A 177,248-nucleotide genomic window follows, 5' to 3' on the forward strand; every position below is an offset into this window, starting at 1 on the left:
GCCACCGCCTGGGCCGCCAACGGCAACAGCAGCAACTCGATGGGCATCAAGGCCACCACCGAGTCCGACCCGTACTCGTGGAAGCGTTTCCACTCGGGCAACGCGGCTTCCAACACGCCGTACGTGTCGGTCACGTACAACACGATCCCGGTGGCCGGGAACCCGATGAAGGCCACCCCGGGCCGTAGCCACGGGGGCAAGAACTGGGTCACCACCACGACCCCGGCGCTTTCCTACACCGCCAGTGACGCCGAGACGCACTTCCTGCGGTCGAAGTGGGAGCTGTGGGAGGGCGCGACGAATCTGGAGGTGTACGACTCCGGCACCGGCGACCCGGTCCTGAACAAGACCGTCTCGCACACCGTGCCCGCGGGCAAGCTCGTCAACGGCCGCACCTACTGGTACAAGGGCCGTATCAACGACGGCAACGCCTGGTCGAACTGGACGCCGTCGGTGTACTTCACCGTCGATACCACCAAGCCCGCCACCAGCACGGTCTCCTCCGCTGACTACCCGGCCAACACCTGGTCCGGCACGCCGGATGCCAGCAACAACTTCTCCGGCTCGTTCACTTTCACCCCGCCCACCAGCGACGTGGCATCGGTGGAGTACAAGCTGGACGCGGCGACCACCTGGCAGTCCGCCACCACCACCGGCGCGGCCGTCACGAAGACGCTCACCTTCCCCGCCGGCAAGCACACCGTCACCACCCGCACCGTGGACCCGGCCGGCAACGTCTCCGCCGAGAGTGCCCACGTCTTCTACGCGGGCTCCGGAGCGGCGCTGTTGACGCCTGGAGCCGGCGAGCGCCCGGCTCGCCGCGTGGGTCTGTCCGCCGAGGGCCTGACCTCGTACACCGGCGTGACCTACCAGTACCGCCGTGGAGAGACCGATACGTGGAAGGCCGTCCCGGCCGCCGACGTGCGCCAGGGCTCGGAAGCCGTGCCGGCCTGGCCTGTCGCGGTGACGAACGGCAAGTCGGCCGGACTGACATGGAACATCACCGACAGCCTGGCCGAGGACGGCCCGATCGAGGTCCGCGCCGCATTCGCGCAGACCGGTACCTCCACCCCCGTGTACTCACCGGCGAACGAGATCACGCTCGACCGCAATGCCGGGACCGCTCCCTCGGAGGAGGCTGGGCCCGGTTCGGTGAACCTGCTGACCGGTGACTACACCCTGTCTGCGAGTGACACGTCGCTGTTCGGCCTGTCGGTGTCGCGTACGGCGTCCTCGCGCCGTCCCGACGCGGGAGCCAAGCAAGAGGGCCAGGCGGCGATCTTCGGTCCCCAGTGGACTTCGGGAACCGCGGCCGAGCTGACCGAGTCGGACTGGGCCTACCTGAAGAAGACCTCCGTGACCTCGGTCGCGCTGGTCGATGCCGACGGCGAGGAACTCGGCTTCACCGCCACCACCAGCGGCGGCTGGAAGCCCGAGCCGGGCGCCGAGGACCTGACGCTCACAGGAGCCCTGACCGGGTCGTTCACGCTCAAGGACACCGAAGGCACACTGACCGTCTTCACCAAGCCGGACGCGGCCGCCACGACGTGGCAGGTCGCCTCCAGCAGCCTGGAAGGGCTCGCTCAGTCCACGACCACGGTGATCTCCGAGAGCGTCACCGTGGACGGCAAGAAGCTCGCCCGTCCGAAGCTGATCATCGCGCCGACCTCCGCGGTCTCGGCCACGACGTGTACGGCGACGCCGTCCGCGAAGGGTTGTCGCGCGCTGGAGTACGTCTACGCCACGGCCACCACCGCGACCGGCACCGCCTTCGGTGACGTCGCGGGCCAGGTGAGGGAAGTCCGGGCCTGGTCGACCGAGCCCGGCGCCGCCGTGGCCACGGCGAAGGGTGTTCAGAAGTACCGGTACGACGCCTCCGGCCGACTGCGCGAGACCTACAACCCGCAGATCAGCCCCGCGCTCGTCACCGCCTACGCCTACGATGCGGCGGGCCGCGTCACCACTCTGACCTCGCCCGGCCAGCTTCCGTGGGCCTTCACCTACGGCAAGGCGGGCAATGCAGCCACCGCCGGCGACGGCATGCTGCTCAAGGCGAGCCGTTCCGGCCTGCAGCCGGGAACCAAGGACGTCGAATCGGGCACCGCCTCGACGAGCATCGTCTACGACGTTCCGCTCACCGGGGACGGTGCCCCCTACAAGATGAGCGCCGCAGACGTGCAGATCTGGGGCCAGACCGACGCCCCCGCCGACGCGACTGCGGTCTTCCCGGCCGACGCCGTCCCCGGCGCACACTCCGGCGACCAGCTTGCTGCCGGCGACTACCGCCGCGCGTCGATCACCTACACCAACGCCTCCGGGCGCCAAGTGAACGGTGTAACGCCTGGTGGGAACGTCACGACCACCGAGTATGACCGTTTTGGCAGCGTCATCCGTGAGTTGACGGCCGGCAACCGGGCCCTGGCGCTCGGCGGCACGGCAGCCGACCAGGCCACCCTGACCGACCTCGGCATCGTCGGCCTGACGGCCTCGGACCGCGCCGACCTCCTCACCACGAAGTCCGTCTACGATTCCAAGGGGCTGCGTGAACTGGAGGAATTCGGGCCGCTGCGTCGCATCACGGTGACCGGCACGGGTGAGTCGACCACGGGTCGTTCCTGGAAGGTGAACGAGTACGACGCCGGCCGTCCGACCGACGGAACGGCGAAGGTCGAGAACCAGGTCACCAAGGTCACCACCGGCGCTCAGGTCCTCGGCACCACCGCGATGGCTGATCCGCGTGTGACCCAGACGGTCTACGACTGGGTCAAGGGCCTGCCGGTCAAGACGGTCAAGGACCCGGCTGGGCTCGCCATCACCGATACCACCGAGTACGACGACCAGGGCCGTGTCACCAAGCAGCTCCTGCCCCAGACGACCGGCACGGACGCGGGCTCCCGTGTGACCACCTACTGGACGGCGACCGGCACCGGCACCTGCGCCGGTCGGCCCGAGTGGGCGGACCAGGTCTGCTCCACGGGACCTGCCGGAGCCGTCATCGGCGGCGGCACGAACCCGTCACAGCTGCCGGTGACCACCACTGAGTACGACTGGTGGGGCAACCCCGCCAAGGTCATCGAGACCGCCAACGGGGTGACCCGAACCACGACGACCAGCTACGACAACGCCAGCCGGCCGACCAAGACGGTCATGACCGGCGGTATCGGGCAGGCCGTCCCGGAGGCGACCACCGAGTACGACCCGGCCACCGGCCAGGCCGTGAAGACCGTCTCCCCGACCGGCGGCACCATCAGCAAGGAGTTCGACAAGCTCGGCCGCCAGATCTCCTACGCCGACGCCGACGGCGGCGTGACCCGAACCGAGTACGACCTGCTCGACCGTCCGGTCAGAAGCACCGACTCGGCCCCGTCCGTGGTGACCTACGCCTACGACACCAGTACGGAACCCCGTGGACTGGCCACCTCCACCACCGACTCGATCGCCGGCACCTTCGCTGTCACCTACGACGCTGAAGGCTCAGTCGCCACCGAGAAGCTCCCCGGCGGATACACCCTGACCGTCGAGGAGGACACCACCGGGGCCACGCTGTCCCGGCTCTACACCCGTGACAGCGACGGCCAGGTCGTCTATTCCGACACCGTCGAGAAGTCTGTTCACGACCAGGTCACCAGGCACACAGGCTGGTCCACACAGGACTACTCCTACGACGCCACTGGTCGCCTCACCTCCATCAACGACACAGTCGGCGACGTGTGCACCCAGCGGAGCTACGGCTTCGACAAGCGGACCAACCGCACCTCCCTGACCACCGCGACCGGCACGGCCGGCGCCGCATGCCCCACGACCGGGGGAACCAGCACCACCTACACCTACGACAGCGCCGACCGCCTCATCGGATCCGACTACGTGTACGACGCGTTCGGCCGCACCACCACCCTGCCCGGCAGCCAGATCGGCTACTACGCCAACGACCTGGTCCACCAGCAGACCAGCGGCAGCCAGCGCCAGACCTGGCAGCTCGACGTCAACCAGCGACGCCGTTCCTGGACCGTTGAAGAAAGCGGCGACGGAACCTGGACACAGACCGCGTCCAAGATCAACCACTATGACGGCGACAGCGACAACCCACGCTGGACGATCGAGAACCTCACCGACGGTGCCATAACCCGCAATGTCGACTCGGCCTCCGGCGACCTCGCCGCCACCACCAGCGCGAGCGGCGACACCGCTCTGCAGCTGACCAGCATCCACGGGGACGTCGCCCTCCAGCTGCCGTTGGACACCGCCGACGCTCCGCTCGTGCTGGACAACGACGAGTACGGCAACCCCCGCGTCGGCCAGCCCGCCGTCCGCTACAACTGGCTCGGAGCCAAGCAGCGCTCCAGTGAGACGCTCACCGGTCTCATGCTCATGGGTGCCCGCCTCTACGCCCCGGCCACAGGTCGGTTCCTCTCCATGGACCCGGTATACGGGGGCAGCGCGAACGCCTACGAATACGGGCACGGAGATCCCGTGAACAACTTCGACCTCGACGGCAAGCGCTGCTGGAACCCATTCAGTGAGACCTGCCGGAGCAAGAACAACACCGTCAGCTTCCTGTACTCGGTGGGATCCATCTGCTTCTCCTGGTGCCCTTACGTAGGAGTAGTGGGCAGGACCTACAAGGCCTATCGCGCCGGAAAGCGGGCCTGGCACTACGGCCGGGCCACCTATCGGGCGTACAAGAGAGGCGGAGTGCGCGGCGCCTACAATTCGACCAAGAGTTGGGTGAGCCGCCAGGGATGCGTCCGCAACAACGGTGGCAGGGCCGCGTGTGCCTGGGCTGCTGCTGGTGCCTTCACCGGGGCGACCGAAGGCTGGGGACACGCCAAGAACGTATGGAAACTGGGAAGAGGGAAGTGGAGAGCCATCAGGAAGGGACGCTGGTGGCGATAGGGCCGGAGCCGGCTGAGTAGGCGCCTCGACAAAGGCGATGCAACGTGGGGCGGATCGAGACGGATCCGCCCCACCGGGCGATAGGACCCTCGACCGTGATGGCGAACCGATGAACGTTCCGAAAAAATGGAAGGGCCCTTCTTGGGGGTTGGCGGCAGGATGTTCCGCAGCGGCCCTCTGGAAACTGGTGGACGAACTCTTCGGAGACGACGGCCCTTCAGTCGTGCCGACAATTCTCTACTCCGCGCTCCTCGCAGCTTTCGTGTTCTGGACCGCGGACAATCTTCATGACCGACGGAAGCGCAAGCGCGAGGGCTCACACGATCCGACGCGATGACCCCGAGGCAGGCCGTCCGGGAAGATCCCGTGGTCTTCACCCGGTCTGCCGCATCAGGGATGGGTGTTCCGGCAGTTGAATGATGAAGGGGGTAGTCGGACGGGCACCCGTCCGACTACCCCCTTCGTTGCCCTTGCTGTCCGAGAAGAGCGCCGACGGCGTGTACCAGGGTGGCTCCCCCGGATACGGCAGAGGCCACGTACCAAAATTGGTACGTGGCCTCTGACCAGCGTCGGGGTGGCGGGATTTGAACCCACGACCTCTTCGTCCCGAACGCGATTTCCCGCGCGTGTGAGGTCGGCCATCCTCTGCGCGACCTGGACGTTCAGCTAGCTGAGCGTCCAGGACTGTCCAGGACTGTCCAAGAGGGTCTGTAGGCGTTGGCCCCCCGTTTGGCCCCCCGTCAGGGCCCGAGGAAGCAACTAACGAGGGCTAGGAACAGCCCCCTCCTGGGACCGCTCTCTTGCGGGTCGACCTACGGTCAGAGGCATCTCCGGCAGACTTAGGACATGGACGGGGCGCTGGGCGAGCCACCCCGACCGACGGTGGGAAGGCGCCTCTGTCCGGACATGGTTGAACCCAAGCCGCTCGTAGTACGAGTGAAGCCCTACGTTCGTGCGCCACGTGTCGATGCGCACCCAGTCGCGTCCTTCTGTCGCTGCCAGCCTGGACGTCCAGTCAACAATGCGCTCCCCAAGGCGCCGGCCTGCCGCGCTGCGGCCGACGATCAGCTTGTAGAGGTAAAGCGCTGTCTCTGGTTGATCGCTGTCTGCCCAGAAGTCACGGTCTACGGGGCCGCGACTCACGGTCGCCAGGATCGCGCCGGAGCCGCCTTCAACGACCCAAGCGCGCCCCTCATCGATCGACGCGCGCCACTTGGTGATCGCCTTGGCCCCGGTCTCGGGGTCGCTCCACTGGTCGGTCCCCTTGGACCCCAGCCAAGACTCGGCCTCAGTCCGGAGCGCCATCAGGGCCGGTACGTCCTCCGCCCTCGCGGGGCGGAGGAACTCAGTCGGTGTCGACTTCATAGAGGATCTTGTGCCTGTCTCCGGGAAGGATGGTGACCATGCATCGCAGCGGCTTGCCGTCTGCGTCGTAGCCGGTACGGGTGTGCTCGGCTACCGGTGTCGCGGCGGGGAGCGCCAACAGCTCTGCCTCGTGTTTCGTCGGCATGCGGACTGCGATTTCGTCCCTGTACTTGGTCTGAATGATGCCTACGGAGGCCAGCACGCCGCCGGGGGCTGAGACGTCGCGCGGCTCCATCAGGAGAGTGCCAGTGACCAAATCCTGAGGGAAGTACGAGTCGGCTAGCGCATACGGGCGGTTGTCCACGTAGCGGATGCGCTTGCGTGCCACCGCCAAGCCGCCGTCCGGCAGCGCGAGCGCGTCGCGTACATGCGCCGGCGGCTCGACGATGGACACGGTGATGTCCTGCCTTGGAGCCTTCCCCTCCTCGGCCACGGCACTGGCCCACTGGTCGCCGGCAGTCTTTCCTTCGACCGCGTTCGCGTGTCGGCTGCGGCTTTCCAGCGTCGACCAGTTCCACACCACAGGCGGGTAGTCCTCGCGGACGTACTTGCCCTGCCCCTGCCCTGTGACGACTAGCCCCTCATCGACCAGCACCCGCACGCCGGCGCGAATCGTCTCGCGGCTGTAGCCGTACCCCGCCATCATCTTCGATTCGCTTGGCAGGGGGTCGCCAGGGGTCAAGGCCCCCCTCACGATCTGATCGCGCAGGTCAGCAGCGATTTCCTGAGCCTTCGTCATACCTCTTCGCACGGCACCCTTTCCGGCATCGAGCCAACTCCTCCGTACAAGTTAGACCAGGGGGCTTGACTCGCCAAGCCTCCATCTACAAACTGATGGCACGTCACTCCTCCAGACAAGTCGGACGGGGTGTCAGGTACGTAGCTATGCCTGCTAGTTCGGGATGGCTCATCTCCCTCAAGGGAGTGGGCCCCGAATGCTCGTTCCTTGAGAACTGAACAGAGTGATCGAAGAGAAAGGCCGTCTCCTGGTGAGGCGGCGGCGCGGTAAGACCCGCGCGCTCAACCCTTTCGCGGCCTGTCGGGCTGCGGCCGGTTGCCTCCTCCGCCCGTCCGGACCCCGTTCGCGGGGTGCCGTACGGGCGGGGTCGAGGGGAGCCGGATTCCTGGTTCTAACGGCGAGACCCCCCGGAGCGGGAACTCCGGGGGGTCGGTTCGGGCCGTTCCTGGCTGAGAGGAACACACCCAATGAAGACCATCGCTGCACTTCAGGCCGTTGTTACGGCCACCCCGTTCGGACGCGAGCCGTCCGACTCGGAGCTGGATGCGATCGAGACCGAGATGCCGCTGATCCTGGCGGAGGTCGACCTGCTCGACGCGCAGATCATGACCCTCGACCGGCCGGCCACCGAATTGGACGTCCGGCGGATCCGCCGGGCCCGCCACCGGGTCCTGGCGGAGCGCCGGGACCTGACCAACCGCGCCGGCCTGGCGCAGTCGGGCGGTGCGGCGTGATGACGACGGCCCCCGACCCGAGCGCGCTGCTCGACCACAACGGCCAGCCCAAGCCGTGGCTGGAGATGCCGCTCGACTACGAAGCGGCCCGGCTCGGCATGGCGTTCCACGAGGCCGGACACGCGGTGCTCGCCATGTCCTACGGCATCCACGTGACGACCAGCGAGGTCATCGCCTGGAACGTCACCGACGACGGATACGCCCTGACCGGCAAAACCGGCTTCAACGCGGCCAACGTCTGGCCGTGGCACTTCGCCGCGCACTGCGCCGCCGGACAGGTCGCCCAGGTGCAGTACCTCATGGCCTACGGCCTGTGGACGCCGGAGCGGGCCGCCGCCTGCGCCGCCGAACACGACCGCGAGCACGCCATCGACGCCCTCGCCGCCCACGGCTATCTGCTCGGCCGCCACCACGTCCCGGCCGGCGGAAAGTCCTGGGGCATGGTCCAGGGCATGGCCCGGCAGAAGATCGCCCTGCTGTGGCGGGAGATCCGCACCGCCGCCCACGCCATGAACGAGCACACCCAGCTCACCGGCGACCAGATCGCCGCCATGACCGGCCTGACCAACCCGCCCATGCCCGGAGCCGTGTCGTGAGCGCCACGGGCAAGCCGCTGGGTCGGGCGCAGAAGGTTGTGCTGGGTGCGGCGTTCGTGCCGATGCTCGGCACCGGCATCGCTGGCGGGTACGGCACCTACACGAACATCTCGACGATGTTCGGGTCGGGGACGGCGGTGGGTGCGGTCGCGGCCGGTGAGGGTGCGACCGCCGTGCTGGCGATCGTGCTGCTCGGGCTGACGATGCTCGGGCAGTCCTCCCCGCGCGTGATCCGGGCGGGGTTGTGGGCTCTTCCCGCCGCCGCGTCCGCCATGTCCGCCACCGCCGCCAAGTCCCCCGGCGAGATGGTCATCTACGCCCTGACCCCGATGGGCATGACCGCCTCCGCCGAGGGCGCCGCGTTCCTGGCCCGCCGGATCGTCGTCTACCGCGACGGCCGCGACGCCGAGGCCGAGGCACACGCGGCGGCGATCGTGCAGGCCCTCGCCTATCACCGGGGCCGCGCCGCGAACCATCCCGACGAGAAGATCCGGCGGAAGTCGGACCTTCAGTCGTGGAAGCTCGCGCGGAAAGTCGGCGCCGGTGACCTCGCCCTCGGGGACAAGCTGCTCGATGTCCAGCGGCAGCGGGTCACCGCCGGAGCCGACGCCGCCCTCGCCGACATGTTCGGCGCCCCGACCACCCCCGCCCCGGCCGCTGGACCGGCCGAGATGGTCGTGGAGCTGGCGGTAGACCGGTCTACCCGACCGATCGACCCCGTAAATGCGGAGGAATCGACCCAGAGCATCACGGAACGGTCTACCTCTGACCTGCCCGTACCCGCCCTCGAACCGGTCTCTGTCGACCCTGACCCGATCGGGCAGGAAGAGCCCACCCCGGGCGCTCCTGAGCCCGCGCCGGTCAAGTCGGCCGGTCGGGTAGCGGTCCGGGCGGTGGCCGCCGAGCAGTCACCCCGCCGGCGGGCGACCGGTCGGGTCCCGCAGGTCGCCCGATCGGTCCAGCCGCGCCGCACCAAGGACGAACTCCTTGCCGAAGCGCGTCAGTTGACCGAGTCGTGGCCGGTGGAGCAGTTGACCGCCGACGGGATCCGCAAGGCGCTGCGGACCTCGCCGGAGAAGGGCCGGTGGCTGCGCGACACACTCAAGATCGAGCGCGGTGAGGCGGCATGAGCGCCCTTCCGGTCTACCGCTGGCGCCTCGCCCCCGAGGGCTTGGCGACGTTCCGGCAGCTCCGCGCGATCGGGCTGCGGCCCGGCGGTCAGCCGGTGGTGGCCCAGCTCGAACGCCCCCGCCGCCAACGTGGCCCGCTGGTCGCGTTCCTCTACCGCGTCGACCTGGCCCGCCCGGTCCGGCCGATGACGCCGGCTCGGTGGGCGGCGCTGGAGCGGGCCAACGCGGCCCGGCGGGTCTGCCCGGAGTGCGGGCGGGACGCCGGATACCGCATCCCGCCCTCGCTCGGCATGTGCACCCCCTGCGCCTACCCCGACACCGCCGCCGTCTGAGCGGCGACGAGAGGACGTGACACCCGTGGACAACCTCCCCGAGCCGGTCCGGGTCGTACGACTCCCGGACGGCACCTACGCCTACGCCGACCACCTCCCCGCCATACAGCCGACCGCCGCGGCCCCTCAGGTGGTCCACCAGCACATCCACCAGGCGCCGCCGGACCGCACCGTCCAGCGGATCGCGCTCGGCTCCGGCATCGGCGCCGGCACCGTCGCCGCCGGGGTCTACTTCGGCCCCCTGCTCGTCGGCGCGCTCACCGCCATCGCCGCCAACCTGGCCCTGCTCGCCTTCCTCGCCGCCGTCCTCGCCTGGGGCGTCGTGAGCGTCGTGAAGTCGGTCGGCGGCCCGGACGGCAAGGCCGCGGCCAAGACCCTCAGCAAGGCCCGCCGGGGCCGGAAGGGGAAGTGACATGTTCCGTGCCGGAGACACGGTGCTGATCGTCGCGTGCGAGGACGACCCGCGGGCGGTCGGCAAGACCGGCCGGGTCCTGGACGAGGTCCCGCCCGGCCCGCTCACGAACGGCCGGTGGACCGTCGACCGGATCAGCATCTGGATCGCCCCGGTCCTGGTCCACGCCCACGAGATCCGCAAGGTCGGCTCCTGAGCCTGGATGCCACGCAGGACTGACGCCTGCCTGCCCGCCCTCTGCCCTTTCGGGTCGGGGGCGGGTGGGGAGTCGGGACAGCCCCGGCACCGGAAAGGGACACCGTCGTGGCCAGCAAGAAGAGCACCGAGCAGGACCCGAACTACCCCAAGCTCACCGCCGGAGAGCACGCCCGGATCGCGTGGAACGTGGCCCGCATGTGCAAGCGGTCCATCGCCAGCGACACCGTCCACCAGAGGGACCTGGAAAAGAAGGTCGACCGCATCATCGACCGCGCCCGCGAGCGCGCCGAGAAGAACGCCAAGAAGTAGCTGTGCCCCGGGGACGGCCGTCCCGGCCAAGGAAACCGCGCCGTCCCCGGGTCCCTCCCTCCGCCCCTTCGAGCAGCAGGAGAACTCCAGCATGACCGACAACGTGGTCCGCCTGTTCAAGGACCCGCCCACCGAAGAGCCCACCGCCCCGGCCGTCCCGCTCACGGTCGTACCGGAACCCTTCCAGCGGCCCCGCCCGGTCAGGGTGTTCGTCCGCACGCGCCGTGCCGTGGTCGGCGCGGTGAAGCACGAGCGGACCCGTCAGGCGGCCCGCTTGACCGTCCGCCACACCTCCTACGTCATCGGCGGCACCCGCGTTGTCACCCGCCGCGCATGGGACGGCCGGACCGGCGCCCGCTACGAGCGGTTGCTGCGGGCGGCGGAAGCCGCGGGGAACTATGAGGCGGCCGGTGAGTGGGAGGAGCGGCTGCACCGCTTCCGCACGGAGCGGCACAAGCGGCGCATGGACCTGCTCACCGCCCCGCAGGACATGGCCAAGAGCGCCGCGATCGGCGCGGCCGGCGGCATAGGCGGACTGATCGCGATCGGCGTCGCCCTGGCCATCGCCACCAAGGACCCGTCCGACGTCTTTACCCCGCTGATGGCGCTGATCGAGCTGATCCGGCTACTCGTCGTCATCGTGCAGATGGTGTGGGGCCCGCTGATGGCCGTCGGGCCGTTTCTCGCGCTCGCCGGACTGTGGGCGGTCGGACGCCAGCGCGCCACCGCCCCGCAGTGGGCCCTTCCCGCGGGCAAGCGGGCCGACGACGCCGGAGCGCCGATCACCCCGTCCATCGTGGTCACCGCGCTGCGGGATCTCGGCATCGCCCCGCTTCGGAACGCGATCAAGGAGATGGGTGATGCGGGTGCGGCGATGCTCGGCCCGATCCGGATCGCCGGATGCGGTGTCGAGGTCGACGTCACTCTGCCGTCCGGTGTCAGCACCGAGGAGGTGCAGAACCGGCGCAAGAAGCTCGCGGAGAACCTGGCCCGTCACGAGCACGAAGTGTTCATCACGATCCCCGAAGCGGCCCGCACGGTCCGCCTGTGGATCGCGGACTCCGGCGCCTTGGACGAGCCGATCGGCCCCTCCCCGCTGGTCACGGACACGACCATGACCGCCGACTACGCCAAGGGGCGCGCCCCCTGGGGCCAGGACCTGCGCGGTGACGCGGCCACGATGAGCGTCTTCCAGCGGCACCTGCTCATCACGGGCCTGTCCAACCAGGGGAAGACCGCCTCACTGCGCGCGCTCGCTCTCTGGCTCGCCCTGGACCGACGGGTGGAGTTCCGGATCGCGGACCTCAAGGGCGTGGGCGACTGGGGCATGTTCGACGGCATCGCGACCGTCCTGATCCAGGGCCCGACCGACGACCACGTCATCGACGCCACCGAGATGGTCGAGGGCCTGGTCGCGGAGATGGAGCGCCGTCTGCAGGCCCCGCCCGGCACGAAGTTCGACCCGCTGATCGGCATCGTGGACGAGGCGCAGGTCGCGTTCATGTGCCCGGCCGTCGGCGACGACAAGCGCCCCTACGGCGGGTCCAAGGCAACGTCCCGGTACTTCATGGCCGTCCGCAAGGTGCACAACCAGGGCCGTGCGGTGGACGTGCTGCTGTGGGAGGGCACGCAGGACCCGACGGATCAGAACCTGCCCAAGCTGGTCCGCGAGGGTGCCCACACCCGCATCTCCCTCGTCCTGGGTACCGAGTCGCAGGCCCGCATGGCGCTGGGTGACAAGGCCGTCGACGGTGGCGCCGCCCCGCACCTGCTCCGTCAGGGGCTCGACAAGGGCACCGTCGTCGTCGCGTCCGACGGAATCAAGATCCCGGCCGGTCAGCCGTCCATCACGGTCCGCACCCACTACATCGACGACAACGCCGCCGCCGAGATCGCCCAGCGCGCCAAGGACCTGCGCGACGGAGTCACCACCCAGACCGCCGTCGAGCCGTCCACGGACGCGGTGGACGCGCTCGCCGACATCGCCGCGGCCCTCGGCGACGAGTCGAAGATGCTCACCCAGGAAGTCCTGCGCCGCCTCGCCGCCGCCAACCCGGGCGAGTACCGGGAGTGGACGTTCTCCGACCTGCGTCAGGTCCTCGAAGCGGCCGGCGCCCCGCCCCGCAAGTCCGACGGGCGCATGGTCGTCGACGCCGGACGGGTCACCCGCGCCCTCGCCGAGCGCGGCGACGAGACCCCGGAAACCGCCGCCCGATAGCAGGGAGGCGGCAGGGAGACAGGGAGAACTCCCTGACCGCCTCCCTGACCCGCCTCCCTGGACCTGACCAGCACAAACACCCCGCCAGGGAGCCAGGGAGGCACCCCAGCTCAGCGCCCTGAAACCCCCTCCGGAGGCCCCTCCCGGGCCGTCCCTGCCTCCCTCCCTGACTCACCTCACCCCGCCGAACGGAGACCCCTGATCGTGGCCATCACCGTCTCGCTTGTCGCCCTCTTCGGACTCGTCCTGTTCTTCCTGCTGCGCTCCCGCACCCTGGGCCCCGGAGCCGCATTCATCGCCGCCGGGTTCGGCTTCTTCCTCGCCTCCACCGGCGCGGCCAAGCCCATCAACACCCTGGCCGCCTCGCTCATCGAGACCGTCCAGAACCTCTGACCCGGACATGGACCCCCTCCTCGACTGGGGCGACGCCCGGCACTTCGACCGCACCCGCAACCGACCCTGTGGCCTGTGCGGCAAGCCGACCCCGCTTCGGTCCCACGCCGATGAGCCCGTTCACAAGGTGTGCGCGGAGGAGTGGAACGCCACCCACTCCGATGAGCCCCGCCGCTACACCCGGCCGGGACCGGACCGGCCGCAGCACGATGTCGGCACCTGGCGGTTCCACAACGACGGCCCCATCACCGACCAGCGGCTGACCGTCCCGGCCCCGGTCGCCACCGACTCCCCGCCCGCCGTCGTCGACATCGACGTCGAGCCGGGACAACGCGGCCTGTTCGCCGCGTGACAGCACAGAGGGCGGCCCCCGTCTCACCAAAGTCCGGGGCCGCCCTCATCTCCCGATCCTCAACAGACCTGCGGAGGTCTCCAGCATGACCCATCCGATCCCGATCCGGCGAGACGGCCGCCGGCCGCTGCTGCTGGACGCGTTCTGCTGCCAGGGCGGCGCCGCCGCCGGATACGTGGCCGCCGGGTTCGACGTCGTCGGCGTCGACATCGCCCCGCAGCCCCGCTACCCCTACCGGTTCATCGAGGCGGACGCGGTCGCGTTCATCCGCGAGCACGGCGCCGCCTTCGACTTCATCCACGCCTCCCCGCCCTGCCAGCACGACTCCGCCTGCCAGCGCATCCAGGGCAACACCCACCCCGACCTGATCGCGCCCACCCGCACGGCCCTGGAATCCACCGGGCGGCCGTGGGTCATCGAGAATGTCGCCGGAGCCGTCCCGAAGCTGCGTGAGCCGGTCATGCTGTGCGGGGCGATGTTCAGCCTGGAGACCTACCGCCACCGCTACTTCGAAACCGGCGGATGGACCCTCACCCCGCCCGGACACCCCGCCCACCTGGTCCCGCAGGGGAAGATGGGCCGCCCCATCCCGCCCGGCCACTACGGCCAGTTCGTCGGCAACTTCTCCGGCGTCGGCCACGCCCGCCGCGTCATGGGCGTCCCGTGGATGAACCGCGACGGCATCCGCGAATGCATCCCCCCGGCCTACGCCTCCTGGGTCGGCGCTCAGGCCCGCCGGACCGCCCTCGGTCTGGCTGTGGGGGTGGCGGCATGACGGCCGTACCCGCCGCCCTGAACACCGCGCTCCGGCTGGCCGTCGGCGGACTGCCGGTCCTGCCGCTGCGCGCCGGGAAGGGCCCGTTCGGCAACTGCCCGACGTGCGAGAAGAACGCGTGCGGCGGGCGGCCGAACATGAAGACCCCCGGCCCCTGCCGGTGCCCGTGGCCGTGCCACGCCTGGGCCGCCGCCACCACCGACCCGCACGTCCTCTCCTCCCCGGCCTGGACGGCCGCGTGGCACCGCGCCGGGGCCGTCGCCTACCACCCGGGCGGCGCCGGGGTGACCGTGGTCGACCTCGACGACGCCGAAGCCGTCGCCTGGGCCCGCGCCACCCTGCCCCCCACCCTCACCGTGACCACGACGCGCGGCGAGCACTGGATCTACCGGGGCAGGATGCGCTCCGCCAACCATGTCCGGCCCGGTGTCGACATCAAGTCCCTCATGGCCTACGCCCGTTGGCTTGGCCCCGGTACCGGCATCATGGCGGTGCTGCCGCCGCTCGTCCTCGCGCTGGTGGAGAGGGAAGAGACCACCCGGCCCCGCGCGGGGGTGGACTCTTCCTCCCTGTCCCCGGCCCGGTGGGACCGGAGCGTGGCCACCGGCTGTCGCCACACCGAGACCTATGTCCGCAGCGGCCTGGAACGCGGGATCGACCGCATCCGGGCCCACCCCGACAAGGGGGCCGGGAGCGCCGCGTACGGGGTCGCCCGGTTCCTCGCCGGACAGCACACGCACTGCCCCGGCCCGTGCGGGATGGACACGCTCGGCCAGCAGGTCATCGACGCGGCCGTCGCCGTCGGTGTCCCCGAGCCCTACGCCCGCCGCGCCGTCACCAACGGCATGGGCGCCGTCCTGGGAGCCACCGCGTGAGCCCCGCCGAACGGCCGCAGCCGCTGCGGAGGGTGGGCGCCGGAAAGGTCGTCGCCGAAGGCGTCCGCACTGGTTCTGACCCGCACCCCGCCTCCCGTCTCCGCCAGCTCCTGACCGAAGGGGAAGCCGCATGACCAAGCAGCCGATCGACGGCGCCGCCCTGCTCAACGAGGTAGAGGCCTTCCACCGCCGCTTCAACGTCTTCCCCCGGGAGGCCGCCTACGTCGCCGTCGCCCTGTGGGACGCCCACGCCCACCTCGTCGAGTGCTTCGAGACCACGCCGCGGATCGCGTTCCTCTCCCCGGAGCCCGGCTCCGGCAAGTCCCGCGCACTGGAGATCATCGAGCTGCTCACCCCCCGGGCCGTCAGCACCGTCTCGGCGTCCGCGAACGCCCTCTACCGGCTCGTCGGCTCCTCCGAGGGACTGCCCACCGTCCTGTTCGACGAGGTGGACACCATCTTCGGACCGAAGGCAAACGCCGATGAGTCGCTCCGAGGGTTCCTGAACGCCGGATACCGCAGGATCGGCGGCGCGCTGCGGTGCGTCGGGGACGGCTCGAACCAGAACGCGCAGGTCTTCGACTCCTACTGCGCCGTCGCCATGGCCGGACTCGGTTCCCTGCCCGACACGGTGCTGACCCGGTCCGTCATCGTCCGGATGCGCCGCCGCGCTCGCAACGAGAAGGTCGAGTCCTACCGGCAGCGGATCCATCGCAAGGAAGGCCACGCCCTGCGCGACAAGCTCGCTGCCTGGGCCGATCAGGTCCGCGACCGCGTCCGGGAGGCGTGGCCGGAGATGCCCGAGGGGGTCACCGACCGCCCGGCCGACGTGTGGGAGCCGCTCCTCGCCATCGCGGACGAGGCAGGTGGGGACTGGCCCGAGCGAGCGCGCACCGCGTGCGTGGAACTGGTCAACGCCTCGCAGGTCGACGACAAGGGCAGCATCGGCATCCGCCTGCTCACCGACCTTCGGGACCACGTCCTAATCGGCATCGACCGCCTGCCCACCGTCGCCATCATCGACCGGCTCAACGCGCTCGACGACGCCCCGTGGGCCGACATGAACGGCCGGCCGCTCGACTCCCGGGGCCTGTCGAAAATGCTCCGCGAGTACATGACCGTGGACAACACGCCCGTCGTCGCCCGCAACATCCGCACCGCGGGCGGGGTCCTCAAGGGCTACTACGCGGCCGACCTCGCCGACGCGTGGGCCCGCTACTGCCCGGCCCCCCTCCCCGGATAAGCGCTACATCCGCTACATCCGCTACACCCCTGGTCACAGGGGGCGCGGGTGTAGCGGCAAGGCCCTGATGTAGCGGCTACGCGATCAGTCCCGACTCGGCGCGTAGCCGCTACATGGCCCCTCATCCGCTACACAAAAACACCCGCTGACCTGCGATGTAGCGGATGTAGCGGTTGTAGCGGACCTCCCAGAAGGGGGCCGACGGGCCCCGATACGTCGTCCCGGACGGAGAGGCAGTCCATGGCTACGGTTCCCGCCGAGTTGCCCACGGAGCATCGGCTTCACCGCATCGAGGCCGCCGCCGAGGTGCTCAGCATCAAGCGCTCCACGGCGTACGAGCAGATCCGCATGGGGCGGTTGCGAACCGTCCGTGTGGGGCGCCGGCGTCTCGTACCCACCGAGTACATCGAGGAGTACGTAGACCTCCTCAAGCGTGAGGCCGAAACCGCGGCCTGACAGCAAACTCCCAAGAACAGCGGGCCGCTCCCTCAGGGGGCGGCCCGCCGCATGGAAGGGCACAGCATGACCGAGACCCCCAAGCCCACCCGCAGGGCGGGGCATGGTGAGGACAGCATCTACTGGGATGCGGCGAAGAACCGCTACGTGGGGGCCGTCTCCCTGGGGTTCGCTCCCAACGGCAAGCGCCGCCGGCCGAAGGTGTACGGCAAGACCAAGACCGAGGTTCGAGCGAAGCTCCGCGAACTGAAGAAGGAGGTCGAGAGCGGGGTCAAGTCGCCCGCCAACTACACCGTGGCGGAGGCGGTCAAGGACTGGCTGGAGCGGGGATTGAAGGGACGTGACGAGGAGACCGTCACCAAGAACCGTCGCTTGGCTGAGAAGCACGTCATCCCGCTCATCGGTAAGGCGAAGTTGAAGGACCTGAGCGCCGATGACGTGGATGACTGGCTCGACGACCGGGCCGGGGTCCTGGCGACGCGGAGCGTGCGGGACATCCTTGCCGTGCTCCGCCGATCCATCGCCCATGCTCAGCGCAGGGACAAGGCTGTCCGCAACGTTGCGTTGCTGGTGACGGCGCCCGAGGGGAAGCCGGGGCGTCCCAGTAAGGCGCTCAAAGTCGAGGAGGCGAAGGCGGTGCTGGCGTCCGCGCGTGGCTCGCGGCTCTACGCCTATCTCGTTCTCTCGCTCCTCAGCGGGGTGCGTACCGAGGAGGCACGGCCGCTCACTTGGGATCACGTCTTCCTGACTACGGACGAAGGCGTACCTGCCCACGTTGCGGTCTGGCGGTCGGTGCGAAGGCACGGCGACACGAAGACGAGGAAGAGCCGCCGGACCATCGCTCTCCCGAAGCAGGTCGTCGACGTGCTCGAAGACCACCTGCGGTGGCAAAAGCAGGAGCGGGCCTCGAAGGGTATGGAGTGGAGCCGGACGGGTCTGGTGTTCACGACCCGGAGCGGTGAGCCTCTGGACGCGGCGAACGTGCGGCGAGACTTCCGGGCCATCGTAAAGAAGGCGGGTCTGGCTCCGGAGTGGACGCCGAGGGAGCTGCGCCACAGCTTCGTCTCGCTGCTCTCCGACCACGGCATTCCGCTGGAGCGCATCGCACTCCTGGTCGGGCACAGCAGTCAGGCCACGACGGAAGCGGTGTACCGCAAGCAGCTCCGACCGGTGATCACGCAGGGGGCGGAAGCAATGGATGAGATCTTCGCCAACGATCCGGGGGTGGATACGCCCGAGGAGTGATCATTTCCGGGTGGCCCCCTGTTTGGCTCCCTGGATACGACAGAAGCCACATACCAAGATTGGTATGTGGCCTCTGACCAGTGTCGGGGTGGCGGGATTTGAACCCACGACCTCTTCGTCCCGAACGAAGCGCGCTGCCAAGCTGCGCTACACCCCGATGTCGCTGCTCTGCTCTACGCGTCGCGGCGACATCGCTTACTTTAGCCCACGCGCGCGCTGAGGCGAAATCCGGTTTTCGGGGGGTCGCGGTGCAGGTCGGATGCGGTCCAGGCCGACGATGGCCAGGCCCAGGGCGTAGAAGGCGGCGCCGAGGACGGCGGTGGTCGTCAGGACGGCGGCGTAGCCGTGGGCGGTGACGTCGAGGAAGGGGTACGTGTAGCGGGTCGGGGTGCCGGGGGAGAGAAGGGCGCCGCGGGTGAGGGCGAAGGTCAGGTAGAGGCCGGGGGCCGCGAGCCATTGGGCCGCGTGGCGCCACCTCAGTGCTCCCGGGCGGGTGAGGAGGAGGAAGTCGAGGGCCACGCCGATCGGGGTGACGGTGTGGAGGAGCTGGTTGGCCACGGCCTTCGCGCCGGTGAGGGCGCCGATCTCGGCGGCCTGGTTGAAGCGGCTCGCCTCGTTGTCGAGGACCAGGTGGAAGACGAGGCCGACCACCGTGATGCAGAGCAGGACGCCGCCGGTCCACCGGGCGGGGAGCGGCGGACGGCGGGTCCAGGCGCGGACGGCGCTCCAGCCGGCGACGAGGGCGACCAGGATGTTCGACCAGATGGTGAAGAAGCTCAGGACGACGAGCACGTTCCCGTGGACGCACTCGATGACCAGGCCCGTCGTCGCGGCGAGGGCGATCAGGGCGCGGAAGGCCGCCGCGTACGGCCGGCGGACGGTGGGGACCACGGCGGCGGCCGGGACGGCCGGTGCCGCCTGGGTGTTCGGCGTGCGGGGCATTTCCCCACCGTAGGCGGTCAGCCGCGGGACGTCAGGGTGAGCAGGGTGACCTCGGGCGGGCAGGCGAAGCGGACCGGGGTGTACCGGTTGGTGCCGCAGCCCGCCGAGACGTGCAGGTAGGAGGTGCGGCCGGCCGCGGTGTGGATGGAGAGGCCCTTGACCCGGTCGGTGTCCAGGTCGCAGTTGGTGACGAGCGCCCCGTAGAAGGGGACGCACAGCTGTCCGCCGTGGGTGTGCCCGGCGAGGATCAGCTCGTACCCGTCGGCCGTGAAGGCGTCGAGCGAGCGCAGGTACGGGGCGTGCACCACGCCCAGGGTGAAGTCGGCCGCGGTGTCGGGGCCGCCGGCCACCCGCTCGTACCGGTCCCGCTTGATGTGCGGGTCGTCGAGGCCGGTGAACGCGAGGTCCGCCTGCGGCAGCTTGAGCCGGCCGCGGGTGTTGGTGAGGTTCACCCAGCCCGCCGCGTCGAACGCGTCCCGCAACCCCTCCCAGGGGTTGTGGACGGCGCCGACGGCCGGCTTGTTGCCGTTGAGGCCGTGCTTGCCCTGCGCCTTCTCGAGCAGATAGCGGGCGGGGTTGCGGAGCTTGGGCCCGTAGTAGTCGTTGGACCCGAAGACGTACACCCCCGGGAACTCCATCAGCGGGCCGAGCGCGTCGAGCACCTCCGGCACCGCCTCCGGGTCGGAGAGGTTGTCGCCGGTGTTGACGACGAGGTCCGGGCGGAGCCCCGCGAGGGAGTGGAGCCAGGCCCGCTTCTTGCCCTGGCCGCTCACCATGTGGATGTCGGATACCTGGAGCACCCGCAGGTCGTTCATGCCCGGTGGCAGCACCGGGACCGTCACGCGGCGGAGCCGGAACGAGCGGGCCTCGAAGCCTGCCGCGTAGACGAGTCCGGCCGCTGCCGTCGCCGTGAGGCCTGCCGTGATCTTCAGGGGGATCCCGTAGCGTGCGCGCATCCCCCCATCGTCGCAGACCCGTGGAGCCTAAATGCGCGGGCGGGTGGGGCGGCCCACCTGCCACACTTGACCTCATGACCACGCTCAAGGAGAAGCTCAAGGCCGACCTCAACGCCGCGATCAGGGGGCGCGACGAACTGCGTTCCTCGACCCTGCGGCTGACCATCACCGCGATCACCAAGGAGGAGGTCGCGGGCAAGACCAAGCGCGAACTCTCCGACGACGAGGTGCAGAAGGTGATCGCCAAGGAGGCGAAGAAGCGCCGCGAGGCCGCGGACGCCTTCGCCCAGGGCGGTCGTCTCGAGTCCGCCGAGCGGGAGAAGGCGGAGGGCGTCATCCTCGACGCGTACCTGCCGAAGCAGCTCAGCGACGAGGAGCTCGACGGGATCGTCGCGGAGGCCGTCGAGGAGGCGAAGGCGGCCGGCGCCGAGGGGCCGCGCGCCATGGGCGCCGTCATGAAGATCGTGAACCCGAAGGTGGTCGGCCAGGCCGACGGCGGACGGGTCGCCGCCTCCGTGAAGAAGCTGCTCGCGGGCTGATCCGCGGTAGCGGTAGGGGTACGTTCCGCGGTAACGCCAGTACGAGAGAGGGCGCCCCATCTTGTGGGGCGCCCTCTCCCGTATCGGTACCGGTGTCAGTACGTCAGCGGTTTCCGCCGCGGCCGTTGCCGTTTCCGTTGCCGTTTCCGCCGTCGCCGATCCCGCCGATCAACCCGGGGAACGGGTTGGCCGGGGGCTTCGTGCCGCCCGGCTTGGCGTCGCCCGGCTTGGCCGGCTTGTTCGGGCCGGCGCCGCCCTCCTTGTCCTTGGGCTTCTCGGCCCGCGGTACGGCGATGGGGGCGAAGCGCGGCGTCTCGGAGGCGTCCAGGGCGCCCGTCATCGCGATCTTCCAGATCGGCCCGGGGAGGCAGCCACCGCAGACCTTGTCGTAGACCTGGCCGCCGATGGTGATGTGGTACATCGACTGCTTCTCGCCGACGTCGTCACCGACCCAGACGGCGGTGGACAGGTTCGGGGTGTAGCCCACGAACCAGGCGTCCTTGCGGTCGTTCGTGGTACCGGTCTTGCCCGCGTTGTCGCGGTCGCTGAGACCGGCCTTCGTACCCGTGCCGTCCTCGACGACGCCCTTCAGCATCTGGTTGATCAGGTCGGCGGTGCGCTCGCTCATCGCCCGCGTGCACTTGGTCTGCGGCACGTTCAGCTTGTCGCCGTTGGCGGCCTTGACGGAGTCGATGGCGACCGGGGTGCAGTAGATGCCGCGGGTGGCGAAGGTCGAGTAGACGGCCGCCATGTCGAGCGGGGTGCTCTCCTGGGCGCCGAGGGTGACGGACGGCAGCTGCTGGAGCCGCTTGCCGAGCTCGCGCTCGTATCCGAGGTTCTTCGCCATCGTCAGCGTCTCGCAGAGGCCGGCCATCTGCTCCAGCTTGGCGAAGTACGTGTTGATGGACTTGCCGAGGGCGCTGGTCATGTCATAGGCGCCCTTCTCCGACTCGACCTCGTTGCCGATCTCCCAGGTGGCGTACCCCGCCGGCTTGCCGTCGCAGCGGGTGTAGTCCTTCTCCGGAATGTTGATCTTCCACGGGGTGTCGAAGCTCGTCGCCGGGCTGATGCCCTTCTCCAGGGCCGCCGCCGCCGTGATCGGCTTGAAGGTCGAGCCGACCTGGAAGCCGTACGTCGTGCCGCCCATCTTGCTGCCGACGGCGAGGTTCAGCGTCGTCTGGTTCTGCTTCTGGTCCAGGCCGTACGGGCGGGACTGGCCCATCGAGAGGATCTTGCCGGTGCGGGGCTGGACCTGCACCACCGAGGCGGCGACCGGGTCGTCCTTGTTGATCTTCGCGACGGCGGCCTCGTTGGCGGCGGCCTGGGCGCGCGGGTCGAGCGTGGTCTTGACGGTGAGGCCGCCCAGGTTCCACAGCTTCTGGCGCTCCTCGGCCGTCTTCCCGAAGACCGGGTCGGTGAGGATCGTCTTGCGGACGTAGTCGCAGAAGAAGCCGGCGCCGTCGACGGCGGTGATGCAGCCGTTCTTCGGGGACTTGACCTTCAGCTTGAGCGGAGCGGCCATCGCCCTGTCCGCCTCGGCCTGGCTGATGTCCTTCACGTCGGCCATCCGCTGGAGGACCACGTTCCGCCGCTTGGTGGCTTCCTGGATGTCGTTGATCGGGTCGTAGCGGCTCGGCGACTGGACGAGACCGGCCATCATCGCCGCCTCGCCCAGGTTCAGGTCGGCGGCGCGCTTGGAGAAGTACCGCTGGGAGGCGGCCTCGATGCCGTACGCCTGCTGCCCGAAGAAGGTGATGTTGAGGTAGTTCTCCAGGATCTTCTTCTTGCCCAGCTCCTCCTCGACCTGGATCGCGAACTTCAGCTCGCGGATCTTGCGGCCGATGGTCTGCTGGGTGGCCTGCGCGACCTTCTCGGGGTCGTCACCGGCCTCCTCGACGAAGACGTTCTTCACGTACTGCTGGGTGAGCGTGGACGCGCCCTGCGCGACCCCGCCCTCCTGCGCGTTGCGGTTGATCGCGCGCAGCACGCCCTTGAGGTCGATCGCCCCGTGCTCGTAGAAGCGGCCGTCCTCGATCGCGACGATCGCCTTCTGCATGTACGGGGAGATCTTCTCCAGCGGTACGACCTTGCGGTCCCGCGAGTACACCGTGGCGAGGAGACCGCCCTCGGAGTCGAGGATCGTGGTGCGCTGACTCAGCGGTGGGGTCTTCAGGTTGGAGGGGATCTCGTCGAACCCCTCGACCGTCCCCTTCGCGGCCAGCCCGAGTGCGCCGGCCGCGGGCAGGGCGATGCCCGCCAGCACGGCTCCGGAGAGCACACTGACACCAAGGAACTTGGCGGCCTGCTGGGTCCCGGTCAGACCACCGCCCGAGCGCTTCTTTGCCATGGGGGCAGCCTAATCCGTAGAGATGAGCGAACCGCAGGAGCATGGGCTGTTCGGAGCGTTCGAGTACCAGACCGTGACATCCGGAGGCGGCCGGCCCTTCGAGGCCTCCTGCCAGCGGGGAGTGAGGAGCGGCCGACGGGCCTGACGGCACAGCAACGCGAGGTGCCTACGTTCTCATTCGCCGGACACACGTATATGCCTTGGCCTAAGCTGCTCCCAACTGTCACAGCAGTGTGGTCTGGCATCAAGACCCGGGTGTGACATCGGCATGAATCCCCATGACCCCGAAACATGGGGAGCTCGTGTCCGATTCCGGCTCATGCGTCACACGGTGTCCGAAGTGACCCCGTCGAGGAAGCGCGTATCCGCTCGGATATGTCCGCTATCACACGCATGTCCTTCGATCACTCCCCTGGGTGATCTGACGCGCACGCATAGTCCGTTCGGGCCATCCAAGATTGGGCCCGAAGGGGGTGTTGCGCTGTGCCCACCTTCCGTAACGTCCCAACTGGCAGCGGTGAATATGCCGCTGCCGCCGTGGGGGAGCCTCGATTCGGGAGAGGACGGCGCCGGTATGGGCTGGGTAGCTGACTGGAGTGCGCAGGCGGCCTGCCGCACTACCGATCCGGATGAACTTTTCGTGCAGGGAGCGGCACAGAACAGGGCAAAGGCGGTGTGCACCGGATGCCCGGTGCGGACCGAGTGCCTCGCCGACGCGCTCGACAACCGCGTGGAGTTCGGCGTGTGGGGCGGCATGACGGAGCGCGAGCGCCGCGCCCTGCTGCGCCGCAGGCCGACCGTCACCTCGTGGCGGCGGCTCCTGGAGACCGCGCGCACGGAGTACGAGCGGGGAGCGGGCCTGCTGCCCGTGGCGATGGAGGACGACGCGACGTACGAGGCGTACGCCGCGGTGGGCTAGCCCCCGTCAGGCCGACGGTCTTCGTCCGGTCGTGAGCCGGTCGCCGATGGCCCGCAGTCCGGCGAGGTCGTGCACATCGCCGGGCAGGGCCGCCACCTCGGCCACCGCCACTTCGGGGTGGAGCGCGGTGAAGCGGTCCCGCGTGCGCTGCTCACGCGTGAGCACCCGCATGCGTTCGGCATGCAGGCGCAGAAGTCCCGCGGTGAGATGTCGTACGTCCCTATCGGCCGTGCTGTCGTGCGGTGTGCCCCGGTCGGCTGTGGGGGCAGCCCCGGGTACGGGAGGTGCGGCGGCGGTGGCGAGGTCGGACGGCTCGGGCTCCGTGGTCGGGGAGCCACTCAGCTCAGTCTTCCCGCCCCCCTGATCCACAATCCGCCCCTCGTCAAGATTTTCCGCGGCGGCCCGCGCCCGCTCGGCCGACAGCCGGGCGGCCCCACTGCCGTGCACCCGGTTGAGGACGAGACCGGCCAGCGGCATCTCCTCGGCGGCCAGCCGCTCCACGAAGTACGCGGCCTCGCGCAGCGCGTCCCGCTCCGGCGTGGCCACCACGAGGAAGGCCGTGCCCGGGGCCTGGAGCAGCTTGTACGTGGCGTCGGCGCGGGTCCGGAAACCGCCGAACATCGTGTCCATCGCCGCGACGAACGTCTGCACGTCCTTCAGGAACTGACCCCCGAGCAGCTTCCCCAGGGTCCCCGTCATCATCGACATGCCGACGTTGAGGAACTTCATCCCGGCCCGGCCGCCCACCTTCGCCGGCGCCATCAGGAGCTTGATGAACTTCCCGTCGAGGAACGACCCGAGCCGCTTCGGCGCGTCCAGGAAGTCCAGGGCGGACCGGGACGGCGGGGTGTCCACGACGATCAGGTCCCACTCGTCGCGCGCCCGGAGCTGGCCCAGCTTCTCCATCGCCATGTACTCCTGCGTACCGGCGAACCCGGCCGACAGGGACTGGTAGAAGGGGTTCTCCAGGATCGCCCGGGCCCGCTCGGGGTCCGCGTGCGCCTCGACGATCTCGTCGAAGGTCCGCTTCATGTCCAGCATCATGGCGTGCAGTTGACCGCCGTCGGAGCCCTTGATGCCGGCGACCTCGCGCGGGGTGTTGTCGAGGGAGTCGATCCCCATCGACTGGGCGAGGCGGCGGGCCGGGTCGATGGTGAGGACGACGACCCGCCGGCCCCGCTCCGCCGCCCGTACGCCGAGGGCCGCGGCGGTGGTCGTCTTGCCGACCCCGCCGGCTCCGCAGCAGACGATGATGCGGGTGCCCCGGTCGTCGAGGATCGGATCGAGGTCAAGAACCGGAACCGGGTCGAGGGCCGGGCCCTGAACCGGGTCGAGGGCCGAGCCCGGAACGTCGATCTCCAGGCCTGGAACGTCGAGCTCCGGGCCAGGAACGTCGAGCTCCGGGTCCGGAACCGTGTCGGGCCCGACCCCGGCGGAGCCCGCAGCCTTCTCCGTCACGCGCCCACCCCTTGCTTCCGCAGTTCCTTCGCCAGTCGGTAGAGCCCCGCGATGTCCGCCCCGTCCCCCAGGTAGGGGAGCTCGTACGAAGGGACGCCGATGCCGTCCAGGACCGCGCGCTGCGTCCGCTCCAGCTCCACCCGACGGGCGTGCTCGGCCGCCTGGTCGAGCAGCGGCTCGACGAGCGTCGTGCCGCCCGTGACGCCGGCGGAGACCAGGGTCCTGGCGATCGCGTCCCGGTGGTCGCCGGAGGCGGCCCGTACCGCCGCCTCGTCGAGGACGTGCGGCCGGACCATGTTCACCACGACCCGCCCCACCGGCAGTTCGGCATCACGGAGCTCCGCGATGCCGTCCGCGGTCTCCTGGACCGGCATCTCCTCCAGGAGGGTCACCAGATGGACCGCCGTCTCCGGGGACTTGAGGACCCGCATGACGGCCTGCGCCTGGTTGTGTATCGGACCGATCCTCGCCAGGCCCGCCACCTCGTCGTTGACGTTGAGGAAGCGGGTGATGCGGCCCGTGGGCGGCGCGTCCATGACCACGTGGTCGTACGTGTGGCCGCCGTGCTTCTCGCGCCGCCGGACGGCCTCGCAGGCCTTGCCGGTCAGCAGGACGTCCCGTACGCCCGGCGCTATCGTCGTCGCGAAGTCGATCGCGCCGAGCTTCTTCAGGGCCCGCCCCGCACTGCCCAGTTTGTAGAACATCTGGAGGTAGTCGAGGAGCGCGCGCTCGGCGTCGATCGCCAGCGCGTACACCTCCCCGCCGCCCGGGGCGACGGCGATCTTGCGCTCCTCGTACGGAAGGGCTTCCGTCTCGAAGAGCTGTGCGATGCCCTGCCTGCCTTCGACCTCGACGAGGAGGGTGCGCTTGCCCTCCGTCGCGAGGGCGAGGGCGAGGGCGGCGGCGACCGTCGTCTTACCGGTACCACCCTTGCCGCTGACGACCTGGAGCCTGCTCACGTTGTCGAGCCTAACCACTGGCGGCGGCGCCCAATCAGGTGGCCGCCCCGGAGAAGCTCCCTAGGGGGAGCTTCGGGGTGAGCCCCGACGGCGAGCGTCGGTGGGGGCGCGAGGTGCGCCTCGGAGGGGAGCTTCCGGGGCTGCCCCGAAGAGCTGCCCGGCGGCCAGCGGATACAGTCGGGCCCATGACCAAGTGGGAGTACGTCACGGTGCCGCTTCTGGTGCACGCGACCAAGCAGATTCTGGACACCTGGGGCGAGGACGGCTGGGAGCTCGTCCAGGTCGTGCCCGGGCCGAACAACCCCGAGCAGCTCGTGGCCTACCTGAAGCGGGCCAAGTCGTGAGCGGGGCCGTCGAGGCGAAGCTCGCCGAGCTGGGCCTGACCCTGCCGGCGGTCGTGCCGCCCCTGGCCGCCTACCAGCCGGCCGTGCAGTCCGGCGTGTACGTCTACACCTCGGGCCAGCTCCCGATGGTGGACGGCAAGCTCCAGCTGACCGGCAAGGTCGGCGGCGAGGTCACCGCAGAGGAGGCCAAGCAGCTCGCGGCCACCTGCGCGCTGAACGCGCTCGCGGCCGTGAAGTCGGTCGCCGGTGACCTGGACCGGATCAAGCGGGTCGTGAAGGTCGTCGGGTTCGTCGCCTCCGCCCCCGACTTCACCGGGCAGCCCGGCGTCATCAACGGCGCCAGCGAGCTGCTCGGCGCGGTCCTCGGCGACAAGGGCGTGCACGCGCGCAGTGCCGTCGGCGTGACCGTGCTGCCGCTCGACGCCCCGGTCGAGGTCGAGGTCCAGGTGGAGCTCGTCGAGGCCTGACCGCCCGTCGTACGTCAATACGTGACACAGAGCCGGTTCACCCGTCAGGGAGGATCGGCTCTCGTGCATTCCTGTGCTTGCGCATAGCATCCGGCCCATGTCGAATGGTCAGCCGAAGCAGTCGAGCGAGCCGAGCGATCGGCCGGAACAGGCGAGTCAGCCGCCGCAGGCGAGCGCGCCGAGTCCGTCGGAGCCGTCCGGCGAACCCGGTCCGGCGGAGCCGTCGGTCCGGCCCCGGCGGGCGAACGGCCAGTGGTACCCGCCCGAGTGGCCCGACCGCATCCGCGCCCTCGCCGCCGGTGAGCTCACCCCGGTGACCCCCCGGCGCGCCGCGACCGTCCTGCTCCTGCGGGACGGGGCGGCCGGGCCCGACGTCCACATGCTGCGCCGCCGTACCTCCATGGCCTTCGCGGGCGGCGCGTACGCCTACCCCGGCGGCGGTGTCGACCCGCGCGACGAGCACCCGGTGCGCTGGGCGGGACCCTCCCGGGAGACCTGGGCGGCCCGGCTCGGCCTCGACGACCCCGCGCAGGCCCAGGCCGTGGTCTGCGCCGCCGTACGCGAGACGTACGAGGAGGCGGGCGTCCTGCTCGCCGGGGAGACCGAGGAGGGGGTCGTCGGCGACACGACCGGCGAGGAGTGGGAGCGGGACCGGGAGGCGCTCGTCGCCCGGGAGCTGTCCTTCGCCGACTTCCTGGACCGGCGCGGGCTCGTGCTCCGCTCCGACCTGCTCGGCGCGTGGGCCCGCTGGATCACGCCGGAGTTCGAACAGCGCCGGTACGACACCTGGTTCTTCGTGGCCGTGCTGCCGGCCGGGCAGCGCACCCGGAACGCCTCCACGGAGGCCGACCGCACCGTCTGGATCCGTCCGGCGGAGGCCGCCGCCGGCTACGACCGGGGTGAGCTGACGATGATGCCGCCGACGATCTCGACCCTGCGCGCCCTGGAGGGGTACGGCACGGCGGCCGATGCCCTCGCGGCGGCGGAGGGGCGGGATCTGACCCCCGTGCTCGCCCACGCGCGCGTGGAGGGCGAGGAACTGGTCCTGAGCTGGCCGGGCCACGAGGAGTTCACGAAGATCATCCCCGTGGGAGGCGAGCGATGAGCGACGCCGCCGCCCTGCCGGGGCAGCCACGCGGGCGCGTGGTCTCCGGGCCCGCGACCGACCGCGCCGTGAACGTCCTCGCGCCGAACCCGTCCGCGATGACCCTCGACGGCACCAACACCTGGCTCCTGTCCGAGCCCGGCTCCGACCTCGCCGTCGTGGTCGACCCGGGCCCGCTCGACGAGACCCATCTGCGGCACGTGATCGAGACGGCCGAGAAGCTCGGCAAGCGGATCGCGCTCACCCTGCTGACCCACGGCCACTGGGACCACGCGGAGGGCGCCGGCCGCTTCGCGGAGCTGACGGGGACGGCCGTACGGGCCCTGGATCCGGCGCTGCGGCTCGGCGACGAGGGGCTCGGCGCGGGGGACGTGGTGACGGTCGGCGGCCTGGAGCTGCGCGTCGTCCCGACGCCCGGCCACACCTCGGACTCGCTCTCCTTCCACCTGCCCGCCGACCGTGCGGTGCTCACGGGCGACACGATCCTGGGGCGCGGGACGGCGATGGTGGCGCATCCGGACGGGCGGCTCGGCGACTACCTGGACTCGCTGCGGCGGCTGCGCTCGCTCACCGTCGACGACGGGGTGAGGACGGTCCTGCCGGGGCACGGGCCGGTCCTGGAGGACGCGCAGGGGGCCGTGGAGTTCTATCTGACGCACCGGGCGAGCCGGCTCGCGCAGGTCGAGACGGCGGTCGCGAGCGGTCACCGGACGGCGGCGGAGGTCGTCGCCCATGTGTACGCGGACGTGGACCGCTCGCTGTGGCCGGCGGCCGAGCTGTCCGTACGGGCGCAGCTGGAGTTCCTGCGGGAGCGGGGCCCCGTGTAGCGGGACGTCACGATCCTGTCCCGGGGCGGACCCCGGCCCTGCGGCGTTCTTGACCCGTGTTTTACGCTCCGCTTACTTCTGGCCGTAGCTTTCGGGGGGAACGCCCGTGTTCGTCATCGCCATCCTGCTGCTCATCGCCGCAGTGGTGCTCTACTTCGTCGCCCGCTCGAACGAATCGAAGGGGCTGAAGCTCGGCGCCGTCGGCGCCGTGGTCGCCGGCCTCTTCTCGCTGGTCTTCAGCATGACGTACGTGATCAGCGCGTACGAGGTCGGTGTGCCGGTCGCCTTCGGCAAGGTCGGCTCGCCCATGACCTCGGGCATGCACGTGAAGTCGCCCTTCACCGACGTGACGACCTTCTCCACCCGTCCCGTCGACCTCAACCTCTCCGACAAGGACGTCGTCGAGGTCCGCTCCTCGCAGGGCGGTGTCATGTACGTCGAGGTCACGGTCAAGTGGGCCGTCGTCCCGTCCAAGTCCGTCGAGCTGTACAAGCTCGCGGGCAGCGAGGACGCCATCCAGCAGCGGCTCGTCTACCCCGACAGCCGGGAGATCGTCCGCAACGTCTTCGCCCGCTACACGAGCGAGCAGGGGTACGCGACCGACCGCGAGAAGATCAACGCGGAGATCGGCGTCCTGATCAAGGAGCGCCTGGCCCCGCGCGGCATCGACGTGACCACGGTCAACCTGCGCAACGTGAAGCCCTCGGACGCCCTCCAGGGCCAGATCGACCGCAAGATCCAGCAGCAGCAGGCCACCGAGCGGGCCACCGAGGCCGCCCGTACCGCCAAGGCCGAGTCCGACCGGCGCCGGATCGAGGCGGAGGGCATCGCCCGCGCCAACAAGATCCTCAACGACTCGCTGACGGACAGGGTCCTCATGAACCAGTGCATCGACGCGTTCAAGGAGGCTGCGGCGAAGAACCCGATCTACACCGTGCCCTGCGCGAACGGCGCCTCCGCCCCGGTGATCGTGGACGGTTCGAAGCGCTGACGCGCGCGTACGTACGCAAAAGGCCGCCCCGGTCGTCGGACCGGGGCGGCCTTTTGCGTACGTACGCGCGTGCTTACCGCGAGCGCTTCGCGAGGCGCTCCACGTCGAGGAGGATCACGGCGCGGGCCTCCAGGCGCAGCCAGCCGCGCTGGGCGAAGTCGGCGAGCGCCTTGTTGACCGTCTCGCGGGAGGCACCGACCAGCTGGGCCAGCTCCTCCTGGGTGAGGTCGTGGACGACGTGGATGCCCTCCTCCGACTGCACGCCGAAGCGGCGCGACAGGTCGAGGAGCGCGCGGGCCACCCGGCCCGGGACGTCGGAGAAGACCAGGTCGGACATCTGGTCGTTGGTCTTGCGCAGGCGGCGGGCGACGGCGCGCAGCAGCGCGGTGGCCACCTCGGGGCGGGCGTTCAGCCAGGGCTGGAGGTCGCCGTGGCCGAGGCCGAGCAGCTTGACCTCGGTCAGCGCGGTCGCGGTCGCGGTGCGCGGGCCCGGGTCGAACAGCGACAGTTCGCCGATGAGCTCGCCGGGGCCGAGGACGGCCAGCATGTTCTCGCGGCCGTCGGGGGAGGTGCGGTGCAGCTTCACCTTGCCCTCGGTGACCACGTACAGGCGGTCGCCGGGGTCGCCCTCGTGGAAGAGCGCGTCGCCACGGGCGAGCGTCGCCTCACTCATCGAGGCGCGCAGCTCGGCTGCCTGCTCGTCATCGAGCGCCGCGAAGAGCGGGGCGCGCCGCAGAACGTCGTCCACGAGTTCTCTCCATACTGTCGACCTGCTCAGGGAACCTGTCCCATGATGCCGGACGTACACAACAGTGCGATCAATCACAACAAGTCTGACGCACCGAGTCGCCCGTCCGTACGTCAGGGGCCCGATTGGGGGCTGATCGGCCACGCCCGGGGCGGATGTCGGTGGTGGCCCCTAGGCTGGTCGGGTGTCCAACTCGCCGGTGACAGCGCAGGCCAAGGGGGCTGGAAGAGTGTCGGCCGAAGGTAATTCCGCCGTGGGCGAACACGGCGTGTCGAAACGCGCAAAAGCGATGAATCGGAAGCCCGTGGAGTCCGCGAAGCCTGCCAAGCCGGTCAGACCCGCCAAGCCCGAGTCGCGGCTCGCGATGGTCCGCAGGGCGCGCAAGATCAACCGGGAGCTGGCCGAGGTCTACCCGTACGCCCATCCGGAGCTCGACTTCCGCAACCCCTTCGAGCTGCTCGTCGCGACGGTGCTCTCGGCGCAGACCACCGACCTGCGGGTCAACCAGACCACGCCCGCCCTCTTCGCCACGTACCCCACGCCCGAGGACCTCGCGGCCGCCGTTCCCGAGGAGGTCGAGGAGCTCATCCGCCCCACCGGCTTCTTCCGCGCCAAGACCAAGTCGATCATGGGTCTCGCCACCGCCCTGAGGGACGACTTCGGGGGCGAGGTCCCGGGCCGCCTCGACGACCTCGTCAAGCTCCCCGGCGTCGGCCGCAAGACCGCCTTCGTCGTCCTCGGCAACGCCTTCGGGGTCCCCGGCATCACCGTGGACACCCACTTCATGCGGCTGGCCCGGCGCTGGAAGTGGACCGAGCAGGAGGACCCGGTGAAGATCGAGGCGGAGATCGCCGAGATCTTCCCGAAGAGCGAGTGGACCATGCTCTCGCACCGGGTGATCTTCCACGGCCGCCGGATCTGCCACGCACGCAAGCCGGCCTGCGGCGCCTGCCCCATCACCCACCTCTGTCCCTCGTACGGAGAGGGCGAGACCGACCCCGAGAAGGCGAGGAAGCTGCTCAAGTACGAGAAGGGCGGCTTCCCGGGCCAGCGGCTCAACCCGCCGCCCGGCTACCCGGGCCTCCCGGCGCCGCCACTGGGAGCGGGCGACTGAGCCCGGCCCGCCGCCCGGCCAGCCCGACCCGCCCGGCCCCGGAGGGCCCGGGGAACGAACCCGTCCATCGATGGCGTTGTGAAACACGGGGGTGCCTATGACGCGCACTGACGAAGAGATCCACGACGAGGACGTCCGTGAAGGACGGGTCCTGCCCGGCACCGGCGGGCTGGTCAGCCGGGACGGGCTGCCCGACTGGCTCGGGACCGTCGACCGGGCCGCCCGCACGGTCGCGCCCGAGCAGCTCAGCCGCTTCCTGCCGCCCGCGAGCGGCGCGGGGCGCCAGTCCGCCGTCCTCGTCCTCTTCGGCGAGGGGGAGCGCGGACCCGAGCTGCTCCTCATGGAGCGGGCCGGCAGCCTGCGCTCGCACGCAGGCCAGCCCTCCTTCCCCGGCGGCGCCCTCGACCCCGAGGACGGCGACCCGGCGGACGGCGGGCTCCTGCGCGCGGCCCTGCGCGAGGCCCAGGAGGAGACAGGCCTCGACCCGGCGGGCGTCCAGATCTTCGGGGTCCTGCCCCAGCTCTACATCCCGGTCAGCGGCTTCGTCGTCACCCCGGTCCTGGGCTGGTGGCGCTCCCCGAGCCCGGTCGGGGTCGTGGACCCCGGGGAGACCGCCCGGGTCTTCACCGTCCCCGTGGCGGATCTCACGGATCCCGCGAACCGCGCGACGGCGGTCCACCCGAGCGGCCACCAGGGCCCCGCGTTCCTGGTCGCGTCCGCTCTGGTCTGGGGTTTCACGGCCGGTGTGATCGACCGGCTGCTGCACTTCTCCGGCTGGGAGCGCCCCTGGGACCGGGCCAAGCAGGTCCCGCTCGACTGGCGGTCATGACAGGCTGAACCCCGGCGACCAGAAACGAATCTGCGAGGCAATAGACGGTGAACGTGCTGGACATCTTGTTGCTGCTCGCCGCCGTGTGGTTCGCGATCATCGGTTACCGCCAGGGATTCGTGGTCGGCATCCTGTCGGTGATCGGCTTCCTCGGCGGCGGTCTCGCCGCCGTTCTGCTGCTGCCGGTCATCTGGAACCAGCTGACCGACCACAGCGAGGTCTCGACCACGGCGACAGTCGTCTTCGTCATGATCGTCATCGTCTGCGCCTCGGTGGGCCAGGCCTTCACGACCCACCTCGGCAACAAGCTGCGCCGTCACATCACCTGGTCTCCCGCGCGCGCCCTCGACGCCACGGGCGGCGCCCTCGTCAACGTCGTCGCGATGCTGCTCGTGGCCTGGCTCCTCGGCTCGCTCCTCGCCGAGACCTCCATGCCCACCGTGGGCAAGGAGGTGCGGAGCTCCAAGGTCCTGCGCGGTGTGGACGTGGTGATACCGGATCAGGCGGACCGCTGGTTCGACGACGTCAGCTCCACCCTGGCCCGCAGCGGCTTCCCGCCGGTCTTCAACTCCTTCGCCAACGAGCCGATCACCCCCGTCCTGCCGCCCGACCCGGCGCTCGCCGACAGCCCCGTCGCCGCCCGCGCCCAGCGCTCCATCGTGAAGGTCGTCGGCACCGCGCAGAGCTGCGGCAAGGTCCTCGAAGGCACCGGTTTCGTCTTCGCCGACCGCCGCATCATGACCAACGCCCATGTCGTCGGCGGCGTCGACGAGCCGACCGTCCAGATCGGCGGCGAGGGCAAGCTGTACGACGCCAAGGTCGTCCTCTACGACTGGCAGCGCGACATCGCCGTCCTGGACGTCCCGGACCTCAAGGCCCCGCCGCTCACCTTCACCGACGAGGACGCCAGGAGCGGCGACGGCGCGATCGTCGCCGGATTCCCGGAGAACGGCTCGTACGACGTGCGCTCGGCCCGCGTCCGGGGCCGTATCGACGCGGACGGGCCCGACATCTACCGCCGCGGTGATGTGCGCAGGGACGTGTACTCGCTGTACACGACGGTCCGTCAGGGCAACTCCGGCGGTCCGCTGCTCACCGAGGACGGCGAGGTGTCCGGCGTGATCTTCGCCCGCTCGCTCGACGACGCGAACACCGGCTACGCCCTGACCGTCGACGAGATCCGTGAGGACATCGAGCTCGGCCGGACCGCCGACCAGCAGGTCGACACCCAGGCCTGCGCTCTCTAGAACCTCAGGCTCCAGAACCTAGGGGGTGTCGCGGGGGTGCCTGAGCCGGGCCGAGACCCAGCGGGCCCGGCGGCGCAGGATGCGCGAGATGCCCACGTCCTGCCCGCCCGGGGCTTCCCCCTGCCGCATGCCGGACATCCCTGCCTCCCGCACGGTGTGCGAGGCCTCCTGCACGGCGTGCGAGCCGCCGGAGTCCGGCGGGCCACCCCCGTCGCGGGGGCCCGGCCCGGAGGCCGAGCGGCGGTTGCGTGCGGTCGTGTCAGCGTAGTCGTGCGTCCAGCCCATACCTCGACGTCTGCCCGTGGCCCAAGGTCGGTAACCGCCTGAGGGCCCGCCAATCGGAGTATGCGCGAGGCACATGGCCGTTCGGGGAATGCCTGTACGCCCCCCGGAGCGGAGGGACCGTCAGCGGTCGGGCTCGGGGTCCTTCAGCCAGTTGACGAGTTCCGTGGAGAAGGCCACCGGGTCCTCCTCGTGCGGGAAGTGACCGAGACCGTCGAACAGCCGCCAGCGGTACGGCGCCTCGACGTACTCGCCCGACCCCGCCGCGCTCCGGGTCCTCATCACCGGGTCAAGGGACCCGTGCAGATGGAGCGTCGGCACCCGTACCGGCCGCTTCATGCGCCGGTTGAACTGGATGCCGTCCGGGCGCGCCAGGGAGCGCACCATCCAGCGGTACGGCTCGATCGCGCAGTGCGCCGTCGAAGGGACCAGCATCGCCCGCCGGTACACCTCGATCGCCTCGTCGTCGGAGGCGCGCCGGGGCTGCGGCCCCGACCAGTCCCGGATCAGTTCGCCGACGAGCTCGGCGTCGTCCGCGACGAGCTGACGCTCCGGCAGCCACGGCCGCTGGAAGCCCCAGACGTGCGAGCCGGCCCGCGACTGCGCGAAGTCCGAGAGCATCGCCGAGCGCCAGCGGCGCGGGTGCGGCATCGAGGAGACGGCGAGCCGGCGCACCAGCTTGGGCCGCATCACGGCCGCCGTCCAGGCGAGGTACCCGCCGAGGTCGTGCCCGACGAGCGCCGCGTCCGGCTCGCCCAGGGACCGGATGACGCCGGTGATGTCGAGGGCGAGGTTGGCGGGGTCGTAACCCCGGGGTGTGCGGTCGCTGCCCCCGACGCCCCGCAGGTCCATCGCGACGGCCCGGAATCCGGCCTCCGCAAGGACCGGAAGCTGATGGCGCCAGGTCCACCAGAACTGCGGGAAGCCGTGCAGGAGCAGCACCAGCGGGCCGTCGCCCATCTCGGCGATGTGGAAGCGGGCGCCGTTGGCGGCCACGTCACGATGGGTCCACGGCCCGTCGAGCCGTACGGGCCCGCCGTTGCCGCTCTCGGGGAGGGTCATACGGACGAGCGTGCCACAGCGGCGGGCCTGCCCAGCGCCTTGTCGAGGGCCTTGTCGTACTCGGGGCGCGGGTGGGGCTTGACGTTCTGCATGATCGCGGCCGTCTGCTTGGCGGACGTGATGGTCTTCTCCGGCGGCTTGACCTTCTTGAACTTGGCGACGGCGATCGCCCCGAGGAGGCTCGCGACCAGCACGTTGAAGGCGAAGGACAGCAGGAAGCACCAGACGAGGTTCCAGCCCCCGTTGCCGTTGTGCCCGCCGGTCCAGGTGTTGATGGCGTACGCGAGCGCGAAGCTCAGCATCGGCAGCGAGAACAGCAGCACCACGAGGGCGCCGATCCCCATGATGCTGCCGAGCGCGCCGCGCTTGACGTCCTGGCGCAGTTCGGCCTTGGCCAGGGCGATCTCATCGTGCACCAGCGCGGACATCTCGGCTGTCGCCGAGGCGACCAGCTGGCCGAGGCTGCGCTCGGTTCCGTCGTACGGGTCGCTCATCGGTGCTCCCTCTTCTCTTCTGCGGTCCGACTCAGATCATGCCGGACGGTCGGCGTCGTCGCGCGGTGCCCCCGCCGCTCGGGCGCGCTCCCTGTGTTCGGCGGCCTTCCGCTCGTGGATCGCGGCCATGCGCAGGTGGTACTCCGGGTTGTCCTCCTCGTAGATGTCGGGGATGCCGTCCTCGTCGTCGTCGCGGTTCTCCGCCTCGTAGATCGCCTGGTACTTGCGGACCCGCAGCTTCAGCAGGACGGAGGCGAGGACGGCCGCGATCAGGGAGCCGATGAGGACGGAGGCCTTGACCTCGTCGGTGAGGGCGGCGTCCCCGGCGAAGGCGAGTTCGCCGATGAGGAGCGAGACGGTGAAGCCGATGCCGGCGAGGGAGGCGACGGCGAACACGTCCGGCCAGGCCAGGTCCGGGTTGAGTTCGGCCTTGGTGAAGCGGGCGGCGAGCCAGGTGCCGCCGAAGATGCCGACGGCCTTCCCGATGACCAGGCCGAGGACCACGCCGAGGGTGACCGGCTGGGTGAAGACATCGCCGATCGCCTTGCCGGAGACGCTGACGCCGGCCGAGAAGAGCGCGAACAGGGGCACGGCGAGGCCGGCCGAGAGCGGGCGGACGAGGTGCTCGATGTGCTCGCCGGGGGAGTGGCTCTCGCCCTCGCGGGTGGTGCAGCGCAGCATCAGGCCCATGGCCACGCCGGCGATGGTGGCGTGGACGCCGCTGTTGTACATCAGGGCCCAGATGACCAGGGCGAGCGGCACGTACACGTACCAGCCGCGGACGCCCTTGCGGAGCAGCAGCCAGAAGAGGACGAGTCCGGCGAAGGCGCCGCCGAGCGCGGCGAAGTCCAGGTCGCTGGTGAAGAAGACCGCGATGATCAGGATCGCGAAGAGGTCGTCGACGACGGCGAGGGTGAGCAGGAAGGCGCGCAGCGCGGACGGCAGCGACGTGCCGATGACGGCGAGGACGGCGAGCGCGAAGGCGATGTCGGTGGCGGTGGGGACGGCCCAGCCGTCCATCGAGCCGTTGCCGGCGGCGTTGACCAGGACGTAGACGAGGGCGGGTGCGGCCATGCCGCAGAGCGCGGCGACGACGGGGAGCGCGGCGGCCCGGGGGTCGCGGAGCTCGCCCGCGACGAGCTCGCGCTTGAGTTCGATGCCGGCGACGAAGAAGAAGATCGCGAGGAGGCCGTCGGCGGCCCAGTGCTGGATCGACAGGTCGAGTCCGAGGGCGGCGGGGCCGAGGTGGTAGTCGCTGACGGACTCGTAGCTGCCGCTGAGCGGGGTGTTGGCCCAGGCGAGGGCGGTGACGGCGGCGACGAGGAGCAGGACGCCGCCCACGGTCTCGGTGCGCAGGGCGTCGGCGAGGTAGCGCCGCTCGGGCAGGGGGAGGCGGCCGAGGAACTTGCGGTCGGTCGGTGAGGGCGCGGCCACGGGGGAGAACCTCCGGTCGGGTGGGCAGCACAGAGCACGTTGCCGACCAGACTTCCCGGCGCACCTAGGTCTTCTTGTCACGTCACTGACGCGATTCTTACTTTACCTAAAGAGCGTGGGTGGTGTCCGGCGAGATTCACTTTAGAAAGCTTTGCCCGGTTCGTCCCCTGGAAACGAGTGCGGGGAACGGATGCGGGGAACGGCGACGCCCGCCCCGAGCGGCTCGGGGCGGGCGTTCAGGTCGTACGGCCGGGGCTCAGTCCTCGCTGGAGGCGGCCGGCAGCTGGGTCTGGATGAGCGACATGACCGAGGAGTCGGTCAGCGTGGTGACATCGCCCAGCTCCCGGTTCTCGGCGACATCGCGCAGCAGCCGGCGCATGATCTTGCCCGAGCGGGTCTTCGGCAGCTCCGCCACCGGCAGGACCCGCTTCGGCTTGGCGATCGGGCCCAGGGTCGCGCCGACGTGGTTGCGCAGCTCGGCGACCAGGCCCTCGTCCTCGCTCGCCGTACCGCGCAGGATGACGAAGGCGACGATCGCCTGGCCGGTGGTCTCGTCGGCGGCGCCGACGACGGCCGCCTCGGCCACCGACGGGTGCGAGACGAGGGCGGACTCGACCTCGGTGGTCGAGATGTTGTGACCGGAGACGAGCATGACGTCGTCGACCCGGCCGAGCAGCCAGATGTCGCCGTCCTCGTCCTTCTTGGCGCCGTCACCCGCGAAGTACTTGCCCTCGAAGCGGGACCAGTACGTGTCGATGTAGCGCTGGTCGTCGCCCCAGATGGTGCGGAGCATCGAAGGCCACGGCTCGGTGAGGACCAGGTAGCCGCCGCCCCCGTTCGGCACCTCGTTGGCCTCGTCGTCGACGACGGTCGCCGCGATGCCGGGCAGCGTGCGCTGGGCGGAGCCCGGCTTGGTCTCGGTGACGCCCGGCAGCGGCGAGATCATCATCGCGCCGGTCTCGGTCTGCCACCAGGTGTCCACGATCGGGGTCTTGCCGGCGCCGATGTGCTCGCGGTACCAGACCCAGGCCTCGGGGTTGATCGGCTCGCCGACCGAGCCGAGGACGCGGAGGCTGGACAGGTCGAACTTGGCGGGGATGTCGTCTCCCCACTTCATGAACGTGCGGATCGCGGTCGGCGCCGTGTAGAGGATCGTGACGCCGTACTTCTGCACGATCTCCCAGAACCGGCCCTGGTGCGGGGTGTCCGGGGTGCCCTCGTACATGACCTGCGTCGCGCCGTTGGCCAGCGGGCCGTAGACGATGTACGAATGCCCGGTGACCCAGCCGATGTCGGCGGTGCACCAGTAGACGTCGGTCTCCGGCTTCAGGTCGAAGACGGCGTGGTGGGTGTACGCGGCCTGGGTGAGGTAGCCGCCGGAGGTGTGCAGGATGCCCTTCGGCTTCCCGGTGGTGCCCGAGGTGTAGAGGATGAAGAGCGGGTGCTCCGCCTCGAAGGCCTCCGGGGTGTGCTCGGCGGACTGGCGGGCGACGATGTCGTCCCACCACACGTCGCGGCCCTCGGTGAACGCGGTGTCCTGGCCCGTACGGCGGACCACGAGGACGTGCTCGACCTGCGGGCACTTGGCGACGGCCTCGTCGATGGCCGGCTTGAGGGCGCTCGGCTTGCCGCGGCGGTAGCCGCCGTCGGCGGTGACGACCAGCTTGGCGTCGGCGTCCTGGATACGGGAGGCCACGGCGTCGGCCGAGAAGCCGCCGAAGACCACCGAGTGGGCGGCGCCGACGCGGGCGCAGGCCAGCATCGTGATGGCCGCCTCGGGGATCATCGGCAGGTAGACGGCGACCCGGTCGCCCTTGCGGACGCCCAGCTCGGTCAGGGCGTTGGCCGCCTTGGAGACCTCGTCCTTGAGCTCGGCGTAGGTGATCGCGCGGCTGTCGCCCGGCTCGCCCTCGAAGTGGATGGCGACCCGGTCGCCGTGGCCGGCCTCGACGTGCCGGTCGACGCAGTTGTACGCCACGTTCAGCTCGCCGTCCGCGAACCACTTGGCGAACGGCGGGTTCGACCAGTCGAGGGTCTCGGTCGGCTCGGTGGCCCAGGTCAGGCGCTTGGCCTGCTCGGCCCAGAAGCCCAGCCTGTCCGCCTTGGCCTGCTCGTACGCCTCCGCCGTCACGTTGGCGTGCGCGGCCAGCTCGGCGGGCGGCGAAAATCGACGCTCTTCCCGAAGCAGATTGGCCAGGCTTTCGTTGCTCACGACATCTCCCTTTCCCAGGGCGTCCTCTGTGCGTATGTGTCCCGCGTCATACCTCATCAGTCAGATGCCCGGGTGACAAGAGCCTCCGGGCAATTGGTTTAGACCTGTTGGGTGCATGGGGGGCGGGGGCCCCTTCTTCCCGAGCGGTGGGAGAAGGGGCCACACAGTCTCACGGACGGCTGAGCCGGAAGGTTCAGGACGCGCGGGCCGGCTCCAGTGGGCCCGGTTCCAGCGGACCGGGCTTCAGCGGACCGTGCTCCAGCGGGCCCGGCTCCAGCGGGCCCGTCGGCATGACCTGGGTGAACACGTCGTCGTAGCTGTGCACCTCGTCCGCCCCGGCCAGCAGGTACGCCTGCGCCTCGCCCACGTGGAAGTACATGCCGTGCAGCGTGAGCGTGCCCTCGGCGAGCCGCCGCGCCACCGACTCGTACGCCCGCAGGTGCTCCAGCTGCTGGACCACGTTGGTCAGGCAGAGCTGCTCGACCGCGTCGGCCGGAAGGCGTCCGGAGATCCGGGCCCAGGCGTGTCTCCGGCTCGCCATCCGCTCCAGACTGGGCCGGCCGTGGCGCAGCCAGCGGCGGAGCGGGGTCGGCGGGTCGTCGGGCCCGCCGTTGAGAAGGGCCTGCATCGCGCCGCAGCCGGAGTGGCCGCAGACGGTGATCGACTCGACCCGCAGCACCTCCACCGCGTACTCGATCGCCGCCGCCACCGAGTCGTCGCCGCTCTCCTCGCCGGGCAGCGGGACGAGGTTGCCGACGTTGCGCACGGTGAACAGGTCACCGGGCCCGCTCGATGTGATCATGCTGGTGACGAGACGGGAATCGGCGCAGGTCAGGAAGAGCTGCGAGGGGCGCTGGCCCTCCCGCGCGAGCCGCGCGAGCTCCTCCCGTACGAGCGGGGCCGTGTTCCGCTGGAACTTGCCGATGCCGCTCGCCAGGTGCAGGCCGGGTGAACGCCGGGGCTCGGCGGGCTCCGTGGCCTCGTCGGGCCGCTCGGCCGGCTGCTCCCCGCACTGGTGGTTGTGCCACGGCGTCCAGGGACGGCAGCAGGTGTGCCCGGCGGTGGCGGTGGCGCCGGCGGAGGCGGTGGCGGGGGTCGGCTCGGCGATCCGGGTTCCGGACGGGCCGGTCGTCTCGACCGTACCGCCGTGGGCGAGGTGCCCCGCCATCCAGTCGCTCAGCGTCTCGTACGCCGCGTGGTCCATGAAGGACCCGTCCAGCTCGACCACCACGTCGGACCCGTGGGGCAGTTGGTGCAGGGCACGGCTCAGCCGGGGGACGGCGAGGAACGTCAACTGGCCGCGTACGTGCAGCAGGTGGCGCCCGTCCCGCTCCTCGCGGGTGATCCGGGTGCGGGCGAGCCGGTGCAGGGAGACCGCGATCGCCACGGCGATGCCGAGGGCGACGCCCTCCAGGATGCCGACGAGGACGACTCCGGACAGCGTCACCACGTAGACGACGACCTCGCGGTGCCGGGTGACGGTACGGATGTGGGTGATGCTGACCATCTGCACGCCGACCACCATGACCAGGGCGGCGAGCGCGGGCAGCGGGATCAGGTCGAGCACGGGGACGAGCACCAGGGCCGCGAGCACGATCCACAGGCCGTGGAGCATCGTGGAGGCGCGGCTCACCGCGCCCGCGGACACGTTGGCGACGCTGCGGACGGCGACACCGGCGACCGGCAGCCCGCCGAGCGCCCCCGAGACCATGTTGGCCGCGCCCTGACCGGCGAGTTCGCGGTCGAGGGCCGCGCGCGGCACACCCCGGCCGCCGTCCGGGCGCGCGGCGACCAGCTTGTCGACGGCGACGGCGGAGAGCAGCGACTGCACGCTCGTGACCAGCGTGATCGTCAGCACCCCGGCCGCGATGCCGAGCACCGGCCCCTCGGGCAGGCCGGGCAGTGCGTGGCTGCTCCAGGACGGCAGGTCGACCCGGGGTACGGCGAGTCCGGCGAGCGCCGCCACCGCCGTCGCCCCCGCCACCGCGACGAGCGCGGCCGGGACCTTCCGTACGAGCCGGCCGGCCCGGCCCGGCAGCCGGGGCCAGCACAGCAGCACGGCCACCGTGAGGGCGCTGATGGCGAGCCCCGCCGCGTGGATGTCGGCCAACTGGGCGGGAAGGCCGAGGACGTTGTCGACGGCGGAGCTCTGCGGGGTGCCGCCGAGCACGATGTGGAGCTGGGCGAGAGCGATGGTCGCGCCGATGCCGGCCACCATGCCGTGCACGATCGCGGGCGACACGGCGAGCGCCGAGCGGGCCACCCGGAGGGCGGAGAGGCCGAGCTGGGCGAGGCCGGCGAGCACGGTGATGGCGCAGGTGGTGCGCCAGCCGTACAGCTGGATGAGCTCGGCGGTCACGACGGTGAGGCCGGCGGCGGGGCCGCTCACCTGGAGCGGGGAGCCGCCGAAGCGGCCGGCCACCAGGCCGCCGACGGCGGCGGCGACGAGGCCGGACTGGAGCGGGGCCCCGGTGGCGAGCGCGATGCCGAGCGAGAGGGGCAGCGCGATCAGGAAGACGGCGACGGAGGCGGAGAGGTCGGCGCCGGCGATACGGAAGCGGCGCGGCCCCTCCGGCGGGCTGTGGGGCCGCTGGACTCGGGGTCGGGTGGTGGTGCGGGCGGGGGTGCAGAGGGTCATTTCCCGTCTCCTCCGGGGCAGCGCGGTCGCGGTTCGTGCGGGACGAACGTGGGGGCTCGCGGCCGTGGGTCACGGCGTGCAGCGGCGGGATCCGAGCGGGGGCCCCGCCTGGACGAGGATCAACGCTCGGTAAATGGATCGTAATGGAGAGTAAAGACTCCGGCATTATTTTCGGGGCAAACAGGGCAATGATTCACCGGTTCCGGTGATAGGTGCACGGATTGCCGCTTGTCGTTTCATCTCTCCGGTCGTCGTGGTGCGACGTTGACGCCGCCGGTACGGAAATCGCACGGAAGCTCGCGCGACAGCTCGTACGGAAGTTCGTACGGAAGCTCGCACGGAAGCTCGCACGGAACCGAGGAGAGGTGGGCGGATGACAGCCGCCGGGAGAAGGACCACTGCCCAGAGGAAGGCGCTCGCCGCCGGTGCCCTCGCCGTCGCCCTGATCACCGGCCTCGCCGGCTGCTCGGGCTCCGACGGCTCCGCCACGAAGGGCATGCCGGGCGGCGCGGGCGCCAAGAAGGGGCCGAACGCGGCCCCGCCGAACGCGGTCCGCCTGATCGGCGACGGCTCCACGGCCTCCACCGGCGCCCAGCCCCACCAGCCGGTCTGGCAGCGCCTCAAGCCGGGCGAGACCCCGCCGCAGTTCGTCGTCTTCTCGTGGGACGGCGCCGGCGAGGACAGCCAGAAGCTGTTCTCGCACTTCCGCTCCGTGGGCAGGAAGTACGACGCCACCATGACGTACTTCCTCAGCGGCGTGTACCTGCTGCCCGAGGAGAAGCGGAAGCTGTACGACCCGCCGCAGCACAGCCCCGGTCGCTCCGACATCGGTTTCAACGACACCGAGGGCATCCGCGCCACCGTCCGCGAGCTGCGTGCGGCGTGGCAGGAGGGCAACGAGATCGGCACCCACTTCAACGGGCACTTCTGCGGGAAGGAGGCGGGCGTCGGCAACTGGTCGGTCGAGGAGTGGAAGAGCGAGATCAACCAGGCCAAGTCCTTCGTCAAGAACTGGAAGACCAACGCCGGCCTGCGCGCGGAGCAGCCGCTGCCCTTCGACTACGACAAGGAACTCGTCGGCGCCCGCACCCCCTGCCTCGAAGGCCGGAAGAACTTCGTCCGGGCGGCGGCGCAGATGGGCTTCCGCTACGACACGAGCGGCGTGAACGACCAGATCTGGCCCAAGAAGGACCTGGGTCTCTGGGACCTGTCGATGCAGCTCGTACCTGTCCCCGGCCGCGCCTTCCAGACGCTGGCCATGGACTACAACTTCCTGGTCAACCAGTCACCCGGCACCACCCAGGGCGACCCGTCCCAGCACCGGTACTGGGGCGACCAGATGCGGGACGGCCTGGTGGAGGCCTTCGAGCGCTCCTACCGGGGCAACCGCGCGCCGCTCATCATCGGCAACCACTTCGAGTCCTGGAACGGCGGCACGTACATGCGGGCCATCGAGGAGACCATCGCCACGGTGTGCGTGCAGAAGGACGTCAAGTGCGTGTCCTTCCGCCAGCTCGCCGACTGGCTCGACGCCCAGGACCCGGACGTCATCGCCAAGATGCGCACCCTGAAGGTCGGCGAGGCCCCGCCGGCCGGCTGGAAGGCCTTCCTCGCCCCCCAGCCGGCGGCCCCGGCCGCGCCGCCGGCTCCGGCCGCCGCCCCGGCCGTCACTCCGGCTAAGCAGGCTGCACAGCGCTGAGCCCTTCGGACAGCGTGAACCCGGGGTCGACCTGCGCCGCCAGGTCGGCCCCGGGCCCCTCTTTTTCTGCCCCTCTCGCGCCGTTCGGCGCCTGGGGCGCCTTCCGGGCTTCGCGGTGCTGCGTCGGACTCCGTCCGCCGTGGGGCTGCGGGTGTCGTCAGCCGAGCTGCGACACGGCCATCGGCTCGCCCAGCGTGAACCCGGGGTCGACCTGCGCCGCCAGGTCGGCCCCAGTTTTGGCGTTGCCCCAGCTCTCCGCGTTGCGGAGGTGGAAGTGGACCATCTGGCGCGTGTAGCGCTCCCAGTCGCGGTCGGCGTACGAGTCGTCCGCCGCGTCCTGGAGGGCCTGGAGCGACATCCGGTTCTCCACCTCCAGGAGCTCGAAGCGCGGGGGGCGGCCCTTCTCCATCGCGCGGACCCAGTCCGAGTGGCCCACCGTCACGAGCAGGTCGTCGCCGACCTCCGCGCGCAGGAAGTCGAGGTCGTCCGCGCCCTGCACCTTGTTGCCGACGACCTTGAGCGCGACGCCGAAGTCCCGGGCGTACTCCTTGTACTGGCGGTAGACCGAGACGCCCTTGCGGGTCGGCTCCGCGACGAGGAAGGTCATGTCGAAGCGGGTGAAGAGACCGGAGGCGAAGGAGTCCGAGCCCGCGGTCATGTCGACGACCACGTACTCGTCGGCGCCGTCGACCAGGTGGTTGAGGCACAGCTCCACCGCGCCGACCTTGGAGTGGTAGCAGGCCACCCCGAGGTCCGACTCCGTGAAGGGACCGGTCGCCATCAGGCGGATCTCGCCGTCGTCGAGCCGGACCGGCCGTGCGCAGGCCTCGTACACCGGGTTCTCCTCGCGGACCCGCAGCAGCCGTGAACCCTCCCCGGGCGGCGTCGTCTTGATCATCGTGTCGGCGGAGACGATCCGCGGGTTGGAGCCCCGCAGGTACTCCTTGATGAGCGGCAGATGCGCGCCCATCGCGGGCAGCGCGGCGGCCTCCGCGTCGGGCAGCCCGAGCGCGGCGCCCAGGTGCTGGTTGATGTCGGCGTCGACGGCTACGACCGGGGCTTCGTTGGCGGCGAGGTGGCGGATGAAGAGCGAGGACAGCGTGGTCTTACCGCTGCCGCCCTTCCCCACGAAAGCGATCTTCATGTTCACCTAGCGTAGTGGCACGGACGCGCGCCGTGGTCAAGGTGCGTGAAGAAGACCACTCCATCGTGGGGCGAAGCCCCGGGGCGCGTAGCCTCCCTACTTATGAGTACGCACGCCTCTGACCCCTTGGCCGCCCTCGGCTCCCTGCCGGGCGTCGCCGACGCGGTGGACTCCGTACGCAAGGCCGTCGACCGGGTCTACGGCCACCGTGTGATGCGCCGCCGCAGCAACGAGATCTCGTCCGAGGCGGCCCTGCGCGGCGCCCGCGGCTCGGCCGCGCTGTCCGGCGCCGACTGGGCCCTGGAAGAGGTCCGACGCCGCACCGACTTCGGCTCCGAACCCGAGGCCCGCACGGTCGGAGCCGCCCTGCGGCTCGGCGCCGAGGCCGGGCAGCTGCTCACCATCTGGCGCCAGTCGCCGCTGCGGGTGCTCGCCCGGCTCCACCTGGTCGCCGCGGGCGAGCCGGGCGAATCGGTGGGGCGGCCCCGGCTGGACGGCGAGGCGGTCGACGAACCGCTGATCGAGACCCCGGCGCCGTCCCCCACCGAGGTCGCGGGCCGCCTCGACGGCCTCGCGGAGCTGATCGTCGCGGGCGGCGACGCTCCCGCGCTCGTGACGGCGGCCGTGGTGCACGGCGAGCTGCTCGCGCTGCGCCCCTTCACCTCGTACAACGGCCTGGTCGCGCGGGCGGCCGAGCGGATCGTCCTGGTCGGCAGCGGTCTCGACCCGAAGGCGATCTGCCCGGCGGAGGTCGGTCACGCGGAGCAGGGCCGGGCCGCCTACCTCGCCGCGTTCGAGGGGTACCTGGCGGGGACGCCGGAGGGCGTGGGGGGCTGGATCGCCCACTGCGGGCGCTCGGTGGAGCTGGGTGTGCGGGAGTCGACGGCCGTCTGCGAGGCGCTTCAGCGCGGCGCGGCCTGACGCGAGGGCCGGCCTGGCGCGAGGATCGGCCGGACAAAGGGTTGCGGCGGTACCAACCTTCGGTACCGCCGCTGGCACGTCCACCCAGTTACCAAGCGTCCTCGATATGTGCCCATCAGGCCGGGAACTTTGCCCGTGGCCTGGTGCGGCTGGCCCGTAATCGACGGGTCGACGTCGCGTGGGTGCCCGGTTTCGGTGCTAGGTCCGTGGGGCCTTCATGCTCAACAGGTGATCCTCTCGGATGTCCTCGGTCTCGCGGGCCTGATTCCTTTCTACTCCTCTCGGAGTAGAAGCGAAAGTGCTGGCTCCACTTCTCTGCTCATTGCTCAAATACGGGCAAAGTCATCCGCGAGCCGATGGGCGAGGGCGGCCTGCCTCCGCCGTGAGGCGTACCAGACGAGTCCGGCGCCCACGGCGGCCGCACCGACGGCCGCCGCTGCGACGAGGGTGGGCCGTGGCGGCATCCGGAACTCGGGCAGCCGCTGCTTGAGCCGTACCGGCTTCTCGAAGGCGAGAACCGGCCATTCCCGGGCCGCGGCCTCGCGGCGCAGCGCCCGGTCGGGGTTGACCGCGTACGGGTGGCCGACGGCCTCCAGCATGGGGATGTCGGTCGCCGAATCGCTGTAGGCGTAGCAGCGCGAGAGGTCGTACCCCTCCGACACCGCCAGCTCCCGTACCGCCTCGGCCTTCGTCGGCCCGTACGCGTAGTACTCCACCTCACCGGTGAAGCAGCCGTCCTCGCCGACCACCATGCGGGTGGCGACGACCCGGTCGGCCCCGAGCATCTCGCCGATCGGCTCGACGACCTCGGCGCCGGAGGTCGAGACGATGACGACGTCCCGGCCGGCGGCGTGGTGGTCCTCGATGAGGGAGGCCGCCTCGTCGTAGATGATCGGGTCGATCAGGTCATGCAGGGTCTCGGCGACGAGCTCCTTCACCTGGGCGACGTTCCAGCCTTTGCAGAGCGCGGAGAGATATTCGCGCATCCGCTCCATCTGGTCGTGGTCGGCCCCGCCCGCCAGGAAGACGAACTGGATGTAGGCCGTCCGCAGGGCGGCGCGGCGGCTGATCAGTCCGCCCCGGTAGAAGGACTTGCTGAAGGTGAGCGTCGAGGACTTCGCAATGACCGTCTTGTCCAGGTCAAAGAAGGCGGCTGTGCGCGGCAAGGAGTGGTTTTCCACAAGCCTGAGCATAGGTGGCCGCCATTCGGCGTACGCTGGGGCGCGTGGGTTTGCCTGAGAAGGCTCTCGGGTACACCATGGAAGTCACGGATCGTTCGCGACCGTGCTAACCCGGCCCGGCTCCTCCCCCCCCGAGTCGGCCGGAAAGACGACCCCCGCTCTCCCCCCCGGCGGGGGTCGTCGCATGTCCGGAGCCGTTTTGGCGCTGTGGGACATCGTTCGCTCCCTTCTTTCCGGCCGTCGGCCGCGATTCGGCCGAGGCCCGACCGGACCCTCGATTCATCACTCACAGTAACCGGCAGGCTGCGTTCCGGGCAGTCCCCAAGGCGGGTGACGAAGTTATTCACAGGGCTTCGGATATCCCCAGTTTTTCGGCAAGATCCCCAGGATTCTCGGCACGGCCCCACGGTGATTCCTGTCGCGAAGTTCGCGAACGACAGGAATCACGAGAGGGGTGTGTGGCATGGAGGCAACCAGGACTCCGGGGGCCGGCGGGAGGGCCCGGACTTCCCCGCCGAGCGGACCTGACGCGCCCGGCGCCGACGAGCCGCGCCGGACGGGGCCGCTGATCGTCACGGAGGACCTCGGGCTGCTCGACGACCTCCTGCGCCTGTGCGCGGCGGCCGGGGTCGAGCCCGAGGTCCACCATCGGGTGCCGGAGCGGCGGGCGAGCTGGACCGATCCCCCGCTCGTCCTGGTCGGCGACGACGCCGCGGCCCGCTGTCGGGGAGTGGCGCGCCGCCCGGGGACCGTCCTCGTCAGCCGTGACCGGGACGACCCGGGAGTGTGGCGGCTGGCCGTCGAGATCGGCGCGGAGTGCGTGCTGCGGCTGCCGGACGCCGAAGGTCTGCTCGTCGACCGCATCGCCGACGCGGCCGAGGGCGTGGGCCGGCAGGCGCTGACCGTCGGCGTCGTCGGCGGGCGAGGAGGCGCGGGCGCCTCCACCCTGGCCTGCGGGCTCGCGCTCGCCGCCGCGCGGACCGGGCGGCGGACCCTGCTCGTCGACGGCGACCCGCTCGGCGGGGGACTCGACGTGTTGCTCGGCGGCGAGCGCGAGGAGGGCAGACGATGGCCCGACTTCGCCGCCTCCAAGGGCCGTCTCGCCGGCGGCGCCCTGGAGGAGTCCCTGCCGTCCGTGCGGGGGGTCCGGGTGCTCAGCTGGGGCAGGGAGCCCGCGGCGCCTGTGCCGTCCGAAGCCGTCAGGTCCGTGCTCGCCGCGGCCCGTCGCCGTGGCGGAGTCGTGGTGGTCGACCTGCCGCGCGGAGCCGACGCGGCGGCCACCGAGGCCCTCGCCCAGCTCGACCTCGGACTGCTCGTCGTTCCCGGCGAGTTGCGGGCCGTCGCGGCCGCCCACCGGGTGGCCTCGACGCTCTCCATGCACGTGCGTGACCTGCGGGCCGTGGTCCGGGGGCCGTACGCGGCGGGGCTCGACGACCGATGGGTCGCCGACGCGCTGCGGCTGCCGCTCGCCGGTGAACTCCCCTACGACCCGGGGATCGTGGCCGACCAGGACGCGGGCGTGCCGCCGGGCGCGGAGCCCCGTGGACCGCTCGGCCGGTTCTGCGACGCCTTCTGGGCGTGCGCCCTCGGCCCCGGCGGTGCGGCGTGACCGGGGCGGGAGGCGCCGGTGGAGGCGCGGGGCTGCTCGACGCCGTACGGCAGCGTCTCGCGGCCAGCGGGTCCGAGCCCACCCCGGCGCGGGTCGCGGCGGCCCTACGCGCCCAGGGGCGGCTGCTCGGTGACGCGGAAGTGCTCGGGGCCGCAGAGGCGTTGCGGTGCGAACTGATCGGCACCGGCCCGCTCGAACCGCTGCTCGCCGACCCGGCCGTCACCGACGTCCTGGTCTCGGCGCCCGACCGGGTGTGGGTGGACCGGGGAACCGGACTCGAACGGGCCCCCGTGTCCTTTCCCGACACCGCGGCGGTACGGAGGCTCGCCCAGCGGCTCGCGGCGGTGGCCGGACGCAGGCTCGACGACGCCCGGCCCTGGGTGGACGCACGCCTGCCCGACGGCACCCGGATGCACGCCGTGCTGCCGCCGGTGGCGGTCGGCTCGACCTGCCTGTCGCTGCGGGTGGTACGGCCCCGCGCCTTCACCCTGGAGGAGCTGGCGGCGGCGGGCACGGTGCCGCCGGGCGGCGCCCCGATCCTGCGCGCCCTGATCGACGCCCGGGTGTCGTACCTGGTCAGTGGCGGCACGGGGACGGGGAAGACGACGCTGCTCGCCTCCTTGCTCGGCCTGGTGGGAGAGCGGGAGCGGATCGTGCTCGCCGAGGACTCGGCGGAGCTGAGGCCGGACCACCCGCACGTGGTGCGCCTTGAGGCGCGGCCCGCGAACCAGGAGGGCGCAGGCCTCGTGACCCTCCGGGACCTGGTCCGCCAGGCGCTGCGGATGCGGCCCGACCGGCTCGTGGTCGGCGAGGTCAGGGGCGGCGAGGCCGTGGACCTCCTCGCCGCCCTCAACACGGGCCATGAAGGCGGCTCGGGAACTCTTCATGCCAACACCGCCGCCGACGTGCCGGCGCGGCTCGAAGCCCTGGGCACGGCCGCGGGGCTCGACCGGGCCGCCCTGCACAGCCAGTTGGGAGCCGGCCTTTCGGTCGTGCTGCACCTGGCCCGGGACCGGGACGGACGGCGGCGGATCGCGGAGGTGCACGTCCTGGAGCGGGACCAGGACGGCCTCGTACGGACGGTTCCCGCGCTGCGGTGGGGCGCGGCCGGGTTCGAGCGGGACCGGGGCTGGGAGCGGCTGCGGTCGCTGATCGGAGGGGGAGCGTGGTGACGGCGGAACCGGTGCCGGTACGGGCCCTGGCCCACGGGCTGGCGGCACTCTGCGCGGCTCTCGCGCTGTGGGGCGCGGCCGACCGGCGGCGCGCGATGGGCAGGGCGAGGGCCGTGCTGGTACGGGGCGGACCTGGTGAGCGTGGCGTTCCCGGCGGCCCGGGGGTGGCGTGGCGGGCCGTGGCCGCGCGCTGGTGGGCGGTGGCCCGCGGCCGGCGTGCGTGGTTGTGCCTGCCTGCGGCGGGGGTCCTCGCGCTGCTCGGTGAGTCGCCGCTGCCGCTCGTGGCGGGGGCGGTCGCGGTGCCGGTGGTGGGGCGGCGGCTGCGGGCGGCCGAGCGCCGGAAGGGGCGTGAGGCGCGGGCCGAGCGGGTGGCGGCCCTGTGCGGGGCGGTCGTCGGGGAGCTGAGGGCCGGGTGGCAGCCCGCGCAGGCGCTGGCCTTCGCGGCCCGGGAGACGGGCGCGCTGGGCGGTGAGGAGGCGGCGGTGCTCGCGGCGGCCCGCTTCGGCGGGGACGTGCCGGACGCGCTGCGGAAGGCCGCGGTACAGGACGGCGCCGAGGGACTCGCGGGCATGGCGGCCTGCTGGCAGGTGGCCGTGGACGGGGGCGCGGGCCTCGCCGCCGGGCTCGACCGGCTCGAAGCGGCCCTGCGGGACCACCGCGAGCAGCGGGAACGGCTGCGGGCCGAACTGGCCGGTGCCTGGGCGACGGTGGCGGTGCTCGCGCTGCTCCCGGTGGCCGGGATCGCCCTCGGCACCGCGCTGGGTGCCGACCCGCTGCGGGTGCTGCTGCACACGCCGGCGGGCCTGGGCTGCCTCGCCGTGGGCGGGGCTCTTGAGGCGGTCGGGCTGTGGTGGGCCGCCCGGATCGTACGAGGAGGGGAGCGGGCGTGATCGGGGCGTTTCAGGTGGCGGGACTCGTGGTCCTGGCGCTGGTCTGCGGTGCGCAGGCCGCCCGGGAGGTGGTCGGCGGGCGCCGGGCGAGAGGAATGCGGCGGCGGTTGGGAGGCCTTCTCCCGGCGCCGGTCGCACGGGCCCGTAAGGGCCGGTCCGGGGTGCCGTCGTGGCTGGGGCACGGGGTGGCGTCACTCGGGGCGGTCGGCCTCGGATGGGTGATGTTCGGATGGCTCGGCGGCCTGTTCGCCGGTGGCCTGGTGATGGCCGGGCTGCGGCGGGGAGCGGTGAGGAGAGCCTCACGGCCGGTCGACGGCGAGGAGGTGGCACGCCATCTTCCGCTCGCTGCCGATCTGTTGGCGGCCTGCGCCTCGGCCGGTGCCGGGCCGGGGGAGGCGGCGGAGGCCGTCGGCCGGTCCCTGGGCGGCCCGTTGGGCGAGCGCCTGAACCGTACGGCGGCCGAGCTTCGGCTCGGTGGTGAACCGGCCGAGGTGTGGCGGAGGTTCGGCGCGCTGCCGGGCGCCGCGGCGCTGGCCCGCTGCATGGAACGGGCCGGTTCCTCGGGGGCACCCGCCGCCGAGGCCGTCGCCCGGCACGCGGCGGCGCTGCGGTCGGCGCGTGCCCGGGCGGCGGAGGCCAGAGCGCGCCGGGCGCAGGTGCTGATCAGCGCCCCCGTGGGGCTCTGCTTCCTGCCCGCCTTCCTGGCGGTGGGGGTGGCCCCGGTGGTGATCGGCCTCGCGACGGGACTCCTGGACGGATGAACGGCGAGGCAGGACGAGACGCGGAAGACACACGACGATTCGAGGAGGTCGGCATGGCAGGCAGGGCGAAGGTGTGCGGTTGGTGGCGGGAGCGGCGGGCGGCCGCGCGCCGCGACGCGGGGATGACCACGTCCGAGTACGCGGTGGGAACCATCGCGGCGGCGGGGTTCGCCGCGGTGCTGTACAAGATCGTGACCAGTGGGGCGGTCTCGGCCGCACTGGAGTCGGTGATCGGGAAGGCTCTCGATGCGCCGTTCTGACCGGGGTTTCGTGACCGTGGAGGCGGCGATGGTGTTGCCCGTCCTCGCGCTGTTCACGGTGACGCTGCTCTGGGCGCTCGCGGCGGCCGCCGCGCAGATCCGGTGCGTGGACGCGGCACGGGCCGGGGCGCGGGCCGCGGCCCGCGCCGAGCCGGCGCCCGCCGCCGAGGCGGCGGCCCGGACCGCGGCGCCCGAGGGCGCCCGGGTGTCGGTGACGCGGTCGGGGGAGCTGTGGCGGGTGACGGTGGAGGCCGCCGCCCCGGGCCCCGGGGGCATGGGGCTCACCCTGAGAGCGGACGCGGCGGCCCTCGCCGAGGACACGGCGATCGGTGGTGGGGCGGCCGGGGGCCCGGAGCCAGGGGGGCCGTCGTGACGGCCGGCGGTCGTACTGGCGGTCGTAGCCGTTGGCGGTCCGACCAGGGTGCGGCGACCATGTGGGTGGCGTTCGGGGCCTGTGCGCTCTGCGTGGTGTTCGGGGTGGTGCTCGCGCTCGGGCAGGCCGTGGCGGCCCGGCACCGGGCCGGCGGGGCCGCCGACCTGGCCGCCCTCGCCGCCGCCGACCGTGCCCTGTGGGGCGAGGCCGAGGCGTGCGCCGCCGCATCCCGGGTGGCCGGCGCGCAGCGCGCCGAGGTGGTGGGGTGCGCGGTGCGGGGCGAGATCGCGGAGGTGACGGCCAGGGTCGCCGCCGGCCCCTACCGGCCCGAGGTCAGGTCGCGGGCGGGGCCTCAGGAGCCACAGGGGCTTCCGGGGGCCCGGCAGCCTCCGGGCCGCCTCCCGGGGCCTCCCGGAGGATCTCCGTGAGGAGGCGCACCGCGCCCCGCTTGTGGAGCGGATCGTTGCCGTTGCCGCACTTCGGGGACTGGATGCAGGAGGGGCAGCCCGCCTCGCACTCGCAGGAGGCGATGGCCTCCCGGGTGGCCGCCAGCCAGGCGCGGGCGGTGTGGAAGGCGCGTTCGGCGAAGCCCGCACCGCCGGGGTGGCCGTCGTACACGAAGACGGTGGGCAGCAGGGTGTCGGGATGGAGCGGTACGGAGACGCCGCCGATGTCCCAGCGGTCGCAGGTGGCGAACAGCGGCAGCATGCCGATGGAGGCGTGCTCGGCGGCGTGCAGGGCGCCGCCGAGGATCTCCGGGGTGATCCGGGCGGCGTCGAGCTGGTCCTCCGTGACCGTCCACCAGACCGCCCGGGTGCGCAGTGTGCGGGGCGGCAGGTCGAGCTTGGTCTCGCCGAGCACCTCGCCCGTGATCAGGCGGCGGCGCAGGAAGGAGACGACCTGGTTGGTGACCTCGACGGAACCGAAGCAGAGACGTCCGGACCCCCAGGGGATCTCGGTCTCGGTGTCCAGGACGGTGATGGAGGTGGTGTCGCGGGCGGTGGTGGAGTACGGCGGGACGGCCTCCTCCACGAGGGCCACGGAGTCCTTGAGGTCGAGCTCCCGCACCAGATAGGTGCGGCCCTGGTGGAGGTGGACGGCGCCTTCGTGGACGGCGGTGTGGGAGGCGGCCTCGTCGACGGTGCCGAGCAGCCGGCCGGTGCCGGCCTCGACGATCCGGACGGGGCTGCCGCCGCCGCCCCGGATGTCGGTGAGGTCGGCGGCCCGCTCGCGGCGGGTCCAGTACCAGCCGGTGGAGCGGCGGCGCAGTAGGCCGGCGCTCTCCAGCTGGGGCAGCAGGTCGGGGACTGCCGGGCCGAAGAGGGCCAGGTCCGGCTCGGTCAGCGGGAGCTCCGCGGCGGCGGCGCACAGATGGGGGGCGAGGACGTAGGGGTTGTCGGGGTCCAGGACGGTCGACTCGACCGGCTGGTCGAAGATCGCCTCCGGGTGGTGGACCAGGAAGGTGTCCAGCGGGTCGTCGCGGGCGATGAGGATCGCGAGGGCGCCCTCGCCCGAACGGCCGGCGCGACCCGCCTGCTGCCACAGGGACGCCCTGGTGCCCGGATAACCGGCGATCAGGACCGCGTCCAGGCCCGAGACGTCCACGCCCAGCTCGAGGGCGGTCGTGGCGGCCAGGCCGAGGAGCTCGCCGGAGTGCAGGGCCCGCTCCAGGGCCCGGCGCTCCTCGGGCAGGTAGCCGCCCCGGTAGGCGGCGACACGCCGGGCGAGGGCGCGGTCGGTCTCGGCGAGCCGTTCCTGGGCGATCACCGAGATCAGTTCGGCGCCGCGCCGGGAGCGGACGAAGGCGACCGAGCGGACGCCCTGCCGGGTCAGGTCGGTCAGCAGGTCCGCGGTCTCGGCGGTGGCGGTGCGGCGCACGGGCGCGCCGCGCTCGCCGTGCAGCTCGGTCAGCGGCGGCTCCCACAGGGCGAAGACCAGCTCGCCGCGCGGGGAGGCGTCGTCGGAGACCTCGGTGATCGGGAGCCCCGTGAGGCGGCCGGCGGCCAGGGCGGGTTCGGCGGAGGTGGCGGAGGCGAGGAGGAAGACCGGCTCGGAGCCGTACCGGGCGCAGATCCGGCGCAGTCGCCGCAGCACCTGGGCGACGTGGGAGCCGAAGACGCCCCGGTAGGTGTGGCACTCGTCGATCACGACGTAGCGCAGGGAGCGCAGGAAGGAGGACCACCTGGGGTGGGACGGGAGTATGCCCCGGTGCAGCATGTCGGGGTTGGTCAGCACGTAGTTCGCGTACTGCCGGACCCATTCGCGCTCCTCGACCGGGGTGTCGCCGTCGTAGACGGCGGGGCGGATCCGGTTGCCGAGCGGGGCGGCCAGCTCCCGCACGGCGCGCCGCTGGTCGGCGGCGAGGGCCTTGGTGGGCGAGAGGTACAGGGCGGTGGCGCCACGCCCGTTCGGGGCCTCGGCGCCGTCCAGGAGGGTGCTGAGGACCGGGGCGAGGTAGGCGAGCGACTTGCCCGACGCGGTACCGGTGGCGATCACCACGGACTCGCCGTCCAGGGCGTGCTCCGCCGCCTCCGCCTGATGCGCCCAGGGGTGCTCGATCCCGGCCGCCTCGATCGCCGCGATCACCTCCGGACGGATGCGGTGCGGCCAGACTGCATGACGGCCCGCCCGGGCGGGCATGTGCTCCGTATGAGTGATGCGCGCGGCCCGGCTCTCGCCCGACGAGAGCCGGTCGAGGACCATGCCGGGGGAGGGTCGGTTGCCCGTGTTCCCGGCTGGACGACTGGGGCGGTGATTCTTGGCCATCGGCACCGAGTGTGTCACTGCCATGACGGACAATGCTTCCAAGGCGTCGTGCATGGCTGCTGGTAAGTGATTGAATGCCATCGCGGCTGACGATCAGTTCCCTGACTCCGTCCGGGAGACCCCGGGGGACGATCGTTCGATAGCAAGGTGCTGGAGGATCCGTGGACCTGTCCCTGTCGACTCGCAATGTGTCCGGCGCTGGTGGCGACCGTACGGTCGTCGAGGTCGGTGGCGAGATTGATGTGTATACCGCGCCCAAGCTGCGCGAGCAGTTGGTCGAGTTGGTGAACGACGGCAGCTACCACCTGGTCGTCGACATGGAGGGCGTGGACTTCCTCGACTCCACCGGGCTCGGCGTGCTCGTCGGTGGGCTGAAGCGCGTCCGCGCGCACGAGGGCTCGCTGCGTCTGGTCTGCAACCAGGAGCGCATTCTGAAGATTTTCCGGATCACGGGTCTCACCAAGGTGTTCCCGATCCACACCTCGGTCGACGAGGCCGTCAACGCCGTCGACTGAGCCCAGGGGGTTCGCATGGCCACCGTTGAACTCCGCTTCAGCGCTCAGCCCGAGCACGTCCGCACGGCCCGCCTGGTGGCGGCCGCGGTGGCGCGCCGGGCCGGTGTCGACGAGGCGGTCCTCGACGAGGTGCGTCTCGCCGTGGGTGAGGCCTGTTCCCGTGCGGTCGGGCTGCACCGCAGCAACGACGTCACGACCCCCATCCGGGTCGTGCTGACCGAGGAGGAGAAGACGTTCTCCATCGAGGTCGGTGACGAGGTGCCCGGTGCGGGGGTCGCGGCGGCCGATGCCGCCGGTGTCCCCGGCGCGCGGTCCGCGGCTCCGGTCGAGGACTTCGACGACGCCGACGGCGAGGACGAGATGGGGCTCGCAGTGATCCGCGGGCTCGTCGACGACGTCGAGGTGAGCGCCGGCGAGGACGGCGGCACGATCCGGATGACCTGGCCGGTGAGTTCGGCGGACATCCTGTCCTGACCCGAACAGAGGTACGAAGCAGCACGAGAAGAGGCCCCGCTCCCGCGGGGCCTCTTCTCGTGCTGCCGCAAGCCCCCCCGCCGCCCCGCCGCCCCGGGATTGGTGCATCCGCGCGGGGGGTCCACCGGGTCCCCGTCTGTACCGGTTCGTCTCCCTATGATCCGTCCCCATGTACGCCACTTCTCTCGCCGCGGCGGTGCTCACGAGCGGGAACCGGACGATCGTGTACGTCGTCGGCGCCGTCGCCCTCGCCGCGCTGGTCGTCGCCCGGCTCCTCGTCCACCAGGTGCTCAGGGCCGGTGAGGGCACCGAGAGGATGAGGGAGATCGCCGCGGCCGTGCAGGAGGGGGCCAACGCCTACCTCGCACGGCAGCTGCGGACCGTCGCCGTCTTCGCGGCCGCCGTGTTCTTCCTGCTGATGCTGCTGCCCGCCGACAACTGGTCGCAGCGCGCAGGACGCTCCCTGTTCTTCCTGGTCGGAGCCCTGTTCTCGGCGGTCACCGGGTACATCGGCATGCGGCTCGCCGTACGGGCCAACGTCCGGGTCGCCGCAGCGGCCAGGGAGGCCACTCCCGCGCCGGGCGAACCGGAGAAGGGCCTGTCCGAGGTCGCGCACCGGGCCATGCGGATCGCGTTCCGTACCGGCGGCGTCGTCGGCATGTGCACGGTCGGCCTCGGCCTGCTCGGCGTCGCCTGTGTCGTCCTCGTCTACGCCGCCGACGCGCCCAAGGTCCTCGAGGGATTCGGCCTCGGCGCCGCGCTCATCGCCATGTTCATGCGGGTGGGCGGCGGCATCTTCACCAAGGCCGCCGACGTCGGCGCCGACCTCGTCGGCAAGGTCGAGCAGGGCATCCCGGAGGACGACCCGCGCAACGCCGCCACGATCGCCGACAACGTGGGCGACAACGTCGGCGACTGCGCGGGCATGGCCGCCGACCTCTTCGAGTCGTACGCCGTGACCTTGGTCGCCGCGCTCATCCTCGGCAAGGCGGCCTTCGGCGACCACGGCCTCGCGTTCCCCCTGATCGTGCCGGCGATCGGCGTGGTCACCGCCGTCATCGGCATCTTCGCGGTCTCCCCGCGGCGCGCCGACCGCGGCGGAATGAGCGCGATCAACCGCGGCTTCCTCGTCTCGGCGGTGATCTCGCTCGTCGGGGTCGCCGTCGCCGCCTTCGTGTACCTGCCGTCCTCGTACGCCGAACTCCAGGGCGTCACCGAGCCGGGCATCGGCGACCACGCGGGCGACCCCCGGGTCCTCGCCCTGGTCGCGGTCGCCCTCGGCATCGTCCTCGCCGCCCTCATCCAGCAGCTCACCGGCTACTTCACGGAGACGAGCCGGCGGCCGGTCAGGGACATCGGCAAGTCCTCGCTCACCGGCCCCGCGACCGTCGTCCTCGCGGGCGTGGCCCTCGGCATGGAGTCCGCCGTCTACACGGCCCTCCTGATCGGGCTCACCGTGTACGGGGCGTTCCTCCTCGGCGGCGGCTCGATCATGCTGGCGCTGTTCGCGGTCGCCCTCGCCGGTACGGGCCTGCTCACGACCGTCGGGGTGATCGTCGCCATGGACACCTTCGGACCGGTCGCCGACAACGCCCAGGGCATCGCGGAGATGTCCGGGGACGTCCAGGGCGCGGGGGCCCGGGTCCTCACCGAACTGGACGCCGTCGGCAACACGACGAAGGCCATCACCAAGGGCATCGCCATCGCCACCGCCGTCCTCGCGGCCTCGGCCCTGTTCGGCTCGTACCGGGACGCCATCGCGACCTCGGTCGCCGAGGTCGGCGCGAAGGCGGGCGAGTTGACGCTCTCGATGGACATCTCACAGCCCAACAACCTCTTCGGCCTGATCCTCGGCTCCGCGGTCGTCTTCCTCTTCTCGGGGCTCGCGATCAACGCCGTGTCCCGGTCGGCGGGATCGGTGGTGTACGAGGTGCGGCGGCAGTTCCGCGAGCATCCCGGGATCATGGACCACACCGAGAAGCCGGAGTACGGACGGGTCGTCGACATCTGCACCAGGGACGCGCTGCGTGAACTCGCCACGCCCGGGCTGCTCGCCGTGATGGCGCCGATCGCCGTCGGCTTCGCGCTCGGCGTCGGCGCCCTCGGCGCGTACCTCGCCGGAGCGATCGGCACGGGCGCGCTGATGGCGGTCTTCCTCGCCAACTCCGGTGGCGCCTGGGACAACGCGAAGAAGCTGGTCGAGGACGGGAACCACGGCGGCAAGGGCAGCGAGGCGCACGAGGCGACCGTCATCGGCGACACGGTCGGAGACCCGTTCAAGGACACCGCGGGCCCGGCGATCAACCCGCTCCTGAAGGTGATGAACCTGGTGGCGCTGCTCATCGCCCCGGCGGTCGTACGGTTCGGCTACGGGGACGACGCCAGTGCCGGGCTGCGGGCGGCGGTCGCCGCGGTCGCGCTGCTCGTCATCGTCGCCGCGGTCCGAGCCTCCAAGAGGCGGTCGGTGACCGTGTCCTGACGCCGGGTCTCCTGACGTGGCGTCTGTCTCATTCCCGGAGGTTTCCGAGGTGGGTGTGAGGTGTCTCCCTTGGTTCAAAAGGCTGCAATCCGGGGTGAATCAGTCGTACGAAAGGTGGAAGTAGCCCGTTCGGCGTGTATGTTCCGGGGCCGAGAGCCTTGGAAGGGACCGATCCGGTGAACAAGAAGCTTGCGGCCGCACTGTCCGGCGGCGCGGTACTGGTGCTCGTGCTGTCGGGTTGCAGCGACGACGAGGGCGACAAGGTGGGTGACTGGGCGAAGACGTTCTGCGATCAGGCGAAGCCTCAGATCCAGAAGCGGGCCGACGCCCATCAGATCATCATCTCGACGGCTGCGGACAGCAAGCCCGCCGAGATCCAGGCCGCCGACTCGAAGGCGTTCCAGGACATCGCCAACGCCGACCGGGCGCTGGCCAAGGCCGTGGAGAGCGCCGGGGTCCCGCCCGTCGAGAACGGCCAGAAGATCCAGCAGGACGCGATCAAGGAGCTCAACGCCACCGCGGTGGCGTACGAGGGGCTCAAGAAGCAGGTCGACGCGCTGGACCCGTCGAACCAGCAGAAGTTCGCGGACGGCCTCCAGGGTGTCGCCGACGGTCTGACGAAGATCGAGAAGATGGACCAGAACGCCCTGGCCAAACTGGAGGACGGCGAGCTGGGTCAGGCGATGGCCAAGCAGCCCGGCTGCCAGAAGCCCACGGCCTCGACCCCGCCGAAGACCACCGGCTCCGCCTCCCCGCAGCCCGGCACCACCGCCGCGGACTCGGACAAGGGGTCGGACGCCGAGCCCGCAGGGAACTCCTCCACGAAGCCGGCGGCCAAGAAGACCACGGCGACCAAGAGCGAGTAGCAGGCACACGGCGGCGGTCGGGTCCCGAGTCGGAGGTGGCCGGGACCGCGGTCGGCGGCAGGGCCGCCGCTCCCGACTCCTCGCCGGCCGCCTACCCGTCGGCCGCCTACCCGTCGGCCGCCGACCCGCCGGCCGCCGACCCGCCAGCCGTCGATCCGGCGGCCGTCGTCGGGTCGGCCGCCCCGATGTCGGTGGCGGCGGTCACAATGGAGCGGTGAGTACGACCAGCCTGCCTCCCCGCCTCCCGGTGCCCGCGCACGCCGCCCGTCTGCGCGAGGCCCTGCTCGCCGCCGACTTCACCGCCGACGGGCTGCTCGACCTGCTCGGCGCCCCCGCCTACGCGGCGCTCGCCCGGAGCGAGACCGTGCCCGCTCTGCGCGCCACCCGCGGCGACTCCCCGCTGGAGACCCTCGTCCGGCTCTTCCTGCTCCAGGAGGCCGTCGCGCACGACCGGGCCGCCGCCGCGCTCCCGCTCGACGTGGCCCTCGCCGACGGCTGGGTGGTCCGCGAGGACGACACCGTGTCCGCGACGGTCGACATCCGGCCGTACGGCGGGCCTGACGGCGAGGACTGGTTCATCGTCTCCGACCTGGGCTGCGCCGTCGGCGGAGCCGGGGGCATCGGCAAGAAGGACGAAGGCGTCGTCCTCGGCGTCGGCGGGGCGTCCACCACCCTCGCCGGCATCACGGTCCGTACGCCGGTCTCCTCCGCGCTCGACCTCGGCACCGGCTCCGGCATCCAGGCGCTGCACGCCGCCCAGCACGCCACCCTGGTCACCGCGACCGACCTCAACCCGCGCGCCCTGGACTTCACCCGGCTGACGCTCGCCCTCTCCGGGGCCCGGGAGGCCGAGTTGCTCACGGGCTCGCTGTTCGAGCCGGTCGACAGCGACACGTACGACCTGATCGTCTCCAACCCGCCGTTCGTGATCTCCCCCGGCGCCCGGCTCACCTACCGGGACGGCGGGATGGGCGGCGACGACCTGTGCCGCACGCTCGTGCAGGAGGCGGGCGAGCGGCTCAACGACGGCGGGTACGCCCAGTTCCTCGCCAACTGGCAGCACGTCGAGGGCGAGGAGTGGCAGGAGCGGCTGCGGTCCTGGGTGCCACGCGGCTGCGACGCCTGGATCGTGCAGCGGGAGGTCCAGGACGTCACCCAGTACGCGGAGCTGTGGCTGCGGGACAGCGGCGACCACCGCGGGGACCCGCACGCGTACCGGCTGGCGTACGAGGCCTGGCTCGACGAGTTCGAGGCCCGCAAGACGCGCGCGGTGGGCTTCGGCTGGATCACGATCCGGCGGAACGAGGCCGTGGCCTCCGGCGCCGTCGAGCCCTCGATCGTCATCGAGGAGTGGCCGCACCCCGTCGAGCAGCCCCTCGGACCCACCGTCCGCGCCCACTTCGAGCGCCAGGACTATCTGCGCGGTCACGACGACGCGGCCCTCCTCGCCGGCCGGTTCACGCTCGCGCCCGAGGTCGTGCAGGAGCAGGTCGGGCTTCCGGGCGCCGAGGACCCCGAGCACGTCGTGCTCCGGCAGAACCGGGGCATGCGCCGCGCCACCAAGGTGGACCACGTCGGTGCCGGGTTCGCCGGTGTGTGCGACGGCACGCTCAGCGCGGGCCGCATCCTCGACGCGATCGGTCAGTTGATGGGCGAGGACCCGGTGATACTGCGGGACCGCACCCCGCAGGCGATCCGGCTGCTCGTGGAGGAGGGCTTCCTGCTGCCCGTCGACTGAGCCCCTCACCGGAGACGCCGGGGAGGCGCGCACGTTCCGCTTCCCCGGCGCCACGCGGCTTGCCGTCGCCGCCGGGGCGGCCCGCCGACCGGCCCCGTCCGACCGGGCCGCCCCGCTCATGGGCGGGGGAACGTGCTGGTCGGGCGGCTTGTCCGGGTTCCTCGCCCCCGCCGGCTCGCCCAGGGAGACGGCGGGCAGCGACCGCCGCTCCCGCCGCGTCGGGAGCGCCGCCACGCAGCTTCCGCCTCCGGTCTGGAGGCAAGGGGCGGATCACTACCGGCCATCTTCGTGAAACCGCGCGGGACGCTCCGCGTCGTTCACCCGGAATTCGCACCCTCGACGCCCGGAGGTGTCAGCCTCGGCTACGGGAGACGAACACCGCACGCGGACGGAACGGGGTACGGACATGGAGAGCGGGCCGGCGATTTTCGCGGGGACGGCGTTCACGCTGTTCGGAGGCGCGCTGCTGCTGTGGACCACCGTGCGGACGTTGCATCGCGAGCCCGTCGCGTACGGGGTCGCCCCCCGTACCGCCGTCGCGCTGACGAGCCTCTTCGGCGCCGGCTTCCTCCTCCTCGGCGTCTGGTGCTTCGCCCGGCTCTGATCCCGCCCAGGATCCCGCCCAGGCACTTGTCCAGGATTTCTTCCCGGACCCCGCGCCGGACCCCTCCCCGGACCCCTCCCCGGACCCCTCTCCAGATCTCTTCCCAGTCTCTTCCCAGGTCGCTTCCGGACCTTCGTGATCTTTCGCCGGAGCCCCCGGCGACGACGTCCCGCCCCGCCCGACCGGGAGTCCGGGCGGCAGGAATGCCAAAACTCGGGTTACCGTTCGAGTGGCCGTTGCGGGCTTTCGCCGTTTGACACGGGGGCGGGTTGTACCGTCACACTCCGCAGCGATGGGAGCGTCACCGTCCGTGTCGCTGCCGTGCGTGCCAGCGCTACGTGCCAGAGAGTGTCGATCCGGAGAGAAGAGCGAAGTTGTCCCCGACCAGCGAGACCGCACACGTCGGCCGCCGACTCGTCATCGTCGAGTCGCCTGCCAAGGCGAAGACGATCAAGGGCTACCTCGGCCCGGGTTACGTGGTCGAGGCGAGCGTCGGGCACATCCGTGACCTTCCCAGCGGCGCCGCCGAGGTGCCCGAGAAGTACACCGGCGAGGTGCGCCGCCTCGGGGTCGACGTCGAGCACGACTTCCAGCCCATCTACGTCGTCAACGCCGACAAGAAGGCGCAGGTCAGGAAGCTCAAGGAGCTGCTCGCCGAGTCCGACGAGCTCTACCTCGCCACCGATGAGGACCGCGAGGGCGAGGCCATCGCGTGGCACCTCCAGGAAGTCCTGAAGCCCAAGGTCCCGGTCCACCGGATGGTCTTCCACGAGATCACCAAGGACGCGATCCGCGAGGCCGTCGCCAACCCGCGCGAGCTGAACCAGCGCATGGTCGACGCCCAGGAGACCCGCCGCATCCTCGACCGCCTGTACGGCTACGAGGTCTCGCCGGTCCTGTGGAAGAAGGTCATGCCGCGGCTGTCCGCCGGCCGCGTGCAGTCCGTCGCCACCCGGCTCGTCGTCGAGCGGGAGCGCGAGCGCATCGCCTTCCGTTCCGCCGAGTACTGGGACCTCACCGGCACCTTCGGCACCGGCCGCTCCGGTGACGCCTCCGACCCGTCCCAGTTGGTCGCCCGCCTCGCCGCGGTCGACGGCAAGCGGATCGCGCAGGGCCGTGACTTCGGCGCCGACGGGCGTCTGAAGAGCGAGGCCGTGCTCCACCTGGACGAGGCGAACGCGCGGACGCTCGCCGCCGCGCTCACCGACACCGCGTTCTCGGTGCGCTCGGTCGAGTCGAAGCCGTACCGCCGCTCCCCGTACGCCCCCTTCCGCACCACCACCCTCCAGCAGGAGGCGAGCCGCAAGCTGGGCTTCGGTGCGAAGGCGACCATGCAGGTGGCGCAGAAGCTGTACGAGAACGGCTTCATCACCTACATGCGTACGGACTCCACGATCCTGTCCGACACCGCCGTCACGGCGGCGCGGGCGCAGGTCACGCAGCTGTACGGCGCCGACTACCTGCCGGAGAAGCCCCGCGTCTACGCGGGCAAGGTCAAGAACGCGCAGGAGGCGCACGAGGCGATTCGTCCTTCGGGTGATCGTTTCCGCACTCCGGCGGAGACCGGTCTGACCGGTGACCAGTTCCGGCTCTACGAGCTGATCTGGAAGCGGACCGTCGCCTCCCAGATGAAGGACGCGACTGGTAACTCGGTCACCGTGAAGATCGGCGGCCGGGCGTCCGACGGCCGTGACGCCGAGTTCAGCGCGTCCGGCAAGACGATCACCTTCCACGGCTTCATGAAGGCGTACGTGGAAGGCGCCGACGACCCGAACGCGGAGCTCGACGACCGCGAGCGGCGCCTGCCGCAGGTCGCCGAGGGCGACGCGCTGACCGCCGACGGCATGACCGTCGACGGCCACGCGACCAAGCCGCCGGCCCGCTACACCGAGGCCTCGCTGGTCAAGGAGCTGGAAGAGCGCGAGATCGGCCGCCCTTCGACGTACGCGTCGATCATCGGCACGATCCTCGACCGCGGCTATGTCTTCAAGAAGGGCACGGCGCTCGTGCCGTCCTTCCTGAGCTTCGCCGTCGTCAACCTCCTGGAGAAGCACTTCGGGCGGCTCGTCGACTACGACTTCACGGCCAGGATGGAGGACGACCTCGACCGCATCGCACGCGGTGAGGCCCAGTCCGTGCCGTGGCTGAAGCGCTTCTACTTCGGTGAGGGCGGAGAGGGCGGGGCCGGCGCGGTCGCCCCCGGCGGTGCGGCGGACGCCGGGAACGGCGACGGCGACCACCTCGGCGGCCTCAAGGAGCTCGTCACCGACCTCGGCGCGATCGACGCCCGCGAGATCTCGTCCTTCCCCGTCGGCAACGACATCGTGCTGCGCGTCGGCCGCTACGGCCCGTACGTCGAGCGCGGCGAGAAGGAGGCCGAGGGCCACCAGCGCGCCGACGTCCCCGAGGAGCTCGCGCCCGACGAGCTGACCGTCGAGCTCGCGGAGGAGCTGCTCGCCAAGCCGAGCGGTGACTTCGAGCTGGGCGCCGACCCGGTCAGCGGCAACCAGATCGTCGCGAAGGACGGCCGCTACGGCCCGTACGTCACGGAGATCCTGCCCGAGGGCACCCCGAAGACCGGCAAGAACGCGGTGAAGCCGCGCACGGCCTCCCTCTTCAAGTCGATGTCCCTCGACACCGTCACCCTGGAGGACGCGCTCCGGCTGATGTCCCTGCCCAGGGTCGTCGGCGCCGACGCCGAGGGCGTCGAGATCACCGCGCAGAACGGCCGCTACGGCCCGTACCTCAAGAAGGGCACGGACTCGCGGTCGCTCACCGACGAGGAGCAGCTCTTCACGATCACCCTCGAAGAGGCGCTCGCGATCTACGCCCAGCCGAAGCAGCGGGGCCGGGCCGCGGCCAAGCCGCCGCTGAAGGAGCTGGGCACGGACCCGGTCAGCGAGAAGCCCGTGGTCGTCAAGGACGGGCGCTTCGGCCCGTACGTGACGGACGGCGAGACCAACGCCACCCTGCGGACCGACGACAGCGTGGAGACGATCACGCCAGAGCGCGGTTACGAGCTGCTCGCGGAGAAGCGGGCCAAGGGACCGGCGAAGAAGACCGCCAAGAAGGCCCCGGCGAAGAAGGCCCCGGCCAAGAAGGCCACGACCGCGAAGAAGACGGCCACCGCGGCCACCAAGACGGCGGCCAAGAAGACGGCCGCGAAGAAGACGACGATGGCGAAGAAGACCACCGCCGCCGCGAAGAAGACGGCGGCGGCGAAGCCGGAATAGGCGCAGCCGACGAGAGGGCGGGGGCGGGGGTGAAGACCCCCGCCCCCGCCTTCGTCACAGGCTCGTCCGGATGTTCGGGCGCAGGCCGCGGGGAGCAAGGCCGTCCGGATAGGGTGGACGGATGACGCGAGCAGAGCAGCCAGACCGCCTCGGCGATTCCGACGCCGCACTCGTCGCGGATTCCAGGGAGCGTGCCGTACGCGCCCTGTTGCGCCATCAGCCATTGCGCAGGTTGTGGAGCGCCCACCTCGCCGGCAGTACCGGTGACGCCCTCGCCCTCCTGGTCCTCGTCCTCCTCGGCCTCCAGGCCGCCGTGGCTGAGGGCGCGTTCGGAGGGGGCGCGCGGGGCGCCGCGTTCGCCGTGGCCGCTGTCGTCGGCGCGCGCCTGCTTGCCTCCGTCCTCTTCGGGGCCGTCCTCCTCGGGCCGCTGACCGCCCTCACCGGGCCCGGCGGCGCGCTCGACCGGCGCTGGACCATGATCGGCGCCGACGGCGTCCGGATCGCGCTGCTCGTCGTCGCGCCCCTGTGGATCGACTGGACCCCCGGCAGCGCCCTCTGGTACCTGCTCGGCACCGTCTTCGTCACCGGCGCCGCCGAGCGGCTCTGGACGATCAGCCGCGAGGGCGCCGCGCCCGCGCTGCTGCCCGCCCCGCCGATCGAGGGCGGGGCCGTACGGCCGCTGCCCGACCACCTCGGCGCGCTGCGGCGGCTCTCCCAGCGCACCGGCTTCCTCGCCGTCCCGGCCGCCGCCGCCGTGCTGCTCGTCGCCACGCTCGTCAACAACCTGCTCGGCGCCGGACTCGACTGGTTCTCGCTCCACCAGGCCGCCCTCGGCTCGTACGTCGCCGCCGGGCTGTTCGCCGCCTCCGTCACCGTCCTGTACGCGATGGCGCTGCCCGGCGGGGAGACGCCCCGGCCCCGTTCGCCCCTGGAGGGCCTGCGCCGGCCGGCCGCCGAGAAGGGCCGCACGGGAGCCGTCAAGCCGCTGGTCCTGACCTGCGCCGTCGTCGCGGGGGCCATCGCCGCGGCCGCTTCCGTCGCCGTCCTCCACGCGTACGACCTGGGCGGCGGCCCCGTCACGTACGCCCTCCTGATCCTGGCGCTCAGCGGCGCCACCGCCGTCGGCATCCGCACCGCCGGCTCCGTGCTGCCCGTGCTCTCCCGGCGCCGGCTGCTCGCCCTCGTGACCGCGGTCACCGGGATCGCGCTGATCGCGATGGGCCTGGTGCCGGACACGGCGACCGTCCTGATCCTCGCCGTCCTCGCCGGTTACGCGGCCGGGGTCGCCGCGAACACCGGCCACGTCCTCGTCGACCAGGAGACCGAGGAGCCCCGCAGGGCCCGGACCACCGAGCACCTCCAGGCCTCCGCACGGGTCGGCATGGGCATCGGCGCGCTCGCCGCCCCGCTGCTCGCCGCCGCGATCGGCCCGCACCGCCTCGCCTCCGGCGACCTCGTCCTCGCGCACGGCGGAGCGGCCTTCACGCTCGCCCTCGTCGGCGCCCTGCTGCTGCCCGTCGCCGCGCTCGTCCTCGCGAAGACCGACGACCGGGCGGGCGTCCCGCTCCGCCGCGACCTGCGCGACGCGCTGCGCGGCTCCGACCCGGCTCAGGCGCCCGCCGCCACCGGCTTCTTCATCGCCCTGGAGGGCGGCGACGGAGCCGGCAAGTCCACCCAGGTCGAGGCGCTCGCCGAGTGGATCCGGGCCAAGGGCCACGAGGTCGTCGTCACCCGCGAACCCGGCGCCACCCCGATCGGCAAGCGGCTCCGCTCGATCCTCCTCGACGTGTCGTCGGCGGGGCTCTCGAACCGCGCCGAGGCCCTGCTGTACGCGGCCGACCGCGCCGAGCACGTCGACTCCCTGGTCCGGCCCGCCCTGGAGCGGGGCGCGATCGTCCTCTCCGACCGGTACATCGACTCGTCCGTGGCCTACCAGGGTGCGGGCCGCGACCTGTCCCCGACCGAGATCTCCCGTATCTCGCGCTGGGCGACGGACGGTCTCGTACCGCACCTGACCGTGGTCCTCGACGTCTCGCCTGAGACCGCGCGGGAACGGTTCACCGAGGCGCCCGACCGCCTGGAGTCCGAGCCGCCGGAGTTCCACGCGCGCGTACGGGCCGGATTCCTCGCCCTCGCCGCCGCCGACCCCAGCCGCTACCTCGTCGTCGACGCGGGCCAGGAGCCCGAGGTCGTCACCACCGTCGTACGCCACCGGCTCGACCGGATGCTGCCGCTCTCCGAGGCCGAGGTGAAGGCCGTCGAGGAGGCCCGCCGGAAGGCCGAGGAGGAGGCGCGGCGCCGCGCGGAGGAAGAGGCCGCGCGCAAGGCCGAGGAGGAGCGCCTGGAGCGCGAGCGCCAGGAGCAGCTCGCCAAGCTCCGCGCCGAGGAGGAGGAGCGCAAGCGGCGCGAGGAGGAAGAGGCGCGCCGCCTGGAGGCCGAACGGCAGGCGGAGGAGGCCCGTCGGAAGGCCGAGGAGGCCCGTCTCGCCGCCGAGGCCGCCGCCGAGGAGGAGCGGAGGCGCCTCGCGGCCGAGGAGAAGGCCCGCAAGGAGGAGCAGGAACGGCTCCGCAAGGAGGCCGAGGAAGAGGCCCGGCTGCGGGCCGAGGCGGAGGAACGCCGCCTGGAGAAGCAGCGCAAGGCGGAGGAGGCCCTGCTCCGGGCCGAGGAGGCCCGCCGGATGGCCGAGGCCGCCGCAGCCGCGAAGGCGGCGGAGGAGGCAGCGGCGAAGGCCGCAGCGGAGAAGATCGCGGCCGAGGCCGCAGCCAAGGCCGCGGCGGAACGCGCGGCGGCCGAGCGGGACGCGGCGGAGAAGGCCGCGGCTCAGCGGGCCGAGGCGGCGAAGGCGGCCCGGGAACGGGCGGCGGCCGAGAAGAAGGCGGCCGAGAAGGAGGCCGCGGCGAAGGCCGCGGCGGCGGAGAAGGCGGCGGCCCAGCGGGACGCGGCGGAGAAGGCCGCGGAGACGGTGGCGGCCGAGAAGGCCGCTGAGCAGGCCGCAGAGCAGGCGGCCCGCGCCGCGCGCGCCGCCGGCGTGTCCGCCGACGAGGTCACCGTGGCGACCCCGATCGTGAAGCCGGACGCGAGGGCGGACCGCCCCGCGGACCCGCGCGTGGGCCGTGCGGCGGATCCGCGGGCGGATCGCGTGACGGACGCGCGCGTGGACCGGGCGCCGGACGCGCCGACCGTCTCCCCCGACGAGGTCACCGTGGCCACGCCGATCGTGAAGACCACGAAGCCGGATGCCGAGACGGCCGCCCTGCCCCGGATCCGGGAGACGCGCGGCGCCGACGAGACCACGGTCCTGCGCCGCGTACGGGACACCGATGTGCCTGCCGTACGGGACAACGACGTACCTCCGGTACGGGACAACGGCGTGCCTCCGGTACGGGACACCGAGGAGACCGCTGTCATCCCGCCCGTGCGCGACACGGAGGAGACCGCCGTGCTCCCGCCCGTACGGGACACCCGGGCGTCCGACCCCGTCGACCGGGTGCCGCCGGGCATCTTCCGGGACGCGCGGGAGGAGCCGCACGGCGCGAACGACCGGACCCGTGAGCTGCCCCAGCTCGACGAGAACGGCAGGCCGCGCCGCTCCGACTGGGCCGAGGACACCCCCCTCGACGACCTGCCGACGCTGGCGGACGAGCTGTTCGGCCCGCACGACGACGAGGACGAGGGGCCTCGGCGCCGCCGCTGACGGGCAGGGCCCCGACTCCGGCGGGGCCTGTCAGTGGGCTGCCCCACAATGGAGGACGTACCTGAGGAGGGGCAGACATGGCCGTATGGGACGACCTGGTCGGACAGACACGGGTCGAGGAGCAGCTCGCCGCCGCCGCGCGGGACGCCGACGCGCTCGTGACCGCCCATGCCGCAGGTGAGCCCGATCCCGACGCGTCGAAGATGACCCATGCCTGGCTCTTCACCGGTCCGCCGGGGTCGGGGAGGGCGACGGCGGCGCGGGCGTTCGCCGCCGCGCTGCAGTGCGTGAGCCCCGACCGGGCCCTCGGCGGGGCACCGGGCTGCGGGTTCTGCGACGGCTGCCACACCACCCTCGTCGGCACCCACGCGGACGTGGAGATCGTCCGTACGGACCTGCTGTCCATCGGCGTCAAGGACACCCGCGCCCTCGTCCGCCGCGCCCAGCTCTCCCCGGCCGGCGGGCGCTGGCAGGTCATCGTCCTGGAGGATGCCGACCGGCTGACCGAGGGCGCGGGCAACGTGCTCCTGAAGGCCGTCGAGGAGCCCGCCCCCCGCACGGTCTGGCTGCTCTGCGCGCCCTCCCTCGAGGACGTGCTGCCCACGATCCGCTCCCGCTGCCGGCACCTGTCCCTGCGCACCCCACCCGTGGAGGCGGTCGCGGACGTCCTGGTGCGGCGCGACGGCATCGAGCCGGAGGCGGCGCTGGCCGCTGCCCGCGCCACCCAGGGGCACATCGACCGGGCCCGGCGGCTCGCGACGGACGAGCGGGCCCGCGCGCGCAGAGCCGTCGTCCTCAAGCTGCCGCTGCGCGTCGACGACATCGGCGGCTGCCTCAGGGCCGCCCAGGAGCTGGTGGACGCGGCCGCCGAGGACGCGAAGCAGGTCGCGGAGGAGGTCGACGTCAAGGAGACGGACGAGCTGAAGGCGGCGCTCGGCGCGTCCCAGGGCGGCCGGATGCCGCGCGGTACGGCCGGTGCGATGAAGGAGCTGGAGGAGCGGCAGAAACGGCGCAGGACGCGTACGCAGCGCGACAGCCTGGACCTCGCGCTCACCGACCTCACCGGCTTCTACCGCGATGTCCTCGCCCTTCAGCTCCGCTCGCGTTCGGCCCTCGCCAACACGGACGTGCGGGACGCGATCGAGCGGATCGCCCGCGACACCCCCCCGGAGCGCACCCTCCGCCGTATCGAGGCGGTCCTGGCCTGCCGTGAGGCCCTCGACCGGAACGTGGCGCCGCTGCTCGCGGTGGAGGCGATGACGATGGCGCTGCGGGGCTGAACCGGACGGCGTAGGGGGACGGCGTAGGGGAGGTCGTAGGGGAGGGCATGGGGTCGGCACAGGGGACGGCATGGGGAGGGATGACGCGATTGGACACGGTACGTACCCGTCCGGATACGCTCCGGGAATGGACTCCAGGCGTTTGCTCCGTACGTCCGCGTCGGCCCTCGCGGCCGCCGGGCTGATCCTCTCCGGCTGCACGGGCGGAAGCGACGCGGCGGCGTCCCGCACCACGGCGGCCCGGCCGGCCGCCCCTTCCTCCTCGCCGGAGGCCCTGAAGACGTTCTACTCCCAGAAGCTGATGTGGCGTGACTGCGGAGTCGAGGGTTTCCAGTGCGCGACCCTGCGCGCCCCGCTCGACTACGCGAAGCCGGACGGGGGCGAGGTGAAGCTGGCCGTCTCGCGGGTCCGGGCGACCGGCCCCGGTGAGCGGCTCGGTTCGCTCCTGGTCAACCCGGGCGGCCCCGGGGGCTCCGCCGTCGGCTATCTCCAGGGGTACGCGGGCATCGGCTATCCCTCACCCGTCCGGGCCCGCTACGACATGGTGGCCGTCGACCCGCGCGGAGTCGCCCGCAGCGAGCCCGTCGACTGTCTGACGGGCCCGCAGATGGACACGTACACGCAGGTCGACCAGACCCCCGACGACGCCGCCGAGACCACCGCGCTCAGTGCCGCCTTCAAGGAGTTCGCGGCCGGCTGCGAGAAGCGCTCGGGGAAGATCCTGCCGCACGTCTCCACCGTCGAGACGGCCCGTGACATGGACATCCTGCGGGCGGTGCTCGGCGACGCGAAGCTCAGCTACGTGGGGGCGTCGTACGGCACGTTCCTCGGCGCCACCTACGCCGAACTCTTCCCGGACCGGGTCGGCCGCCTCGTCCTCGACGGGGCCATGGACCCGTCCCTGCCCGCGGTCGACCTCAACCGCGACCAGACCGCCGGCTTCGAGACCTCGTTCCGGGCCTTCGCCGCCGACTGCGTCCGCCAGCCGGACTGCCCCCTGGGCACCGGTTCGGTGGAGGCGGCCGGCGAGGCGCTGAAGAAGTTCTTCCGCGACGTGGACGCGGAGCCCGTGCCCACCGGCGAGAGCCGCCCGCTCGGCGAGTCCCTCGCCACCACGGGCGTGATCGCGGCGATGTACGACGAGGGGGCCTGGCCCCAGCTGCGGGAGGCCCTCACCCGGGCGATCGGCGGCGAGGGCTCCGGCCTCCTCGCGCTGGCCGACAGCTACTACGAGCGTGAGCCGGACGGCACGTACGCCAACCTCATGTTCGCCAACGCCGCCGTGAACTGCCTGGACCTGCCGCCCGCCTACGGAGGTCCCGCCGACGTCGAGAAGGCCGTCCCGTCCTTCGAGAAGGCCTCCCCGATCTTCGGCAAGGGCCTCGCCTGGGCGGCCCTCAACTGCACGTCCTGGCCGGCCCCGCCCACCGGCCGCCCCCACCGCATCACCGCGGAGGGCGCCGCCCCGATCCTGGTCGTCGGCACCACCCGCGACCCGGCCACCCCGTACAAGTGGGCCCAATCCCTCGCCGCCCAGCTCTCCTCCGGCACCCTCCTGACCTACGAGGGCGACGGCCACACGGCGTACGGCCGGGGCAGCGACTGCGTCGACACGGCGATCAACACGTACCTCCTGGAAGGCACCCCTCCGCAAGCCGGAAAGCGCTGCTCGCAGGCATGATCCGGGGGTGGTCGGAGCACCCCGCGAAACTGTGTAGACTTGGCGGCGCTGCTGCACCCAACATGGGTCTGCACGGCACGCCGCCTTAGCTCAGCTGGCCAGAGCAACGCACTCGTAATGCGTAGGTCTCGGGTTCGAATCCCGAAGGCGGCTCGGAATTACCCCAGGACTCACTCGCCGTGACCTGGGGTTTTTTCATGCCCTGGGGCTCTGAGGCCCCGGGGCTTTTCGGTCGGGGAACAGGGAGCCAGGGGGGTAAATGTGAGCGACACCGTCACGAGCACCGTCACGTCCGGCAGTGGCGAGGAGGAGCTCGTCGTCACCGAGCGGACCCGGTTGCGGCGGATGCGGGAGAAGGGGAGTCATCGGCGGGCCGATCTGGAGGCCGTGCTCGGGGCCGGGTTCCTCTGCCATCTCGGGGTCACCGTCGACGGCACGCCGATGGTGGTGCCGACCGCGTACGGGGTGGACGGCGGGCAGCTGTACCTGCACGGTTCGGTCGCCAGCCGCAGTCTCGTCCAGGCGCCCGACGCCACCGTGTGCGTCACGGTCACCCATGTCGACGGGCTCGTGCTCGCCCGCTCCGTGTTCGAGCACGGGGTCAACTACCGCTGCGCGATGATCTACGGCGTACCCCGCCTGGTCACCGACCCGGACGAGAAGCTGCGCGGCCTCCGGGCGCTCACCGAGCAGAGCTCGCCGGGGCAGTGGGAGTACGTGCGGCAGCCCAGCCGCAAGGAGCTGGCCGCGACCGCGGTCATCGCGCTCGATCTCACCGAGGCCTCGGTCAAGACCCGGAGCGGCCCGCCGGACGACGGGGACTCCGAGGACGCGGCGCTCGGCCTGTGGGCGGGGGTGCTGCCGGTGGTCACCACGTTCGGCGACCCGGTCACCGACCCCGTCCTGCCCCCGGACTCCGTGCCGCCCGCCCATGTCGCCTCGCGCGCGGGGCGTGTTCTGGGGGAGTGAGGCGGGGAGTGTGACCCCGGTCGGCTAGACGGCTTCCGGCATTTCCTCCGCGTCCCGCAGTCGGTGTCTGGCCCGGCCCGCGAGGCGGCGGGCGGCGACCGGGGCGTGCTCCAGGATCGGGGCGATCTCCTCGTACGGGACCTGGAACTCGTCGTGGAGGACGAACGCCAGCCGTTCCGGGGGCGTCAGCCCGTCCAGAGCCGCCGGCTCTCCGGGGGTCCGGCCCGGGGGGTCGTCGTGGTGCGTCTCTCGGGCGCGGAGCCGGGTCAGGCAGGCCGCGGCCACGGCGATGGTCGGATCGTCCGGCCACCGCCGGCTGCTTCTCGCCTCCTCCACCGCCTCGTCGGCCTCGGCGTACGTGCCGAGCAGGCGGTACGCCACCGCCCGGAGGCGCGCCTCCGGAGCGGTGGTGGTGGGGACGGCTCTGTCATCCACGGGATACGGCCTCCGTCGTCAGGGAAGGCAACGACTACGGCTTCGAGAGGGTTGGTCGCGTCAGTCGCCGTGGCCGGTGCCCCCGCTGCCGAAGCCTCCGCTGGAGATCCCGCCCCACTTGCGCTTCTCCTCGCTCGGCGGTTCCGGCGAGGTTTCCGTGCTGCCGGCGTTCTTGAGCTGGTACGGCATGAGCCGGTGTTCGCCGTCGGTCTGCGGCATCTCGGCCGGTCGGCGGTATTCGGACATCTCACCGGGCAGCCGGTCGGTCTCCGGCCGCTGCGGCTGCTCGTCCGGCTTGGGCGTGCGGGATTCGCGGTCGCGGACCCGGAATCCGAGGTAGACCGCCCCGATCAGTACGAAGACCACGACGAGCCCGGCGAGGAACTGGCCGAGGCCTGACTGCCAGACTCCCGCGGCCAGGGTCTGGGCTGCGCTGAGAGTGTTCATACAAGGGGATTACCCGATTCCGGTTCTTTGGATGCGTCGAGTGGGGCGCGGCGAAAAAATCCGCGATCGGCGCTGAAACATTTGCCCGCCCCCGTCGCGTCAATGAGGTGTACGGCGACCACACCACGTGACCACGAGGGAAAGGAGGGGCATGAGAAAGTCCCGCGTGGACGAGTTCCTGGAGTTCGCCTCCGCACGCTCGGGCCATCTGTTTCGCTCGGCGTGCCTGCTGACCAGCGGGGACACACACCTCGCCGAGGACCTCACGCAGGAGACGCTCGGCCGGATGTACGCCCTGTGGGGCCGCATCGCACGGATAGGCAACCCCGCCGCGTACGCCCAGACCGTGCTCGTCCGCACGTTCCTCAGCCACCAGCGGCGCCGCTCGGCCACCGAACGCCCGCTCGGCGAACTTCCCGACCGCGCCCCCGACACCGGTGAGGACCCGGCGCTCCGGATCGCGCTGCTCGACGCGCTCGCCGGACTCGCGCCCAAGGACCGTGCGGTCGTCGTGCTGCGGTACTGGGAGGACCGCAGCATCGAGGAGACCGCCGACGCGCTGCACGTCAGCTCCGCCGCGGTACGCACCCGCTCCGTACGGGCGCTCGGAAAGCTGCGGGAGCGGCTCGGCGGCAGCATCGCCGAGTTCGCCGCCCGCTGACCACGGACGTTCGGGCGGGTAGCGCCTGCACTGCCTGCCCTGCCTGCCCTGCCTGAACCTCCTGCACCGCCTGCCCTGCCTGAACCTCCCGCACCGCCTGTATCTCTCGCACCACCCCCCGCCCTTCCCACCAACCGGAGACGGTGAATTCGACATGCCTCAGAACGACCACCCTCAGCACGAGGGATTCGAGGAGGAGCTCGGCGCGGTCCTGCGCCGCACCGGTGACGGCTTCGCCGCCGACGACCGGCGCGAGCTGGTCACCGGCGGCCTCCAGCGCGGCCGGCGCCGCCTCGTCCGCCGCCGCCTCGCCGTGACCGGCGGCGCCCTCGCGCTCGCCGCCATCGGCATCGGCGGGGTGTACGGCGGCTCTCTGCTCTCGCCCGCCGGAGCGCCGGAGCGCGTCTCCGTGGCGGCCCCCAGCGGCCCCAAGCCGACCAAGGGCACCGGGCAGGCCGAGACCGTGCCGAACAAGCCGTACCAGGCCCAGATCCCCGTCAAGGACCTCGCGGCCGTCCTCCAGGCCAACACCCCGGCCGGCACCTGGGCGATCGACAACCTGGACGGCCAGGGCCAGCACGTCGGCGGCGTCTACGACGACGGGAAGGGCAAGGCCGGCGTCACCGTCGGCCTCTACCGCGCCTCCGGCGACGGCGAGGCGGGGGACGACCGGGTGACGTGCCCCTCCAGGGTCCACGTCTCCTTCGACGACTGCACCAGCGAACGCCTGCCGAACGGCGCCCGGCTGATGGTCTACCAGGGGTACGAGTACCCCGACAGGCGCGAGGAGACCAAGAACTGGCGGGCGGTCCTGCTCACCAAGGACGGCTTCCTCATCGACGCGAGCGAGTACAACGCCGCCGCCGAGAAGGGCGCCGCGATCAGCCGCGAGAACCCGCCCTTCAGCCCCGCCCAGCTGAAGGCCCTGGTCACCGCCGACGCCTGGCTGCCGCTCCTGAAGCAGCTCCCGACCGAACCGGAGATGAAGCGGCCGAGCGCCACCGACCGGGTGCCCGCCGAGCCGAGCGGCCCGGTCGTGCAGGCCACCCTGCGCTCCCTCCTGCCCAAGGGCCTCACGGTCACCGACAAGGGCGCGGAGGGTGGCTACGGCTTCGTCGTCGTCGACGACGGCAAGGGCAAGAGCCTCGTCCAGATCAACGTCCAGCCGAACATGGCGGACGTGGCCGACAGCATCTTCGGCAGCGGGGACGTCACCACGCTCCCCGACGGCCGTAGGGTCAAGCTCACCCAGCAGCCCGGTGAGAAGAGCGGCGCGGGCGTCGTGTGGTGGACCGCGGACACCATCACGCCGGCGGGCTTCCGGGTCGTCGTGTCGGCCTTCAACACCGGGGCCCAGCACGAGGACGCCACGCGCGCCAAGCCCGCGCTGACCATGGAGCAGCTGAAGGCGATCGCGCTGAGCCCGAAGTGGCAGAAGCTGCCCCTGAAGTGACGGGGGAGGCGTGGCGGTACGGGAAACCCGTACCGCCGCGCCGCACCGCGCCTCGTCAGGGACCGGGCCCTCGCGCCTCCTCGGCGTGCGCGTACTGCCGAAGCGGCCCGCCCTACTTGGCGTCCGCGTACCGCTCGACCGTGGCCGTCGTGAACGGGAACCGTACCGGCGTCTCCCCGAACGCGATCCGGCCCGCCTCGTCCCCTGCCGCCCGGATCGCCTCCGTGACGGCCTCCGCCTCCTCCGCCGGACAGTGCACGATCACCTCGTCGTGCTGGAAGAACACCAGCTCCGCCCGCATCCCCGCGAGCGACCGCCGCAGCGCCGCCAGCATCAGCAGCGCCCAGTCGGCCGCGCTGCCCTGCACCACGAAGTTACGGGTGAACCGGCCCCGCGCCCGCGCGTTCCCCGAGGCGTAACCGGGAACGAACTCACCCTCCTCCGCAACCGGTTCACCGCCCTCCTGCGGTAGGCCCGCCTCCCCGTCGTCGCCCGCGCCCACCGCCCGCGGGCTGGTTCTGCCCAGCCAGGTCCGCACGAGCCGGCCCTCCTCGCCCGCCTTCGCCGCATCGTCGACATACGCCACCGCGCGCGGGAAGCGGCGCCGCAGCGCCGCCAGGTTCTTCAGGCCGTCGCCGCTGGTCTGCCCGTAGATCGCGCCCAGGAGCGCGATCTTGGCGTGGTCGCGGTCGCCGGAGAAGGCCCGGTCCGAAAGCCGCGTGTAGAGGTCGTCGGGGTGCCCCGCGACCTCCATCAGGCCCGGGTCCCGGGAGATCGCGGCGAGCACGCGCGGCTCCATCTGGTCGGCGTCGGCCACCACCAGGCGCCAGCCGGGGTCCGCGACCACCGCCCGCCGGATCACCTTCGGGATCTGCAGGGCCCCGCCGCCGTTCGTCGTCCAGCGACCGCTGACCGTGCCCCCCGGCAGGTACTCCGGGCGGAAACGGCCGTCCCTCACCCAGTCCTGGAGCCATGACCAGCCGTGGGCCGTCCAGATCCGGTAGAGCTTCTTGTACGCGATCAGCGGCTCCACCGCCGGATGGTCGACCTCCTCCAGCTCCCAGCGGCGGGTCGACTTCAGCCGGACGCCCGCCTGCGCGAAGGCCTTCACCACGTCGGCGGGCAGGTCCGGCCGGACCCGGCGGCCGAAGGCTGCGGACACCTCCTCCGCGAGCTCGGCGAGGCGGCGCGGCTCGCCCCCGCCCGCGTACCGCTCGCCCAGCAGTTCGTGCAGCAGGTCCCGGTGCACGTCCGCCCGCCACGGCAGCCCCGCCCGGTGCATCTCGGCGGCCACCAGCATGCCCGCCGACTCGGCGGCCGTGAGCAGCCGCATCCTGCCCGGGTGCTCCGCCCTGTCGTGGCGGCGCAGCTGCTCCGCGTAGACCGCGAGGAGGGCGTCGAACGGTACGGAGACCACCGGCCGCGGCTCGAACAGCGAGTCCTGCGAACCGGGCTCGGCGCCGCGCTGCGGCGGGTCGGGGGGCACCGGCCCGTTCCGCAGGCGCGCCCAGGCCGCCGCCGCCGAACGGGGCTCGCCGAGGCGGCCCTCGTGGCCCAGGAGCAGCTGCTCGGCGTCCTCCATGTCGTAGCACCGCTCGACCCGGACGCCGGCGGCGAGCAGCCGGGGGTACACCTCGGCCGTCGACCGCCACACCCATCGGGCCACCTCGGGGCGGGTCCGTACGGCCGCCACCAGGTCCGGCTCGCGCCGCACCTCGCCGGCGGGCAGGCCGTCCGGGCCGAGGGGGACGAGCAGCGCCCCGTCCCCCTCGGCCTCGGCCGCCAGCGCCCACCTCTCGGTCATGGGTGCGAGTCTGGCACCCGGCACTGACAACGCCCGGAAGGCGAGCCGGGGGAGGGCACCGCCGTCCGGTCCTACGCGGGCGCGTGAGTCCTACGCCGCCGCGTGGGTCCTACGCGGCCGCGTGGAAGAGGGCCGCCGCCTCGCCCCGGGAGTTGACCGAGAGCTTGTTCAGGATCTTCGCGACGTGGAACTTCACCGTCGATTCGCTGATGTGCAGCTCCTCGGCGATGCGGCGGTTGCGGTGGCCCAGGGCCAGGTGGCGCAGGACCTCCACCTCCCGTTCGCCGAGGCCGGACAGCGGGTGCGCCGCCTCGACCGGGGCGGCCGGCGCCGCCAGGGGGAGCACCGCCGTGATCGTCGTGCCCCAGCCCGGGACGGCATCGATGTCGAGCCGCCCGCCGAGCACGTCGAGCCGGTCCCGGATCGTGCCCGCCCCCAGGTCGCAGGGGGCGAGCGCGCCCGCGCCGTCGTCCCGTACGGACGCCCGCAGCTCGTGTTCGGTCAGCTGCCAGCCGACGTGGATCCGGCGCACCGAGTCCTGTTCGAGCACGATCAGGAGCAGGGACCGGACGATCGACCGCGCACTGTGCGCGACGTCCGCCGCGACCGACCGGTCCGAGTCGGGCGCCCCCAGGTCGAGCCGGACCTGGCTGTGCCGCAGCATCGGCCGCAGCTCGCCGGCGAGCCGGTCGAAGGCGTCCCGGGCCGGCTCCTCCGCGAGGGCCCGGTCCCGCCGCTGCTCGGCCCGCATCTCGACCAGCGCCGAAGCGGCCAGGTCGGTCGCGGTCGTCCGGGCCGTGGTGTCGTCCAGGGCCCGGCTCCGCAACACCCCGAGGACGCCGGAGAGCGCCGCCGTGTGCGAGGCCGTCAGTTCCGCGATCACACGCGCGCGCGTGTCGGCGGCCGCCCGTGAACGGGCGAGGGCTCCCGGCAGCGCCTCCGTCGCGAACCGGTCGAAGTGCCCCGACACCAGGTCCCACAGGGCTTGCGCCACGGTGAGCGCGGCCGGGCCCACCGGGGCGGCGCCGTCCTCCCGTACGAGCACGAGAACCGCCCCGCGCACGGTCGCGTGGGTCGTGACGGCGACGACCTGCCGCTCCCGGCCGCCGATCGTCGCCGTCCCTTGCCAAGGGCTCCCGGGCACGCCCGCCGCGAGCAGCGGCGCCAGTTCGGCGGCGGTCAGCAGCTCCGTACCGCCGAGTGCCTTGAACGGGGAGTGGGCGCAGTGGGTGGAGAGTTCGGCCGCGTCCACGTGCGGGACGAGGGGCGCGAGGGCCGCCGAGACCTTAGGAAGGATCTCCCCGAGCGGCTGCCGGATGATCTCGTACGCGGTGGTCAGCGTGAGCGCGTCCATGCGGTCGAGCCTACGCGGGGAGGGCCAGGTCACGGCTGGCCTTTCGGCCAGGTGGTACTGGCCGTCGGGAGGGCGGGGGGTGGGTGGTCTGAGGCGCAGGCTGGGGCGTGTCGAGGGGCGAGAGCCGCGAACGAACCACTGTGGAGGCTGAGATGGAAGCGATCGTGTACGAGGAGTTCGGTGGCCCCGAGGTGCTGCGTCACGCGACCGGCGTCGCCGTACCGGAGCCCGGCCCCGGCGAGGTCCGCGTCAAGGTCGCGGCCGTCGGGGTCAACCCGGTGGACTGGAAGCGGCGTTACGGCTGGGTCGAGGCGTTCTACCCGACGACCTTCCCGGCCGTCCCGGGCCTGGAGTTCGCCGGCACCGTCGACAAGCTCGGTGAGGGCGTCACCGACCTGGCCGTCGGCGACGAGGTCCTCGGCTGGACGAAGACCGGCGCCTACGCCCAGTACGCCATCGCCGACCTCGTCGTGCCCAAGCCCGCAGGGCTCTCCTGGGCGGCCGCCGCGAGCCTCCCGGTGGCGGCGGAGACGGCACAGCGAGTCCTGGACCTGATCGGTGTGCGGGCGGGCGAGACCCTGTTCCTGCACGGAGCCGCGGGGGTCGTCGGCTCGGTGGGCGTGCAGCTCGCCGTCGCGGCCGGGGTCACGGTGATCGGCAGCGCGTCCGAGCCCAACCACGTCTACCTGCGCGAACTCGGCGCGATCCCCGTGGCGTACGGGGACGGTCTGGCCGACCGGGTCCGGGCGGCCGCCCCCGACGGCGTCGACGCGGTCTTCGACGCGGCCGGCCATGGGGTGCTGCCGGTCGCGATCGAGCTCCTTGGCGGGGAGGAGGGCGCTGCGAAGGAGCGGATCGCGACGATCGCGGACATCGACGCCGAGAAGCACGGCATCACCTTCACCGGGGTCATGGGCGACCCGGACGCCGTACGAGCCGGGCTCACGGCCCACGCGCGCGCGTGGGAGGCGGGCACCCTCACGATCCGGCTCGCCGAAACGCTCCCCCTGAAGGAGGCGGCACGCGCGCAGGAACTGAGCGAGTCGGGGCATGTGCGGGGCAAGTTGGTCCTGATCCCGTAGGCCCCTCGGGGGCGAGGGAGGGGAGAGGGCCGGGCGAGGGCCCGGCGTGGGCGGAGCGAGGGCCGAGCTCGGGGTGGCTCGGGGCGAACTCAGGGTGAGATCCGGGTGAGCTGGGGGTGAGTGCCGGGCGAGGGGTGGGAAGATCCTCAGCCGTGAGTGCTGGATCCGACCGTGGAAGGCGACGATGATGTACGCGACACCCCTGGGCGACGACGGAGCGGAACTGCGCCCGCTCGAACCGTGGCAGGCAGACGAGTTCCTGGCGCACATGGATCGGGGACGGGAGTTCATCGGCGCCCGCAACGGACTCCCCGACGTCGTCACGGACCTGGAGTCGAGCCGCGCCTTCCTCCGGTTGTACGCGGAGAAGACGGCCACCGACACCGGCCGCATCCACGGCATCTGGTCGGACGGCACCCTCGTCGGCGCCGTCATCCTGCGGCAGCTGGACACCGGCCAGGGCACGGCCGAGGCGGGCTGCTGGCTGGAGCCGGCGGCCGCCGGGAAGGGCCTGGTGACCCGGGCGGCGAGGGCGCTCATCGACTGGGCGATCGAGATACGGGGGATCCACCGGGTGGAGTGGGTGGTGTCCTCCGACAACGAGCCGAGCATCGCGGTGGCCCGACGGCTCGGCATGAGCAGAGAGGCGGTCCTGAGGGAGAGTTACCCCTACCGGGGACGGCTCCACGACCAGGAGGTCTGGGCGGTCCTGGCACCGGAGTGGAGGGCGGCGAAGTCCGCTGTGGGGTGAGGGGCGGGGACGTGGCGTGACTCGACGCGTGACGTCTCCCGGGGGAACCGGGTGGGGCGGTGACCCGGCTCCGACCCCGGTCACCGCCCCGTCCGTCCACCTTCGCCGCTCAGCGCGTCAGGCGCCACGCGGGGAGGGCCGACGCGGCGACCGCGACCGCCGCGCACACGCCCGCCGTCCCGCCGACCGTGGCCCAGGGGAGGGCCAGGGCCACCGGTGCCGAGAGGGCGGCCAGGCCCGCGCCCAGGGTGCCGAGGACGAGGGCGGTCACCGCGAGACCGAGGACGGTGCCGATCGCGACGGCGAGCGTCGCCTCGCCCGTCACCACCCGCAGGACCTGGGCCCGGGTGGCGCCGGCGAGCCGCAGCGAGGACAGTTCCCCACCGCGTACCGAGGTCGCCATGAGCAGGGTGTTGGCCAGGCCGATCACCGTGTAGACGAGGGCGATGCCGAGGACGAGGACCATGCCGAGCCGCTTCTGCGGGTTGTCGCTCGACCGGTGGCCGACGTCCGCCCACGCGTCGGCGGTCCTGACGGTGCCGCCGCTCGCCGCCAGGGCGTGCGGAGTGGCCGTACCACCGCCGCGTGCCTCGATCCGGTCGTGGGCGGAGCCGGGGGCGTTCGCCCGGGTGACGTACGGCCCGTTGTCGCCGGTCCCCAGGGCGAGGACGGCCGCCACCCGGAGCCGTACCGGACCGGTCCCGTCCGCCCGCCAGACCTCGACGGTCTCGCCCACGCGGCGCCGCTCGAACTCCTCGTTGACGACGATCGACCGGTCGTCGAGGTCCCGCAGGTCACCGGCGACCACGGGCAGCCGTGCCAGGTCGGCGAAGGCCGCCGGGTCGGAGACCGCCCGCGCCCCGTACTTGACGACGGCCTCGGCCCCGTCCCGTACGAAGATCGAGGTCGCCCCGGTGGGGGACACGACCGCACCCGGCGGCGCCGTCACGGGCTTCAGGTCCGCGCCGGCGACGACGTACTGGGCGGTCGTCTGCTCCCGCGCCTCGACCCCCTTCGTACGCGTGATGCTCGTCGCCGAGCCGAAGAGCGTCCCGGCGAGCGCCACGGTTACGAGGACAGGAGCGGCGACGGCGGCGGTACGGCGTACGGAGGCCGCGCTGTTCTCCCGTACCAGCGTGCCCACCGCCCCGCGCGTCCGCAGCAGCCGGGCCACCGGCCGTACGAGCAGCGGGGAGAGCAGGGCGACGCCGGTGATCAGGAGCATCGGAAGGGTCGTGTGCGTCTTCCGCTTGAGCAGCGCGGAGGGGTCCGTGGCGCATGTCCAGACGAGGAGCCCGAGGCCCGACAGGAGCAGGGCAGCGCCGAGCAGGGCCCGGCCGAAGGGCAGGGCGTCGGCGTCGACGTCCGACTCGCGGAGCACCGCCGTCGGCGCGACCTTCCCCGCGCGCCGGGAGGCGGCGACGGCCCCGGCGACGGCGACGGTCACGCCCGTCCAGAAGGCGGCGTGAAAAGGCCAGACGGGCCCTCCGTCGACCGTGAACCACTCGGGGGCCAGGCCGCCGTCGACGAGGGTCCCGGCGAGCAGGGGCGCGCCCTGGGCGCCGAGTGCGCAGCCGGCGCCGGAGGCGAGCACGCCGAGCGCCGTGGCCTCGGCGAGGAGGAGCCGCCTGATCTGCCCGGGGGTGGCTCCTGCGGTCCTGAGCAGCCCGAACTCGCGGCGGCGCAGCGCCACGGCGAACGCGAAGGTGGAGGCGACGACGAAGACGGAGACGAAGGCGGTGACGCCGCCGGAGGTGCCGAGGAGGGCGTTGAGGCCGACGAGCGCGTTGGCGTCCCGCTCGGGTTCGGGGTCGGCGTGCCGGCGCTCGCCGCCGGTGAGAACCCGGGCGCGGTCGCCCACGAGGGCCCTGACCTCGGCGGCGGGGGCGTCGACGCCGACGGCGTCGGGGCCGCCGGAGGTGGTGACCGTCCAGCGGGCGCGGAGTTCACGGAGGAGTTCGCTGTCCACAGGCTGTGGACGGTCGAGCCGGTGTGCGACGGACGCCGTCTCGGGCCCGCGCCGCACATCGAGCGTCAGCCGGTCCTGACCCTGCACGACGACGGGCGAGGAGGCGAACCGCTGGGGAGAACGCTCGGGCGCGTCAAAGGTGGCGGAGAGGCCGAGTCCCATGGTCACGAGCAGCCCGACGCCGAGTGCGAGGGCGACGAACCCCCCGAGGAAGGAGGCCCAGCGGTCCCGGAGCCCGGCCAGGACGACGGTCAGCACGAGAGCCTCCTGGGGGCGGAGGGGGCGGAAGGGGTTGCGGTCGGCGCCGGCGCGGGGCTCTCCGGCGCTGCCGGCGCCGCCGCCCCCGTCTCCAGCCTCGTCATCCGCGTCGCGACCGTCTCCACCGTCGGGGCCGGCAGTTCGCCCGCCACCCGCCCGTCCACCAGGAAGACCACCCGGTCCGCGCGGGCCGCCGCCACCGGGTCGTGGGTGACCATGACGATCGTCTGCCCGTCCCGGTCCACCAGCTCCCGCAGCATGTCGAGCACCTCGCGGCTCGTCGTCGAGTCGAGCGCGCCGGTCGGCTCGTCGCCGAAGAGGACGGCCGGGCGGGTGATCAACGCGCGCGCGATGGCCACCCGTTGCTGCTGCCCGCCGGAGAGTTCCCCGGGTCGGCGCCGCTCCCGTCCCGCGAGCCCCACGCGGGCCAGCGCCTCCCGTACCTCCGTGCGGGACGGGCGGCGGCCGGCGAGCCGGAGGGGGAGGGCCACGTTCTGTGCCGCCGTCAGGGAGGGCAGCAGGTTGAAGGACTGGAAGACGAAACCGATCCGGTCCCGCCGCAGCAGCGTCAGGCGCCGCTCGCTCAGCCCCTCCAGAGCGGTGCCGCCGACCTCCACCCGCCCGACGGTGGGCCGGTCGAGACCCGCCGCGCACTGGAGCAGCGTGGACTTGCCGGAGCCGGAAGGGCCCATGACGGCGGTGAAGGTCCCGGCGTGGAAGTCGAGGTCGACGCCGTCGAGGGCGCGGACGCCGCCCCGGTGGTGCCGGGCGAGCCCTCGGAGCCGTACAGCGGTGGTGATGGTGGCCGTGGCGGTGCCGGTTGTGGTGACGGCGGCGGTGGTCGTGGTCATGGCTCAAGCGAACCGTTTCCGCCGCCGCCGATCACGACCACTGCCGGGCGTCCTGGAGGTATGCCTGGCCCTACCTACCCGTTGCGTACGGCCTTCACGAACACGTCGAGCGCGTCGAGGGGTTCACGGCCGCCGAGCAGCGCCCGCAGGTCACTCTCGACCCCCGAACCGTCCATGAAGCCGTGGGCGATCGCCGAGTACGTGCTCGCCAGCATCGGGACCTGGAAGGGCGTGGCCCCGGAGGCGGCGATCGAGGCGCGGGCGGCGGCGAGCGTGCCGGGGGCGTACGTGGCGCCCAGGGCCGCAGCGAGGTCGGCGCCGCCGAGGGGGCGCTCGCCGACGAGCTCGTACACCCGGTTCCGGTGGGCGGCCGGGTCCGTCGCCACGGAGGCGGCGACATCGGCGAGGTCCGCGCGGGCGACGGCGGCGAGGCGGCCGTTGCCGAGGGGGCCGGTGATGCGGTTGTCGGCGTCGGGAGCGGCGATCCAGGTGAGGAACTCGGCGTAGAGGCCGTTGCGGAGGATCGTCCAGTCGAGGGTGGTGGAGCGCCGCAGCCGCCGCTCGGTCCAGCGGTGCGCGAGCGCGTACGTGAGGTGGTCGCCGTCGCCGGAGAGGCTCGTGTACACGACGTGCCGGACGCCCGCCCGCTCGGCGGCCGAGATCGCGGCCTCGTGCCGGGCGACGACCGTGTCGTCCTCCCCGTAACCGGCGGATATCAGGAGCAGCGTGCCGATCCCGGCGAAGGCGTCCGGCAGGGTCTCGGGCGCGTCGAAGTCGAGGCGGCGGGTGCCGGGCAGCCCCGCGCGCGTACCGAGGACGACGTCGTCACGGCCGGCGAGCCGTTCGGCGACGAGCGAGCCGAGAGCGCCGGATACACCGGTGACGAGCAGCATGATTTCCCCCAGGGGTCGAGATGGCTGAGACCATCGTGAGGGGACGGGGAAGATCGCGTAAGGAGGCACATCAATGTCCGAGGGGCACACGGAGGTAACCACCGAACCCTTGGTGAGCTGTGCGGAGGAGTGCGGGGTACGGGACGTCCAGGACCGGCTCGGCGACAAGTGGACCGTGCATGTGGTCGTCGAACTCTCGCCGGGACCCCGGCGGTTCAGGGAGCTCCAGCGGCTGGTCACCGGGATTTCGCAGCGGATGCTGACCCTGACGCTCCGCCGTCTCGAACGGGACGGCCTGGTCTCGCGGACGGTCTACCCGACGACGCCGCCGCAGGTGGAGTACGCGCTGACGGAGACCGGCCACCACATGACCCGGCTGATCAAACAGCTCGTCGACTGGTCGCTTGATCACCGGGCGGTGATCGCCCGGTCGCGCGAGGAGTGGGACGCGAGGGACGCGAGGGGTGCGCGGGACGCCGGCGCGAACGGCCCCATCGGCGACGCGAGGGACACGGCGTGAGTACCGGGGCCACCACCATCGGCAAGGCCTTCGAGGCGCTGTACGCGAGCGACGACGGGTCGCTCGACACGGCGGCGTCGCTGCTGGCCGCCGACCGGGGCGCCGACGCGGAGCTGGCGCGACGCGGCGAGGAGTTCGTACGGACGCTGTGGACGCGGGGCTGGCAGCCGGCGGACCTCGTGCGCCTCGCCCGGCGTGACCTGTCGGACGAGCACCTCCGGGTCCTCACCGGACTGATCCGGTCCGAGACCGAGCGGTACGGGACGCTGCCGCGCCGCTGGCGGACGCAGCTCGACGAGCTGGACGCGACGCCCGGCCGGCGGGCGGACCGCTTCTCGTACGCGACGACCGTGCTCGAGCTGTACCGGCTCCTGGTCCGGCTGCCGCGCCTGGACGCGGTCGGGCCGGTCCCCGGGGAGGCGCTGCCGCCGGCGGTGGCCGGAGAACCCCGGATGCTCAGCCGGATCAGGGCGCTGCTCGCGAAGGCGGAGGCGACGGGGTACCCGGAGGAGGCGGAGGCGCTCACCGCCAAGGCCCAGGAACTGATGGCCCGGCACAGCCTGGACGAGGCGACGCTCGCGGCGGGCGCGCCGTCGCCGGAGACGCCGGGGGCGATCAGGATCGGGGTGGAGCCGCCGTACGAGCAGGCGAAGGCGATCCTGCTCGACGCGGTGGCGACGGCGAACCACTGCCGCGCGGTGTGGAACGAGTCGTACGGCTTCTCGACGGTGATCGGCTTCGAGGGGGACCTCGACCCGGTGGAACTGCTGTACACGTCGCTGCTCGTGCAGGGGACGGCGGCGATGACGCGGGCGGAGGCGGAGCAGCGGGCCGGCGGGCGCAAGCGCACGAAGTCCTTCCGGCAGTCGTTCCTGCTCGCGTACGCGAACCGGCTGGGCGCCCGCCTTTCGGCGACGTCCCGCCGGGTGGCGGCCGAGGCCCCGACCCTTCTCCCGGCCCTGGCCTCCCGCGACCTCGCGGTCACGAGCCGCACGGACGAACTCTTCCCGGAGACGCGGACGACCCGGGTCCGCGCGGCCTGGGACGAGGCGGGCTGGACCCACGGAGAGTCGGCAGCGGACGACGCCGGCCTGCATCCGGGGCGGCGGGGGCTACGGGGGTAGCGGTGGTGGCGGTAGTGGCGGGGACTCGGGGACGGGCGGGCCGCACTCCGCCCCGGCTACGGGGGGAGCGGCGGCCCGGGTCCAGGCCCCCGTCCGGCAGCGGCCGTTCGTGGGCGAGATGGTAGTAAATGACCGGGTTTGATCCGGTGGCGGATACGCTCAGGTCATGAGCTGGCTTCGGGCCCTGAAGCAGACGGCCCGTTCCGGGCTCACCGTCGAGCGGCGGCGGCTCGAACCCGTCGTCGCCGCCCGCGCCGCCCTCGGTCTCGCCCTCGTCGTCGGCTTCTCGCTCGCGGTCTTCGGCCCCGCCGTCGCCGCGTCCTCCGCGTTCGGCGCCTTCCAGGCGGCCATCGCCACCTTCCAGCGTTCCTGGCGCCCCCGCCCCACCCTCGCCCTCGCCTCCGGCGCCAGCCTCGCCCTGTCGACCTTCTTCGGCTACCTGACGGGCGCGCACGGAGCCCTCTTCCTGGCCCTGCTGATCCTCTGGACGTTCCTGTCGGGGCTCGCCTGGGCCGCCGGTCCCACCGCCGGGCTCATCGCCTCCTCCAACGTGGCGATGATGCTGGTGACCGTCACCCTCCCCACCTCCGTCGCCACTGCGGCAGGCCACGCCGCCATGATCTTCGCGGGCGCGGTCGTCCAGGCCGTCCTGATCGTCGTCCTCCCGGTCCGCCGCTGGGGCGCCCAGCGCGACGCCCTCGCGGACGCCCTCGCCGCCGAGGCGGACTACGCCCGCCGCCTCCGCCACGACCCGGTGGCCCCGTTCGACCCCGTACCGCTGATGACGGCCCGCAGCGCGGCCGCCGTGACGCCCGGCCAGGCCCGTCGCCGCCCGGCGGAGCTCCACGGCGCCCGAGGTCTCGCGGAACGCATCCGTCCGGTCCTTGCCTCCCTCGCCGACCCTGCGGTCGGAGTGCCGGAGGAAGGCCCGGAGCGCGCCCGCGTGCGGGAGCTGCTCGCGGCGGCGGGCGCGATCCTGGACGCCGCCGCGCACGCGATCCGGCACGGCGAACCGGTCGCCATCCCCGCGCCCGCCGTCGCCGTCCTCCGCACCCCGGACACCCACGCGATCCTCACCGGCCCGTCCCGCCGCGCCGCCCTCCGGCTCGCCGCGCTGCTCGGCGACGTGGTCGAGACGGCGGAACCGAGGACGGAGACCACGCAGACCACGGGGGCCACGGAGGTCGCGGAGACCCCGCAGACCACAGGGTCGCCGAGGCACGCCACCGGAACCGGCCTCGCCCGCCCCACGCTCCTTCGTCTGACGCCGATCGTCGCGGCGAAAGTGCGGGCCGAGCTCCGCCGGGACTCCCCGGTCCTGCGCCACGCGGTCCGCGTCTCGGCGGTCACGGCCGCCGGCTACCTCCTCGGCGGAGTACTCCCGTTCGGCCACGGCTACTGGGCACCGATGGCCTCGGTGATGGTCATGCGCCCGGACTTCTCGCAGACGTACGCGCGCTCGGTGGCGCGGTTCGGCGGCACCCTGGTCGGGGTGGCCCTGGCGACGGCGGTCGTACGGTCGGCGCACCCGGGCACGTACCTGTCGGCCGGTCTCGCGGTGGTGTGCGCCTTCGGGATGTACCTGCTGATGCGGACGGGGTACGCGGCCGGTCAGGTCTTCGTCGCCGCGTACGTCGTGTTCCTGCTCGGCATGGAGGGCGCGGGCCTGACCCAGACCGTACGGGACCGGGTGACGCTGACCCTGCTCGGCGGGCTCCTCGCGATGCTGGCGTACGCCGTCTACCCGGCCTGGGAGACGCCCCGGCTGCGCGGCCGGCTCGCGGACTGGCTGGCGTCGCTCGGCGGGTACGCGGCCGTCGTCACCGCGCGGTACGCCGACCCGGCGGGGACGGGAAGCCCCGACGTACGGGAGGCGCTCCTGAACACCCGCGCGGCCCGGGTCGCCTGGCAGGAGGCGGTGGATCGCGCGACGCACGAACCCGTACGGCACCGGGGCCTCTCCCACGCGGCGGTCGAGCAGGCCGACCACGCGCTCGCGGAGTTCGGGCGGGTGGCGATGCTCCTGGAGGCGCACCTGCCGGAACGCGGCTCCCCGCCACTGCCGGCCGCCGCGACCCTCGCGGAGTCCCTGCACAGGGCGACGGAACGGGGCGCGAAGGAGGTACGGGAACGCAGGGAGCCGCACTGGGACGACCTGCGCGAGACGCTGGACGCCTGGTCGGCCGACCCTCCGGACCACTTCCTGCTGCACAAAGGAGCCGTGCTGCTCCTGGAGGCCCTGGACGAGGTCACGACGGCGCTGACGCCCTCCACGCGGGCGCGTTGAGCTCGCGTCCGGCGTTCGTTTCGCGAACACGTCATCCGGGCGGGGGCCACCCGGAGTTGATAGGGGTGGGGGCCGCGTACGCATGCGGTCGCTTCGAGACGTCGGACATCGGACATCGGATACCGGACACGAATATCAGATATCGAATTTTGGATATCGGATACAGAGCCCAGGAGCAACCGCATGAAGAAGTACCTGCTGGCCGCGGCCGCCCTCGTGGCCGCGGCGGTGATCGCGGCACCTTCGGCCGTGGGGGCGCCCACCGAAACCGCCACCGCCGAGACCGCCACCGCGTCCCAGCCCACCGCCCCGGCGCCTGCCCCAGCCGCGGCCGCTCCCACCAAGGCTGCCCCGGTCAAGGCCGTCGCCCCCGCCCCGAACCCGGTCCGCACGGTCCGCCCTGGCGGGCGCGTGGACGCCGGAAAGGGCTACACGGTGTGGCTGACCAGGGAGGGCAAGCACTGGACCGGACCGGACGGTTACGAGAACTTCCGCAGCGTCGTCGACGGCAACATCGACCGCTCCGAGCCCGGCGTGAGCCATCAGAGCGAGGGGGACGCGACGGGCGTCTTCCACTCGGGCCTCTACTACGGCACCCGTCACGTGGGCCGCGTCGAACTGACCGACGCCGAGGGCGACACGACCGTCGCCACCCTCCTCGCCCTGCCCGGCCGCCCCGACTGGGGCGTCTGGTACGCCCACACCGGGCCGTCGGAGGGCAACCGCGGCGGCAGCATCGGCGTCGCTCTGTACGACCGCGCGGGCAAACTCCTGGCCGAGCTGCCGGGCTTCGACTTCCCGGCGGCGGGCAGCTGATCCGCCGCACATCGCGGCTGATCAGCGGCTGACCGGGGGCAGAAACGTGGCGGGGCCCGGCACGGGGCGGGCCCCGCCACCTCCGCATCCACACCACACCCACGCCGGCCACCGACCGCCGGCCACCGACCGCCGAGAACCGACCGCCGAGAACCGACCACGACCGATCGCGAGGTCCGCCACCGTGCCGCACGAGTCCGCCACCGAGGATGACGGCTTCGCCGAGTTCGCCGTCGCCGCCTGGCCGCGTCTCGTGCGTACGGCGCAGCTCCTGACCGGTGACTTCCACGAGGCCGAGGACCTGGTGCAGACGACGCTGGCCAAGGTGTACGTACGGTGGCGGAAGGTTCCCCGCGCGGAGATCGACCTCTACGTACGCCGGGCGCTGATCAACAACAATCTCAGCAGGCTCCGCCGGAAGCGGGTCGTCCATCTGCTGACGCCGGTCCTTCCGGAGTCGGCCCGCCACACCGTCGCGGGCCATGCCGAGGCGGTCGAACGACGCACTTCGCTCCTGGCGGCCTTAGCGGATCTGACCGCCCGCCAGCGCACGGTCATGGTGCTCCGTTATTGGGAGGATCTGACGGAGGCGGAGATCGCGAGCGTCCTCAACTGTTCGATCGGCACGGTCAAGACCCATGCCCGGCGCGGTCTGGCGGCCCTGCGCGCCCACCCCGGGCTCGTCACCGCCCCCCTCCCGCCTCTGCCCGCCCCTTCCGGAGCCCGACGATGACCCCCGCAAGCCCGCCGACACCCCCCGGCCCCGACCCGGACCTCGCCGACCCCGGCCCCGCGGACCCCATGGGCCCCGTCGACCCCGGCGGCCCCAGTGAGGCCGACCTCCGCGCCGCGTTCGCGCGGGCCGCGCTCGACGTCACCCCGGGCCCGGTGCCACTGGCGGCCGTGCGGCGGGCCGGGCGGTCGCGCCGGCGGCGCCGTACGACCGCCCTGTCGGCACTCTCGATGCTCGCGGTCGCGACCGCCGCGGTGGCAGTCGTGGCCCTGACCCCCGTACGCCCGTCCCCGCCGCTCCCCGGCCCTGCCGCCGTCCCGTCGACCGCCGTCCCGACCGCGTCCCACGTCGCACCGCCGCCCCAGGTCCCGGCCCCACCCCCAGCCCCGATCCCGGTCCGGGTGGTGGCCCCCGGAGAGCGGGTGAACGCCGGCAAGGGGTGGACGGTCTGGCTGACGGAGGAGGGCAAGCACTGGTCCGGGCCGGACGGTTACGAGAACGTCCGCAGCGTCACCGACGGCAACGTCGACACGGGCGAGCCGGGCGTCAGCCACCAGAGCGAGGGCGACGCGACGCGGATCTTCCACTCGGGGCTCTACTACGGGACCCGTACGGCGGGACGCGTCGAGCTGACGGGCGCGGGCGGCCGCAGAACCGTCGCCGCCCTGCTCGAACTGCCGGGCCGGCCGGGCTGGGGCGTCTGGTACGCGTCCACCCGGCCGGAGGACCAGGCAGCCGGCCTCGCGCTGTACGACCGCGCGGGCGAACTCCTCGCCGAGCTCCCCCCGATGTAGCCGTGAGACGGGCGGAGGCGAGCCGTCAACCGACAGCCGCCATCCCCCGGCCGCCTCCGCCTCCGCCCCTCACCACGAAGCCTTCCGCACCCCCGGCAGGTACCCCGCGTGCGCCTGCCCCCTGACCCGGACCCTGGAGAGGCCGAACTTCCGCAGGTGGCCGCGGGGCCGGCCGTCCACGGCGTCCCGGTTGCGGACGCGGGTGGCGCTGGCGTCCCGGGGCTGACGGTTCAGCTCCCGTACCGCCGCCTCGCGCGCGTCGGCGGGGGTGCCGGGACGGCGGATGATCTCCTTCAGCTCGGCCCGCCGCTCGGCGTACCGCGCCACGACCGCCTTCCGGCGCTCGTTGCGTGCGATCTTGCTGCGCTTGGCCATCAGACCTTCACCCCACGCGCCCGGATACGGGCCACCGCGGCCTCGACGCCGATCACGTCGACGGTCTTGATCGCGCGGGCGCTGAGGGTGAGCCGGACGTACCGGCCCTCGCCGGGCAGCCAGTACCGCTTCTGCTGGATGTTGGGGTCGAAGCGGCGTGAGGTGCGCCGGTGGGAGTGGGAGATCCGGTTGCCGAAGCCGGGGCGTGCTCCGGTCAGCTGGCAGTGGGCGGACATGGATGACCTACCTCTCCATCAAGACATTGGAAATGGGAACCATTTTCATTTACTCTACACACCATGGCACGCAACGAACTCCGCCCCGTCATCAAGCTCCGGTCCACCGCCGGCACCGGATTCACCTACGTCACCCGCAAGAACCGCCGCAACGACCCCGACCGCCTCACCCTGCGCAAGTTCGACCCGATCGCCCGCCGGCACGTCGACTTCCGGGAGGAGCGCTGAGGGGTCGGGGCTCGGTGATCGTTTTCCGGCATACTCGCTGGTGACACGCTGCGTCGCGTAGCCGCTACGCCACCCCCCGTGCACGTGCATCTGCTCATGCAGTGGCATATGAACACAGCTATGATCCGAGGAAGTTGACACCTGCACCAAGCAACTCGGGGAGCTACCAGTGCATCATGCGCATCGCGCGTACAACGGCATGGCGGCCACGGAGCTGCGAGGCGTCGTGTGGCAGAAGAGCCGGCACAGCAACTCCCAGGGATCGTGTGTGGAGTTCGCCAAACTGCCGGGGGGAAACGTTGCCGTACGCAACTCGCGCCACCCCGAGGGGCCCGCGCTCGTCTACACGCCCGCGGAGATAGAGGCGCTCCTGCTGGGTGTGAAGGACGGGGAGTTCGACCACTTGGTGTGACCCGCGGAGAAGGGCCCCGGCGCTGAGCGCCGGGGCCCTTTCTTTTCGCATGCCTCTGCGGCGGCGCTACTCCGGTCCCACCCGGAACAGCGCCCACACCACCTTGCCCCGCAGCGTGCCGGCGAGCGGGTGCCACCCCCAGCTGTCGCTGAACGAGTCGACCAGGAACAGCCCGCGGCCCGATTCGGCGGCGAAGTCCTCCTCGCCGCCGCGCGCCTCCGGGCTCTCCTGGCTGGGGTCGCGCACGGCGCACACCAGGCGCGAGGACCAGCGCATCAGGTGCAGCCGAACCGGTGGGTTCTGGCCTTCTTCCTGGGGCGCGTCGGCGGGCACCGCGTGGCGGAGCGCGTTGGTGACGAGCTCGGAGACGACCAGGGCCACGTCGTCGAAGCGTTCGCTCAGATCCCAGCGGTCCAAGGTCGTGCTGGTGAACTTCCGGGCCCCGCGCACGGCTTCGTACCGTGCGGGCAGTGCGCAGGAGGCGGAGGTGGAGACGGCGCCGGGATCGATCGGCGGAAGGCCCTGCCGTAACGGCTCGAGCACGGTCGATCCATTCGTCCCCATGCGAGGCACTCCCGGGAATCGCGACTGTGGTGCGACAACACGACAACACGAACGAGCACGCGGCTGCGCGGGGTCCATGGTTCCGAATGCGCCCACTGGATGCAAGGGCAGATGCACGTGCACGCGCCGGACCTGTCCGTTCACGTGCCGAATCTGTGTATAAGTCGTCCACTCGATGAGGGGAACTTTCCGCGAAGTGCGTGCGGAGAGGCCCCGACTGCCCGGATCTCGCCGCCTTTCCGTAATCGAATGTGTACGCGCTGAAGCGTTTGGTGGCAGAATCCGGGGCTCGACGGGGGCTCGACACCGTAAAGGGGAGGCTGGCAGCCGTGACCGCAGGCGAATCGGGCGGAGCGAGCGGGAGTGTGGTGCGGCGCATCCTGCTGGGCTCCCAGCTGAGGCGGTTGCGCGAGTCGCGCGGGATCACCCGCGAAGCGGCCGGCTACTCGATCCGCGCGTCCGAATCCAAGATCAGCCGTATGGAGTTGGGACGGGTGAGCTTCAAGGCCAGGGACGTCGAGGATCTGCTCACGCTGTACGGGGTCGGGGACGAGGCCGAGCGCGGCTCGCTCCTCGGGCTCGCCCGCGAGGCCAACGTGGCCGGCTGGTGGCACAGCTTCGGCGACGTCCTGCCCGGCTGGTTCCAGACGTACATCGGTCTTGAGGGCGCCGCCTCCCTCATCCGCGTCTACGAAGTGCAGTTCGTCCACGGCCTGTTGCAGACCGAGGCGTACGCCCAGGCCGTCGTCACCCGGGGCATGCCGGACGCATCGAGCGCCGAGATCGACCGGCGGGTCGCCCTGCGCCTGGAACGGCAGAAGGTCCTCGTCTCCGAGCGCGCCCCGCAGTTCCACGCCGTCCTCGACGAGGCCGCCCTCCGCCGGCCCTACGGCGACCGCTCCGTCATGCGCGGCCAGTTGAGGCATCTCATCGAGATCTCCGAGCATCCGGGCGTCACGCTCCAGATCATGCCCTTCAGCTTCGGCGGCCATGCCGGCGAGAGCGGGGCCTTCACGATGCTGAGCTTCCCCGAGTCCGACCTCTCCGACATCGTCTACCTGGAGCAGCTCACCAGCGCCCTCTACCTCGACAAGCCCGAAGAGGTCGCCCAGTACCAGCGAGTGATGGGGCGACTCCAGGAGGACGGACCGGATCCGGCCGAAAGCCGTGACCTTCTCCGAGGTCTCCTTCAACTCTCCTGACACATCAGTACGATGACGTGACATCAGTTCCGACGTCACTTCTGTCATCGTGCAGAGGTAGAGCGGGTAGAGGGGTCTCGATCCATGTCGCACTTCACCGACCTGGCCCACCAGTACATCGACGGCGAGTGGAAGCCCGGCAGCGGCTCGTGGGACATCATCGACTTCAACCCGTACACCGGGGAGAAGCTCGCGTCGATCACCGTCGCCACCGCCGGTGAGGTCGACCTCGCCTACCGGGCCGCCGAGCGCGCCCAGGCCGCGTGGGCCGAGACCAACCCGTACACGCGCCGGCTCGTCTTCGAGCGCGCCCTGCGGATCGTCGAGGACCGCGAGGAGGAGATCGCCGAGACGATCGTCGCCGAGCTCGGCGGCACCCGCCTCAAGGCGGGCTTCGAGCTGCACCTCGCCAAGGAGTTCCTGCGCGAGGCGGTGCAGCTGGCGCTGCGTCCCGAGGGCCGCATCCTGCCGTCCCCGATCGACGGCAAGGAGAACCGCGTCTACCGCGTCCCCGTCGGCGTCGTCGGTGTCATCTCGCCCTTCAACTTCCCCTTCCTCCTCTCGCTCAAGTCGGTCGCGCCCGCGCTCGCGCTCGGCAACGCGGTCGTCCTCAAGCCGCACCAGAACACCCCGATCTGCGGCGGCACCCTCGTCGCCAAGGTCCTGGAGGAGGCGGGTCTCCCGGCGGGTCTGCTGAACGTCGTCGTCACCGACATCGCCGAGATCGGTGACGCGCTCCTGACCCACCCGGTCCCGAAGGTCATCTCCTTCACCGGCTCCGACAAGGTCGGCCGCCACGTCGCCACGGTCTGCGCGCAGAACTTCAAGCACGCCGTCCTCGAACTCGGCGGCAACAGCGCCCTGATCGTCCTCGACGACGCCGACGTCGACTACGCCGTGGACGCGGCCGTCTTCAGCCGCTTCGTGCACCAGGGCCAGGTCTGCATGGCCGCCAACCGCATCCTGGTGGACCGCACCCTGGAGGAGGAGTTCACCGAGAAGTTCGTGGCGAAGGTGAAGACCCTGCGGGTCGGCGACCCGGCCGACCCCGCCACCCACATCGGTCCGCTCATCAACTCCCAGCAGGCGGAGGCCGTCTCCTCGCTCGTCGACCAGACGGTGGCCGCCGGTGCGACGGCGCTGCTGCACGGCACCGTGGACGGCAACCTCGTCTCCCCTTCCGTCCTCACCGGCTTCGCCCCGGACGCCCCGGTCCTCGGCCAGGAGATCTTCGGCCCGGTCGCCCTGATCGTCCCGTTCGACGGCGAGGAGGAGGCCGTACGGATCGCCAACGACACGCCGTACGGGCTCAGCGGCGCCGTCCACACCGGGGACATCGAGCGGGGTGTACGGATCGCCAAGCGCATCCACACCGGCATGATCCACATCAACGACGGCACCGTGCACGACGAGCCGATCGTGCCGTTCGGCGGCGAGAAGCGCTCGGGTGTGGGGCGGCTCAACGGCGAGGCGATGGTGGAGAGCTTCACCACCCAGAAGTGGATCTCGATCCAGCACGGCCGGAGCCGCTTCCCGTTCTGAGCCGCTTCCCGTTATGGAGTCGCGTTCAGGACAGTAGGTGTCCGCAAGCCTCCGTAGCTTGGTCGGTGTCAGAGAGACCCAGGTACGGAAGGCGGACACCATGGTTGCCCTTGTTCCCACGGAGGCCCACAGCGACGAGCGCGGCACGCTCCTCGACTTCGTCGAGACCCAGCGCGACGCGCTCCGCCGCTCGCTCCTCGGACTCACCGAGGAGCAGGCGGCGAGCCGGCCCAGCGTCAGCGAGCTCAGCCTCTCCGGCCTGGTCAAGCACGTCGCCGAGATGGAGCTCAACTGGCTGCGCATGGCCCAGCAGCAGCCGAACGAGAGGCAGCGCGACCAGGAGAACTGGGGCGACAGCTTCCGGCTCGTGGGGGGCGAGACGATCCCGGAGCTGCTGGTGTTCTGGGAGGGCGTGGTCAAGGAGACCGAGGAGTTCGCCCGCTCGGTGCCGAGCCTGGACGACACCTTCCCGCTGCCGCCCGCGCCCTGGTTCCCGAAGGACGGCCGGGTGTCGATGCGCTGGATGCTGCTGCACCTGGTCGAGGAGATGGCCCGGCACGCCGGGCACGCGGACATCATCCGCGAGTCCCTGGACGGCAAGGGCTCCTTCGAGCTGATCGCGGAGGAGCAGGAGCAGGAGCAGGGCCAGGGCTGACCGGAGGTATGCCGGGGCGGCCCCGCCGCCCAGCTGCCCCGGGCAGGGCACACGCGCGTACCCTGGTCAAAATTGACTAGGAGGTGCGTGGGATGTCTGCGATCCGGCTTCTCGTCCTGGGCGCGGTGAAGCAGCATGGCCGCGCCCACGGCTACCAGGTGCGCAACGACCTGGAGTTCTGGGGCGCGCACGAGTGGTCCCACGCCAAGCCGGGCTCGATCTACCACGCGCTGAAGCAGATGGCGAAGCAGGGACTGCTGCACGCGCACGAGGTGGCGCCGAGCGCGGTCGGCGGGCCGCCGCGCGTCGAGTACGAGCTGACGGACCTGGGTGCGGCGGAGTACTTCGCGCTGCTGCGCGAGGCGCTGACCACGTACGACCAGAAGATGGACGTCCTGTCGGCGGGCATCGGCTTCATCGTGGACCTGCCCCGGGAGGAGGCGGCGGAGCTGCTGCGCCGGCGGGTGCGGGCGCTCGACGAGTGGCGGGCCGCGGTCACGGAGTACTACACGCCGGAGGGCGGCCCCGGCCAGCTCGGGCACATCGGCGAGATCATGCACATGTGGGTCCACTCGGCCGACGCGGGCAAGGAGTGGACGCTCGGTCTGATCGAGCGGATCGAGGGCGGGGCGTACGTCTTCGCGGGCGAGGGGGACCCCTTCGTGGGTGTGCTCGCCGAGGGGGAGGAGAACCCCTTTGCGACCTGACTGTGCTGGCCGGGACGCAACGGCTAATCAAGTTTGACTAACCTCGTTCGAGGGCATACCTTGCTCCGTCGGTGGTGAGTGGTCAAATTTGACTACGAGGATTTCGGGAGGAATCGATATGGCGACGGAAGCGATCCTCGTGGAGGGCGCGCGCAAGCGGTACGGCGAGAAGGACGCCCTGGCCGGCCTGGACCTGACCGTCGGGCGGGGCACCGTCCACGGCCTGCTCGGCCCCAACGGCGCGGGCAAGACCACGGCGGTACGGATCCTGGCCACGCTGCTCCGCCACGACGCGGGACTGGTGCGGGTGGCGGGGCTCGACGTACGGACCGAGGCCCGGGAGGTGCGGCGGCGGATCGGGCTGCTCGGACAGCACGCGGCCCTCGACGAGGAGCTGGGCGGCCGGCAGAACCTGGAGATGTTCGGCAGGCTCCACCACCTGGGCGCGCGCCGCGCCGGGGTACGGGCCGACGAGCTTCTTGAGCGCTTCGCCCTGACCGACACCGGCCGCAAGCCGGTGAAGCAGTTCAGCGGCGGTATGCGGCGGCGGCTCGACCTGGCCGCGTCGCTGATCACGGAGCCCGAGGTGCTGTTCCTCGACGAACCGACGACCGGACTCGACCCGCGGGGCCGCGGCGAGGTCTGGGAGTCCGTGCGTTCCCTGGTCGGCGGGGGCACCACGGTGCTGTTGACCACGCAGTACCTGGAGGAGGCAGACCAGCTGGCCGACCGGATCTCGGTCGTGGACCAGGGCCGCGTCGTGGCGGACGGCACGGCCGACGAGCTCAAGGCCCGGGTCGGCGTCGACCGGATCGACGTGGTCGTACGGGACGGGGCACGGCTCGACGAGGCGGCGGCCCTGCTGCCGGCCGCGCGGACAGAGGTGACCGTCGACGCGGACCGGCGGCGGCTGAGCATGCCGGTCGCGGACCGGATGGCCTCGCTCGCCGAGACGGTGAGGGCGCTGGGTGAAGCCGGGATCGAGGCGGAGGACATCGCCCTCCGGCGGCCGACGCTGGACGAGGTGTTCCTGCGGCTGACGGGTGACCGGGACGGGGCAGGGAGCGGGTTCGGGGGCGGAGCTGGGGCGGCCTCCGGCTCCGAGGAGGCCTCTGGCGCGGGGGCGAAGGAGGTGGCGGCATGAGTGCGGCGTACGTGGTGAGCGACTGCTGGACGATGACACGCCGGGAACTGGCGCACTGGGCGAGGCAGCCCGTGCAGGTCCTGGTGGGGCTCGTGTTCCCGGTGATGATGCTGCTGATGTTCGGCTATCTCGTCGGCGGCGGGCGGAGCGTCGACGGCGACTACGTCGACTTCCTGGTGCCCGGGATGCTCACCCTGACCATGGTGTTCGGGCTCGAAGGCACCATGACGGCGGTGACGCAGGACCTGAACAAGGGGGTGATCGACCGGTTCCGGTCGATGCCGATGAACGACGGAGCGGTGCTCGTGGGCCGCGCCGCCGCGGACATGCTCCAGTCGACGGTCGGGCTGCTCGTGATGGTCGGCGTCGGGTACGCGATCGGCTGGCGGGCGGACGGCGGCCTCGGGAGCACCCTGGGGGCCCTGGGACTGCTGCTTCTGCTGCGCTTCGCGATGCTGTGGATCGGGATCTACCTCGCCCTGGTCGCGGGGCGGGCCGAGCTGGTGCAGGCGGTGCAGATCCTCGTCTGGCCCGTCGGCTTCCTGTCCAACGCCTTCGCGTCGCCGGACTCGATGCCGGGCTGGCTCGGGACGTTCGTGGAGTGGAACCCGATGTCGGCGACCGCGACGGCGGTCCGTGACCTCTTCGGCAATCCGGGCGGCGAGCCGGGGCACATCGGGGCGGCGGTGGTGTGGCCGCTGGTGCTCCTCGCGGTCTTCTTCCCGCTCGCGGTACGGAAGTTCGGGCGGCTCGGGAAGTAGCGGCGCGGAAGTGGGAACCCGGGGGCGGTGGGCGGTGTATTGAAAGCAGCGGCTCACCGCGGACCGCTCGGGGGAGGACGGGGGACGTGCGATGCGCAGGTTTGGGGGAGTGGCCGGCGCCGTCGTGGCGCTGGTGTTGGTGGTACTGACGGGGTGTACGAGTTCGGTGGGGTCGGCGGGGTCGACGGGGTCGACGGGGTCGACGGGGTCCTCGGGGTCTTCTGGGTCTTCGGGTTCGGCGTCCTCCGGACCGGGACCGGGGTCGGGGCCGGGGCCGGGGGCGGGGGCGACGGCTTCCGCCGCCCCTCCGGGAAGCCCGGCCTTCCGGAACAAGGGGGTGTACGGCGCCCCGCCGCGGATACCGTCCGCGGCGGGGCTGCCCGGCTGGGCGCACAGCCTGGGCTTCGCGTCGGACGGCAGCGGGTTCGCGCTGCTCGCCGAGTGCGTGAGCGTCGCGGCCGACCCGGAGAGCGGCTTCTGCCGGCAGCACGTGGCCGTGCGGGACGCGGGAGCGGGGCAGTGGGTGCTGCGGCGGTCGCCGCTGCCCCGGATACACGGGACGGACGGCGTCTCGGCCGACCTGCTGGCCCTCGGGTCCGGCCGGGCGCTGATCGCGGACGGCGGCGGTGACCGGCCGGAGGAGGCCTGGTTCACCCGGGACGGGGGCCGGAGCTGGCGTGCCGTCGACCGGCGGACGGCCGGCCGCGTCCCGGAGATACCGGCGGGGGCGGTGCTCACCACCGACTGCGCCGACCCGGCCGGGGCCGGTCCCGACGAGTGCGTGCGGAAGCGGCTGGTGGTGGTCTCCCCGGAGGACGGGCGGCGCAGGGTGCTCGTCCGTCAGCCGCTCCTCGGGGCGGACCCGGGGCCCGCGGCCCAGCCGGAGCCCGACGGTTCCTGGTGGGTCTCGGGGGTGGACCCGCTCACCGGGCGGCCGGCGGTCGCCGTCTCCCGGGACGGGGGCCGGAGCTGGACGGTGAGCCGGCTGCCGAGCCCGGCGACGACACCGGGGTGGCGGGTCGCGGTCGCGGTCGGCCGGGACGCGGTGTACGCGGCGGAGATGGGCGAGTTGACGGGCGGCGAGCCCGTGAAGAACCCGCTGCGGGCCCTGCACCGCTCCCTGGACGGCGGCAGGACCTGGCAGCGGACGTGGACCACGGGACCGGAGGTGGAGCCGCGCGCGCTCCAGGGAGTGCCGGTGCCGGGCCCCGGCGGCCGGGTCGAGGTCGGCGCGCAGCTCGCGGGGTACGTGAGCCTGGACGGCGGGCGTCGCTTCACCCTCCTCGACACGGGTACGTTCCACGTCCGCCGCACCCCGGTGGGCCTGCTCCGGGAGAGCTCGCAGTGTGTGTACGAGCTGACCGCGGACGGGGTGCGGTGGTCGGAGTTCCGCCTGGCCTGTGAGGGGCGCGAGTTCTAGGGGGCGGGTGCGGAACCTCCGAGGCGTGGGCTCAGTGGTGGAAGGAGGTGGCGGCGTCCTTGTCGCGGGTGAACGGCTGGGACTGGCTCCGCAGTTCGGGCAGCAGCCGGTTCAGGTCCTCCACGAGGAGGCCGGCCAGGTCGGCCGAGAATCCGTTGCGGCAGACCACGCGCAGGACGGACAGGTCCTCGCGGTGGGCGGGGAAGGTGTAGGCGGGTACCAGCCAGCCCCGTTCCCGCAGTCGGCGTGACACGTCGAAGACGTCGAAGGAGGTGACGTCGGGGGCGGTGGTGAAGGCGAAGACGGGCAGTTGGTCGCCGCGGGTGAGGAGCCGGAAGTCGCCCATGGCCTCGATGCGTTCGGCGAGGCCGCGGGCGATGTGCCGCGAAGCCTGCTGCACCGCCCGGTAGCCGTCCCTGCCGAGCCTCAGGAAGGTGTAGTACTGCGCGACGACCTGGGCCCCCGGCCGGGAGAAGTTGAGGGCGAAGGTGGGCATGTCGCCGCCCAGGTAGTTGACGCGGAAGACGAGTTCCTCGGGGAGTTCGGCGGGTGAGCGCCACAGGGCCCAGCCGACACCCGGGTAGACCAGGCCGTACTTGTGACCGGAGGTGTTGATGGAGGAGACGCGGGGGAGCCGGAAGTCCCACACCAGGTCCTCGTCGAGGAAGGGGGCGACCATGGCGCCGGAGGCGCCGTCGACGTGGACGGGGATGTCGAGACCGGTGCGTTCCTGGAGCGCGTCCAGAGCGGCGCAGATCTCGGCGACCGGTTCGTAGGAGCCGTCGAAGGTCGAGCCGAGGACGGCGACGACCCCGATGGTGTTCTCGTCGCAGAGCGCGGCGGCGGATTCGGCGTCGAGGTGGAAGCGGTCGCCCTCCATGGGGACGAGCCGGGGCTCGACCTCCCAGAAGGCGCAGAACTTCTCCCAGCAGACCTGGACGTTGACGCCCATGACCAGGTTGGGGCGGGCCGCGCCCGGATAGCGGTCGGCGTTCCGCTTGGTCCAGCGGCGCTTCAGGGCCAGGCCGGCGAGCATGCAGGCCTCGCTGGAGCCGGTGGTGGAGCAGCCGACGGCCGCTCCCGGGTCCGGGGCGTTCCACAGGTGGGCGAGCATGGCCACGCACCGGCGCTCCAGTTCGGCGGTGCGCGGGTACTCGTCCTTGTCGATCATGTTCTTGTCGCGGCACTCGCCCATCAGCACACCGGCCTGGGGCTCCATCCAGGTGGTGACGAAGGTGGCGAGGTTGAGCCGGGAGTTGCCGTCGAGCATCAGCTCGTCGTGGACGAGCTGGTAGGCGCTCGCCGGGGGCAGGGGACCGTCGGGCAGCCGGTGGAGGGGTGGGGCCTCGGTCATGTCGCCGATGGGGTCGGCCTCCCCGAAGAAGGGATTGAGCGCGAGCCTGCGATCGGGCTCGGGAGGGGAGGCGGCGGGGCCCTGGTGCAGCGGCATGGGGGACTCCTTCTGTCCGGTGGGGGAGCGGGGTCAGCGCAGGGGGTGGCCGTGTTCGTCGAGTTCGAGCTGGGGGCGGCCGGTGACGATCAGCCAGGCGGGAAGGGAGGCGAGGCAGAGCAGGGCGAGCATCGCGTGGGAACTGGCGAGGACGGCGCCGGTGAAGAGGCTGATCCAGCCCTGCCGGGTGGTGGCGAGCAGGACGCCGAGGACGGCGGAGGAGACGGCGACCGCGGGATGGACCTCGGGGACGAGGGCCTGGGCGAGCAGTCCGAAGGCGGCGCCGATGAAGACGGCGGGGAAGATCCGGCCGCCGCGGAAGCCGCAGGAGGCGGCGACGAGAAGGGCGAGGAGTTTGACCACGGCGAGCTTGGCCAGTTCGCCCGAGGACCAGCCGCCGATGGAGGAAGTGAGCTCCTTGACCTCCTCCAGGCCCTTGAAGAGCGTCAGATGCCCGCCGAGGGCGCCCAGGAGGCCCAGGGCGAGGCCACCGAGGGGCAGCATCAGCATGGGGTGGCGAAGGCGCTGGAAGGCGTGGTGGACGTGCGGGAACAGGTAGCAGGCGCCGAGGCCGAAGACGGCCGCGGCGGAGGCGATCACCAGGGCGGCGAGGAGGTCGCCCCAGCCGGGGTCGGTCAGGGGCGGCAGGCCCACGGCGAAGCTGGGTTCGGCGAGGAGCTGGGTGGCCATCGCCCCGGTTCCCGCGGCGACGAGCGGGGCGAAGAGCCGGTCCCAGAGCGAGCCGCGCCCCGGCTGCCCGGCCAGGGCCTCGGAGATGACGAGGGCGGCGGCCACCGGCGTGCCGAAGAGGGCGCCGATCGTGCCGGCCGAGGCGAGGGAGACCCAGGCGGCGGCCGGCAGAGCGGGCTGGGCCTTGCGGCCGAGCCAGTAGGCCAGGGCGATGTTGGTCGCGATGATCGGGTTCTCGGGACCGAGGCTGACCCCGCCGGCGAGGGCGAGCGCGCTCGCGAGCAGCAGCCCCGGGACGACCCCGGGGGCGAGCGGCGCCCCGCCGAGGCCCATGGAGGCCGGGTCGGGCCCGGCATGCCCCGGCGCCTTCCAGACGACGAGTCCCACGGCGACCCCGGTCGCCGTGAGCATGATGATGATCCAGAGGGAGGAATGGCCGCCGAGGCCGAGGGCGTCCGGCAGGTCGTCCCAGAGGACGCCCTGGAGCTGCTCCGCGAGCGCGCTGATCCCCAGGAACAGCAGGCTCGCCCCCACCCCGACCAGGACCGCCGGCAGCACCTGCGGCAGCAGGACCCGCAGCGGGGTCTCGTCGGTGGAGGCGGACGGATCGGGCCGAGCGGGCTGAGCATGATCGGTAGCCACCGCCCCACCATAAGTGAGCAAATGCGACAGAACGCCCCTAGCGACGCACCGAACGCCCGCAGAGACATGAGTCCGCTCGGCCCCGGGCCCGGCTCACGTCCGCGGCGCGATCACCACCGCTGTGCCGTAAGCGCAGACTTCCGTTCCCAGATCAGCCGCGTCCGTCACATCGAAGCGGAACATCAGCACGGCGTTCGCCCCGCGCGCCAGGGCCTGCTCCACCAGGCGTTCCATCGCCTGGTTGCGGGTCTGCACCAGGGTCTTCGTCAGCCCCTTCAGCTCCCCGCCGATCATCGACTTCAGACCCGCGCCGATCTGGCTCCCCAGATGACGGGACCGGACGGTGAGCCCGAAGACCTCACCGATCACCTGCCGCACCTCGAACCCCGGCACGTCGTTCGTCGTCACGACCAGTACGTCGGGGTGCGGTCCCTGACCGCCCCCGTACTCCTCGATGCCCATCGGCATACACCTCCTGACCCCCCAGCCTCAGGGCCGCGCCCCCTGTCCGCATCCCGTGGGACCCGGGCGGAACCGCTCGCGTTTGCCTGGCGTTGATAGCTTGGGGCCAGCCGTCCCCCATGCCCCCACCGACCGCAGGAGCCCGGAACCCGTGAACACGCTTGCCCTCGGACCGAGCTGGCTGGACCCGGACTATCTGATCGGAGAGTTCGGTCTGATCGGTGTCCTCGTCATCGTCTTCGCCGAGTCCGGACTCCTCATCGGGTTCTTCCTGCCCGGTGACTCGCTTCTCTTCACCACAGGCCTGCTCGTCACCACCCAGAAGCTCGACGAGCCGCTGTGGCTGGTGTGCACCCTGATCGTGGCCGCCGCGATCATCGGCGACCAGGTCGGCTACCTCTTCGGCCGGAAGGTGGGCCCGGCCCTCTTCAAGCGCCCCGACTCCAAGTTCTTCAAGCAGGAGAACGTCGCCAAGGCGCACGAGTTCTTCGAGAAGCACGGCCCGAAGTCGCTGATCCTGGCCCGCTTCGTCCCCATCGTGCGGACGTTCACGCCGATCATCGCGGGCGTCAGCCGGATGAACTACCGCTCGTTCATCACGTTCAACATCATCGGCGGTGTGCTGTGGGGCGCGGGCGTGACCCTGCTCGGCGCCTCCCTCGGCAAGGTCGACTTCGTCCACAAGCACATCGAGATGATCCTCATCGGGATCGTCCTGATCTCCGTGGTCCCGATCGTGATCGAGTTCCTCCGGGCCCGCTCGCAGTCGAAGAAGGCACAGGCCGAGGGCGACCACGACGCCCCCGGCACCCCCAACCCCGAGGCCCGCGGCCGCCACGCCAAGCGCTAGGCCTGTCCGAGACCTGACAGGGCCGCCCACCCCGGCGGCCTGACAGGGCCGCCGGGGCCCCGGCGGCCCGGGTCAGAACGTCAGAACCCCCGGGTGCGCTTCGCGGCGCGCCGCGCCGCCGCCGCGCCCGGGGCCTGCATGAAGAGGCGGGCCAGCTCGCCTCCCAGGTTCACGCCGATCGCGATCGCCAGGGCCAGGGCAGACGCCTTCGCCAGCGAGGCGAAGCCCTGGTCCAGGTTGTTCTGCGCGATCGCCAGCACCCCGAAGTACGTCGCCGAACCGGGCAGCAGAGGCCCGATCGCCGCCGTCACGTACGGCAGCGACGAGGTGTGCTCGTAGCGGGCGATCAACTGCCCGAAGAGCCCCACGAGGCCCGCCGCCACCGCCGTCGCCATCACCGCCGAACCCTCCGCGGTCACCGCGATCGACGCGTAGATCACCCACGCCACCCCGCCGTTCAGCGTCGCGAACAGCACCGTCGCCCGCGACTGCTGCAACAGGATCGCGAACGTCGCGCACAGCACCATCGACGCCAGGATCTGCGTCACCGGCCGTTCCACCGCCTGCAGCGTCCCCTCGGGATTGAGCTGCGCGTCGAACTGCACGGCGACGTACAGGACCGACAGCACGCCCACCACGATCGCGACGAAGAAGTACGCGACCTCCAGGAGCCGGGCCGAGGCCGTGATGTAGAAACCGGTCAGACCGTCCTGCACGGCCGCCACCAGCGCCCGCCCCGGAATCAGCGCGAACAGACCACCCGTGATCACCGCCGAAGGCCGCAGATCCGCGTGCAGCATCGTCAGCAGCACACCCATCGCCGCCGGCGGCATCGCCGCCACCAGGAACTGGTAGAACTCCGGCAGCCCGCGCCCCGCGCACAACCACGCCAGCCGGTCACCGAGCACCGCCCCGAGCGCGGCCACGAAGAAGACCGTCGGACCGCCGCCGAGCAGCACCGAGGCCGCGCCGGCGAGCACCCCCGCCGCCGCCGTGAGCACCCACCCCGGGTACGGATGCCGGTTGCGCCGGATCTCCGCCAGCCGCCGGTACGCCTCCTCGGGCGTCACCTCGTGCGCCCGCGCGTTGAGGTCCGCGAGCAGCGTGTACACCGCCGCGAGCCGCGTGTAGTCCGTCCCCCGGCGCCGTACCGTCCGGTTCGCCGTGATCGGATCGTCCACCAGGGACGGCTGGTACGTGACCGACAGCAGGGTGAACGTCACCGTCGGTTCGACCCGGTCGAGACCGTACGAGCGGGAGATCGCGAACATCGCCGCCTCGACGTCCTCCGCGCCCTCCCCGCCCGCGAGCAGCAGCTCGCCGATACGCAGGGTCAGGTCGAGCACGCGCGGCACCGAAGGACCGGCCTCGTCCTCCTTGCGCTGCGCCTCCGGCACCGGCCGCTCACCCACCGGCAGCCGCAGCATGGTCCGCATCCGGTCCTGCCACGGCGCGTCCTGCGACAGCCTCACCAGGGGCACCCCGTACGCCGGGGTGAAAGCGGGCGGCGAGTTCTTCGCCGAGTAGGTCGCCGGCGTCGCGAACGCCGAACCCTCCTGCTCGGCCGGCGGCTCAGCGGTGAACCCCGCGGGAAGGGCGAACTCGGAGGTCGGATGCTCCTCCTCCGGCGGCGCGGGCTGCTCCACACCCGCAGGCGGCACGAACGCGCTCCGCGCCTCGTCCGACTGCGGCTTCCGGTCCTCCGGAGCGTCGTCCGGATTCCCCCTCGAGCCGTTCGGCTCCGCCACCACTCTGCCCGCCTCGCTCTCCTTCGGGAATCGTGCATTCCAGTATGAGTGTGCGACAGATGCGCGAAAGGCGGTGCACCCCGAGGGGCACACCGCCTTCACACGATCAAAACACCGGGGGGGGGGCTCAGTGGCCGCCCTGCTCCTTGGCGCGCGCGTACGACTTCTCGATCTCTTCCTCGGCCTCGGCGCGACCGACCCAGTCGGCACCCTCGACCGACTTGCCCGGCTCCAGGTCCTTGTAGACCTCGAAGAAGTGCTGGATCTCCAGGCGGTCGAACTCCGCCACGTGGTGGATGTCCCGCAGGTGCTCCATGCGCGGGTCCGTGGCCGGGACGCACAGCAGCTTGTCGTCGCCGCCCGCCTCGTCCGTCATGCGGAACATGCCGATGGCGCGGCACTTGATCAGGCAGCCCGGGAACGTCGGCTCGTCGAGGATGACGAGCGCGTCCAGCGGGTCGCCGTCCTCACCGAGGGTGTTCTCGACGTAGCCGTAGTCGGTCGGGTAGGCCGTCGACGTGAACAGGCGACGGTCCAGGCGGATGCGACCCGTCTCGTGGTCGACCTCGTACTTGTTCCTCGATCCCTTCGGGATCTCGATGAGAACGTCGAACTCCACGGGTAGCTCCTCCTGAATCAACACAAGTGAATGCCCGCGACGGCGCGCGGTGGTTAAGTGTCCCTCACGCATGTGTGTGATCGCGAAAGGGGCTGGTCAGCAATGCCCGAGCCGAGGACGTGGCAGCTCACGGCGGGCTCCGCCGCCCTCGGTCTCGCCCTGGCCGCCGCGGCGGTGACCGCAGCAGGCCCGTGGGACTCGGGTCAGCGTACGGCCGAACGGGCCCGCGCCGCCGCCCCGACGACGGGTGGCGCACATCACGCCCCGCCCCCCGCACCCGCCGCGCCCCTGCGCCCCGCACCCGCGCCCAGCGCCCCCGGCGTCCTCACAGCCCTGCCCGCCCCGGCCCCCGCCGGACACCCCGCGGACCTCGCCGCCGTCCTCGTACCACTCCTCGCCGACCCCGGCCTCGGCCCGCTGCGCACCGCCTCCGTCGTCGACACCGCCACCGGCGAGCAGCTGTACGGCGAGGGCGCCGGCACCCCCATGACCCCCGCCTCCACGGTCAAGATCGCCACCGCCGCGGCCGCGCTCTCCGCCCTCGGCCCCGACCACCGCATCGCCACCACCGCCACCGCCGCCCCCGACGGCCGGACCGTCACCCTCACCGGCGGCGGCGACCCCACCCTCGACCCGGCCCGCCTGAAGGCCCTCGCCACCGACACCGCCCGCGCCCTCACCGCACACGGCCACACCTCCGTACGCCTCACCTACGACGCGGACCTCTACCCGGGCGACACGCTCCACCCCATCGGCCCCAACGAGAACATCGCCCCCGTCGTCGCCCTCATGACCCGCGCGGGACGCCTCGACGACAGCCGCAGCGGCCCCGCCCCCCGCACCGCCGACCCGGCGGGCGACACCGCCCGAGCCTTCGCGGACCTCCTCACCCGGGCCGGGATCAAGGTCACCGGCGACCCCGCCCCCGGCCGCGCCCCGAAGGCCGCCCCCCTCGCCCGTACGTACTCCGCCCCCCTCGCCGACCTCGTCGAGCGCACCCTCACCCACAGCGACAACGACCTCGCCGAAGCCCTCGCCCGGCAGACCGCCCTCGCCCGGAAACAGCCCGCGAGCTTCGACGGCGCCGCCAAGGCCGTACGCGACGAACTCGCCCGGCTCGGCCTCCCCGTCGCCGGAGCCCGCTTCGCCGACGGCAGCGGACTCGACCGCCGCGACCGCGTCTCCGCCGCCCTCCTCACCGGACTCCTCACCCGAGCGGCCGACCCCGCGCGCCCCGCCCTGCGCCCCCTCCTCACCGGACTCCCCGTCGGCGCCTTCACCGGCACCCTCGCCGACCGCTTCGACACCGCCCCCGCCACCGCGGGCGCCGGGCTCGTCCGCGCCAAGACCGGCACCCTCACCGGCGTCAACACGCTCGCCGGGACCGTCGTCACCACCGACGGACGCCTCCTCGCCTTCGCGTTCCTCGCCGGCCGCACCCTCTCCCCGTACGAGGCACAGCCCGCCCTCGACCGGCTCTCCGCCGCCCTCGCCGACCCGCGCTGACCACCGCCCGACCCGGCGCCGGGCGCCCCCCACCCGTGTCCGACCCGCCCCGAACACTCACCGAACAGGCGCCGAGACCGTACGGTTGACGCATGACGAGCATCGGTGGCGCAGGCACATCCGGGATGGTCGACTGGAACCTCGCGGTCGCGACCGCGACCCGCCTCGTACGGCCCGGACCCGAAGTCAGCCGCGACGAGGCCCGCGAGGTCGTCGCGGAACTCCGCAGGCACGCCAAGGCGTCCGAGGAACACGTCCGCGCCTACACCCGGATGATCCCCGAGGGCCACGAACCACAGGACACCCCCGTCCTCGTCGTCGACCGGGCCGGCTGGATCAGGGCCAACGTCGCGGGCTTCCGCGAACTCCTCACCCCCCTCCTCGGCAAGATGCAGGAACGCCGCTCCGCCACCCCCGGCAGCGCCGTCCTCGGCGCCGTCGGCGGCAAGGTCACCGGCGTCGAACTCGGCATGCTCCTGTCGTTCCTCGCCTCCCGCATCCTCGGCCAGTACGAGACCTTCGCCCCCGCCACCCGCGAACTCCCCTCCGGCGCGAACGGCGGCGGGCGCCTCCTCCTCGTCGCGCCCAACATCGTCCACGTCGAACGCGAACTCGACGTCGACCCGCACGACTTCCGGCTCTGGGTCTGCCTCCACGAGGAGACCCACCGCACCCAGTTCACCGCCGTCCCCTGGCTCCGCGACCACCTCCAGGGCGAAATCCAATCGTTCCTCTCCGCCACCGACGTCGACCCCGGCACCGTCGTCGAACGCCTCCGCGAAGCCGCCCAGACCCTCGTCGGCGGCCGCCCCGAAGCCGAGGAGGGCGAACCCTCCCCGTCCTTCGTCGAACTCGTCCAGACCCCCGAACAGCGCGAGATCCTCGGCCGCCTCACCGCCGTCATGTCCCTCCTCGAAGGCCACGCCGACTACGTCATGGACGGCGTCGGCCCCCAGGTCGTCCCCTCCGTCGCCGAGATCCGCGAGAAGTTCCAGGCCCGGCGCGCCCGCGGCGCCTCCCGCCTCGACCTCGCCCTGCGCAAGCTCCTCGGCCTCGACGCCAAACTCCGCCAGTACCGCGACGGCGAACGCTTCGTCCGAGCCGTCGTCGACGAGGTCGGCATGGACGGCTTCAACCGCGTCTGGACCTCCCCCAACACGCTCCCCACCAAGGCCGAGATCGCCGCCCCCGCCGACTGGATCGCGAGGGTGCACCGTAGGGCAGACTCCTGAGACAGGTGCGGCAGACGGCACAGGAACACGTCAGAAGACCTCACCAATCACCCATCCGAGGGACCCTGGGCACGGGGTGAGGCGTGCAATGCTCGGGTAACGGCCGGGTTTCTGTCACCATCGACGCACTCTGAGTGACCGAACACCCTGTTCCGACCGTTAAGACTCCGACCGAGGCACCCCACCCCCATCACGAAGGGCACCGGACATGGGTCCCCATCCTGCGGTCGCGGCGATACGCCTGGCGGTCCGCCGCGTACTCCACGACGTCCTCACCGAGCACCAGACCGGCCCCGCCCCCGCACGCGACGCACAACCCCCCCTCGTGCTCGTCGCCTGCTCCGGAGGCGCCGACTCCATGGCGCTCGCCTCCGCCCTCGCCTTCGAGGCCCGCAAACTGCCCGTACGCGCCGGCGGCATCACCGTCGACCACGGACTCCAGAACGGCTCCGACACCCGCGCCGGCGAGGTCGTCGGCCGCATGACCGCCCTCGGCCTCACCCCCGCCGAGGCCGTCGCCGTCACCGTCGGCCGCGAAGGAGGCCCCGAAGCCGCCGCCCGCGACGCCCGCTACGCGGCCCTCGACGCCGCCGCCGAACGCCACGGAGCAGCCGCGATCCTCCTCGGCCACACCCGCGACGACCAGGCCGAAACCGTCCTCCTCGGCCTCGCCCGCGGCTCCGGCATCCGCTCCCTCTCCGGCATGGCCGCCATCTCCGGCGCCTCCGGCCGCTACCGGCGCCCCTTCCTCCAGCTCGACCGCCAGACCGTCCGCAAAGCCTGCGTCGCACAGGAACTCGCCGTCTGGGACGACCCCCACAACAGCGACCCGGCCTACACCCGCTCCCGACTCCGCCACGAAGGCCTCCCCGCCCTCGAGAAGGCCCTCGGCAAAGGCGTCGTCGAAGCCCTCGCCCGAACGGCCCAGCTCTCCCGCGACGACGCCGACGCCCTCGACACCTGGGCCGCCGACGCCGAGACCTCCGTACGCGACGAGGCGGGCACCCTCGAATGCGCCAAGCTCCACGGACTGCCCCCCGCCGTACGCCGCCGCGTCCTGCGCCGAGCCGTCATCGCCGAGGGCGCACCCGCCGGCTCCCTCTTCGCCCGGCACATCGAAGAAGTCGACCGGCTCATCACCGGCTGGCGCGGCCAAGGAGCCATCAACCTGCCCGGCCGCGTCGAAGCCCGCCGCCAGGGTGGCAGACTGGTCATCCGGCAAGGCTGACGCACGCTGCAACGAAAGTGACCCGGGTGAACGAGAAGGACATGGGCACCGACCTCCAGTCGGTGCTCATCACCAAGGAAGAGATCGACGCCAAGCTGGCAGAGCTGGCCGCGAAGATCGACGCGGAATACGCGGGCAAGGACCTGCTCATCGTCGGAGTCCTCAAGGGCGCCGTGATGGTGATGGCGGATCTGGCTCGCGCCCTTTCCACCCCCGTCACCATGGACTGGATGGCCGTCTCCTCCTACGGCGCCGGCACCCAGTCCTCGGGCGTCGTCAGGATCCTCAAGGACCTCGACACCGACATCAAGGGCAAGCACGTCCTGATCGTCGAGGACATCATCGACTCCGGTCTGACCCTGTCCTGGCTCCTCTCGAACCTCGGCTCGCGCGAGCCCGCCTCCCTCGAGGTGTGCACGCTCCTGCGCAAGCCCGAGGCCGCCAAGGTCGCGATCGACGTCAAGTGGATCGGTTTCGACATCCCCAACGAGTTCGTCGTCGGCTACGGCCTCGACTACGCCGAGAAGTACCGGAACCTTCCGTTCGTCGGCACGCTCGCCCCGCACGTCTACGGCGGCTGAACACCCGGCCGTACGGGGAACCACGACCGCCTTCCCTCCGTTGAACCACGGGAAGGCGGTCGCGGGCGACGATGCTGAGGTACCGTCCGAAGAACAGCTTTTTCACACAGCAGCACTCACAGCAGCATTTTCCTACGGGCAGGAGGGACGGAGCGTTCTCGCTCCGTATGGATGGACGTGAAGCGATACTTCCGTGGGCCGGTCATGTGGATCGTGCTGGCCGTCCTCGCCGTGGTCGTGCTGATGCAGGTCGTCGGCTCGTCCGAGGGCTACAAGACGGTGGACACCGGCAAGGTCGTCCAGGCGATCGACAAGAACCAGGTCAAGCAGGCAAAGATCACCACCGGTGACGAGCAGCTCATCAAGATCGAGCTCATCCCCGGCCAGAAGATCGACAAGAGCGACAAGATCCAGGCCAGCTACATCGGCAGCCAGGGCGTGGACCTCGCGGACAAGCTCCAGGAGAAGTTCGAGGCCGGGCAGATCGAGAAGGGCTACACCGTCTCCCCGACGAAGCAGTCGGCCTTCGTCTCGATCCTGCTCTCCCTCCTGCCCTTCGTCCTCATCGTGGTCGTCTTCCTCTTCCTGATGAACCAGATGCAGGGCGGCGGCTCCCGCGTCATGCAGTTCGGCAAGTCCAAGGCGAAGCTCATCACCAAGGACACCCCGAAGACGACCTTCGCCGACGTCGCCGGCTCGGACGAGGCCGTCGAGGAACTCCACGAGATCAAGGAATTCCTCCAGGAGCCCGCCAAGTTCCAGGCCGTCGGCGCCAAGATCCCCAAGGGCGTCCTGCTCTACGGCCCGCCCGGAACCGGCAAGACGCTCCTCGCGCGCGCCGTCGCCGGCGAAGCCGGAGTGCCGTTCTACTCGATCTCCGGATCCGACTTCGTCGAGATGTTCGTCGGCGTCGGCGCCTCCCGGGTCCGCGACCTGTTCGAACAGGCCAAGGCCAACGCCCCGGCCATCGTCTTCGTCGACGAGATCGACGCCGTCGGACGCCACCGCGGCGCCGGCCTCGGCGGCGGCCACGACGAGCGCGAGCAGACCCTCAACCAGCTCCTGGTCGAGATGGACGGCTTCGACGTCAAGGGCGGCGTCATCCTCATCGCGGCGACGAACCGCCCCGACATCCTCGACCCGGCGCTGCTCCGCCCCGGCCGCTTCGACCGGCAGATCGCCGTCGACCGCCCGGACATGCAGGGCCGTCTGGAGATCCTCAAGGTCCACCAGAAGGGCAAGCCGGTCGCCCCGGACGTCGATCTCGGCGCCGTCGCCCGACGCACCCCCGGCTTCACCGGCGCGGACCTGTCGAACGTCCTGAACGAGGCGGCGCTCCTCACCGCCCGCTCGGACAAGAAGCTGATCGACAACCACTCCCTCGACGAGGCGATCGACCGTGTGGTGGCGGGCCCGCAGAAGCGGACCCGGATCATGTCGGACAAGGAGAAGAAGATCACCGCGTACCACGAGGGCGGACACGCCCTGGTCGCGGCGGCCTCACCGAACTCCGACCCCGTCCACAAGATCACCATCCTGTCCCGCGGCCGTGCCCTGGGCTACACGATGGTCCTGCCGGACGAGGACAAGTACTCCACCACGCGCAACGAGATGCTCGACCAGCTCGCCTACATGCTGGGCGGCCGCGCGGCCGAGGAGCTCGTCTTCCACGACCCGACCACGGGCGCGGCGAACGACATCGAGAAGGCCACCGCCACGGCCCGCGCGATGGTCACGCAGTACGGCATGACCGAGCGTCTCGGCGCCATCAAGTTCGGCGGCGACAACACCGAGCCGTTCCTCGGCCGGGAGATGGCGCACCAGCGCGACTACTCGGAAGAGGTCGCGGCGCTGGTCGACGAAGAGGTCAAGAAGCTCATCGAGACCGCGCACAACGAGGCCTGGGAGATCCTCGTCGAGAACCGCGACGTCCTCGACAACCTGGTCCTCGCCCTCCTGGAGAAGGAGACGCTGGGCAAGGAGGAGATCGCCGAGGTCTTCTCCACCATCGTCAAGCGCCCGGCGCGCCCGGCCTGGACCGGCTCCTCCCGCCGCACCCCCTCCACGCGCCCGCCGGTGCTCTCCCCCAAGGAGCTCGCACTGACGAACAGCGCGAACGGCACGGCGACCCCGGCGGTCGACACCACGAAGGGCATCGAGATCGCCCCGGTGGACACCCCCGAGGACTGACCGCACGGCCACCCCGGAATGGAAGCCGCGCCCCCACAGGTTCTAGCCTGTGGGGGCGCGGCTTTTCGCACACAAGGTGAGACGGAACGAGGCACAGAGATGACCGACCCGGTGACGCTGGACGGCGAGGGCAAGATCGGCGACTTCGACGAGAAGCGCGCCGAGAACGCCGTACGAGAGCTCCTCATCGCGGTTGGCGAGGACCCGGACCGCGAGGGTCTGAAGGAGACGCCGGCGCGGGTGGCGCGGGCGTACAGGGAGATATTCGCGGGCCTGTGGCAGCAGCCCGAGGACGTCCTGACGACCACGTTCGACCTGGGCCACGACGAGATGGTGCTGGTCAAGGACATCGAGGTCTACTCGACCTGTGAGCATCACCTCGTCCCGTTCCGCGGGGTGGCCCACGTCGGGTACATCCCGTCGACGACGGGCAAGATCACCGGTCTGTCGAAGCTGGCCCGCCTCGTCGACGTCTACGCCCGCCGTCCCCAGGTGCAGGAACGACTCACCACGCAGGTGGCGGACTCCCTGATGGAGATGCTGGAGCCGCGCGGAGTGATCGTGGTCTTCGAGTGCGAGCACATGTGCATGTCGATGCGCGGAATCCGCAAGCCGGGTGCCAAGACCATCACCTCGGCCGTACGCGGTCAGCTGCGTGACCCTGCGACCCGCGCCGAGGCGATGAGCCTCATCATGGCGCGCTGAGGCGCTACGACGGAGACTCAGGCCCGGGCCTTGCCCGGGCCTTCGTCGTCGTCCTCCGGGAGCCTGCACACCCGCTCCAGGAAGAGGGCCGCCGCGATGACGCCGATGCCCGTCGCGACCGCCAGGGCCGCGTAGAGGGCCTGGTCGCGGCGGGCCGGGACATCGAGGAAGGCGAGGAGGAAGACGCCCGTGCCGCCGTACATGCCGGCGACGAGGGCGGCCACCAGGGCGCTCGCCTGGCCGAAGACCACCGCGCGGGCCGCCATCAGGGGTTCGACGCCCTTGGCGCCGGGGCGGCGGTCGCGCTGGGCCTTGAGGCGGGCGCGGATCGAGAGGGCGGTCGCGGTGAGGACGGCCGCGATCACGGCGAGGACGATGGGCGCGGCGATCGGCACGCTGGGGAGGGTGCCGACCGAGTCCCAGAGGCGGGCCGCGCCCCAGGAGAGGATGCCGGCGACGAGGAACAGTCCGGCGAGCACCTTCAGCCGCAGTTGTTTCACCGGGTGTCCTTCGCGTGGTCGTCGGTCGTGGTCGTGGGCGGTCTGCCACGAAGCGTAACGACTACTCGGGCAGACGGAGTTCCAGGTCGGCGCGGCGGGTGACGCCTTCGCTGCCGACGGCGGCGAGGAGTGCGGCGACGGGGCCGTGGCCGGAGAGCTGGGCCTCGGGGTCGACGTCGTGCCAGGGGGCGAGCACGAAGGCGCGCTGGTGGGCGCGGGGGTGCGGGAGGGTGAGGACGGGGTCCTCGGAGACCACGTCGGCGTACGAGACGATGTCGACGTCGATGGTGCGGGCGCCCCAGCGCTCCTCGCGGACGCGGTGGAAGGCCTCCTCGACGGCATGGGCCCGCTCCAGGAGGGAGGAGGGCGGCAGTGTCGTCTTCAGGAGGGCGACCGCGTTGAGGTACGAGGGCTGGGTGTCGGGCTCGACGCCCCAGGGCTCCGTCTCGTAGACGGGGGAGACGGCCTTGACCCGGAGGCCGGGGGTGTCCGCGAGGGCGTCGACGGCGCCCTGGAGGGTCTCCAGGCGGTTGCCGAGGTTGGCGCCGAGGGCGACGACGGCCCAGCGGGGGTTGGACAGGGTCGTGTCGGCCGCGTCGACGGTCTCGACGACGGCCGCCGGTACGGGCTGCACGGTGGGGTCGCTCTGCGTCGGCTTCATCGTCGGCTCCGGGTGATCGTGATGGTCACGTCGTCGAAGGGCACGGTGATGGGTGCGTCCGGTTTGTGGACGACGACTTCCACCTCCTGTACCCCGGCGTGGCTGAGGCATTGCTGGGCGATGCGCTCGGCGAGGGTTTCGATGAGGTCGACGGGTTCGCCCTGGACGACGTCGACGACCTCTTCGGCGACGATTCCGTAGTGCACGGTCTTCGTCAGGTCGTCGTCGGCGGCCGCCGGGCGGGTGTCCAGGCCGAGGACCAGGTCCACGATGAAGGTCTGGCCCTCCTCGCGCTCCTTGGGGAAGACGCCGTGATGGCCCCGGGCCTTGAGGCCGCGCAGCGCGACACGATCCACGCGAATCACTCCTGCTGTCGTAGTTCGGGTGGCCACGCAGCCGGGTGCGGACGGCCGGGTGTCCAGTGTCGAATCTACCTGCGGGGACCGACAGCGCTTGCCCGTGGGGGGCCGGGGGCGGCTCAGGAGGGGGGTTCGGTGCCGCCCGTGTCGAGGTCGTCGGGCTCGGTGTTCTCGGGTTCCTCGGTCTCCGCGAGGACGGGGGAGGCGTGGTGGGACCAGATCTTCCAGCCGTCGGGTGTGTGGCGGAACACATTGGTGGCGACGACGAGCTGGCCGACGAGGGGGCCGAGGGCGGCGCCGTCCTCGGCCGGGCCGCCGCTGAGGATGTTCTCGGTGCAGGTGACGACGGCGGTGCGGCCGGCGAGGGAGATCTTGAGGTCGGTGAGGAAGAACTGGATGTACTCGGTGTTCGCCATGATCAGCGCGTACGAGCGGAGCACCTCGCCGCGGCCGGTGAGGACGGGCCAGCCGGGGTGGACGCAGGTGATGGGGGTGGCGCCGTCGTCGAGCCAGTGGTCCGCGACGCCCTCGAAGTCGCCGGTCTCCATCGCCTCGTAGAAGGCGGTGTTGGCGGCTTCCACGGCGGCTTCGGCGGCTGCTTCGTCGGGGCTGCGGGGGGTGCGGGGTTCGTCGTCGGGACCGCCGTTCTCCCCGTCGTACCGGTCCTCGTCGTCGTACCGGTCCTCGGGGCTCATGCGGCTCCCTCGACGGCCCGGGCGACGCGTACGGCGTCGGCGGTGGCCCTGACCTCGTGGACGCGGACGGCCCACGCGCCCGCGTGGGCGGCGAGGGCGGAGACGGCGGCGGTGGCGGCGTCGCGTTCGCGGGCGGGCGGCGGCGCGGCGCCCTCGCGGGCGAGGACGTGGCCGAGGAAGCGCTTGCGGGAGGCGGCGACCAGGAGGGGGCGGCCGAGGGCGCGGAGCTCGGGGAGGTGGGCGACGAGGGCGAGGTCGTGGGGGGCGAGCTTGGCGAAGCCGAGGCCGGGGTCGACGACGAGGCGTTCGGGGTCGATCCCGCCGTCGACGACGGCCTCCAGGCGGGTGCGGAGTTCGTCGAGGACTTCGGTGACGACGTCGTCGTACACGGCGAGGCTGTTCATGTTCTGGCTGAATCCGCGCCAGTGCATGACGACGAAGGGGACCTCGGCGGCGGCGACGGCGGGGATCATGCCGGGGTCGGCGAGGCCGCCGCTGACGTCGTTGACGAGGACGGCGCCCGCTTCGACGGCGCGGGCGGCGACGCCGGCGCGCATGGTGTCGACGGAGACGGCGACGCCTTCGGCGGCGAGGCCGCGGACGACGGGGACGACGCGGCGGAGTTCTTCCTCCTCGTCGACGCGGCTGGCGCCGGGCCGGGTGGACTCGCCGCCGACGTCGATGAGGTCGGCGCCCTCGGCGACGAGTTCGAGGCCGTGTTTGACGGCGGCCGTGGTGTCGAACCAGCGGCCGCCGTCGGAGAAGGAGTCGGGCGTCACGTTGACCACGCCCATGACCGCGCAGCGGTCCCACTCCGGCAGGCCGCGGGCGGTGCCCCGGTCGATCGTCGTACTCATGTGTCCAGCGTAGGGCCCGGGGGCGGGATCAGGCCGCGCGGACCTCGCGTTCGGCGGGTGCGGGGACGATGTGGGCGCAGGGGCGGGGGGCGGGGGCGGGGCGCCTGCGGGTGAAGGGCCGGGGCAGGGAGAGGTTCACGAAGCCTTCGGCCTGCATGGCGGCGAAGCCGATGCGGGGGAGGTCGCGGCTGGTGCGGTAGACGACGAAGCGGGGTTCCCAGCGTGGCCGGAACTTGGCGTTGAACTTGTACAGCGACTCGATCTGGAACCAGCGGGAGAGGAAGACGAGGAGTCCGCGCCAGATGCGCAGGACGGGTCCCGCGCCGATCTTCTCGCCGCGGGCGAGGGCGGCGCGGAACATGGCGAAGTTGAGGGACACGCGCGCGATGCCCAGGCCGGGGGAGGCCTGGAGGGCGGCGACGATGAGGAGCTCGTTCATGCCGGGGTCGGCGGAGCGGTCGCGGCGCATGAGTTCGAGGGACATGCCGTCGGTGCCCCAGGGGACGAAGTGGATGATCGCCTTGAGGTCGCCGTAGGGGGAGTCGGCGGCGTGGTCGGTGTCGTCGCCCGCGTCGGTCTTGTGGGCGGTCGCTATCACGGCGTCGCCGTCGCCGGGGGCGCCGATGCGGCCGAGGGCCATGGAGAAGCCGCGTTCGGTGTCGGTGCCGCGCCAGTCGGCGGCGGCGCGGCGGACGCGTTCGAGTTCGGCGTCGTCGAGGTCACGGACGCGGCGGACCTGGGTGGTGTAGCCGCCCCGTTCGATGCGCTTGACCATCTGGCGGACGTTGCGCATGGCCCGTCCGGAGAGGGAGAAATCCGCGACGTCGACGACCGCCTCGTCGCCGAGTTCGAGGGCGTCGAGGCCGGTCTCGCGGGTCCAGACCTGGCCGCCGGTCTCGGAACAGCCCATGACGGCGGGGGTCCAGGAGTGGGCTTTGGCCTCGTCCATGAAGCGTTCGATGGCGCCGGGCCAGGCTTCGACGTCGCCGATGGGGTCGCCGCTGGCGAGCATGACGCCGGAGACGACGCGGTAGCAGACGGCGGCCTTTCCGCTGGGGGAGAAGACGACGCCCTTGTCGCGGCGGAGGGCGAAGTGGCCGAGGGAGTCGCGGCCGCCGTGCTGGGCGAGGAGGGCGCGGAGGCGGAGCTCGTCCTCGTCGGTGAGGCGGGCGGCGGGGTGCTCGGGGCGGAAGGCGAGGTAGATGGTGGTGAGGGCGGTGAGCATGCCGAGGGCGCCGAGGGAGTAGCCGACGGTCCAGTCGACGCCGTTGCTGTAGCCGACGGGGCCTTCGATGCCGAAGAGTCCGTACAGGACGTGTTCGAGGCGGTCGGCGAGGCTGGGGCTGCCGAGGACGCGGCGCGGGTGGGCGCTGACGATGACGAGGCCGAGGGCGATGGATCCGCCGCCCATGACGACGAAGTTGGCGAGTGCGCGCCAGCGGCTGCGCGGGTCGGGGAGGGCGGCGAACTCGTCCCGGTGGCGCAGGAGGAGGGCGAGGAGTACGAGGGAGAGGAGGGCGCCGAGGACGGAGTGGCGCCAGATGAACTGGGCGGCGGCGCCGAGGGGGAGGAGGACGACGGCGGCGCGCCAGGCGCGGCGCTTGTGGCGCTTGAGGCCGTGGGCGAGGAGCAGGAGGAGGACTCCGGCGCTGAGGGAGAGGGCGGCGGAGAGGGGGCCGAGGGTGCCGGGGAGGACTTCGGCCAGGGCGTGCATGCGGCTGGCGCGGAAGCGGGGGAAGACGCCGGCGGCGATGTCGATGAGGCCGACGAGGGTGCAGGCCGTGCCGACGAGGGTGGGGACCTTCTCGGGCCGGGGGCCGCGGAGAATCCGGCGTACCCGAACCGGAACCATTCCTGATTTGTCCCCATCTAGCGTGACAGACATGGCTTCCCGTACTTCCCGTGGTCCAGCGAGGGGTCTTTGAGTCCGGTCGGGCCCTGCGGCGCGTTCGGCGGGCCGTTCCGGCTGGTGCGCCTTCTAGGACGGAGTCGTGCGGAGTCGGGTTCATCCGGTCACAGGAAATTCTCAGAAAGAAGGCTCGGTCGTCCCATGGGTCTCACCAGCAACAAAGTCCTCGTGGTGGCGGTCGCGCTGGCCGTGGCGCTGTTCTTCGCCACGGTCTGGCTGTGGCCGCGGCTCGCGCGCCGTGGCTGGCGGGCGTACCTGGGGCGGGTGGGGCTGCTGCTCGCGACGCAGGTGGCGCTGTTCGCGGCGGTGGGTCTGGCGGCGAACCGGTCGTTCCTCTTCTACGGCTCGTGGGCCGATCTGTTCGGCCAGGAGCAGGACATGGGTGTGGTCGTGGACCACGGGGCCGGTTCGAAGGACCTGCGGGTGGTGGGGACGCAGGCGCTCGACGTGCCGGGCGGTGCGCGTCCGGCGGTCGCGGGCCAGATTCAGAAGGTGGTCGTGGCGGGGGAGCGGTCGGGGATCACTTCGCCGGCCTATGTGTACCTGCCGCCGGAGTACTTCCAGGAGCGGTACGCGAAGCGCACGTTCCCGGCGGCGGTGGTCCTCACGGGGTATCCCGGGACGGCGGAGAACCTGATCAAGGGGCTGAAGTATCCGAAGACGGCGTACCTCCAGGCGAAGGAGGGCCGGATGCAGCCGATGATCCTGGTGATGACGCGCCCGACGGTCGCGCCGCCCCGGGACACCGAGTGCGTGGACGTGCCCGGGGGCCCGCAGACGGAGACCTTCTTCGCGGTGGATCTGCCGAAGGCGGTCTCGGAGTCGTACCGGGTGGGCACGAAGGCCCGGAACTGGGGGTTCATGGGGAACTCCACGGGCGGGTACTGCGCGCTGAAGATCGCCCTGCACCACCCGGAGCGGTTCGCGGCGGGGGCCGGGTTCTCCGCGTACTACCGGGCGGCGGAGGACGTGACGACGGGCGACCTCTTCCACGGGGACGACCGGCTGCGCAAGCGGGCGGACCTGCTGTGGAGCCTGGACCATCTGCCGCAGGGGAAGTCGTCGTTCCTGGTGACGACGTCGGAGCGGGGCGAGGGGAACCGGGCGGGCACGCTGGACTTCATCAAGAAGGTGAAGAGCCCGGCGAGGGTCTCGTCGATCACGCTGGAGAGCGGCGGCCACAACTTCAACACCTGGAACCGGGAGATCCCGCCGGGCATGGTCTGGATGGGTGGGCGGCTCAGCGCGACCTGACGCTCACTCCACGGTCGCGCGCCGCAGGGCGCGGTGGACGCCCGCCGGGGTCAGGACGCCGAGCGGGCGCCCGTCGGCTCCGGTGACCGTGAGCCGGCCGGTGTCGTGCTGGAGGAGCACGGCGAGCGCGTCCTTGAGGGAGGTCCCGAGTGGGACGGGAGCGGGGGCGCCGTCCGGGCTCTGCCCCGGTGCCGCGCCGTCCGGGCCGGGGTCGAGGTCGGCCTCGGTGACGGGGGTGACGGCGAGCCGCTTGAGGCCGCGGTCGCTGCCGACGAAGTCCGCGACGTACGGCGTGGCGGGGGAGCCGAGGACGGTGGCGGGGGTGTCGAACTGTTCGATGCGGCCCTGCCCGTAGACGGCCATCCGGTCGCCCATGCGGACGGCCTCCTCGATGTCGTGGGTGACGAGGAGGACGGTCTTGCGGACGGTGGCCTGGAGGGCGAGGAACTCGTTCTGGAGGCGCTCGCGGACGACGGGGTCGACGGCGCCGAAGGGCTCGTCCATGAGGAGGACGGGCGGATCGGCGGCGAGGGCGCGGGCGACGCCGACGCGCTGGCGCTGACCGCCGGAGAGCTGGGCGGGGTAGCGGGAGCCGTACACCGCCGGGTCGAGGCCGACGAGGTCGAGGAGTTCGGCGGCACGCGCGCGTGCAGCGGCCTTCTTCCAGCCGAGGAGGGCGGGGACGGTCGCGGTGTTGTCGAGGACCGTGCGGTGGGGGAAGAGCCCGACCTGCTGGATGACGTAGCCGATCTTGCGGCGCAGGGCGACGGGGTCGACGTCGGCGACGTCCCGGCCGTCGACGAGGACGCGGCCCGAGGTGGGCTCGACAAGCCGGTTCACCATCATCATCGTGGTCGTCTTGCCGCAGCCGGACGGGCCGACCAGGGTGACGAGTTCGCCCTCGGAGACCTCGAAGGAGAGGTCGTCGACGGCGGTGGTGCCGTCCGCGTACCGCTTGGTCACGTGCTCGAACCGGATCATGGTTCCCCATTCTGGCCCCTGGACGCCCAGGGTGTGTGAAGGGCGTGTTGCCGCATTGTGGTGGGTCTCCGGGATTGTCGGTGGCGGGGGTTAGGGTCGTCATACACGCGTTCGGGAAGTCGGAGACCCGGGGGAGGGACGGATGAGCGCGCCGAACTGTCTGGTCGCGAACGACTGGATCTGCGGGGAGTATCTGCGCACGCGCGCCGAGGAGTTGACGGACGCCACGCTCCAGCACGTGGGAATCACGGTCGTGTCCGTGCTGATCGCGCTGGTCGTCGCGGTGCCCCTGGCGCTGCTCGTGCGGGCGCGACCGCGCTTCGCGGGGCCGGTGCTCGGCCTGACCACCCTGCTCTACACGGTGCCGTCGCTCGCCATGTTCTCCCTTCTGCTGCCCTTCTTCGGTCTGTCGGCCGCGCTCGTGGTGACCGGTCTTGTGCTGTACGCGCTGACGATCCTCGTGCGGAACACGCTCGCGGGGCTCGCGGCGGTGCCCGCCGAGACCCGGGAGGCCGCCCGGGGCATGGGGTACGGCTCGCTCCGGCTGCTCTGCCAGGTCGAACTGCCGCTCGCGCTCCCGGTCCTGATGGCGGGGATACGGATGGCGACGGTGTCCACCATCGCGCTGACGACGGTCGGCTCGGTCGTCGGCCGCGGCGGCCTCGGCAATCTCATCGAGGACGCGCTGCCCACCTTCTTCAAGGCGCAGATGCTGGCCGCCTCGGTGCTGTGCGTGCTGCTCGCCGTCACCGCCGACCTGTTGCTCCTGGGCCTCCAGCGGCTGTTGACGCCGTGGGCCCGGATACGGACCGCGCCGGGAGGTGGGTGAGATGGGCATCGTGACGGAGGCCTGGGGCTGGCTCACCACCGGCGCGCACTGGACGGGCGGGGAGGGCATAGGGCGGCGGCTCGCCGAGCATGTGTACGTGAGCGGGGCGGCGCTGCTGATCGCGGCGGCACTCGCGCTGCCGCTCGGCCTGTGGCTCGGCCACCTCGGCCGGGGCGGGGCACTCGCGGTGAACGTGTCGAACGTGGGGCGGGCGGTCCCCGTCTTCGCGGTGCTCGCCCTGTTCATGGTGTCCCCCCTGCGGAACGCCGGCTATGTGCCGACCGTGGTGGCCCTCGTGCTGTTCGCGATACCGCCGCTCCTCACCAACGCGTACGTGGGGGTGCGGGAGGTGGACCGGGCCGCGGTCCGGGCCGCGCGGGGCATGGGGATGACCGGCGGCCAGCTCTTCCTGCGGGTCGAACTCCCGCTGGCCCGGCCGGTGGTGACGGCCGGGGTGCGCTCGGCCGCGGTGCAGGTGGTCGCCACGGCGACGATCGCGGCGATGGTCGGCCAGGGCGGCCTCGGCCGGATCATCACGGCCGGCTTCGCCACGTACGACACCGCGCAGGTCGTGGCGGGCGCCGTGCTCGTGGCGCTGCTCGCCCTCCTGGTGGAAGGCGTCCTCGTGGGCGCGGACCGCCTCGTCGGGCGGCGGACGGACGGACGACGTGGAAGACCGATCGAAAACTGACTGGAGATGGGTGATCTCGTGAACAGGGTCTCGCGTATCGCGGGCGCGGTACTGGGTACGGCGGCGCTGACCGCCGTGCTCGCCGCGTGCGGCGGTGAAAGCCTGGAGCAGGGCAAGGAGAAGGGCTCCGGGAGCGCCGGGCTTCCCGGCACCGGCGAGAGGGGTTCGCTGGTGGTCGGCGCGGCCGCGTTCACCGAGGCCAAGGTCCTCGCCGAGCTGTACGCGCAGACGCTGCGGGACGCCGGGTACTCCGTGTCCATCACCACCGTGAAGAATCGCGAGCTGTACGAGCCCGCCCTGGAGAAGGGCGAGATCGACGTCCTGCCGGAATACGCGGCGACGCTCGCGGAATTCCTCAACGCGAAGGTGAACGGGCCGAAGGCGCCGGAGGAGAAGCCGGTCGCCTCCGGTGACGCGGCGGCCACGGTCGAGGCACTGCGGAGGCTCGCCGAACCGCGCGGTCTCAAGGTGCTCGCGGTCGGCGGGGCGATCGATCAGAACGCCTTCGCGGTGACGAAGGAATTCGCCGAGAAGAACAAGCTGAAGACTCTTTCGGATCTCGGCGCGTCGAAGCTGAAGGTGAAGATCGCCGCCGGTGACGAATGCGCGGTACGGCCGTTCTGCGCGCCGGGTCTGAAGAAGACGTACGGGATCGACGTGACCGGCATCGACCCCAAGGGCGTCGGTACCCCGCAGGCCAAGCAGGCGGTCAAGGACGGGGTGGACCAGCTGGTCCTGACGACCACCACGGACGCCACCATCGACAGCTACGGCCTTGTCTTCCTCGACGACGACAAGAAGCTGCAGAACGCCGACAACGTGCTTCCCGTGGTGAACGCGAAGGACGCCGGTTCTCCCGAGATAGCCGCCGCCCTCGACAAGATCACCAAGGTCCTGACCACAGCGGATCTCGCCGAACTCAACCGCAAGGTGGACGCCGAGCGGGCGAAGCCGGAGGACGTCGCCAAGGAGTATCTGACGGCGAAGGGGCTGCTCAAGAAGTAGACGCCGACTGAGGGGAGTCGGCCCGAAACGGAACCGGAACGGCGGATATCCACTTCTGATGGCGAGAAGTCGCCAAGAGATTGCCGGGCCGACGCCCCACACCACGCCTACGCACGGTAAATTTCAGGCCATGCCACGTGGACGCCACCGCCATTCCCCGCCTCTGCACAAGCTGCTGCCGCCCTCCGCGGTCGCCGGCGCCGCGGTCGTGTGTGCCGCGGCCGCCTGGCTGCCCGGAGATCTGGTGGCCGTGCGGCTGCTCGCCGCCGCGGCGGCGGCCGCCGCCGTCACCGGTGCCGTCCTCATGCGCAGTTGGGACCGCGGCGCCGGTCTGAAGGTCGCCGAGCTCGACCGGGCCCGCACCGCCGACCAGTGGAAGGCCGAGGAGCGGACCGCCGAGCTGGAGTCCGACCTGGAGGAGTCCCGCGCGCTGCGCTCCCGGCTCGACGCCAAGCTCCGCGCCAAGCGCGTGGAGCTCGCCGCCCTGCGCGGCGAGCACGCCGATCTGCTCCGCCGGTACGCCACCGCCGAGACCGAGCGGGCCAGCGCCCTGGAGGGCCGGCGCGTCCTCGCCCTGGAAGCGACCGGAGCGACGGACGGCACGACGGACGGCACGGCAGGCGGTACGTCCACCGGTGCGACCGCGAAGGCGCTGCCCGCCGCCGGCTCCACGCCCACCCCCGAGGCCTTCCGCCGCGCCGCCCAGGCGCTCCGCGACCTCCCGCGCAACGCCGCGGCCCAGCAGGCCCGCCGTACCACCGAGGCGGCCCGCGCGCGTGACCTCGCCGAGCGGGCGAGGGAGACGGAGGAGCCGCAGGGGAAGCACGCGGCGGCCGCCGGAACCGAGCACACCCGCCCGGCCGCCCCCACCCTCGCGCTCCCGCCGGCCGCGCCCGTCCCGCCCGCCTCCACGAAGGTGCCGGCGGTGCCCACCGCGGCCGCGATCGTCCCGTACGCGGCCCGCAGGCCCGTCCCGCGCCCCGAGGGCGGATTCGACTTCTTCGGTACGCAGAAGGCGGCGGCGGCCATCGAGGCCGTGCAGCACACGGACCTGGCCGACGTCGTGGGCGAGGAGGTCCTCGAAGAGGCCCTGGCGAGCCGGACCGCGCTCGGCACCCCGCTCCTCACCCCCGTCAGCGCCACCGGAGCCCCCGGCACCGCAGGCGCCCCCGGCAGCCAGGCGGCCCCCGGCGTCCCGGCGCCGTCCCAGGCGATCGGCCAGGTCATCGACCTGACCGCGCACGACGAGACCGAGCAGCTCGACCTCGCCGAACTGCGCGGAGCCGTGAACTCGTGACGTACCGCCTCACCGACCTGCCGATCGGTGAGGGCGTCCGGCGCCGGGACGAGCTACTGGCCCTGTGCGCCCAGGCGTTCTGCGGCGCCCCCTGGCACGAGCCGCCGCTCGCCGCCGTACGGACCGTGGACCGGCTGCTCGACGCGGCCGCCCGGAAGGACGGTTACACCGGGGTGATCGCGCTCGACCCCGACGGCACCCTCCTCGGGTTCGCGGCCGGATGGAACGACACGGCCCTGTCCGGAGCCGCCCCCGCCTTCGAGGTCGCCGAACTCGTCGTCGCACCGGCCCACCAGGGCCTGGGCATCGGCCGAAGCCTCCACGACGCGCTGCTCGTGGTCGGGACACCCGGCCCGGCGCTGCTCATGACCCTCGACGTACCGGAACTGACGGACCGGTACGCGCGCTGGGGCTGGACCGTCGTCGACCGGCGGCGGCCCGGCAAGGAGGAACGGGTGTACGCCGTGATGCGCTGGGGGAGATGACCCCCGGCGCACCTGGCCGGGCGGCTACTTGTCGATGTCGCCGACGACGAAGAACAGCGAACCCAGGATCGCCACCATGTCGGCGACGAGCGTCCCCGGCAGCAGCTCCACGAGGGCCTGGATGTTGTTGAACGAGGCCGAGCGCAGCTTCAGCCGGTACGGGGTCTTCTCGCCCTTGGACACCAGGTAGTAGCCGTTGACGCCGAGCGGGTTCTCGGTCCACGCGTACGTGTGGCCCTCGGGCGCCTTGAGCACCTTCGGCAGCCGCTGGTTGATCGGACCCGGCGGCAGCTCCGCCATCCGGTCCAGACAGGCGTCCGCCAGGTCGAGGGAGTTGTGCGTCTGGTCGAGCAGGCACTCGAACCGGGCGAGGCAGTCGCCCTCCTCGCGCACCGCGACCCGCAGGGTGTCCTGGAGCTCCCCGTAGGCCAGGTACGGCTCGTCCCGGCGCAGGTCGAAGTCGACGCCCGAGGCGCGGGCGATGGGCCCCGACACCCCGTACGCGTGGACCGCCGCAGGGGACAGGACGCCGACCCCGCGCGTACGGCCCCGGAAGATCTCGTTGCCGAGGACCAGCCGGTCGTACACGTCCATCCGCGACCGCACGTCCGCGACGGCCTGCCGCGCCCGCCCCAGCCAGCCCGCGGGCAGGTCCTCCTTGAGCCCGCCGACCCGGTTGAACATGTAGTGCATCCGGCCGCCGGAGACCTCCTCCATCACCGCCTGGAGCTCCTCGCGCTCCCGGAAGGCGTGGAAGACCGGGGTGATCCCGCCGAGTTCGAGGGGGTACGAGCCGAGGAACATCAGGTGGTTGAGGACCCGGTTCAGCTCGGCGAGGAGCGTACGGGTCCACACCGCGCGCTCCGGGACCTCCATGCCCAGCATCCGCTCGACGGCCATGACCACGCCGAGCTCGTTGGAGAACGCGGAGAGCCAGTCGTGGCGGTTGGCCAGCATGATGATCTGCCGGTAGTCCCGCGCCTCGAAGAGCTTCTCGGCGCCGCGGTGCATGTAGCCGATGACCGGCTCGGCCTGCCGGACGACCTCGCCGTCGAGCACGAGCCGGAGCCGGAGCACACCATGGGTCGAGGGATGCTGCGGCCCGATGTTCAGCACCATGTCGGTGCTCTCCGCCGCGCCGCCGATACCGACCGTCGTCTCCGTCATGCGGCCAGTATCCCCTGCGGCCCGAACGCCGGGGATCCGCCGGGGTCGGCTCGTCACCGCCGGGCTCCCCCGGGCCCGCCCGCCGCCGCGTACGTCCGCCGGCCCGCCCGCCGCCGCTGGGGCCGCCTCCCGTCGCCGGGTCCGTCCGTTCAGACTCCCGGCGCCGGGACCCGCCGGGTCAGCCAGAGGAAGTCGCCGAGGCCGCCCCGGGCCGTCAGCTCGGCGGCCTCGCCGGCGGTGGCGAGGCGGCGGACGTACGCGGCGGGGTCCGCCGAGGCGAGCGCGAGCGGCGGCCGCTCGCCGGACACCCCGAGACGACGCAGCGCCTCGCGCTGCGGGACCAGCTCGGTGCCGCCCGGTTCCGGGGCCCCCGGCCCGACGGCCGCTTCGCACGCGTCCAGGGCCACGTGGGCGGTCAGGTCGCAGCTGCCGTCCGGGATCGGCGGGACCTCGCGGCCCGCGCGGAAGCCGGTAAGGGAGCCGAAGGGCGGCCGGGAGGCCCGTACGTGCGCGTAGTCCACGGCCACCGTCCGGCCCGCCGCGAGGGAGGCCACCGCCGCCGCCCAGGCCTCGTCCCGCGGCCGGCCGATCTCGGCCCGCGCTCCCGGCTCCCGCAGGGGCCACCAGCGGGCCAGCCACTCCGCGTCCGGGCCGGAGACCGGCGCGCCGAGGCGCTCCGCGCCGTCCGCGCGGACCTCCACGTACCGGACCGTGCCCTCCGCGTCGGCCTCGGCCACGTCCACCGGCACGTTGTCGAGCCACTCGTTCGCGAAGAGGAGCCCGCGCGCCCCCCGGGGCGGCCGGTCGGTCCACTCGATCCGGGGATCGAGCCCCGTCGGGCGCGCGGCGCGCTCGACGGCGTACGCCCGGACCGTGAGGCCGCTGCCCTCCGCCGCGGCGAGCACGCCCGTGAGCAGCTCACCCCGCCCCGCGCCGACGTCCACGAGGTCGACCTCGGCCGTTCCCAGCTCGTCCGCGACCTCGCCGAGCAGCCGGGCCACGGCCGCCGCGAAGAGCGGGGAGGCGTGCACCGAGGTGCGGAAGTGCCCCGCCGGACCCTCGGGGCGCAGATAGAAGCCCCCGGGCCCGTACAGCGCCCGTTCCGTCGCCTGCCGCCACCCCTGCCACTGACACGTCTCATCCGTCACGGGGCCCAGTCTCCACCCCGGGGTGTACGGGCCCGGTACCAAGGATCGACCCCACGGTTGATCCCTGCACCTATCTCTCTTCCCTACTCTGGGTGACGTGCAGCGCCTCTACGACTTCATCCGCAGACACCCGACGGGCGTCGACACCTTCTGGGGGGTCGTCCTCTTCGGGTTCTCCGTGCTGTGGGTGGGGACGACCTACCCGGCGCTCGGCAACCCCGTCGCGTACGGCGTGGTCGGCGCCCTGTTCTCCCTGGTCGTGGCCCTGCGGCGACGCACCCCCGAGAGAATGCTGGTGCTCGCGGTCGCCCTCGGGCTCGCCCAGCTCGTCTTCGGGCTCGAACCGTTCATGGCCGACTTCGCCATGCTCGTCGTCATCTTCACGGTCGCCGCGCACGACGGTCCCCGCTGGGCCTCCCGGCTCGCCCTCGTCGGCGGACTCTGCGCCGCTCCGCTCGCCGCGCTGAGATGGCCGATCGCGGAGCCCTCCTCGGGTCCCGCCAAGGTCTTCTTCGTCGTCATGATGACCGTGCCGTTCGTGCTCGCCTGGGTCCTCGGCGACTCGCTCCGCACCCGCCGCGCCTACTTCGCGCAGCTGGAGGAGCGCGCCTCCCGCCTGGAGCGCGAGCGCGAGGCCCAGGCCAAGGTCGCGGTGGCCGCCGAGCGGGCCAGGATCGCCCGCGAGCTGCACGACGTCGTCGCGCACAACGTGTCGGTGATGGTGGTGCAGGCCGACGGCGCCGCCTACGTGATGGACTCCTCCCCGGAGACCGCCAAGCAGGCCCTGGACACCATCTCCACCACGGGCCGGCAGGCGCTCGCAGAGATGCGCAGACTGCTCGGCATCCTGCGCACCGGTGAGCACCAGGAGGCCGGGGAGTACGTGCCGCAGCCCGACGTGCAGCAGATCGAGGACCTCGTCGAGCAGGTGCGGGGCGCCGGTCTCACCGTGGACTTCGCGATCGAGGGGAGCCCGCGCCCGCTGCCCAGCGGTGTCGAGCTCACCGCGTACCGGATCGTGCAGGAGGCCCTCACCAACACGCGCAAGCACGGCGGTCCCGACGTCGGCGCCAGCGTGCGCCTGGTGTACTTCGACGACGGCCTCGGGCTGCTCGTCGAGGACGACGGGCGGGGGGCGCCGCAGGAGATGTACGAGGACGGGGGAGCCGACGGCCGGGGCCACGGTCTCATCGGCATGCGGGAGCGGGTCGGCATGGTCGGCGGCACGCTGGACGCGGGCCCGCGTCCCGGTGGAGGCTTCCGGATCAGCGCCCTGCTCCCCCTCAAGCCCGCTCACTGACGACCCGAAGGAATCTGATGTCCATCCGCGTGATGCTTGTCGACGACCAGGTGCTGCTGCGCACCGGTTTCCGTATGGTGCTCGCCGCCCAGCCGGACATGGAGGTCGTCGCGGAGGCGGGCGACGGCGTCGAGGCCCTGGAGGTGCTGCGTGCGACGGAGGTCGACGTCGTCCTGATGGACGTGCGCATGCCCAAGCTCGACGGGGTGGAGACGACCCGGCGGATCTGCTCGCAGCCGGATGCCCCGAAGGTGCTGATCCTGACCACGTTCGACCTCGACGAGTACGCGTTCTCCGGCCTCAAGGCGGGCGCGAGCGGCTTCATGCTGAAGGACGTGCCCCCGGCGGAGCTGCTGGGCGCGATCCGCTCGGTGCACAGCGGGGACGCCGTGGTGGCGCCCTCGACCACCCGGCGTCTGCTCGACCGCTTCTCCCCGATGCTGCCGTCGTCGGGCAAGGAGCCCGAGCACAAGGAGCTGGGGCGGCTCACGGACCGGGAGCGCGAGGTGATGATGCTGGTCGCGCAGGGCCTGTCGAACGGCGAGATCGCCGCCCGGCTCGTCCTCTCCGAGGCGACGGTGAAGACCCATGTGGGCCGCATCCTGACCAAGCTGGGCCTCCGCGACCGGGTCCAGGTCGTCGTCCTCGCGTACGAGACGGGCCTGGTCCGGGCGGGCGGCGGCGCGATCGGCTGACGGGAGCGGCAGCGGGAGCAGGAGCAGAGGCGGGGCTCAGCGCCGCAGGGCCGACCGGCTCAGCGCAGGACCGACTCCAGGAAGTCGCTGCCGAGGCGGGCGACGACGGAGAAGTCCAGCTGGTGCAGGACGTAGCGGCCCCGGCGCTGGGTGGTGAGCAGCCCCGCCTTCCGCAGGACGGCGAGGTGGCGGGAGACCTCGGGGGCGGTGATGCCGAACGCGTGGGCCAGCTCGCTCGTCGCGTACGGGCCGCGCGCCAGGTTGCGGCACATGCGCATCCGCATGGGGTGGGCCAGCGCCTCCAGGCGCAGCTGCACCATCTCCACCGGCTCGGTGCCGCCGACCTCGCGGGTGGCGACCGGGTACTGGATGACGGGCTGCCAGCCGGGCGCGTACAGGGCGATGAGATGCGGCCAGCCGAAGGCGCTCGGCAGGAGCGTCACGGAGCTGCCCCGGGCGTCCGTCCGGCCCTGCACCAGCTTGTCGACGACGATTCGGGTGCCGTGCTCGTCCTCCTCCAGGCTCAGCGCCGGGGAGGCGTCCGCGAGGGCCTCCGCCAGGCCCTTGCGGCGCAGCAGCTCCGTCTTGTGGCGGGCGTCGGCGGCGAGCTGGATGCGGACCCGGCGCCAGGTGTCGGCGAAGAAGGCCTCGTCGCAGTCCTCCAGGAGCCGGCGGATCCACGCGCGCGTGGCGGTGGGGTCGGCGAGCATCCGCTCCACGAACGCGGCCTGGCGCGGGCCCCGCGCGGCGGCCAGGTCAAGAGCCCGGCGGCGGGCCCACTCGTCGACCAGCGGGGACGGCGTACCCCTGCCGGAGTGGCTGTTGCTGCAGGAGATCTCCAGAGCCGCGCCGACGAACAGCTCGTCGTCCATGCGGTCGAGGTCGTCCAGCTCCTCCGCGAGGGTCTCGCGGGGCTGCGGCGGCAGCAGGAAGTCGGAGCGGGTGGACCGCCACATGAAGTCGGCCTCGTGGAGGCGGTCGGCGAGGCAGGGCGCCAGCGCGGCCGTGGTCGCCGTCGTCCACGCGTGCTGCCGGACGTGGTGGGCCGGTTCGGCGAGCGCGTGCAGGGCGTTGCCGAGCTCCGCCAGCGGCGAGGGGCAGAAGGCGATCCGCTCGGGCGGCAGTCCGGTGATGTCGATGGTCACGCTCACCCCCCTATGGTGCGGGGCCGGGCGGCGGAGCTGTCGCCCCGTTTGACGAGGGCCGTCAAACGACGGGGCCGCCCGGCGCGAGGACGCCCGGATACCCCGCGCCGCCGTCCGGCGCGAGGACGCCCGGACACCCCGCGCCGCCGTCCAGCGCGTGGACGCCCGGACACCCGGCGCCGCCGTCCGGCGCGAGGACGCCCGGACACCCGGCGCCCTCGCGCCCCTACGTGAGTCGCGACAGGAAGTCCCGTACCGCCGCCCTCACGTCCTCCGCCGTCCACTCCAGGCCCGCTCCCCCCACCGTCAGCTCCGTCACCGCGACCCCCGGCGGGCCGCCCGCGCCCGGCGCGGACCAGCGGCGGAACAGGACCGTGCCGGTGGCCTCGGTCTGGGCGAGGGACGCCGCCGTCAGGGTCTCGGGGTCGTACGGGAGCCAGACCTGGAACTGGTGGGTGTGCGGGACCTCGGGGTGGACCCGGAACCAGCCCGTTCCCGCCTCCGCGAACGCTTCCCGGACCGCGTCGGCCACCACGCGCGCGTGGGCCACGTACGAGGGCAGCCGGGGCAGCTCGACGTCCAGCCCCCGGAGCGCGGACAGCGCCGCCGGGTACTGCTGGAAGACCAGCCCCCCGTACCGGTGCCGCCAGACCCGGGCCTCCGCCATGACGTCCTCGGGTCCGGCGAGCGCGGCGCCGGACAGACCGCCGAGGGACTTGTAGAACGACACGTAGACGCTGTCGGCGAGCCCCGCGATCTCCGCGAGCGGACGGCCGAAATGCGTCGGGCACTCCCAGAGCCGCGCCCCGTCGAAGTGGACCACCGCGTCCCGTTCCCCGGCCGCGTCCACCACCTCGGTCAGCTCGTCCCAGGTCGGCAGCACGAAGCCGGCGTCGCGCAGCGGCAGCTCCAGCATCAGCGTCCCGAAGGGCTCCGGGTGGTCCCGTACCTCCTCGGCCGTCGGCAGCCGGGGCGCGTCGGTGAGGTGGACCGTACGGAGCCCGGATACGGCCCCGAGCGCGCCGCCCTCGTGGACCTCGGGGTGGGCGAGCGGGTGGAGGGCGACGACGGGGCTGTCGGTGCGTCCCGCCCAGCAGCGCAGGGCCACCTGCTGGGCCATCGTGCCGGTGGGGAAGAAGACGGCGGCGGGGTGGCCGAGCAGCTCAGCGACGCGCCGCTCCAGTGTCTCGACCGGCCCGTCCCCGTACACGTCGAGCGGCCCGTCGCCGTGGGCGGACGCCTCCGTCCACTCGGCGAGCTCACGCAGGCGCGTGCCGACCGTTCCGTCCACCTGGGTGCGCCACAGCGTGCGCTCGGCGCCGCCCCAGACCTTCGCCCGGTGAAGCCGGGCGGCTTCCTCGTCCACAGGACTCACAGGACCCACAGGACTCACGTGACTCGCCGGGCTCGCAGGTTTCATGGGCCGATCATCACACCACCGCCCACAGCCTGTGGACAGCCACGGGGCAGCGCGAACCGCTGGCGTAGCATGACCAGAAATCGTCCGGTACCCGCCGAGGACTGGAACGGAAGGCCGTCCCCACCGTGAACGCACCAGCAGCGCCAGAGTCCCGAGCCGAGGACCGACCCGCCCGGCTCACCGTCGGAGTCGTCGGCGCCGGCCGCGTCGGCCCCGCCCTGGCCGCCGCGCTCCAGCTCGCCGGGCACCGTCCCGTCGCCGTCTCCGCCGTCTCCGACGCCTCCCGGCGGCGCGCCGCGGCCCTCCTGCCCGAGGTCCCGGTCGTCGAGCCCGCGCGCGTGCTCGCCCTCGCCGACCTGGTCCTGCTCACCGTGCCGGACGACGCCCTGCCGGGTCTCGTCGAGGGCCTCGCCGAGACCGGAGCCGTACGGCCGGGGCAGCTCATCGTGCACACCTCCGGGCGGTACGGGGTACGGGTCCTCGACCCCGCCCGCCGGGCCGGCGCCCTCCCGCTCGCCCTGCACCCCGCGATGACCTTCACCGGCACCCCGGTCGACGTCCAGCGGCTCGCCGGCTGCTCCTTCGGCGTGACCGCCCCCGAGCAGCTGCGGCTCGCCGCGGAGGCCCTGGTGATCGAGATGGGCGGCGAGCCCGAGTGGATCGCGGAGGAGGCCCGCCCGCTGTACCACGCGGCCCTGGCCCTCGGCGCGAACCACCTGGTCACCCTGGTGGCCCAGTCGATGGAGCTGCTCGGCAAGGCCGGGGTCTCCGCGCCCGACCGGATGCTGGGACCGCTCCTGGGCGCCGCCCTGGACAACGCCCTGCGGTCCGGCGACTCGGCCCTCACCGGCCCCGTGGCGCGCGGAGACGCCGGCACGGTCGCCGCGCACGTCGCCGAGCTCCGCAAGCACGCGCCCGGCACCGTCGCCGGCTATCTGGCGATGGCCCGCACGACCGCCGACCGGGCGCTCGCGCACGGCCTGCTCAAGCCCGAGCTGGCCGAGGACCTGCTCGGCGTCCTCGCCGAGACCACGCCGAGCACCACCCGACCCGCCGGCGGGTCGTACACCACAGGACCCGCCGAGGGGCCGCCCACCGACGGTCCGCACACGGACGGTCCGCCCACCGAAGGGCCGCACACCGACGGGCCGCGAGGAGACGACCGATGAGCCTGTCCGCCCGCGACCGCGCCGCCACCGGGCGGCCCGTCCGCCACCAGCCGGCCGAACTCGTGCGTACGGCCGAGGACCTCGGGTACGCCGCCGCCCACTTCGCCGCCCCCGGCTCCACCGCCGTCGTCATGACCATGGGCGCCCTCCACGAGGGCCACGCGACCCTGATCCGGACCGCACGCGCACGCGTGGGGGCGAAGGGCTTCGTCGTCGTCACCGTCTTCGTCAACCCGCTCCAGTTCGGCGCGGGCGAGGACCTCGACCGCTACCCGCGCACCCTCGACGCCGACCTGGAGCTGGCCCTCGACGCGGGCGCGAGCGTCGTCTTCGCGCCCTCCGTCGACGAGGTCTACCCGGGCGGCGAGCCCCAGGTCCGGATCACCGCGGGCCCCATGGGCGAGCTCCTCGAAGGCGCCTCGCGGCCCGGCCACTTCGACGGGATGCTGACCGTCGTCGCCAAGCTCCTCCATCTCACCGGCCCCGACCTGGCCTTCTTCGGCCAGAAGGACGCCCAGCAGCTGGCCCTGATCCGCCGCATGGCCCGCGACCTGAACTTCCCGGTCGAGATCGTCGGCGTGGAGACCGTCCGCGAGACCGACGGCCTCGCCCTCTCCAGCCGCAACCGCTACCTGTCCGCCGACGAGCGCCGTACCGCCCTCGCCCTGTCCCGCGCGCTGTTCGCCGCCGGCGACCGGCTCGCCGCCCAGGAGGCGCTCCGCGCGCGTGCCACCTCCCTGCCGGGCGCCCAGGGCCGGTCCGAGAACCGCGCGGAGGCGCTGTCGCGGCTCGGCGAGGCCCGGGCCGCCGCCGACGCCCACGCGGTCGCGCAGGCGGTCGAGGGCGGTCGCGCCGGGGCCGTACGGGCCGCGGCCCGCTCCGTCCTCGACGACGCGACGAGAGCGGACCCGCCGCTCACCCTCGACTACCTGGCCCTCGTCGACCCGGCCGACTTCACCGAGGTCGCCGACGACCACGACGGGGAGGCGATCCTCGCCGTCGCCGCGCGCGTGGGGAGCACGCGGCTCATCGACAACATCCCCCTCACCTTCGGAGCCACCAAGTGACCGGAATACGGCTGCACGCGCCCGCGCCGGGCTGGGCCATCGACGCCGACGTCGTCGTGGTCGGCTCCGGCGTCGCGGGCCTGACCGCCGCCCTGCGCTGCACCGCCGCCGGGCTCCGTACGGTCGTCGTCACCAAGGCACGCCTCGACGACGGCTCCACCCGCTGGGCCCAGGGCGGCATCGCCGCCGCGCTCGGCGAGGGCGACACCCCCGAGCAGCACCTCGACGACACCCTCGTCGCCGGCGCCGGGCTCTGCGACGAGCGGGCCGTGCACGCCCTCGTCACCGAGGGCCCCGACGCCGTCCGCCGCCTCATCGAGACCGGCGCCGACTTCGACAAGACCGCCGACGGCGAGATCGCGCTGACCCGCGAGGGCGGCCACCACCGGCGCCGGATCGCCCACGCGGGCGGGGACGCCACCGGCGCCGAGATCTCCAGGGCCCTGGTCGAGGCGATACGCGACCGGGGCGTGCGCACCATCGAGCACGCCCTCGTCCTCGACCTCCTGACGGACGCCGAAGGCCGTACGGCGGGCGTGACCCTGCACGTCATGGGCGAGGGGCAGCACGACGGCGTCGGCGCCGTCCACGCGCCCGCGGTGGTCCTCGCCACCGGCGGCATGGGCCAGGTCTACTCCGCCACCACCAACCCGGCCGTCTCCACCGGCGACGGCGTCGCCCTCGCCCTGCGCGCCGGGGCGGAGGTCTCCGATCTGGAGTTCGTCCAGTTCCACCCCACGGTGCTCTTCCTCGGCGCCGGCTCCGAGGGCCAGCAGCCGCTGGTCTCCGAGGCGGTACGGGGCGAGGGCGCCCACCTGGTCGACGCGGACGGCGTCCGCTTCATGACCGGGCAGCACGAGCTGGCCGAGCTGGCGCCCCGGGACATCGTCGCCAAGGCGATCATGCGCCGGATGCAGGAGCACGGCACCGAGCACATGTACCTCGACGCCCGCCACTTCGGCGCCGAGATGTGGGAGCAGCGCTTCCCCACGATCCTCGCCGCCTGCCGCGCCCACGGCATCGACCCGGTGACGGAGCCCGTCCCGGTCGCCCCCGCCGCCCACTACGCCTCCGGCGGCATCCGCACGGACCTCCGCGGCCGTACCACCGTCCCCGGCCTGTACGCGTGCGGAGAGGTCGCCTGCACGGGCGTCCACGGCGCCAACCGGCTGGCCTCGAACTCCCTCCTGGAGGGCCTGGTCTTCGCCGAGCGGATCGCCGAGGACATCACGGGCGCCGCCCCGCGCGTGCCGGGCGCCCCGGTGCCGCACCCGGCTCCGGTGACCCTGCCGCTGCCCGTGGCGGGCGCCAGGACCCGTATCCAGCGGATCATGACGGCCGGCGCGGGCGTGCTGCGCTCCGAGGCCAGCCTGCGGGAGGCCGCCGAGGCCCTCGACGCCCTGCACAGCGACGCCCTCGCGGGCGGCACCGACGACACCAAGGCCGGCGAGCCGGGCGTGGACTCCTGGGAGACCACCAACCTGCTGTGCGTCGGCCGGGTCCTGGTCGCCGCCGCCCGCCGCCGCGAGGAGACCCGCGGCTGCCACTGGCGCGAGGACCACCCGGACCGCGACGACACGGACTGGCGCCGCCATCTCGTCGTACGCCTCACGCCCGAGCGCACCCTCGACGTCCGGACGACCGGCACGCATGACTTTCCCCCCACCGCCGATGCCCCCAGGGAGCCGAAGTGACCACGCCCGAGGAAGCCCGTCCCGAGCCCGTGGACGTCCCTCTGATCCAGATCAGCGCCGCCCCGGCGGCCGAGGAGGCCGGCGGCTGCGGTGACGGCTGCGCCTGCGGCGGCGCGGAGGAGTTCGAGTGCGGTCTCGACCCCGCGCTCGCCGAGCTCCTCGCCGACGCCGGTCTCGACCCCGTCCAGGTCGAGGACATCGCCCACCTCGCGATCGCCGAGGACCTCGACGGCGGCGTCGACGTGACGACCGTGGCGACCGTCCCCGAGGACGCCGTCGCCACCGCCGACTTCACCGCCCGCGAGGCGGGTGTCGTCGCAGGTCTGCGGGTCGCGGAGGCCGTGCTCTCCATCGTGTGCGCGGACGAGTTCGAGGTCGAGCGGCACGTCGAGGACGGCGACCGGGTCGAGGCCGGGGACGTGCTCCTGAGCGTCACCGCCCGCACCCGCGACCTGCTCACCGGCGAGCGCAGCGCGCTCAACCTCCTGTGCCGCCTCTCCGGCATCGCCACCGCCACGCGCGCGTGGGCGGACGCCCTGGAGGGCACGAAGGCCGCGGTCCGCGACACCCGGAAGACGACGCCGGGGCTGCGCGCCCTGGAGAAGTACGCGGTCCGCTGCGGCGGCGGCGTCAACCACCGCATGTCGCTCTCCGACGCGGCCCTCGTGAAGGACAACCACGTAGTGGCGGCCGGCGGCGTGGCCGAGGCCTTCAAGGCCGTGCGCGAGCTGTTCCCCGAACTGGCGATCGAGGTCGAGGTCGACACCATGGACCAGGTCCGCGAGGTCCTGGAGGCGGGGGCCGACCTGATCCTGCTCGACAACTTCACCCCCGCCGAGACCGCGGAGGCCGTCGCCCTCGTCGCGGGCCGCGCGGTCCTGGAGTCCTCGGGCCGGCTGACCCTGGAGAACGCGGCGGCGTACGCGGCGACCGGCGTGGACTACCTGGCGGTCGGCGGACTCACCCACTCCTCCCCGATCCTCGACATCGGCCTGGACCTGCGCGAGGTGCGGGCCTGATGCTGCTCACCATCGACGTCGGCAACACGCACACGGTCCTCGGTCTCTTCGACGGTGACGAGATCGTCGAGCACTGGCGGATCTCCACCGATCCGAGCCGCACCGCCGACGAGATGGCGGTCCTGCTCCAGGGCCTCATGGGCATGCACCCGCTGCTCGGCGTCGAGCTGAGCGACGGCATCGAGGGGATCGCCATCTGCGCGACGGTCCCCTCGGTGCTGCACGAGCTGCGCGAGGTCACGCGGCGGTACTACGGGGACGTTCCGGCGGTCCTGGTGGAGCCGGGCGTCAAGACGGGCGTCCCGGTCCTCACGGACAACCCCAAGGAGGTCGGCGCGGACCGCGTGATCAACGCGGTCGCCGCCGTCGAGCTCTACGGCGGCCCGGCGATCGTCGTCGACTTCGGTACGGCGACGACGTACGACGCGATCACCCTGCGCGGCGAGTACGCGGGCGGGGCCATCGCGCCGGGCATCGAGATCTCGGTCGAGGCGCTCGGGGTCAAGGGGGCCATGCTCCGCAAGATCGAGCTGGCCCGGCCGCGCAGCGTGATCGGCAAGAACACGGTCGAGGCGATGCAGTCCGGCATCGTCTACGGCTACGCGGGCCAGGTCGACGGCGTGGTCGCCCGGATGAAGCGCGAGCTCGTCGGCCCGAACGGCGACCCGTCGGACGTGACGGTGATCGCGACCGGCGGTCTGGCGCCGATGGTCCTCGCCGACTCCAAGGAGATCGACGAGCACGAGCCCTGGCTGACCCTGATCGGCCTGCGCCTGGTCTACGAGCGGAACGTCTCCCGCATGTGAGGCGGGCCCCGGGCGCCACGCGCCACCGCCGTCCGCGCCCGTCGACGCGCCGCAATGATCGCTAAGAGAAAATTGTCCGATTAGCGCGTATCGTCGCCCCATGCCCACGCCATACGGATCCCGCGGCGGCATGGCGTTCAGCGCGGACGAGCTGCGTGTGCTCCGCCGTGCTCTCGCCGTCGCCCTCCACCCCGCCCCCCTCCAGGACGAGGACGTCCAGGACGCGCTGCGCCTGGCCGAATCCGTGGACGAAGCCGTACGCGAGGCCGGCCGGCTCCGCGCGTTCCTCCTCGACGACCTGGTCCGCTACCGCGAGGCTCTGCCCGGGTCCCTCAGCGGCTATCTGGAGCTGCTCCAGGACGCGGTCGCCGCCGGGTACGACCCGGCGGCCGACGACCTCGCCGCCCTCCGCGCCCTGCGCCGCAACCCCGCCGCCGCGACGCTGCTCGCCCGCTGCCAGATCCTCGCCGAGCGCTCCGTACGCGCGCGCCTGGCCCGGGTCTCCCAGGCCACCGCCACCCCCGTTGCCACCGCCCCCCGGTTCCGGCGGCTGCTCGCCCTGCCCGGCGGGCGCGCGGCGGGCGACGAGCCCAAGCCGAAGCCGCCCGCGCCGGCCGAGCGCCCGGTCCCCAAGCCGTCCGAGGTGTTCCCGCCGCGCCGGAGGCCCGTACCCCCGCCCCCGCCCGAGGAACGGGCCGCGGGCTAGCTACCCTGGTCGCCATGGACTACGTATCCGCGCTCCTGCCCCCCGTCGTGATGGCCGCCTTCTTCATCGGCCTCGTCGTCACGATCGTCAAGAGCCAGGGCGGCACGAACAAGGCCAAGGAGGACGCCGTCGTCGACGCCGCCCTCGCCCGCGCCGAGGCCACGCGCCAGGCGGACGGCACCGCCACCTCCTGAGGTCCACTGCTCCCGGACGTACGACCCCCTCGCGGTCGTACGTCCTTTTTGTTGCGTTTCTTTCCGTCAATGACTGCCCCGTGGACGGTTTGCGTTCTAAAGTGACGTTGTGCCCCGTCCTTTGGGAGACCTCGAAGACGCCGTCATGACGCGCGTCTGGCAATGGAACCGTCCGGTGACCGTCCGGGAAGTCCTGGAGGACCTCCAGCAGGAACGGTCCATCGCCTACACCACCGTCATGACCGTCATGGACAATCTCCATCAGAAGGGCTGGGTCCGCAGAGAAGTCGAGGGCCGGGCCTATCGATATACGGCGGTCTCCACCCGTGCCGCATACGCGGCCGCGCTGATGAACGAGGCATGGGCCCGGAGCGACAACCCCGCCGCGGCGCTCATCGCCTTCTTCGGCATGATGTCGCAGGACCAGCGCGCGGCCCTGAACGACGCCATCCGTATCGTCCAGGGCGATACCCCGCTCACGGCCCCGCCCGAGGAGGGCGCCGAGGAAACCGGGCCCCAGGAGCGATAGCGTCCCCCCATGTCGCCGTCTGCTTCCCCGGCCGCCTCCGCCGCCTCCGCCAAAGCCGTCACCGTACGCAGGGCCCGCACCGGAGATGTCGCGGCCGTCCGCCGTCTCGTCGATCCGTTCGTGCGCCGCGGCATCCTGCTCGACAAGGCGACCGTCACCCTTTACGAGGCCATCCAGGAGTTCTGGGTGGCGGAACGCGACGAGGACGCCACCGTCGTCGCCTGCGGCGCCCTCCACGTGATGTGGGAAGACCTCGCGGAAGTCCGTACTCTCGCCGTCGATCCCGAGTTCAAGGGAGCCGGCGTCGGACATCAGGTGCTGGACAAGTTGTTGCACACGGCCCGATGGCTCGGTGTGCGGCGGGTATTCTGCCTGACCTTCGAAGTGGACTTCTTCGCGAAGCACGGCTTCGTCGAGATCGGCGAGACACCGGTCGACGGAGATGTCTACAGTGAGCTCCTCCGTTCCTATGACGAGGGAGTCGCCGAGTTCCTCGGTCTCGAACGAGTGAAGCCGAACACCTTGGGCAACAGCCGGATGCTTCTGCACCTGTGAGCCGGAACCCTATGTCCGAATCGCGCACGTTTCCCGCGTTGCCGGGGATCTGAACCTCTGCCAGGGGTTTGTGTTTTTCCGGGAAAAGCGGTTTCCTTTCCGCGTACTGCATTTTCGATGAAAGGAAATCCGGTGGCACAGAAGGTTCAGGTCCTTCTTGTCGACGACCTCGACGGCGTCGAGGCCGACGAGACCGTGACGTTCGCGTTGGACGGCAAGACCTACGAGATCGACCTCACCACCGCCAACGCGGAAAAGCTCCGCGGCCTGCTCGAGCCGTACACCAAGAGCGGTCGTCGCACCGGTGGCCGCACCACCGGCGGACGCGGCAAGGGCCGTGCCGTGGCGACGGGCAGCCCGGACACCGCGAAGATCCGCGCGTGGGCCAAGGACAACGGCTACAACGTGAACGACCGCGGCCGCGTGCCCGCCGACATCAAGGCGGCCTACGAGGACGCGAACCGCTGAGGCGAGAGCTGCTGAGGCGCCGGCCCCAGGGTCCGGGCACTCAGCAGCCGCACCCGATGGCACTCCGCGGCAGCGGCGGCCACGAGACGCGCCAGGCAGGGGGCGCCCGCATCGCCCCACGGCGCGGACCGCAGCGCCGGCAGCGAGGACTCGATCTCGCGGCCCGGTGCCGGGGCCCGCAGCCACACGGCGCCGCCCGGCGTGCCGGATCCGCCCCGCCCCGGGGGAAGGGGCGCGGTCATCCGGCCGTCGGCGCCCAGGGCCGCGAGATCGAGCGCGATCCCGCCCCACTCCAGCCAGTCGAGCAGGCCCGGTAGCTCCTCCGCGCTCCCCGCGGCCACGAGCAGCCGCATCCGGCTCCCCAGCAGGGCCACCGGCCCCGTGGCGGGGCCCAGCCGGCGCAGCACACCACGGCCGGCCGGCGCGGGCAGGTCGAGGACGTCGAAGCGCAGCCCCGTGACCAGCTGCACCGGGGGACCGGCCACCGTCGCCCAGCCGAGCTCGTGCTCGTACCACCACGCCGGACCACCGTCGAGCGGCGTGCGGGGAAGCGGGACGGTGAAGGCCATGCCCGGGGAACTCCCACGGGGGCGCGTTGGTTACGCCCGGCGGTGACCCACCGTCTCCCTCCGGACGCGCAAAGTGTCCGGGATGGGGCGTACGAGTGCGTTCGGGAGCGCAAGGGTGTTCGCTGGTAGCGGAGGGAACCGGGGTGCGCCGCATGGAGTGTCCGTGCTTACGGGTAAGACATTCCTAGTGGAGAGGGGCGAGTCGCGGGCTTCGGCGTCTCACGTTCGCCATCGGCGTACTGAAGGCGTGGCTAACTACTTGGCCTGCGGGAACATCGTCTCGCACCATCGGGTTGGAGCATTTGTCGGCTGTTCGGCAGCAGGTCTCCCCGCTGAAGAGGGGGTGATCCGGACGGATGTCGGCAGTTGGAATGAGCGGTCCCCGCTTGCGGGACTAAGCTGCGGAAGGACAGGGAGGGGATCGACCCCTAACTGACTGACCGCTCTGAGGAGCGATTAACGATGTTCGAGAGGTTCACCGACCGCGCGCGGCGGGTTGTCGTCCTGGCTCAGGAAGAAGCCCGGATGCTCAACCACAACTACATCGGCACCGAGCACATCCTTCTGGGCCTTATCCATGAGGGTGAGGGTGTCGCCGCTAAGGCCCTGGAGAGCCTCGGGATTTCGCTCGAGGCGGTCCGCCAGCAGGTGGAGGAGATCATCGGGCAGGGGCAGCAGGCCCCGTCCGGGCACATCCCCTTCACCCCTCGCGCCAAGAAGGTCCTGGAGCTCTCGCTCCGTGAGGCCCTCCAGCTCGGCCACAACTACATCGGCACCGAGCACATCCTGCTCGGCCTGATCCGCGAGGGCGAGGGCGTCGCCGCCCAGGTCCTCGTGAAGCTGGGCGCCGACCTCAACCGGGTGCGGCAGCAGGTCATCCAGCTGCTCTCCGGCTACCAGGGCAAGGAAGCCGCCACCGCCGGCGGTCCTGCCGAGGGCACCCCCTCGACGTCCCTGGTCCTCGACCAGTTCGGCCGCAACCTCACCCAGGCGGCCCGCGAGTCCAAGCTCGACCCGGTCATCGGGCGCGAGAAGGAGATCGAGCGGGTCATGCAGGTGCTGTCCCGCCGCACCAAGAACAACCCGGTGCTGATCGGCGAGCCCGGCGTCGGCAAGACCGCCGTCGTCGAGGGCCTGGCGCAGGCCATCGTCAAGGGCGAGGTGCCCGAGACCCTCAAGGACAAGCACCTCTACACCCTGGACCTCGGCGCGCTGGTCGCCGGCTCCCGCTACCGCGGTGACTTCGAGGAGCGCCTGAAGAAGGTCCTCAAGGAGATCCGCACCCGCGGCGACATCATCCTGTTCATCGACGAGCTCCACACCCTCGTGGGTGCGGGCGCCGCCGAGGGCGCGATCGACGCCGCCAGCATCCTCAAGCCGATGCTGGCCCGCGGTGAGCTCCAGACCATCGGTGCCACCACGCTCGACGAGTACCGCAAGTACCTGGAGAAGGACGCGGCCCTCGAGCGCCGCTTCCAGCCCATCCAGGTCGCCGAGCCGTCGCTGCCGCACACGATCGAGATCCTCAAGGGTCTCCGCGACCGGTACGAGGCCCACCACCGGGTCTCCATCACCGACGAGGCGCTCGTCCAGGCCGCGACCCTGGCCGACCGGTACATCTCGGACCGCTTCCTCCCGGACAAGGCGATCGACCTGATCGACGAGGCCGGCTCCCGGATGCGCATCCGCCGGATGACCGCGCCGCCGGACCTCCGCGAGTTCGACGAGAAGATCGCCGGCGTCCGCCGCGACAAGGAGTCCGCGATCGACTCGCAGGACTTCGAGAAGGCCGCCTCGCTCCGTGACAAGGAGAAGCAGCTCCTCGCCGCGAAGGCCAAGCGCGAGAAGGAGTGGAAGGCCGGCGACATGGACGTCGTCGCCGAGGTCGACGGCGATCTGATCGCCGAGGTCCTCGCGACCGCCACCGGCATCCCGGTCTTCAAGCTGACCGAGGAGGAGTCCAGCCGCCTGCTCCGCATGGAGGACGAACTCCACAAGCGGGTCATCGGGCAGAAGGACGCCGTCATCGGCCTCTCGCGGGCCATCCGCCGTACGCGTGCCGGTCTGAAGGACCCGAAGCGCCCCGGTGGCTCGTTCATCTTCGCCGGTCCGTCCGGTGTCGGTAAGACCGAGCTTTCCAAGGCGCTCGCCGAATTCCTCTTCGGCGACGAGGACGCGATGATCTCCCTCGACATGTCGGAGTTCAGCGAGAAGCACACGGTTTCCCGTCTCTTCGGTTCGCCGCCCGGATACGTCGGCTACGAAGAGGGCGGCCAGCTCACCGAGAAGGTGCGCCGCAAGCCGTTCTCCGTCGTCCTCTTCGACGAGGTCGAGAAGGCCCACCCCGATATCTTCAATTCCCTTCTCCAGATCCTGGAGGACGGTCGCCTGACCGACTCCCAGGGCCGGGTCGTGGACTTCAAGAACACGGTCATCATCATGACGACCAACCTCGGGACCAGGGACATCTCGAAGGGCTTCAACCTGGGCTTCGCGGCCCAGGGCGACACGAAGTCCAACTACGAGCGGATGAAGGCGAAGGTCAGCGACGAGCTGAAGCAGCACTTCCGCCCGGAGTTCCTCAACCGTGTGGACGACGTCATCGTCTTCCCGCAGCTGACCCAGGACGACATCCTCCAGATCGTCGACCTGATGATCGGCCGTGTCGACGAGCGCCTCAAGGACCGGGACATGGGCCTCGAGCTCTCCCAGTCCGCGAAGGAGCTGCTCGCCAAGAAGGGTTACGACCCGGTGCTCGGCGCCCGTCCGCTCCGCCGGACGATCCAGCGCGAGATCGAGGACACGCTGTCGGAGAAGATCCTCTTCGGCGACCTGCGCCCCGGTCACATCGTGGTCGTGGACACGGAGGGCGAGGGCGAGGAGCGTGCCTTCACCTTCCGCGGCGAGGAGAAGACGGCCCTGCCGGACGCCCCGCCGATCGAGGCGACGGGCGGCACGGGCGCCGGCCCGAACCTGTCGAAGGACGCGTGACGCCGCGCTGAGCGAGTAGCGCGGTGAGGGGCGGCCCCGGAACCTGATCGGTTCCGGGGCCGCCCCTTTTCGGTCCGTCGGACCGACCACTTTCCGTCCGCCGGGCCGACCACGCGACGGCGCCGGCCGGCTCAGATGCGGATTTCCACCGTGGGGGCGAGCTTCTCGGCGCCGAGGAACCGGCCGCCGTGGCCCACGACGGAGCCGAGGGCCGTCAGGGACGCCAGCGGCGTGAGGTCGTACGTGTGCCGTTCGAGGACGCCGAGGAGCCTCAGCTGGACCAGGGCGGGGAAGGTCCGGGCGATGACGTCCAGGGAGGTGGCCTCGGCGTCGCAGTGCAGGTACAGCATCTCCGTCCGCGGCAGCCGCAGTGTCTCCGGCATGTCGGCCACGGTCCTCGCGTGCACCTCGAGGATCGAGAGCCCCTCCAGAGCGGCCAGCGCGTCCCAGGCCTCCTCGGGCGCCGCCGCGTTGCCGTGGATCTCCAGCGCGCGGAGGCCGGTCAGCGGGCGGAGGAAGCCGAGCCCCCCTACGGGGTAGCCGATCACCGTAAGGGTCTCCAGCGCGTTCCCCGCGGGGAGGGGGTCCACGAACCGGGCGAGGGGCCCGGGGATCCGCAGGCTCCGCGCCCCGCCGATCACCTCGCGCAGCAGGTCCATCCCGTCGGCGGTGAGGCCAGGCCGCAGGTCCAGGCCCTGGGGGCGCAGACCGAGGCGCACGATCTCCGCGGCCTGCTGGTCGGAGACGACGGTGAAGTCGAGGAGGCGCGTGTCGAGCCGGGAGATGATCTGCTCCGCGTAGGCGGCCGTCGGGAACCGGGACCATCCCCACATCAGCTGGGAGCGGACCGCCAGGTACGGATGCTCGGTGAACCGGGTGAGGTAGGGCAGCGCGGCGTCCTGTGGGATGTGGGTCGCCGTGATCACCACGTCCAGGGCCGCTTCGTCGTCCAGGCCCTCCGGTCCCGGCAGCAGGTCCAGGACGGCCCGCCCGACCGACGCCAGCTCCCGCGCCTCCTCCGACCCGCGCGGCGGGATCACCTCCGCCGTCCGCGCCAGGATCCGTTCCCGGACCTGCGGCGCCACCTCCGTCGCGTGGTCGAGGGCCGTCGCCGCCACCACCAGCACACGGAGCTGGGTACGGCGGTCCGGGGCCGCGTCCGCCGCATCGAGGAGCTCCCCGAGGATCTCGGCGCACTCGCGCGGGCGCGCGTGCCCGACGGCCATGCGGATGACGTCCTCCCACTGGTCGTCCGCCGCGTGCCGGACGAGGACCCCGATGTCCCACCGGTCCACGAGGGCCTTCGCCGCCAGGTAGTCCTGGAAGGTGCGGTGGACGAAGTCGACCGTGTCCACGGTCGGCTCCCGCAGCAGGCCACTGCGGTGCAGCAGGTGCGTGAAGACCGCGCCGGGGTCGTAGCCCGCCGCCTCCGTGATCGCCGGGACGGCCTCCCGTACGACCGACTCCGCGCGCTCACGGTCCATCGTCGTCCGGCCGTTGAGCGTCAGCCAGTAGGCGAGGCGCTGGATCAGCTGGATCTGGGGTGCGTCGCCGAGATCGATGCCGTACGGGGTCCCCATGTCCCGTTCCCGGTCCCGGCGCGAGAGCAGCATCGACAGCGCCGCGTCGTACAGCGCCTTGCGGCCGCGCGGCAGGAAGCCGCGCCTGCCGTGGTGCAGGGCGCAGATCAGACCGCACATCAGCGGGTTGGTGGCGAGCTGGGCGACGTCCGGCGTCGTGCGGAGGGCGTCGAGGAGCGGCTGTTCGTACGGGGCCGCCTCCGGACCGGCGGCCCGGTGCCAACGGCGGACGAAGGTGGCGACCTCGGTGGAGGACATCGGGGCCAGGGTCAGTTCGGCGAAACCGTCCGGTGCGAGCCAGTCGTCGCGTACGGCGGTGGGGCGGGAGGTCACGAGCCAGCGGTTGCCGTCGTAGGAGTCGAGCAGATCGCGGAGCCAGCGGCGCGCACGGTCGCGCTCGGCCTCGGGGATCTCGTCGATGCCGTCGACGAGGACCAGGCCGCGCCCGGCGGCGAGGACGCGGTCGGCCCAGCCGTCGGGCGGGGAGAGCGGGCAGCCGACGGCGGAGAGGAAGCGGTCGGGGGCGGGGAGCCGCTCGCCGTGGCGGGTGAGGGAGCGGAGGGGGAGGACGAAGGGGATCCGGTCGCGGAGGTACGCCATGTCACCCGTGCGGTCCTCGTGCGCGATGTGGCCCGTGTGGTCCGCGTGTGCGCTGTGGCCCGTGTGGTCCTCGGGCGCGGCGGCGGAGACCGCGAGCCACTGGACGAGGGTCGTCTTGCCGGAGCCGGCCGTGCCGCGCAGGAGCACCTTGTCGTGCCGGGCGAGGATCCGGTCGGCGTGGCCTTCGAGCAGGTCGCTCCGGTGGTCGGCGCCCTCTCCGGTACCCGGTGCCGTGCGGGCGAGCCACGGGGCGCCCGTCGCCTTCAGCGACAGGTAGGCCGCGTCGAGCGGCCACTTCTCGGGCGCGTCCCGGAGGTCCACCCCGTAGATCGTCAGGCGGCCGTGCTTCTTGGCGAGGTGGGCCAGGTAGCGCCGCTCGAACTCGGCGTCCCGTGTGTCCACCCGCGGTGTCCGGCGGATGATCTCGTCGATCTTCGCGATGAGTTCGGTCTGGCCGCGGGTCTGCTCGACCAGGCTGCGGGCGATGAAGGTGGAGCGCTGGGTGAAGAACTCCAGGATGTGGAGGCAGGCCCACTCGGTCATCGACTCCAGGTAGAGCACGGAGTCCGCAGAGAGGCCGTCGGGTGCCGGCGCCGCCGCGCGCAGCCGCCGGGCGAGGTCGCGGTGGCCGAGGCGTACGGCCTGGACGTCGTCCATGTCGAGGTCGCCGAGGGCGAGGAGCGTGGCCGCGAGGGTGGCGGTGACGGCCTCGGTCTCGTCGGCGGGGAACGGCGTCTCTCCCTGGCCGCCGAGGGAGCGTTCGACCAGCGTCCCGGCGAGCTTGCGGACGTCCTTCTCCGTCAGCGTCCGCTTCTCGCCGCGGAAGGAGACGAGGGAGGAGAGCCGGATCTTGGGCGCCGTTCCCGTGAGCCCCGCCCCTGGGGCGTCGCTGACCAGCAGTTTCTTCAGGATGGGGCCGATCGCCGCCGAGGCGAGGCGCGTGCCGATGAGTGCCGGTTCCATGTGTGTCCCCCCGTGGGTCCCGAAGCGGTCAGCGTAGTGCGGGACGGCCTTCGGAGTGGCTCGGTCGCGTGACCCAGGTCCCATCCGGGGCCGGTGCCTGGTGACAAGGCGCACAGGCGTTTCGAGCGGTACTAGCCGGAATAGTGGCGACCTTTGGTGTCGATTCGGGACGTTCAGGAGTGAACCGTCGGGACTTTGGTCCCGGAGGCCTCGAACCGGACGCCAGACGGCGTTTTCGGCGGTTCCGGACAGGGGTGACATGCGGATAAACCGCTTCTCTTGTGTCGGTATGTCCGATTTCGAAGGTGGGTCGCGAGGTCGTCAAGGGCTGAACTTCCGGGGAGATCGCTACGACGCCATGTCGTAGATGGGGTGTTTTGGGATGGATGGGGACCCGGGTTACCAAGGATGAGCAAGCCAGCCCGGCGCAGCACCGATCGCGTCGGGCCCCGTACTTCCCGGAGGTTTCCCCCGTATGTCGAAGCGCATGAACCCCGCCGCCCGTGTCACCGTCGTCGCTCTTGCCGCCGCCGGCCTGGGAGCGACGATGGTGACCGGAGCAGGGTCCGCCTTCGCCGCCGAGGGCAACGCAGCCGCCCCGGTCGCCGTCACCGCGTCCGCCGCCGTCGCCGCCCAGGCCGACGCCCAGGCGCACGTCGCCGCCGAGGTCAAGGCCGCCGCCGCGAAGGCCGTGGCCGCCAAGCAGGCCGCCGCCGCCAAGCAGATCGCCGCCGCCAAGAAGGCCGCGGTCGTCGAGAAGGCCGCCACGAAGGCCGTCGCCGCCAAGAAGGCCCCGTCCTGGGTCAAGCCGGTCACCTCGTACACCCTGACCGCCAGCTACAACCAGGGCGGCGCCATGTGGGCCAGCAAGCACTCCGGCCAGGACTTCGCCGTCCCGGTCGGCACCCCGGTCAAGGCCGCGGGCGCGGGCACCGTCGTGAAGGCCGGCCCGAACGGCGGCGGTGACGGCCCCGCGTACGGCAACGCGATCGTCGTCAAGCACGCCAACGGCACGTACTCGCAGTACGCCCACCTGTCGAAGATCAAGGCGCACGTCGGCCAGAAGGTCGCCGCCGGTCAGCAGATCGCCCTCTCGGGCAACACCGGCAACTCCTCCGGCCCGCACCTGCACTTCGAGATCCGTACGACCCCGAACTACGGCTCCGCCGTGAACCCGGCCGCCTTCCTGCGGACCCACGGCGTCTCCATCTGAGCCGTGAGCTGAGCCGTACGAACGGACTTCATGAGGCCCCGTGGGCCTGATTGAGCAGATCGAGGGCGACCTCGAGGGTGGCCCTGTGCTTCTCCTCGGGGTCGCCCTCGATGTTCTGCGTGAAGAACGTGCCCGCGTGCAGCGTGAAGATCGCGCTGACGCAGCGGACCTTGTCCACCATCGTGAAGTCCGGCTCCTGGATCAGGCCGGTCAGCGTGATCATGCGTTCCTTGAAGGTGAGGCCGACGCTGAGCTCGCGGACCGTGGCCTGGTTCTCCTGCATGAAGCGGAAGAGCGGGGCCGCCGCGCGCAGTGACACCTGGTAGCGGCGCAGCACCTCCTGCCGGGTCTCCAGGGTGCGGGGCTGCTCCTGCGCCCAGGCGATCAGCTCGTCCATGGGCCGGGTCAGGTCCTCGAAGATCCCGATGAGGATGTCTTCCTTGGTCTTGAAGTGGTAGTAGAGCGCCGCCTTGGTGACGTCGAGGCGTTCCGCGATCTCGCGCAGGGAGGTCTTCTCGTAGCCCTGCTCGGCGAAGAGGTCGAGGGCCACGTCCTGGATGCGCTGGCGGGTGTTGCCTCGGGCCATGGCTGCTCTCCACTTTCCAGAAAACTTACTTGACGCCCGGCTAGTTACCGGCCTACCGTCCTCAGTGTAGTAACTAGCCGGGCGGCAAGTAAGGGACCGAGATGACGACGCAAGCCACAGCGAAGCCAGCGCAGGGGGAGTCGGAGCAGCAGCCACGCAGTGTCCGCGTCGTCCTCCTCGCCCTGATGATCGCGATGCTCCTCGCGATGCTGGACAACATGATCATCGGCACCGCGATGCCGACGATCGTCGGCGAACTCGGCGGCCTGGAGCACCTCTCCTGGGTCGTCACCGCCTACACCCTGGCCACCGCCGCCTCCACCCCCCTCTGGGGCAAGGTCGGCGACATGTTCGGCCGCAAGGGCGTCTTCCTCGTCTCCATCGTGATCTTCCTGATCGGCTCGGCGCTCAGCGGCATGGCCCAGGACATGGGCCAGCTCATCGGCTTCCGTACCGTCCAGGGCCTCGGCGCCGGCGGTCTCATGGTCGGCGTGATGGCGATCATCGGCGACCTGATCCCGCCCCGCGAGCGCGGCAAGTACCAGGGCATGATGGCCGGCGTGATGGCCCTCGCCATGATCGGCGGGCCCCTCGTCGGCGGCACCATCACCGACCACTGGGGCTGGCGCTGGTCGTTCTACATCAACCTGCCGCTCGGCGCCGTCGCCCTCGCCATGGTCACCACCGTCCTGCACCTGCCGAAGAAGCAGCGGGCCAAGGGCACCCGGATCGACTTCCTCGGCGCCGCGCTCCTGACAATCGGCATCACCGCCATCGTCCTGGTCACCACCTGGGGCGGTACGGAGTACGCCTGGGGTTCCGCGACGATCATCGGCCTCGCGGTCGGCGGCGCCGCCGCACTCGCCGCCTTCCTCCGGGTGGAGACCCGCGCGAGCGACCCGATCATGCCGCTGCACATCTTCCGCAGCCGCAACTTCACCATGATGTCCCTGATCGGCTTCATCGCGGGCTTCGTGATGTTCGGCGCGGTCCTCTACCTGCCGATCTTCCAGCAGTCCGTCCAGGGCGCCTCCGCGACCAACTCCGGTCTGCTGCTCCTGCCGATGCTGCTCGCGATGATGTTCGTCTCGCTGCTCGTCGGCCGGTTCACCACCAGCACCGGCAAGTACAAGATCTTCCCGATCGTGGGCGGCGCCCTCATGACGGCCGGTCTCCTCCTGCTCGCCACGATGGACACCGGCACCTCGCGGCTGACCTCCGGCATCTACATGGCGCTCCTCGGCGCCGGCATGGGCTTCCTCATGCAGATCACCATGCTGGTCGCCCAGAACAGCGTCGAGATGAAGGACATGGGCGTCGCCTCGTCCTCCACCACCCTCTTCCGGACGCTCGGCTCCTCCTTCGGCGTCGCGATCATGGGCGCGCTCTTCACGAGCCGCGTCCAGGACGAGATGGCGGCGCGCGGCGGGTCCGGGCTGACCGACCGGACCGCCCAGCTCGACGCGGCGAGCCTGGCCAAGCTGCCGGAGGCGCTCCGCGAGGCCTACCAGCACGCCGTGGTCTCGGGTACGCACGGCGCCTTCCTGGTCGCCGCCGGGGTCTCCGTCCTCGGCTTCGTCCTCGCCTTCTTCGTCAAGGAGGTGCTGCTCCGCGGCGCCGGCCCCGCGGCGGCCCCGAAGAAGCCGGGCGACGCCGACGCGAAGGTCGCCGAGACGGTGTGACCCCGCGCTGAAGCGGTACGGAGGTGGGGCCGGTCCCGGAACAGGGGCCGGCCCCATCGGCGTAACCCTGGATGGGGGTTGGGCCCCGGACGTAACCCTCAGTCCGGCGGCAGCCGCAGCATCGGGAAGCTGCCCGTGTTCGTCGGCGCGTGGTCCGGCAGCCACAGCACCGCGATGGCGCCGCCCACCCCGTTCGGCGCCCCCTCGGAGGCGACGTTCCGGAAGGTCAGCCGGGCGCCGAGGACCCGGGCCTGGCCCGCCGCGATCGTGAGGCCCAGGCCGTGCCCCTGGCCGGCGCGGTCGCTCGAACCCGTACGGAACCGGCTCGGGCCCTCCTTGAGCAGGGCCTCGGGGAAGCCGGGCCCGTGGTCGCGGACGCGGACGACCCGCCCCTCGACCGTGACCTCCACCGGCGGCCTGCCGTGCTTGGCGGCGTTCGCGAGGAGGTTGCCCAGGACGCGTTCCAGGCGCCGCGGGTCGGTGTTCACCCACGACTCGTGGACGACCCGGACGACGACCTCCGGGTCGAGGGCCCGTACCCGCCGCTCCACGAACTCGCCGAGCGCGATCTCCTGGAGCTCCGCCCGCTCGGACGCGCTGTCCAGCCGCGCCACCTCCAGAACGTCCTCGACCAGCGTCCGCATCGCCTGCGCCCGGTCCCGTACGAGCTCCGTCGGCCGCCCCGGCGGCAGCAGCTCGGCCGCCGTGAGCAGTCCCGTCACCGGGGTGCGCAGCTCGTGCGCGATGTCCGCGGTGACCCGCCGCTCGGCCTCGATCCGCTCGTTGAGGGCGTCGGTCAGGGCGTCGACCGCCCACGCCAGGTCGTCGGTCTCGTCCCGGACGACCCCGCCGACGGCCTCCCTGACCCGTACGTCGGTGTTCCCCTGCGCGACCCGGCCGGCCGCGACGGCGGCCTTCCGCAGCCGCCGCGAGAGCTGGCCGCCGATGAGCACACCGAGCGCGCAGCCGCCGAAGACCACCGAGACCGAGCCGATGACGAGGGCACGGTCCAGATCGTTCATGATCGTCGCGCTGCGGTCGGCGAAGGGGATGTGCAGCGAGAGCACGTCGCCGTTGGCGAGCGGCACCGCCGCCCACACGTCGGGCGGCCCGCCGTGCCGGTGCTCCTGCACGAACGTGCCGCGCCGCTTGTCCCGCATCAGCTGGTCGAGCTGGGCCGGCAGCGAAGGGTCGTTGATCTTCGTGCCGAAGCGCGGTTCCTTCGGCTTCGACGTCTCGTACAGCCGCTGCGCGAAGAGCAGCCGCTCCATCTGCACCTCGCGCGCGTTGTCGAGCATCGAGATACGGGCGGCGTTGTGCACGACGACGCTCAGGGTGACCGCGATCAGCGCGCCGACCGCCGCGATGGCGACGGCGATCTTCCAGCGGACGCCGGTACGGAGGGGGAGCAGCTTCACACCGGGCCCTAGCTCTTGAGCTTGTAGCCGAAGCCGCGGACCGTCTCGATCCTGTCCTGGCCGATCTTGGCGCGCAGCCGCTGCACATGGACGTCCACGACCCGGGTGTCGCCGCCCCAGCCGTAGTCCCAGACCCGTTCCAGGAGCTTGTCCCGGGACAGCACGGTGCCGGGGGCGGACGAGAACTCCAGCAGCAGCCGCATCTCGGTCGGGGTCAGGGCGACCGGCGCCCCGCCCTTGCGGACCTCCATGCCCTCGGTGTCGACCTCCAGGTCGCCGAAGACGAGGAGGCCCCCGCCGCCCGGCGCCTCGTCGCCGCGGTCACCGGCGCCGCCCGCGTGGCCGAAGCGGCGCAGCACGGCGCGGATACGGGCCATCAGCACGGAGCCGTCGAAGGGCTTGGTGACGTAGTCGTCGGCCCCCGCCTCGAGACCGAGGACGACGTCGATCGAGTCGGCACGCGCCGACAGCATGATCACCGGGACGGTCGACTCGTCACGGATGCGCCGGCAGAGGCTGACCCCGTCCATGCCCGGCAGCATCACGTCGAGCAGGGCGATGTCCGGCCGCTGCGCCCGGAAGGCGTCCAGGCCGGAGAGCCCGTCGGGCACGGCGGTGACACGGAAGCCGTCCCGCTCGAGGGCGAGCTGGGTGGCCTCACGGATGACGTCGTCGTCCTCGACGAACAGGACATGGGTCTCGGCCATCGTGCGTGCCCTTCGGGTCTGTGCGCTCGGTCTGTACGGGGGGATGGGGGTCGGTTCAGCGGGTGGAGGGCTCGCTCGGCGCGGGCTCCGCGACGCCGCCGTCGCCGACGGCCCGGCTGTAGTCGTTGTGCACCCAGTCGTGCTGGGTGAACCTGGTCCCCGACCAGCGGTACGTGATCACGTCCTCGCCCGAGGGGTACGCGACCGGGTCGCCCTTCGCGTACACCTGCTTGGTGACGACGAGCTCGCCCCGGTCGATCGTGGCGTAGACCGCGGCGTCCTCGGCCATGAAGACGTTCTCGTACCGGTCGCTCTGCTTCCGGTAGACGTACGTGCCGATTCCGACGGCATCACCGCAGGTCATCACGTTGACGACGACGTCGGGGGCGGGCGCGTTCGTGAGGTTGCCGTAGGAGGCGTCCACCGGGTAGGCGTCCGCGACGCACGGCTTCAGATCGGTCTTGAGCCGCTCGCCGATCTTCGGGTCGGCCTTGAGCAGCGCGATCGGGTCCACCCGCTCGGCGGAAGTCTGCCCGCCGTCGGCTGAGGGGGAGGGGGTGGGCGCCGCCGGGGCCACGTCGTGGGTGCCCGCGGCGCCCTCGTCACGGGAACCGGTGCCGCCGGTGGAGCAGGCGGCCATGGACAGCCCGACGGCGACGAGCCCGGCCGCCGCCGTGATGCTCGCCGCCTTGACGGTACGGCGCCGACGGCGGCGCCCGGTCCCGTGGGGACCGTCGCCGCCGCTGTGTCCGCTGCCGCCGTCGTGTCTGCTGCCGCCGTCGTGTCCGGGTCCGCCGCCATGCCTGCCGTGGCCGCCGGGCCCGTTCTCGTCGTGTCTGCTGCCGTCGGCTTCGCCGTCTAGGCCGCGCACCGCTCCCGCTCCCGTTCGTCGCCTCGTACGGTCGTCCGCTCCCCGGTCCGCCCCAGGGCGCGGGCGTCGAGGTCACGGCTCTCCAGCTCCTGACGGAGCCGGGCGAGCGCGCGGTGGAGCGTGGACTTCACCGTACCCGTCGACATGCCGAGCGCCGCCGCCGTCTCCTCCGTGCTCATCTGTTCCCAGTGGCGCAGGACGACGACGCTGCGCTGCTTGGGCGCGAGCACCTTCAGGACGTCCATGAGGAGGGCGCGGTCGGCGTGCTGTTCGGTCGGGTCGTCGCCGCAGGCGTCGGGCAGCTGCTCGGTGGGCACCTCTTCGAGCCTGCGGGAGCGCCACCACTCCGTCCGGGTGTTGATCATGACCCGGCGCAGATAGGCGTCGGCCAGGGACTTGTCGGCGATGCCGTCCCAGCGCCCGAAGGTGCGGGCGAGCGCCGTCTGGAGGAGGTCCTGGGCGTCGACGGGGTCGGCCACGAGACGCCGGGCACTGCGCAGGAGCGCCTCCTGCCGCGTGCGTACGTACTCCTCGAAATCGAGCACCTCGCCATGCCTCATCCGAACCGCCTCCGAACCCCGTGACCAGCTTGTTCCTCGTGTCGTGGACGACGCTACGGAGCGGTTGTCACGGGGTTGTGCGGGGCAGCCGTCGGTGGACGCACGGCTACCCATCGGTTGTGTAACAGCGGGTCGGAGGAGGTTTCACGCGTGACGGAGGCCACGGGGCACGGGACCCGGGGCCGGTCCTCAGGACACGGGCCCCGGGACATGGGGTGCGGCCCTCAGGACACGGGAAGCCGGTAGTACCCGTCGTCCAGCGGCTCGACGAGGCCGTCCGCGACCAGACCGTCCAGGGCCCTGGCCCGCTGCACCGGTTCGTCCCAGACCGTGTCCAGGACCGACTGCGCCACCGGGTCCGCCGACTCCCGAAGCACCGCGAGGAGCCTGCCCCGGACCTGCCGGTCGGTCCCCGCGTACGTCTGGCCGCGCCGCGGCGGCCCGTCGTGGGCCGGCTTCCCGGAGAGCCGCCAGGCGCACCGCCCGGAGATCGGGCAGCGCCCGCAGTCCTCGTTCTTCGCCGTGCAGACCAACGCGCCCAGCTCCATGGAGGCGGCGGCCCAGCGGGACGCCGTCGCCTCGTCCTCGGGCAGCAGGGCACGGGCGAGCCGCCGCTCGGCGGCCGTGGTCGCGTTCGGCGGGTACTGGACGCCGCTCGCCGCCCGCGCGAAGACCCGGCGCACGTTGGTGTCCAGGACCGCGTGCCGCTGTCCGTACGCGAAGGAGGCCACCGCGGCCGCCGTGTACTCGCCGATGCCGGGCAGCGCGAGCAGCTGACCGTGGTCGCTCGGTACGTCGCCGCCGTGCCGTTCCGTTATGGCCACGGCGGCCGCGTGCAGCCGCAGAGCCCGGCGCGGGTAGCCGAGCCTGCCCCAGGCGCGGACCGCCTCGCCGGGAGCGTCGGCGGCCAGGTCGGCCGGGCGCGGCCAGCGCGCGAGCCACTGCTCGTACACCGGCAGGACCCGGACGACCGGGGTCTGCTGGAGCATGAACTCGCTGACCATGACGCCCCACGCGCCGGCCTCGGCGCGGCGCCAGGGCAGGTCGCGGGCGTGCCGGTCGAACCAGGCGAGGACGGGCCCGTGCAGCTCGGCGGGGGGCGTCGGGCCGGCGGCGGCGTCGGGGGCGCCGGGCGTGAGGGGAGCGTCGATGGAAGTCATGGCATCCCTGATCCTGGCACGTCCACGACGCGAACCGTACGCGCCGTGGCACGGGCGCCGGGGTGGCACCGCACCGCGCGCCGAGGCGCGCGCGCCGGGGTGGCATCCGCCAGGGCGGGCGCGGGGGCGACGCCGCACGCTCCGCACACGCGCGGAAGCAGAGGCCGAGGCCGAGGCCGAGGTCGGATCCGATAGCCGATAGCCGATAGCCGATAGCCGATAGCCGATAGCCGATAGCCGATATCTGATATCCGATAGCCGGAGCCGGAGCCGGAGCCGGAGCCGGAGTCGGAGCCGGAGCCGGAGGCCGAGCCGTAACCGGAACCCGAGGCCCGGCCCCAAGCCCCCCACCGGCCCCCGCTCAGTGCCCGCGCCGGCCCGCCCGCTGGGGCTCTTCCGCGCGCGGGGCCGCGTGGGTCCGGGGGCCGCGCCCCGCGCACCACACCACGGCCGAGCTCCGGCTCGACCGGGCCGTCTCCACCAGGGTGCCCACGGGCCGGGCCGCCGCCCGCATGACGAGGAAGGCGACCAGGCCGCCGAGCAGCAGACCGGCGGTCACGTCGTGCGGGTAGTGGACGCCGACGAAGACCCGGGAGAACGCCATGAGCAGCGCCATCGGCACGGTCAGCCAGACCATCCCGCGCCAGGACAGCGCGAGCGCGACCGCGGCGGCGCCCGCGATGGCCGAGTGGTTGCTGGGGAAGGACCAGTCGCCGTACGGCGGGCAGGTGACGAGCGCGGTGGGCGCCCCGAGGACCGCGCGGCACGGGCGTTCCTCGTCGATCAGCGACTTCAGCCCCTCGCTCACCACGTACCCGAACGCGGTGGCGAGCGGGGCGAGCAGCGCGAGCGCCATCACCCGGCTCGACCCCTCGCGGGAGCGCCACCAGCCGGCCAGGAACAGCGCGCCGAACAGCAGCAGTCCGGCCTCGGTCCAGACCTCGGCGAGCCACTGGAACCAGTGGGGGGTGGAGTGGGCGAAGTCGGCGACGTCGAGATACAGACGATCGGAGAGGTCGAGGAGGGTGTTCATGGTGGACGACGCTAACCGGAATCCGGAGCCCGCCGCCCCGGGCCAACGGCCAGGGCCACCCCCGACGAAAGTGGGGGTCTCGCGATTCGGTCCGGTTCCCCCCGGTTTCGGATGAGGCCGCGAGCGGGCCGGGCGCCGTTCCGCGAAAAGTTCCCGGACCGGACGGATGTGATCATCGGCAAAACTTGATGTCTCGGGCGGCGGGTGGGGCGGGAGTTGGGCCGGATCTCTCGTAAGGTTCGGGTCGTGGGATCTTTGCGCAATCCGGTCGGGCCGCTTCCCTCCACCATCTACTGGCGACGGAGGGCGGCGGCGGCGTGCCTGGTGGCGCTGCTCGCGCTCCTCGCCGTATGGGCCGTCACCTCCGGTGACGGGGGCGGGAAGAAGTCGAACGACGCGGCCAACGGCTCGTCTCCCACCCCTCCCTCGATCACCCCCGGCCCCGCCGGCACGGGACCGGCGATCAGCCAACAGCCGGGCGGGCGCGACGAGTCGGACGAGTCGGGCGACACCACCGGCGGCACGGGTGGCGCGACGGGAGGCAACGGCGGTACGGACGGCTCCGGTACGGGCCCGGGGTCGGGCACCGACGCCGGTACGACCGCGGGCGCCGACGCCGGTACGACCACGGGCACGACCGCCGGCACCGGTGACGGCGGCAAGAACGGCGACACCGACGGCGCGGGCGGCGACGGAGGCGCGGGCACCGGCGCGGGGCAGCAGCTGCCGGCCGATTCACCCCTTCCGAACTGCCCGGCCGGAGCACTGCAGTTGACGCTCCGCAGCGCGCAGGTCAGCTACGAGGCAGGGGAGAAGCCGCGCTTCCAGCTCGTCGCGAGGAACACCTCGAACGCCGACTGCAAGGCCGACTTCGGCCCCCGCAGCGCGGTCCTGACGATCAGCGACAAGCAGGACGACGGGATCTGGTCCTCCGCCGACTGCCCGAGCTCCGGCGCCCCGGTCCTGCTACGCGTCCCCGCGGGGGCCACCGTCACCCACACCGTGGAATGGGACCGCAAGCGGAGCGCGCCGCAGTGCGCCACCACCGCCCCGGCGGGCCAGGCCGGCCCCGGCACCTACCTCGTGGAGGCGGCGATGCCGGGCGCGAAGGTACTCCCGGCATCGTTCACGCTCACCAAGGACTGACCGCGCGGCACGTCCTCCTAGACGTACCGCTCCAGGATCGAGGACTCCGCGAGCCGGGACAGGCCCTCGCGCACGCTGCGGGCGCGGGCCTCGCCGACCCCGTCGACGGTCTGGAGGTCGTCCACGCTGGCCGCGAGCAGCTTCTGCAGCCCGCCGAAGTGCTCAACGAGCCGCTCGATGATCGCGCCCGGCAGCCTCGGCACCTTCGCGAGGAGCCGGTAGCCGCGCGGCGAGACGGCCGAGTCGAGGGTCTCGGGCGAGCCGCTGTACCCCAGCGCCCGCGCAACGACCGGAAGTTCGAGCAGCTCCGTGTGGGTCAGGGCGTCCAGCTCGGTGAGCGCCTCCGCGACCGTACGCGCGCGCTTGGCGGTGGGCTCCGGCACGTAGTCCCGGATCACCAGCTCGCGCTCCGGCTCGACACCCGCGATCAGCTCGTCGAGCTGGAGGGAGAGCAGCCGTCCGTCGGTGCCGAGCTCGACCACGTACTCGGCGATCTCGGTGGCGATCCGGCGGACCATCTCAAGGCGCTGGGCGACGGCGGTGACGTCCCGGACCGTGACCAGGTCCTCGATCTCAAGCGCGGAGAGCGTGCCGGCCACCTCGTCGAGACGGAGCTTGTACCGCTCCAGGGTGGCGAGGGCCTGGTTGGCGCGGGACAGGATCGCCGCCGACTCCTCCAGGACCCGCCGCTCGCCGTTCACGTACAGCGCGATCAGGCGCATGGACTGGGAGACGGAGACGACCGGGTAGTTGCACTGCTTGGAGACCCGGTCGGCCGTACGGTGCCGGGTGCCGGTCTCATCGGTGGGGATGGAGGCGTCCGGGACCAGCTGCACACCCGCGCGGTGGATCTTGGTGATGTCCTTGTCGAGGACGAGCGCGCCGTCGAGCTTGCACAGCTCACGCAGGCGCGTGGCGGCGAACTCGACGTCCAGCACGAAACCGCCGGTGCACATCGAGTCGACCGTCTTGTCCAGGCCGAGCACGAGGAGCCCCCCGGTGTTGCCGCGGAGGATCCGCTCCAGGCCGTCGCGCAGCGCGGTGCCCGGCGCGACCGCGCTCAGCGCGGCACGCATCAGTGCTTCGTTGCCGGAGCCCGCGCCGGACTTTCCAGGAGCTGCTGCCCCGTCCTTGGCTGCCACTGCACTCCTCCGGCTCGTACGGATGGGCGAGACCAGGGCAAAGTCTAGCGACACCACCCCGCCACCCTCCGCCCCCGACCGATCCCGGGTGGTCCGAAAGGGGTCCCCGCCCCGGCACGGACCTAACCCTCCGTGCCTTTGCGAAGCGTACGGAGGAAACCTTCCGCCCCGTGTACGGGGTACCGGCCTACCGCTCGACGGAGGTACTGGACGGCCCCCGAAGAGAACCCCGCCCCGCGCGCGCCGCCCCCCGCCACGGCCCGCGCGACCCCCGGCCTCTCCCCGAGCCCCGCGCGCGCCGCCCCCAGCCACAGCCCGCGCCAGCCCCAGCCACAGCCCGCGCGTCGCGCCCGTGAGCCGCGCCCCCGCCCCGCTACCCCTCCCCGCCCTCCGGTGCCTTCGCGCGGCGGCTGCGCGGCAGGACCCGCAGCGCGTCGCCCATGTCCGCGACCTCCGTCACCTTCATGCCCGGCGGCACCTTGCCCGGGTCCGTCGGGACCAGCGCGTGCGTGAAGCCCAGCCGGTGCGCCTCGGCCAGCCGGCGCTGGACGCCCGTCACCCGCCGGACCTCGCCCGCGAGGCCGACCTCGCCGATCGCCACCAGGTTCTTCGGCAGCGGGGTGTCGCTCGCCGCCGAGGCGAGCGCGAGGGCGATCGCCAGGTCGGCGGCGGGCTCGGTGAGCTTCACACCGCCCACGGTCGCGCTGTAGATGTCCCGCTTGCCCAGCGCGCTGATCCGGCCGCGCTGCTCCAGGACCGCCAGCATCATCGACACCCGCGAGGTCTCCAGACCGGAGACGGTCCGGCGCGGGGACGGGATCTGGCTGTCCACGGTCAGCGACTGGACCTCGGCGACGAGCGGGCGGCGCCCCTCCAAGGTCACCGTCAGACAGGTGCCGGGCACGGCCACGTCCCGCCGGGTCAGGAAGAGCCCCGACGGGTCGGCCAGACCGGTGATGCCCTCGTCGTGCAACTCGAAGCAGCCGACCTCGTCGGTAGCCCCGTACCGGTTCTTGACGCCCCGGACCAGCCGCAGGCGCGCGTGCCGGTCACCCTCGAAGCTCAGGACGACGTCGACCAGGTGCTCCAGGAGCCGGGGGCCCGCGATGGCCCCGTCCTTGGTGACGTGACCGACGAGGAGCGTGGACATGCCGCGCTCCTTGGACGCCCGGATGAGGGCCCCGGCGACCTCGCGGACCTGGGCCATGCCACCGGGCGCGCCGTCGATCTCGGGCGAGGCGACGGTCTGCACCGAGTCCATGATCAGCAGCGAGGGCTTCACGGCGTCCAGGTGCCCGAGGACCGCCGACAGATCGGTCTCGGCCGCCAGATAGAGGTGGTCGCTGAGCGCGTTGATCCGGTCGGCGCGCAGCCGGACCTGGCTCGCGGACTCCTCGCCCGTGACGTACAGCGTGCGGTGCTCGTCGTTCGCCGCCTTGGCCGCCACGTCGAGCAGGAGCGTGGACTTGCCGACGCCCGGCTCACCCGCGAGGAGCACGACCGCGCCGGGCACCAGACCCCCGCCGAGGACCCGGTCCAGCTCGTCGACGCCGGTGGAGCGGGCGGTGGCCTGCCGGCCGTCGACCTGCCCGATGGGAACGGCGGCGGTGGACACCCGGCCCGCCGCGGTCGTACGGACGGCGGGCGCGCCGTACTCCTCGACCGTCCCCCAGGCCTGGCACTCGGGACAGCGGCCGAGCCACTTGGCCGTCTGCCAGCCGCACTCGGTGCAGCGGTAGGACGGCCGGTCCTTGGTCGATTTCGTACGGGCAGCCATGTCGCCCACCGTAGCGGCCCCCACCGACAACGGGCCCCGGTCCGCCGCCGGGCCGCCCCCGGGCCGCGGAACGCCGGATTCCTGTCCCCTTTCGAGCGATACATTCACCCGTAAGGCTGAGAAGAGCGCGACCGGTACGAAAAGTGCCCCCCACCCTGCCTACGGTCGACCGGTGACGAGCAGCAGGCTGGATTCCCCCGCACGCACCACCGGCGCACACCGGGCGCACCCCGCCCCGGACGAGGGACCGCGCGCGCTCGGCCGGAAGCCCCCCGCCCGCTACGAGGCCGCCCTCGACGGCCTCTTCACGTACTGCCTCTCCGTGCTCTGCGACCACGACACGGCCACCGCCGTCCTCGGCGACGTCCTCGCCGTCGCCGAGCGCCACCACGGCCGCTGCCCCTCCGACGAGGACGGCCGTACGGCCTGGCTGTACGCCCTCGCCCGCTGGGCCTGCCTGCGCAGCCTCGGCGAGCAGCGCCGCAAGCGCCAGGGCGCCCACACCGGCCGCCCCGCCGTCACCGCCCCCGAGCCGCCCCGGGTCCCCGAGGAGACCGCCGAGCGGCGCCGCGCCGAACTCGCCCTGCTCGCGTGGCCCGAGGCCGCCGGCACCACCCCCGAGCAGCGCGAGGCCCTGGAACTGGCCGTACGGCACGGTCTCAGCCACCGCCAGGTCGCCGCCGTGCTCTCCCTCGACCCGCTGGCGGCCCGCGAGCTCCTCGCCACCGCCGGCTGCGAGGTCGAGCGGACCCGCGCCGCGCTCGCCGTCGTCGAGACCGGCAGCTGCCCCACCGTCGCCCGGCTCACCGGCGACCACCAGGTGCTCCTCTCGGCCGCCCTGCGGGCCGAACTCGTACGGCACGTCGACGACTGCCCCCGCTGCCGGCGGGCCGCCGAGCGCGTCGGCGCCACCGGCCCCTGGCCCGGTGCCGGAGCCCTGCCCCCGGGCGGGCTGCCGCTCGTCGAGGCGCCGAGAGCCGCCGCGTACATGGCGATGCTGCACGTCCCACGCGCGCGTGCCGGAGCCCCGCGCTTCACCCCGACCGGCTTCCCCATGGACCCGAAGGACCACGCGGCCCGCCGCGACCGGATGCGGGCCCGCGCGGTGACGACCACCGTCGTCGCCGCCGTGGTCGCCGCACCCGTCCTCGCCCTCTGGACCTCGTACCGGGGCGCCCCGGCCGCCGACGTGAGCGCCCACGACGGTTCCCGGATCAGTGCGAGCGATGCCGACGAGCCGGTCGGCCCCGACGGCCGCCCCTACGACCGGTACGAGAACACGGGCAACGCCCGTACGACCCCGGAGCCCCGCTTCACGAGGGGCAGCCGCGCCCCCGACGTCTCCGTCGAGGTGATCAGCCCCGGCGCCCCCACCGCCCCCACCGGCCCGGCCCGGCCCGGTGAGACCGCCCCCGGCTGGATCACGGTCGAGGCGCGCGGCCAGGGCGACCTCACCCTGCTCACGCTCATCGCCGAGGGCGGCACCCCCGTCGAGTGGTCGCTGTGGACGGACGCGCCCTGGCTGTACGTCAGCCGGGCATCCGGCACGCTCCGCCCCGGCGAGAAGGTCATCATCGCGGTCCGCGTCGACCACGACCGCGAGCCCCGGGGCGCCTGGAGTGCCCGGATGGGGGTGAACCCCTCGGGCGCGGTGGTCAGGATCGACGGGCGCGGCGAGACCCCCCCGCCGCCCGTCGTCGACCCGGTCACCCCGCCGCCGACGACCACGGAGCCGACGACCCCGCCGACGAGCCCGCCCACCACCGGGCCGACGACGCCTCCGCCGACCACGGAGGAGCCGCCGCCGACGACCACGGAGCCGACGACCCCGCCGACGAGCCCGCCCACCACGGAGCCGACCACCCCGCCCCCGACGACGGAGGAACCGCCTCCGACCACGACGGACCCGGGCACGACGGAGCCGACCACCGCACCGTCGGCGACGGAAGAAACGTCCCCGCCGCCCTCGCCCTGAACGAGCCGCCGGCCGAGTCCGGCCGCGTCCCCGGCTCGGCCCGGCCCGGCTCCTAGACCTTCGGGTCGGCTGGGTGCGGGGCGACCAGCGGCAGCTGCGAGGAGAGCCGGGCCTCGCACAGTCCAGCGAGGACCTCGTACGCCTCCTTGCCCATCATTTCCGTGAGCTCGGGCCGGTACGTGACGTAGACCGGCTCCCCGGCCCCGTGCGCCGAGGTGGCCGAGGTGCACCACCAGTGCAGGTCGTGGCCGCCCGGGCCCCAGCCCCGGCGGTCGTACTCACCGATCGACACCTGGAGGACGCGGGTGTCGTCGGGCCGGTCGATCCAGTCGTACGTGCGCCGCACCGGCAGCTGCCAGCAGACGTCCGGCTTGGTCTCCAGCGGCTCCTTGCCCTCCCTCAGGGCCAGGATGTGCAGCGAGCAGCCCGCGCCGCCCGCGAACCCGGGGCGGTTCTGGAAGATGCAGGACCCCTCCCAGCGGCGTGTCTGCCGGTCGCCGTCCTCGTCGAGCTGCACCCAGCCCGTCTCCGTACCGACGTCGTGGAACTGCCACAGCTCCGGAGTGAGGCGTGCCACATGCGTCGCGACGCGCTTCTCGTCGTCCTCGTCGGAGAAGTGCGCGCCCAGCGTGCAGCAGCCGTCGTCGGCCCGGCCGGCCTGGATGCCCTGGCAGCCGCTGCCGAAGACACACGACCAGCGCGACGTCAGCCAGGTCAGGTCACAACGGAAGACCTGCTCGTCGTCGGCCGGGTCGGGAAACTCGACCCACGCGCGCGCGAAGTCCAGGCCCTTCTCGTCCGGCTCCACGCCCTTGCCCCGCTTCTTGCCGTTCTTCACGGCCCCGCCGGCCTTGCCGGCCCTCACGCCCGCCCCGGCGGCCGCGGCGGTCGTCACAGCCGCTGTCGCAGCCGTGTCGTCGCCGCTGTCCCTGCCGGGCTTCGCCTTCTTCGTCTTTGGCACACCACCAAGCGTATGCGGGTGGGCGCAGTACCGTTCCGCCCATGAGACTCGGAGTCCTCGACGTCGGTTCGAACACAGTGCACTTCCTGGTGGTGGACGCCCACCCGGGCGCCCGGCCGCTGCCCGCCCACTCCCACAAGGCGGAGCTCCGGCTCGCCGAACTCCTCGACGAGCGGGGTGCCATCGCCCCGCACGGCGTCGAGCGGCTCATCGCGACCGTCAGGGACGCGCTCCTGGCCGCCGAGGAGAAGGGCTGCGAGGAGGTGCTGCCGTTCGCGACCTCCGCGGTCCGCGAGGCCAGCAACGCCGACGCCGTCCTCGCGCGCGTGAAGGACGAAACAGGGATCGACCTCCAGGTCCTCACCGGCGAGGAGGAGGCCCGGCTCACCTTCCTCGCCGCCCGCCGCTGGTTCGGCTGGTCCGCGGGCAAGCTGCTCCTCCTCGACATCGGCGGCGGCTCCCTCGAAGTCGCGTACGGCATGGACGAGGACCCCGACACGGCCGTCTCCCTGCCGCTCGGCGCGGGCCGGCTGACCGCCGGCTGGCTGCGGGGCGACCCGGCCGACCTCGACGACGTGAAGGCCCTCCGCCGCCACGTGCGCGCGCAGATCGCCCGTAACGTGAGCGAGTTCAGCCGCTCCGGGCGCCCGAACCACGTCGTGGCCACCTCCAAGACCTTCAAGCAGCTGGCCAGGATCGCCGGCGCCCCCGGCTCGGGCGAGGGCCTCTACGTCCAGCGGCGCCTGACCCGCAAGTCCCTGGAGGAGTGGGTCCCGCGCCTCGCCGGGATGACCATCCCCGAGCGCGCGGCCCTGCCGGGCGTCTCGGAGGGCCGCGCGGGACAGCTCCTCGCGGGCGCGCTGGTCGCGGAGGGCGCGATGGACCTGCTCGGGGTGGAGGAACTGGAGATCTGCCCTTGGGCCCTGCGCGAGGGCGTCATCCTGCGCCGCCTGGACCACCTGCCGGGCCACTGACGGGGGAGAGGGCCGGGACCACCCGTAGAACCCCCGGCCCGCCCCCGGCGTGACCTGAACCACCCCCCGCCCCCCGGCGTGACCTGAACCACCCCCCACCCCCCGGCCCGCCCCGTACCCTGTCCCCGTGGCAGAACCAGCGGTGCGCGTCCCGGATGCGAAGGTCGCCCTGTCGACGGCCTCGGTCTATCCGGAGTCGACGGCGACGGCCTTCGAGATCGCCGCGCGCCTCGGCTACGACGGCGTCGAGGTCATGGTGTGGACCGATCCGGTCAGCCAGGACATCGAGGCGCTGCGCCGGCTCTCCGACTACCACCAGGTGCCGATCCTGGCCGTGCACGCCCCCTGCCTCCTCATCACCCAGCGCGTCTGGTCCACCGACCCGTGGGTCAAGCTCCAGCGCGCCCAGGCGGCGGCCGAGCGGCTCGGCGCGTCGACGGTCGTCGTGCACCCCCCGTTCCGCTGGCAGCGCCAGTACGCCAAGGACTTCGTCACCGGCATCTGGCGGATGGCGGACGAGACCGACGTACGGTTCGCGGTCGAGAACATGTACCCGTGGCGGTACAAGGACCGCGAGATGCTCGCGTACGCCCCCGAGTGGGACGTCACCAAGGACGACTACCGGCACTTCACCGTCGACCTCTCGCACACCGCGACCGCCCGCACCGACGCCCTCGCGATGATCGACCGCATGGGCGACCGGCTCGGCCACGTCCACCTCGCCGACGGCAGGGGGTCCGCCAAGGACGAGCACCTGGTCCCGGGGCGCGGCACCCAGCCCTGCGCCGAGCTCCTGGAGCGCCTCGCGGTCACCGGCTTCGACGGCCACGTCGTGATCGAGGTCAACACCCGTCGCGCGATGTCAGCCGCCGAACGCGAGGCCGACCTCGCGGAGGCCCTCGCCTTCACCCGGCTCCACCTCGCCTCGGCGGCCACCCGCCCGTCCCGGGTCCCGCGGCCGTGACCGAACCGGCTCCGCGCCGCCGCGGCCGCCCGTCCCGTACCGAGGAGGAGAGCGGACCCGGCGCGCGGGAACGCATCCTGGAGGCGGCCCGCGCCCAGTTCGCCGAGCGCGGCTACGACAAGGCCTCGGTCCGCGGCATCGCCAAGGCGGCCGGGGTCGACCCGGCGCTCGTGCACCACTACTTCGGTACGAAGGACGAGGTCTTCGCCGCGGCGATCGAGGTCTCCTTCGAGCCGGCGACCGTCGTCCCCGCGATCGTCGGCGGCCCGCGCGAGACCATCGGGGAACGGCTCGCGCGGTTCTTCATCGGCGTCTGGGAGAACCCGGCGAGCCGCGCCCCGCTCCTCGCCGTCGTCCGCTCGGCGCTGACCCACGAGGCCGCGGCCAAGGTCCTGCGGACCTTCGTGCTGCGGCGGCTCCTGGAGCGGATCGCGGACGAGCTCGACGTACCGGACCCGAAGTTCCGCGCGGAGCTCGCGGCCTCCCACATGATCGGGATCGCCATCCTGCGGTACGTGATCCAGGTCGAGCCGCTGGCGTCGGCGGACCCGGAGAAGATCGTGGCGATGGTGGCCCCGACCCTCCAGCGGTACCTGACCGAGGCCTGACCCCGACGGCTACGTCCGGTCCCTGAACATTCCGTCCGCCATACGGACGCCCTGTCCAGATCTTGGTCCGTCGGCGTACGCTCGAAGCAGGCCCACCCATCACGAGGAGCGAGCGACGATGCCCGAGCTGAGGTCCCGTACAGTCACCCACGGTCGCAACATGGCGGGCGCACGCGCCCTTATGCGCGCCTCCGGTGTACCCGGCGCGGACATCGGCCGGAAGCCGATCATCGCGGTCGCCAACTCCTTCACGGAGTTCGTCCCCGGCCACACCCACCTCCAGCCGGTCGGCCGGATCGTCTCCGAGGCCATCACGGCCGCCGGCGCCATCCCCCGCGAGTTCAACACGATCGCCGTCGACGACGGCATCGCGATGGGCCACGGCGGCATGCTCTACTCCCTGCCCTCCCGCGACCTGATCGCGGACAGCGTGGAGTACATGGTCGAGGCGCACTGCGCCGACGCCCTGATCTGCATCTCCAACTGCGACAAGATCACCCCCGGCATGCTGATGGCGGCCCTGCGCCTCAACATCCCGACGGTCTTCGTCTCCGGCGGTCCGATGGAGGCCGGCCGCGCGACCCTCGTCGACGGCACGGTCCGCACGCTCGACCTGGTCGACGCGATGTCCGACGCCGTGAACCCGAACGTCTCGGACGAGGACATCCTCCGCATCGAGGAGAACGCCTGCCCGACCTGCGGGTCCTGTTCCGGCATGTTCACCGCCAACTCGATGAACTGCCTGACCGAGGCGATCGGCCTCTCCCTCCCCGGCAACGGCTCGCTGCTCGCCACCCACACCGCCCGCAAGGGCCTGTACGAGGCCGCGGCCCGCACGGTCGTCGACATCACCCGTCGCTACTACGACGAGGACGACGCCTCGGTCCTGCCGCGCTCGATCGCGACCCGCGGGGCCTTCGAGAACGCCATGGCCCTCGACATCGCCATGGGCGGCTCGACCAACACGATCCTGCACCTGCTCGCCGCCGCCCAGGAGGCCGAGCTCGAGTACGGCCTGCCGGACATGGACGAGGTCTCGCGCCGGGTGCCCTGCCTGGCCAAGGTCGCCCCGAACGTCGCCAAGGACCGCACGTACTACATGGAGGACGTGCACCGCGCCGGCGGCATCCCGGCCCTCCTCGGCGAGCTCTACCGCGCGGGCCTCCTCGACGAGGACGTCCACTCCGTCCACTCCCGCTCCATCAAGGAGTGGCTGGACACCTGGGACGTCCGCGGCGGCTCGCCGTCGGACGAGGCCGTCGAGCTGTTCCACGCGGCCCCCGGCTGCGTCCGCTCGGCGACCGCCTTCTCGCAGTCCGAGCGCTGGGCGGCGCTCGACGTGGACGCGGCCGGCGGCTGCATCCGCGACGGGGCCCACGCGTACTCGAAGGACGGCGGCCTCGCGGTCCTGCACGGCAACCTGGCCGTCGACGGCTGCGTCGTGAAGACGGCCGGTGTCGACGAGTCGGTCTGGACCTTCGAGGGCCCGGCCGTGGTCTGCGAGTCGCAGGACGAGGCCGTCGAGAAGATCCTGAACAAGCAGGTCAAGCACGGCGACGTGGTCGTCATCCGGTACGAGGGCCCGCGCGGCGGCCCCGGCATGCAGGAGATGCTCTACCCGACGTCCTTCCTCAAGGGCCGGGGCCTGGGCAAGACCTGCGCGCTGATCACGGACGGACGCTTCTCCGGCGGTACGTCGGGCCTGTCCATCGGCCACGCCTCGCCGGAGGCGGCCTCGGGCGGCACGATCGCCCTCGTCGAGGACGGCGACCGCATCCGTATCGACATCCCGAACCGCTCGATCGAGCTCCTCGTCGACGAGGCCACCCTCGCCGCCCGCCGGGAGGCGCTGAACGGCGTGTACGAGCCGAAGAACCGCCAGCGCAAGGTGTCGGCGGCCCTGCGCGCGTACGCGGCGATGGCGACGAGCGCCGACAAGGGCGCGGTCCGCGACGTGACGATGCTGGGCTGACCCCGGTACCGGCAGGACCCGCGGCGGCGGGGAGCGGCACGATGCCCGCTCCCTGCCGCCGCTGTGTTTCCCCGGTACGCGCACGGGCCACGCGCGCGCGGATCACGTCACGGGCTGCTACGCGCACGCGTGGAGCAGGAGAACCACGTGGATCACCAAGACGCGGGGTCGCGCGCGTCCACCGCGAAGACGGAGCCGTCCGGGGCCGTGCCGAACACCCGGTCCCCGACGACCAGCGGCGGCGGCACCAGGGACGCGTACTCGAGGCGTCCGTTGAGCAGCCGCGGCCGGGTCTGGCCGATCAGCGCCCCGCGCGCGGTGTCGACGGCGAGCAGCCGCCCGTCCTGGACGGAGAGGTACAGCCGGTCGCCGGGGCCGACGACGGGCACGGACACGTTGCCGGCGCCCGTCTCCAGCTCCCACAGCACCCGCCCCTTCGGGGCCGCGGTGTCGAAGGCGGTGAGGTGCCCGTTCGCGTCGAGCACGTGGGCGACGGTGCCGCGCACGGCGACGCCCCGGACGTCGATCCGGTGCGGCAGGGTGACCCGGCGTACGGCGCCGCCGTCCGGGTCGAGAAGGACGAGGGCGTCGACCAGCGTCCCCTGGTAGCGGGAGCCGAGGATCAGCGTGCCGTCGCCGGTGCGGCCCAGCGGATCGAGGTCACCGTCCAGGTTCCGCTGCCAGGCCACCTCACCCGTCCGGGGGCGGATCCCGCCGACCCGGGTGCGCTTCCCGTCGGCCGAGGCCTCGGCCACGGTGAGCAGCCCGGATTCGGCGTCGTACGGTCCCGGGAGCGGGACCCCGAAGCCGGCCAGGCCGTGCCGCCAGAGCTCCTTCCCGCTGCGGCTGTCGACGGCCCGGAGCCCGCCCCGCCCGTCGGACAGGACGACGGCGGTACCGGCGGGGCGGTACAGCTCGGGAAGCTCCGCCTCGGCCGTCCAGCCGGGCGCGCCGTCGGCAGCCGCGTAGGCGCGCGGCGGTCCCGTCGGAGCGGCGGCGCCGATCAGCCCGTCCGCGAGCAGGAAGGGCGCGAGGGGATTCTCCGCCTTGACCGGCGCCGTCCGCGACCAGAGCACGCGTCCCGTCACGGGGTCGAGGCGGGCGAGGCCGACGCTCCGGGCCGAGCAGTACAGCGCGCCCCCGGCGTGGGCGCACGCGGGCGCGACCGTGGGGCCGTGCTTCTGGAGCGTGGTCTGCCAGCCGGCGAAGGCGGTGGCCACCTCGGCCGGGCGGGCGGGGGTCTCGCGGCCGCCGGGCGCCGAGGGGCTCAGGGCCGCGTACAGCCCGGCCCCGGCCAGCGCGAGCGCGGCGGCGACGGCGATCGGCAGACGCGGCCGGCCGAGCCGGGGGCCCCGGCGGCGCGGGGGAGAGGCGGGAGCGGCGGGGGCCCGTACCGGCGTGTCGGCGTCCCACGCGGGCGCGGGACCGGCGTCGCGATCCTCTCCACCCGGGAGGGAGGGCCGCCGGCGCTGCGCCGGTATGAACGCCTCCGCCGCGTACGAGGGCGGCAGCAGCGCCGCCATGATCTGGCCCGGAGTGGGCCGGTCGGCGGGTTCCTTGGCGAGGCAGCGCGCGACGAGCGGCGCCAGTTCCGGGGGCACGCCCGTCAGATCCGGCTCGTCGTGGACGACCTGGTACGCCACGATGTACGGGCTGTCGGAGTCGAAGGGCCCGTGCCCGGTCGCCGCGTGCACGAGGACCGAGCCGAGGGCGAACACGTCGGCGGCGGGCCCGACCTCACGGGGCCGCTGGAACTGCTCGGGCGCCATGAACGGCGGTGAGCCGATGAGCTTGCCCGTCTCGGTCCGCAGATCGCTGTCGACCGGCCGGGAGATGCCGAAGTCGATGACCTTGGGGCCGGTGTCGGTGAGCAGCACGTTGCTGGGCTTGAGATCGCGGTGGACGACACCGGCGCGGTGGATGTCGCGCAGCGCCTCGGCGAGCCCGGCGGTGAGCCGGCGCAGTTCGGCGGGGGACAGCGGGCCGTTCCGCTTCACCTGGTCGGCGAGGGTGGGCCCGGGGACGTAGAGGGTGGCCATCCAGGGGCGTACGGCATCGGGATCGGCGTCGACGACGGGCGCCGTGAAGGCCCCGCTGACCCGGCGGGCGGCGGCGACCTCCTGGCGAAAACGCGCCCTGAACTCGGGATCCTCCGCATACCGTGCGTGCACGACCTTGACCGCGAGCCGCAGCCCCGAGGCCGAGGCCGCGAGGTGTACGACGCCCATGCCGCCGGCGCCCAGACATGCCTGGAGACGGTAGTCGCCCGCGTACTCGGGCTCCTCCGCTTCCCGGTCGGCACCGGTACCGCGCAACGGCGGCATCGCCCACCCCCGTGTGATTCCCCGTCACCTCGCGCGCACCTGCGCGACCCGACGGAGCCTAGTCCATGGCACCCGTGATGTCGGTGGGGCTTGCTAGCCTGCGCGTCGCGGAGAGTGAAACTCTGTGGAGCGCTTTTGCGCCAAGGGGGAGGACACCATGGATACGGACGAGAAGAACACCGCGGGGGACACCGTGACCGCACTGAGCGCGAAGCGCTACGCGGTCGCGCCGGGCTACCGGGTCAACGTGCGGTCGGGCCCGAGCACCCAGTACCCGGTCGTCCGGGTGCTGCCGCTGGACGCCACGGTGGCGATCCACTGCCAGAAGAACGGCGAGTGGATCAGCGGCCCGTACGGCACCACGCGGATCTGGGACAACATAGCGCCGGGCGAGTACATCTCCGACGCGTACGTGCGCACGGGCAGCGACGGCTTCGTCGCCCCGCGCTGCGCCTGAGACCCGCCTCCGTCGCCCCGGGGATAATCGATCCCGTGAGCGACGACGAGCAGACCCCCAGCACGACCGGCGGCACCCCCGCCGGTCCCCAGGCCGAGGAGATCCGTTTCTTCGGCACGACCTGGGTCGACCACAGCGGCCACTACGCGCTGCGCCGCGCCGGCCTGGCCGCCGGCTCGCTCGCCGCCGCCGTCGCGGCCTGCCTCGTGCTGCGCTTCGCCTACGAGGGCCTGCAGATCGCCGACATCGGCGGCATCGTCAACATGCTGGTCGTCGTCATGTTCGCGGTCTGCAGCGCCATCGCCTTCCGCAAGACGTGGGAGGGCTTCCTCCGCCGGCCCACCGACCCGGCCCGCGAGGAGTCCCTCCGCAGCCTCAAGGCGATCGGCTTCATCGGCTCGCTCCTCGCGTACTGCGTCCGCTGCCTCGTCGAGGCCCCCGGCGAGAAGCTGCACCGCACGGAGTACGAGAAGGCCCGCCAGCAGTTCGAGAAGCGCCGCGGCACCCGCACGGGCAACCCGTCCGCCCGCAAAAAGCCCAAGCGCCGCTAGGCCCCCCGCCCAGGTTGTGGGCACCCGTTCCGCAAGAACGGAACGGGTGGGCACCCCCCCACGCCGCCAGGGCCGCCCGCTCCGCCGGCCAGGTTGTGGGCATCTGTTCCGCAAGGGCGGAACGGGTGGGCACAACCGCCCACCGCGCCGCAGCCGCCCGCCCGCCCGCACCCTCGGCGCCGCCCAGATGCTTGACCCCCGGCACCCCCAGGCGCACTATTCATCACATGATGAATTACGCACCGGGTGAGCCAAACGACCCCGCACCCCCCGACCCCGCACCCCCCGCCCCCGCGGCCATCGCCGCCCACCGCCTCACCGCCGTCCGCGCCGACCGCACCGTCCTGCGCGGCCTCGACTTCACCGTCCCCGCCGGCCGGATCACCGGCCTCCTCGGCCCCTCCGGCTGCGGCAAATCCACCCTCATGCGCGCCATCGTCGGCACCCAGGCCAAGGTCGACGGCACCCTCCAGGTCCTCGGCCACCCCGCGGGCGACCCCGCCCTCCGCTCCCGCATCGGCTACGTCACCCAGGCCCCCTCCGTCTACGACGACCTCACCGTCCGCCAGAACCTTGACTACTTCGCCGCCGTACTGCTCCCCGGCCGCGCCCACCGCCACGAGCGCCGCACCACCGTCGACCGGGCCATCGACGACGTCGACCTCGCCCCGCACGCCGACTCCCTCGCCGGCCGGCTCTCCGGCGGCCAGCGCAGCCGGGTCTCCCTCGCCGTCGCCCTCCTCGGCACCCCCGAACTCCTCGTCCTCGACGAACCCACCGTCGGCCTCGACCCCGTCCTCCGCCGCGACCTGTGGAACCTCTTCCACCAGATCGCCGCCGACCGCGGCACGACCCTCCTCGTCTCCTCACACGTCATGGACGAGGCCGAACGCTGCCACCGGCTCCTCCTCATGCGCGAAGGGGAGATCCTCGCCGACGACACCCCCGAAGCCCTCCGCCGCCGCAACGACACCGCCACCGTCGAAGAGGCCTTCCTCCACCTGGTCGACGCCGCCACCGTCCGCGCGGCACACCCCCGAACCCCCCCAGGAAGAGCCCCGGCCATGAGCAGCCCGCACCCCCCAAGAGGAGCCCGGTCATGAGCAGCGCCCGCACCCTCGCCACCGCCGCCCGCGTCCTGCGTCAGCTGCGCCACGACCCGCGCTCGATCGCCCTGATGCTCCTCGTCCCCTGCCTCATGCTCTTCCTGCTCCGCTACGTCTTCGACGGAAGCCCCGGCACCTTCGACAACATCGGAGCCTCGCTGCTCGGCATCTTCCCCCTCATCACGATGTTCCTGGTGACCTCCATCGCCACCCTCCGCGAACGCACCTCCGGCACCCTGGAACGCCTCCTCGCCATGCCCCTCGGCAAGGCCGACCTCATCGCCGGCTACGCCCTCGCCTTCGGCCTCCTCGCCGTCGTCCAGTCCACCCTCGCCACCGGCCTCGCCGTCTGGTTCCTCGGCCTCGACGTCATCGGCTCCCCCTGGCTCCTCCTCCTGGTCGCCCTCCTCGACGCCCTCCTCGGTACCGCCCTCGGCCTCTTCGTCTCCGCCTTCGCCGCCTCCGAGTTCCAAGCCGTCCAGTTCATGCCGGCGGTGATCTTCCCCCAGCTGCTGCTCTGCGGACTCTTCACCCCACGCGACCGGATGGCCCCCGCCCTCGAAGCGATCTCCGACGTCCTCCCGATGTCGTACGCCGTCGACGGCATGAACCAGGTCCTCCGCCACCCCGACATCACCGGCGACTTCGTCCGCGACGCCCTCGTCGTCGGGGGCTGCGCCCTCCTCGTCCTCGCCCTCGGCGCGGCCACCCTCCGCCGCCGCACGGCGTGACCGCCCCTCGGACACCCGCACACCACCCGGCCCACCGGTGCGAGGATGACGACACGTACCCCCTCCGGCGAGGTGAACAGAGCCATGACCCAGACCGTCGCAGTCCTCGGCACCGGCAAGATCGGTGAAGCGCTCCTCAGCGGCATGATCCGCGCCGGCTGGCGCCCCGCGAACCTCCTGGTCACCGCCCGCCGCGCCGAACGCGCCGAGGAACTCCGTACCCGCTACGGCGTCGAGACCGTCACCAACGCCGAGGCCGCCAAGCGCGCCGACACCCTCATCCTGGCCGTCAAGCCCCAGGACATGGGCCGCCTCCTCGACGAACTCGCCCCCCACGTCGCCGCCGACCGCCTGGTCATCAGCGCCGCCGCCGGCATCCCCACCTCCTTCATCGAGGACCGCCTCACCACCGGCACCCCCGTCGTCCGTGTCATGCCCAACACCCCCGTCCTCGTCGACGAGGGGATGTCCGTCATCTCGGCCGGCAGCCACGCCACCCCGGAGCACCTCGCCCACACCGAGGAGATCTTCGGCGGCGTCGGCAAGACCCTCCGCGTCCCCGAGTCCCAGCAGGACGCCGCCACCGCCCTCTCCGGCTCGGGCCCCGCCTACTTCTACTTCCTCGTCGAGGCCATGACCGACGCCGGCATCCTCCTCGGCCTGCCCCGCGCCCAGGCCCACGACCTCATCGTCCAGGCCGCCATCGGCGCCGCCGTGATGCTCCGCGACAGCGGCGAACACCCCGTCAAGCTCCGCGAAGCCGTCACCTCCCCGGCCGGCACCACCATCAGCGCCATCCGCGAGCTCGAGAACCACGGCGTCCGCGCCGCCCTCATCGCCGCCCTCGAAGCCGCCCGCGACCGCAGCCGCGAACTCGCCTCCGGCAACAGCTGACGCACTGCCCCCCCCCCGCCGGGGTCACCGGACCCCGGCGGACGCCCCCTGCACGACCTCCTCCGTGGACACGACCTCCGCGAACCCGCCCCCGTGCAGGGACACAGCCGTCGCCCGCGTCAGCTCATCCGCGCTCCGCGACCATCCGAACGGCCCCTCCAGGTCGAAGGTGTGCATCGCGTCCAGCGGGAACACCACCGCGTACCCGAGGTTCCCGCCCATCCGGGCCGTCGTCTCGTTGCACATGTTCGTCTGGATCCCGACGATCACGATCTGCGCGATGTCCTGCCCACGCAGCCACCCGTCGAGCGACGGCTCCCCGTAGAAGGCCGAGTTCACGGTCTTCGTCACGAGCAGCTCCGGCCCCCTGCCCTTCCCGCGCCGCTCCTCGACGAAGTCCTTGAACGCGTTTCCCACGTACCCCGCCCGCAGCGGCGAACGAGAGCCCTCCAGCGAGTCGTGCCGCACGAAGACGACCGGCCGCCCCGTCTCCTGCCACAGGTCGATCAGAGCCGCGATGTTCTCCTCCGCGGCCGGATTGTTCCGCTTCCCCCAGAACTCCTCCTCGAAGCCCTTCTGTACGTCGACGACAACCAGCGCTGCGTTCTGTGCGATCTCCATACCCACGATCCTTCCCCCGCCCCGACCGCTCTCCCAGAAGAACAAATGACAGCGATCGATGCTTTACTGCCAACCGTGCCCCACGTGCCACCCACACCCGCCCCCAGGCGCCGCCCCCAGCGCATCGCCCTCCTCTCCTTCCCCGGCGTCCGCGCCTTCGACATCTCCGTCATCACCGAGGTCTGGGGCAGCGACCGCACCCTCCGAGGCGTCCCGCCCTTCGAACTCCGCAGGGCCGCCGCCGACCCGCACACCCCCATCCCCCTGCGCGGCGGCCTCACCCTCACCCCCGACACCCCACTCACCTGGCTCGACCACCTCACCCCCACCGACCTGGTCCTCGTCCCAGGCATCGAAGACCCCGACGCCGAACTCCCGGCCCCCGTCCTCGACGCCCTCCGCCGCGCCCACACCGCCGGCATCCCGGTCGCCTCGCTCTGCGCCGGCGCCTTCGTCCTCGCCCGCGCCGGACTCCTCGACGGCCGCCGCGCCGTCACCCACTGGCACCTCGCCGGGACCCTGGCCACCCGCCACCCGGAGATCCAGGTCGAACCCGATGCCCTCTTCGTCGAGGACACCGGCATCTGGACCTCCGCCGGCACCGCCGCAGGCATCGACCTGTGCCTCCACCTCGTCCGCACCGCCCACGGAGCCGAAGCCGCCGCCGCCATCGCCCGCGCGATGGTCACCGCCCCCTTCCGCACGGGCACCCAGGCCCAGTTCATCGAGCACCCCACCCCCCGCGCCGACCGCGACGCCGACGCCCTGGCCGCCGTCCGCGCCCACGCCCTCGCCCGCCTCGACGAGCCCCACAGCGTCGCGACCCTCGCCGCCCGAGCAGGAATGTCTCCCCGCTCCTTCGCCCGCCACTTCCAGGCCACCACCGGAACCACCCCCCTGCACTGGCTCATCGGCCAGCGCGTCGCCGCCGCCCAGAAACTCCTCGAACTCACCGACCATCCCCTCCCCGAGGTGGCCCGCCGCGCGGGCTTCGGCAGCGAGGTCACGATGCGCCAGCACTTCGCCTCGCACCTCGCCACCAGCCCACGCGACTACCGCAACGCGTTCCGTCACCCGGCAGGCAACAGCCCGATCGCGCCATAGGCCCGGTCCACCAGCGGCCGCGCCATCCCCCGGGCCCGCTCGGCCCCGTCCCTTAGCACCTGGTCCACGAAGCCGGGGTCCGCCGCGAGCTCGGCATGCCGCTCCCGCAGGGGCCTCAGCAGCTCGACGACCGCCTCCGCCGTGTCCTTCTTCAACGATCCGTACGTTTCATATACACCGGCCAGCGCCTCGGGGTTCCCATCTGTCGCGGCCGCCAGCAGATCGAGCAGGTTCGCGACGCCCGGCCTGCCCTCCCGGTCGTACTCCACGTCCCGCCCGCTGTCGGTCACGGCGCGCATGATCTTCCGCCGCACGGTCTCCGCGTCGTCGAGCAGATAGACGATCCCGGCCCCGTTCGCGTGCGACTTCCCCATCTTCGAAGTGGGGTCCTGAAGGTCCATGACCCGCGCCGCCACCTCGGGCCGCGTCGCCCTCGGCACCGTGAACGTGTGCCCGTACCGCTGGTTGAACCGCACCGCCAGATCCCGGGTCAGCTCCACATGCTGCGTCTGGTCCTCACCCACGGGCACCTCGTCGGCCCCGTACGCCAGGATGTCCGCCGCCATCAGCACCGGATACGTCAGCAGGGACAGCCGCACACCCTGCCCAGCCGTCCGCGCCTGGACGCTCTTCTCCTTGTACTGGATCATCCGGCGCAGCTCGCCGTCCGTGGCCGTGCACTCCAGCAGGTACGACAGCCGTGCGTGCTCGTCCACATGGCTCTGCACGAACAAGGTGCACAGCTTTGGATCCAGCCCTGCGGCAAGCAGCAGCGTGGCCGCCTGCCGACTGAGCCGCCGCACTCGCGCCGGATCGTGCTCCACGGTCAGCGCGTGCAGGTCCACGACGCTGAATAGCGCCTCCGTCCGATGCTGGTCCGTCTCGACCCACCGCCGGACAGCCCCGAGGTAGTTGCCCAGTGTCAGGTGCCCGGTCGGCTTGACCCCGCTGAAGATCCTCGTCATCGCGTTCGTTCTCCCTCTTCTCCTGAGCGCCGACCCGACGGCCGGCTCCCGGAGGGGGATACGCGAACGGCCGCCGAGTCGGCGGCCGCGTGGTGCATGCGCGAGTGCGGGCCGCCGGTCAGGCGGCCCACCACTGGGTGGTGTGCGCATGCGTAGTCATGGGCAGAGCGTACGCCCGAGGACCGGGGTTGACACGGGATTGACCGATCCGTAAGGTTCTCCGAGTTGTCCGACGTGAGCACCGACCCCGGTCGGCCCCGGACAGCCATTCCGCAAGACCCACAGAAGCTGACGGTGCTTTGTCGCGCCGTTCTGCTTTCCGTGCGTTTTTGCGAAATGAGGAATCCGCGTTCGAACCTGAGCGCAGCCGCCCGATTAGCGTCGGAGGCAGGGAATCCGCTAAAGTCTCACTCGTCGGAACGGCCCAACAGCCGGAAAGACAAATCCCGCTGACTGGGGATCAGACGCCGAAAGGATCTGATAGAGTCGGAAACGCAAGACCGAAGGGAAGCCCGGAGGAAAGCCCGAGAGGGTGAGTACAAAGGAAGCGTCCGTTCCTTGAGAACTCA

The 177,248-nt window shown here is 72.2% G+C and carries 163 protein-coding genes, 2 tRNA genes and 1 pseudogene; 107 read left to right on the plus strand and 59 right to left on the minus strand.

From position 1 onward, the window contains the following. On the plus strand, positions 1–4,893 hold a 4,893-nt coding region (locus ABT034_RS19380), incomplete at its 5' end, for an RHS repeat-associated core domain-containing protein (protein ID WP_351216704.1). Positions 4,894–5,652: 759 nt separating this feature from the next. Here ABT034_RS19380 and ABT034_RS19385 read toward each other — a convergent pair. Both ABT034_RS19385 and ABT034_RS19390 read right to left on the minus strand, forming a co-directional pair. Beyond that, positions 5,653–6,258 carry a GNAT family N-acetyltransferase gene (locus ABT034_RS19385; protein ID WP_351216706.1) on the minus strand — a complete coding sequence of 202 codons (606 nt, stop codon included), beginning with the start codon at positions 6,256–6,258 and terminating at the stop codon, positions 5,653–5,655. Further along, entirely contained in the window at positions 6,239–6,997 is a 759-nt protein-coding gene (locus ABT034_RS19390) for a GntR family transcriptional regulator (protein WP_351216708.1), read from the minus strand. The genes ABT034_RS19385 and ABT034_RS19390 overlap by 20 nt, the downstream gene beginning before the upstream one ends. A gap of 467 nt (positions 6,998–7,464) precedes the next feature. On the opposite strand from ABT034_RS19390, the gene ABT034_RS19395 reads away from it, so the two are divergent. The 15 genes and pseudogenes from ABT034_RS19395 (at position 7,465) to ABT034_RS19465 (ending at position 18,265) form a co-directional block, all read left to right on the plus strand. Continuing rightward, a complete protein-coding gene (locus ABT034_RS19395) occupies positions 7,465–7,731 on the plus strand; it encodes a DUF6284 family protein (protein ID WP_351216710.1) in 267 nt (88 codons plus the stop codon). Beyond that, positions 7,731–8,327: a hypothetical protein gene (locus ABT034_RS19400; protein ID WP_351216712.1), complete on the plus strand. Its 597-nt coding sequence runs from the start codon at positions 7,731–7,733 to the stop codon at positions 8,325–8,327. The genes ABT034_RS19395 and ABT034_RS19400 overlap by 1 nt, the downstream gene beginning before the upstream one ends. Next, entirely contained in the window at positions 8,324–9,457 is a 1,134-nt protein-coding gene (locus ABT034_RS19405) for a conjugal transfer protein (protein ID WP_351216714.1), read from the plus strand. The genes ABT034_RS19400 and ABT034_RS19405 overlap by 4 nt, the downstream gene beginning before the upstream one ends. Then, positions 9,454–9,789: an RRQRL motif-containing zinc-binding protein gene (locus tag ABT034_RS19410; protein ID WP_351216716.1), complete on the plus strand. Its 336-nt coding sequence runs from the start codon at positions 9,454–9,456 to the stop codon at positions 9,787–9,789. Before ABT034_RS19405 ends, ABT034_RS19410 begins: the two co-directional genes overlap by 4 nt. Positions 9,790–9,814: 25 nt before the next feature. Further along, entirely contained in the window at positions 9,815–10,201 is a 387-nt protein-coding gene (locus ABT034_RS19415; RefSeq protein ID WP_351216718.1) for a DUF6251 family protein, read from the plus strand. A 1-nt stretch (position 10,202) separates the two neighbouring features. Beyond that, the gene (locus tag ABT034_RS19420; protein WP_351216720.1) at positions 10,203–10,397 is read left to right on the plus strand and encodes a hypothetical protein; all 195 of its coding nucleotides are present in this window, start codon (positions 10,203–10,205) and stop codon (positions 10,395–10,397) included. A gap of 107 nt (positions 10,398–10,504) precedes the next feature. After that, positions 10,505–10,708 carry a DUF6257 family protein gene (locus ABT034_RS19425; RefSeq protein WP_351216722.1) on the plus strand — a complete coding sequence of 68 codons (204 nt, stop codon included), beginning with the start codon at positions 10,505–10,507 and terminating at the stop codon, positions 10,706–10,708. A gap of 91 nt (positions 10,709–10,799) precedes the next feature. Continuing rightward, on the plus strand, positions 10,800–12,926 hold the full coding sequence (locus ABT034_RS19430) for an FtsK/SpoIIIE domain-containing protein (protein ID WP_351216724.1): 2,127 nt from the start codon (positions 10,800–10,802) through the stop codon (positions 12,924–12,926). Between the two features lie 204 nt (positions 12,927–13,130). Further along, positions 13,131–13,319: a hypothetical protein gene (locus ABT034_RS19435; protein WP_351216727.1), complete on the plus strand. Its 189-nt coding sequence runs from the start codon at positions 13,131–13,133 to the stop codon at positions 13,317–13,319. 7 nt (positions 13,320–13,326) lie between these two features. Further along, positions 13,327–13,671 (plus strand): hypothetical protein, encoded by a 345-nt coding sequence (locus tag ABT034_RS19440; protein WP_351216729.1) that lies wholly within the window; start codon positions 13,327–13,329, stop codon positions 13,669–13,671. An 85-nt stretch (positions 13,672–13,756) separates the two neighbouring features. Continuing rightward, positions 13,757–14,446, plus strand: a complete 690-nt coding sequence (locus ABT034_RS19445) for an SAM-dependent methyltransferase (protein ID WP_351216731.1) — start codon at positions 13,757–13,759, stop codon at positions 14,444–14,446. Continuing rightward, a complete protein-coding gene (locus tag ABT034_RS19450; RefSeq protein WP_351216733.1) occupies positions 14,443–15,321 on the plus strand; it encodes a bifunctional DNA primase/polymerase in 879 nt (292 codons plus the stop codon). The genes ABT034_RS19445 and ABT034_RS19450 overlap by 4 nt, the downstream gene beginning before the upstream one ends. Before the next feature lie 130 nt (positions 15,322–15,451). Further along, positions 15,452–16,632: pseudogene (locus tag ABT034_RS19455) on the plus strand (DUF3631 domain-containing protein). A gap of 172 nt (positions 16,633–16,804) precedes the next feature. Continuing rightward, positions 16,805–17,020 carry a helix-turn-helix domain-containing protein gene (locus ABT034_RS19460; RefSeq protein ID WP_351216737.1) on the plus strand — a complete coding sequence of 72 codons (216 nt, stop codon included), beginning with the start codon at positions 16,805–16,807 and terminating at the stop codon, positions 17,018–17,020. Positions 17,021–17,086: 66 nt separating this feature from the next. Next, on the plus strand, positions 17,087–18,265 hold the full coding sequence (locus tag ABT034_RS19465) for a site-specific integrase (RefSeq protein ID WP_351216739.1): 1,179 nt from the start codon (positions 17,087–17,089) through the stop codon (positions 18,263–18,265). A gap of 83 nt (positions 18,266–18,348) precedes the next feature. On the opposite strand, the gene ABT034_RS19470 is transcribed toward ABT034_RS19465, so the two are convergent. The 3 genes from ABT034_RS19470 to ABT034_RS19480 all read right to left on the minus strand — a co-directional run bounded on the left by ABT034_RS19470 (position 18,349) and on the right by ABT034_RS19480 (position 20,163). After that, positions 18,349–18,422, minus strand: a tRNA-Pro gene (locus ABT034_RS19470). Between the two features lie 38 nt (positions 18,423–18,460). Continuing rightward, positions 18,461–19,207 carry a Pr6Pr family membrane protein gene (locus ABT034_RS19475; RefSeq protein ID WP_351216741.1) on the minus strand — a complete coding sequence of 249 codons (747 nt, stop codon included), beginning with the start codon at positions 19,205–19,207 and terminating at the stop codon, positions 18,461–18,463. 17 nt (positions 19,208–19,224) lie between these two features. Continuing rightward, positions 19,225–20,163: a metallophosphoesterase gene (locus ABT034_RS19480; protein WP_351216743.1), complete on the minus strand. Its 939-nt coding sequence runs from the start codon at positions 20,161–20,163 to the stop codon at positions 19,225–19,227. Between the two features lie 74 nt (positions 20,164–20,237). Between ABT034_RS19480 and ABT034_RS19485 the strand changes: the two genes are divergently transcribed. Continuing rightward, entirely contained in the window at positions 20,238–20,702 is a 465-nt protein-coding gene (locus ABT034_RS19485) for a GatB/YqeY domain-containing protein (RefSeq protein ID WP_351216745.1), read from the plus strand. A 103-nt stretch (positions 20,703–20,805) separates the two neighbouring features. Here the strand turns inward: ABT034_RS19485 and ABT034_RS19490 are convergent, their stop codons facing one another. Then, the gene (locus tag ABT034_RS19490; protein ID WP_351216747.1) at positions 20,806–23,049 is read right to left on the minus strand and encodes a transglycosylase domain-containing protein; all 2,244 of its coding nucleotides are present in this window, start codon (positions 23,047–23,049) and stop codon (positions 20,806–20,808) included. A gap of 574 nt (positions 23,050–23,623) precedes the next feature. On the opposite strand from ABT034_RS19490, the gene ABT034_RS19495 reads away from it, so the two are divergent. Beyond that, positions 23,624–23,968: a WhiB family transcriptional regulator gene (locus ABT034_RS19495; protein ID WP_026058363.1), complete on the plus strand. Its 345-nt coding sequence runs from the start codon at positions 23,624–23,626 to the stop codon at positions 23,966–23,968. A gap of 6 nt (positions 23,969–23,974) precedes the next feature. Here ABT034_RS19495 and bagB read toward each other — a convergent pair whose 3' ends face one another. Together bagB and bagA are read right to left on the minus strand one after the other, a co-directional pair. Next, entirely contained in the window at positions 23,975–25,330 is a 1,356-nt protein-coding gene (gene bagB, locus ABT034_RS19500; protein ID WP_502972993.1) for an ATPase BagB, read from the minus strand. Between the two features lie 92 nt (positions 25,331–25,422). Next, positions 25,423–26,385, minus strand: coding sequence for an ATPase BagA (gene bagA / locus ABT034_RS19505; RefSeq protein WP_351216750.1), 963 nt, complete (start codon positions 26,383–26,385; stop codon positions 25,423–25,425). 185 nt (positions 26,386–26,570) lie between these two features. Between bagA and sp36 the strand changes: the two genes are divergently transcribed. From sp36 to ABT034_RS19530, 5 genes are all read left to right on the plus strand, one after another. Beyond that, positions 26,571–26,729, plus strand: coding sequence for a Sp36 family protein (gene sp36 / locus ABT034_RS19510; RefSeq protein WP_015034547.1), 159 nt, complete (start codon positions 26,571–26,573; stop codon positions 26,727–26,729). Then, positions 26,726–27,196: a RidA family protein gene (locus ABT034_RS19515; RefSeq protein ID WP_073811132.1), complete on the plus strand. Its 471-nt coding sequence runs from the start codon at positions 26,726–26,728 to the stop codon at positions 27,194–27,196. Before sp36 ends, ABT034_RS19515 begins: the two co-directional genes overlap by 4 nt. A gap of 97 nt (positions 27,197–27,293) precedes the next feature. Continuing rightward, positions 27,294–28,301: an NUDIX hydrolase gene (locus ABT034_RS19520; RefSeq protein WP_351216752.1), complete on the plus strand. Its 1,008-nt coding sequence runs from the start codon at positions 27,294–27,296 to the stop codon at positions 28,299–28,301. Continuing rightward, positions 28,298–29,128, plus strand: coding sequence for an MBL fold metallo-hydrolase (locus ABT034_RS19525; protein ID WP_351216754.1), 831 nt, complete (start codon positions 28,298–28,300; stop codon positions 29,126–29,128). Before ABT034_RS19520 ends, ABT034_RS19525 begins: the two co-directional genes overlap by 4 nt. 106 nt (positions 29,129–29,234) lie before the next feature. Beyond that, a complete protein-coding gene (locus tag ABT034_RS19530) occupies positions 29,235–30,119 on the plus strand; it encodes a prohibitin family protein (RefSeq protein WP_351216756.1) in 885 nt (294 codons plus the stop codon). Between the two features lie 73 nt (positions 30,120–30,192). Here the strand turns inward: ABT034_RS19530 and ABT034_RS19535 are convergent, their stop codons facing one another. After that, positions 30,193–30,867, minus strand: coding sequence for a Crp/Fnr family transcriptional regulator (locus ABT034_RS19535; protein ID WP_015034542.1), 675 nt, complete (start codon positions 30,865–30,867; stop codon positions 30,193–30,195). A gap of 289 nt (positions 30,868–31,156) precedes the next feature. Here ABT034_RS19535 and nth point away from each other — a divergent pair, with 289 nt between their 5' ends. The 3 genes from nth (at position 31,157) to ABT034_RS19550 (ending at position 34,057) form a co-directional block, all read left to right on the plus strand. Continuing rightward, positions 31,157–31,981 carry an endonuclease III gene (gene nth, locus ABT034_RS19540; protein WP_351216758.1) on the plus strand — a complete coding sequence of 275 codons (825 nt, stop codon included), beginning with the start codon at positions 31,157–31,159 and terminating at the stop codon, positions 31,979–31,981. A gap of 97 nt (positions 31,982–32,078) precedes the next feature. Beyond that, complete coding sequence (locus ABT034_RS19545; protein WP_351216760.1) at positions 32,079–32,810, plus strand: NUDIX hydrolase; 732 nt, start codon at positions 32,079–32,081, stop codon at positions 32,808–32,810. Positions 32,811–32,857: 47 nt separating this feature from the next. After that, positions 32,858–34,057 (plus strand): MarP family serine protease, encoded by a 1,200-nt coding sequence (locus ABT034_RS19550; RefSeq protein ID WP_351216762.1) that lies wholly within the window; start codon positions 32,858–32,860, stop codon positions 34,055–34,057. Positions 34,058–34,075: 18 nt separating this feature from the next. Here the strand turns inward: ABT034_RS19550 and ABT034_RS19555 are convergent, their stop codons facing one another. The 6 genes from ABT034_RS19555 to ABT034_RS19580 all read right to left on the minus strand — a co-directional run bounded on the left by ABT034_RS19555 (position 34,076) and on the right by ABT034_RS19580 (position 42,179). Further along, a complete protein-coding gene (locus ABT034_RS19555) occupies positions 34,076–34,342 on the minus strand; it encodes a hypothetical protein (RefSeq protein WP_351216764.1) in 267 nt (88 codons plus the stop codon). 120 nt (positions 34,343–34,462) lie between these two features. Then, the gene (locus ABT034_RS19560; protein WP_351216766.1) at positions 34,463–35,401 is read right to left on the minus strand and encodes an alpha/beta fold hydrolase; all 939 of its coding nucleotides are present in this window, start codon (positions 35,399–35,401) and stop codon (positions 34,463–34,465) included. Beyond that, complete coding sequence (locus tag ABT034_RS19565; protein ID WP_351216768.1) at positions 35,398–35,895, minus strand: phage holin family protein; 498 nt, start codon at positions 35,893–35,895, stop codon at positions 35,398–35,400. Before ABT034_RS19565 ends, ABT034_RS19560 begins: the two co-directional genes overlap by 4 nt. Before the next feature lie 36 nt (positions 35,896–35,931). Then, positions 35,932–37,329, minus strand: coding sequence for a Na+/H+ antiporter NhaA (gene nhaA / locus ABT034_RS19570; protein ID WP_351216770.1), 1,398 nt, complete (start codon positions 37,327–37,329; stop codon positions 35,932–35,934). Positions 37,330–37,585: 256 nt separating this feature from the next. Next, positions 37,586–39,541 carry an acetate--CoA ligase gene (acs, locus tag ABT034_RS19575; RefSeq protein ID WP_351216771.1) on the minus strand — a complete coding sequence of 652 codons (1,956 nt, stop codon included), beginning with the start codon at positions 39,539–39,541 and terminating at the stop codon, positions 37,586–37,588. Between the two features lie 193 nt (positions 39,542–39,734). After that, positions 39,735–42,179: a bifunctional SulP family inorganic anion transporter/carbonic anhydrase gene (locus ABT034_RS19580; RefSeq protein WP_351216773.1), complete on the minus strand. Its 2,445-nt coding sequence runs from the start codon at positions 42,177–42,179 to the stop codon at positions 39,735–39,737. Positions 42,180–42,552: 373 nt separating this feature from the next. Between ABT034_RS19580 and ABT034_RS19585 the strand changes: the two genes are divergently transcribed. Then, on the plus strand, positions 42,553–43,878 hold the full coding sequence (locus tag ABT034_RS19585; protein WP_351216775.1) for a polysaccharide deacetylase family protein: 1,326 nt from the start codon (positions 42,553–42,555) through the stop codon (positions 43,876–43,878). Between the two features lie 157 nt (positions 43,879–44,035). Here ABT034_RS19585 and ABT034_RS19590 read toward each other — a convergent pair whose 3' ends face one another. Further along, entirely contained in the window at positions 44,036–45,022 is a 987-nt protein-coding gene (locus ABT034_RS19590) for an ATP-binding protein (RefSeq protein WP_351216777.1), read from the minus strand. A 102-nt stretch (positions 45,023–45,124) separates the two neighbouring features. On the opposite strand from ABT034_RS19590, the gene ABT034_RS19595 reads away from it, so the two are divergent. Beyond that, positions 45,125–45,943: a Fic family protein gene (locus ABT034_RS19595; RefSeq protein WP_351216779.1), complete on the plus strand. Its 819-nt coding sequence runs from the start codon at positions 45,125–45,127 to the stop codon at positions 45,941–45,943. A gap of 326 nt (positions 45,944–46,269) precedes the next feature. On the opposite strand, the gene ABT034_RS19600 is transcribed toward ABT034_RS19595, so the two are convergent. Further along, positions 46,270–47,136, minus strand: a complete 867-nt coding sequence (locus ABT034_RS19600) for an HAD-IB family hydrolase (RefSeq protein ID WP_351216781.1) — start codon at positions 47,134–47,136, stop codon at positions 46,270–46,272. A gap of 451 nt (positions 47,137–47,587) precedes the next feature. Between ABT034_RS19600 and ssd the strand changes: the two genes are divergently transcribed. The 7 genes from ssd (at position 47,588) to ABT034_RS19635 (ending at position 52,617) form a co-directional block, all read left to right on the plus strand. Next, on the plus strand, positions 47,588–48,733 hold the full coding sequence (gene ssd / locus ABT034_RS19605; RefSeq protein ID WP_351216783.1) for a septum site-determining protein Ssd: 1,146 nt from the start codon (positions 47,588–47,590) through the stop codon (positions 48,731–48,733). Next, positions 48,730–49,905 (plus strand): TadA family conjugal transfer-associated ATPase, encoded by a 1,176-nt coding sequence (locus ABT034_RS19610; RefSeq protein WP_351216785.1) that lies wholly within the window; start codon positions 48,730–48,732, stop codon positions 49,903–49,905. Before ssd ends, ABT034_RS19610 begins: the two co-directional genes overlap by 4 nt. A 95-nt stretch (positions 49,906–50,000) precedes the next feature. Then, a complete protein-coding gene (locus ABT034_RS19615; protein ID WP_351216995.1) occupies positions 50,001–50,795 on the plus strand; it encodes a type II secretion system F family protein in 795 nt (264 codons plus the stop codon). Further along, positions 50,792–51,556, plus strand: coding sequence for a type II secretion system F family protein (locus tag ABT034_RS19620; RefSeq protein WP_351216787.1), 765 nt, complete (start codon positions 50,792–50,794; stop codon positions 51,554–51,556). Before ABT034_RS19615 ends, ABT034_RS19620 begins: the two co-directional genes overlap by 4 nt. A gap of 53 nt (positions 51,557–51,609) precedes the next feature. After that, on the plus strand, positions 51,610–51,816 hold the full coding sequence (locus tag ABT034_RS19625) for a DUF4244 domain-containing protein (RefSeq protein WP_351216789.1): 207 nt from the start codon (positions 51,610–51,612) through the stop codon (positions 51,814–51,816). Continuing rightward, entirely contained in the window at positions 51,803–52,189 is a 387-nt protein-coding gene (locus ABT034_RS19630; protein ID WP_351216791.1) for a TadE family type IV pilus minor pilin, read from the plus strand. The genes ABT034_RS19625 and ABT034_RS19630 overlap by 14 nt, the downstream gene beginning before the upstream one ends. Positions 52,190–52,248: 59 nt before the next feature. Then, entirely contained in the window at positions 52,249–52,617 is a 369-nt protein-coding gene (locus ABT034_RS19635; RefSeq protein WP_351216793.1) for an Rv3654c family TadE-like protein, read from the plus strand. Here the strand turns inward: ABT034_RS19635 and ABT034_RS19640 are convergent. Further along, positions 52,523–55,036: a DEAD/DEAH box helicase gene (locus tag ABT034_RS19640; RefSeq protein ID WP_351216795.1), complete on the minus strand. Its 2,514-nt coding sequence runs from the start codon at positions 55,034–55,036 to the stop codon at positions 52,523–52,525. The genes ABT034_RS19635 and ABT034_RS19640 overlap by 95 nt on opposite strands. A gap of 80 nt (positions 55,037–55,116) precedes the next feature. Between ABT034_RS19640 and ABT034_RS19645 the strand changes: the two genes are divergently transcribed. From ABT034_RS19645 to ABT034_RS19705, 13 genes are all read left to right on the plus strand, one after another. Continuing rightward, a complete protein-coding gene (locus ABT034_RS19645) occupies positions 55,117–55,470 on the plus strand; it encodes an STAS domain-containing protein (protein WP_015034520.1) in 354 nt (117 codons plus the stop codon). 15 nt (positions 55,471–55,485) lie between these two features. Beyond that, a complete protein-coding gene (locus tag ABT034_RS19650; protein WP_351216796.1) occupies positions 55,486–55,944 on the plus strand; it encodes an ATP-binding protein in 459 nt (152 codons plus the stop codon). Positions 55,945–56,113: 169 nt separating this feature from the next. Beyond that, positions 56,114–58,423: a sodium-translocating pyrophosphatase gene (locus ABT034_RS19655; protein ID WP_351216798.1), complete on the plus strand. Its 2,310-nt coding sequence runs from the start codon at positions 56,114–56,116 to the stop codon at positions 58,421–58,423. A gap of 176 nt (positions 58,424–58,599) precedes the next feature. After that, positions 58,600–59,289 carry a small secreted protein gene (locus ABT034_RS19660; protein WP_351216800.1) on the plus strand — a complete coding sequence of 230 codons (690 nt, stop codon included), beginning with the start codon at positions 58,600–58,602 and terminating at the stop codon, positions 59,287–59,289. Positions 59,290–59,324: 35 nt separating this feature from the next. Next, the gene (locus tag ABT034_RS19665) at positions 59,325–59,507 is read left to right on the plus strand and encodes a hypothetical protein (RefSeq protein ID WP_351216802.1); all 183 of its coding nucleotides are present in this window, start codon (positions 59,325–59,327) and stop codon (positions 59,505–59,507) included. After that, on the plus strand, positions 59,504–61,027 hold the full coding sequence (locus tag ABT034_RS19670) for a DUF7059 domain-containing protein (protein ID WP_351216803.1): 1,524 nt from the start codon (positions 59,504–59,506) through the stop codon (positions 61,025–61,027). The genes ABT034_RS19665 and ABT034_RS19670 overlap by 4 nt, the downstream gene beginning before the upstream one ends. Before the next feature lie 406 nt (positions 61,028–61,433). After that, on the plus strand, positions 61,434–61,631 hold the full coding sequence (locus tag ABT034_RS19675; protein ID WP_351216805.1) for a hypothetical protein: 198 nt from the start codon (positions 61,434–61,436) through the stop codon (positions 61,629–61,631). Positions 61,632–62,005: 374 nt separating this feature from the next. Next, a complete protein-coding gene (topA, locus tag ABT034_RS19680) occupies positions 62,006–64,864 on the plus strand; it encodes a type I DNA topoisomerase (RefSeq protein ID WP_351216807.1) in 2,859 nt (952 codons plus the stop codon). Positions 64,865–64,985: 121 nt separating this feature from the next. Continuing rightward, on the plus strand, positions 64,986–68,558 hold the full coding sequence (gene tmk / locus ABT034_RS19685; RefSeq protein WP_351216809.1) for a dTMP kinase: 3,573 nt from the start codon (positions 64,986–64,988) through the stop codon (positions 68,556–68,558). A 77-nt stretch (positions 68,559–68,635) separates the two neighbouring features. After that, complete coding sequence (locus ABT034_RS19690; protein WP_351216811.1) at positions 68,636–69,838, plus strand: DNA polymerase III subunit delta'; 1,203 nt, start codon at positions 68,636–68,638, stop codon at positions 69,836–69,838. A gap of 127 nt (positions 69,839–69,965) precedes the next feature. After that, on the plus strand, positions 69,966–71,519 hold the full coding sequence (locus ABT034_RS19695; protein ID WP_351216813.1) for an alpha/beta hydrolase: 1,554 nt from the start codon (positions 69,966–69,968) through the stop codon (positions 71,517–71,519). Between the two features lie 79 nt (positions 71,520–71,598). Continuing rightward, positions 71,599–71,672: transfer RNA gene (locus tag ABT034_RS19700), tRNA-Thr, on the plus strand. Between the two features lie 192 nt (positions 71,673–71,864). Further along, positions 71,865–72,488 (plus strand): pyridoxamine 5'-phosphate oxidase family protein, encoded by a 624-nt coding sequence (locus tag ABT034_RS19705; RefSeq protein WP_351216997.1) that lies wholly within the window; start codon positions 71,865–71,867, stop codon positions 72,486–72,488. A gap of 24 nt (positions 72,489–72,512) precedes the next feature. On the opposite strand, the gene ABT034_RS19710 is transcribed toward ABT034_RS19705, so the two are convergent. After that, complete coding sequence (locus ABT034_RS19710) at positions 72,513–72,923, minus strand: sigma factor-like helix-turn-helix DNA-binding protein (RefSeq protein WP_351216815.1); 411 nt, start codon at positions 72,921–72,923, stop codon at positions 72,513–72,515. 60 nt (positions 72,924–72,983) lie between these two features. After that, positions 72,984–73,370: a DUF6479 family protein gene (locus tag ABT034_RS19715; RefSeq protein ID WP_351216817.1), complete on the minus strand. Its 387-nt coding sequence runs from the start codon at positions 73,368–73,370 to the stop codon at positions 72,984–72,986. A 151-nt stretch (positions 73,371–73,521) separates the two neighbouring features. Between ABT034_RS19715 and ABT034_RS19720 the strand changes: the two genes are divergently transcribed. Together ABT034_RS19720 and ABT034_RS19725 are read left to right on the plus strand one after the other, a co-directional pair. After that, positions 73,522–74,031 (plus strand): SigE family RNA polymerase sigma factor, encoded by a 510-nt coding sequence (locus ABT034_RS19720; protein WP_351216819.1) that lies wholly within the window; start codon positions 73,522–73,524, stop codon positions 74,029–74,031. Positions 74,032–74,185: 154 nt separating this feature from the next. Beyond that, complete coding sequence (locus tag ABT034_RS19725) at positions 74,186–75,484, plus strand: hypothetical protein (protein ID WP_351216821.1); 1,299 nt, start codon at positions 74,186–74,188, stop codon at positions 75,482–75,484. 112 nt (positions 75,485–75,596) lie between these two features. On the opposite strand, the gene ABT034_RS19730 is transcribed toward ABT034_RS19725, so the two are convergent. Together ABT034_RS19730 and ABT034_RS19735 are read right to left on the minus strand one after the other, a co-directional pair. Beyond that, positions 75,597–77,288 (minus strand): bifunctional 3'-5' exonuclease/DNA polymerase, encoded by a 1,692-nt coding sequence (locus tag ABT034_RS19730; RefSeq protein WP_351216823.1) that lies wholly within the window; start codon positions 77,286–77,288, stop codon positions 75,597–75,599. A 109-nt stretch (positions 77,289–77,397) separates the two neighbouring features. Further along, a complete protein-coding gene (locus ABT034_RS19735; RefSeq protein WP_351216825.1) occupies positions 77,398–78,642 on the minus strand; it encodes a helix-turn-helix transcriptional regulator in 1,245 nt (414 codons plus the stop codon). A 152-nt stretch (positions 78,643–78,794) separates the two neighbouring features. On the opposite strand from ABT034_RS19735, the gene ABT034_RS19740 reads away from it, so the two are divergent. After that, a complete protein-coding gene (locus tag ABT034_RS19740) occupies positions 78,795–79,724 on the plus strand; it encodes an NADP-dependent oxidoreductase (protein WP_351216827.1) in 930 nt (309 codons plus the stop codon). 187 nt (positions 79,725–79,911) lie between these two features. After that, positions 79,912–80,475, plus strand: coding sequence for a GNAT family N-acetyltransferase (locus ABT034_RS19745; protein WP_351216828.1), 564 nt, complete (start codon positions 79,912–79,914; stop codon positions 80,473–80,475). Positions 80,476–80,584: 109 nt separating this feature from the next. Here ABT034_RS19745 and ABT034_RS19750 read toward each other — a convergent pair whose 3' ends face one another. The 3 genes from ABT034_RS19750 to ABT034_RS19760 all read right to left on the minus strand — a co-directional run bounded on the left by ABT034_RS19750 (position 80,585) and on the right by ABT034_RS19760 (position 84,446). Further along, positions 80,585–82,702: an FtsX-like permease family protein gene (locus tag ABT034_RS19750; protein WP_351216830.1), complete on the minus strand. Its 2,118-nt coding sequence runs from the start codon at positions 82,700–82,702 to the stop codon at positions 80,585–80,587. Beyond that, the gene (locus ABT034_RS19755) at positions 82,696–83,553 is read right to left on the minus strand and encodes an ABC transporter ATP-binding protein (RefSeq protein WP_351216832.1); all 858 of its coding nucleotides are present in this window, start codon (positions 83,551–83,553) and stop codon (positions 82,696–82,698) included. Before ABT034_RS19755 ends, ABT034_RS19750 begins: the two co-directional genes overlap by 7 nt. A 74-nt stretch (positions 83,554–83,627) precedes the next feature. Beyond that, on the minus strand, positions 83,628–84,446 hold the full coding sequence (locus ABT034_RS19760) for an NAD(P)H-binding protein (protein ID WP_351216834.1): 819 nt from the start codon (positions 84,444–84,446) through the stop codon (positions 83,628–83,630). Positions 84,447–84,519: 73 nt separating this feature from the next. Here ABT034_RS19760 and ABT034_RS19765 point away from each other — a divergent pair, with 73 nt between their 5' ends. From ABT034_RS19765 to ABT034_RS19790, 6 genes are all read left to right on the plus strand, one after another. Then, complete coding sequence (locus ABT034_RS19765; RefSeq protein ID WP_351216836.1) at positions 84,520–84,966, plus strand: winged helix-turn-helix transcriptional regulator; 447 nt, start codon at positions 84,520–84,522, stop codon at positions 84,964–84,966. Continuing rightward, entirely contained in the window at positions 84,963–86,090 is a 1,128-nt protein-coding gene (locus tag ABT034_RS19770; RefSeq protein WP_351216838.1) for a DUF2786 domain-containing protein, read from the plus strand. The genes ABT034_RS19765 and ABT034_RS19770 overlap by 4 nt, the downstream gene beginning before the upstream one ends. A gap of 166 nt (positions 86,091–86,256) precedes the next feature. After that, positions 86,257–88,377, plus strand: coding sequence for an FUSC family protein (locus ABT034_RS19775; RefSeq protein ID WP_351216840.1), 2,121 nt, complete (start codon positions 86,257–86,259; stop codon positions 88,375–88,377). Between the two features lie 183 nt (positions 88,378–88,560). Next, the gene (locus ABT034_RS19780) at positions 88,561–89,193 is read left to right on the plus strand and encodes a hypothetical protein (protein ID WP_351216842.1); all 633 of its coding nucleotides are present in this window, start codon (positions 88,561–88,563) and stop codon (positions 89,191–89,193) included. A 184-nt stretch (positions 89,194–89,377) separates the two neighbouring features. Continuing rightward, positions 89,378–89,926, plus strand: a complete 549-nt coding sequence (locus ABT034_RS19785) for a SigE family RNA polymerase sigma factor (protein ID WP_351216844.1) — start codon at positions 89,378–89,380, stop codon at positions 89,924–89,926. Next, the gene (locus tag ABT034_RS19790; RefSeq protein WP_351216846.1) at positions 89,923–90,720 is read left to right on the plus strand and encodes a hypothetical protein; all 798 of its coding nucleotides are present in this window, start codon (positions 89,923–89,925) and stop codon (positions 90,718–90,720) included. Before ABT034_RS19785 ends, ABT034_RS19790 begins: the two co-directional genes overlap by 4 nt. 69 nt (positions 90,721–90,789) lie before the next feature. On the opposite strand, the gene rpsN is transcribed toward ABT034_RS19790, so the two are convergent. Further along, a complete protein-coding gene (rpsN, locus tag ABT034_RS19795) occupies positions 90,790–91,095 on the minus strand; it encodes a 30S ribosomal protein S14 (protein ID WP_351216848.1) in 306 nt (101 codons plus the stop codon). Further along, positions 91,095–91,331, minus strand: coding sequence for a 50S ribosomal protein L28 (gene rpmB, locus ABT034_RS19800; protein WP_351216850.1), 237 nt, complete (start codon positions 91,329–91,331; stop codon positions 91,095–91,097). Before rpmB ends, rpsN begins: the two co-directional genes overlap by 1 nt. Before the next feature lie 63 nt (positions 91,332–91,394). On the opposite strand from rpmB, the gene rpmG reads away from it, so the two are divergent. Together rpmG and ABT034_RS19810 are read left to right on the plus strand one after the other, a co-directional pair. Beyond that, complete coding sequence (rpmG, locus tag ABT034_RS19805; protein ID WP_073810990.1) at positions 91,395–91,559, plus strand: 50S ribosomal protein L33; 165 nt, start codon at positions 91,395–91,397, stop codon at positions 91,557–91,559. A 199-nt stretch (positions 91,560–91,758) separates the two neighbouring features. Next, on the plus strand, positions 91,759–91,971 hold the full coding sequence (locus ABT034_RS19810; RefSeq protein ID WP_173861569.1) for a DUF397 domain-containing protein: 213 nt from the start codon (positions 91,759–91,761) through the stop codon (positions 91,969–91,971). 66 nt (positions 91,972–92,037) lie between these two features. Here ABT034_RS19810 and ABT034_RS19815 read toward each other — a convergent pair whose 3' ends face one another. Continuing rightward, on the minus strand, positions 92,038–92,535 hold the full coding sequence (locus ABT034_RS19815) for an ATP-binding protein (protein WP_351216852.1): 498 nt from the start codon (positions 92,533–92,535) through the stop codon (positions 92,038–92,040). A gap of 368 nt (positions 92,536–92,903) precedes the next feature. Here ABT034_RS19815 and ABT034_RS19820 point away from each other — a divergent pair, with 368 nt between their 5' ends. From ABT034_RS19820 to ABT034_RS19850, 7 genes are all read left to right on the plus strand, one after another. Further along, positions 92,904–93,737 (plus strand): Sco1979 family transcriptional regulator, encoded by an 834-nt coding sequence (locus tag ABT034_RS19820; RefSeq protein ID WP_351216999.1) that lies wholly within the window; start codon positions 92,904–92,906, stop codon positions 93,735–93,737. 84 nt (positions 93,738–93,821) lie between these two features. Continuing rightward, positions 93,822–95,279, plus strand: a complete 1,458-nt coding sequence (locus tag ABT034_RS19825) for an aldehyde dehydrogenase family protein (protein ID WP_351216854.1) — start codon at positions 93,822–93,824, stop codon at positions 95,277–95,279. A 100-nt stretch (positions 95,280–95,379) separates the two neighbouring features. After that, positions 95,380–95,934, plus strand: a complete 555-nt coding sequence (locus ABT034_RS19830) for a DinB family protein (RefSeq protein WP_351216856.1) — start codon at positions 95,380–95,382, stop codon at positions 95,932–95,934. Between the two features lie 92 nt (positions 95,935–96,026). Continuing rightward, on the plus strand, positions 96,027–96,641 hold the full coding sequence (locus ABT034_RS19835; RefSeq protein WP_351216858.1) for a PadR family transcriptional regulator: 615 nt from the start codon (positions 96,027–96,029) through the stop codon (positions 96,639–96,641). A gap of 118 nt (positions 96,642–96,759) precedes the next feature. Beyond that, positions 96,760–97,785 (plus strand): ATP-binding cassette domain-containing protein, encoded by a 1,026-nt coding sequence (locus tag ABT034_RS19840; protein WP_351216860.1) that lies wholly within the window; start codon positions 96,760–96,762, stop codon positions 97,783–97,785. Further along, complete coding sequence (locus tag ABT034_RS19845) at positions 97,782–98,546, plus strand: ABC transporter permease (protein ID WP_351216862.1); 765 nt, start codon at positions 97,782–97,784, stop codon at positions 98,544–98,546. The genes ABT034_RS19840 and ABT034_RS19845 overlap by 4 nt, the downstream gene beginning before the upstream one ends. Before the next feature lie 337 nt (positions 98,547–98,883). Beyond that, positions 98,884–99,966, plus strand: a complete 1,083-nt coding sequence (locus ABT034_RS19850) for a beta propeller repeat protein (protein WP_351216864.1) — start codon at positions 98,884–98,886, stop codon at positions 99,964–99,966. Positions 99,967–99,997: 31 nt separating this feature from the next. Here ABT034_RS19850 and gad read toward each other — a convergent pair whose 3' ends face one another. The 3 genes from gad to ABT034_RS19865 all read right to left on the minus strand — a co-directional run bounded on the left by gad (position 99,998) and on the right by ABT034_RS19865 (position 103,210). Next, the gene (gene gad, locus ABT034_RS19855) at positions 99,998–101,416 is read right to left on the minus strand and encodes a glutamate decarboxylase (RefSeq protein ID WP_351216866.1); all 1,419 of its coding nucleotides are present in this window, start codon (positions 101,414–101,416) and stop codon (positions 99,998–100,000) included. Positions 101,417–101,449: 33 nt separating this feature from the next. Next, entirely contained in the window at positions 101,450–102,748 is a 1,299-nt protein-coding gene (locus ABT034_RS19860; protein WP_351216868.1) for an ion channel protein, read from the minus strand. Between the two features lie 93 nt (positions 102,749–102,841). Beyond that, complete coding sequence (locus tag ABT034_RS19865) at positions 102,842–103,210, minus strand: YbjQ family protein (protein ID WP_351217001.1); 369 nt, start codon at positions 103,208–103,210, stop codon at positions 102,842–102,844. Between the two features lie 151 nt (positions 103,211–103,361). Between ABT034_RS19865 and ABT034_RS19870 the strand changes: the two genes are divergently transcribed. Then, a complete protein-coding gene (locus ABT034_RS19870; RefSeq protein WP_351216870.1) occupies positions 103,362–104,060 on the plus strand; it encodes a DedA family protein in 699 nt (232 codons plus the stop codon). An 80-nt stretch (positions 104,061–104,140) separates the two neighbouring features. On the opposite strand, the gene ABT034_RS19875 is transcribed toward ABT034_RS19870, so the two are convergent. Then, positions 104,141–105,811 carry a threonine/serine exporter family protein gene (locus ABT034_RS19875; RefSeq protein ID WP_351216872.1) on the minus strand — a complete coding sequence of 557 codons (1,671 nt, stop codon included), beginning with the start codon at positions 105,809–105,811 and terminating at the stop codon, positions 104,141–104,143. 124 nt (positions 105,812–105,935) lie between these two features. Next, the gene (locus ABT034_RS19880; protein WP_024758444.1) at positions 105,936–106,427 is read right to left on the minus strand and encodes an inorganic diphosphatase; all 492 of its coding nucleotides are present in this window, start codon (positions 106,425–106,427) and stop codon (positions 105,936–105,938) included. Positions 106,428–106,529: 102 nt separating this feature from the next. Here ABT034_RS19880 and dacB point away from each other — a divergent pair, with 102 nt between their 5' ends. The 6 genes from dacB to folE all read left to right on the plus strand — a co-directional run bounded on the left by dacB (position 106,530) and on the right by folE (position 113,869). Beyond that, positions 106,530–107,933, plus strand: coding sequence for a D-alanyl-D-alanine carboxypeptidase/D-alanyl-D-alanine endopeptidase (gene dacB, locus ABT034_RS19885; protein ID WP_351216875.1), 1,404 nt, complete (start codon positions 106,530–106,532; stop codon positions 107,931–107,933). A 92-nt stretch (positions 107,934–108,025) separates the two neighbouring features. Further along, entirely contained in the window at positions 108,026–109,165 is a 1,140-nt protein-coding gene (locus tag ABT034_RS19890; RefSeq protein ID WP_351216877.1) for an Rv3626c family coenzyme F420 biosynthesis-associated protein, read from the plus strand. A gap of 208 nt (positions 109,166–109,373) precedes the next feature. Next, a complete protein-coding gene (tilS, locus tag ABT034_RS19895) occupies positions 109,374–110,393 on the plus strand; it encodes a tRNA lysidine(34) synthetase TilS (RefSeq protein WP_351216879.1) in 1,020 nt (339 codons plus the stop codon). A 41-nt stretch (positions 110,394–110,434) separates the two neighbouring features. Continuing rightward, positions 110,435–110,974 (plus strand): hypoxanthine phosphoribosyltransferase, encoded by a 540-nt coding sequence (gene hpt / locus ABT034_RS19900; protein WP_030219931.1) that lies wholly within the window; start codon positions 110,435–110,437, stop codon positions 110,972–110,974. A 171-nt stretch (positions 110,975–111,145) separates the two neighbouring features. Beyond that, positions 111,146–113,164 carry an ATP-dependent zinc metalloprotease FtsH gene (gene ftsH, locus ABT034_RS19905; RefSeq protein ID WP_351216881.1) on the plus strand — a complete coding sequence of 673 codons (2,019 nt, stop codon included), beginning with the start codon at positions 111,146–111,148 and terminating at the stop codon, positions 113,162–113,164. A 99-nt stretch (positions 113,165–113,263) separates the two neighbouring features. Beyond that, entirely contained in the window at positions 113,264–113,869 is a 606-nt protein-coding gene (gene folE, locus ABT034_RS19910) for a GTP cyclohydrolase I FolE (protein ID WP_351216883.1), read from the plus strand. Positions 113,870–113,886: 17 nt separating this feature from the next. On the opposite strand, the gene ABT034_RS19915 is transcribed toward folE, so the two are convergent. From ABT034_RS19915 to ABT034_RS19940, 6 genes are all read right to left on the minus strand, one after another. Then, positions 113,887–114,369: a DUF3180 domain-containing protein gene (locus tag ABT034_RS19915; protein ID WP_351216885.1), complete on the minus strand. Its 483-nt coding sequence runs from the start codon at positions 114,367–114,369 to the stop codon at positions 113,887–113,889. Between the two features lie 61 nt (positions 114,370–114,430). Next, positions 114,431–115,030: a 2-amino-4-hydroxy-6-hydroxymethyldihydropteridine diphosphokinase gene (gene folK, locus ABT034_RS19920; protein ID WP_351216887.1), complete on the minus strand. Its 600-nt coding sequence runs from the start codon at positions 115,028–115,030 to the stop codon at positions 114,431–114,433. Continuing rightward, positions 115,027–115,386 carry a dihydroneopterin aldolase gene (folB, locus tag ABT034_RS19925; RefSeq protein WP_056569486.1) on the minus strand — a complete coding sequence of 120 codons (360 nt, stop codon included), beginning with the start codon at positions 115,384–115,386 and terminating at the stop codon, positions 115,027–115,029. Before folB ends, folK begins: the two co-directional genes overlap by 4 nt. A gap of 122 nt (positions 115,387–115,508) precedes the next feature. After that, positions 115,509–115,937 carry a nuclear transport factor 2 family protein gene (locus ABT034_RS19930; RefSeq protein ID WP_502972994.1) on the minus strand — a complete coding sequence of 143 codons (429 nt, stop codon included), beginning with the start codon at positions 115,935–115,937 and terminating at the stop codon, positions 115,509–115,511. Positions 115,938–116,080: 143 nt separating this feature from the next. Further along, entirely contained in the window at positions 116,081–116,941 is an 861-nt protein-coding gene (folP, locus tag ABT034_RS19935; RefSeq protein WP_351216891.1) for a dihydropteroate synthase, read from the minus strand. Positions 116,942–116,969: 28 nt separating this feature from the next. Further along, positions 116,970–118,793 (minus strand): phosphatidylglycerol lysyltransferase domain-containing protein, encoded by a 1,824-nt coding sequence (locus tag ABT034_RS19940; protein WP_502972991.1) that lies wholly within the window; start codon positions 118,791–118,793, stop codon positions 116,970–116,972. 198 nt (positions 118,794–118,991) lie between these two features. Between ABT034_RS19940 and ABT034_RS19945 the strand changes: the two genes are divergently transcribed. Continuing rightward, complete coding sequence (locus ABT034_RS19945; RefSeq protein WP_351216895.1) at positions 118,992–120,104, plus strand: alpha/beta hydrolase; 1,113 nt, start codon at positions 118,992–118,994, stop codon at positions 120,102–120,104. A gap of 3 nt (positions 120,105–120,107) precedes the next feature. Here the strand turns inward: ABT034_RS19945 and ABT034_RS19950 are convergent, their stop codons facing one another. Further along, complete coding sequence (locus tag ABT034_RS19950) at positions 120,108–121,085, minus strand: ABC transporter ATP-binding protein (protein ID WP_351216897.1); 978 nt, start codon at positions 121,083–121,085, stop codon at positions 120,108–120,110. Between the two features lie 142 nt (positions 121,086–121,227). Between ABT034_RS19950 and ABT034_RS19955 the strand changes: the two genes are divergently transcribed. From ABT034_RS19955 to ABT034_RS19975, 5 genes are all read left to right on the plus strand, one after another. After that, a complete protein-coding gene (locus ABT034_RS19955) occupies positions 121,228–121,914 on the plus strand; it encodes an ABC transporter permease (protein WP_351216899.1) in 687 nt (228 codons plus the stop codon). 1 nt (position 121,915) lies between these two features. Further along, positions 121,916–122,605: an ABC transporter permease gene (locus tag ABT034_RS19960; protein WP_351216901.1), complete on the plus strand. Its 690-nt coding sequence runs from the start codon at positions 121,916–121,918 to the stop codon at positions 122,603–122,605. A gap of 6 nt (positions 122,606–122,611) precedes the next feature. Then, positions 122,612–123,610 carry an ABC transporter substrate-binding protein gene (locus ABT034_RS19965; RefSeq protein ID WP_351216903.1) on the plus strand — a complete coding sequence of 333 codons (999 nt, stop codon included), beginning with the start codon at positions 122,612–122,614 and terminating at the stop codon, positions 123,608–123,610. Between the two features lie 130 nt (positions 123,611–123,740). Continuing rightward, entirely contained in the window at positions 123,741–124,907 is a 1,167-nt protein-coding gene (locus tag ABT034_RS19970; RefSeq protein WP_351216905.1) for a hypothetical protein, read from the plus strand. Then, positions 124,904–125,392: a GNAT family N-acetyltransferase gene (locus tag ABT034_RS19975; RefSeq protein WP_351216907.1), complete on the plus strand. Its 489-nt coding sequence runs from the start codon at positions 124,904–124,906 to the stop codon at positions 125,390–125,392. The genes ABT034_RS19970 and ABT034_RS19975 overlap by 4 nt, the downstream gene beginning before the upstream one ends. A gap of 24 nt (positions 125,393–125,416) precedes the next feature. On the opposite strand, the gene ABT034_RS19980 is transcribed toward ABT034_RS19975, so the two are convergent. Both ABT034_RS19980 and ABT034_RS19985 read right to left on the minus strand, forming a co-directional pair. Continuing rightward, complete coding sequence (locus tag ABT034_RS19980) at positions 125,417–126,559, minus strand: NADH-quinone oxidoreductase subunit D (RefSeq protein ID WP_073810924.1); 1,143 nt, start codon at positions 126,557–126,559, stop codon at positions 125,417–125,419. A gap of 149 nt (positions 126,560–126,708) precedes the next feature. Then, positions 126,709–127,707, minus strand: coding sequence for an SAM-dependent methyltransferase (locus tag ABT034_RS19985; RefSeq protein ID WP_351216909.1), 999 nt, complete (start codon positions 127,705–127,707; stop codon positions 126,709–126,711). Between the two features lie 97 nt (positions 127,708–127,804). Between ABT034_RS19985 and ABT034_RS19990 the strand changes: the two genes are divergently transcribed. Then, complete coding sequence (locus ABT034_RS19990; RefSeq protein WP_351216911.1) at positions 127,805–129,007, plus strand: sensor histidine kinase; 1,203 nt, start codon at positions 127,805–127,807, stop codon at positions 129,005–129,007. Between the two features lie 17 nt (positions 129,008–129,024). Further along, positions 129,025–129,702, plus strand: a complete 678-nt coding sequence (locus tag ABT034_RS19995; RefSeq protein ID WP_351216913.1) for a response regulator — start codon at positions 129,025–129,027, stop codon at positions 129,700–129,702. Positions 129,703–129,761: 59 nt separating this feature from the next. On the opposite strand, the gene ABT034_RS20000 is transcribed toward ABT034_RS19995, so the two are convergent. Further along, on the minus strand, positions 129,762–130,853 hold the full coding sequence (locus tag ABT034_RS20000; RefSeq protein ID WP_351216915.1) for a DUF5937 family protein: 1,092 nt from the start codon (positions 130,851–130,853) through the stop codon (positions 129,762–129,764). A 220-nt stretch (positions 130,854–131,073) separates the two neighbouring features. Continuing rightward, positions 131,074–132,267, minus strand: coding sequence for a threonine aldolase family protein (locus tag ABT034_RS20005; protein WP_351216917.1), 1,194 nt, complete (start codon positions 132,265–132,267; stop codon positions 131,074–131,076). Positions 132,268–132,392: 125 nt separating this feature from the next. On the opposite strand from ABT034_RS20005, the gene ABT034_RS20010 reads away from it, so the two are divergent. From ABT034_RS20010 to ABT034_RS20055, 10 genes are all read left to right on the plus strand, one after another. Continuing rightward, the gene (locus ABT034_RS20010) at positions 132,393–133,436 is read left to right on the plus strand and encodes a Rossmann-like and DUF2520 domain-containing protein (RefSeq protein ID WP_351216919.1); all 1,044 of its coding nucleotides are present in this window, start codon (positions 132,393–132,395) and stop codon (positions 133,434–133,436) included. After that, on the plus strand, positions 133,433–134,503 hold the full coding sequence (gene panC / locus ABT034_RS20015) for a pantoate--beta-alanine ligase (RefSeq protein ID WP_351216921.1): 1,071 nt from the start codon (positions 133,433–133,435) through the stop codon (positions 134,501–134,503). Before ABT034_RS20010 ends, panC begins: the two co-directional genes overlap by 4 nt. Then, complete coding sequence (locus ABT034_RS20020) at positions 134,500–136,197, plus strand: L-aspartate oxidase (protein ID WP_351216923.1); 1,698 nt, start codon at positions 134,500–134,502, stop codon at positions 136,195–136,197. Before panC ends, ABT034_RS20020 begins: the two co-directional genes overlap by 4 nt. After that, entirely contained in the window at positions 136,194–137,216 is a 1,023-nt protein-coding gene (gene nadC, locus ABT034_RS20025) for a carboxylating nicotinate-nucleotide diphosphorylase (RefSeq protein WP_351216925.1), read from the plus strand. Before ABT034_RS20020 ends, nadC begins: the two co-directional genes overlap by 4 nt. Then, positions 137,216–138,022, plus strand: a complete 807-nt coding sequence (locus ABT034_RS20030; RefSeq protein WP_351216927.1) for a type III pantothenate kinase — start codon at positions 137,216–137,218, stop codon at positions 138,020–138,022. The genes nadC and ABT034_RS20030 overlap by 1 nt, the downstream gene beginning before the upstream one ends. Positions 138,023–138,152: 130 nt before the next feature. Further along, on the plus strand, positions 138,153–138,728 hold the full coding sequence (locus ABT034_RS20035; protein WP_351217003.1) for a hypothetical protein: 576 nt from the start codon (positions 138,153–138,155) through the stop codon (positions 138,726–138,728). Positions 138,729–138,742: 14 nt separating this feature from the next. Continuing rightward, complete coding sequence (locus ABT034_RS20040; protein WP_351216929.1) at positions 138,743–138,922, plus strand: hypothetical protein; 180 nt, start codon at positions 138,743–138,745, stop codon at positions 138,920–138,922. Between the two features lie 109 nt (positions 138,923–139,031). Beyond that, positions 139,032–139,451 carry a BlaI/MecI/CopY family transcriptional regulator gene (locus tag ABT034_RS20045; RefSeq protein ID WP_351216931.1) on the plus strand — a complete coding sequence of 140 codons (420 nt, stop codon included), beginning with the start codon at positions 139,032–139,034 and terminating at the stop codon, positions 139,449–139,451. A 9-nt stretch (positions 139,452–139,460) separates the two neighbouring features. Continuing rightward, complete coding sequence (locus tag ABT034_RS20050; RefSeq protein WP_351216933.1) at positions 139,461–140,006, plus strand: amino-acid N-acetyltransferase; 546 nt, start codon at positions 139,461–139,463, stop codon at positions 140,004–140,006. A 132-nt stretch (positions 140,007–140,138) separates the two neighbouring features. Continuing rightward, complete coding sequence (locus tag ABT034_RS20055) at positions 140,139–140,474, plus strand: histone-like nucleoid-structuring protein Lsr2 (RefSeq protein WP_351216935.1); 336 nt, start codon at positions 140,139–140,141, stop codon at positions 140,472–140,474. On the opposite strand, the gene ABT034_RS20060 is transcribed toward ABT034_RS20055, so the two are convergent. Further along, on the minus strand, positions 140,453–141,043 hold the full coding sequence (locus ABT034_RS20060) for an SCO3374 family protein (protein ID WP_351216937.1): 591 nt from the start codon (positions 141,041–141,043) through the stop codon (positions 140,453–140,455). The two genes, ABT034_RS20055 and ABT034_RS20060, sit on opposite strands and share 22 nt — an antisense overlap. 462 nt (positions 141,044–141,505) lie before the next feature. Here ABT034_RS20060 and ABT034_RS20065 point away from each other — a divergent pair, with 462 nt between their 5' ends. Continuing rightward, positions 141,506–144,034, plus strand: coding sequence for an ATP-dependent Clp protease ATP-binding subunit (locus ABT034_RS20065; RefSeq protein ID WP_351216939.1), 2,529 nt, complete (start codon positions 141,506–141,508; stop codon positions 144,032–144,034). Between the two features lie 131 nt (positions 144,035–144,165). Here the strand turns inward: ABT034_RS20065 and ABT034_RS20070 are convergent, their stop codons facing one another. After that, positions 144,166–147,177, minus strand: a complete 3,012-nt coding sequence (locus ABT034_RS20070) for an NACHT domain-containing protein (RefSeq protein WP_351216941.1) — start codon at positions 147,175–147,177, stop codon at positions 144,166–144,168. A 475-nt stretch (positions 147,178–147,652) separates the two neighbouring features. Here ABT034_RS20070 and ABT034_RS20075 point away from each other — a divergent pair, with 475 nt between their 5' ends. Then, positions 147,653–148,390, plus strand: coding sequence for a M23 family metallopeptidase (locus ABT034_RS20075; protein WP_351216943.1), 738 nt, complete (start codon positions 147,653–147,655; stop codon positions 148,388–148,390). Between the two features lie 28 nt (positions 148,391–148,418). Here the strand turns inward: ABT034_RS20075 and ABT034_RS20080 are convergent, their stop codons facing one another. Continuing rightward, positions 148,419–148,976 (minus strand): TetR/AcrR family transcriptional regulator, encoded by a 558-nt coding sequence (locus ABT034_RS20080; protein ID WP_351216945.1) that lies wholly within the window; start codon positions 148,974–148,976, stop codon positions 148,419–148,421. A 101-nt stretch (positions 148,977–149,077) separates the two neighbouring features. Between ABT034_RS20080 and ABT034_RS20085 the strand changes: the two genes are divergently transcribed. Further along, the gene (locus tag ABT034_RS20085) at positions 149,078–150,658 is read left to right on the plus strand and encodes an MDR family MFS transporter (protein WP_351216947.1); all 1,581 of its coding nucleotides are present in this window, start codon (positions 149,078–149,080) and stop codon (positions 150,656–150,658) included. A 98-nt stretch (positions 150,659–150,756) separates the two neighbouring features. Here ABT034_RS20085 and cseC read toward each other — a convergent pair whose 3' ends face one another. The 6 genes from cseC to ABT034_RS20115 form a co-directional block, all read right to left on the minus strand. Continuing rightward, on the minus strand, positions 150,757–152,196 hold the full coding sequence (gene cseC / locus ABT034_RS20090; RefSeq protein ID WP_502972995.1) for a two-component system sensor histidine kinase CseC: 1,440 nt from the start codon (positions 152,194–152,196) through the stop codon (positions 150,757–150,759). Beyond that, complete coding sequence (cseB, locus tag ABT034_RS20095) at positions 152,085–152,783, minus strand: two-component system response regulator CseB (RefSeq protein ID WP_351216950.1); 699 nt, start codon at positions 152,781–152,783, stop codon at positions 152,085–152,087. Before cseB ends, cseC begins: the two co-directional genes overlap by 112 nt. Positions 152,784–152,838: 55 nt before the next feature. Then, positions 152,839–153,654, minus strand: coding sequence for a hypothetical protein (locus ABT034_RS20100; protein ID WP_351216952.1), 816 nt, complete (start codon positions 153,652–153,654; stop codon positions 152,839–152,841). Continuing rightward, a complete protein-coding gene (locus tag ABT034_RS20105; RefSeq protein ID WP_351216954.1) occupies positions 153,642–154,214 on the minus strand; it encodes a SigE family RNA polymerase sigma factor in 573 nt (190 codons plus the stop codon). Before ABT034_RS20105 ends, ABT034_RS20100 begins: the two co-directional genes overlap by 13 nt. A 224-nt stretch (positions 154,215–154,438) precedes the next feature. Next, complete coding sequence (locus ABT034_RS20110; protein WP_351216956.1) at positions 154,439–155,374, minus strand: iron-sulfur binding domain-containing protein; 936 nt, start codon at positions 155,372–155,374, stop codon at positions 154,439–154,441. Between the two features lie 361 nt (positions 155,375–155,735). Continuing rightward, complete coding sequence (locus ABT034_RS20115; RefSeq protein WP_351216958.1) at positions 155,736–156,407, minus strand: phosphatase PAP2 family protein; 672 nt, start codon at positions 156,405–156,407, stop codon at positions 155,736–155,738. Positions 156,408–156,653: 246 nt separating this feature from the next. Here ABT034_RS20115 and ABT034_RS20120 point away from each other — a divergent pair, with 246 nt between their 5' ends. After that, entirely contained in the window at positions 156,654–157,553 is a 900-nt protein-coding gene (locus ABT034_RS20120) for a hypothetical protein (protein ID WP_351216960.1), read from the plus strand. Between the two features lie 17 nt (positions 157,554–157,570). Here ABT034_RS20120 and disA read toward each other — a convergent pair whose 3' ends face one another. Then, positions 157,571–158,695 carry a DNA integrity scanning diadenylate cyclase DisA gene (disA, locus tag ABT034_RS20125; RefSeq protein WP_351216962.1) on the minus strand — a complete coding sequence of 375 codons (1,125 nt, stop codon included), beginning with the start codon at positions 158,693–158,695 and terminating at the stop codon, positions 157,571–157,573. 373 nt (positions 158,696–159,068) lie between these two features. Next, a complete protein-coding gene (radA, locus tag ABT034_RS20130) occupies positions 159,069–160,472 on the minus strand; it encodes a DNA repair protein RadA (protein ID WP_351216964.1) in 1,404 nt (467 codons plus the stop codon). Between the two features lie 172 nt (positions 160,473–160,644). Between radA and ABT034_RS20135 the strand changes: the two genes are divergently transcribed. Next, positions 160,645–162,447 carry a BACON domain-containing protein gene (locus ABT034_RS20135; protein ID WP_351216966.1) on the plus strand — a complete coding sequence of 601 codons (1,803 nt, stop codon included), beginning with the start codon at positions 160,645–160,647 and terminating at the stop codon, positions 162,445–162,447. A gap of 52 nt (positions 162,448–162,499) precedes the next feature. Here ABT034_RS20135 and ABT034_RS20140 read toward each other — a convergent pair whose 3' ends face one another. Beyond that, on the minus strand, positions 162,500–163,255 hold the full coding sequence (locus ABT034_RS20140) for a DUF3109 family protein (protein ID WP_502972996.1): 756 nt from the start codon (positions 163,253–163,255) through the stop codon (positions 162,500–162,502). 194 nt (positions 163,256–163,449) lie between these two features. Between ABT034_RS20140 and ABT034_RS20145 the strand changes: the two genes are divergently transcribed. The 4 genes from ABT034_RS20145 to ilvD all read left to right on the plus strand — a co-directional run bounded on the left by ABT034_RS20145 (position 163,450) and on the right by ilvD (position 167,926). Further along, the gene (locus ABT034_RS20145; protein ID WP_351216968.1) at positions 163,450–164,382 is read left to right on the plus strand and encodes a Ppx/GppA family phosphatase; all 933 of its coding nucleotides are present in this window, start codon (positions 163,450–163,452) and stop codon (positions 164,380–164,382) included. A gap of 127 nt (positions 164,383–164,509) precedes the next feature. Further along, on the plus strand, positions 164,510–165,346 hold the full coding sequence (locus tag ABT034_RS20150; RefSeq protein WP_351216970.1) for a sugar phosphate isomerase/epimerase family protein: 837 nt from the start codon (positions 164,510–164,512) through the stop codon (positions 165,344–165,346). Beyond that, positions 165,343–165,954: a TetR/AcrR family transcriptional regulator gene (locus tag ABT034_RS20155; protein WP_351216972.1), complete on the plus strand. Its 612-nt coding sequence runs from the start codon at positions 165,343–165,345 to the stop codon at positions 165,952–165,954. Before ABT034_RS20150 ends, ABT034_RS20155 begins: the two co-directional genes overlap by 4 nt. Before the next feature lie 118 nt (positions 165,955–166,072). Then, positions 166,073–167,926 carry a dihydroxy-acid dehydratase gene (ilvD, locus tag ABT034_RS20160; RefSeq protein ID WP_351216974.1) on the plus strand — a complete coding sequence of 618 codons (1,854 nt, stop codon included), beginning with the start codon at positions 166,073–166,075 and terminating at the stop codon, positions 167,924–167,926. Between the two features lie 152 nt (positions 167,927–168,078). Here the strand turns inward: ilvD and ABT034_RS20165 are convergent, their stop codons facing one another. Continuing rightward, a complete protein-coding gene (locus ABT034_RS20165; protein WP_351216976.1) occupies positions 168,079–170,250 on the minus strand; it encodes a serine/threonine-protein kinase in 2,172 nt (723 codons plus the stop codon). 157 nt (positions 170,251–170,407) lie between these two features. On the opposite strand from ABT034_RS20165, the gene ABT034_RS20170 reads away from it, so the two are divergent. From ABT034_RS20170 to proC, 5 genes are all read left to right on the plus strand, one after another. Next, complete coding sequence (locus ABT034_RS20170) at positions 170,408–170,707, plus strand: SH3 domain-containing protein (RefSeq protein ID WP_351216978.1); 300 nt, start codon at positions 170,408–170,410, stop codon at positions 170,705–170,707. Positions 170,708–170,742: 35 nt separating this feature from the next. Beyond that, positions 170,743–171,258, plus strand: coding sequence for a hypothetical protein (locus ABT034_RS20175; protein WP_351216980.1), 516 nt, complete (start codon positions 170,743–170,745; stop codon positions 171,256–171,258). A 227-nt stretch (positions 171,259–171,485) separates the two neighbouring features. Beyond that, positions 171,486–172,361 carry an ABC transporter ATP-binding protein gene (locus tag ABT034_RS20180; RefSeq protein ID WP_351216982.1) on the plus strand — a complete coding sequence of 292 codons (876 nt, stop codon included), beginning with the start codon at positions 171,486–171,488 and terminating at the stop codon, positions 172,359–172,361. Further along, on the plus strand, positions 172,358–173,095 hold the full coding sequence (locus ABT034_RS20185; RefSeq protein WP_351216984.1) for an ABC transporter permease: 738 nt from the start codon (positions 172,358–172,360) through the stop codon (positions 173,093–173,095). Before ABT034_RS20180 ends, ABT034_RS20185 begins: the two co-directional genes overlap by 4 nt. Positions 173,096–173,179: 84 nt before the next feature. Further along, entirely contained in the window at positions 173,180–173,989 is an 810-nt protein-coding gene (gene proC, locus ABT034_RS20190; protein ID WP_189803333.1) for a pyrroline-5-carboxylate reductase, read from the plus strand. Between the two features lie 24 nt (positions 173,990–174,013). Here the strand turns inward: proC and ABT034_RS20195 are convergent, their stop codons facing one another. Beyond that, positions 174,014–174,610 carry a cysteine hydrolase family protein gene (locus tag ABT034_RS20195; RefSeq protein ID WP_351216987.1) on the minus strand — a complete coding sequence of 199 codons (597 nt, stop codon included), beginning with the start codon at positions 174,608–174,610 and terminating at the stop codon, positions 174,014–174,016. 45 nt (positions 174,611–174,655) lie between these two features. On the opposite strand from ABT034_RS20195, the gene ABT034_RS20200 reads away from it, so the two are divergent. Beyond that, on the plus strand, positions 174,656–175,714 hold the full coding sequence (locus tag ABT034_RS20200) for a GlxA family transcriptional regulator (protein ID WP_351216989.1): 1,059 nt from the start codon (positions 174,656–174,658) through the stop codon (positions 175,712–175,714). Here the strand turns inward: ABT034_RS20200 and trpS are convergent. After that, entirely contained in the window at positions 175,681–176,679 is a 999-nt protein-coding gene (trpS, locus tag ABT034_RS20205) for a tryptophan--tRNA ligase (RefSeq protein ID WP_351216991.1), read from the minus strand. The two genes, ABT034_RS20200 and trpS, sit on opposite strands and share 34 nt — an antisense overlap. Positions 176,680–177,248: the final 569 nt, after the last annotated feature.

Source organism: Streptomyces sp. NPDC002773 (assembly GCF_040295605.1).
Lineage (GTDB): Bacteria > Actinomycetota > Actinomycetes > Streptomycetales > Streptomycetaceae > Streptomyces.

What these genes read in the sequence shown, in the direction of transcription:
- ABT034_RS19760 (WP_351216834.1), bottom strand. Translation starts at nt 84,446, where the DNA reads ATGCTGCTCGTCACCGGTGTATCCGGCGCTCTCGGCTCGCTCGTCGCC.
- ABT034_RS19400 (WP_351216712.1), top strand. Translation starts at nt 7,731, where the DNA reads ATGACGACGGCCCCCGACCCGAGCGCGCTGCTCGACCACAACGGCCAG.
- ABT034_RS19735 (WP_351216825.1), bottom strand. Translation starts at nt 78,642, where the DNA reads ATGGACGCGCTCACGCTGACCACCGCGTACGAGATCATCCGGCAGCCG.
- ABT034_RS19585 (WP_351216775.1), top strand. Translation starts at nt 42,553, where the DNA reads ATGACAGCCGCCGGGAGAAGGACCACTGCCCAGAGGAAGGCGCTCGCC.
- ilvD (WP_351216974.1), top strand. Translation starts at nt 166,073, where the DNA reads ATGCCCGAGCTGAGGTCCCGTACAGTCACCCACGGTCGCAACATGGCG.
- ABT034_RS19930 (WP_502972994.1), bottom strand. Translation starts at nt 115,937, where the DNA reads ATGGAGACCGGCGACTTCGAGGGCGTCGCGGACCACTGGCTCGACGAC.
- ABT034_RS19410 (WP_351216716.1), top strand. Translation starts at nt 9,454, where the DNA reads ATGAGCGCCCTTCCGGTCTACCGCTGGCGCCTCGCCCCCGAGGGCTTG.
- cseB (WP_351216950.1), bottom strand. Translation starts at nt 152,783, where the DNA reads ATGGCCGAGACCCATGTCCTGTTCGTCGAGGACGACGACGTCATCCGT.
- ABT034_RS19640 (WP_351216795.1), bottom strand. Translation starts at nt 55,036, where the DNA reads ATGGCATTCAATCACTTACCAGCAGCCATGCACGACGCCTTGGAAGCA.
- ABT034_RS20065 (WP_351216939.1), top strand. Translation starts at nt 141,506, where the DNA reads ATGTTCGAGAGGTTCACCGACCGCGCGCGGCGGGTTGTCGTCCTGGCT.
- ABT034_RS20005 (WP_351216917.1), bottom strand. Translation starts at nt 132,267, where the DNA reads ATGAAACCTGCGAGCCCGGCGAGTCACGTGAGTCCTGTGGGTCCTGTG.
- ABT034_RS20115 (WP_351216958.1), bottom strand. Translation starts at nt 156,407, where the DNA reads ATGAACACCCTCCTCGACCTCTCCGATCGTCTGTATCTCGACGTCGCC.
- ABT034_RS20170 (WP_351216978.1), top strand. Translation starts at nt 170,408, where the DNA reads ATGGATACGGACGAGAAGAACACCGCGGGGGACACCGTGACCGCACTG.
- folE (WP_351216883.1), top strand. Translation starts at nt 113,264, where the DNA reads ATGACCGACCCGGTGACGCTGGACGGCGAGGGCAAGATCGGCGACTTC.
- ABT034_RS19955 (WP_351216899.1), top strand. Translation starts at nt 121,228, where the DNA reads ATGAGCGCGCCGAACTGTCTGGTCGCGAACGACTGGATCTGCGGGGAG.
- ABT034_RS20060 (WP_351216937.1), bottom strand. Translation starts at nt 141,043, where the DNA reads ATGGCCTTCACCGTCCCGCTTCCCCGCACGCCGCTCGACGGTGGTCCG.
- panC (WP_351216921.1), top strand. Translation starts at nt 133,433, where the DNA reads ATGAGCCTGTCCGCCCGCGACCGCGCCGCCACCGGGCGGCCCGTCCGC.
- ABT034_RS20105 (WP_351216954.1), bottom strand. Translation starts at nt 154,214, where the DNA reads ATGAGGCATGGCGAGGTGCTCGATTTCGAGGAGTACGTACGCACGCGG.
- ABT034_RS19580 (WP_351216773.1), bottom strand. Translation starts at nt 42,179, where the DNA reads ATGACCCTCTGCACCCCCGCCCGCACCACCACCCGACCCCGAGTCCAG.
- ABT034_RS19825 (WP_351216854.1), top strand. Translation starts at nt 93,822, where the DNA reads ATGTCGCACTTCACCGACCTGGCCCACCAGTACATCGACGGCGAGTGG.
- gad (WP_351216866.1), bottom strand. Translation starts at nt 101,416, where the DNA reads ATGCCGCTGCACCAGGGCCCCGCCGCCTCCCCTCCCGAGCCCGATCGC.
- hpt (WP_030219931.1), top strand. Translation starts at nt 110,435, where the DNA reads ATGGGCACCGACCTCCAGTCGGTGCTCATCACCAAGGAAGAGATCGAC.
- ABT034_RS19600 (WP_351216781.1), bottom strand. Translation starts at nt 47,136, where the DNA reads ATGCTCAGGCTTGTGGAAAACCACTCCTTGCCGCGCACAGCCGCCTTC.
- ABT034_RS19495 (WP_026058363.1), top strand. Translation starts at nt 23,624, where the DNA reads ATGGGCTGGGTAGCTGACTGGAGTGCGCAGGCGGCCTGCCGCACTACC.
- ABT034_RS20195 (WP_351216987.1), bottom strand. Translation starts at nt 174,610, where the DNA reads ATGGAGATCGCACAGAACGCAGCGCTGGTTGTCGTCGACGTACAGAAG.
- ABT034_RS19705 (WP_351216997.1), top strand. Translation starts at nt 71,865, where the DNA reads ATGCGGGAGAAGGGGAGTCATCGGCGGGCCGATCTGGAGGCCGTGCTC.
- ABT034_RS19945 (WP_351216895.1), top strand. Translation starts at nt 118,992, where the DNA reads ATGGGTCTCACCAGCAACAAAGTCCTCGTGGTGGCGGTCGCGCTGGCC.
- folP (WP_351216891.1), bottom strand. Translation starts at nt 116,941, where the DNA reads ATGAGTACGACGATCGACCGGGGCACCGCCCGCGGCCTGCCGGAGTGG.
- ABT034_RS19390 (WP_351216708.1), bottom strand. Translation starts at nt 6,997, where the DNA reads ATGACGAAGGCTCAGGAAATCGCTGCTGACCTGCGCGATCAGATCGTG.
- ABT034_RS19840 (WP_351216860.1), top strand. Translation starts at nt 96,760, where the DNA reads ATGGCGACGGAAGCGATCCTCGTGGAGGGCGCGCGCAAGCGGTACGGC.
- ABT034_RS20145 (WP_351216968.1), top strand. Translation starts at nt 163,450, where the DNA reads ATGAGACTCGGAGTCCTCGACGTCGGTTCGAACACAGTGCACTTCCTG.
- ABT034_RS19790 (WP_351216846.1), top strand. Translation starts at nt 89,923, where the DNA reads ATGACCCCCGCAAGCCCGCCGACACCCCCCGGCCCCGACCCGGACCTC.
- ABT034_RS19480 (WP_351216743.1), bottom strand. Translation starts at nt 20,163, where the DNA reads ATGCGCGCACGCTACGGGATCCCCCTGAAGATCACGGCAGGCCTCACG.
- ABT034_RS20165 (WP_351216976.1), bottom strand. Translation starts at nt 170,250, where the DNA reads ATGCCGCCGTTGCGCGGTACCGGTGCCGACCGGGAAGCGGAGGAGCCC.
- rpsN (WP_351216848.1), bottom strand. Translation starts at nt 91,095, where the DNA reads ATGGCCAAGCGCAGCAAGATCGCACGCAACGAGCGCCGGAAGGCGGTC.
- ABT034_RS19755 (WP_351216832.1), bottom strand. Translation starts at nt 83,553, where the DNA reads ATGACCACGACCACCGCCGCCGTCACCACAACCGGCACCGCCACGGCC.
- ABT034_RS20080 (WP_351216945.1), bottom strand. Translation starts at nt 148,976, where the DNA reads ATGGCCCGAGGCAACACCCGCCAGCGCATCCAGGACGTGGCCCTCGAC.
- ABT034_RS19780 (WP_351216842.1), top strand. Translation starts at nt 88,561, where the DNA reads ATGAAGAAGTACCTGCTGGCCGCGGCCGCCCTCGTGGCCGCGGCGGTG.
- ABT034_RS19965 (WP_351216903.1), top strand. Translation starts at nt 122,612, where the DNA reads ATGGGTGATCTCGTGAACAGGGTCTCGCGTATCGCGGGCGCGGTACTG.
- ABT034_RS19445 (WP_351216731.1), top strand. Translation starts at nt 13,757, where the DNA reads ATGACCCATCCGATCCCGATCCGGCGAGACGGCCGCCGGCCGCTGCTG.
- ABT034_RS19765 (WP_351216836.1), top strand. Translation starts at nt 84,520, where the DNA reads ATGTCCGAGGGGCACACGGAGGTAACCACCGAACCCTTGGTGAGCTGT.
- trpS (WP_351216991.1), bottom strand. Translation starts at nt 176,679, where the DNA reads ATGACGAGGATCTTCAGCGGGGTCAAGCCGACCGGGCACCTGACACTG.
- proC (WP_189803333.1), top strand. Translation starts at nt 173,180, where the DNA reads ATGACCCAGACCGTCGCAGTCCTCGGCACCGGCAAGATCGGTGAAGCG.
- ABT034_RS20185 (WP_351216984.1), top strand. Translation starts at nt 172,358, where the DNA reads ATGAGCAGCGCCCGCACCCTCGCCACCGCCGCCCGCGTCCTGCGTCAG.
- dacB (WP_351216875.1), top strand. Translation starts at nt 106,530, where the DNA reads ATGCCCGAGCCGAGGACGTGGCAGCTCACGGCGGGCTCCGCCGCCCTC.
- ABT034_RS19450 (WP_351216733.1), top strand. Translation starts at nt 14,443, where the DNA reads ATGACGGCCGTACCCGCCGCCCTGAACACCGCGCTCCGGCTGGCCGTC.
- ABT034_RS19430 (WP_351216724.1), top strand. Translation starts at nt 10,800, where the DNA reads ATGACCGACAACGTGGTCCGCCTGTTCAAGGACCCGCCCACCGAAGAG.
- ABT034_RS19595 (WP_351216779.1), top strand. Translation starts at nt 45,125, where the DNA reads ATGAGTACGCACGCCTCTGACCCCTTGGCCGCCCTCGGCTCCCTGCCG.
- ABT034_RS19695 (WP_351216813.1), top strand. Translation starts at nt 69,966, where the DNA reads ATGGACTCCAGGCGTTTGCTCCGTACGTCCGCGTCGGCCCTCGCGGCC.
- ABT034_RS20075 (WP_351216943.1), top strand. Translation starts at nt 147,653, where the DNA reads ATGTCGAAGCGCATGAACCCCGCCGCCCGTGTCACCGTCGTCGCTCTT.
- ABT034_RS19385 (WP_351216706.1), bottom strand. Translation starts at nt 6,258, where the DNA reads ATGAAGTCGACACCGACTGAGTTCCTCCGCCCCGCGAGGGCGGAGGAC.
- sp36 (WP_015034547.1), top strand. Translation starts at nt 26,571, where the DNA reads ATGACCAAGTGGGAGTACGTCACGGTGCCGCTTCTGGTGCACGCGACC.
- ABT034_RS19980 (WP_073810924.1), bottom strand. Translation starts at nt 126,559, where the DNA reads ATGACGGAGACGACGGTCGGTATCGGCGGCGCGGCGGAGAGCACCGAC.
- ABT034_RS19720 (WP_351216819.1), top strand. Translation starts at nt 73,522, where the DNA reads ATGAGAAAGTCCCGCGTGGACGAGTTCCTGGAGTTCGCCTCCGCACGC.
- ABT034_RS19555 (WP_351216764.1), bottom strand. Translation starts at nt 34,342, where the DNA reads ATGGGCTGGACGCACGACTACGCTGACACGACCGCACGCAACCGCCGC.
- ABT034_RS19745 (WP_351216828.1), top strand. Translation starts at nt 79,912, where the DNA reads ATGTACGCGACACCCCTGGGCGACGACGGAGCGGAACTGCGCCCGCTC.
- ABT034_RS19395 (WP_351216710.1), top strand. Translation starts at nt 7,465, where the DNA reads ATGAAGACCATCGCTGCACTTCAGGCCGTTGTTACGGCCACCCCGTTC.
- ssd (WP_351216783.1), top strand. Translation starts at nt 47,588, where the DNA reads ATGGAGGCAACCAGGACTCCGGGGGCCGGCGGGAGGGCCCGGACTTCC.
- ABT034_RS19775 (WP_351216840.1), top strand. Translation starts at nt 86,257, where the DNA reads ATGAGCTGGCTTCGGGCCCTGAAGCAGACGGCCCGTTCCGGGCTCACC.
- ABT034_RS20070 (WP_351216941.1), bottom strand. Translation starts at nt 147,177, where the DNA reads ATGGAACCGGCACTCATCGGCACGCGCCTCGCCTCGGCGGCGATCGGC.
- ABT034_RS19865 (WP_351217001.1), bottom strand. Translation starts at nt 103,210, where the DNA reads ATGGGCATCGAGGAGTACGGGGGCGGTCAGGGACCGCACCCCGACGTA.
- ABT034_RS19440 (WP_351216729.1), top strand. Translation starts at nt 13,327, where the DNA reads ATGGACCCCCTCCTCGACTGGGGCGACGCCCGGCACTTCGACCGCACC.
- ABT034_RS19995 (WP_351216913.1), top strand. Translation starts at nt 129,025, where the DNA reads ATGTCCATCCGCGTGATGCTTGTCGACGACCAGGTGCTGCTGCGCACC.
- nth (WP_351216758.1), top strand. Translation starts at nt 31,157, where the DNA reads ATGAATCGGAAGCCCGTGGAGTCCGCGAAGCCTGCCAAGCCGGTCAGA.
- ABT034_RS19830 (WP_351216856.1), top strand. Translation starts at nt 95,380, where the DNA reads ATGGTTGCCCTTGTTCCCACGGAGGCCCACAGCGACGAGCGCGGCACG.
- ABT034_RS19890 (WP_351216877.1), top strand. Translation starts at nt 108,026, where the DNA reads ATGACGAGCATCGGTGGCGCAGGCACATCCGGGATGGTCGACTGGAAC.
- ABT034_RS19970 (WP_351216905.1), top strand. Translation starts at nt 123,741, where the DNA reads ATGCCACGTGGACGCCACCGCCATTCCCCGCCTCTGCACAAGCTGCTG.
- ABT034_RS19630 (WP_351216791.1), top strand. Translation starts at nt 51,803, where the DNA reads ATGCGCCGTTCTGACCGGGGTTTCGTGACCGTGGAGGCGGCGATGGTG.
- ABT034_RS19590 (WP_351216777.1), bottom strand. Translation starts at nt 45,022, where the DNA reads ATGAAGATCGCTTTCGTGGGGAAGGGCGGCAGCGGTAAGACCACGCTG.
- ABT034_RS19835 (WP_351216858.1), top strand. Translation starts at nt 96,027, where the DNA reads ATGTCTGCGATCCGGCTTCTCGTCCTGGGCGCGGTGAAGCAGCATGGC.
- ABT034_RS19560 (WP_351216766.1), bottom strand. Translation starts at nt 35,401, where the DNA reads ATGACCCTCCCCGAGAGCGGCAACGGCGGGCCCGTACGGCTCGACGGG.
- ABT034_RS19725 (WP_351216821.1), top strand. Translation starts at nt 74,186, where the DNA reads ATGCCTCAGAACGACCACCCTCAGCACGAGGGATTCGAGGAGGAGCTC.
- ABT034_RS19940 (WP_502972991.1), bottom strand. Translation starts at nt 118,793, where the DNA reads ATGGTTCCGGTTCGGGTACGCCGGATTCTCCGCGGCCCCCGGCCCGAG.
- tilS (WP_351216879.1), top strand. Translation starts at nt 109,374, where the DNA reads ATGGGTCCCCATCCTGCGGTCGCGGCGATACGCCTGGCGGTCCGCCGC.
- ABT034_RS19675 (WP_351216805.1), top strand. Translation starts at nt 61,434, where the DNA reads ATGGAGAGCGGGCCGGCGATTTTCGCGGGGACGGCGTTCACGCTGTTC.
- ABT034_RS20110 (WP_351216956.1), bottom strand. Translation starts at nt 155,374, where the DNA reads ATGACTTCCATCGACGCTCCCCTCACGCCCGGCGCCCCCGACGCCGCC.
- rpmB (WP_351216850.1), bottom strand. Translation starts at nt 91,331, where the DNA reads ATGTCCGCCCACTGCCAGCTGACCGGAGCACGCCCCGGCTTCGGCAAC.
- ABT034_RS19950 (WP_351216897.1), bottom strand. Translation starts at nt 121,085, where the DNA reads ATGATCCGGTTCGAGCACGTGACCAAGCGGTACGCGGACGGCACCACC.
- ABT034_RS19525 (WP_351216754.1), top strand. Translation starts at nt 28,298, where the DNA reads ATGAGCGACGCCGCCGCCCTGCCGGGGCAGCCACGCGGGCGCGTGGTC.
- ABT034_RS19545 (WP_351216760.1), top strand. Translation starts at nt 32,079, where the DNA reads ATGACGCGCACTGACGAAGAGATCCACGACGAGGACGTCCGTGAAGGA.
- ABT034_RS19465 (WP_351216739.1), top strand. Translation starts at nt 17,087, where the DNA reads ATGACCGAGACCCCCAAGCCCACCCGCAGGGCGGGGCATGGTGAGGAC.
- ABT034_RS19715 (WP_351216817.1), bottom strand. Translation starts at nt 73,370, where the DNA reads ATGAACACTCTCAGCGCAGCCCAGACCCTGGCCGCGGGAGTCTGGCAG.
- ABT034_RS20035 (WP_351217003.1), top strand. Translation starts at nt 138,153, where the DNA reads ATGGCGTTCAGCGCGGACGAGCTGCGTGTGCTCCGCCGTGCTCTCGCC.
- ABT034_RS19845 (WP_351216862.1), top strand. Translation starts at nt 97,782, where the DNA reads ATGAGTGCGGCGTACGTGGTGAGCGACTGCTGGACGATGACACGCCGG.
- ABT034_RS20030 (WP_351216927.1), top strand. Translation starts at nt 137,216, where the DNA reads ATGCTGCTCACCATCGACGTCGGCAACACGCACACGGTCCTCGGTCTC.
- ABT034_RS19960 (WP_351216901.1), top strand. Translation starts at nt 121,916, where the DNA reads ATGGGCATCGTGACGGAGGCCTGGGGCTGGCTCACCACCGGCGCGCAC.
- rpmG (WP_073810990.1), top strand. Translation starts at nt 91,395, where the DNA reads ATGGCACGCAACGAACTCCGCCCCGTCATCAAGCTCCGGTCCACCGCC.
- ABT034_RS19655 (WP_351216798.1), top strand. Translation starts at nt 56,114, where the DNA reads ATGTACGCCACTTCTCTCGCCGCGGCGGTGCTCACGAGCGGGAACCGG.
- ftsH (WP_351216881.1), top strand. Translation starts at nt 111,146, where the DNA reads ATGGACGTGAAGCGATACTTCCGTGGGCCGGTCATGTGGATCGTGCTG.
- ABT034_RS19690 (WP_351216811.1), top strand. Translation starts at nt 68,636, where the DNA reads ATGGCCGTATGGGACGACCTGGTCGGACAGACACGGGTCGAGGAGCAG.
- ABT034_RS20200 (WP_351216989.1), top strand. Translation starts at nt 174,656, where the DNA reads ATGACAGCGATCGATGCTTTACTGCCAACCGTGCCCCACGTGCCACCC.
- ABT034_RS19485 (WP_351216745.1), top strand. Translation starts at nt 20,238, where the DNA reads ATGACCACGCTCAAGGAGAAGCTCAAGGCCGACCTCAACGCCGCGATC.
- ABT034_RS19565 (WP_351216768.1), bottom strand. Translation starts at nt 35,895, where the DNA reads ATGAGCGACCCGTACGACGGAACCGAGCGCAGCCTCGGCCAGCTGGTC.
- ABT034_RS20050 (WP_351216933.1), top strand. Translation starts at nt 139,461, where the DNA reads ATGTCGCCGTCTGCTTCCCCGGCCGCCTCCGCCGCCTCCGCCAAAGCC.
- radA (WP_351216964.1), bottom strand. Translation starts at nt 160,472, where the DNA reads ATGGCTGCCCGTACGAAATCGACCAAGGACCGGCCGTCCTACCGCTGC.
- ABT034_RS19625 (WP_351216789.1), top strand. Translation starts at nt 51,610, where the DNA reads ATGGCAGGCAGGGCGAAGGTGTGCGGTTGGTGGCGGGAGCGGCGGGCG.
- ABT034_RS19650 (WP_351216796.1), top strand. Translation starts at nt 55,486, where the DNA reads ATGGCCACCGTTGAACTCCGCTTCAGCGCTCAGCCCGAGCACGTCCGC.
- folK (WP_351216887.1), bottom strand. Translation starts at nt 115,030, where the DNA reads ATGAAGCCGACGCAGAGCGACCCCACCGTGCAGCCCGTACCGGCGGCC.
- ABT034_RS19740 (WP_351216827.1), top strand. Translation starts at nt 78,795, where the DNA reads ATGGAAGCGATCGTGTACGAGGAGTTCGGTGGCCCCGAGGTGCTGCGT.
- ABT034_RS19460 (WP_351216737.1), top strand. Translation starts at nt 16,805, where the DNA reads ATGGCTACGGTTCCCGCCGAGTTGCCCACGGAGCATCGGCTTCACCGC.
- ABT034_RS19520 (WP_351216752.1), top strand. Translation starts at nt 27,294, where the DNA reads ATGTCGAATGGTCAGCCGAAGCAGTCGAGCGAGCCGAGCGATCGGCCG.
- ABT034_RS19475 (WP_351216741.1), bottom strand. Translation starts at nt 19,207, where the DNA reads ATGCCCCGCACGCCGAACACCCAGGCGGCACCGGCCGTCCCGGCCGCC.
- ABT034_RS20040 (WP_351216929.1), top strand. Translation starts at nt 138,743, where the DNA reads ATGGACTACGTATCCGCGCTCCTGCCCCCCGTCGTGATGGCCGCCTTC.
- ABT034_RS19815 (WP_351216852.1), bottom strand. Translation starts at nt 92,535, where the DNA reads ATGGGGACGAATGGATCGACCGTGCTCGAGCCGTTACGGCAGGGCCTT.
- ABT034_RS20180 (WP_351216982.1), top strand. Translation starts at nt 171,486, where the DNA reads ATGATGAATTACGCACCGGGTGAGCCAAACGACCCCGCACCCCCCGAC.
- ABT034_RS19615 (WP_351216995.1), top strand. Translation starts at nt 50,001, where the DNA reads ATGGGCAGGGCGAGGGCCGTGCTGGTACGGGGCGGACCTGGTGAGCGT.
- ABT034_RS19490 (WP_351216747.1), bottom strand. Translation starts at nt 23,049, where the DNA reads ATGGCAAAGAAGCGCTCGGGCGGTGGTCTGACCGGGACCCAGCAGGCC.
- ABT034_RS19420 (WP_351216720.1), top strand. Translation starts at nt 10,203, where the DNA reads ATGTTCCGTGCCGGAGACACGGTGCTGATCGTCGCGTGCGAGGACGAC.
- tmk (WP_351216809.1), top strand. Translation starts at nt 64,986, where the DNA reads ATGACGCGAGCAGAGCAGCCAGACCGCCTCGGCGATTCCGACGCCGCA.
- ABT034_RS19635 (WP_351216793.1), top strand. Translation starts at nt 52,249, where the DNA reads ATGTGGGTGGCGTTCGGGGCCTGTGCGCTCTGCGTGGTGTTCGGGGTG.
- ABT034_RS19730 (WP_351216823.1), bottom strand. Translation starts at nt 77,288, where the DNA reads ATGACCGAGAGGTGGGCGCTGGCGGCCGAGGCCGAGGGGGACGGGGCG.
- ABT034_RS19810 (WP_173861569.1), top strand. Translation starts at nt 91,759, where the DNA reads ATGGCGGCCACGGAGCTGCGAGGCGTCGTGTGGCAGAAGAGCCGGCAC.
- ABT034_RS20085 (WP_351216947.1), top strand. Translation starts at nt 149,078, where the DNA reads ATGACGACGCAAGCCACAGCGAAGCCAGCGCAGGGGGAGTCGGAGCAG.